Annotated in this window: 208 protein-coding genes, 1 tRNA gene and 2 pseudogenes (2 of these 211 only partly in view); 111 read left to right on the top strand and 100 right to left on the bottom strand. The window is 72.0% G+C overall.

Features of this window, described 5'->3' with window-relative positions:
- The 3 genes in view from FR742_RS26485 to FR742_RS26475 are tightly spaced (each overlapping or abutting the next) and all read left to right on the top strand, a layout consistent with a single transcriptional unit that may run on beyond the window.
- Positions 1-18: the end of a branched-chain amino acid ABC transporter permease gene (locus tag FR742_RS26485; protein WP_148033448.1), read on the top strand. Its footprint begins 852 nt before the window's first position; only the last 18 of its 870 coding nucleotides appear in the window; its start codon lies beyond the left edge, outside the window; the stop codon is at positions 16-18.
- Entirely contained in the window at positions 18-1,898 is a 1,881-nt protein-coding gene (locus FR742_RS26480; protein WP_148033447.1) for a branched-chain amino acid ABC transporter ATP-binding protein/permease, read from the top strand. Before FR742_RS26485 ends, FR742_RS26480 begins: the two co-directional genes overlap by 1 nt.
- Positions 1,895-2,629, top strand: a complete 735-nt coding sequence (locus FR742_RS26475) for an ABC transporter ATP-binding protein (RefSeq protein ID WP_222709062.1) — start codon at positions 1,895-1,897, stop codon at positions 2,627-2,629. Before FR742_RS26480 ends, FR742_RS26475 begins: the two co-directional genes overlap by 4 nt.
- 73 nt (positions 2,630-2,702) lie before the next feature.
- On the opposite strand, the gene FR742_RS26470 is transcribed toward FR742_RS26475, so the two are convergent.
- The 4 genes from FR742_RS26470 to FR742_RS26445 form a co-directional block, all read right to left on the bottom strand.
- Complete coding sequence (locus FR742_RS26470) at positions 2,703-3,437, bottom strand: hypothetical protein (protein ID WP_148033446.1); 735 nt, start codon at positions 3,435-3,437, stop codon at positions 2,703-2,705.
- Between the two features lie 91 nt (positions 3,438-3,528).
- Entirely contained in the window at positions 3,529-4,782 is a 1,254-nt protein-coding gene (locus FR742_RS44730; protein ID WP_187281311.1) for a DUF4437 domain-containing protein, read from the bottom strand.
- Positions 4,783-4,887: 105 nt separating this feature from the next.
- Positions 4,888-6,441, bottom strand: coding sequence for a class I adenylate-forming enzyme family protein (locus FR742_RS26450; protein ID WP_148033445.1), 1,554 nt, complete (start codon positions 6,439-6,441; stop codon positions 4,888-4,890).
- A 30-nt stretch (positions 6,442-6,471) separates the two neighbouring features.
- Positions 6,472-7,443: a hypothetical protein gene (locus tag FR742_RS26445; RefSeq protein ID WP_148033444.1), complete on the bottom strand. Its 972-nt coding sequence runs from the start codon at positions 7,441-7,443 to the stop codon at positions 6,472-6,474.
- A gap of 117 nt (positions 7,444-7,560) precedes the next feature.
- Here FR742_RS26445 and FR742_RS26440 point away from each other — a divergent pair, with 117 nt between their 5' ends.
- Complete coding sequence (locus FR742_RS26440) at positions 7,561-8,007, top strand: DUF3598 domain-containing protein (protein ID WP_148033443.1); 447 nt, start codon at positions 7,561-7,563, stop codon at positions 8,005-8,007.
- A gap of 19 nt (positions 8,008-8,026) precedes the next feature.
- Here FR742_RS26440 and FR742_RS26435 read toward each other — a convergent pair whose 3' ends face one another.
- From FR742_RS26435 to FR742_RS45995, 4 genes are all read right to left on the bottom strand, one after another.
- On the bottom strand, positions 8,027-8,476 hold the full coding sequence (locus FR742_RS26435) for a hypothetical protein (RefSeq protein ID WP_148033442.1): 450 nt from the start codon (positions 8,474-8,476) through the stop codon (positions 8,027-8,029).
- A gap of 355 nt (positions 8,477-8,831) precedes the next feature.
- Positions 8,832-9,473: an urease accessory protein UreD gene (locus tag FR742_RS46000; RefSeq protein WP_261808752.1), complete on the bottom strand. Its 642-nt coding sequence runs from the start codon at positions 9,471-9,473 to the stop codon at positions 8,832-8,834.
- Between the two features lie 373 nt (positions 9,474-9,846).
- Positions 9,847-10,509 carry an urease accessory protein UreG gene (gene ureG, locus FR742_RS26425; RefSeq protein WP_148033440.1) on the bottom strand — a complete coding sequence of 221 codons (663 nt, stop codon included), beginning with the start codon at positions 10,507-10,509 and terminating at the stop codon, positions 9,847-9,849.
- A 16-nt stretch (positions 10,510-10,525) separates the two neighbouring features.
- The gene (locus tag FR742_RS45995; protein WP_261808751.1) at positions 10,526-11,293 is read right to left on the bottom strand and encodes an urease accessory UreF family protein; all 768 of its coding nucleotides are present in this window, start codon (positions 11,291-11,293) and stop codon (positions 10,526-10,528) included.
- Positions 11,294-11,485: 192 nt separating this feature from the next.
- On the opposite strand from FR742_RS45995, the gene FR742_RS45990 reads away from it, so the two are divergent.
- Positions 11,486-11,776 (top strand): hypothetical protein, encoded by a 291-nt coding sequence (locus FR742_RS45990; protein WP_261808750.1) that lies wholly within the window; start codon positions 11,486-11,488, stop codon positions 11,774-11,776.
- On the opposite strand, the gene FR742_RS26415 is transcribed toward FR742_RS45990, so the two are convergent.
- The 3 genes from FR742_RS26415 to FR742_RS26405 are packed head-to-tail and all read right to left on the bottom strand — an operon-like array spanning position 11,761 to position 14,073.
- Positions 11,761-13,470, bottom strand: coding sequence for an urease subunit alpha (locus FR742_RS26415; RefSeq protein WP_148033438.1), 1,710 nt, complete (start codon positions 13,468-13,470; stop codon positions 11,761-11,763). The genes FR742_RS45990 and FR742_RS26415 overlap by 16 nt on opposite strands.
- The gene (locus FR742_RS26410; protein WP_148033437.1) at positions 13,463-13,774 is read right to left on the bottom strand and encodes an urease subunit beta; all 312 of its coding nucleotides are present in this window, start codon (positions 13,772-13,774) and stop codon (positions 13,463-13,465) included. Before FR742_RS26410 ends, FR742_RS26415 begins: the two co-directional genes overlap by 8 nt.
- Positions 13,771-14,073: an urease subunit gamma gene (locus FR742_RS26405; protein WP_148033436.1), complete on the bottom strand. Its 303-nt coding sequence runs from the start codon at positions 14,071-14,073 to the stop codon at positions 13,771-13,773. Before FR742_RS26405 ends, FR742_RS26410 begins: the two co-directional genes overlap by 4 nt.
- 341 nt (positions 14,074-14,414) lie before the next feature.
- Here FR742_RS26405 and FR742_RS46430 point away from each other — a divergent pair.
- The 6 genes and pseudogenes from FR742_RS46430 to urtE all read left to right on the top strand — a co-directional run.
- Positions 14,415-14,732: pseudogene (locus FR742_RS46430) on the top strand (transporter substrate-binding protein); the annotation flags it as partial.
- 100 nt (positions 14,733-14,832) lie between these two features.
- Positions 14,833-15,492: a transporter substrate-binding protein gene (locus tag FR742_RS46425; protein ID WP_315970649.1), complete on the top strand. Its 660-nt coding sequence runs from the start codon at positions 14,833-14,835 to the stop codon at positions 15,490-15,492.
- The gene (gene urtB / locus FR742_RS26395) at positions 15,492-16,340 is read left to right on the top strand and encodes an urea ABC transporter permease subunit UrtB (RefSeq protein WP_148033435.1); all 849 of its coding nucleotides are present in this window, start codon (positions 15,492-15,494) and stop codon (positions 16,338-16,340) included. The genes FR742_RS46425 and urtB overlap by 1 nt, the downstream gene beginning before the upstream one ends.
- Positions 16,337-17,356, top strand: coding sequence for an urea ABC transporter permease subunit UrtC (gene urtC / locus FR742_RS26390; protein WP_148033434.1), 1,020 nt, complete (start codon positions 16,337-16,339; stop codon positions 17,354-17,356). The genes urtB and urtC overlap by 4 nt, the downstream gene beginning before the upstream one ends.
- Complete coding sequence (gene urtD / locus FR742_RS26385) at positions 17,340-18,083, top strand: urea ABC transporter ATP-binding protein UrtD (RefSeq protein WP_148033433.1); 744 nt, start codon at positions 17,340-17,342, stop codon at positions 18,081-18,083. Before urtC ends, urtD begins: the two co-directional genes overlap by 17 nt.
- On the top strand, positions 18,067-18,756 hold the full coding sequence (gene urtE, locus FR742_RS26380) for an urea ABC transporter ATP-binding subunit UrtE (RefSeq protein WP_148033432.1): 690 nt from the start codon (positions 18,067-18,069) through the stop codon (positions 18,754-18,756). Before urtD ends, urtE begins: the two co-directional genes overlap by 17 nt.
- Before the next feature lie 3 nt (positions 18,757-18,759).
- On the opposite strand, the gene FR742_RS26375 is transcribed toward urtE, so the two are convergent.
- The 3 genes from FR742_RS26375 to FR742_RS26365 are packed head-to-tail and all read right to left on the bottom strand — an operon-like array spanning position 18,760 to position 20,767.
- Positions 18,760-19,476, bottom strand: a complete 717-nt coding sequence (locus FR742_RS26375) for a Mut7-C ubiquitin/RNAse domain-containing protein (protein WP_261808749.1) — start codon at positions 19,474-19,476, stop codon at positions 18,760-18,762.
- Between the two features lie 35 nt (positions 19,477-19,511).
- Positions 19,512-20,492, bottom strand: a complete 981-nt coding sequence (locus FR742_RS26370) for a GNAT family N-acetyltransferase (RefSeq protein WP_148033430.1) — start codon at positions 20,490-20,492, stop codon at positions 19,512-19,514.
- 29 nt (positions 20,493-20,521) lie between these two features.
- Positions 20,522-20,767 (bottom strand): DUF2630 family protein, encoded by a 246-nt coding sequence (locus tag FR742_RS26365; RefSeq protein WP_148033429.1) that lies wholly within the window; start codon positions 20,765-20,767, stop codon positions 20,522-20,524.
- A 37-nt stretch (positions 20,768-20,804) separates the two neighbouring features.
- Between FR742_RS26365 and ddaH (FR742_RS26360) the strand changes: the two genes are divergently transcribed.
- Complete coding sequence (gene ddaH, locus FR742_RS26360) at positions 20,805-21,563, top strand: dimethylargininase (RefSeq protein ID WP_148033428.1); 759 nt, start codon at positions 20,805-20,807, stop codon at positions 21,561-21,563.
- 164 nt (positions 21,564-21,727) lie between these two features.
- Entirely contained in the window at positions 21,728-23,434 is a 1,707-nt protein-coding gene (gene leuA, locus FR742_RS26355; protein ID WP_148033427.1) for a 2-isopropylmalate synthase, read from the top strand.
- Positions 23,435-23,556: 122 nt separating this feature from the next.
- Here leuA and FR742_RS26350 read toward each other — a convergent pair whose 3' ends face one another.
- The 5 genes from FR742_RS26350 to FR742_RS26330 form a co-directional block, all read right to left on the bottom strand.
- On the bottom strand, positions 23,557-24,150 hold the full coding sequence (locus FR742_RS26350; RefSeq protein ID WP_148033426.1) for a hypothetical protein: 594 nt from the start codon (positions 24,148-24,150) through the stop codon (positions 23,557-23,559).
- Positions 24,147-26,351: a hypothetical protein gene (locus FR742_RS26345; RefSeq protein WP_148033425.1), complete on the bottom strand. Its 2,205-nt coding sequence runs from the start codon at positions 26,349-26,351 to the stop codon at positions 24,147-24,149. Before FR742_RS26345 ends, FR742_RS26350 begins: the two co-directional genes overlap by 4 nt.
- Positions 26,348-26,590 carry a hypothetical protein gene (locus FR742_RS26340; protein ID WP_148033424.1) on the bottom strand — a complete coding sequence of 81 codons (243 nt, stop codon included), beginning with the start codon at positions 26,588-26,590 and terminating at the stop codon, positions 26,348-26,350. Before FR742_RS26340 ends, FR742_RS26345 begins: the two co-directional genes overlap by 4 nt.
- Positions 26,591-26,897: 307 nt before the next feature.
- Complete coding sequence (locus FR742_RS26335; protein ID WP_148033423.1) at positions 26,898-27,110, bottom strand: DUF397 domain-containing protein; 213 nt, start codon at positions 27,108-27,110, stop codon at positions 26,898-26,900.
- A complete protein-coding gene (locus FR742_RS26330) occupies positions 27,098-27,970 on the bottom strand; it encodes a helix-turn-helix transcriptional regulator (RefSeq protein ID WP_148033422.1) in 873 nt (290 codons plus the stop codon). The genes FR742_RS26335 and FR742_RS26330 overlap by 13 nt, the downstream gene beginning before the upstream one ends.
- 147 nt (positions 27,971-28,117) lie before the next feature.
- On the opposite strand from FR742_RS26330, the gene FR742_RS26325 reads away from it, so the two are divergent.
- The 5 genes from FR742_RS26325 (at position 28,118) to FR742_RS26305 (ending at position 33,892) form a co-directional block, all read left to right on the top strand.
- On the top strand, positions 28,118-28,525 hold the full coding sequence (locus FR742_RS26325; protein ID WP_187281310.1) for an ATP-binding protein: 408 nt from the start codon (positions 28,118-28,120) through the stop codon (positions 28,523-28,525).
- Complete coding sequence (locus FR742_RS26320) at positions 28,522-29,355, top strand: SDR family oxidoreductase (protein ID WP_148033420.1); 834 nt, start codon at positions 28,522-28,524, stop codon at positions 29,353-29,355. The genes FR742_RS26325 and FR742_RS26320 overlap by 4 nt, the downstream gene beginning before the upstream one ends.
- A 193-nt stretch (positions 29,356-29,548) precedes the next feature.
- Complete coding sequence (locus FR742_RS26315; RefSeq protein ID WP_148033419.1) at positions 29,549-30,928, top strand: MFS transporter; 1,380 nt, start codon at positions 29,549-29,551, stop codon at positions 30,926-30,928.
- Positions 30,925-33,291 (top strand): PEP/pyruvate-binding domain-containing protein, encoded by a 2,367-nt coding sequence (locus FR742_RS26310; RefSeq protein WP_148033418.1) that lies wholly within the window; start codon positions 30,925-30,927, stop codon positions 33,289-33,291. The genes FR742_RS26315 and FR742_RS26310 overlap by 4 nt, the downstream gene beginning before the upstream one ends.
- A 1-nt stretch (position 33,292) precedes the next feature.
- Positions 33,293-33,892, top strand: coding sequence for a TetR/AcrR family transcriptional regulator (locus FR742_RS26305; protein WP_222709061.1), 600 nt, complete (start codon positions 33,293-33,295; stop codon positions 33,890-33,892).
- Here FR742_RS26305 and FR742_RS26300 read toward each other — a convergent pair.
- Complete coding sequence (locus tag FR742_RS26300; RefSeq protein ID WP_222709060.1) at positions 33,889-34,341, bottom strand: MaoC family dehydratase; 453 nt, start codon at positions 34,339-34,341, stop codon at positions 33,889-33,891. The two genes, FR742_RS26305 and FR742_RS26300, sit on opposite strands and share 4 nt — an antisense overlap.
- Positions 34,342-34,498: 157 nt before the next feature.
- On the opposite strand from FR742_RS26300, the gene FR742_RS26295 reads away from it, so the two are divergent.
- Together FR742_RS26295 and FR742_RS26290 are read left to right on the top strand one after the other, a co-directional pair.
- A complete protein-coding gene (locus FR742_RS26295) occupies positions 34,499-35,551 on the top strand; it encodes an MBL fold metallo-hydrolase (RefSeq protein WP_148033417.1) in 1,053 nt (350 codons plus the stop codon).
- Entirely contained in the window at positions 35,548-36,000 is a 453-nt protein-coding gene (locus tag FR742_RS26290) for a MaoC/PaaZ C-terminal domain-containing protein (protein ID WP_187281309.1), read from the top strand. Before FR742_RS26295 ends, FR742_RS26290 begins: the two co-directional genes overlap by 4 nt.
- A 59-nt stretch (positions 36,001-36,059) precedes the next feature.
- Here FR742_RS26290 and FR742_RS26285 read toward each other — a convergent pair whose 3' ends face one another.
- The 5 genes from FR742_RS26285 to FR742_RS26265 all read right to left on the bottom strand — a co-directional run bounded on the left by FR742_RS26285 (position 36,060) and on the right by FR742_RS26265 (position 40,867).
- A complete protein-coding gene (locus FR742_RS26285) occupies positions 36,060-37,253 on the bottom strand; it encodes an acyl-CoA dehydrogenase family protein (protein WP_148033415.1) in 1,194 nt (397 codons plus the stop codon).
- 18 nt (positions 37,254-37,271) lie between these two features.
- A complete protein-coding gene (locus FR742_RS26280; RefSeq protein ID WP_148033414.1) occupies positions 37,272-38,834 on the bottom strand; it encodes an acyl-CoA carboxylase subunit beta in 1,563 nt (520 codons plus the stop codon).
- Positions 38,835-38,941: 107 nt separating this feature from the next.
- A complete protein-coding gene (locus tag FR742_RS26275; RefSeq protein WP_148033413.1) occupies positions 38,942-39,268 on the bottom strand; it encodes an EthD family reductase in 327 nt (108 codons plus the stop codon).
- Complete coding sequence (locus FR742_RS26270; RefSeq protein ID WP_148033412.1) at positions 39,265-39,876, bottom strand: TetR/AcrR family transcriptional regulator; 612 nt, start codon at positions 39,874-39,876, stop codon at positions 39,265-39,267. The genes FR742_RS26275 and FR742_RS26270 overlap by 4 nt, the downstream gene beginning before the upstream one ends.
- Before the next feature lie 79 nt (positions 39,877-39,955).
- Positions 39,956-40,867: an LLM class F420-dependent oxidoreductase gene (locus FR742_RS26265; protein WP_148033411.1), complete on the bottom strand. Its 912-nt coding sequence runs from the start codon at positions 40,865-40,867 to the stop codon at positions 39,956-39,958.
- 56 nt (positions 40,868-40,923) lie between these two features.
- Between FR742_RS26265 and FR742_RS26260 the strand changes: the two genes are divergently transcribed.
- Together FR742_RS26260 and FR742_RS26255 are read left to right on the top strand one after the other, a co-directional pair.
- A complete protein-coding gene (locus FR742_RS26260; protein ID WP_148033410.1) occupies positions 40,924-41,517 on the top strand; it encodes a biotin transporter BioY in 594 nt (197 codons plus the stop codon).
- Complete coding sequence (locus FR742_RS26255; protein WP_222709059.1) at positions 41,514-41,996, top strand: pyridoxamine 5'-phosphate oxidase family protein; 483 nt, start codon at positions 41,514-41,516, stop codon at positions 41,994-41,996. Before FR742_RS26260 ends, FR742_RS26255 begins: the two co-directional genes overlap by 4 nt.
- Positions 41,997-42,091: 95 nt before the next feature.
- Here the strand turns inward: FR742_RS26255 and FR742_RS26250 are convergent, their stop codons facing one another.
- On the bottom strand, positions 42,092-43,234 hold the full coding sequence (locus FR742_RS26250; protein WP_148033409.1) for a CaiB/BaiF CoA-transferase family protein: 1,143 nt from the start codon (positions 43,232-43,234) through the stop codon (positions 42,092-42,094).
- Positions 43,231-44,109, bottom strand: a complete 879-nt coding sequence (locus FR742_RS26245) for a CoA ester lyase (protein ID WP_148033408.1) — start codon at positions 44,107-44,109, stop codon at positions 43,231-43,233. The genes FR742_RS26250 and FR742_RS26245 overlap by 4 nt, the downstream gene beginning before the upstream one ends.
- A gap of 89 nt (positions 44,110-44,198) precedes the next feature.
- Here FR742_RS26245 and FR742_RS26240 point away from each other — a divergent pair, with 89 nt between their 5' ends.
- From FR742_RS26240 to FR742_RS26205, 8 genes are all read left to right on the top strand, one after another.
- Entirely contained in the window at positions 44,199-44,624 is a 426-nt protein-coding gene (locus tag FR742_RS26240; protein ID WP_222709058.1) for a cupin domain-containing protein, read from the top strand.
- Positions 44,621-46,396 carry an acetyl-CoA carboxylase biotin carboxylase subunit gene (locus FR742_RS26235; RefSeq protein WP_148033406.1) on the top strand — a complete coding sequence of 592 codons (1,776 nt, stop codon included), beginning with the start codon at positions 44,621-44,623 and terminating at the stop codon, positions 46,394-46,396. Before FR742_RS26240 ends, FR742_RS26235 begins: the two co-directional genes overlap by 4 nt.
- A 15-nt stretch (positions 46,397-46,411) precedes the next feature.
- Positions 46,412-47,932, top strand: a complete 1,521-nt coding sequence (locus FR742_RS26230) for a class I adenylate-forming enzyme family protein (RefSeq protein ID WP_148033405.1) — start codon at positions 46,412-46,414, stop codon at positions 47,930-47,932.
- Positions 47,932-48,744 (top strand): fumarylacetoacetate hydrolase family protein, encoded by an 813-nt coding sequence (locus tag FR742_RS26225; RefSeq protein ID WP_148033404.1) that lies wholly within the window; start codon positions 47,932-47,934, stop codon positions 48,742-48,744. Before FR742_RS26230 ends, FR742_RS26225 begins: the two co-directional genes overlap by 1 nt.
- A 143-nt stretch (positions 48,745-48,887) precedes the next feature.
- Complete coding sequence (locus tag FR742_RS26220) at positions 48,888-50,138, top strand: ABC transporter substrate-binding protein (RefSeq protein WP_187281308.1); 1,251 nt, start codon at positions 48,888-48,890, stop codon at positions 50,136-50,138.
- Between the two features lie 58 nt (positions 50,139-50,196).
- On the top strand, positions 50,197-51,072 hold the full coding sequence (locus FR742_RS26215) for a branched-chain amino acid ABC transporter permease (protein ID WP_148033402.1): 876 nt from the start codon (positions 50,197-50,199) through the stop codon (positions 51,070-51,072).
- Positions 51,073-51,091: 19 nt separating this feature from the next.
- Positions 51,092-52,942 (top strand): ABC transporter permease subunit, encoded by a 1,851-nt coding sequence (locus FR742_RS26210; protein ID WP_148033401.1) that lies wholly within the window; start codon positions 51,092-51,094, stop codon positions 52,940-52,942.
- A complete protein-coding gene (locus FR742_RS26205; RefSeq protein ID WP_148033400.1) occupies positions 52,929-53,657 on the top strand; it encodes an ABC transporter ATP-binding protein in 729 nt (242 codons plus the stop codon). Before FR742_RS26210 ends, FR742_RS26205 begins: the two co-directional genes overlap by 14 nt.
- On the opposite strand, the gene FR742_RS26200 is transcribed toward FR742_RS26205, so the two are convergent.
- The gene (locus tag FR742_RS26200; RefSeq protein WP_148033399.1) at positions 53,654-54,349 is read right to left on the bottom strand and encodes a TetR/AcrR family transcriptional regulator; all 696 of its coding nucleotides are present in this window, start codon (positions 54,347-54,349) and stop codon (positions 53,654-53,656) included. The two genes, FR742_RS26205 and FR742_RS26200, sit on opposite strands and share 4 nt — an antisense overlap.
- A gap of 115 nt (positions 54,350-54,464) precedes the next feature.
- Here FR742_RS26200 and FR742_RS26195 point away from each other — a divergent pair, with 115 nt between their 5' ends.
- From FR742_RS26195 to FR742_RS26185, 3 genes are read left to right on the top strand one after another with little or no spacing between them, the layout of a single operon-like run.
- Complete coding sequence (locus FR742_RS26195; protein ID WP_148033398.1) at positions 54,465-54,818, top strand: YrdB family protein; 354 nt, start codon at positions 54,465-54,467, stop codon at positions 54,816-54,818.
- Between the two features lie 2 nt (positions 54,819-54,820).
- Entirely contained in the window at positions 54,821-55,732 is a 912-nt protein-coding gene (locus FR742_RS26190) for an NAD-dependent epimerase/dehydratase family protein (RefSeq protein WP_148033397.1), read from the top strand.
- Entirely contained in the window at positions 55,729-56,622 is an 894-nt protein-coding gene (locus FR742_RS26185; protein ID WP_148033396.1) for a Gfo/Idh/MocA family protein, read from the top strand. Before FR742_RS26190 ends, FR742_RS26185 begins: the two co-directional genes overlap by 4 nt.
- Here FR742_RS26185 and FR742_RS26180 read toward each other — a convergent pair.
- Positions 56,603-57,424, bottom strand: a complete 822-nt coding sequence (locus FR742_RS26180) for a serine protease (protein ID WP_148033395.1) — start codon at positions 57,422-57,424, stop codon at positions 56,603-56,605. The two genes, FR742_RS26185 and FR742_RS26180, sit on opposite strands and share 20 nt — an antisense overlap.
- Before the next feature lie 138 nt (positions 57,425-57,562).
- Complete coding sequence (locus FR742_RS26175) at positions 57,563-58,819, bottom strand: Glu/Leu/Phe/Val dehydrogenase (RefSeq protein ID WP_315970631.1); 1,257 nt, start codon at positions 58,817-58,819, stop codon at positions 57,563-57,565.
- A gap of 236 nt (positions 58,820-59,055) precedes the next feature.
- On the opposite strand from FR742_RS26175, the gene FR742_RS26170 reads away from it, so the two are divergent.
- Entirely contained in the window at positions 59,056-60,612 is a 1,557-nt protein-coding gene (locus FR742_RS26170) for an alkaline phosphatase D family protein (protein ID WP_148033393.1), read from the top strand.
- Between the two features lie 42 nt (positions 60,613-60,654).
- Here FR742_RS26170 and rocD read toward each other — a convergent pair whose 3' ends face one another.
- The 3 genes from rocD to FR742_RS26155 all read right to left on the bottom strand — a co-directional run bounded on the left by rocD (position 60,655) and on the right by FR742_RS26155 (position 63,269).
- Positions 60,655-61,863, bottom strand: coding sequence for an ornithine--oxo-acid transaminase (gene rocD / locus FR742_RS26165; RefSeq protein WP_148033392.1), 1,209 nt, complete (start codon positions 61,861-61,863; stop codon positions 60,655-60,657).
- 1 nt (position 61,864) lies between these two features.
- Entirely contained in the window at positions 61,865-62,662 is a 798-nt protein-coding gene (gene ddaH, locus FR742_RS26160) for a dimethylargininase (RefSeq protein ID WP_148033391.1), read from the bottom strand.
- Between the two features lie 121 nt (positions 62,663-62,783).
- The gene (locus FR742_RS26155) at positions 62,784-63,269 is read right to left on the bottom strand and encodes an Lrp/AsnC family transcriptional regulator (RefSeq protein WP_148033390.1); all 486 of its coding nucleotides are present in this window, start codon (positions 63,267-63,269) and stop codon (positions 62,784-62,786) included.
- Positions 63,270-63,365: 96 nt separating this feature from the next.
- Here FR742_RS26155 and FR742_RS46420 point away from each other — a divergent pair, with 96 nt between their 5' ends.
- Positions 63,366-65,708 (top strand): GH1 family beta-glucosidase, encoded by a 2,343-nt coding sequence (locus FR742_RS46420; RefSeq protein ID WP_148033389.1) that lies wholly within the window; start codon positions 63,366-63,368, stop codon positions 65,706-65,708.
- Positions 65,709-65,791: 83 nt separating this feature from the next.
- Complete coding sequence (locus FR742_RS26145) at positions 65,792-66,970, top strand: hypothetical protein (RefSeq protein WP_148033388.1); 1,179 nt, start codon at positions 65,792-65,794, stop codon at positions 66,968-66,970.
- 5 nt (positions 66,971-66,975) lie between these two features.
- Here the strand turns inward: FR742_RS26145 and FR742_RS26140 are convergent, their stop codons facing one another.
- Positions 66,976-68,382 carry a glycoside hydrolase family 16 protein gene (locus tag FR742_RS26140; protein WP_148033387.1) on the bottom strand — a complete coding sequence of 469 codons (1,407 nt, stop codon included), beginning with the start codon at positions 68,380-68,382 and terminating at the stop codon, positions 66,976-66,978.
- Positions 68,383-68,528: 146 nt separating this feature from the next.
- Positions 68,529-69,248 (bottom strand): vWA domain-containing protein, encoded by a 720-nt coding sequence (locus FR742_RS26135; protein ID WP_148033386.1) that lies wholly within the window; start codon positions 69,246-69,248, stop codon positions 68,529-68,531.
- Positions 69,249-70,790: 1,542 nt separating this feature from the next.
- Between FR742_RS26135 and FR742_RS26130 the strand changes: the two genes are divergently transcribed.
- Complete coding sequence (locus FR742_RS26130; protein ID WP_148033385.1) at positions 70,791-70,994, top strand: hypothetical protein; 204 nt, start codon at positions 70,791-70,793, stop codon at positions 70,992-70,994.
- 718 nt (positions 70,995-71,712) lie between these two features.
- On the opposite strand, the gene FR742_RS26125 is transcribed toward FR742_RS26130, so the two are convergent.
- Positions 71,713-72,432, bottom strand: a complete 720-nt coding sequence (locus FR742_RS26125; RefSeq protein ID WP_148033384.1) for a DUF5941 domain-containing protein — start codon at positions 72,430-72,432, stop codon at positions 71,713-71,715.
- Positions 72,429-73,961, bottom strand: a complete 1,533-nt coding sequence (locus FR742_RS26120) for a CDP-alcohol phosphatidyltransferase family protein (protein ID WP_148033383.1) — start codon at positions 73,959-73,961, stop codon at positions 72,429-72,431. Before FR742_RS26120 ends, FR742_RS26125 begins: the two co-directional genes overlap by 4 nt.
- 147 nt (positions 73,962-74,108) lie before the next feature.
- Here FR742_RS26120 and recO point away from each other — a divergent pair, with 147 nt between their 5' ends.
- The 3 genes from recO to FR742_RS26105 are packed head-to-tail and all read left to right on the top strand — an operon-like array spanning position 74,109 to position 76,128.
- Positions 74,109-74,843 (top strand): DNA repair protein RecO, encoded by a 735-nt coding sequence (gene recO, locus FR742_RS26115; protein WP_148033382.1) that lies wholly within the window; start codon positions 74,109-74,111, stop codon positions 74,841-74,843.
- Positions 74,840-75,613: an isoprenyl transferase gene (locus FR742_RS26110; protein ID WP_148033381.1), complete on the top strand. Its 774-nt coding sequence runs from the start codon at positions 74,840-74,842 to the stop codon at positions 75,611-75,613. Before recO ends, FR742_RS26110 begins: the two co-directional genes overlap by 4 nt.
- A gap of 29 nt (positions 75,614-75,642) precedes the next feature.
- On the top strand, positions 75,643-76,128 hold the full coding sequence (locus FR742_RS26105; protein WP_148033380.1) for a potassium channel family protein: 486 nt from the start codon (positions 75,643-75,645) through the stop codon (positions 76,126-76,128).
- Here the strand turns inward: FR742_RS26105 and FR742_RS26100 are convergent.
- Complete coding sequence (locus FR742_RS26100) at positions 76,104-76,652, bottom strand: CGNR zinc finger domain-containing protein (protein WP_148033379.1); 549 nt, start codon at positions 76,650-76,652, stop codon at positions 76,104-76,106. The genes FR742_RS26105 and FR742_RS26100 overlap by 25 nt on opposite strands.
- Before the next feature lie 71 nt (positions 76,653-76,723).
- Between FR742_RS26100 and FR742_RS26095 the strand changes: the two genes are divergently transcribed.
- On the top strand, positions 76,724-77,641 hold the full coding sequence (locus FR742_RS26095; RefSeq protein WP_148033378.1) for a DMT family transporter: 918 nt from the start codon (positions 76,724-76,726) through the stop codon (positions 77,639-77,641).
- Here the strand turns inward: FR742_RS26095 and FR742_RS26090 are convergent.
- The 9 genes from FR742_RS26090 to FR742_RS26050 all read right to left on the bottom strand — a co-directional run bounded on the left by FR742_RS26090 (position 77,581) and on the right by FR742_RS26050 (position 87,165).
- The gene (locus FR742_RS26090) at positions 77,581-77,970 is read right to left on the bottom strand and encodes a Fur family transcriptional regulator (RefSeq protein ID WP_148033377.1); all 390 of its coding nucleotides are present in this window, start codon (positions 77,968-77,970) and stop codon (positions 77,581-77,583) included. The two genes, FR742_RS26095 and FR742_RS26090, sit on opposite strands and share 61 nt — an antisense overlap.
- Complete coding sequence (locus FR742_RS26085; protein ID WP_148033376.1) at positions 77,967-78,848, bottom strand: metal ABC transporter permease; 882 nt, start codon at positions 78,846-78,848, stop codon at positions 77,967-77,969. The genes FR742_RS26090 and FR742_RS26085 overlap by 4 nt, the downstream gene beginning before the upstream one ends.
- Positions 78,845-79,621, bottom strand: a complete 777-nt coding sequence (locus FR742_RS26080) for a metal ABC transporter ATP-binding protein (RefSeq protein WP_148033375.1) — start codon at positions 79,619-79,621, stop codon at positions 78,845-78,847. The genes FR742_RS26085 and FR742_RS26080 overlap by 4 nt, the downstream gene beginning before the upstream one ends.
- Positions 79,618-80,529, bottom strand: a complete 912-nt coding sequence (locus FR742_RS26075) for a metal ABC transporter substrate-binding protein (protein WP_261808748.1) — start codon at positions 80,527-80,529, stop codon at positions 79,618-79,620. The genes FR742_RS26080 and FR742_RS26075 overlap by 4 nt, the downstream gene beginning before the upstream one ends.
- Positions 80,530-80,650: 121 nt before the next feature.
- Positions 80,651-81,511: a formate dehydrogenase accessory sulfurtransferase FdhD gene (gene fdhD / locus FR742_RS26070; RefSeq protein ID WP_148033373.1), complete on the bottom strand. Its 861-nt coding sequence runs from the start codon at positions 81,509-81,511 to the stop codon at positions 80,651-80,653.
- Positions 81,504-82,343 carry a 2Fe-2S iron-sulfur cluster-binding protein gene (locus FR742_RS26065; RefSeq protein ID WP_261808883.1) on the bottom strand — a complete coding sequence of 280 codons (840 nt, stop codon included), beginning with the start codon at positions 82,341-82,343 and terminating at the stop codon, positions 81,504-81,506. Before FR742_RS26065 ends, fdhD begins: the two co-directional genes overlap by 8 nt.
- Positions 82,343-84,244, bottom strand: coding sequence for an NAD(P)H-dependent oxidoreductase subunit E (locus FR742_RS26060; protein ID WP_148033372.1), 1,902 nt, complete (start codon positions 84,242-84,244; stop codon positions 82,343-82,345). The genes FR742_RS26065 and FR742_RS26060 overlap by 1 nt, the downstream gene beginning before the upstream one ends.
- A gap of 3 nt (positions 84,245-84,247) precedes the next feature.
- A complete protein-coding gene (locus tag FR742_RS26055; protein ID WP_148033371.1) occupies positions 84,248-86,149 on the bottom strand; it encodes a molybdopterin oxidoreductase family protein in 1,902 nt (633 codons plus the stop codon).
- A 38-nt stretch (positions 86,150-86,187) separates the two neighbouring features.
- Positions 86,188-87,165: a 2-dehydropantoate 2-reductase gene (locus tag FR742_RS26050; protein WP_148033370.1), complete on the bottom strand. Its 978-nt coding sequence runs from the start codon at positions 87,163-87,165 to the stop codon at positions 86,188-86,190.
- 74 nt (positions 87,166-87,239) lie between these two features.
- On the opposite strand from FR742_RS26050, the gene FR742_RS45975 reads away from it, so the two are divergent.
- The 7 genes from FR742_RS45975 to FR742_RS26015 all read left to right on the top strand — a co-directional run bounded on the left by FR742_RS45975 (position 87,240) and on the right by FR742_RS26015 (position 96,872).
- Complete coding sequence (locus FR742_RS45975; RefSeq protein ID WP_261808747.1) at positions 87,240-88,703, top strand: molybdopterin molybdotransferase MoeA; 1,464 nt, start codon at positions 87,240-87,242, stop codon at positions 88,701-88,703.
- Positions 88,704-88,783: 80 nt separating this feature from the next.
- Positions 88,784-90,448 (top strand): thiamine pyrophosphate-binding protein, encoded by a 1,665-nt coding sequence (locus FR742_RS26040; protein ID WP_148033369.1) that lies wholly within the window; start codon positions 88,784-88,786, stop codon positions 90,446-90,448.
- Between the two features lie 12 nt (positions 90,449-90,460).
- A complete protein-coding gene (gene frc, locus FR742_RS26035) occupies positions 90,461-91,684 on the top strand; it encodes a formyl-CoA transferase (RefSeq protein WP_148033368.1) in 1,224 nt (407 codons plus the stop codon).
- Entirely contained in the window at positions 91,684-93,816 is a 2,133-nt protein-coding gene (locus FR742_RS26030) for an acetate--CoA ligase family protein (protein WP_148033367.1), read from the top strand. The genes frc and FR742_RS26030 overlap by 1 nt, the downstream gene beginning before the upstream one ends.
- Positions 93,817-93,973: 157 nt before the next feature.
- Complete coding sequence (locus FR742_RS26025) at positions 93,974-95,380, top strand: Nramp family divalent metal transporter (protein WP_148033366.1); 1,407 nt, start codon at positions 93,974-93,976, stop codon at positions 95,378-95,380.
- Positions 95,380-95,868, top strand: a complete 489-nt coding sequence (locus tag FR742_RS26020; RefSeq protein WP_148033365.1) for a hypothetical protein — start codon at positions 95,380-95,382, stop codon at positions 95,866-95,868. The genes FR742_RS26025 and FR742_RS26020 overlap by 1 nt, the downstream gene beginning before the upstream one ends.
- Positions 95,865-96,872, top strand: a complete 1,008-nt coding sequence (locus FR742_RS26015; protein WP_148033364.1) for a TerC family protein — start codon at positions 95,865-95,867, stop codon at positions 96,870-96,872. Before FR742_RS26020 ends, FR742_RS26015 begins: the two co-directional genes overlap by 4 nt.
- 49 nt (positions 96,873-96,921) lie before the next feature.
- Here the strand turns inward: FR742_RS26015 and FR742_RS44725 are convergent, their stop codons facing one another.
- The 3 genes from FR742_RS44725 to FR742_RS26005 form a co-directional block, all read right to left on the bottom strand.
- Positions 96,922-97,095 (bottom strand): hypothetical protein, encoded by a 174-nt coding sequence (locus tag FR742_RS44725; protein WP_187281307.1) that lies wholly within the window; start codon positions 97,093-97,095, stop codon positions 96,922-96,924.
- 138 nt (positions 97,096-97,233) lie between these two features.
- On the bottom strand, positions 97,234-97,977 hold the full coding sequence (locus FR742_RS26010; RefSeq protein WP_148033363.1) for a GntR family transcriptional regulator: 744 nt from the start codon (positions 97,975-97,977) through the stop codon (positions 97,234-97,236).
- Between the two features lie 160 nt (positions 97,978-98,137).
- Entirely contained in the window at positions 98,138-99,475 is a 1,338-nt protein-coding gene (locus FR742_RS26005) for an OFA family MFS transporter (RefSeq protein ID WP_148033362.1), read from the bottom strand.
- Positions 99,476-99,612: 137 nt separating this feature from the next.
- Here FR742_RS26005 and sucC point away from each other — a divergent pair, with 137 nt between their 5' ends.
- The 6 genes from sucC to FR742_RS25975 are packed head-to-tail and all read left to right on the top strand — an operon-like array spanning position 99,613 to position 106,513.
- A complete protein-coding gene (gene sucC, locus FR742_RS26000; RefSeq protein WP_148033361.1) occupies positions 99,613-100,743 on the top strand; it encodes an ADP-forming succinate--CoA ligase subunit beta in 1,131 nt (376 codons plus the stop codon).
- Positions 100,743-101,630 carry a succinate--CoA ligase subunit alpha gene (gene sucD, locus FR742_RS25995; RefSeq protein ID WP_148033360.1) on the top strand — a complete coding sequence of 296 codons (888 nt, stop codon included), beginning with the start codon at positions 100,743-100,745 and terminating at the stop codon, positions 101,628-101,630. Before sucC ends, sucD begins: the two co-directional genes overlap by 1 nt.
- Positions 101,627-102,391, top strand: coding sequence for a hydroxypyruvate isomerase family protein (locus FR742_RS25990; protein WP_148033359.1), 765 nt, complete (start codon positions 101,627-101,629; stop codon positions 102,389-102,391). The genes sucD and FR742_RS25990 overlap by 4 nt, the downstream gene beginning before the upstream one ends.
- Positions 102,388-103,248: a 2-hydroxy-3-oxopropionate reductase gene (locus FR742_RS25985; protein ID WP_148033358.1), complete on the top strand. Its 861-nt coding sequence runs from the start codon at positions 102,388-102,390 to the stop codon at positions 103,246-103,248. The genes FR742_RS25990 and FR742_RS25985 overlap by 4 nt, the downstream gene beginning before the upstream one ends.
- On the top strand, positions 103,245-104,969 hold the full coding sequence (gene gcl / locus FR742_RS25980; protein WP_148033357.1) for a glyoxylate carboligase: 1,725 nt from the start codon (positions 103,245-103,247) through the stop codon (positions 104,967-104,969). The genes FR742_RS25985 and gcl overlap by 4 nt, the downstream gene beginning before the upstream one ends.
- 11 nt (positions 104,970-104,980) lie before the next feature.
- A complete protein-coding gene (locus tag FR742_RS25975) occupies positions 104,981-106,513 on the top strand; it encodes an aldehyde dehydrogenase family protein (protein ID WP_148033356.1) in 1,533 nt (510 codons plus the stop codon).
- Here FR742_RS25975 and FR742_RS25970 read toward each other — a convergent pair.
- Positions 106,506-106,904: a DUF6703 family protein gene (locus FR742_RS25970; protein ID WP_261808746.1), complete on the bottom strand. Its 399-nt coding sequence runs from the start codon at positions 106,902-106,904 to the stop codon at positions 106,506-106,508. The genes FR742_RS25975 and FR742_RS25970 overlap by 8 nt on opposite strands.
- A gap of 63 nt (positions 106,905-106,967) precedes the next feature.
- Here FR742_RS25970 and FR742_RS25965 point away from each other — a divergent pair, with 63 nt between their 5' ends.
- The 10 genes and pseudogenes from FR742_RS25965 to ppdK all read left to right on the top strand — a co-directional run bounded on the left by FR742_RS25965 (position 106,968) and on the right by ppdK (position 117,851).
- Complete coding sequence (locus tag FR742_RS25965) at positions 106,968-107,255, top strand: antibiotic biosynthesis monooxygenase (protein WP_148033355.1); 288 nt, start codon at positions 106,968-106,970, stop codon at positions 107,253-107,255.
- Positions 107,256-107,352: 97 nt separating this feature from the next.
- Positions 107,353-108,738, top strand: coding sequence for a glycine--tRNA ligase (locus tag FR742_RS25960; RefSeq protein WP_187281306.1), 1,386 nt, complete (start codon positions 107,353-107,355; stop codon positions 108,736-108,738).
- A 168-nt stretch (positions 108,739-108,906) separates the two neighbouring features.
- Positions 108,907-109,050, top strand: a complete 144-nt coding sequence (locus tag FR742_RS44720) for a hypothetical protein (protein WP_187281305.1) — start codon at positions 108,907-108,909, stop codon at positions 109,048-109,050.
- Positions 109,047-110,027, top strand: coding sequence for a MoxR family ATPase (locus FR742_RS25955; RefSeq protein ID WP_148033354.1), 981 nt, complete (start codon positions 109,047-109,049; stop codon positions 110,025-110,027). The genes FR742_RS44720 and FR742_RS25955 overlap by 4 nt, the downstream gene beginning before the upstream one ends.
- Positions 110,024-110,917: pseudogene (locus FR742_RS25950) on the top strand (DUF58 domain-containing protein); the annotation flags it as partial. The gene FR742_RS25955 and the pseudogene FR742_RS25950, both read left to right, overlap by 4 nt.
- Before the next feature lie 263 nt (positions 110,918-111,180).
- Positions 111,181-112,122, top strand: a complete 942-nt coding sequence (locus FR742_RS25945) for a VWA domain-containing protein (protein ID WP_148033352.1) — start codon at positions 111,181-111,183, stop codon at positions 112,120-112,122.
- 104 nt (positions 112,123-112,226) lie between these two features.
- Positions 112,227-112,940 carry a S1C family serine protease gene (locus FR742_RS25940; protein ID WP_222709057.1) on the top strand — a complete coding sequence of 238 codons (714 nt, stop codon included), beginning with the start codon at positions 112,227-112,229 and terminating at the stop codon, positions 112,938-112,940.
- 10 nt (positions 112,941-112,950) lie between these two features.
- Complete coding sequence (locus FR742_RS25935) at positions 112,951-113,613, top strand: response regulator transcription factor (protein WP_148033350.1); 663 nt, start codon at positions 112,951-112,953, stop codon at positions 113,611-113,613.
- Positions 113,610-114,905: a cell wall metabolism sensor histidine kinase WalK gene (locus FR742_RS25930; protein ID WP_148033349.1), complete on the top strand. Its 1,296-nt coding sequence runs from the start codon at positions 113,610-113,612 to the stop codon at positions 114,903-114,905. The genes FR742_RS25935 and FR742_RS25930 overlap by 4 nt, the downstream gene beginning before the upstream one ends.
- A 312-nt stretch (positions 114,906-115,217) precedes the next feature.
- Positions 115,218-117,851 carry a pyruvate, phosphate dikinase gene (ppdK, locus tag FR742_RS25925; protein WP_148033348.1) on the top strand — a complete coding sequence of 878 codons (2,634 nt, stop codon included), beginning with the start codon at positions 115,218-115,220 and terminating at the stop codon, positions 117,849-117,851.
- A gap of 860 nt (positions 117,852-118,711) precedes the next feature.
- On the opposite strand, the gene FR742_RS25920 is transcribed toward ppdK, so the two are convergent.
- Positions 118,712-120,214: a M48 family metallopeptidase gene (locus FR742_RS25920; protein WP_148033347.1), complete on the bottom strand. Its 1,503-nt coding sequence runs from the start codon at positions 120,212-120,214 to the stop codon at positions 118,712-118,714.
- Positions 120,215-120,297: 83 nt separating this feature from the next.
- Here FR742_RS25920 and FR742_RS25915 point away from each other — a divergent pair, with 83 nt between their 5' ends.
- The gene (locus tag FR742_RS25915) at positions 120,298-121,518 is read left to right on the top strand and encodes a deoxyguanosinetriphosphate triphosphohydrolase (RefSeq protein ID WP_148033346.1); all 1,221 of its coding nucleotides are present in this window, start codon (positions 120,298-120,300) and stop codon (positions 121,516-121,518) included.
- A gap of 5 nt (positions 121,519-121,523) precedes the next feature.
- On the opposite strand, the gene FR742_RS25910 is transcribed toward FR742_RS25915, so the two are convergent.
- Positions 121,524-122,408, bottom strand: a complete 885-nt coding sequence (locus FR742_RS25910) for a M23 family metallopeptidase (protein WP_148033345.1) — start codon at positions 122,406-122,408, stop codon at positions 121,524-121,526.
- A gap of 457 nt (positions 122,409-122,865) precedes the next feature.
- On the opposite strand from FR742_RS25910, the gene dnaG reads away from it, so the two are divergent.
- The 3 genes from dnaG to rpoD all read left to right on the top strand — a co-directional run bounded on the left by dnaG (position 122,866) and on the right by rpoD (position 126,908).
- Positions 122,866-124,707, top strand: a complete 1,842-nt coding sequence (gene dnaG, locus FR742_RS25905; RefSeq protein WP_148033344.1) for a DNA primase — start codon at positions 122,866-122,868, stop codon at positions 124,705-124,707.
- Positions 124,708-124,769: 62 nt separating this feature from the next.
- Positions 124,770-125,513: a hypothetical protein gene (locus tag FR742_RS25900; protein ID WP_148033343.1), complete on the top strand. Its 744-nt coding sequence runs from the start codon at positions 124,770-124,772 to the stop codon at positions 125,511-125,513.
- A 291-nt stretch (positions 125,514-125,804) separates the two neighbouring features.
- Positions 125,805-126,908 carry an RNA polymerase sigma factor RpoD gene (gene rpoD / locus FR742_RS25895; protein ID WP_372452512.1) on the top strand — a complete coding sequence of 368 codons (1,104 nt, stop codon included), beginning with the start codon at positions 125,805-125,807 and terminating at the stop codon, positions 126,906-126,908.
- Between the two features lie 46 nt (positions 126,909-126,954).
- Here the strand turns inward: rpoD and FR742_RS25890 are convergent, their stop codons facing one another.
- Genes FR742_RS25890 through FR742_RS25860 form a run of 7 tightly spaced genes read right to left on the bottom strand, consistent with a single transcriptional unit; the run spans position 126,955 to position 135,587 of the window.
- Positions 126,955-127,761, bottom strand: a complete 807-nt coding sequence (locus FR742_RS25890) for a transporter substrate-binding domain-containing protein (RefSeq protein WP_148033342.1) — start codon at positions 127,759-127,761, stop codon at positions 126,955-126,957.
- Positions 127,758-129,146, bottom strand: coding sequence for a hypothetical protein (locus FR742_RS25885; RefSeq protein WP_148033341.1), 1,389 nt, complete (start codon positions 129,144-129,146; stop codon positions 127,758-127,760). The genes FR742_RS25890 and FR742_RS25885 overlap by 4 nt, the downstream gene beginning before the upstream one ends.
- Entirely contained in the window at positions 129,143-129,778 is a 636-nt protein-coding gene (locus FR742_RS25880) for an FHA domain-containing protein (RefSeq protein WP_148033340.1), read from the bottom strand. Before FR742_RS25880 ends, FR742_RS25885 begins: the two co-directional genes overlap by 4 nt.
- Positions 129,778-131,061, bottom strand: coding sequence for a VWA domain-containing protein (locus tag FR742_RS25875; RefSeq protein WP_148033339.1), 1,284 nt, complete (start codon positions 131,059-131,061; stop codon positions 129,778-129,780). The genes FR742_RS25880 and FR742_RS25875 overlap by 1 nt, the downstream gene beginning before the upstream one ends.
- On the bottom strand, positions 131,054-132,235 hold the full coding sequence (locus FR742_RS45970; protein ID WP_261808882.1) for a PP2C family serine/threonine-protein phosphatase: 1,182 nt from the start codon (positions 132,233-132,235) through the stop codon (positions 131,054-131,056). The genes FR742_RS25875 and FR742_RS45970 overlap by 8 nt, the downstream gene beginning before the upstream one ends.
- Entirely contained in the window at positions 132,235-134,421 is a 2,187-nt protein-coding gene (locus FR742_RS25865; RefSeq protein WP_148033337.1) for a serine/threonine-protein kinase, read from the bottom strand. Before FR742_RS25865 ends, FR742_RS45970 begins: the two co-directional genes overlap by 1 nt.
- Entirely contained in the window at positions 134,418-135,587 is a 1,170-nt protein-coding gene (locus tag FR742_RS25860) for a hypothetical protein (RefSeq protein ID WP_148033336.1), read from the bottom strand. Before FR742_RS25860 ends, FR742_RS25865 begins: the two co-directional genes overlap by 4 nt.
- Positions 135,588-135,700: 113 nt before the next feature.
- Here FR742_RS25860 and FR742_RS44710 point away from each other — a divergent pair, with 113 nt between their 5' ends.
- Genes FR742_RS44710 through FR742_RS25850 form a run of 3 tightly spaced genes read left to right on the top strand, consistent with a single transcriptional unit; the run spans position 135,701 to position 137,657 of the window.
- A complete protein-coding gene (locus tag FR742_RS44710) occupies positions 135,701-135,859 on the top strand; it encodes a hypothetical protein (RefSeq protein WP_187281303.1) in 159 nt (52 codons plus the stop codon).
- A gap of 32 nt (positions 135,860-135,891) precedes the next feature.
- Entirely contained in the window at positions 135,892-137,187 is a 1,296-nt protein-coding gene (locus FR742_RS25855) for an amylo-alpha-1,6-glucosidase (protein ID WP_148033335.1), read from the top strand.
- A complete protein-coding gene (locus FR742_RS25850) occupies positions 137,184-137,657 on the top strand; it encodes a hypothetical protein (protein ID WP_148033334.1) in 474 nt (157 codons plus the stop codon). The genes FR742_RS25855 and FR742_RS25850 overlap by 4 nt, the downstream gene beginning before the upstream one ends.
- Positions 137,658-137,680: 23 nt before the next feature.
- Here FR742_RS25850 and FR742_RS25845 read toward each other — a convergent pair whose 3' ends face one another.
- Positions 137,681-137,995 (bottom strand): YtxH domain-containing protein, encoded by a 315-nt coding sequence (locus tag FR742_RS25845; RefSeq protein WP_148033333.1) that lies wholly within the window; start codon positions 137,993-137,995, stop codon positions 137,681-137,683.
- 126 nt (positions 137,996-138,121) lie between these two features.
- Here FR742_RS25845 and FR742_RS25840 point away from each other — a divergent pair.
- Positions 138,122-138,193, top strand: a tRNA-Asn gene (locus FR742_RS25840).
- 147 nt (positions 138,194-138,340) lie between these two features.
- Here the strand turns inward: FR742_RS25840 and FR742_RS25835 are convergent.
- A complete protein-coding gene (locus FR742_RS25835; RefSeq protein WP_148033332.1) occupies positions 138,341-139,225 on the bottom strand; it encodes a right-handed parallel beta-helix repeat-containing protein in 885 nt (294 codons plus the stop codon).
- 357 nt (positions 139,226-139,582) lie between these two features.
- On the opposite strand from FR742_RS25835, the gene FR742_RS25830 reads away from it, so the two are divergent.
- Together FR742_RS25830 and FR742_RS25825 are read left to right on the top strand one after the other, a co-directional pair.
- Positions 139,583-140,716: a nitric oxide synthase oxygenase gene (locus tag FR742_RS25830; RefSeq protein WP_148033331.1), complete on the top strand. Its 1,134-nt coding sequence runs from the start codon at positions 139,583-139,585 to the stop codon at positions 140,714-140,716.
- A gap of 41 nt (positions 140,717-140,757) precedes the next feature.
- On the top strand, positions 140,758-141,531 hold the full coding sequence (locus FR742_RS25825; RefSeq protein WP_148033330.1) for an enoyl-CoA hydratase-related protein: 774 nt from the start codon (positions 140,758-140,760) through the stop codon (positions 141,529-141,531).
- A 28-nt stretch (positions 141,532-141,559) separates the two neighbouring features.
- Here the strand turns inward: FR742_RS25825 and galK are convergent, their stop codons facing one another.
- Entirely contained in the window at positions 141,560-142,675 is a 1,116-nt protein-coding gene (gene galK, locus FR742_RS25820) for a galactokinase (protein ID WP_148033329.1), read from the bottom strand.
- Positions 142,676-142,748: 73 nt separating this feature from the next.
- On the opposite strand from galK, the gene FR742_RS25815 reads away from it, so the two are divergent.
- Complete coding sequence (locus tag FR742_RS25815; RefSeq protein ID WP_222709056.1) at positions 142,749-143,585, top strand: 1-aminocyclopropane-1-carboxylate deaminase/D-cysteine desulfhydrase; 837 nt, start codon at positions 142,749-142,751, stop codon at positions 143,583-143,585.
- Here the strand turns inward: FR742_RS25815 and FR742_RS25810 are convergent.
- From FR742_RS25810 to FR742_RS25800, 3 genes are all read right to left on the bottom strand, one after another.
- Positions 143,519-144,190 carry a DUF6766 family protein gene (locus FR742_RS25810; protein ID WP_148033328.1) on the bottom strand — a complete coding sequence of 224 codons (672 nt, stop codon included), beginning with the start codon at positions 144,188-144,190 and terminating at the stop codon, positions 143,519-143,521. The two genes, FR742_RS25815 and FR742_RS25810, sit on opposite strands and share 67 nt — an antisense overlap.
- A gap of 79 nt (positions 144,191-144,269) precedes the next feature.
- A complete protein-coding gene (locus tag FR742_RS25805; RefSeq protein WP_148033327.1) occupies positions 144,270-144,647 on the bottom strand; it encodes a hypothetical protein in 378 nt (125 codons plus the stop codon).
- A 34-nt stretch (positions 144,648-144,681) separates the two neighbouring features.
- On the bottom strand, positions 144,682-145,230 hold the full coding sequence (locus FR742_RS25800; protein WP_148033326.1) for a hypothetical protein: 549 nt from the start codon (positions 145,228-145,230) through the stop codon (positions 144,682-144,684).
- Positions 145,231-145,338: 108 nt separating this feature from the next.
- On the opposite strand from FR742_RS25800, the gene FR742_RS25795 reads away from it, so the two are divergent.
- From FR742_RS25795 to FR742_RS25785, 3 genes are all read left to right on the top strand, one after another.
- On the top strand, positions 145,339-150,741 hold the full coding sequence (locus FR742_RS25795) for a tetratricopeptide repeat protein (RefSeq protein WP_148033325.1): 5,403 nt from the start codon (positions 145,339-145,341) through the stop codon (positions 150,739-150,741).
- 88 nt (positions 150,742-150,829) lie between these two features.
- Positions 150,830-151,558 carry a TetR/AcrR family transcriptional regulator gene (locus FR742_RS25790; RefSeq protein ID WP_148033324.1) on the top strand — a complete coding sequence of 243 codons (729 nt, stop codon included), beginning with the start codon at positions 150,830-150,832 and terminating at the stop codon, positions 151,556-151,558.
- A gap of 46 nt (positions 151,559-151,604) precedes the next feature.
- Positions 151,605-154,085: a PEP/pyruvate-binding domain-containing protein gene (locus FR742_RS25785; protein WP_148033323.1), complete on the top strand. Its 2,481-nt coding sequence runs from the start codon at positions 151,605-151,607 to the stop codon at positions 154,083-154,085.
- Between the two features lie 62 nt (positions 154,086-154,147).
- Here the strand turns inward: FR742_RS25785 and FR742_RS25780 are convergent, their stop codons facing one another.
- The 6 genes from FR742_RS25780 to FR742_RS25755 all read right to left on the bottom strand — a co-directional run bounded on the left by FR742_RS25780 (position 154,148) and on the right by FR742_RS25755 (position 160,257).
- A complete protein-coding gene (locus tag FR742_RS25780; RefSeq protein WP_148033322.1) occupies positions 154,148-155,560 on the bottom strand; it encodes a GH1 family beta-glucosidase in 1,413 nt (470 codons plus the stop codon).
- Positions 155,561-155,567: 7 nt separating this feature from the next.
- A complete protein-coding gene (locus FR742_RS25775; RefSeq protein ID WP_261808745.1) occupies positions 155,568-157,640 on the bottom strand; it encodes a beta-galactosidase in 2,073 nt (690 codons plus the stop codon).
- The gene (locus tag FR742_RS25770; RefSeq protein WP_148033321.1) at positions 157,580-158,299 is read right to left on the bottom strand and encodes a substrate-binding domain-containing protein; all 720 of its coding nucleotides are present in this window, start codon (positions 158,297-158,299) and stop codon (positions 157,580-157,582) included. The genes FR742_RS25775 and FR742_RS25770 overlap by 61 nt, the downstream gene beginning before the upstream one ends.
- A gap of 5 nt (positions 158,300-158,304) precedes the next feature.
- Complete coding sequence (locus FR742_RS25765; protein ID WP_148033320.1) at positions 158,305-158,529, bottom strand: LacI family DNA-binding transcriptional regulator; 225 nt, start codon at positions 158,527-158,529, stop codon at positions 158,305-158,307.
- Positions 158,530-158,614: 85 nt separating this feature from the next.
- Positions 158,615-159,262: a response regulator transcription factor gene (locus tag FR742_RS25760; RefSeq protein WP_246640777.1), complete on the bottom strand. Its 648-nt coding sequence runs from the start codon at positions 159,260-159,262 to the stop codon at positions 158,615-158,617.
- A gap of 5 nt (positions 159,263-159,267) precedes the next feature.
- The gene (locus FR742_RS25755) at positions 159,268-160,257 is read right to left on the bottom strand and encodes a histidine kinase (protein ID WP_148033318.1); all 990 of its coding nucleotides are present in this window, start codon (positions 160,255-160,257) and stop codon (positions 159,268-159,270) included.
- A gap of 224 nt (positions 160,258-160,481) precedes the next feature.
- On the opposite strand from FR742_RS25755, the gene FR742_RS25750 reads away from it, so the two are divergent.
- From FR742_RS25750 to FR742_RS25740, 3 genes are read left to right on the top strand one after another with little or no spacing between them, the layout of a single operon-like run.
- Entirely contained in the window at positions 160,482-161,768 is a 1,287-nt protein-coding gene (locus FR742_RS25750) for an SLC13 family permease (protein ID WP_148033317.1), read from the top strand.
- Between the two features lie 16 nt (positions 161,769-161,784).
- The gene (locus FR742_RS25745) at positions 161,785-163,434 is read left to right on the top strand and encodes a potassium/proton antiporter (protein WP_148033316.1); all 1,650 of its coding nucleotides are present in this window, start codon (positions 161,785-161,787) and stop codon (positions 163,432-163,434) included.
- Entirely contained in the window at positions 163,323-163,592 is a 270-nt protein-coding gene (locus FR742_RS25740) for a hypothetical protein (RefSeq protein ID WP_148033315.1), read from the top strand. The genes FR742_RS25745 and FR742_RS25740 overlap by 112 nt, the downstream gene beginning before the upstream one ends.
- 97 nt (positions 163,593-163,689) lie before the next feature.
- Here FR742_RS25740 and FR742_RS45965 read toward each other — a convergent pair whose 3' ends face one another.
- The gene (locus FR742_RS45965; RefSeq protein WP_148033314.1) at positions 163,690-165,954 is read right to left on the bottom strand and encodes a pectinesterase family protein; all 2,265 of its coding nucleotides are present in this window, start codon (positions 165,952-165,954) and stop codon (positions 163,690-163,692) included.
- A 158-nt stretch (positions 165,955-166,112) separates the two neighbouring features.
- The gene (locus tag FR742_RS25730) at positions 166,113-166,898 is read right to left on the bottom strand and encodes an IclR family transcriptional regulator (RefSeq protein WP_148033313.1); all 786 of its coding nucleotides are present in this window, start codon (positions 166,896-166,898) and stop codon (positions 166,113-166,115) included.
- A gap of 106 nt (positions 166,899-167,004) precedes the next feature.
- On the opposite strand from FR742_RS25730, the gene FR742_RS25725 reads away from it, so the two are divergent.
- The 10 genes from FR742_RS25725 (at position 167,005) to FR742_RS25680 (ending at position 176,679) form a co-directional block, all read left to right on the top strand.
- On the top strand, positions 167,005-167,658 hold the full coding sequence (locus FR742_RS25725; RefSeq protein ID WP_148033312.1) for an ABC transporter permease: 654 nt from the start codon (positions 167,005-167,007) through the stop codon (positions 167,656-167,658).
- Complete coding sequence (locus tag FR742_RS25720; protein WP_148033311.1) at positions 167,645-168,649, top strand: ABC transporter ATP-binding protein; 1,005 nt, start codon at positions 167,645-167,647, stop codon at positions 168,647-168,649. The genes FR742_RS25725 and FR742_RS25720 overlap by 14 nt, the downstream gene beginning before the upstream one ends.
- The gene (locus FR742_RS25715; RefSeq protein WP_222709055.1) at positions 168,639-169,406 is read left to right on the top strand and encodes an ABC transporter permease; all 768 of its coding nucleotides are present in this window, start codon (positions 168,639-168,641) and stop codon (positions 169,404-169,406) included. The genes FR742_RS25720 and FR742_RS25715 overlap by 11 nt, the downstream gene beginning before the upstream one ends.
- Positions 169,407-169,474: 68 nt before the next feature.
- The gene (locus FR742_RS25710) at positions 169,475-170,449 is read left to right on the top strand and encodes a glycine betaine ABC transporter substrate-binding protein (protein WP_148033310.1); all 975 of its coding nucleotides are present in this window, start codon (positions 169,475-169,477) and stop codon (positions 170,447-170,449) included.
- 235 nt (positions 170,450-170,684) lie between these two features.
- Positions 170,685-171,704, top strand: a complete 1,020-nt coding sequence (locus FR742_RS25705; protein WP_148033309.1) for a LacI family DNA-binding transcriptional regulator — start codon at positions 170,685-170,687, stop codon at positions 171,702-171,704.
- Between the two features lie 151 nt (positions 171,705-171,855).
- Positions 171,856-172,956 (top strand): Gfo/Idh/MocA family protein, encoded by a 1,101-nt coding sequence (locus FR742_RS25700; protein WP_148033308.1) that lies wholly within the window; start codon positions 171,856-171,858, stop codon positions 172,954-172,956.
- Entirely contained in the window at positions 172,953-173,939 is a 987-nt protein-coding gene (locus tag FR742_RS25695) for a PmoA family protein (RefSeq protein WP_148033307.1), read from the top strand. Before FR742_RS25700 ends, FR742_RS25695 begins: the two co-directional genes overlap by 4 nt.
- Positions 173,936-174,916, top strand: a complete 981-nt coding sequence (locus FR742_RS25690) for a cupin domain-containing protein (protein WP_148033306.1) — start codon at positions 173,936-173,938, stop codon at positions 174,914-174,916. Before FR742_RS25695 ends, FR742_RS25690 begins: the two co-directional genes overlap by 4 nt.
- The gene (locus FR742_RS25685; RefSeq protein WP_148034818.1) at positions 174,909-175,958 is read left to right on the top strand and encodes a LacI family DNA-binding transcriptional regulator; all 1,050 of its coding nucleotides are present in this window, start codon (positions 174,909-174,911) and stop codon (positions 175,956-175,958) included. Before FR742_RS25690 ends, FR742_RS25685 begins: the two co-directional genes overlap by 8 nt.
- Positions 175,959-176,019: 61 nt before the next feature.
- A complete protein-coding gene (locus FR742_RS25680) occupies positions 176,020-176,679 on the top strand; it encodes a nucleoside monophosphate kinase (protein WP_148033305.1) in 660 nt (219 codons plus the stop codon).
- Positions 176,680-176,693: 14 nt separating this feature from the next.
- Here FR742_RS25680 and FR742_RS25675 read toward each other — a convergent pair whose 3' ends face one another.
- From FR742_RS25675 to FR742_RS25645, 7 genes are all read right to left on the bottom strand, one after another.
- Positions 176,694-177,149, bottom strand: a complete 456-nt coding sequence (locus FR742_RS25675; protein WP_148033304.1) for a hypothetical protein — start codon at positions 177,147-177,149, stop codon at positions 176,694-176,696.
- Positions 177,150-177,165: 16 nt separating this feature from the next.
- Entirely contained in the window at positions 177,166-178,002 is an 837-nt protein-coding gene (locus tag FR742_RS25670) for a glycerophosphodiester phosphodiesterase family protein (RefSeq protein ID WP_148033303.1), read from the bottom strand.
- A 99-nt stretch (positions 178,003-178,101) separates the two neighbouring features.
- Positions 178,102-178,779, bottom strand: a complete 678-nt coding sequence (locus FR742_RS25665) for a ferredoxin-NADPH reductase (protein ID WP_148033302.1) — start codon at positions 178,777-178,779, stop codon at positions 178,102-178,104.
- A complete protein-coding gene (locus tag FR742_RS25660; RefSeq protein ID WP_148033301.1) occupies positions 178,776-179,666 on the bottom strand; it encodes a carbohydrate ABC transporter permease in 891 nt (296 codons plus the stop codon). The genes FR742_RS25665 and FR742_RS25660 overlap by 4 nt, the downstream gene beginning before the upstream one ends.
- The gene (locus FR742_RS25655) at positions 179,666-180,589 is read right to left on the bottom strand and encodes a carbohydrate ABC transporter permease (protein ID WP_148033300.1); all 924 of its coding nucleotides are present in this window, start codon (positions 180,587-180,589) and stop codon (positions 179,666-179,668) included. Before FR742_RS25655 ends, FR742_RS25660 begins: the two co-directional genes overlap by 1 nt.
- Before the next feature lie 91 nt (positions 180,590-180,680).
- Complete coding sequence (locus FR742_RS25650; RefSeq protein WP_187281302.1) at positions 180,681-181,985, bottom strand: sugar ABC transporter substrate-binding protein; 1,305 nt, start codon at positions 181,983-181,985, stop codon at positions 180,681-180,683.
- A 29-nt stretch (positions 181,986-182,014) separates the two neighbouring features.
- Positions 182,015-182,905 carry a hydroxyacid dehydrogenase gene (locus FR742_RS25645; RefSeq protein ID WP_246640779.1) on the bottom strand — a complete coding sequence of 297 codons (891 nt, stop codon included), beginning with the start codon at positions 182,903-182,905 and terminating at the stop codon, positions 182,015-182,017.
- 362 nt (positions 182,906-183,267) lie between these two features.
- On the opposite strand from FR742_RS25645, the gene FR742_RS25640 reads away from it, so the two are divergent.
- Positions 183,268-185,142: a DUF2264 domain-containing protein gene (locus FR742_RS25640; RefSeq protein ID WP_148033298.1), complete on the top strand. Its 1,875-nt coding sequence runs from the start codon at positions 183,268-183,270 to the stop codon at positions 185,140-185,142.
- An 11-nt stretch (positions 185,143-185,153) separates the two neighbouring features.
- Here FR742_RS25640 and FR742_RS25635 read toward each other — a convergent pair whose 3' ends face one another.
- Both FR742_RS25635 and FR742_RS25630 read right to left on the bottom strand, forming a co-directional pair.
- Complete coding sequence (locus FR742_RS25635) at positions 185,154-186,275, bottom strand: substrate-binding domain-containing protein (RefSeq protein WP_148033297.1); 1,122 nt, start codon at positions 186,273-186,275, stop codon at positions 185,154-185,156.
- Positions 186,272-188,185: a heparinase II/III family protein gene (locus FR742_RS25630; protein WP_148033296.1), complete on the bottom strand. Its 1,914-nt coding sequence runs from the start codon at positions 188,183-188,185 to the stop codon at positions 186,272-186,274. Before FR742_RS25630 ends, FR742_RS25635 begins: the two co-directional genes overlap by 4 nt.
- A gap of 108 nt (positions 188,186-188,293) precedes the next feature.
- Here FR742_RS25630 and FR742_RS25625 point away from each other — a divergent pair, with 108 nt between their 5' ends.
- Genes FR742_RS25625 through FR742_RS25610 form a run of 4 tightly spaced genes read left to right on the top strand, consistent with a single transcriptional unit; the run spans position 188,294 to position 191,922 of the window.
- Entirely contained in the window at positions 188,294-188,992 is a 699-nt protein-coding gene (locus FR742_RS25625; RefSeq protein ID WP_148033295.1) for a polysaccharide deacetylase family protein, read from the top strand.
- A 48-nt stretch (positions 188,993-189,040) separates the two neighbouring features.
- Positions 189,041-190,660: an ATP-dependent DNA helicase RecQ gene (locus FR742_RS25620; RefSeq protein ID WP_148033294.1), complete on the top strand. Its 1,620-nt coding sequence runs from the start codon at positions 189,041-189,043 to the stop codon at positions 190,658-190,660.
- A 34-nt stretch (positions 190,661-190,694) separates the two neighbouring features.
- Positions 190,695-191,543 carry an NAD-dependent protein deacetylase gene (locus tag FR742_RS25615; RefSeq protein ID WP_222709053.1) on the top strand — a complete coding sequence of 283 codons (849 nt, stop codon included), beginning with the start codon at positions 190,695-190,697 and terminating at the stop codon, positions 191,541-191,543.
- A gap of 4 nt (positions 191,544-191,547) precedes the next feature.
- Positions 191,548-191,922 (top strand): YchJ family protein, encoded by a 375-nt coding sequence (locus tag FR742_RS25610; protein WP_148033292.1) that lies wholly within the window; start codon positions 191,548-191,550, stop codon positions 191,920-191,922.
- On the opposite strand, the gene FR742_RS25605 is transcribed toward FR742_RS25610, so the two are convergent.
- From FR742_RS25605 to FR742_RS25585, 5 genes are read right to left on the bottom strand one after another with little or no spacing between them, the layout of a single operon-like run.
- Positions 191,919-192,941, bottom strand: coding sequence for a branched-chain amino acid ABC transporter permease (locus FR742_RS25605; RefSeq protein ID WP_261808744.1), 1,023 nt, complete (start codon positions 192,939-192,941; stop codon positions 191,919-191,921). The genes FR742_RS25610 and FR742_RS25605 overlap by 4 nt on opposite strands.
- Entirely contained in the window at positions 192,938-193,798 is an 861-nt protein-coding gene (locus FR742_RS25600) for a branched-chain amino acid ABC transporter permease (RefSeq protein WP_148033291.1), read from the bottom strand. Before FR742_RS25600 ends, FR742_RS25605 begins: the two co-directional genes overlap by 4 nt.
- Positions 193,795-194,478 (bottom strand): ABC transporter ATP-binding protein, encoded by a 684-nt coding sequence (locus tag FR742_RS25595; RefSeq protein WP_148033290.1) that lies wholly within the window; start codon positions 194,476-194,478, stop codon positions 193,795-193,797. Before FR742_RS25595 ends, FR742_RS25600 begins: the two co-directional genes overlap by 4 nt.
- Complete coding sequence (locus FR742_RS25590; RefSeq protein WP_148033289.1) at positions 194,475-195,230, bottom strand: ABC transporter ATP-binding protein; 756 nt, start codon at positions 195,228-195,230, stop codon at positions 194,475-194,477. Before FR742_RS25590 ends, FR742_RS25595 begins: the two co-directional genes overlap by 4 nt.
- Positions 195,231-195,233: 3 nt before the next feature.
- Entirely contained in the window at positions 195,234-196,430 is a 1,197-nt protein-coding gene (locus FR742_RS25585; protein ID WP_148033288.1) for an ABC transporter substrate-binding protein, read from the bottom strand.
- Positions 196,431-196,516: 86 nt separating this feature from the next.
- On the opposite strand from FR742_RS25585, the gene FR742_RS25580 reads away from it, so the two are divergent.
- From FR742_RS25580 to FR742_RS25570, 3 genes are read left to right on the top strand one after another with little or no spacing between them, the layout of a single operon-like run.
- The gene (locus FR742_RS25580) at positions 196,517-197,341 is read left to right on the top strand and encodes a PaaX family transcriptional regulator C-terminal domain-containing protein (RefSeq protein WP_261808743.1); all 825 of its coding nucleotides are present in this window, start codon (positions 196,517-196,519) and stop codon (positions 197,339-197,341) included.
- 50 nt (positions 197,342-197,391) lie between these two features.
- Positions 197,392-198,909 carry a long-chain fatty acid--CoA ligase gene (locus FR742_RS25575; protein WP_148033287.1) on the top strand — a complete coding sequence of 506 codons (1,518 nt, stop codon included), beginning with the start codon at positions 197,392-197,394 and terminating at the stop codon, positions 198,907-198,909.
- Between the two features lie 6 nt (positions 198,910-198,915).
- Positions 198,916-200,016, top strand: coding sequence for a 5-methyltetrahydropteroyltriglutamate--homocysteine S-methyltransferase (locus tag FR742_RS25570; RefSeq protein ID WP_148033286.1), 1,101 nt, complete (start codon positions 198,916-198,918; stop codon positions 200,014-200,016).
- 206 nt (positions 200,017-200,222) lie between these two features.
- Here FR742_RS25570 and FR742_RS25565 read toward each other — a convergent pair whose 3' ends face one another.
- From FR742_RS25565 to FR742_RS25550, 4 genes are all read right to left on the bottom strand, one after another.
- Positions 200,223-200,690 (bottom strand): hypothetical protein, encoded by a 468-nt coding sequence (locus FR742_RS25565; RefSeq protein ID WP_148033285.1) that lies wholly within the window; start codon positions 200,688-200,690, stop codon positions 200,223-200,225.
- A 144-nt stretch (positions 200,691-200,834) separates the two neighbouring features.
- Positions 200,835-201,899, bottom strand: a complete 1,065-nt coding sequence (locus FR742_RS25560; RefSeq protein ID WP_148033284.1) for a cellulose binding domain-containing protein — start codon at positions 201,897-201,899, stop codon at positions 200,835-200,837.
- A gap of 520 nt (positions 201,900-202,419) precedes the next feature.
- A complete protein-coding gene (locus tag FR742_RS25555) occupies positions 202,420-202,569 on the bottom strand; it encodes an acetamidase/formamidase family protein (protein ID WP_148033283.1) in 150 nt (49 codons plus the stop codon).
- A 12-nt stretch (positions 202,570-202,581) separates the two neighbouring features.
- A complete protein-coding gene (locus FR742_RS25550; RefSeq protein ID WP_148033282.1) occupies positions 202,582-205,842 on the bottom strand; it encodes a glucodextranase DOMON-like domain-containing protein in 3,261 nt (1,086 codons plus the stop codon).
- Positions 205,843-205,972: 130 nt separating this feature from the next.
- On the opposite strand from FR742_RS25550, the gene FR742_RS25545 reads away from it, so the two are divergent.
- From FR742_RS25545 to FR742_RS25525, 5 genes are all read left to right on the top strand, one after another.
- Positions 205,973-206,434 carry a TspO/MBR family protein gene (locus FR742_RS25545; protein WP_148033281.1) on the top strand — a complete coding sequence of 154 codons (462 nt, stop codon included), beginning with the start codon at positions 205,973-205,975 and terminating at the stop codon, positions 206,432-206,434.
- Positions 206,435-206,539: 105 nt separating this feature from the next.
- On the top strand, positions 206,540-207,325 hold the full coding sequence (locus FR742_RS25540) for a hypothetical protein (RefSeq protein ID WP_148033280.1): 786 nt from the start codon (positions 206,540-206,542) through the stop codon (positions 207,323-207,325).
- Between the two features lie 114 nt (positions 207,326-207,439).
- Positions 207,440-209,260 (top strand): serine/threonine-protein kinase, encoded by a 1,821-nt coding sequence (locus FR742_RS25535; protein WP_187281300.1) that lies wholly within the window; start codon positions 207,440-207,442, stop codon positions 209,258-209,260.
- Between the two features lie 39 nt (positions 209,261-209,299).
- Complete coding sequence (locus tag FR742_RS25530; protein ID WP_148033279.1) at positions 209,300-210,190, top strand: diacylglycerol kinase family protein; 891 nt, start codon at positions 209,300-209,302, stop codon at positions 210,188-210,190.
- A 68-nt stretch (positions 210,191-210,258) separates the two neighbouring features.
- Positions 210,259-211,452, top strand: a complete 1,194-nt coding sequence (locus FR742_RS25525) for a cytochrome P450 (RefSeq protein ID WP_261808742.1) — start codon at positions 210,259-210,261, stop codon at positions 211,450-211,452.
- 3 nt (positions 211,453-211,455) lie between these two features.
- Here the strand turns inward: FR742_RS25525 and FR742_RS25520 are convergent, their stop codons facing one another.
- A complete protein-coding gene (locus FR742_RS25520) occupies positions 211,456-213,696 on the bottom strand; it encodes an LLM class flavin-dependent oxidoreductase (protein WP_148033278.1) in 2,241 nt (746 codons plus the stop codon).
- A gap of 78 nt (positions 213,697-213,774) precedes the next feature.
- Between FR742_RS25520 and FR742_RS25515 the strand changes: the two genes are divergently transcribed.
- Positions 213,775-214,278: a MarR family winged helix-turn-helix transcriptional regulator gene (locus FR742_RS25515; protein WP_148033277.1), complete on the top strand. Its 504-nt coding sequence runs from the start codon at positions 213,775-213,777 to the stop codon at positions 214,276-214,278.
- Here the strand turns inward: FR742_RS25515 and FR742_RS25510 are convergent.
- Positions 214,267-216,372 carry a SpoIIE family protein phosphatase gene (locus FR742_RS25510; RefSeq protein ID WP_148033276.1) on the bottom strand — a complete coding sequence of 702 codons (2,106 nt, stop codon included), beginning with the start codon at positions 216,370-216,372 and terminating at the stop codon, positions 214,267-214,269. The genes FR742_RS25515 and FR742_RS25510 overlap by 12 nt on opposite strands.
- A 221-nt stretch (positions 216,373-216,593) precedes the next feature.
- On the opposite strand from FR742_RS25510, the gene FR742_RS25505 reads away from it, so the two are divergent.
- On the top strand, positions 216,594-217,697 hold the full coding sequence (locus FR742_RS25505; protein ID WP_261808741.1) for a PP2C family protein-serine/threonine phosphatase: 1,104 nt from the start codon (positions 216,594-216,596) through the stop codon (positions 217,695-217,697).
- Here the strand turns inward: FR742_RS25505 and FR742_RS25500 are convergent, their stop codons facing one another.
- Positions 217,698-218,033 (bottom strand): helix-turn-helix domain-containing protein, encoded by a 336-nt coding sequence (locus FR742_RS25500; protein WP_148033275.1) that lies wholly within the window; start codon positions 218,031-218,033, stop codon positions 217,698-217,700. It abuts the gene before it with no gap.
- A 152-nt stretch (positions 218,034-218,185) separates the two neighbouring features.
- Here FR742_RS25500 and FR742_RS25495 point away from each other — a divergent pair, with 152 nt between their 5' ends.
- Positions 218,186-218,530, top strand: a complete 345-nt coding sequence (locus FR742_RS25495; protein WP_187281299.1) for an STAS domain-containing protein — start codon at positions 218,186-218,188, stop codon at positions 218,528-218,530.
- A gap of 49 nt (positions 218,531-218,579) precedes the next feature.
- On the opposite strand, the gene FR742_RS25490 is transcribed toward FR742_RS25495, so the two are convergent.
- A complete protein-coding gene (locus tag FR742_RS25490; RefSeq protein ID WP_148033273.1) occupies positions 218,580-220,115 on the bottom strand; it encodes a M28 family metallopeptidase in 1,536 nt (511 codons plus the stop codon).
- Positions 220,116-220,278: 163 nt separating this feature from the next.
- Here FR742_RS25490 and FR742_RS25485 point away from each other — a divergent pair, with 163 nt between their 5' ends.
- Positions 220,279-220,743, top strand: coding sequence for a PPOX class F420-dependent oxidoreductase (locus tag FR742_RS25485; RefSeq protein ID WP_148033272.1), 465 nt, complete (start codon positions 220,279-220,281; stop codon positions 220,741-220,743).
- Between the two features lie 68 nt (positions 220,744-220,811).
- Positions 220,812-221,174 carry a cupin domain-containing protein gene (locus FR742_RS25480; protein WP_148033271.1) on the top strand — a complete coding sequence of 121 codons (363 nt, stop codon included), beginning with the start codon at positions 220,812-220,814 and terminating at the stop codon, positions 221,172-221,174.
- A gap of 79 nt (positions 221,175-221,253) precedes the next feature.
- Here the strand turns inward: FR742_RS25480 and rraA are convergent, their stop codons facing one another.
- Positions 221,254-221,727 (bottom strand): ribonuclease E activity regulator RraA, encoded by a 474-nt coding sequence (rraA, locus tag FR742_RS25475; protein WP_148033270.1) that lies wholly within the window; start codon positions 221,725-221,727, stop codon positions 221,254-221,256.
- A 61-nt stretch (positions 221,728-221,788) separates the two neighbouring features.
- Entirely contained in the window at positions 221,789-222,970 is a 1,182-nt protein-coding gene (locus tag FR742_RS25470; RefSeq protein ID WP_148033269.1) for a site-2 protease family protein, read from the bottom strand.
- Between the two features lie 117 nt (positions 222,971-223,087).
- On the opposite strand from FR742_RS25470, the gene FR742_RS25465 reads away from it, so the two are divergent.
- Positions 223,088-224,353: a cytochrome P450 gene (locus FR742_RS25465; protein WP_261808740.1), complete on the top strand. Its 1,266-nt coding sequence runs from the start codon at positions 223,088-223,090 to the stop codon at positions 224,351-224,353.
- Here FR742_RS25465 and FR742_RS25460 read toward each other — a convergent pair.
- A complete protein-coding gene (locus tag FR742_RS25460; protein ID WP_148033268.1) occupies positions 224,323-225,120 on the bottom strand; it encodes an exodeoxyribonuclease III in 798 nt (265 codons plus the stop codon). The two genes, FR742_RS25465 and FR742_RS25460, sit on opposite strands and share 31 nt — an antisense overlap.
- A gap of 37 nt (positions 225,121-225,157) precedes the next feature.
- Between FR742_RS25460 and FR742_RS25455 the strand changes: the two genes are divergently transcribed.
- Complete coding sequence (locus FR742_RS25455) at positions 225,158-225,985, top strand: AraC family transcriptional regulator (protein WP_261808739.1); 828 nt, start codon at positions 225,158-225,160, stop codon at positions 225,983-225,985.
- 112 nt (positions 225,986-226,097) lie between these two features.
- Here the strand turns inward: FR742_RS25455 and FR742_RS25450 are convergent, their stop codons facing one another.
- Positions 226,098-226,624, bottom strand: the 3' portion of a protein-coding gene (locus FR742_RS25450; RefSeq protein WP_148033267.1) for an NAD(P)-dependent oxidoreductase. The gene runs 364 nt beyond the window's last position; only the last 527 of its 891 coding nucleotides appear in the window; the start codon falls outside the window, past its right edge; the stop codon is at positions 226,098-226,100.

The raw sequence follows: 226,624 nt of genomic DNA, 5'->3' as shown, positions 1-226,624 counted from the left end.
CCCATGGAGGCGCACTGATGGCAACGGTGGAAACGACCCCCGCCCGCGCCGGCGGGCGCGGCGGCTCCTTCTTCGACTCCGCGGGCTACCACCGATGGCGCACCGTGGCCCTGGCCGGGCTGACGATCGTGGCGGTCGCCGTGCTGCTCGCCTGGCCGTACATCACCGACTACTACAGCTACAACGCCTCGTACTACAACGGGCTGGTCGCCTCGGCCGGCATCAGCGCGATCCTGACGATCTCCCTCAACCTGTGCATGGGGTACGGCGGCCTGCTGTCGATGCTCCACAGCGGCCTGCAACTGGCGGGCGGGTACGCCACCGGCTACATCGTGGTCAAGGCGAGCGGCTCGTGGCTGCTCGGCATCGTGGCCTCGACCGCCGTCGGCACCGTGATCGCCCTCATGGTGCTCGCGGTCAGCCTGCGGGCCACGTACCTGTACTTCGGCATGATCACCCTGGCCGCCAACCTCATCGTGGTCGAGGTCGGCCGCGAATGGGAGCCGGTCACCGGCGGCATCGTCGGCATCAGCGGCATCGCGCCCGCTGCCGGCGGCGAGATCATGCCCAAGGAGGTCTTCTACTACGTGGTGCTGGGCTTCCTCGTCCTGGCCTACATCGTGCAGCGCAACCTCGTGCGCAGCGGCGTCGGCCGCGCCTCGATGGCCGTGCGCGAGTCCTCCGACACCGCCTCCGCGATGGGCATCTCGCCGAACCGGGCCAAGCTCCTGCTGTTCGGCATCTGCGGCGGCATGGCGGGCCTGTCCGGAGCCCTGTACGCGCTGCAGCTCGGGTTCATCAACCCGGACGTCGGCCTGCTCGACAACGGCATCATCTTCTTCGTCGGCCTGTTCCTCGGCGGCAGCGCCACCCTGGCCGGGCCCATCATCGGCGTCGGGTTCATCGCCCTGATCGTCGAGCTGATCAAGGACCAGGCCCGCTACACCACGCTGGTCCTCGGCCTGCTGCTGCTGGCAGCCATGATGCTGATCCCCGGTGGGATCGTCGGCACCTGGAAGAACTCGCGCTTCGGCCGCGACCGGGTGAGCGAGGCCAGGGACGAGGAGCTGCCCGAACAGGTGCCCGACGTGGTGCCCGAGCTGCGCGACGCCCGGCCGGACGTGCCCGCGCTGGAGGGCGCCGGCATCGTCAAGCACTTCGGCGGCGTGCACGCGCTCGACGGCGTGGACGTGCGCATCATGCCCGGCACCGTGCACGGCATCATCGGGCCCAACGGGTCCGGCAAGTCCACGCTGGTGTCCTGCCTGACCCGCTATCACAAGATCGACGCCGGCGCCGTGAAGGTGTTCGGCGAGGAGGCCGCCGCGACCGCGCACGGCGTGGCGCGGGCCGGGATCACCCGGGTCTTCCAGGTCCCGCACCTGTTCGAGCGGGTCAGCGTGCTCGACAACGTGCTCACCGGCATGCGGACGCGCGAGTCCTACAGCTGGCTCGGCGCCGTGCTCCGCTCGCCGTCCTACCGCCGCCAGGACAAGGTGGAGCGGAAGGAGGCGCTGGAGCTGCTGGCCTTCGCCGGGCTCGCCTCCCGCGCCGACTGGCTCGCCTCGTCCCTTTCGCACGGCCAGAAGCGCCTGCTGGAGGTCGTCCGCGCGGTGGCCAGCCGGCCCAAGGTGCTCATCCTGGACGAGCCCGCCACCGGCCTGACCACCGGCGAGCTGGACGCCCTGGCCAGGCTCTGCCGGGCGCTGCGCGAGCGCGGGCTGGCCGTCGTGCTGATCGAGCACAACGTGGACTTCGTGATGAACCTCTGCGACGAGATCACCGTGCTGGAGAGCGGCAAGGTGATCGAGCAGGGCAACCCGGAACGGGTGCGCAACTCGGCGGCGGTCCTCGAGGCGTATCTCGGCCGCCCGGACCTCATGGGAGACGAGTCGTGAGCAGACTGCTGGAACTCTCGGGGCTGGGCGCCGCCTACGGTGGCGTGCGCGCCCTCGACGGGCTCGACCTGCACGTCGACGAGGGCGAGTTCGTCGTCCTGCTCGGCCCCAACGGGTCGGGCAAGACCACGACCATGAAGTGCGTCTCCGGGCTGCTCAAGCCCGTGGCGGGACGGATCAGGTTCGCCGGGAAGGACCTGGCCAAGGTGCCCGGCTGGAAGCGGCCCGCCCTCGGGCTCGGCCACGTGCCCGAGGGCCGGCAGATCTTCCCCGAGCACACCGTCATGGAGAACCTCACCCTGGGCGCCTTCCCGGTGCGGCGCAAGCGCGCCGAGACCGAGCGGCGGCGTGAGGAGATGCTGGAGCTGTTCCCGCGGCTGGCCGAGCGGAGCACCCAGCTCGCCGGCACGCTCTCGGGCGGCGAGGCGCAGATGCTCGCGGTCGCCCGCGCCCTGATGGGCGACCCCCGCCTGCTCATGCTGGACGAGCCGTCGCTGGGGCTGGCGCCGCTGAAGGTCATCGAGCTGTTCGGCTATCTCAAGCGGCTGCACGAGGAGCGCGGGCTCACCATCCTGCTCGTGGAGCAGCAGGCCAGCACCGCGCTGCGGCTCGCCGACCGCGGCTACGTGCTCGACCACGGGACGGTGGGGCTGGAGGGCACCGCGGCCGAGCTGCGCGACGACCCCCGCGTCCAGGCCGCCTACCTGGGACAGCTCCGAGAGTCCGCCTGACACACCCGACGACGAACGTCCGGCACGGGCCCGCGAGGCCCGTGCCGGACGTTTCGTTCTGTACGGGTCCCGGTCAGCCGAAGGCGGTGGTGCCGGGCTTGACGACGCCGAGGAAGGCCGCCAGGAGCACCAGGAACCAGATCGCGTACACGTACGGCAGGCACGTCTGCACGGACGTGCGGATCCTGGCTTCGACCTCCGGCGTGGAGCCCTCGGAGACCAGCTTGCCGAACGCCGGCCCGAACGGCTTCAGCCGCCAGCGGATCATCACGCCGGCGAGGATGCAGAGCCCGTAGGCGGCGAGCTTGGCGCCCAGCCACTTCGGGTTCGTCTGGACGCCGAACGGCTCCGGCACGACCATCATGTACGCGCCGATGCCGACCAGCACGACCACCAGGCCGTACCGGACGACCAGGTCGAGCCGCTGCACGATCCGGCCGAGCGCGGTGGCGCCCTTGGTGTAGTCGTAGACGACCAGCACCAGCCAGCACAGCGCGGCCACCCAGACGAGGGCGACGAACCACCAGGGGAAGTAGTCCTCGGCGAACGGCCCGAGCGCCATCAGCGTCACGCCGCTGGGCAGGAACAGCACCAGGCAGATGCGCGGCGCCATGTCGACCGCGTGCATGATCTTGGCGGCCACCGACCGGGCCGGGGTGGGCAGGTCGGACTTGAGGATGAAGCGGCTGGAGTAGAAGACGCCGATGTCGCTGCCCAGCCAGTACACGAACAGGACGATGTGCAGGAAGATCGCCAAACTGTAGGCGTTGAGCCCATGAACCGGTTCGATGGGCGCGGCGAGGATCATGAGTGAGTCTCCGTAGGAGTGCGTGTGGCCGGGCCCCTCGGGACCCGGCCACGGTGATTCAACACGGTGATTCATGAGGTGTCAGGCGTGACTACATGCCGTCGCCGTCCCAGCGGCCGCGCGAGCGGCTGCGCACGGGCAGGCTGGAGAGGATCGGCGCGGGGATGGGGTCGCCCTGCTTCCAGACGCGGCCCGCGCCCCAGTTGTGCGCGTGCTCGTCGGTGCGCTGGTCGGGGTGCTCCAGGTCGGCCGGGGCCGCACCCCAGTCGGCCTCCGGGACCCCGTGGTCGTGGTCGTGGTCGTGGTCGTGGCTGTGGTCGTGGTCGTGGTCATGGTCGTGGTCGCCGTGGCCGCCTTGCAGCCGGGCGGTGTCGAGGGCCTTGGCGATGGCGATCAGGCTGGCGTCGGTGCCGAGGCCGTGCTCCACGACGTCGCCCTCGTCGGCGCCCTGGCTGCGCGCGTACTCCAGCGACGCCCGCAGCATCTCCATGTCCTCGTCGCTGCGCCGGGACTCGCCGCCGAGCTCGTGGGAGGACTGCGACCAGCGCATGGCGCCGCCGCCGGGGCCGTAGTTGATGCCCTCGCCGCCCCAGCGCACCCACTCGTTCTGGGTGTACCAGTTGAACAGCTCGCCGTCGGAGCGCAGCAGCCAGGTCGCGCCGCCCTCCATCGAGGTGAAGTGGCCGTGCTTGACCCGGGCCGGGCGGAAGAAGTAGGTGCCGAGGTCCAGGGTGCCGAAGTTGTACTCCATGTGGCCCTGGGTGGTGTACGCCTCCTCGTAGCACGGGTGGTGGGCCAGGCGGTGGTCGGCCCAGCCCTCCTGGGCGTGCACCAGCCGGGTGTAGAAGCCGGTCACCGGGTCGACGTGCAGATACTTGATGAACAGGCCGGGCATCGGGCCGGGGTTCGGCACCGCGTCCCACTGCATGGCGTCGCTGTCGATGACGATGACGTCCTCGCGGGCGTCCGCCCAGCGCGGGGCGGCGAGCGAGTCGACCGCGTCGAAGCCGGCGTCGCCGTACTCGCGGTAGTGCAGGATGCGGGTGCCCTCGGCGAACGTGATCGCGTCGGCCGGCACGCCCTTCGGCGCGTACACGTATCCGCCCTTGCCGATCTGACGGCCGCCGTACGTCATCGAGCCTTCGAGCACGTAGTACTCGGTGTTGGCGTGGTGGATGCCCGGGCCGCGGCCCCAGTCGGTGTGGAAGTCGACCCGCAGCGACGAGGAGCCGTCCTCCTCGTCCACCGACAGGCGTCGCTCGCTGGCCCGCCCTTCCCCGCCGACCAGCTCGGCGCCGTGCCAGACGTAGTCATCTTCTTGGATCAGCTCGACATGCGGGCGCACTTGGTTGTCCTTCCACCGACCGTGAAGCCGATTGTTCCGGTATGCGAAACGTTGTTTCTTCAGTTGATTCGAGAGTAATTGTCTGATGTATTGCGGGTCAAGGGCCTAGGAGGGTCCCGCCTGCGCCTTCAGGTCCCGCTTGACGATCTTGCCGGCCGCGTTCCTGGGTAGCTCGGTGACGACCTGCCACCGCCTGGGGACCTTGTAGCCCGCCAGGCCCGTCCGGCAGTGCGCCTCCAGCTCGGGGAAGAGGCTCTCGGGCGCGGCCTCGACGCCGCGGCGCAGCACGACGTAGGCCATGACCTCCTCGCCCCACCGCTCGGATGGGGAACCGACGACCGCCGCCTCGGCGACCGCCCCGTGCGTGGCCAGCACGTCCTCGATCTCGCGCGGGTAGACGTTCAGGCCGCCGGAGATGATCATGTCTTTCTTGCGATCCACGACGTGCACGTAGCCCTCCTCGTCCCGGACGACGATGTCGCCGCAGGTCAGGAAGCCGTCCTCGGTCGTGCACGCGGCGGTGGCCGCCGGGTCGTCGTGGTAGCCGTTCATCAGGAAGGGGGAGCGGCTGAACAACTCGCCCGGCTCGCCGGGGCCGGCCGGCGCACCCGACGGGTCCACCACCCGCAGCTCCGTCATGTACCAGGCGTGGCCCACCGAGCCCGGCTTGCGGTGCTGGTCCACCGGGCGCAGGTTGGTCACGATGCCCGCCTCCGTGGACCCGTACAGCTCGTGCACGCCGCACGCGGGGAACGTCTCCATGACCCACTGCTTCAGCGTCCAGGGCAGCGCGGCGGCGTTGAAGTAGAGCGTGTCGAGGCTGCGCAGGTCGTGGCCCGCGAGCTTGCCCTCGTCCATCGTACGGAGCATCTGCGCGTGGGTCGGCACCAGGAACACCGACCGCGCCCGGTCCCGCTCCACCAGGTGCAGCAGCGCCTCCGGGTCCCATTTGCGGAGCATGGTGACGGTGCCGCCGGTGTAGACCGGCGCGTACCCGAAGGCGAACCCGGCCCCGTGGTACATCGGGGCCACCGCCACCGACACCCGGCCGGCGCCCAGCCCCCACTCCAGTGCCGAGCAGTAGAACGTGAGCGACCGGCTGCGATGACTGATCACCACGCCCTTGGGCCGGCCGGTCGTGCCGGAGGTGTAGGTGATGCAGAACGGGTCGAGCTCGTCCACCCGCACCCCGGGATCGGCCGCGCGGGCCGCGGCCAGTTCCTCCTCGTACGGCCGCCCGGCCTGTGCGCCGTCGATGGACAGCGCCGTCAGCCGCAGCTCCTCGATCGCGTCGCCCACCGTGGCGGCGCAGGCGTCGTCCAGGACGATCGCGCGGCTGCCCGAGTGCTCCAGGATGTAGCGGGCCTCGCCCGCCGTGAGCCTCGGGTTCAGCGGGACCATCACCAGGCCCGCCTTGGCGACGCCCGCGGCGATCTCGGGGTACTCCAGCCGGTTGCCGAGCAGCACCGCCACCCGGTCGCCGGTCGTCAGGCCCCGGGCCAGCAGCGCGCACGCCAGGCGGTTGGCGCGCTCGTCGAGCGCGGCGTAGGTGAGGGTGCGTTCCCCGTCGATCACCGCGGTCGCCGAGGGGGTGGCGCGGGCGAACTCGCGCACCCCGCCCGCGATCGACAGGGGGGCGCCTCCACGGAGGACGGGCATGGTCTCTTCCTTACGTCGGAGTGGGGACGGTCAGCCGCGTGGCTGCCAGAGGGTGACGGCGATGCCGTTCGGGGTGTCGGCGGCGGCCACCAGGGCGCGCCCGTGCAGCGGGTCGTCGGTCTCGGCGGGGGAGGCCGTCACCGTGCCGCCGGTCGCGCGGACGCTCTCCAGCGCGGCCTCCAGGTCCCGGGTCCGCACCGACCAGCCGCTGTGGCCCAGCGAGCGGGCCGGGCGCTGGGTGGCCCGCCGGTCCACGCGGTGCTCGGTGGCGGCGCTGGTGACCTCGATCCTGGCGGTCTTCTCCCCGGCCAGGAACGCCAGCCGCATCTCGGTGCCCGGCGGCAGGCCCGCCACCTCGTCGAAGCCGGGGGCGGAGAAGACCACGTCGTACCAGACGGCCATGCCCAGGCCGTCAGGGCCCCAGAACGCGACCTCGGAGTCGGGGTCGGGCACGTGGCAGACGACGGAGGTCAGCTCGGTGTAGGGGCGCGCGGGGTCGGCGGCCCACGCCTCGGTGCCGCGGACCGCGGCCGGCTGCACGAACACCACGACCGTGCCGTCCGGCGCCGGGCAGACGCCCTGCGTGACCTGCACCTCGCGGTCCCCGACGCTGACGCCGTACGTGGTCGGCGCGGTGGTCCAGGCGCGGCCGGAGGCGGCGAAGCCCGCGTGCGCGGCCTCGATGTCGCGGGCGTACATGTCGATGCCGACCAGGCCGACGTCGAGGTTGTGCGGCGGCTGTGCGGGGGCGAGCGGCTCCGGCACGCGCACCAGGTGGATCCGCCCGGTGCCGGCCCCGGCCGCGGCCAGCGCCATCACCTCGACGTCCGCGGGGCCCGACCCCCACAGCGGGCCGGCGACCGACCCGGGCACCACGCCCTCGCCGGCCACCTCGTAGCCCAGCACGTCGCGGAAGAGTTCGAGGTGCGGGCCGAAGTCGGTGACGCCGACGATCGCGGCGGTGATCCCCTCGACCAGTGGCTCTCGGTCGTTCTCGGTCACATGCCCTCCGGGGAGCGAGGCTGTTCCTGTTTGCGGAACAGTGTTCCATTTTGGCTAGTTGTCACGCTAAGCTCGCCGCCATCTACCTGTCAACCGCCGCTGTGACCAGGAGGAATCATGCGCGCAGGAGTCCCCGGAATGCCGATCATGGACAAGCACCTCGGAGAGTGGCGTGGGGAGTACATCCACGTCGACGCCGATGGCAAGATCGTCGACCGGCACGCCTCCCACCTGTACTGCAGGATCCCCGAGGACGGCTCGTTCAGCTTCATCCAGACCAACACCTACACCTGGGACGACGGCCGCCAGGAGGTGTTCGACTTCGGCGGGCGCGTGGAGAACGAGATCGCCTACTTCGACACCGAGCGGATCACCGGCGAGATGAGCCAGGTGGACGACCTGACGATCGTGCTGACGTGGTCGTACAAGGACGACCCCGGCAACTACCTGTACGAGCTCATCCAGCTGTCCCGCGACGGCAGGCACAAGTGCCGCACCTGGCACTGGATGGACGGCGACCGCCTCGTCAAGCGGACGATCATCTCCGAGACCAAGGTCGCCTGAACCGGCGTCACCCGCGGCTTCACACGCGGCGGACCAGCGTCAGGACGGCCAGCAGGACCACCGCGAACGCCGACGCCAGCGCCGCGTACCAGCCGTAGCGGATCACCGGCTCGACCGAGAGCAACTCGCCCACGTCGAGCGAGACCCGGTCGGCCGGACCGCGCGGGGAGGACACGAACATCACCAGCGCCAGCATCGCCAGCGCCCCCGGCACCGCCGCCACGGCCGCGAGCCTCGGCCGCGCCAGCATCCCGGTGATGCCGCAGCCGATCGCCGCCACCCCGGCGAGCAGGGCGTAGACGCCGAGCAGGTCGTCGATGCCGCGCGTGTCGCTGGTGATCGCGCCGCCGATGATGGCGCTGCTGGCCCGCACCCCCGACCACGGCAGCACCGCGCACAACGCCAGCACCGCCCCGGCCAGCGTGATCCCCGCCGCGTAGCCGCGGCTGCCCGCCCTGGCTTCGGCCACACGATCACGATAAGCCGCACCGGGCACCCGCACCATCCACCGCCACCCACTCGTCACCGTCAGGCACCATCCCGACCGCCCTCTTCCCGGCCTTCCCCGGAACATCTCCACAACCGGCCCTCGTGGGACGTCGCGGGCGGGTGCGCTCGTGGTCGGCTTTTGGGGGTCTCTACGGGTGGTCTCCGGCGGGTGCGCTCGCGGTTGCTCTTCTCTGCGGAGCATCGTGCCCGGGTGTCCTTGTGGCGGGCTTTCTTGGGGTGTGGCCTGTTTGTGAGGTCGCCGGGGTTGGGCGTCGTGGGCGGGTGTGTTCGTGGGTCCTCCCGGGGTGTCGTGTCCCTTGATGTTTCGTGGGTGTTCATCGTGGTCGGCCTTCCTCGGGGGCCTGATCCTGATGTGGGCCGTTGATCACGGTGGACTCGCCCCAGCGCAGCCTGGCACGCAGTTCGACCGCGTCGGCTGCCAGCGCGGAGACCAACGTGCCCGGCCCGGCCAGGGGCAGCACGGCGACGCCATCCGCCACCAGGGCCTCCGGCGGGGCGGCCGGGCCCGTGATGAGCGTCGTGCCCACGCAGGCGGCGCCGCCGAAGACGGCGGGGGAGGAGTCCAGCGCCTCCTCGCGCACGGTGAACTCCTGTCTCAGCAGCGGCCGGCCGCCGACCGTGGCGTCGAAGCGGGTATGGCAGCGTCCCGGCCGCTCCCCGTACCGCCCGAAGACGATCTCCTCCCGCCACAGCACCCGCGCCCTCGGCGCGAGCTTGAGCCGTACGGACATGCGATGAGAACACCCGGCGGCCAGCACGGTCGGCTCCGGCGTGAACCGGAGCGTCGCCCCCTCGCCCACCACGGCGGTGATCAGCATCGACGACTCGCCCCGCCCCGGCAGGACGAGCGTGCTCGCCACCGACCCCACCTCCAGCGTGGTACCCGCCGCGACGACCAGATCGAGCGCCAGGTCGTCACCCCCCAGAGGCCCGGCCGCCGTGGAGACCAGATGCACGGCAGCCTCCCCGGTCTGCCGCAACGTCAACGGAGGATCGGAACGCAACAACGAGATCACGGTCCCACCCCCCACCGTCCCGCCGCCCCAGCCATCGGACGATCCCGCAGCTCGGCCGTGGGACGAACCCACCACCGTCGGGGGGCGGTCGTGCGGTGTTCCGAACGCCGTCAGGCTGAATCGGTTGTGAGATGGGTTCGCTGTCGGGGTGGGTTGGTCGTGGGACGGTCTCGCCGCGGCCGAGCAGGTGGTTTGGTCAGGAGGTGGTTCCGCCGCCGAGCCGAAGGCTGGATCGTGGGATGGTTCCGGTGTGGCTCGGTGGGTGGACGGTCTTGCTGCCAGGGTCGTGGCGATGGCGGCTCTGGCGCGCATGTCAGGCGTACTCGTGGCGCCAGGACTTGACCTGGTCCGTCACCCAGGCGGCCACCTCGGCCACGGCGGGTTCCTGCCTGACCGAGGTGAACAGCACCGGCCTGCCGCCGCGCACCGCCGCCGCGTCCCGGTCCATGACGCCCAGGTCCGCGCCCACCATCGGGGCCAGGTCCGTCTTGTTGACCACCAGCAGGTCGGCTGCGGTGACGCCGGGACCGCCCTTGCGCGGCACCTTGTCCCCGCCGGACACGTCCAGGACGAAGATCTGCCGGTCGGCCAGCCCACGGCTGAACGTCGCCGTCAGGTTGTCACCGCCGCTCTCCACGATGACCAGGTCGAGCGGGCCGAAGCGGTGTTCGAGCGTCTCAACGGCGTCCAGGTTGGCGGCGATGTCGTCGCGGATGGCGGTGTGCGGGCAGCAGCCGGTCTCGACGGCGGCGATGCGCTCCTCGTCGAGCACGCCGGCCCTTCGCAGGAAGTCGGCGTCCTCCGTGGTGTAGATGTCGTTGGTCACCACGCCGAGCTGCAGTGACGGACCGAGGGCCCGGCACAGCGCGGCCACCAGAGCCGTCTTGCCGCTGCCGACGGGACCGCCGACCCCGAGCCGCAGCGCCCTGCCGTGGCCGTCGGGGGCGTGATGGTGGTCGTCGTGGTTGGCGCCCATGTCGCGGGGTTCCTCCTTATGAGACGAAAAGTCTGACCGTCGCGTGCGCGTGCCGCTCGGCCAGCAGGTCCAGTCCTGGCGCGGACGGCGCCCCCAGCGCCGCCCATCCGCCCTCCTCCGCCCCCGGATCAGCGGAGTATCCGGCCAGCCCGGAACATCCACAGCCTCCTCGCGCCGCACACCCATCCACCTCAGGGACCTCCACCCCATCCACCTCAGCCGCCCCGAACCCATCGGATTCGTAAAGCCCGGCCGTGGACGGCTGGAAAGTCCCGATCCCGCCCCGCTCGTGAAGCCCGGCCTCGGAAAGCTGGGTAGCCCCGATCCCGCGCGGTTCAGGAAGCCCGGCATCGGCCTGCTTGACAGCCTCCGCCGCGTCCGGTTCGTGACGAGCGGTCCCGTTCGGCTTGGGGAACTTGGTTCTGGCTGGTTCGGTGAGGGCGGTCAGGTCGGGTGTGAGGTCGGCGAGGATGCCGTGTACAGCAACCGGATCGAGGCCGAGCAGGCGCACCGCCGCCGTGGCCGGGCCGGTGATCGCGTGATAGGCAGCCGCCAGTGCGGCGTCCCCGGGTGTGGCTCCCGCCGCGTGCGCCGCCGCGCCGAGAGCGATCGGGTGGTGCGGGCTCGGGATCTCCTGGGCCAGCTCGTCGAGCACCGGTGACGGCCACAGTCGCCGCGCCACCCGCAGCAGCAGCCTCCCCTGCAACCGCGCGGCCTCCCGCTGCGCGGGCGACGCCGTCCGTGCATCGGCCTCGGCGTCCAGCAGCTCCCAGGAGAAGTGCACCCCACCGACCGGCGAAACCCCATCTCCCCGTACGGTGCCGCTCGCCGAGCAAGGGGATCCCCGCGACAGGCCCTTCCGTACGGTGCCGTTCCCCGAACAAGGGGAGCCGCCCGATGGGACTTCGCCCCGCACAGGGCTGGGGCCGCTGACCGTGGGGTGAGGGCTGGCCTCTCCGCGGACAAGGTCTCTCGGGTGCGAGGGGCATCCCGCAGGAGGGGATCCGTCCGGCGGGCGTGGGACGTCTGGGCGAAGTTCACCGCGTACGGGGGAGGCGGCGAAGGTGCAGGCGGCCGTGGCGAGGGTGGCGGCGAGGGCGCCGGCCGTGTGGAGGCGGCCCCGGAGGAACGACGACAGGGACGGGAGGTCGTGGACCAGCCCCAGGGCGACCGCCTGCTCGACCCCGCCGGAGTGGGCGTGGCCGCCGGCCGGGAGGCGGGAGTCGGTGAGGAGGAGGATCGCCGGGTGCATCAGAACAGGAAGTAGCGCTGGGCCAGCGGCAGGGCCGGGGCGGGAGCGGGCTCGACGGGTTCGCCGTCGATGCGTACCTCGAACGTGTCCGGCGCCACGTCGATGCGCGGCAGGGCGTCGTTGAGCGGCATCGCGTCCTTGCCGCGTCTGCGTACGTCAGCCACGGGGACGAGCCGGCGGCGCGTCGCGAGCCGGTCGGCGAGCCCGGTCTCCAGCGCGAGCGGAGCCACGAAGTGCAGCGACGTGGCGGCGGCCGTCACCGGGACGGCGCCGAACATGGGCCGTGGCAGCACCGGCTGCGGCGTCGGGATCGAGGCGTTCGCGTCGCCCATCTGGGCCCAGGCGACCACCCCGCCCTTGAGCACCAGCGTCGGCTTGACCGCGAAGAACGCCGGGTCCCACAGCACCAGGTCGGCCAGCTTGCCCGGCTCCACCGAGCCCAGCTCGGCGTCCAGCCCGTGCGCCACCGCCGGGCAGATCGTGTACTTGGCGACGTAACGGCGGGCCCGCAGGTTGTCGGCGGGGCCGTCGCCGAGCTTGCCCCGGCGGGCCTTCATCACGTGCGCCGTCTGCCAGGTGCGGATCACGGTCTCGCCGATGCGGCCCATGGCCTGCGAGTCGGAGCCGATGATGGAGATCGCGCCGAGGTCGTGCAGGATGTCCTCGGCCGCCATCGTGGTGGGCCTGATCCTCGACTCGGCGAACGCCAGGTCCTCCGGGATGGCCGGGTTGAGGTGGTGGCACACCATGAGCATGTCGAGGTGCTCGTCCAGGGTGTTGACGGTGTGCGGCCTGGTCGGGTTGGTCGACGACGGCAGCACGTTGCCGTGGGAGGCGACGCGGATGATGTCGGGCGCGTGCCCGCCGCCCGCGCCCTCGGTGTGGTAGGCGTGGATCGCCCGGCCGCCGATCGCCGCCAGCGTCGACTCGACGAAACCGGCCTCGTTCAGCGTGTCGGTGTGGATCGTCACCTGCACGCCCGTCGCGTCGGCCACGGTGAGGCACGCGTCGATGGCGGCGGGCGTGGTGCCCCAGTCCTCGTGCAGCTTGAAGCCGGACGCGCCCGCCTTGAGCTGCTCCAGCAGCCCTTCCGAGCTGACCGTGTTGCCCTTGCCGAGCAGCGCGAAGTTGAGCGGATAGGAGTCGAGCGACTCCAGCATCCGCTCCAGATACCAGGTCGGGGTGACGGTGGTGGCCTTGGTGCCCTCGACGGGGCCGGTGCCGCCGCCGATCACGGTGGTGACGCCCGAGCCGATGGCCTCGTCCAGGATCTGCGGGCAGATGAGGTGCACGTGGGAGTCGACCGCGCCCGCGGTGAGGATCTTGCCGTTGCCGGCCAGGATCTCGGTGGACGGGCCGATGACGATGTCGACGCCGTCCATGGTGTCGGGGTTGCCGGCCTTGCCGATGGCCGTGATGCGGCCGCCCACGATGCCCACGTCGGCCTTGACCACGCCCCAGTGGTCGAGGATCACCGCGCCGGTGATGACCAGGTCGGCGGCGCCCTCGGCGCGGGTGGCCCTGGACTGGCCCATCGATTCGCGGATGACCTTGCCGCCGCCGAACACGGCCTCGTCGCCCGCCCCCGCCGGGCCCATCGAGCGGTCCTCGGTCACCTCGATGAACAGGTCGGTGTCGGCCAGCCGCACGCGGTCGCCGGTGGTCGGGCCGTAGAGCGCGGCGTAGCGGGCGCGGGAGAGCTCAGCCATCGAGCGCCCCCGCCCGCTCGGGCCGCAGCCCCGGCACGATCCGGCGGCCGGCCAGCGGGACCAGCGTGACGTCGCGCGCCACGCCCGGCTCGAACCTGACCGCGGTGCCCGCGGGCACGTCCAGCCGCATCCCCCACGCGGCCTCCCGGTCGAAGTCCAGCCCCGGGTTCACGGCCGCGAAGTGGTAGTGGGAGCCGACCTGTACGGGCCGGTCCGCGGTGTTCACGACCCGCACCGTCACGCGCGCCCGGCCCGGGTTCAGCGGGATGGCGCCCTCGGGGTGCGCGTACTCGCCCGGGATCACGGGATCGGCCTGTGCACGGTGACGAGCTTGGTGCCGTCGGGGAAGGTGGCCTCGATCTGCACGCTGTCGAGCATCTCCGGTACGCCCTCCATGACCTCGTCCCGGCGCAGCACCGAGCGCCCCGACTCCATCAGCTCGGCCACCGTCCGGCCGTCCCTGGCCCCTTCCATCAGGAACGACGCGATGACCGCGGTGGCCTCCGGGTGGTTGAGCCGCAGGCCGCGAGCCTGGCGGTCACGCGCCACCCCGGCGGCGACGTGGATGAGCAGGCGTTCCTGCTCGTGTGGGGTTAGCCGCATGGCCCGGACCATAGGAACCGGCCGTTTCCCGGGTGTTGCCGGGGCATGTCGTACCGGTTTCCGTTGCCGAGCGGCCCAGATGACGAACACCCGCGTTCCGGTGAGGGCGTGGCAATCGGCAATTAACACGCGGGATCTATCCGTGACACGCGAGGGAGTCACCTTTCTTCCAATGGCAGGTCGGCAGGAAGGAACTGCTGGTGCGAACCCCCCGCGCCCTCGTCTCCGCGCTTCTCCTCACCACCCTCGCGGCCTGCGGGTCGCCGCCGTCCGGGTCCGGCTCCTCCGCCGACGCCCAGGACGAGATCAAGGTCGGCGTCCTCCACTCGCTCAGCGGCACCATGGCCATCAGCGAGGTCACCGTACGGGACGCCGAACTGCTCGCCATCGAGGAGATCAACCAGGCGGGCGGAGTCCTCGGCAAGAAGCTGGTCCCGGTCGTCGAGGACGGCGCGTCCGACTGGCCGACCTTCGCCGAGAAGGCGACCAAGCTGATCAGGCAGGACAAGGTGGCCACCGTGTTCGGCGGCTGGACGTCGGCCAGCCGCAAGGCCATGCTGCCGGTCTTCGAACGTTACAAGTCGCTGCTCTGGTATCCGGTGCAGTACGAAGGCCTGGAGAGCTCCCCGAACATCTTCTACACCGGCGCCACCACCAACCAGCAGATCATCCCCGGCCTCGACTACCTGAAGGAGCAGGGCAAGAAGAAGATCTTCCTTCGTCGGCAGCGACTACGTCTTCCCGCGCACCGCCAACAAGATCATCAAAGCGTACGCGGCCGCGAACGGGATGCAGGTGCTCGGCGAGGAGTACACCCCGCTGGGCCACACCGAGTACTCCACCCTCGTCAACAAGGTCGTCCAGGCCGGGCCGGACGCCGTCTTCAACACGCTCAACGGAGACTCCAACGTCGCCTTCTTCAAGCAGCTCAAGAGCGCCGGCGTGAGCGCCGAGGCGATGCCGGTGCTGTCGGTGAGCGTCGCCGAGGAGGAGGTCAAGGGCATCGGCGTGGACAACATCGCCGGCCACCCGGTCGCCTGGAACTACTACCAGACCACCGACACCCCGGCCAACCAGGCGTTCGTCAAGGCGTTCAAGGCCGCGTACGGCGAGGACAAGGTCACCAGCGACCCGATGCAGGCCGGCTACAACGCCGTCCACCTGTGGGCCGAGGCGGTCAAGAAGGCGGGCACGACCGAGGTCGAGGCCGTCAAGAAGGCGGCCGGCGGGATCGCCCTGGAACGCCCCGAGGGCCTGGTCACCATCGACGGCGAGAACCAGCACCTGTACAAGACCGCCCGCATCGGCGTCATCCGCCCCGACGGCCTGATCGAGCAGGTGTGGGACTCCGGCGAGCCGATCAAGCCCGACCCGTACCTCAAGGGGTACTCCTGGGCCGGCGGGCTGGCGGAGGAGTGATGACGGCCGTCGTCAACCAGCTCCCCATCGGGCTGTCCATCGCGGCCGTGCTGCTCCTGGTGGCGCTCGGGCTGACGGTCACGTTCGGCCAGATGGGCGTGATCAACATGGCGCACGGCGAGTTCATCATGGCGGGCGCGTACACCGCCTTCCTGCTCCAGGACCTGCTGCTCGCGCTGCCCGCGGCGTTCGTGGTCGCCGGGCTCATGGGCCTGGCGCTGGAGCGCGGCGCCATCCGCCACTTCTACGGCAGGCCGCTCGACACGCTGCTGCTCACCTGGGGCGTCAGCCTGGTGCTGCAACAGCTCGCCCGCGACCTGTTCGGCGCGCCGAACGTGCAGGTGCCCGCGCCGTCGTGGCTGTCCGGCGGCATCGGCATCCTCCCGTACAACCGCCTGTTCATCATGGCGCTCGCCGTCGCGGGCGTGGCCGGCATCTGGCTGTACCTCACCCGTACCAAACTGGGACGGCGCACGCAGGCGGTCGTGCAGAACCGGCGGCTGGCCGCCACCAGCGGCATCGACCCCGGCCGGGTGGACATGCTGACCTTCTTCATCGGCTCCGGGCTGGCCGGGCTGGCCGGGGTGGCGCTCACCCTCATCGGCCCCGTCGGGCCCGCGCTCGGCACCTACTACATCGTCGACGCCTTCCTGGTGGTGGTCGCGGGCGGGCTCGGGCAGCTGCGCGGGGCCGTGCTCGCCGCCGTCGGGCTGGGGCTGCTCAACTCGTACGCCGAGTTCTGGTCCGACGCGAGCCTGGCCAAGGTGCTCGTGTTCGCGGCCGTCATCGGCTTCCTGCAGGTGCGGCCGCAAGGGCTGGTCGCCCTGAGATCGAGGGCGCTGACATGATCAAGAGGAACCTGCCGTTCGCCGCCATCGCGGTGATCGCCCTGGTCGCCGCCCCGCTGCTGCTGGAGCCGTTCCGGCTGAGCCTGCTCGCCAAGTACCTCTGCTACGCGATCGTGGCGCTCGGCATCGGGCTGGCCTGGGGACAGGGCGGCATGCTCACCCTCGGCCAGGGCGTCTTCTTCGGCCTCGGCGGCTACTCGATGGCCATGTACCTCAAGCTCAGCGAGAGCGGCGGCGGCCTGCCCGACTTCATGGTGTGGAGCGGCGTGGAGGAACTGCCCGCGCTCTGGGCGCCGTTCGCCAATCCGGTGTTCGCGCTGACCATGGCGGTGGCCGGGCCGGTGCTGCTCGCGGTCGTGCTCGGCACGCTGGTCTTCAGGCAGCGGGTACGGGGCGCGTACTTCGCGATCCTCACCCAGGCGCTCGCCGCCGCCATGGTCATCCTGCTCGTCGGGCAGCAGGGGCTGACCGGCGGCACCAACGGCATGACGAACTTCTTCGAGCTGTTCGGCGCCGACCTGGCCGACGACTCCACCCAGCGGATGCTGTACCTGGTGGTCGCGGGCGTGCTCGGGGTGCTCTACCTGGCCACCCGGCAGCTCGTGAACAGCAGGTTCGGCAGGCTGCTGGTCGCCGTGCGCGACGGAGAGGACCGGGTGCGCTTCCTCGGGTACGACCCCGCCCTGGTCAAGACCGTCACCTTCGCCGTCTCCGCCGGGCTGGCCGGGCTCGCCGGAGCCCTGTTCGTCCCGGTCGTCGGCATCATCTCGCCCGCCCTGCTCGGCGTCGTCCCGTCCCTGGAGCTGGTCGTCGCGGTCGCCGTCGGCGGCCGGCAGGTCCTGGCCGGGGCGGTGCTCGGCGCGGTCGTCATGGGCTACGCCCAGACCACGTTCAGCGAGCAGTTCGCCAACGGCTGGCTCTACCTCCAGGGCGCGCTGTTCATCCTGGTCATGACGCTGGCGCCGAAGGGCATCGCCGGCATTCTGGGGAGGTTGCGCCGTGCTCGAACTGCGTGACGTGCGGGTGGTCTTCGACGGTTTCCACGCCCTCGACGGCGTGGACCTCACCGTGGCCGACGGCGAGCTGCGCTTCCTCATCGGCCCCAACGGCGCCGGCAAGACCACGCTCATCGACGTGATCACCGGCCTGACGAGGCCTGCCGCCGGGCGGGTCAGGTTCGGCGGGTACGACCTGGTCGGCCGGAAGGAGCACCAGATCGTCCGGCTCGGCGTCGGCCGCACCTTCCAGACCTCGGTCGTCTTCGAGGAGCTCACCGTCCTGGAGAACCTCGACCTGGCCGCCTGCTTCAGGAAACCGCTGTGGTCGCTGGCCGGGCGGCGGCGAGGCGTGTCGGACGCCGTCGCGGAGGCGCTGGCCAGGACCGGACTCGAACCGCTCGCCGGCCGTTCAGCCGGTGTTCTCTCCCACGGCCAGCGCCAGTGGCTGGAGATAGGCATGCTGCTGGCACAGCGGCCCCGCCTGCTCCTCCTGGACGAGCCCGTCGCCGGCATGTCCAAGGATGAACGGGACCGTACGGGGCAGTTGCTCACCGAGATCGCCGACGACCACACGGTGATCGTGGTGGAGCACGACATGGAGTTCCTGCGCCGGCACGCCTCGGCCGTGACGGTGCTGCACGAGGGCAGGGTGCTCGTCGAGGGGTCGGTGGAGCAGGTCAGCGCCGACCCGCGGGTGCAGGAGGTCTACCTGGGGAGGAGGCCCAGCGATGCTGTCGGCAAGTGAGCTCGAATCCGGCTACGGCAGGGCCCGGGTGCTGTTCGGCGTCTCGCTCGACGTCGGCCCCGGGCAGCTGGTCTGCGTCATGGGACGCAACGGCGTCGGCAAGACGACGCTGCTCAACACCATCATGGGCGTGCTGCCCGCGACGTCCGGCGCCGTCACCTTCGACGGCCGCGACGTCACCCGGCTGCCCACCCACGAGCGGGCCCGGCTCGGCATGGGGTACGTGCCGCAGGGCCACCAGTGCTTCCCCCAGCTGTCCGTGCTGGGCAACCTGCTGGTGACCATGGAGGCGGCCAGGACCGGCAAGGAGTCCGTCGACTCGGCGCTGGACCTCTTCCCCGGGCTCAAGCCGCTGCTCAAACGCCGGGCCGGGCACCTGTCCGGCGGCCAGCAGCAGCAGCTCGCCATCGCCCGCGTGCTCGTCACCCGGCCCCGGCTGCTCATCCTCGACGAGCCCACCGAGGGCATCCAGCCGTCGATCATCCTGGAGATCGAGGAGGCCGTCGAACGCCTGCACGCCTCCGGGCTCGCCGTGCTCCTCGTCGAGCAGTATCTCGACATAGCGGTCCGGCTGGCCGACCGGTTCGTCATCCTCGACGCCGGCCAGGTCGTGCGCACCGGCGACGCCGGGGACCTGCACGGCGAGGACGTCCACCGGCTCCTCGCGGTGTGACCGTCACCCCGCCGCCCACCGGCGGGCCGACTCGACGATCTCGTCCAGCCGCCCGCCGTGGGCGCCGTGCCAGTAGACCTGGCCGCACTCGCGGCACCGCCCGTACGCGTCGTAGGTGCGCTCCGTGCCCGCTTCCAGCAGCGGCGCCACCTCGCCCTTGGACACCGCCACCAGCTCACCGTTGCAGGCGGTGCACCGCGTCCACGGCCGCAGCGGCGGCGCGAACCGTTCCAGCAGGTCACGCAGCTGGTCGTCAGGACGGGACCCGCGCACGTACGCGCCCAGCCACAGCGCCCGGCGGCGCAGCAGCCCGCGGTCCTGGGTGAGCAGCACCCGCCGCTCCGCGTTCGCCTGCGCCACCAGGGACGGGTCGTCCATGTCGTTGTGGTAGGCGGTGTCGAGCCCGAGCAGCCGCAACCGCCTGGCCAGCGTCCCCAGGTGCACGTCCAGCAGGAACCGCTCCTCCGGCAGCGCCTGCGGCCGCGGCACGGCCGCGACCTCCAGCACGTCCCCCGGCTGCGGCACGTACGCCGGCGTCACCGCGCGCCCGCCGGCCGTCATCGGCCCCACCTCGGTCAGCGGGACGCCGGCGGACTCCACGTGGTGACCCAGCGTCGACGAGCCGTCGGTGACGATCGGCCGCTCCGGCTCCCGTCGGCTCGCGGGCAGGAACAGCAGCAGCTCCTGGGCGATGCGGAGAAGCGCCGTCCGTTCCGTCACATCACCCATTCTGCCGCTCCCGGGGACAGGCCCGGTCATAGCGGAAGCCGCCACTCGTACCACTCGTCGAGCACCTCGAAGCCCATGGCCTCGTTGATCGCCAGCATGTGCCGGTTCGTGGTGGCGTTCCAGGTGACGATCCGGTCGATCCGCGGCTCGCTCTCGCGCAGCCAGAACAGGTTGGACAGCTTGAGCAGCAGGCCGAGCCGGTGGCCGCGGTGCTCCTTGAGCACCGTCGTGTCGCCCTGGTGGCCCCAGCGGCTCGCGCGGCCGGCGTCCAGGTGAATGCGGGTGATCCCGGCGGGCGCGCCGTCGGAGGCGCGCCGGGCGAGCATGCTGTAACAGTCTTCGCCGTCCCGCCGCATCCGCTCCTCGGTGGCGCGTATCCGGTCGACCGGCAGCCGCTTGGGCTCCACGCCCGCGTCGCGCGGCGCGTCGTTCATGCCGTCGAGCACCGCCGCCAGCGCGGGCAGCAGGTCGTCGCCGGCCGGGCCCGTCCAGCGCTCCAGCAGGTAGCCGCCGGACTCGGGCATCATGCGGGCGAGCCCGTCCCAACCGGCCGCACCCAGGTCGAGCACGCTGCGTGCCTGCGTGACGGCCACCGAGCAGCCGCGGGCGGCGGCGAAGGCGGACCCCGGGCCGCCGACGAGCGTGGCGCCGCCGATCAGCAGATCGCGGCCGCCCGCCCGCGCCCGGCCGGCGGCGTGGCCCAGCAGCGCGGTGCCCAGCCCCCGGCGCTGCCGCTCGGGGTGGACCGCCAGCGTGAACAGGGTGGCGAGGTGGGTGTTGTCGTACCGGGGGAGGCCCAGCGCGTAGCCCGCGACGACCCGGCCGTCCTCGACCACGGCCCACGCCTCGGCCCGCGACCCCGGCGACCCCTCCAGCAGGTAAGCGCCGAACCGGGTCCGCGACCGCAGAGGCCCGGGAATCCCCGCCATGCTCGCCACGTACGTCTCGTAGAGCCCGGTGGCCCGGTCACCCGACTCGATCCGCTGGATCAGCACGGCACCAGACAAGCGCACCTCGTCCGCCCACGCGAACGGTTTTACTGACGGTAGTTCTCCACCTGGCTCGCCGGACGGCTCGACGCGCCGTCGGGGTCCTCGCCCGCGCCGCGCCGGGCGCGCCGCTGCCGCAGCAGGTCCCAGCACTGGTCGAGCGCCGCCTCCAGCTCGTTGACCCGGGCGTTCTCCTCGTCCGTGGCCAGCTCGCCCGCCATCAGCCTGGTGCGCAGGCCGTGCTCCTCGTCGACCAGCGCCTTGATCCGGCCTAGAATCTCGTCGTCCCCCATAGGGGGACTCTAACTCGTACGTGATAGAACACGCCCTATGGCTGGTCTCGCCCTGGTAAGGAAGCCCGGCCCCCGCATCGCCGAGGGCATCGTCACGAACATCCCGCGCGAGCCCGTCGACCGCGAACTCGCCGCCGAGCAGCACGCCGCCTACGTCGCCGCCCTCGCCGCCGCCGGCTGGCGCCCGGTGCACGCCCCGCCCGCCGACGACCTGCCCGACGCCCCGTTCGTGGAGGACGCGGTCGTGGTGTCCGGCCGGCTCGCCGTACTGACCAGGCCCGGCGCGCCGGAGCGGCGTCCCGAGGTGGACTCCGTCGAGCAGGCCGTACGGGGCCTCCGGCTGAACACGGTACGGATCACGCGGCCGGGCACGCTCGACGGCGGCGACGTCCTGCAGACCGGCGACACCGTGTACGTCGGCAGGTCGGCCCGCACCGACGACCACGGCATCGCCCAGCTCGCCGCGTTATTGCCGGAAAGGGAGGTGGTCCCGGTCGAGCTGTCCGGCGTGCTCCACCTCAAGTCCGCCGTCACCGCGCTGCCCGACGGCACCCTCATCGGCGACCCCGCGCACGCCCGCCTGCCCGGCCTGCTGGTGCCGCCGGAGGAGACGGGCGCGCACGTCGTGCCACTGGACGGGGACACGGTCCTGATGGCGGCCTCCGCGCCGCGCACCGCCGAACTGCTGGAGAAGCGCGGTCTCGCCGTGGTCGCGGTCGACATCTCGGAGTTCGAGAAACTGGAGGGCTGCGTCACCTGCCTGAGCGTGCTCGTCCCCGACGCTCTCAGCATGTGAGATCTTGACCGGTCCACGCCGAGACGTCTGGTAGCGTGATTCGCATGCTGCGCGGGCTGCTTCTTAGCTGCCGCGGCGAGGGCCTCTAAAGGCCGGCTCCCTCGCCGCGGAGCCAGTCATGCGCGTCGGCCGCTTTCATTCGACCGACACCCAGGAGCACTCCGATGACAGCTCAGCAGCCCAGCCGCATGCCGTTCCAGCGCTACCAACCCTTCGAGCCGATCCGGCTGACCGACCGCACCTGGCCCGACCAGGTCATCACCAAGGCCCCGCGCTGGTGCGCCGTCGACCTGCGTGACGGCAACCAGGCGCTGATCGACCCGATGGACTCCCACCGCAAGCTCCAGATGTTCGAGCTGCTGGTCCGGCTGGGCTACAAGGAGATCGAGGTCGGCTTCCCGGCCGCCTCCCAGACCGACTTCGACTTCGTACGGCAGATCATCGAAGAGGACCGGATCCCCGGCGACGTGGTGATCCAGGTGCTGACCCAGGCCAGGCCCGAGCTGATCGAGCGCACCTTCGAGTCGCTGCGGGGCGCCAAGCAGGCCATCGTCCACCTCTACAACTCCACCTCCACGCTGCAGCGGCGGGTGGTGTTCGGCATGGACAGGGAAGGCGTCACCGCCATCGCCGTCGAGGGCGCCAAGCTGGTCAGGAAGCTGGCCGAGGCGAGCGACGTCGACGTCTACTACCAGTACTCGCCGGAGTCGTTCACCGGCACCGAGCTGGAGTACGCCGTCGAGGTGTGCGACGCGGTCAACGAAGTGTGGCAGCCCACCCCCGACCGCAAGGTGATCATCAACCTGCCGGCGACGGTCGAGATGGCCGGCCCCAACGTGTACGCCGACCAGATCGAGTGGATGCACCGCAACCTGAAGCACCGCGACTCGATCATCCTGTCGCTCCACCCGCACAACGACCGCGGCAGCGCCGTGGCCGCCGCCGAGCTGGGCTACATGGCCGGCGCCGACCGCATCGAAGGCTGCCTGTTCGGCAACGGCGAGCGCACCGGCAACGTCTGCCTGGTCACGCTGGGCATGAACCTGTTCTCCCAGGGCGTCGACCCGGAGATCGACTTCAGCGACATCGACGAGATCCGCCGCGTCGTCGAATACTGCAACCAGCTGCCCGTCCACCCCCGCCACCCGTGGGGCGGCGAGCTGGTCTACACCGCCTTCTCCGGCTCCCACCAGGACGCCATCAAGAAGGGCTTCGAACACCTGGAGGCCGACGCCGAGGCCGCGGGCGTCCCCGTCGACTCCCACACCTGGGCCGTCCCCTACCTGCCCATCGACCCCAAGGACATCGGCCGCACCTACGAGGCCGTCATCCGGGTCAACAGCCAGTCGGGCAAGGGCGGCGTCGCCTACATCATGAAGGCCGACCACCAGCTCGACCTGCCGCGGCGGCTGCAGATCGAGTTCTCCAAGGTCGTGCAGGCCCGCACCGACGCCGAGGGCGGCGAGATCACCCCGGCTGACATGTTCGCCATCTTCCAGGACGAATACCTGCCGACGCCCGGCAACCGCTGGGGCCGGCTCGGCCTGATGGCCCATCGCCACGACTCGACCGTCGACGAGAAGGTCCGCCTCAACGCCGACGTCCGCGTCGACGGCGAGATCCGCGAGATCGAAGGCGTCGGCAACGGCCCCATCTCCGCCTTCATCGACGCCATCGGAGCCGCCGGCATCAAGGTACGCGTCCTGGACTACGTCGAGCACGCGCTGAGCGCCGGCACCGACGCCAAGGCGGCCTCCTACATGGAGTGCGAGGTCAACGGCGCGGTGCTGTGGGGGGTCGGCATCGACGCCAACACCACCACCGCCTCCCTCAAGGCCATCATCTCCGCGGTCAACCGCGCCTCCCGCTGACCGTTTTCCTGCACCGCCCTGCATGATCTGCGGGGTTCCGGTGCCCGGCATACCGCCCACAAGGCTCGATGCCTCTTTCTCGACCGCGCCTCTGCTGACCATGGGGGTGCGGTCGAGGTGTTTTATTTGGTGTTGAGTTCGCAGTTGTGTATTTCGGCGTAGCGGTTCTGGGCGATGCGCATCAGGTCGGTCAGGTCTTTCATGGCGTCTCGGCCTTTGGCGACTTGGGTCAGGTAGATGTCGATCATGCGTTCTTTGTCGCCGCAGGTGAATTTGGCGCATACCTGGTACGGCTGGTCGGCCAATATGCTATCCGTCAGATAGGCGACCATGCCATCGCCAAGATCGGCGGGAAGAGCAACTCCGCCGTGGCGTGTATACAAGTTGCGCTTGCCGTTGATTAGAAATTCCAAGTGCTCTAATGGCATCCCTGGCCCTTCCTGCCTCCACCACACTTCAAGGGGCGGTGTAGCTGTATCTGGGATCCGGCAGTCGCCATTTCTGTCAGTGCCCTTACTGGTATTGGTGAGGGGTGCGTTTATGCCGCTGATCAGGCGGAATGCTTGCTCGGGAATAAAACTACAAACGTATGGAGGTGTATCTATGGCCTGCCTCAGGTCTGGCGCCGGTGTGGCGACTATCAGCTTCTCCGGCGTACAGGAGGCGAGTACAGCAACTGCAGACAGGGCCACGATGAGCATGTGGAAACGGCTCATCTGCCACCTCCAGAGGAGGAACCACCGTCTAGGCCGAGGTAGTCGTGCACCTCGCTAGTCCGACGGAAAGTGCCGTTGAAAGTACCGAGAGTCTCGCTGCTTCCACCCGTTTTCCTCGCCCATTCGAGAAACAAGCTGTACTCCTGCCGGGTCATCTCATTGAAAGACTTGATCCTAGGAGGATTGCCGGTCACGAATGGTTCATGTTTCACTTCCATACCGTCAAGCATTCCTTTGTTTAGCATGGCCGTTCCAAACATTTGCTCTGCCAATCGCTCCACTCCAAGACGGTTGTCCGCCAATGTCCGATACGTCTCGTCGAGATCGTGGCGCAGTTCGGCCATTCGTTGGGCTACGTGTTGAGAGAGTTGGTCGTACGCGGCTCCGGCGAGCTTCTCGTAACCGTTGCCGGTCAGCTCACCGAACGCACCAGAAGCAAGGGTGCTCACTTGCTTGGCCCCGGGTATCGGTAGCAGACCGATAGCATCAGCCACCATCTGCTTCAGCGCCTCGTCCGCCTTCTTGTCGTCCAATCCTTGAGCGATCAGTACCTGGCGTCGGGTTTCCACGAGGTATTTGAAGGGAGTTGCCTCCTCTACGGCACGATCCAATAGATACTGTGCGGTGTCACCCTTGTCGATGCGTCCGTTCCCATTGAGGTCAAATCTCTCTACATCGGCTTTCGTAAAGCCGAATCGTTCAGCGTTGGAGGCATCGAGTCCGACAGGAGGAGCGCCTGCAAGCGCTGCTCGCATGTGCTCAGTCTGCGCCCGCACCAAGACTTCAAACCCTGGGTCGTTGGATGTAGCAAGCAGCAGGGCATATGCCATGTCTTGGGGAGCGACTTCGCCGAACGTTCCACGATTCAGGTAGAGCTTCGAGAGCTGGTCGATGTTGGCGGAGATGGCGCGAGCCAATGGGTAGCCCAGTGGTGCGTACCGGTCGAATGTCTCCCGGTCCTTGATCTTCAGTTTTTCGCCACCCTGCTTGAAGGCCCCGCGCACCTCGTTGGAAATGGTCTTCGTCATCTGCGCGGCCAGTTTTTGGGAGGTGGCGTCCTGCCCGGTCGTCGCTGTGATCAGCATGCCGTTGATCGGCTCGTAGTCGTCCAGGTACTGGGAAGCACCCCACCGGGTCGTAAGCAGATACTCCAGCACCGACTCCCCCCACCCCGGCGGAGTGTGATCCAGCAGAGCATGCGATGCCTCCCGGCTGGACTTCGCCGCATGGAACAGGCTCTCCACCATCGACGAGGGCTTCTCGGTGATCGGATCCTTCGCAGATACTCCCCACCTCAACAAAGCCCCGAGGCCGAGCGAGCCGGCGAGGTCGACGATGGGGACCTGCGCACCGCCGAACGCGCGACCCAGCGCATCCTTGCTCGCCGCCCATGCGTCCTCACGCTGCTCGCGCTCGTAGACGATCACATCCCGCCCGACAACCTCCATGAACTCCTTCGAATACGGCGGCTCCCCGTCGTGAGCACGCCAGATGAGCGCCAGAGCCTGGTAACCCAGGTACTTCCCGCCGTCCGCCCCGTGCTGGGCCCGCCCTTCCTTCACCAGGTCCGCCAGGAAGCCGTCACCCTGGTAGGAGGAGTTCTTCCGGTTGGTCCCCTTGGCCAGGATGGAGCTCAGCGTGCTGAGGACGTTCCGCCCTGAGGTGGAGAGCCGATTCTTGCGATCGGAGTCCCCGCGCGTCACGGCGTCGCGCAGCATCGTGGCGAGCGAGCCGGCCATTCGCGTCACACCCCGGGCGCCGATCGTGCCGAGGAACGCCTTCACGAACTCCGAATCCCCCGTACGTGACGCGTACTTCTCCAGGTCCGCCAGCGCCTTGTCGTCCCCGTCGGCCACCTTCGAAGCCGCCCGCCCGGCGAGCGTCCCGTCGAGCAGGGCCTTGGCGTCATCCAAACGGTCGGGCATCTCCACGAAGCTTCCGGCGGGAGTGCTCCTGCCCAGAGACACCCTCTGCCGGTGCAGCTCGTGGGCGAGGTTCTGCCGCCGTCGCAGGTCGTCGGCCTGCGTGGTGACCCGTCGGGCCAGCTCGCGCAGCCGCGCCGCCGGTGCGGTGTCGAGCCCGGCGCCCTGAAGCTCGCGGTGGAGCGCCTGCGCCAGGGCCTCCAGACGCCCGGCGGCCTCGGTGTGCTTGCCCGCCATCAGGTCGAACTCGGCCCGCTTGACCCCGCTGAACCCGCTCATGGCGTGACCGGGATCGAGGCCAGCTTCTGGTTGGCGCTGCGTACGGCCTGCGCGAGCATCGCCTGCAGTTCCCGCTGGTCGGCGCGCACCTGGGCGTCGAACCGGGTGCCCGCCGGCCCCACCCACGCGTCGCACTCCATCAGACGGCAGGAGTGGGTGAGGGCCCACCAGTGCTCGTCCGACAGTCGCTGGATCCGCTCCGCCGCGGCCCGCATCGCGTCGCGATCGAGGTCAGCCACGATGATCCCCCCCGTACGGCTCGCTCCACCAGAACCAGATCAGGAGGCGGCGTCCCCCATGTCGTTCAGACGGTAATCAACAACACATCAACAGAACAAGCGAAACCACGGTGAAAGTACGAGTGCGCGCGAGATCTGCCAGAAAATGTACGGTTTTGCCAGGTAAAGCGGTGGCTGCCGGGTCACGATGAAGAGACGTCGCGCAGCAAGAATCGACCGAGATCAACGCCTGAAAACAATGAAACCCTGGCCGTGATCGTTGAAAACAACTGAAAAGGCCAGGGTGATCAGGAAATCAGCATCGTGTCTAGTCGAACTCGCCACCCTTCACGCCACTGATGAATGCGGCCCACTCGCCGGAGGTGAAGATGAGGGCTGGTCCGGAGGGGTTCTTGCTGTCGCGGACGCCCCGGCGTCCGCCGGAGAGTTCGGCCACTTCGACGCAGTTGCCGCCGTCGGGCCCGGATCTTGTGGACTTACGCCACACGGCTGTGTCGAGTTCTCGCGTCAGCTCGTCCATCGCTGCAGCGTCTCCTTGATCAGCTCTAGGGATTCACGACGGGACAGTGCTTCAGAGCGAATCCCTTCATATCTGTATGTTAGGACGCTTACGTCCTCTGGTCGCTCTGTCACTCGGCTCATAACCCCAGCGGATTCGACGTATGCCGTGTCGAAGACGCCATGTGCCTGCGCGATGGCGAATCCTCCTGCGAGCCCGGTCGTGGAGTAGGCGTTGAGAGGAAGGACCTGAATCGTGGTCCGAGGGGTCCGGCCGGCTTCGAGGAGGCGAGTGAGCTGTGCTGACATGATGGCGGGGCTGCCGATCGGGCGATGCAGGACCGCCTCGTCGATCACGGCCCACAGCAACGGCGGCTTGGGGCGTCCGAGGATGGTCTGACGTTCCATGCGGGCGACCACCTGCTCCTGGACCTGCTCGGGTGTCACGCCGACATCGCCGCTCAGCACCGCCCTCGCGTAGTCCTCTGTCTGGAGCAGCCCAGGCACCACCAGCGGCTCCCACGTCCGGATGGCCTCCGCCGTCGCCTCCACATCCAGCCACGGCCGGAACCACGGCGGTGCCGCCGCGTGACTGACCATCGGCCAGAGGCGCATCAGTGCGCCCTCCGCCTCCAGCGCCTCGTCGCAGTGGCGGGCGAACTCCTCCGTCGGCGACCGCCTGGCCGTCTCGATCATGCTGATCGTCCCGACGGAGTAGGACACCGCCTTCGACAGCCGGATCTGCGACCAGCCACGGACCTTGCGGTGGCGCCGCAGCTCGAAACCGAAGAGCGCAGTCGGCGAATCGGCGGGGCACAGCTCGCTTTCCTTGGGCACCTGACCTCCCGGGGGGTTGCCGCCGCGTTTCAACAGCTCTTTCATTGAAACGGTTGATGGCGCATCGAAGTCAATTGACTACTGATCGTAGTCAGTATTTGGGATGGTCGGAAGGTCGATCAGGGCCGAGTTCTCCGAATGGGTGAGGGAATGAAAACAGCGGGGCCCAGAGTGGTCGGTTCGATTCGGTTGATGTGCCTTCGGGAGTCCGTCTCGTACGCCCGCGCGCACGTCCGCGACTGGCTAGGAGGTGATCATCCTGCCATCGACGATGTCGTGCTCGCGGTGTCCGAACTCGTGACGAACGCCCTGCGGCATTCGGACGCACGGCCGGGCGACTTCATCGGCCTCACCGTCACGGACGTAGGAGGGCTGGTCCGCGTGGAGGTGCGTGACCCCGGTACGGCGTTCTCCGGGCCGTACGTCCGCCAGGAGTCGGAGGCAGAGGACGGCCGAGGGTTGCTGATCATCCGCGAGATCTCCCAGGACTGGGGGATCGGTGAGCATGGACGCGGGCTGGGTCGTACGGTCTGGTGCCTCATCCCGGCAGACGCGGGCTCCCGGGTCCGGGGAGCGCGCCGTGACATCCTGACGGGATGAGGATCGCGGTGACCGGGGCGACCGGGCATATCGGTGGCGGGGTGGCGCGGCGGCTGGCCGGGGCCAGGTCGGAGCAGTTGCTGGTCGTACGGGACGCGAGCCGGGCGCCGAGGCTGCCCGGGGCGGAGGTCGCGGAGGCGGAGTTCGGGGACCGTGAGAAGGTGCGCAGGGCGCTGCAAGGCGTCGACGCCGTCCTGATGGTGTCGGCGTCGGAGTCCGCCGACCGGCTGGAGCGGCATTTCGCCTTCGTCGACGCCGCTGCCGAAGCGGGCGTCCGGCACCTCGTGTACACGTCGTTCGCCAACCCGGGACCGGACGCCGCCTTCACGCTGGCGCGCGACCACTGGGCCACCGAGGAGCGGATCCGCGCCTCGGGGATGGCGTTCACGTTCCTGCGCGACAACCTGTACGCGGACTTCCTGCCCGACATGGCCGGGGAGGACGGGGTGATCCGCGGCCCGGCGGGGGAGGGCCGGGTGGCGGCGGTGGCCAGGGACGACGTCGCCGACGTGGCGGCGGCCGTGCTGGGCGACCCGGCCGCGCATGAAGGAAGCACGTACGAGCTGACCGGGCCGGAGGCGCTCACGCTGGCCGAGGTGGCGAAGATCCTGACCGAGGCGACCGGGCGTGAAACCAGGTACCACGCCGAGACGGTCGAGGAGGCGTACGCGTCGCGCGCCTCGTACGGGGCACCCCGGTGGCAGGTGGACGCCTGGGTGTCCACGTACACCGCGATCGCCGCGGGGGAGTTGGAGCGGGTCACGGGGGATGTGGAGGAGCTCGCTGGACATCCGGCGACGAGCCTGGCGGAGCTCGTCCGCCGGGGTTGACCGCGCGATTGTCACCGGCCGACCGGAGCGGGTGACGGGACATCCGGCGACGGGGCTGGCGGAACTTCTCCGCCGGGGCTGGCCACCGCGATCGGCGACGGAAGCCGAGGCGGCCGAATAGTGAACGTTGCGTTTCTTAGCGATGACGCCTACCCTCCTTAGAGAACGACTCGTTCTCTAAGGAGGTGGCGGGATGGTCGTCGTCCTGACCGGGCTGATGCTCTGCATGCTGCTCGGCGCGCTCGATCAGACGATCATGACGCCCGCGCTGCCGTCCGTGGCCGGCGACCTCGGCGGGCTCGACCAGATGCCCGCCGTGATCACCGCCTACCTGGTGGCCGCGACCGTCGTGATGCCGGTGTACGGCAAGCTCGGCGACCGGTTCGGCCGCAAGCCGCTCATGCAGGTCGCCATCGTGATCTTCGTGGTGGGCGCGGTCCTGTGCGCCACGGCCGCGAGCATGCCGCAGTTCATCGCGTTCCGCGCGGTGCAGGGCGTCGGCGGTGGCGGGCTGATGATCGGCGCGCAGGCCGTCATCGGCGAGGTCGTCAGCCCGCGCGAGCGCGGCCGCTATCTCGGGCTGATCGGGGCCGCCTATGTGGTGGCCGCCGTCGGCGGGCCGCTGATCGGCGGGTTCCTCATCGACAGCGCCGGCTGGCGGTGGATCTTCGCCATCTACCCGCCGCTGGGGCTGCTCGCCTTCGTCGTGCTCACCGTCACGCTCAAGCTGCCCAGGCCGGAGTCGCGCGCGCCCGTCGACATCGCCGGAGCGGTCACGCTCGGCCTGGCCGTCGTCGGCGTGGTCATGCTCGGCCAGACGAGGAACGTGGCGTTCCTCGTCCTGGCCGCGCTCGCCGTGCCGGCCTGGCTGGTCACCGCACGCTACGCGACCGACCCGATCCTGCCGCTCCGGCTGTTCAGGGACCGGGCGTTCGCGGTCCCGGTGCTGATCAGCCTGCTCATCGGGTTCGCGCTCTTCGGCACCCTCACGTACATCCCCGCCTACCTGCAGATCGCCCACGGCGCCTCGGCGACCGGGGCAGGGCTGCTGGTCACCGCGCTCATGGCCGGTGTGCTGACCACCACCGTCGTCTCCGGCAGGCTCATCACCAGGACCGGCCGCTACAAGCGCTACCCCGTCGCGGGCACCGCGCTCGCCGCGGCCGGGCTGGCCGTGCTGCCGTTCGCCGCCGGCGACGCGGCCGCGCTGGCCGGCGTGCTGGCGCTGATCGGGCTCGGCGTCGGGCTCGTCATGCAGGTGATGGTGCTGGCCGCGCAGAACGCCGTCGCGTACGCCGATCTGGGCACGGCCACCTCGTCGGTGACGTTCCTGCGCCAGATCGGCGCCTCCGCCGGCGTCGCCCTGGTCGGCGCGCTCATCACCTGGCGCTTCGCCGGCGGTATGCCCGGCGCCGGCGCCCCCCTGGACACCGCCGCGCGCGCCGCCTTCGCCGAGGCCGTGCCGCCGGTGTTCGCGGCCATGTCGCCGCTGCTCGGCGTGGCCTTCCTGCTCGCGCTGGCGCTGCCCGCGCGACCTCTCCGCACCACCGCTCACGCACAGGAGACCTCATGACACTCGTCGCCCCCCTGAGCTCGTTCCGCCGCGGCGACCTCGCCCTCGCGGGCGGGAAGGGAGCCAACCTCGGGGAGCTGATCGCCGGCGGCTTCCCCGTCCCCGCCGGATTCGTGGTCACCACCGCCGCCTACGACCTGGTCGCCGCCGGTCACGCCACGCGCGCGTACTTCGAGAAGCTGGAGATCCCCGAGACCCTGCGCGGGGCGATCCTGACCGCGTACCGGGAGCTCGGCGGCGGGCCGGTGGCCGTGCGCTCCAGCGCCACCGCCGAGGACCTGCCGGGCGCCGCGTTCGCGGGGCAGCAGGACACCTACCTCAACGTCGTCGGCGAGGACGGGCTGATCGACGCGGTCCGGCGCTGCTGGGGCTCGCTCTGGTCCGAGCGCGCCGTCGCCTACCGCGACCGGCTCGGCCTCGACCACGCCGAGGTGCGCATCGCGGTCGTCGTGCAGCGCATGGTGGCGGCGGAGGCGGCGGGCGTGATGTTCACCGCCGACCCCGTCACCGGCGACCGCGGGCGGCTCGTCGTCGACGCCGGCACCGGGCTCGGCGAGGCGGTCGTGTCCGGCCTCGTCACCCCTGATCACTACGTGCTCACGCCGCGGGGCGAGATCGCCGAGTTCGCGCCCGGCCGCCGTGAGGTGGTCGTCCGCGCCCTTGCGGGCGGCGGCGTCAGCCACGAGACCGGCGACGGCGCGCCCGCCGAGCGGCTGCCCGGCGGCGTGCTGCGCGAGCTGGCCGGGCTCGGCACCGCGGTCGCCCGTCACTTCGGCCGCCCCCAGGACATCGAGTGGACGTACGCGGGCGGCGAGGTCAGCCTCGTGCAGGCCCGGCCGATGACCGCGCTGCCGCCGCCCCCGCTCGGCAAGCTCGGCCCGATCCGCCGCAAGCTCGGCACCGTCCTGATGGAGTACTTGCCGGTACGCCCCTATCCGATCGACATGTCCACCTGGGTGCCGTACGGGCCCGCCGGGCTCATGGCGCAGGTGACCCGCAACTTCGGCCTGCGGGGGGCGTTCGACCACTTCATCGAGGAGCAGGACGGCGTCGCCTACCGGCTGGTGCCGCCCCGCCCGCACCCCTCGCCCAAGCTGCTCGTCGCGCCGTTCCTGATCTTCGCCAAGGCCCGCCGGTACGATCCCGCCCGGTGGAGCGGCGACCCGCGCTTCCAGCGCTACCTCGACGACGTGCGCGAGCTGACGAAGCTCGACCTGGCCGCGCTGCCCTGGCCGGAGCTGGTCAGGACGCCGCGCAGGGTGCTGGCCGCCGTGCGGCCCGTGGCCGGCCTGCGCACGGACTACCTGCCGCGCAGCGGGCTGTCGCTGCTGCGGCTGCGCGCCGCGCTCAAGCTGCTCGGCCGTACGGACCTGTTCGGCGCGCTGATCGCCGGCGCCCGCACCCGCACCAGCGACGCCAACCGGGCCCTGGAGGAGCTCGCCGAGCAGGCCAGGAACACCGGCGCGCTCGCCCGGGACCCGATGCCCGAGGCTTTCCAGGCGGCGCTCCGGGAGTTCCTGGCCGAGTACGGCCACCGGGAAGGCGCCAGCCCGCTCCTGGTCACCCCGCCGACCTGGGCCGACGGACCCGAGACCGTGCTCGACCTGATCAGGGTGCTGGCGGCGGAGCCACCCCGGTCCGAGCCCGGCGACGACGCGATGGACCGGCTGCTCGCCCACCCGCGGCTGCGCGGCGCCCGCAAGCGGGACAAGATGGTCCGCAAGGTGCACGCCGCCCGCGCGGGGATCGCCTTCCGTGAGGACAGCCACTTCTCCTTCACGATGCCGCTGCCCGCGCTGCGCCGGTCCATCGTCGAGATCGGCCGCAGGCTGCGCGACGCGGGCGTGCTCGACGCTCCCGAGGACGTCTTCCACCTCAGGCTGGAGGAGCTGGAGGCGATCGAGGACGTGGCCGCTCTCGGCGGCGAGCAGGGCCGGCGGCTGCGCGCGAGCGCGACCGCCCGGGCCGCCCGGCGTGAGGAGCTCGCCGGCGTGCGGCTCATCGACCTCCGGGCCGTCTTCCCGGCCCGCGACGCCGGTGACGCGCTCGTGGCGGGCACCCCCGCGAGCGCGGGCACCGCCACCGGGCCGGTCAAGGTGGTCCGCGACCCGTCGGAGTTCGGCAGGCTCGAACCCGGTGACGTGCTGGTCTGCCCCTACACCAACCCGTCGTGGACGCCGCTGTTCCAGCGGGCCGCCGCGGTGGTCGTCGACACCGGAGGCATCACCTCCCACGCCGCGATCGTGGCCAGGGAGTACGGCATCCCCGCGGTCATGGGCACCGGCGAGGGCACCTCCCTGCTGGCCGACGGGCGGCAGGTCACGGTCGACGGCGGCTCCGGTGTGGTGGTGGAGGCTCGGTAACATGGCTGAGATGGTCACCGACCACCGCAAGCTGCCCCGGCGCCGGGGCGAGGAGCTCGCCGCCGCCATCTACCGGGCGACGCTCGACGAGCTGGCCGAGAGCGGCTACGCCAAGCTCACCATGGAACGCGTCGCCGAGCGGGCCAGGGCGAGCAAGGCCTCGCTCTACCGCCGCTGGCCCACCCGCGTCGCGCTGGTCATGGACTCGGTCTACCACTCGCTGCCGGCCCTGTCCGACGTCCCCGACACCGGCAGCCTGCGCGACGACCTGCTGACCGTGCTGCGCGGCACGGCCGACATCCTGTCCGGCCCGGCGGGCGAGGCGATGCGCGGGCTGCTCTCCGAGGCGCTGCGCGACGAGGCCAGCGCCCGCACCTTCAAGGAGAACTCGCAGGGCGCGGGCCGCAAGATGATGGCCGAGATCGCCCGCCGCGCCGTCGAGCGCGGCGAGATCTCCGGGGACGCGGTCACGCCGCTCCGCCTCGACACCGGCCAGGCCCTGCTCAGGCAGCACTTCCTCTTCCAGGGGCCGCCCATCCCCGACCGGCTCGTCGTCGACATCGTGGACGAGGTCCTGGTGCCGCTGCTGACCCGGAGCTAGGCGGCCGGCCGCCTGTGGAACAGGGCGCTGCGCACCACCCGGCTGACCAGCTCGTCGCGCTGGTTCAGGCCCCGGTGCTCCAGCTTGACGATGCCCTGCGTGGGGCGTGACTTCGACTCCCGGGCGTCCAGGATGGTCGACACCACGCGGATCGTGTCGCCGTGGAAGACCGGGGCCGGCATCTCGACCACCTCGTAGCCGAGGTTGGCCACCGTGGTGCCCAGCGAGATGTCGGTCACGCTGAGCCCGATGACCAGCGAGAGCGTGAACAGGCCGTTCACCACCCGGGTGCCGAACTCCGAGTCCTTGGCGAACTCCTCGTCCAGGTGCAGGGGCTGGGGGTTCATGGTCAGCGTGCTGAACAGGACATTGTCCGATTCGGTGACGGTTCTCCTGATCTGGTGCTCGATGACCAGTCCGGGGGTGAGTTCCTCGAACCACAGGCCCACTGCGGCCTCCTCTGCCTAGAACTACGAACGAACGATCGCTAGTATAGCGTCACGGTCAGTGTTCCCACGCGGAAGGGGCCGCTATCGTGATACGAACGATCGATTGTTCGGAGGTGTTGGCGCTGAAGCACGACTGCACGCCGGTGGGGCGGGTGCCATGAGACGCGCCGAGCGGGTCGACGACCCGGACCGCCACTCCTGGGAGGAGCCCGGCGTCTACCAGGTGGCGCCGGGCGTGCACCGGGTCCCGCTGCCGATCCCGGAGGACGGGCTGCGCGCGGTCAACGTGTACGTGCTCGAAGGCGACCACGGGCTGACCCTCGTCGACGCCGGCTGGGCCATGCCCGAGTCCCGGGCCGTGCTCGGCGCCGCGCTGGAGGCTCTCTCGTACGGCGTGGACGACGTGTCCGAGATCCTGGTGACGCACGTGCACGTCGACCACTACTCGCAGGGCGTGACCCTGCGCGGCGAGAGCGGCTGCGGGCTGCGCCTGGGCGAGCACGAGCGGCCCTCGCTGGAGGCGCTCGGTTCCGGCGACGAGATGGAGGGCGCCACGCAGCTCGCCCAGCTCCGCCGCCACGGCGGCGAGGAGGTCGTGAGCGCGCTGGACGCCATCGGCTACGGCACGGGCTCGGACCCGGCCAAGTGGGAGCCGCCGGACGAGTGGATCACCCACGGCCGCCTGTTCCAGGCCGGCCGCACCGGGCTGCGGGCGCTGCACACCCCGGGGCACACCCGCGGCCACGTCGTGTTCGACGACGCCGGGCACGGCATGCTGTTCACCGGCGACCACGTGCTGCCGCAGATCACCCCGTCGATCGGGTACGAGAGCAGGACGGGGGCGCTGCCGCTGCGTGACTTCATGGACTCGCTGGGGGCCGTGCTCGACCTGCCCGACCGGCTCATGCTCCCGGCGCACGGGCCGGTGCGCTCCAGCACCCACGCGCGGGCGACCGAGCTGCTGGCCCACCACGAGCAGCGCCTGGACGCCTGCGCGGCTCTGCTGGACGGGCGGCCGCGCACCGCGTACGAGGTCGCGGGCGGGCTGGGATGGACCAGGCGCGAGCGCCGGCTGCGCGACCTCGACCCGGTCAACCGGATGCTCGCGGTCTGCGAGACCGCGGCGCATCTCGACGTGCTCGCGGCCGACGGCCGCTGCGGGCGGACAGAACAGGGCGGCGTCGTCCGCTACCTACAGGAGGCATCATGAGCAGCGCGCTCACCGGATATCCCGAGGCCGGTCAGAAGATCAGCACCGCGGCGATCACCATCACCGAGTCGCACGTGGTCTCCTGGGCCTCGCTCACCGGCGACTGGCTGCCGATCCACACCGATCGGGAGTACGCCGCGCGCAGCCGGTTCGGCGAGCGGATCGCGCACGGGCCGCTCACGCTCGCCATGGCGCTCGGGCTGAGCACGCGGAGCCAGGTCATCGACGGCGATCGGACGACCGCCTGGCTCGGGCTGAACGACCTGCGCGCGCTCGCCCCGGTGCTGATCGGCGACACGATCAGGGCGGTGGTCGAGGTGACGGAGGCGCGTCCCGCCAAGCGCGAGGGACAGTTCGTGGTGACGCTCTCGTACCGCGTCGTCAACCAGCGCGAGGAGGACGTGATGACGTTCACCAGCATCCTGCTGATGTCCGCCGAGGCGCCGTGACCCGGCGCTGAGAACGCGTGCGGGCCGGTCCGAGGGGACCGGCCCGCACGCGTTCGCGGTCAGAACGAGCGGGGCAGCTCCAGCAGCCGTTCGCCCAGGTAGTTGCGGACCATGTCGTTGGCCAGCGGCGCGAACACCCACAGCCGCACGTCCCTGAACCAGCGCTGCATCGGGAACTCGCGGCTGAACCCGGCGCCGCCCAGGATCTCCATGCCGTCCTGGGTCACCTTGACCGCCGCCTCCGACGCGGCGATCTTGGCCATGGACGACAGCAGGTCGGCCCGCCCGCCTGCCGCCTCGACGGCCGCCGCGCGGGCCAGCAGCGAGCGCGCCGACTCGATGGCCAGCGCCCCGTCGACCAGCCGATGCTGCACGGCCTGGAAGGAGCCCAGGGTGGAGCCGAACGCGGCCCTGCCTCGCGCGTACTCGACGGCGGCGTCCAGCGCCCCGCTCGCCGCGCCGATCGCGCCCGCGGCGGCGTTGATGCGCTCGCGGTTCAGCGTCGCCACCACCTGGCGGAAGCCGGCGCCGACGGCCCCGACGACCGCGCTCTCGGGCACCGCCACGTCGTCGAAGAACACCTCGCAGGTGTCGAGCCCGTGCACGGCGACGGTGGGCAGCTCGCGGACCTGGAGGCCGGGGGAGCCCGCCGGGACCAGGAACATGGTCACGCCGTCGACGGACGAGCCCTCGGCCGGGGAGGTGCGGGCCAGCACGACGAGGGCGTCGGCGCCGAGGGCGCCGGAGATCCACGTCTTCTGGCCCGACAGCAGCCAGTGGTCGCCCTCGCGGCGGGCGGTGGTGCGCATGACGCGGGCGATGTCGGTGCCGCCCGCGGGCTCCGAGAGCGCGAAGGACACCTTGGCCGCCCCGGTGTGCAGCCGGTCCAGCCACTCCTCCCGCTGCTCGGGGGAGCCGTTGGTGCCGAGGATGTGCGTGATCATGTACTGCACGACCATGTGCACCGCCATGGAGGTGGGGCCCGCGGCCAGCTCCTCGATGACGGCGGTCTGGTCGCGGATGTCGCCGATCCCGCCGTGGTCGGGGTGCCCGCCGACCGCGTGCACGCCGAGCCGGCGCAGCGCCTCGTGCAGCTTGTCGTCGAACCGTTCCTGCTCGTCCAGGCGGAGCACCTCGGCGACCGGGCTGGTCGCGGCGATGAGCCTGCGCAGCTCGGCCCGCAGCTCGGCGCGCTCTGGGGTGTCGCTGATGGGGTCGGCCTGCCTGCCGGCGGCGTCGGTGAGAGGTCTCATGCGGTTGCTCCGGGTGGCTCAGACGGGGTAGACGCCGTTGCGGCGGGCGGGCGGCGTCTTGCGCTTGCGCCGGTAGACGTCGAACCGGTGGATCAGCTCGCGCCGCAGGTCCTCGTAGCTGACGACGGCCTCCACGGCGTTCTCGTTGGCGATCTGGAAGACGTCGATTTGCTCTTCGTACTCCGAGCGCAGCTCGGTGACGAGCTTCTGCCGCTCCTTCTCGTCCTCGATCGCCATCACCCGGTTGAAGTGGATGCCGGCGATCGCGGCCTCGGGTCCGAGCAGGGCGGGCTTGGCGGTGGGCAGCGCGAGCACCGCGTCGGGGTTCATCGGGCTGCCCGACATGCCCAGGTAGCCGCCTCCGTACGCCTTCCGCACGATGACCGCGACCCGCGGCACCCGGCTCTCGGCGACGGCGAACAGCATCTTCGCGCCGTGCCGGATGATGCCCTCCTTCTCGGCCACCGTGCCGAGCATGTATCCGGGTACGTCGATGAGGAAGAGCAGCGGCACGTTGTACGCGTTGCACATCCAGACGAACCGGGCCGCCTTGTCGGAGGAGTCGCTGAACAGCACGCCCGCCTTGACCGCCGACTGGTTGGCCACGATGCCGACGGGCGCCCCGTCCAGGCGGGCGAACCCGGTCACCAGCTCGGGCGCGAACAGCTCCTTGTGCTCGAAGAAGGAGTCGCAGTCGACGACGGCGTCGATCAGCTCGCGCACGTCGTACGGGACGGCCTGGTTCTCCGGGACGATGGAGCGCAGCGACTCGGTCGGCCGGGGCTCGCGGCCCGCGGCCCTGGGCGGCTCGGCCTCCCAGCTGGAGGGCAGGTAGGACAGGTAGAGGCGGATGGCCGCGATGGCCTCCTCCTCGGTCTCGGCGAGCAGGTCGCTCAGTCCGGAGACGCGGCTGTGCAGGTCGGCGCCGCCCATCTCCTCCAGGGTCACCGATTCGCCGGTGACCATCTCGGCGACGCGGGGCGAGCCGATGTAGGCGGTGGCGGTGCCGCGCACCATGATGATCACGTCGCACAGGGCGGGCACGTAGGCGGATCCCGCGGGGGAGGGGCCGAACAGCGCGCAGATCTGCGGCACCCGGCCGGAGATCTGCACCTGGTTGTAGAAGATGTTGCCCCAGGCGTGGCGGCCGGCGTAGCTCTCGAACTGCTCGTCGATGCGGGCTCCCGCCGCGTCGACGAGGTAGACCAGGGGCAGCCCGAGCTCGTCGGCCAGGAGCTGCATCCGGGTGATCTTCTCGAAGGTGCGCTTGCCCCAGGTGCCGGCCTTGACCGTGTAGTCGTTGGCGATGACGCACACCCGGCGGCCGTCGACGCTGCCGATGCAGGTCACCACGCCGTCGCCGGGCAGCCCGTCGGCGTGCCGGGCCAGCAGGCCGTCCTCGAAGTCCTCGATGTCGTCGAGGAGGAGCCGGAGCCGGTCGCGGACGAGCAGCTTGCCGGCGGCCTCGTGCTTGTGGCGGTTCTTCTCGCTGCCGCCGAGCCGGGCTGCCCGCAGGCGGGCCTGGAGCTCCTCGTGGATGTCCGCCTGCGGCGGGGGATCGAGGGGAACGGTGGAAGTCATAGGTGTTCGTCCCATCAGACACGATGCGGGCTGTGGCAGGTGCGGGAACCGAGTCCGCGCACGTCAGGAAGCTGCTCGACCCAGGATTACCTACGAACGATCGTTCGTCAAGCGGTCGGTGTCGGCGGGAGCAGCTCGGTCTCCGAGGCCAGGAACCATTCCAGCGCCTCGATGAAGTGCTCCTCGTGCGCGCGCAGCGGCCCGGCCTCCGGGCTGTCGAAGGCGGCCTTCACCGCGCGCACGTCGTCGAACCAGAGCTCGGCGGAGCCGTCCCAGGGCCACTGCTTGCGGTGCTCGACCGCCGGGTTCTGCCGGTAGCCGCGCAGGCCGGGCAGGGCCAGCACGAGCGCCGGATGCTCCTCCTGCCAGAAACGCAGGAACTCCTCCCGGCTCAGGCCGGGCTTGCGGCGGATGACGGCGACGACTTTGATCATTTCTTCCTCTCCAGCGCCGCGGTGGGCGCGTAGGCGGCCAGCAGCCCGCTGATGACCTCGTCCAGGGGCAGACGCCCGTTCTCGCGGTACCACGAGGCGACGTGCACGCAGATGGCGACCCCGGCGTAGGTGGCCATCTTGACGTCGGGAACCGAGACGGTGCCCCCGGCGGCGCACTCGCGCAGGATCGACTCCAGCAGGCGCTCGTAGCGGTCGCGCAGCTCGACCACCCTGGCCCGGTTGTCCTCCGACAGCGAGCGCAGCTCCGTGTTGCCGACCAGCGCCTCCAGGCGGTGCTCGGCATGGAACCTGATGCCCTCGCTCATGAAGGCCAGCAGCCGCTCCTCGGGGGTCGCGGCGGCCTCGACCCGGCGCTCGGTGATGCTGAGCAGCTGCTCCATGACCTCGGTCATGATGGTCGCGAGGAGCTGCTCCTTGCTCTTGATGTGGTTGTAGAGGCTGGCGACCTGGAGCCCCACCGCGTCGGCGAGCTGCCGCTGCGAGGTGGCCTCGAAGCCCTGCCGATGGAAGAGCTCCACGGCCGCGCTGCGGATGGCCACCGCGGTGGGGACGGTGCCGTCACGTGATCCTCGGGTGGTCTCGGCCATGGTTGTCGTTCCTCTCCCTCAGGGGCGGATGCCTGTCATCGATCATGTGGCCGACAAGGACCATACTGCGGCCGGTGGCCTAGAACGCATCGCTCAGCTCGCGCAGCCGGTGCAGGATCTCGTCGGACCGGCTCGCGGAGCGCCAGCCCAGGTCGAAGGTGAGACGGGTCGCGCCGGATTCGACGAGGTCGCGCAGATACTCCTCGAAGGCCGGGGTGAAGACGTCGCCGGCGCGGGCGGCGATCCGCAGCGTGATGTCGAGGCGGTGCGGATCCTTGCCCGCCCCGGCCGCCTCGGCGCGCAGGGTGGCGACCACCTCGCGCAGACGCTCCGGTTCCATCCGGCCGCCGGCGATCGTGCCGAACCAGCCGTCGCCGCGTGAGGCGGCCCGGCGCAGCGCGGCCGGCGACTCGCCGCCGATGAGGATCGGCACCCGCTCCTGGACGGGTGTCGGGTGGGTGCGCACGCCCGGCGGCACGGTGAACGGCCCGTACTCCCCGGGCGGGGGAGCGCCCGTCCACGTGGCGCGCATGAGGTCGATGGTCGCGTCCATCCGCTTGCCGCGGGCGGCGAACGGGACGCCGAGGGCGTCGAACTCCTCGGCCAGCCAGCCCGCCCCGGCGCCCAGGCTGACCCGGCCGCCGCTGAGCCGGTCGAGGGTGGCCAGCTGCTTGGCCAGCAGGATCGGATGGCGATGGGGGATCACCGCCACGGCCACGCCGAGCCTGGTCGTGGTCGTGGCCGCGGCGAGGAAGGAGAGCGCCACCACCCAGTCGTACCAGTCGGAGTCCGCCGGGAGGTAGAACTCGCCCGACTCGCTGAACGGGTAGCGCGAGCGCGGCTCCTCGATCAGGACGGTGTGGTCGCTGACCCACAGGCTCTCGAACCCCCGCCGGTCGACCAGGGCGGCCATGCCGCGCATGCCGAGGCCGTCGGTGTCGTGCTCGCCGGGCGGCAGGTGGATGCCGAAGCTGCAGGTGGTGCGGGTCACAGCGGGGTCCTCTCGGTCATCAGCTATACTAACGAACGATCGTTAGGAGTGTACACATGTCTTCAGTGCCCTTCGCCCTCCCACCTCGCCGGCTCGTGCTCGGCGACCTGGTGACGTCCTCCAGGACCGGGGCCGTCGTGCTGACCGTCTCCGGCGCCGCCCTCATCGGGCTGCTCGCCCAGGTGGCCGTGCCCCTGCCCGGCACGCCCGTCCCGCTGACCGGGCAGACGCTGGGCGTCCTGCTGGTGGCCGCCGCGCTCGGCCTGCGGCGCGGTGTCGCCGCGACCGCCCTGTACGGGGCCGCGGGGATCGCGGGCGTGCCCTGGTTCACCGGGGCCGCGTCCGGCTGGTCCGGCATGAGCTTCGGATACGTCCTCGGATTCGTGGTCGCGGCGGTGGTCGCCGGAGCGCTCGCCGAGCGCGGCTGGGACCGCGCGCCGGGCCGGGCCATGGCCGCGATGGCGCTGGCGAACGCCGTCATCCTCCTCTGCGGCAGTGCCTGGCTGGCCGCTCTGCTCCGCCTGGACCTCTGGCAGGCGATCCAGATGGGCGTGCTCCCCTTCCTGGCGGGCGACGCCGTCAAGATCGCCCTGGCGGCCGCGCTGCTCCCCGCGGCCTGGCGGCTGTCCGGATCGAGGGCCCGCCGGTGAGCGCGGCCTCCCAGCCGCGGGCCGCGCTCCGCCACGGCTCGCGGCTCGCCATGACGGCCGCGGAGATGGACGCCTTCCTCGCCGGCGAGCGGTTCTGCCGGGTGGCCACCGCCGGGCCTGACGGGGATCCGCACGTCAGTCCGCTCTGGTTCGCCTGGGACGGCGCGGCGCTCTGGCTGTGCTCGCTGGTGAGCAGCCGCCGGTTCGCCGACCTGACGGCGCGGCCCCGGGTGGCCGTCGTGGTGGACGCCGGGGACGCGTACGGAGAGCTGCGCGGGGTGGAGATCCGGGGGACCGCCCGCGTCGTGGGCCCGGCGCCGTGGGACGGCGTCGTGACGCCGGACCTGGCCGAGGCGGAACGGCTGTTCACGGAGAAGTACCCCGAGCAGCGGCACGTGCGCAGGAAGGGCCGTCACGCCTGGATACGCGTCGAGCCGGAGCACACGAGCACCTGGGACTTCCGCAAGAGCGCCCGCTAACGCGGCGCCCGGAGACAGCGGGGCCGGCGGCCACGAGCACGCCGGCCCCGAACCGGGCGTCCGTCGGTACGGTGGCGGCGTGGCCCGGGTTTCGGTCACCAGGACGCCGGGCGCACCGCGCCGCTCGTCAGCAGGCGGTCGATCTCCGCGGGGGAGAGGTCGTGCTCGGCGAGGAGGGCGCGTACGTCGGACCGCGCCGGTTCGGCGTGCGGGGCCGAGGTCGCCGGGGTGCCGCTGAAGCGTGGCGCCGGGGCGGCGTGGCCGCCCACGTAGGTGCCGCGCGCTGCCAGGTGCTCGTGGCGGGTGGCCTCCTGCGCGGACAGAACGGGTGTGACGCAGGCGTCGCGCCCGCCGAACACCGCTTCCCAGTGCGCCCGCGGATGCTCACCGAACGCCGCCGAGAGCGCCTCGGCGATGGCCGGCCAGCGGGATCGCTCCAGCCGGCCGTCCACCAGGTCGGCGCGCCCGGCCAGCCCGAGCCCGTCGAGCAGTTCCAGGTAGAACGGCTCCTCCAGCGCGCCCACCGCGACGTGCCCGCCGTCGGCGCACCGGTAGACCCGGTAGAAGGGCGCGCCCCCGTCGAGCAGGTTGGCGCCGCGCTCCCCGGTCCACCGCCCGGCGGCCGTGAGCCCGTACACGATGCTCATGAGCGCGGCCACGCCGTCGACGATCGCCGCGTCGACCACCTGGCCGCGCCCGGTGGCGCGGGCGGACAGCAGCGCCGAGGTGACGCCCAGCGCGAGATAGAGCGCGCCCCCCGCGTAGTCGCCGACGAGGTTGATCGGCGGCACCGGGGGCCCGCCGGCGGTGCCGATCCCGTGCAGCGCCCCGGTGAGCGCGATGTAGTTGATGTCGTGCCCGGCCGTCTGAGCCAGCGGCCCGTCCTGGCCCCAGCCGGTCATCCGTCCGTACACCAGCCGGGGGTTGACCGCGAGGCAGTCGGCGGGGCCGAGGCCGAGGCGTTCGAGCACACCGGGCCGGAAGCCTTCGAGGACCGCGTCGGCGCGGCCCGCCAGCCGCTTGGCCACGGCCACGCCGTCGGGCGACTTGAGGTCCACCGCGAGGAACCGCCGGCCCCTGTCGATCACCGGGTTGTGCGGGTTGGTGGGGGCGGCGGGGCCGGGGCGGCGCAGGGTGACGACCTCCGCGCCGAGGTCGGCCAGCGTCATCGCGCAGAAGGGCACCGGCCCCTGCCCGCCCAGCTCGACGACCCGCACGCCGTGCAGCGGGCCGCTCATGCGCCCGCGAGTTCCAGCAGCTCGCGGGCGGTCCGCACGTGGGCGATGTCGATGTGCTCGCCCTCGAAGTCGACCGCCGCGCGCCCGTCGGCCTCGGCCGCCTCGAAGGCGGCCACCATCCGGCGGTAGCGGTCCAGCTCCGCCTCGGTCGGCCCGTACGTGGCATTGATCGTCGCGACGTGCGACGGGTGCAGCAGCACCTGCCCGCGGAAGCCGAGCCGCCGGTTCTGCGCGGTGAACGTGGCGAGCCCGTCGAGGTCGTGCACGTCCTGCCAGATCCCGCAGATCGGGTGGGAGATGCCGGCGGCGCGGCAGGCCACCAGGGCGCGGCTGCGCAGGTACAGCGTCTCCAGGCCCTCCAGCGTCCACTCGAAGCCGATCTCCCGTGCGATGTCGGCGCCCTTGGCCGCGGCGACCAGCAGGGACGCGACGCGCGGAGTGGCCGCGGCCAGCTGCTCGCAGTTGCCCACGGACTGGGCGGTCTCCAGCGTGGGCACCAGCTCGACGGAGCCCGGCTCCAGCCCTCGCTCGGACTCGAAGTGGCCGACCAGCGCGTCGAAGCGGATCACGTCCTCGGCCGTGCGGATCATCGGCAGCAGCAGCGCGTCGACCCCGGCCCGCACCACGGCGGCCAGGTCCTTGCCCACGTGCGGCGTGCCGAGCCCGTTGGGGCGCACGACCACGCCCACCTCGGGGTGCTCGGCGCGCAGCCGGTCGACCGACTCCGCCACGGTCGCCCGGGCCTCGGCCTTGCTCTGCTCGGGGACGGCGTCCTCCAGGTCGAGGATGACCGCGTCGGCGCCGGCGCGGACCGCCTTGTCCGCCCAGTCGCCGCGATGGCCTGGCACGAACAGCAGGGACTTGTAGGGCTTCATCGCGGCTCCGTCCGGGGGCGTCTTGACATGGGAGTTCGCATGAGCCAAGAATACGAACGATCGCTCGTTTGTCAAAGGAGGACATGCCCGTGGATCGGCTTCGCTTCGATCTCAGCCCGACCCGCATCCTCGCCGCCGAGATCACCGCGGACACCGGCCAGAGCGCCGGCGCCATCCGGGTGGCGGGTGTCCACCGCGGGGTGGGGGCTTCGGCGATATGGCTGGGCAAGGTCAGCAACGAGCCCGCCTACCGGTCCGTGCCGCACCACCACGCCGAGGCCGAGACCGCGGGCTACGTGCTCAAGGGCAGGGCCCGGATCTACTTCGGCGAGGGGTACCGCGACTACTACGACCTGGAGGAAGGCGATTTCGTGCACGTGCCGCCGTGGATGCCGCACATCGAGTGCAACCGCAGCGCCGACGCCGAACTCGTCTGGATGACCGCACGCACTCCCGACAACCTCGTCGTCAACCTCGACGACGTCGACCTTCCCCCTTCGGAGTACACGACGTGAGTTCCCCCTCCCACTTCCGCAAGGTGCTCGTCGCCAACCGGGGTGAGATCGCCGTCCGGGTCGTCCGCGCCTGCCGCGACCTCGGCATCGCCTCGGTCGCGGTGCACTCGGACGCGGACGCGGGCGCGCTGCACGTCCGCCTCGCCGACGAGGCGTGCGCGCTGCCCGGCACCTCGCCGGCCGACACGTACCTGAACGTGGAAATGATCATGAAGGCGCTGGCCGAGAGCCAGGCGGACGCCGTGCACCCCGGCTACGGCTTCCTGTCGGAGAGCACGGCGCTCGCCGAGGCGGTCACCAGGGCCGGCAAGACGTTCATCGGCCCGCCCGCCGACGCCATCGCCGTCATGGGCAGCAAGGTCACGGCACGGCAGGCGGCCGAGCGGGCCGGGGTGCCGCTGGTGCCCGGCAGCGACGGCCCGGTCACCTCGGGAGCCGAGGTGCGGGCCTTCGGCGAGCGCCACGGCTACCCGATCACGGTCAAGGCCTCCTACGGCGGCGGCGGGCGCGGGATGCGCATCGTGCGCGACGGCGCGGAGGGGGACGACGCGGTCGCGGCGGCCCGGCGCGAGGCCCAGGCCTACTTCGGGCAGCCGGAGGTCTACCTGGAGCGGTACCTGGAGCGCCCCCGCCACGTCGAGGTGCAGATCGTCGCCGACACCCACGGCGCCGTGGTCTCCCTCGGCAACCGCGACTGCACCGTGCAGCGGCGGCACCAGAAGCTGATCGAGGAGGCGCCCTGCACGGTGATCTCCGACGGCACCCGGCAGGCGATGGACGAGGCCGCCGTGGCGCTGGCCGCGTCCGTCGGCTACGTGGGCGCGGGCACGGTCGAGTTCCTGGTCGAGGACGACGCGTTCTACTTCCTGGAGATGAACACCAGGCTCCAGGTGGAGCACCCGGTCACCGAGCTGGTCACCGGCGTCGACCTGGTCGCCGAGCAGCTGCGGGTGGCCGCCGGGCTGCCGCTTTCGGTCCGCCAGGAGGACGTGACCGTGCGCGGTCACGCGCTGGAGATGCGGATCAACGCCGAGGACCCGGCCGGCGGGCTGTTCCGGCCGACGCCCGGCACGCTCACCGAGGTGCGCCCGCCGCTCGGCTTCGGCGTCAGGTTCGACAGCGGGTACGAGGCCGGCGACACGGTCAGCGAGTACTACGACGGGCTGCTCGGCAAGCTGATCGTGCACGCGCAGGACAGGCCCGCCGCCATCGCCAGGGCACAGCGGGTGCTGGAGGAGCTGCGGGTTTCCGGCGTGGCCACGACCAAGCCCGCCCACCAGGCCGTCCTGCGGCACCCGGTGTTCACCGGGGACCGCCACCACACCACGTGGCTGGAGACCGACGCCGAGCTGAAGCCGGCCCTGGCCCCCGAGAGCTCGCCCGCCGAGGCCGCGCCGCGGCCGGCGGGGGACGACCGGTCCGTCGTCGTGGTCGCCGGGCGCGAGTACTGGGTCCCCTACGTCGCCGAGCAGGCGTCGGCGGCCGCCGCCCCGCCGCAGGCCGCGCCCCCGCCGTCCGGGTCGGGTCCGCGCCGCGCCGCCGGGATGTCGGGCTCCTCGGACGGTGTCGTCCGCGCTCCCATGCAGGGCACGATCGCCGCGGTGTCGGCCCAGGTCGGCTCGGAGGTGGCCGCGGAGGACGTGGTATGTGTCCTGGAAGCTATGAAGATGGAGAACCCGGTCACCGCGGGCAAGGCGGGCCGGGTCACCGAGGTCCGCGTGACGGTGGGAGCCGGCGTCTCGCCCGGCGACACGCTCGTGGTCATCGAGTGATCGAGAGGCAGGAACATGCGCACTACCGCTGATTTTCTCCGGCTGAACCGGCGCCGCTACCCCGAGCGCACGGCCGTGGTGGACGAGAACTCGCGGGTCACCTACGCCGAGCTGGCCGACCGGGCCTACGCGGTCGCGGCCGGACTGCGCGCCGACGGTGTCCGGCGCGGCGACACCGTGGGCATCCTGGCGGGCAACTCCATCTTCGTCGTCGAGGCGTACCTGGGCGTGCTGTGCGCCGGGGCGGTGCCGGTCATGTACAACTGGCGCTGGGCCACTCCTGAGCTGGTGTTCGGGCTGAACGACTCCCGGGCCGAGGTGGTCCTGGTCGACCAGGAGTGGGTCGCCTCGGTGAAGGCGGCGCAGGAGACCGGCGAGCCTCGTCACCTGCGCCGCGTGGTGGTGGAGGGCCCCGACTACGAGGCCTACCTGGGTGAGCCGGTCGAACCCGAGCTGACCGGCGACATGGACGCCACCAACGTCATCATGTTCACCGGCGGCACCACCGGCTTCCCCAAGGGCGTCGTGCTGTCCGAGCGCAGCGCCGTCGGCAACGGGCTGAACGAGATCATCGACACCGACATGGAGCACTCGGACGTCACGCTCCTCATCGCGCCGATGTTCCACGCCGCGTCGCTGCTGTGCTGGTTCGTGCCGCACCTGATGCTGGGCGCCACGTCGGTGCTGATGCGCCGTTTCGACGAGCGCCAGGTGGGCGAGGTGGTGCAGCGCGAGGGCGTGACCAACGGCTTCCTGGTGCCCAACATGGTGCGCAGGCTGCTCGCCGCGGGCGTCTTCACCGACTACGACTGGTCCGGCTACCGGCGCATGTACGTGGGCGGCGCGATCTTCAAGATGCCCGACAAGACAGCCGTCCGCGACGCGCTGCCGCACGTGCGCGTCTACTACCAGTACGGCCTGACCGAGGGCGGGCCGATCGTCACCCGGCTGCGCCCGGAGGACATGTTCAGGGAGGACGTCGACGGCTCGATCGGCCGCGAGTTCCTGCTCACCGAGGTGCGCCTGCGTGCCCTGGACAGTGACGACGAGGTGCCGCCGGGGACCGTCGGCGAGATCACCGTGCGCGCCCCCAACATCATGGACGGCTACTTCGGCAGGCCCGCGGAGACCGCGCAGGTGCTCAACGCGGAAGGCTGGCTGCGCACCGGGGACCTGGCCTCGCAGGACGAGAACGGCTACTTCTACTACCACGACCGCGCCAAGGACATGATCAAGACCGGTGGCGAGAACGTCTACTCGGCCGAGGTCGAGCGGGTGCTCTACACGCATCCGGGGATCAGCGAGGCGGCCGTCATCGGCCTGCCGAGCACGGAGTGGGACGAAGAGGTGTGCGCCGTGGTGGCGCTCAAGGAGGGCGCCGAGCTGGGCGCCGACGAGCTGAGGGACTACTGCCGAGCGCGCCTGGCGGGCTACAAGATCCCGAAGCGGATCGCCTTCGTGCCGGCGCGTGACATGCCGGTCAACGACAGCGGCAAGATCATGAAGACCCGGTTGCGGTCGATGGAGCTGTTCTGATGCGCTGGGCCACGCTGCGCACGCCTGACGGCACCCGCGCGGCCCGCCGCGAGGGTGCCGTGTACGTCCTGCTGGACGCGCCGGACGTGGGGGCGCTGCTGCGCCGCCCCGATCCAGCGCGCGCGGCCGAGGTGGGCCAGGTGCCCGTGGGCGAGGCGGACTGGGCGCCGCTGGTGACAAGCCCGGCCAGAGTCGTCTGCGTGGGGCTGAACTACCGCTCGCACATCGAGGAGATGGGCCGCGAGGCGCCCGAGCACCCCACGCTGTTCACCAAGTTCGCCAGCACCCTCACCGGCGCCCGCGACGACCTCGCCATCCCTTCCGACAGCGACCAGGTCGACTGGGAGGCGGAACTGGCGGTCGTGGTCGGCCGCCCGCTGCGGCGGGCCGATCCGGGCGAGGCGCTGGCGGCGATCGCCGGCTACACCGTCGCCAACGACGTCTCGATGCGCGACTGGCAGTGGCGGACCAGCCAGTGGCTGCCGGGCAAGGCGTTCGACGCCAGCACGCCGCTGGGGCCCGAGCTGGTGACGCCGGACGAGGTGGACCACGCCCGCGACCTGGAGGTCACGTGCGAGGTCGACGGCGTGGTCCGCCAGCGCGGCCGCACCTCCGACCTGGTCTTCGACGCGGCGGCCGCACTGGCCTACGTCAGCCGGTTCACCGCCTGGGAGCCCGGTGACGTCCTGCTCACCGGCACGCCGGGCGGGGTGGGGGCGGCGTCGGGGCTGCGGCTGGTGCCGGGGTCGGTACTCACCACGCGGGTCGACGGGCTCGGGACCTGCGTGAACCGGTGCGTCGCGGACTCCTGACCGGCCGGCAGGTCTCCCGCCGGTAACGATTCCGGCCCAGCGAAAAAGGGCCTTTAAGCAATCAGAAATCACATGGTACGTTGAGCGAACGGTCGTTCGTTCGTGTAGAGCGCCTCTGGCGACCGCCCGGAAGGGAGAATCTGGTGAAGTTCGATTCAGCGTCTGAGGGCCGGCCGCGCCCCCGGCGGTGGCGGCTGGCCGCCGCCGCCCTGGTGCCGCTGCTCCTCGCCGCCTGCGGCGGCAATGGACAGTCCTCGGGCGACGCCGCGTCCGAGCCCTACCATCTGGGCGTGCTGGTCGACCTGACCGGCTCGTACGCGGCGCTGGGCGAGGCCGAGAAGACGGCGACCGAGGCCTTCGCCAAGAAGGTGAACGCCGAGGGCGGCATCAACGGCCGCCAGCTCAAGCTGACCGTGGTCGACGGCCGCAGCAGCGAGTCCGACGCCGTGAGCGGTGTGCGCAAGCTGCACAGCGAGGGCGCGCTGGCCGTCATCGGGCCCAGCGGCACCAGCGCGAGCATCGCGATCAAGCCGATCACCGCCAGCCTCAAGATCCCGGCGATCGGCATGGCCTCCGGCACGGCGATCGTCGAGCCGATCGAGGAGGCGAAGTGGATGTTCAAGAACTTCCCGGACATCACCCGCTCCACCAGGGCCATGCTGTCGTTCGCCAAGGGCCTCGGCGCGAAGTCCGTCTCCGTGCTGGCGCCGAACAACGCCTACGGGCAGCAGCAGTCCAAGGCCGTGCCGGAGCTGGCCAAGGAGTACGGGCTGACCGTCGCGGGCAGCGAGCTGCACGACCCTGACGCCACCGACTTCGTCCCCCAGCTCACCAGGCTGAAGGGCGCGGCACCCGACAGCGTCATCGTCTACGGCGTCGTCCCCGGCAGCGCGGTCATCGGGCAGAACGCCAAGCAGATCGGCTTCGACGCCGAGTTCATCTACGAGCCGGGCTCCGCCTCGCCGGACTTCATCAAGGTCGGCCAGGACGCCGTCGAAGGCCGCTACGTGGTGGGGACCAAGGCGCTGGTGGCCGACAGCATCGCCGAGGACGACCCGCAGTACCAGGCGGTCAAGGACTTCGTCGCGGCGTACGGGGCCGAGCCGACCCAGTTCGCGGGCAACGGCTGGGACGCGATCACGATGTTCACCGAGGCCATCAAGAAGGCGGATCCGGACCTGTCGGACCTCGACGCGGCCCGCACGGCCATCCGCGACGCGCTGGAGAACCAGCTCGGCGGCACCGCGGCCGTGAACGGGATCTACCGCTACTCACCGACCGACCACTCCGGCCTCGGAAGCGAGGGGCTGGCACTGCTGCAGGTCAAGGACGGCGCCTTCCGCTACGCGGGAGGCCTGACCGAGACCGGCGAGGTCGTCCTCGACCAGGAATGACAAACCCGGGCGGCCGGTCCCCCCTCCCGGCCGCCCGCCTCCGCTCAGAGGCAGGAACATGAACTCGCAGGACCTCCTCCAGGTGATATTCACCGGGGTCACCAACGGGTCGATCTACGGCGCGATCGGGATCGGTTTCGTGGTGATCCACCGGATCACCGGCGTGATCAACTTCGCCATGGGCGACCTGGCCCTGGTCGGCGCCTTCGCCGCCGTGGTGCTGGCCAAGCTCGTGCCGCTGTGGCTGGCCGTCCCCCTCGGCATCCTCGTCGCGGCGGCGGCGTCGATGGTCGTCTACACGCTGGCGGTCCGGCCGCTGCGCAAGAAGGCGCTCCTCGTCCAGGTCATCGCGACCCTCGGGGTGGCGATCGGGGTGCGTTCCCTGCTGCAGATCATCTTCGGCAGCGGCGCGTACCAGCTGGCGCCCTTCACCGCGGGGCCGGCGATCAACGTCGGCGGCGCCACCATCGCCCGCCAGGCCCTGTGGGTCGTGGCGCTGACCGTGGTGATCGTCATCCTGCTGACGGTGTTCTTCGAGAAGAGCATGCTCGGCCGGGCGGTGACCGCCTGCGCCGTCAACCCGTTCGCCGCGGGCGTGGTCGGCATCAACGTCGCCCTGATGGCCGCGCTGTCGTTCGGTCTCGCCGGCGCGGCCGCGGGCACCGTGGCGATCGCGCAGACGCCGCTGTCGGTCATCACCGTGCTCGGCGGGCTCGCGCTCAGTCTCAAGGGTTTCGTGGCGGCGATCCTCGGCGGCCTGGACCGCATCGGGCTGACCGTCGTCGGCGGGGTCATCCTCGGGCTGATCGAGGCCGCGACGACCATCTTCGCCGGGTCGCTCTACACCACGCTCGCGGGCCTGACCCTGCTCCTCGCCCTGCTGATCTTCCGGCCGGCGGGACTGACCCGGCTCCGGGTGTCGACGCGGGTCTAGCGATGACAAGGAATCTGCCGTGAACTCACTCCGTAAGCACCGCACGGCCATGGGCGTGGCCGCCGCGATCCTCGTCATCGCGCTGGGCCCCCTGGCCGTCGACGACACCTACACCCAGGGCCTGATCGTCAACTTCGGCATCGACGCCGTGCTCGCGCTCGGCCTGGTGCTCCTGGTCGGATACGCCGGGCAGTTCTCCCTGGCCCAGGCCGCCTTCGCCGCGATCGGCGCGTACGGCTCGGCCATCGGCACCGTGCGGCTCGGCTGGCCGCCGCTGGTGTCCATGGTGGTGGCGGCGGCGGTGGCCGCCCTGCTCGTGTACGCCATCGGCCGGCCGATCCTGCGGCTGCGCGGGCACTTCCTGGCGATGGCCACCCTCGCCCTCGGCGAGATTCTCTACCTGTTGCTCACCAACTCCGAGGAGCTCGGCGGCTCGTCGGGCTTCGGCGGCATCCCGCCGTTCTCGGTGTTCGGGCTCTCCTTCGACGACCAGCGTGCGCAGGTCTACCTGGTGCTGGTCGTGCTGGCGCTGGGGCTCTGGTTCGCGGTGCGGATGAAGTCCAGCCGCGAGGGCCGCGCCCTGCGGGCGCTGCGCATCAACGAGACCGTCGCCTCCGCCCACGGCGTCGACGCCGCCCGCGCCAAGACCAAGGCGTTCGTGCTGAGCGCCGTCTTCGGCAGCGTCGCGGGCAGCCTGTACGCGCACACCATGATGTACGTCAACCCGGCGCCGTTCGGCGTCATGCACTCCGTCGAGATCCTGGTCGTGGCGGTCATCGGCGGCGTGCTGTCGCCGTGGGGACCGCTCGTGGGCGCGGCGGTGCTGACGCTGATCCGCGAGGCCAGCACCAGCGTCATCCCGGGGGTGCTCGGCGAGGGCGCGGTGGGCGCGGGCGAGGAGTTCACCGTCGGCCTGCTGCTCGTCCTGGTGCTCGTGCTCATGCCGGAAGGCGTCGTGGGCGCAATCGGCCGCCTGCGCGCCAGGCTCCTGCCGGCCAGGTCCGTCGCCGACCCGGCCCCGGCCCAGCCCTCGGCCCCGGTCACCGCCCCGTCGCCCGCTCGGAGTCCCGGACGGGTCCGCCTTCAGGTGTCCGGCCTGACCAAGCGGTTCGGCGGCGTCGTCGCCGTCGGCGACGTGGACCTGGTGCTGCACGACTCGGAGATCCTGGGCGTCATCGGCCCGAACGGCGCCGGCAAGAGCACGCTGATCAACCTCCTGTCGGGCGTGCTCACCCCCACCGAGGGGCGCATCGAGTTCGACGGCGAGGACGTCACCCGGGCGCCCGCCCACAAGGTGGCCGCCAAGGGACTGGCCCGCACCTTCCAGACGCCTGTGGTGTTCGGCGGCATGAGCGTGCTGGAGACCGTCCTGGTCGGCACCTACACCGTCGGCCGCGCGGGGATCGCCCGCTCGGTGATCCCCACCCCCGGCGTGCTGCGTGAGGAACGGCAACTGCGCGAGGCGGCCGAGGCGGCGCTGGCCCGCTGCGGGCTGGCGCACCTGGCCGACGTGGAGGCCGACCAGCTCTCGCTCGGCCACCAGAAGGTGCTGGAGATCGCCCGCGGCCTGGCGGGCCGGCCGGCTGTGCTGCTGCTCGACGAGCCGGCGGCCGGGCTCAACCGCGCCGAGAAGCAGCGGATGGCCGCCCTGCTCAGGGAACTGCGCGCGGAAGGCATCGCGCTGCTGCTGGTCGAGCACGACATGGAGATGGTGATGGAGCTGGTCGACCGGGTGCACGTCCTGGAGTTCGGCAAGACGCTGCGGGTCGGCACGCCGGACGAGGTCCGCTCCGACCCCGAGGTGATCCGCGCCTACCTGGGCGTCGACGAGGACGAGGACGAGGAAGGAGCCATCCGTGTCGATCATTGAGGTGAGCGGGCTCCGCTTCTCTTACGGGCCGGTCGAGGTGCTTCACGGCATCGACCTGCGGGTGGACGAGGGCGAGATCGTCGCGGTCATCGGCCCGAACGGCGCGGGCAAGACCACGCTGCTCAACGTGCTGGGCGGGGCGCACCGCTCCAGGTCCGGCACCATCGCGCTCCGCGGCGAGGACGTCACCCGCGCCTCCCAGGACTCGCTCGTGCGGCGAGGGCTCTCGCTCGTCCCCGAGGGACGGCAGATGTTCTCCAGCATGACGGTCGACGACAACCTGCTGCTCGGCACGTACGCGCGGCGCCGGGAGGTCGACGCCGACGGCCTGCGGGAGATGGTGTTCGAGCTGTTCCCCCGGCTCAGGGAGCGGCGCGACCAGCTCGCCGGCACGCTGTCCGGCGGCGAGCAGCAGATGGTGGCCATCGGGCGGGCGCTGATGTCGGACCCGTCGATCCTGCTGCTGGACGAGCCGAGCCTCGGCCTGGCGCCGCAGTTCGTCAGCCTGATCATGCGCACGATCCGGCGGCTGCGCGACAACGGCCGCACGGTGGTGCTCGTCGAGCAGAACGCCAAGGCCGCGCTCCGGCTCGCCGACCGGGCGTACCTGCTGGAGCTGGGCACCGTGCACGTGACGGGCCCGGCCCGCGAGCTGGCCCAGGACCCGCGGGTGGTCGCCGCCTACCTGGGCGGCGGTGACAACGCCGTCGCCTAGCGCAGGCCCATGAGGGCGGCCAGGGTGCGCATCGAGTGGTCGAAGGCCGTGTGCCTTTCCTCGATGGCGTTGTTCAGCTGGCCGAACAGCTCGAAGCTGATCCACCCGTACAGGGCGGTCCAGGACGTGAGCGCGCGGAACATCAGCTCGTCCGGGACGCCCGCCATGATCGTGCGCAGGTTGTCCGCGTCCGCCCTGAGCGCGTCGGGGGGGAGCGGCCGCAGCGGGGGCGGGTCGACGGCGTCCGCCTCGTGCGCCTCGCGCAGGGTCGCGCCGAGCACGGTCACGTCGCGCAGCCGGGCCGGGACCGTGTCCTGCGGAGCCTGGTAGCCGGGCACGGGTGAGCCGTAGAGCAGCGCGTACTCGTGCGGGTGCGCCAGCGCCCAGTCGCGCAGGCCGTGGCAGGCGGCGAGCCAGCGGCCGAGGTAGTCGTCGCGCGGGCAGGCGGCGTCGGCCCGCTCCACGGCCTCGCCGAGCGCGTTGTAGCCCTCGATGATCAGCGTGGTGAGCAGGTCGTCGCGGCTCGGGAAGTAGCGGTAGATCGCCGAGGACACCATGCCCATCTCGCGGGCGACCGCGCGCAGCGACAGCCCGCCCGCGCCCTCGGTGGCCAGTTGGCGGCGGGCGATGTCGGTGATCTCCCTGGTGAGCTCGGCTCTGACCCGCTCTCGCGCGGTACGGCTCGCTGTCATGCCCAGCACGTTACCAGAGCGCACGCCGGAAACGAGAGCACTGCTCTTGACGATGGCCGCTCTCTTGAGAGAGCATTGCTCTCGTAAGGGAACGGCAGTCACTCAGGAGGTCGTCGTGCTCCCCATCGCCAAGGGCGCCAACCTGGCGCTGATGTTCTTCCTGGAGCTCGGGGTGCTCGTCTCCGCCGGCTACTGGGGGTTCACGCTGAGCCAGCACTGGGGCGTGAAGCTCCTCGCCGGGCTCGGCGCGCCCGCGCTGTTCGTCGCCGCCTGGGCCCTGTTCGGGGCGGGAGGCGGCGCCAACGCCGTCATCCCGCTCACCGGCCTGGCGCGCGCCGCGCTGGAGATCCTCTGGTTCGGCGGCGGCGCGCTGGCGCTCTACGCGGCCGGCGCCGCCGTTCCCGCCGGGGCGCTCGCCGCCCTCTTCGTCGTCAACGCGGTCCTCCGCATCGTCTGGAAGCAGGTCTGATCATGGGCAAGCACGTCGTCGTGGGTTCCGGCCAGGTCGGTGCGCATCTGGCACGCGAGCTCCTGGACCGGGGTCACGAGGTCACCGTGGTGACCCGGTCGGGAAGCGGTCCCGAAGGAGCCGTCAAGGTGGCGGCCGACGTCGCCGACCGGCGCCGCCTCATCGAGATCACGAAGGGCGCGGACGTCCTCTACAACTGCGTCAACCCGCGCTACCACCGCTGGCTCACCGACTGGCCGCCGATGGCCGCGTCGTTCCTGGCCGCGGCCGAGGCCAGCGGCGCGGTGCTGACGATCCTCGGCAACCTCTACCCGTACGGCCCGGTCACCGGCCCCATGACCGAGGACCTGCCGCTCGCCTCCGCCAACCCCAAGTTCCGGGTACGGGCCCGCATGTGGGAGGACGCGCTGGCCGCGCACCGGGCCGGCCGGATCCGGGTGACCGAGGTGCGCGGCTCCGACTACTTCGGCCCCGGCGCCACCGACCAGTCCTACCTGGGCACCCGGTTCCTGCCCGCGCTCAAGGCAGGCAGGACCGTCCAGGTGGTCTGGCCCCTCGACGTCCCGCACAGCTGGACGTACCTGCCCGACGTGGCCAGGGCGCTGATCGTCGCCGGGGGCGACGAGCGGGCGTGGGGGCGGCCCTGGCACGTGCCGACGGCGGAGCCGATGACGTTCCGCCAGGTGGGGGAGGAGATGGCCCGGCTGCTCGGCCGGCCCGCGCCGAGGATGGTCCAGCTCCCGTGGCCGCTGGTGCGGGCGGCCGGGCTCTTCCAGCCCATGATCGGCGAGCTGCGGCACGTCCGCTACCAGTTCGTCGCGCCGTACGTGCTCGACTCGTCCGCCTTCCAGCGGACCTTCGGGGTCGCTCCGACCCCCGTCGGCGAGGCGTTCAAGGCTACGCTCGACGCGTGAAGACCGCCCTGATCGGCCTCGGCGACATCGCGGAGAAGGCCTACCTGCCGGTGCTGGCCGCCCATCCCGGGCTCGACCTCCACCTGTGCACCCGTGACCGGGCCAGGCTGCGCCGCCTCGGCGACGCCTACCGGGTCGACCGGCGGTTCACCACGGTGGACGAGGTGGTCGAGGCCGGGGTGGACGTGGCGTTCGTGCACGCCGCCACCCCCGCCCACCCGGAGATCGTGGAGACGCTGCTGTCCGCGGGGGTGCACGTGTACGTGGACAAGCCGCTGGCCGACAACCTGGGCGACTGTGAGCGGCTGGCCGCGCTGGCCAGGGCCGGGGGCAGGTCCCTGATGGTGGGCTTCAACCGCCGGCACGCGCCGGGCTACGCCGCCCTGGCGGAGCTGCCCCGGCACCTGGTGCTGATGGAGAAGAACCGGGAACGCCTGCCGGGCGCCCCGCGCCAGGTGGTCTTCGACGACTTCATCCACGTCGCCGACACGCTCAGGTTCCTGGCGCCGGGCGAGGTCACCGGCACCCGCTTCCGCACCCGGGTGAACGGCGACGGGCTGCTGGAGCACGTCGTGCTGGAGCTGTCCGGCGACGGCTTCACCGCCATCGGGGTGATGAACCGGGTGAGCGGGGCCTCCGAGGAGAGCTGCGAGGTGATGGGCGACGGCGTCAAACGCCGCGTGGTCAACCTCGGCGACGTGGTCGACTACGCCGGCGGCGAGACGCTGCGGCGGCGGCCCGACTGGGTGCCGGTCGCCCGCCAGCGCGGCATCGAGGCGATCTGCGCGGAGTTCCTGGCCGCCGTCGGCGCGGGCCGCCTGGTCACCGCCGACGACGCCCTGGTCACCCACGCGCTCTGCGAGGAGATCGTCACTTCGATCGGAGCATGATCCGGTCGGCCTGCTCGTACATCCGGGTGAACGTCCTGCTGCCGAGCCGGCTGAGCACGGTGAAGCCCTTGTCGTCGCGGAGCGGGCTGGAGGAGGAGACGACGCCGGCCACCCCTCCCTCGTACAACGCGGGGCCGCCGCTGCCGCCGGCCGCCGCGTGGCAGTTGCGGGTGACCAGCACGCCCGGCCCGCGTTCCTTGCCCTCCACCGCGTCGCCGACGCAGCGGTACATGCGGTTGCCCGGATACTGCTTGCCCGCCGGGTAGCCGAGCAGCTCCAGCCCGCGCAGCGGGGTGCCCCTGCGGGTCGGCAGCGGGCGCAGCCCCCGCCCGGTCAGGTCCTCCAGCCGGCCGCGCGGCTTGGCCGACACCCCGGCCAGGCCGACGTCGTACGGCAGCAGGTCGGGCCCGAAACCCCGGCCGCGCCAGCGGGAGGGCACCCACGTGCGCTCCACCGGCCACACGCCCTCGACCGGCCGGCCCTGGTCGTAGCCGGGCAGGAACGCGAGCTGCTCCAGCATCCGGCCGTGGTTACGCAGGCAGTGCGCCGCCGTCAGCACCAGGCTCCGGCTGCGGGAGCGCACCACGGTGCCGCCGCACGTGATGTGGCGGCCCGTCTCCCGGTCGCGGCCGACCAGGACGCCGGTCAGCCGCCGCGTGCCCGTATAGGGCCGCGGCACGGGGGCGTAACCCAGCCGGTCGCCTTGGGGCGTGAGCACCTCCCGCGCCGGGATGTTACGCCGCGGGACCTCGGCGACGCCGGAGGGATCGAGCAGGGCCAGACAGAGCACCAACCTCAACACCCACCTACTTCTAGCAGGAAACGATCAGCGCCCTGACCAGCGACATCAAGGTTTACCCAACCTGGGTACTTCTCACCCCCGCGGGGGTACGGCCTGCCCGTGGACCCGGCCAGGGCAGGCCTGCCCGGCGTACCGGCTCTACGGGTAGAGGCCGCGCATGCGGTGGGCCTCGGCGACCCGGCCGACGCCGATGACGTGCGCCGCCTCGCGGAGGGTGAGGTCGCGTTCGGCGGCCACCGACTTGACCTCGCCGTACGCGCTCTCCATCATGTCGCGGAGCTTGCGCTCGATCTGGCTCTCGCTCCAGGAGCAGGCCTGGATGTTCTGCACCCACTCCAGGTACGACACGATCACGCCGCCCGCGTTGGCCAGGATGTCAGGCACGATCGTGGTGCCGTTGGCGGCCAGGACGCGGTCGGCCTCCGGCGTGGTGGGCCCGTTGGCGCCCTCCACGATCAGGCGGGCGCGTATCCGGGGCGCGTTCGCCTCGGTGATGGCGCCCTCCAGCGCGGCCGGGACCAGCACGTCCACGTCCAGCTCCAGCAGCTCGTCCAGGCCGAGCGCGTCGGCGTCGCGATAGCCGCGCACCTGCCCGGACTCGGCGACCCAGGCCCGCAGCCCGGCGACGTCGAGGCCGTCGGGCGCGTACACCGCCCCGGTCACGTCGGAGACCGCGACGACCTTGCAGCCCGCGTCGGCGAGGTACTGGGCGGCTCCCGCGCCCACCTTGCCGAAGCCCTGCACCGCCACCGTCACGCCCTCGGGCGAGCGGCCGAGCGCGGACAGGGCGGCGATCTGCACGCCGCGCGAGGTGGCGCCGGCCCGGCCCAGCGAGCCGCCGAGCGGCATCGGCTTGCCGGTGACGACGCCGGGCACCGCGTAGCCGGCGTTGACGCTGTAGGTGTCCATGATCCAGGCCATGGTCTGCTCGTCGGTGCCGACGTCAGGGGCCGGGATGTCCTTGTCCGGGCCGATCAGCGGCAGGATCTCGTTGACGTAGCGGCGGGTGAGCCGCTCCAGCTCGCGGGTGGTGTATCCGGCGGGGTCGACGGCCACGCCGCCCTTGGCGCCGCCGTACGGGATGCCGACCAGCGCGCACTTCCACGTCATCCACATGGCGAGCGCGGTGACCTCGTGGATGTCGGTGGCCGGATGGAAGCGGATGCCGCCCTTGGCGGGGCCGCGCGAGACGTTGTGCTGGACCCGGAAGCCCTGGACGACGTCCATGCTGCCGTCTTCGCGCCGGACCGGCACCGCGACGGTCAGCGACCGGCGGGGCGTGGCGAGCATCGCGCGGAGCCCGTCGTCGAGCCCCAGCCGCTCGGCTGCGCTGCCGAGTTGGAAGTGAGCGGATTCGAGGGCCTCCTGGCCCGCGCTGATCTGTGCCGGCGTCATTGACGGCACCATGACACTCATGGAAGAGCTTCCTCCTGTTATGTACGCCCGTTACCGGGTAAGGCGCCGTTGCCTATAACCCATTTGGGCGTTCTTGTACGGATCATCCTAGAGCGGGGGGAATATGTAATGTGTGATCTCCTTGCGATCCAAGCCGCTGATCCAGATGCTTGGAAGGTGCCACTCTGGCAGGCTTGTGGCCCGGAGTGCGCCGAACTGTCGAAGTGGAGGGTGTGATGCCCGAACTGGTGGTCGGGCCGATGCTGCGGTACGTCGATTCTGCCAGCGCTTCGATTTTCGTGGAGACCGACGAGCCGTGCACGGTCCACATCGAGGCCGCAGGCGGCTCGTACGAGTCGGAAACCTTCACCGTCCACGACCATCACTACGCGATCGTCGACATAACGGAGCTTTCCCAGAATGTCGGCTCCTATGCCGTCACTCTCGACGGTGAGCGGGTGTGGCCGCTGGAAGGCCGTCCGCCCAGCCGGATCCGGCTCATCCCGCCCGACGGGCCCGCGCGGCTGATGTTCGGCTCCTGCCGCACGACCGCGCCGCACGACACGGCGCACCTCCTCACCCACGGGTACGACGTGCTGCGGTCCTACGGCTGCCATCTGGCCGAGGCCGGTGACGAGGAGTGGCCCGACCTGCTTTTGCTCCTGGGCGACCAGGTCTACGCCGACAACCCGTCGCCGGAGATGCTCGACTACATCCACGCGCGCCGCGACACCGAGCCGAAGAACGAGATCGCCGACTTCGAGGAGTACGCGGAGCTCTACCGCAGGGCGTGGACCGACCCGGACATCCGGTGGCTGCTGTCGACCGTGCCCAGCGCGATGATCTTCGACGACCACGACCTGCGCGACGACTGGAACACCTCGAAGACCTGGCGCGAGCAGATGGCCGAGACCGGCTGGTGGAGCCGACGGGTGGTCGCCGGGCTCGGCGCCTACTGGGTCTACCAGCACCTCGGCAACCTGTCCCCGCAGGAGCGGGCCGCCGACCCGCTGCTGCGCAAGCTGCTCGACGGCGGCGGCGACGGGGCGGCCGAGCTGGACGCGTTCGCCTCGCAGGCCGACGCCGAGCCGAGCAGCAACCGGTGGAGCTACTCCCGCGACCTCGGCCACGCCCGGCTCATCATGATCGACACCAGATGCGCCAGGCAGCTCACCCCGGGCGACCGCCGCATGCTCGACCCGAGCGAGTGGGCCTGGCTGGAGGAGGAGCTCGCCAAGCCCGCCGAGCGGCTGATCATCGGCTCGTCCATCCCGTTCCTGCTCCCCGAGGGCGTGCACGGGGTGCAGAACTGGAACGAAGCCCTCTGCGACGGCGCCTGGGGCCGGCCGGTGGCGCGCGTGTCCGAGTCCTTCCGCCAGGCCGTCGACCTCGAACACTGGGCGGCCTTCCGGCGCTCGTTCGAGGACCTGTCGAAGCTGCTGGCCGCGCTGGGCAAGCCGGTGCTCATCCTCTCCGGCGACGTGCACTACTCCTACGTCGCCAAGGCCCGCACCGGCCCGATCTACCAGATCGTCTGCTCGCCCATCCGCAACCCGCTCAGCCGCCTGCTGCGCTGGGCCAACGTGCTGACCCAGTTCGGCGTCGCCACGCTGATCGGCGGCCTGCTGGCCCGCTCGGCCCGGCTGCCGCGGCCGCCCTTCCGGTGGCGGATCGTCAAGGGGCCGTGGTTCCAGAACGCGGTCGCCACGCTCACCTTCCCGGGCTCCGAGGCCACCTGGTACGAATCCACGGGCGACGACGTACGGAAGATCGCCACGTTACGGCTGGAGTGAGCCGCCGAGTCCGCGCGCCCGCGGGCGCGCGGACTCGGCGGGTCAGCGCAGGGAGTCGACCGTCTCGGCGAGCCGGTCGAGCGCCCAGAGGAGGTCCTCCTCCGAGATGACGATCGGCGGCGCGAGCCGGATCGTCGACCCGTGCGTGTCCTTGGCCAGCACGCCGCGCGCCATCAGCGCCTCCGACACCTGGCGGCCGGTGGCGAGCGACGGGTCGATGTCGACGCCCGCCCACAGGCCGCGCCCGCGCACCGTCACCACGCCGTGGCCGACCAGCTCGCGCAGCCGCGCGTGCATGATCCCGCCCAGCTCGGCCGCCCTGGCCTGGAACTCGCCGGTGCGGAGGATCTCCACGACCGCGCTGCCGACCGCGCAGGCGAGCGGGTTGCCGCCGAACGTGGACCCGTGCTGACCCGGCTTGATCACGCCGAGCACGTCCTCGTCCGCGGCGATCGCCGACACCGGCACCACGCCGCCGCCGAGCGCCTTGCCCAGGACGTAGATGTCGGGCACGACGCCCTCGTGGTCGCAGGCGAAGGTCCTGCCGGTGCGGCCCAGGCCCGACTGGATCTCGTCGGCGATCATCAGCACGTTCTGCTCGGTGCAGATCTCCCGCACCTGGGTGAGGTAGCCGTCCGGCGGCACCAGCACCCCGGCCTCGCCCTGGATCGGCTCGACGAGCACCGCGACCGTGTCGTCGTCGATGGCCGAGCGGATCGCGTCGGCGGACCCGTACTTCACGATCGTGAAGCCCGGGGTGTAGGGGCCGAAGTCGTCGCGGGCGTCCGGGTCGGTGGAGAAGCTGACGATCGTGGTGGTGCGGCCGTGGAAGTTGTCCTCCATCACCACGATGTTGGCCTTGTCGCGCTCGACGCCCTTGACCAGGTAGCCCCACTTGCGGGCGACCTTGATCGCGGTCTCCACGGCCTCGGCGCCGGTGTTCATCGGCAGGATCATGTCCTTGCCGGTGAGGTCGGCCAGCCCGGCGCAGAACCGGGCGAACTGGTCGTGGTAGAAGGCCCGGCTGGTCAGGGTCAGGTTCCTCAGCTGCTCCTGGGCCGCCGCGAGGATCTTCTCGTTGCCGTGGCCGAAGTTGAGCGAGGAGTAGCCGGACAGGAAGTCGAGATAGCGCCTGCCCTCGACGTCGGTCACCCAGGCGCCGTGCGCCTCGTGGAGGACCACGGGCAGCGGATGGTAGTTGTGCGCGCTGCGGCGCTCGCTTACTTCGATCAGCTCCGCGCTGGTGGTCATGTCAGTTCTCCCCCCTGATCTCGAGTGTGCAGCACTTGGGGCCGCCACCCGCCTTGCGCAACTCCGACAGATCGACCGGAACCACCTCGTACCCACGTCGCTTCAGCTCTAGCTGGAGATCGCCCGCCTCGGCGTTGATCACCACGTTGACGCCGTCGCTGACCGCGTTGAGCCCGAGCACGGCGGCGTCGTCGGCGGTGGCGAGCACCGCGTCGGGGAACAGCCTGCGCAGCACCTCCCGGCTGCCTTCGGAGAACGCGCCGGGGTAGTAGGCGACGTTGCGGCCGTCGAGCGGGAACAGCGCCGTGTCGAGGTGGTAGAAACGCGGGTCCACCAGCCGCAACGAGATCACCGGACGGCCCAGGAACTCCTGGGCCTCGTGGTGCGCGGCGACCCGGGTGCGGAAGCCGGTGCCGGCCAGGACGATCTCGTCCATGGTGAGGAAGTCGCCCTCGCCCTCGTTCACGTGCTCCGGCTCCAGCGTCGGGTAGCCGCGCTCGGCGAACCAGCGCAGGTAGGCCGGTCCCTCGGCGGCCCGCTGCGGGAACGCGAACCGGGCGCCGTACACGCGGCCGCCGACCACCAGCGCGCCGTTGGCCGCGAACACCATGTCGGGCAGGCCCTCGATCGGCTCGATCAGGCTCACCTCGTGCCCGAGGCTCTCGTACGCGGCTTTGAGGCCCTCCCACTGCCGGATCGCCACGGCGCGGTCGGCGCCCGCCGCGGGATCCATCCACGGATTGATCGCGTACTCGACCGCGAAGTGCTCCGGCGGGCACATGAGAAAGCGTCTGGGCATGCAGACTCCGTCGTCTTCGTCAGAGTGTTTCCCCATGTCAGGGGTCGAGCACAGCCTAAGAACGCCCCTCACGCGGCGGAAGAGGGCGGGATTGCGCGCGTGTGAAGTTCTGTTGCGAGTATCAGCCGGGGACGTGTGATCCGTTGCGCGCGTCCGGCAACGTGGTGCCGGGAGGGCTGTCGACCAGCCTCGACAGCACGATCGCGCTCTTCGTCCGCACCACGAACGGCTCCGCGGCGATGCGCTCGATCACCCGCTCCACGTGGCGCACGTCCGTCGCCCTGATGTGCAGCAGCGCGTCGGCCTCGCCGGTGATCGTGGCCGCGCCCACCACCTCCGGATAGCGGGCCACGGCCAGCGCGATGTCGGACGGTTTGGTCTTGCCCTGGCAGAACAGCTCGACGTACGCCTCGGTGGTCCAGCCCAGCGCGGCCGGCGCGACCATGGCGCTGAAGCCGGTGATCGCGCCGCTCTCGCGCAGCCGGTCGACCCGCCGCTTGACCGCCGACGCGCTCAGGCCGACTTCCTGCCCGATCTCGGCGTAGGTCTGCCGGGCGTCCTCGACGAGCGCGGCGATGATGTCACGGTCCAGCCGATCCAGTTCCACGGGCTCTGTATATCGCCAACGTCGTGTGGCGCGCGACGATCGAACCGGGGCAAACTGGCCCCTTCGATGAGGCATGGCACGGGGAGTGGGCAAGTGATGAGCAGAGGGACGTTCCCTGATCGTTTCGTGTGGGGCGTGTCGACCTCCGCGTACCAGATCGAGGGCGCGAACGCGGAAGACGGCCGGGGGCCCTCCATCTGGGACGCGTTCTCCGACTCGCAGGCCGCCTGCGACCACTACCACCGCTACCCCGACGACGTGCGGCTGATGAAGGATCTGGGCGTGGCCGCCTACCGGTTCTCGGTGAGCTGGCCGCGGGTCCTGCCCGAGGGCTCGGGCCGGGTGAACACGGCCGGGCTCGACTTCTACGAGCGGCTGGTCGACGAGCTCCTCTCGGCCGGCGTCACCCCGTACGCGACCCTCTACCACTGGGACCTGCCGCAGGCGCTGGAGGACCGGGGCGGCTGGCCGGAGCGCGACACCGCGCTCCACTTCGCCGACTACGCCCGGGTCGTGCACGAGCGGCTGGGCGACCGGGTGCACACCTGGTTCACGCTGAACGAGCCGTGGGTGGCCGCCTTCCTCGGCTACGGCGCCGGGGTGCACGCGCCCGGCCGGAAGTCGGCCGCCGACGCCTTCCGCGCCGCCCACCACATGCTGCTCGGGCACGGGCTGGCCGCCTCGGCGCTGCGCTCGGCCGGCGCGGCCAGGGTCGGCGCGGTGCTCAACTTCGCGCCCGTGATGACCCCCGGCCAGGTCACCGACCCGGCCAGGGAGCTGTCGGAGGAGGACGCCGACGCGGTCGCCAGGATCGACGAGCTGGTGCACGGGCAGTTCCTGGAGCCGATGCTGCGCGGACGCTACCCCGAGCGGCTGCTGAACGTCGTGGAGTCCGCCGCCGGGCTCGGTCACGTCCGCGACGGCGACCTGGCCGTCATCGCCCAGCCGCTCGACATGCTCGGCGTCAACTACTACGCGCCCAGCGTGGTGCGCGCCCAGCCGGGCGAGCCCGCCGACCCCGTCTACCCGGGCAGCGACGGCGTCCTGTTCTGCACCGTGCCGACCGCGGTGACCGCGATGGGCTGGCCGATCGTGCCCGGCGCGCTGACGGTGCTGCTGCGCCGGCTGTCCCGGGAGTACCCCGACCAGGAGCTGATGATCACCGAGAACGGGGCCGACTTCGTCGACACCGTGACCGCCGACGGCATCCACGACGTCGACCGCGTCAGCTTCGTCGAAGAGCACCTGCGGGCCCTGCTCGCCGCCCTCGACGAGGGCGCCAAGGTCCGCGGCTACCTGCTGTGGTCGCTGCTCGACTGTCTCGAATGGGCCGACGGCTACCAGCGCAAGTTCGGCATCGTGCACGTCGACTTCGCCACCCAGCGGCGCCGCCTGAAGGACAGCGCCCTGTGGTACCGCGACGTGGTGCGCCGCAACGGGCTCGGCGACGGCCGGCCCAAGCGGCCCACCCTGGAGACCGTCGCCGCCCGGGCCAAGGTCTCCAGGGCCACCGTGTCCCGCGTCGTCAACGGCGACGCCGCGGTCAGCCCCGAGGTCCGCGAGAACGTCCTGCGGGCCGTCAAGGAACTGGGCTACGTGCCCAACGCCGCCGCCCGCAGCCTCGCCACCCGCCGCACCGACACGGTCGCGCTCGTCCTGTCCATCCCGCGCCCCGACGACGCGCTCACCGCCGCCGTCGTCCAGTACGTGACCAGCGTCCTGGAAGGTGCGGGCAAGCAGATCACGCTCATGCTCGCCGACACCTCCGAGAGCCACCGGCGCATCGTCCGGCACGTCGAGGCCGGGCTGTCCGACGGGGTGGTGCTGCTCCCGACGGACGGGGCCGACCCGCTCGCCGAGCGGCTCGCCCGCACCGACGTGCCGCTCGTCCTGCTCGGCCGGCCGGCGATCAGCTCGCTCGTGCCGTACGTGGACGCCGACAACACGGGGGGCGCCGCCGCGGCCACCGAGCACCTGCTGCGGCAGGGGCGCAGGCACATCGGCCTCGTCTGCGGCCCCACCCACCTGGTCGCCGTCCAGGACCGCATGGCCGGGCACCGCGACACGCTCCAGCGGGCCGGACGGCTGCCGCACGTCGCGCTGGCCGGCGACACGGCCGAGTCCGGCGCGGCGGCCCTCACCCGGCTGCTGTCCGACGAGCGCCGCCTGGACGCCGTCCTCGCGACCTCCGACCACCTGGCGATCGGCGTGCTCCGGGCTGCTGCCGAGGCCGGGCGGCGGGTGCCGGACGACCTGGCGGTGGTGGGCTTCGGCGACATCGAGGCGGCCGCGTACACCACCCCCGCGCTGACCACCGTACGGGCGCCCGCCTCCGACCAGGCCATGGCCCTGGCCCGGCTGATGCTCTCCCGCCTGGAAGGCCGCCACGCCACCCCGGTGGTGCTCCCCGCCAGGCTGGTGACACGCTCCAGCGGCTGACCGGCACGGAGGGACGGTCCGGGAGGGCGTGGGGCGGTTAGCATCGAGGGACAGTGTCGTCCGGAGGGTCGTCTGGAGGCCCGATGCGCCTGTCACGCCGCCGTCCCACGCAGCCCGACGAGCCCGCGCAGGTCATCCGCGTGGCGCCCGCGGTCGCGTACGACGGAGACCTCTACCACCTGCCCGACTGGACGACGCGCCGCGACGCCGAGCGCGAGCTGGGGCGGCGGCACGCCGCCGACGGCCAGATCGACACGCTCACCCTGCAGACCGGCAGCGTGCCCCGCTTCCACGAGCTGGAGGACGAGCGGCTCGGCGAGCTGGCCCGCATCGAGGACCTCACCGAGCGGGAGCTGCGGCAGGCGCGCGCCGCGCTCGAAGGGCAGAAGATCAGGCTCGCCGAGTCGCAGCGCGCCTTCGCCGCCGCCCGCGCGGCGCTCGACGACACCCGGCCGCGGGTCGCCGAGCTGGAACAGCCCAGCCGCCGCCCCGGCGATGGCCGCCCCAGCTCGATCGCGATCTCCGGCAGCCGGTGGCCCGTCGTGCGCCGCTGGCTGCCCGCCGCGCTGCTGCTGCTCCTGCTGGTGATCGTCGAGGTGCCGATCCTCTACCAGGTGATCCTCGACTGGGGCGACAGCGTCGCGATGACCGCGCTGCTCGCCGCGGGCGCCGCTCTCATCATGCTGGTCGCGCCGCACATGTACGGGCGCGCGTTCCGGTCCTGGCAGGAGCACGGCGGCTCGGCCAAGGGGCGCTGGCTGCTGATCGGCGTGGCGCTGGTGTGGCTGGGCTTCATCGTGGCGGTGGCCGTGCTCCGGCGCGACGCGCTGGTCCGGCCGCTGGTCGTGGACGGGGAGGAGATCGGGCCCACCGCCGAGGGGGCCGGCACGCTGCCCACCATGGTGCTGCTGCTGGCCCTGCTGATCGCCACCGCCCTCATCGCCGCCGACCTGGGCCGGCGCATGCACAACCCGAACGACCGGACGCTGCGGGAGCTGCGCGCCAAACTGGACGCCGAGTCCAGGGCGTTCGCGACCGCGCAGGGCGTCTACCAGCAGGACGCCGGATACGCCGAGAGCATCGCCCAGTACGTGGAGTCGGTCGACCGGCGGCTGGCCGGCCGGACCCGGCAGCTCGACCGCGGCTTCGACAGCCTGGCCACCGCCTACCTGGGCGGGGTGGTGGAAGGGTTACGGGACCCGGAGGCGGCGAGCTGGGCCGAACGGATCGTGGCCAGGCGCCGTGCGGCGCCCGGCCGGTGATCCCCTTAGGTGGTGGAGAAGGTGAACCAGTTGACGTTCACGAAGTCGGCGGGCTGGCCGCTGCTGAACGTCAGGTAGACGGTGTGCGTCCCGGTCGTCGGCGTGATGTTGGCCGGGACCGTGCGCCAGCTCTGCCAGCCGCCGGTGTTCCCGATCGCGAAGTCGCCGATCGGCGGCGCCGTCGGGCTGCCCAGCCTGACCTGGACGAGCCCGCTCACACCGGCGCCCGCCCCGGAGGCCACCCTGGCCTTGAACTGCTGGGCCGCCGTCGAGCCGAACCGGACGTTGTCGAAGCGGAGCCAGTCGCCGTTGCGGATGGCGCCGACGTTCTGCCCGCCGCCGGAGTCCGTGGTGGTCTCCGTGATGGTGCCCGACTGGGCGCTGTAGCCCTCGGCCTGGATGGTGGAGCGCGCGTCGAACCCGTCACCCGGGGGGTCGGTCGGCGGGTCCGTCGGCTGGGTGCCGGTGCCGCTCTGCCACACGGCCACGTAGTCGACCAGCATCGGCCGGCCGGACACGGTCGCGGCGGTCGGCGTGCCGAAGCCCGCCACGCCGTTCGGGAAGGCGCCGCCCATGGCCACGTTCAGCAGCAGGAAGTAGCCGGCGTGACCGGTCATGTTGTTCCACGTGGTGGCGTCGAGCTGCGACTGGCTCACACTGAAGAACTGCTGGCCGTCCACGTACCAGCGCAGCTGGTTGGGGCTGACGCTGCGGTCCCACTCGAAGCGGTAGGTGTGGAAGGACGACTGGCAGGTCGAGCCGGGGCAGGCGCGGCTGCCGCCGATGCCCTGGGTCTCGTTGCACGGGCCGCCGGGGTTGACGCCGCAGTGGAGCACGGCCCAGACGGTGTTGAGGCCGTTGACGTTCTCCATGATGTCGAACTCGCCGATGGCCGGCCAGTTCCAGTAGTTGCCCCGGTAGGGGGAGCCGAGCGCCCAGAACGCGGGCCAGTAGCCGAGCGCGGCGTCCCCGGTGACGTTCGGCATCTGGATGCGGCCCTCGATGCGCAGGATGCGCCCGTCGGCGGGCTTGAAGTCGGAGCGCCGGGTCTCGATGCGGCCGGAGGTCCACTCGCCGTTCGAGCCGCGCAGCGGTGTGATGCGCAGGTTGCCGGAGCCGTCGAGGCTCAGGTTGGCGGGGTTGGACGTGTAGTTCTGGATCTCTCCGGTGCCCCAGTTGCCGGGGCCGCCGGGGTAGCCGTGGCCGGTGTCGATGATCCAGTTGCTGGACGAGGGCAGCGAGCCCGACGAGCCGTTGAAGTCGTCGGCCCAGACCAGCGACCAGCCGGACGGGGTGGCCGGGACGGAGGCGGCGGCGCTCGTGGCCACCTGGACGAGCAGGCCGCCGACGGCGGCCAGCGCCACGGCGGCGGCCGCTATGCGGCGGCGCACCCTGGACGGTGGTGATGTCATCACTGCTCCTGGGGGGAAGGGAGGCGGAGTGAAGAGAGCGCTCTCACGCCGAACGAAAACACAGTTCCTTACCTGTTGTCAACAATCGTCACCGCAGGCGTTGCAGGAAGGTGAACAGTCCGGCATGCTGTGAGAGAGCGCTCTCCCTACAGGAGGTCGGCGGCCGTCGTGCCGGCCGCCTTGAACGCCTCTGCCCAGAACGCCTCCAGCAGCGGGAACCGGTCCGGGTTCGCCGTCCGCTCCCGCAGGAACCCGTGCACCGTCACCGCGTACCCGCCCAAGGCGGGCAGCAGGCCGGCCCGCCGCAGCTCCTCGACCTTCCGCTTCCGCGCCGCTTCGCCCAGATCCAGGCGGTTGATGTTCAGTTCGCCGCGGTTGTTGCTCAGATCGCTGAACACGATGAGCCGGTGCTCCTTGTCCGGCTGCCGCCGCGCGGTCATCTGCTTCACCATGTACCGCAGCGCGCCCAGCACGTCCGAGCCCTCGCCCTCCGCGGGGCAGTCGAACAGCCGCACCGCCCGGGGCACCACCTCTTTGATCCGGTGCGTCCTCACCCGGTCCTCGACGACCGGGTTGTCGTTCGGGTTCTCGGCGCGGGTGGCGGCCACGGTGACCGGGTCCTCCCGGCACGAACTGCTCTCCGACGCGCCGGTGACGGCGGCGAACCCCACCCAGTCGCACCCCTGGGCGAACTCGGGCAGCTTCGAGGTCACGTCCTCACGGGACGTGGCGGGCTCCGCGTAGCTCGTGGAGTCCACCACCACCCCGCACACCGCCCCCGCGTCCGTCCCGCACCCCGCCACACCACCGGCCACCAGCGCCGCGACGCCGAGCACGGCCACCCCTCTGCTCCCTAACCCGGCCAACGCCGCTCCTCTCCGTCGCCGTCACGTGGTGTGCTGGGCGATGCGGCGCTCGGGTCGCCGAACGCCTCCCGCCATGGATAGGTCCGCCGCTGCCCTCTGGCACGGTCCTGTCCGGTTGGGGTGCTTGTTGCAGTGGTGTCTTGTGTGGGTGGGGTGTGTGGTTCGGCGGCGCGGTCGTGTGCCGGTGGGGTGCGGTTGGTGTGGTCCTGCTTGGGCGATGTGCGTGTCTCGGTGGCGCGGCCCGGTCCGGGATGGACGTCGGTTTCGGCGTCCTGGTGTGGTTCCTGCGGGCCGTCGTCGGCTGGCTCGCCGACGTCGCTGTCCGTACGAGGGGAGCCGGGCCCGGTGCTGACCGGCCTGTCGGCGGAAGCCTCGGAGTCGTCCTCGTCATGCCCCGGATGCTCATCGTCCGCTGGCGAAGGCGTGAGGGCGTCGGTCTCGCGGGTCTCCACCGCCTCACCTGGTACGTAAGCGGTCTCGTGCAGGGGATCCGGGGAGGGGCGGGCGGCTTGCGGCGGTGACGGAGCCATGCCGGAGGTACCTGCCGGGGGATACGTGACCTCTGCAGGGGCCGTTGCCGTACGTAAGGAAGAGACGGCTTCTGGAAGAGACGTGGGGGATCGGTCCATCGTGGGCCGGGCGGCTGGCGGCGGGGATGTGGTGGCGGTTGGATCCAGCGCGGGGTGGGTGCTCTCCGGCGGGGAGACGGTGGAGGCCGTTTCGGGTCGGGCGGCTGGCGGCGGGGATGGGGTGGCAGTGGGGTCCACCGCGGGATGAGTCTCCGGCGAGGAGACAGTGGCGGCCGTCTCGGGTCGGGCGGCTCGCGGCGGAGATGGGGTGGCGGTGGGATCCAGTGCGGGGTGGGTGGTCTCCAGCGGGGAGACGGCGAGGGCCGTTTCGGGTCGGGTGGCTTGGGATGTGGTCGCGGTGGGATCCGCCGGGAGATGAGTGGTCTCCGGAGGGGAGACGGTAGGGGGCGTTTCCGGTCGGGTGGTTTGGGACGGGGATGTGGTGGGGGTCGGGTCCGCCGGGGGTTGGGTGGTCTCCTCCGGAGATGTGGTGGGGGTGGGGGTCGGGTCCGCCAGGGCTTGGGTGGTCTCCGGTGGGGATGCGGTTGGGGTGGGGTCCGCTGGGGGTTGGGTGGTCTCCCCCGGGGATGCGGTGGGGGTGGGGGCCTTGGTGGGTTCGGTGGCCTGCGGCTGAGATGTGGGGGCGGTGGAGTCCGTCAGGGAGTGGGGGGTTTTCGGTGGAGATGGGGTGGTGGGGGAGTGGTCTGCTGGAGGTTGGGGGGACTGTGTGCGGCGGGGTGGTTCGAGCGGGAGGAGGCGGAGGGCTGGGGGCAGTCCGTGGGGGAGGACCTTGGTGTGCCAGTCCGCTACCCGGGCTTCCACCTCGTGGAGGATCCGGCCTAGCTCGTCGCGTCCCGAGATGTCGAGCCGGGTCTCGCCGGTGGGTTCCATGGCGATGACCTCGCCCTGCCAGAGCGGCGGGATCTCCTCCCGGCGCGGGTGGGTCTCCATGACGCCGCTCCGGTAGGCGGCGATGATCTGCTCGGCCCGCGCGTGCACGGCCTCCACCTCGTGGTCGTGCTCGACCAGGGCGTTCTCCCACTCCTGCGCGTACTGGCCGATGCGGGCGCCGGCGCGCTGCACGCTCTCCTGGCTCTCCCGCACCGCCTCCCGCCGCCGCGCCTCACCCCGCCTCCATCGGGCCTCGGCGATGGAGATGAACGCGTCCTCCTCGTAGGGAGCCGCCGGGTGCCCGCCGCGATCACCGTACGATCCCGCCGCACGTGCCCCTGAGCCACCGTACGGTCCTGCTGCGCGTGCCCCTGAGTCACCGTACGGTCCCACGGAATCGGGGTCTGGCGGATCGCCGTACGATCCCGGCGGGTCAGGTGAAGACCCAGGCTCTGGCGGATCGCCGTACCGTCCCGCCGGTTCAGGTGAAGGCCTGGAATCTGGCGGATTGCCGTACGGTCCTGCGGAATCGGGTGAAGGCCTAGAACCTGGCGGATATGGATCAGCGGGTGGGCCGGGGTGGCCGTTGGGTGGGGGCTGGGGGAGGAGGTCGGTGCGGCTGAGTTCCAGGAGGATCGCTTCCCGGGCGGCCAGGGACTGGTCCAGTAACTCGCCGCGCCGGGCGGCCAGCCGGCGGCCGGCGTCGGCGATCTGCTCGCGGGCGCGGGCCCGTACCTCGGCGACGAACGGGGGCCGGCTCTCGGGGTCGGTGAAGGTCGTCAGCGGGTGTCGCCGGGCGTCGCGCATGCCCTGCCGGCGCGCCTCCGCACGCTCGGCCAGCGGGTCGCCCCGCTTGAACAGCCGCGACAAGAACGCCATCCGGCTCCTCCGGCTCAGAGTCCCTGAGTCCCCAGCCTAAACGCTCCCCTCGCGGAAGCCGGGGTGCCGGAGGAAACGCGAAAGGCGGGGCCGTGAGGGCGGCCCCGCCTTTCGCGTAGGGGAGATCAGGCTTTCTCGGCCTCGCCGGCGGCCTGCTCCAGCGCGTCCTCGGGGGACTGCTCCAGGTCCTGCTCGGCGTCGGCGGCCGCCTGGGCCGACGCCTTGTCCAGGCGGACCCAGCTCGTCACGCTCTCGACGGCGAACAGCACGAACAGGTAGGCCGTCAGCACCGCCAGCACCGGCGTGACCAGGCCGAACGCCGCGCCCGCGCCGATGATGAGCAGCCGCAGCTCCCAGCCGAGTCCGGCGTAAAACACCCAGGCCGGCGGCCAGATGCTCTGCCGGGTCCGGTAGACGGTGTCGTAGGTGTGGTAGCCGACCACGTACACCAGCACGAACAGCAGCCACTTCGGCGCCCCCGCCGCGAGGCCGACCACGATCATGGCGAGGAACTCGGCGGCGCGCAGCAGCGGCGGCGTGAGCCAGTCGAAGCGGCCCAGGTGGTCGCGCGGCGCGGTCGGCAGCACCAGCAGCAGCACGATCAGCGACGGCAGCAGCATCGTGAAGCCCGGCTGGACCAGGCCGGTCACCGTGACGGCGATGACGGCCAGCAGCGCGGCCAGCGTGGCGGGGACCGGCGGCAGGCCCTTGCCGAGCCTGCCCGACAGCACGTGGACGAGGGGACCGTCGTCGCGGTAGGCGAGCAGGCGGGCGGTCTGGATGCGCCGGCGCTCCTCGTCGGGGTCCGGCGTGGGGGTTGCGGCGGCCTGCGGCTGGGTGATCATGCGAGCGACCTCATGAGGCGTCCGGTGAGAGTGTAAACGGCGGCGACGGAGCCCCAGATCACCAGCGTGAGGAAGGTAATGCGGGCGTCGAAGAGCGCAGCGGTGATCGCGATGGCCGCGAACCGCTCGCCGATGGGGAACACGATCATTTTACGCGCCCAGTGGACCGCGCGGTACTTGCCGGCCTTGGACCACATCTTGAGCATGCGCTTGACGCCACTGCTCTGCTCGACCTTGCGGCGCTCCAGGGCCTGGCGCAGGTCACGGTCGTCGCGGGCGTCGAGCGCCAGCGTGGGCAGCTTGGCCGGGGGCTTGCGGCGGTTGGAGATGCCGAAGGAGAAGTCGAGCAGGTGGCGCACGGACTGCAGGCCGATGGCGGCCAGCGCGAAGATCCAGATGTCGTCGCCGCCGTTGCCCGCCACGACCCAGCCCACGGCCAGTCCGGCGAAGACGACGTACTCCTTGAACCGGTCGAACGTGGCGTCGAGCCAGGCCCCCAGCACCCCGAACTTGCGGGCGTAGCGGGCGACCTGGCCGTCGACGCAGTCGAACACGAAGGCGAAGTAGATCAGAAGCCCGCCGGCGATCATCCACGGCCGCTGGCCGGTGGCGAAGCAGGCGGCGGCGGCCACGCCGAGGGCGATCGAGATGAGCGTGACCTGGTTGGGCGTCAGCCCCCGCCGGGCCGCCCAGCGGGCGATGAACCGGGAGTAGGTCGAGACGAAGTAGGTGGTGAAGAAGCCGTCGGCGCCCTTGACCGCGTTGTTGAGCCTGGCGCGGTCCTCGTCGAAGCCGGACATCTCGACGGCGGCCTCGTTGGCCTGCTCCTGGGAAGTGACGCGGCGGTAGAACAGGTCGCGGCGGCCCCGGATGCCGACCGACACGCCCTTGCGCACCAGACCGAAGGCGATGATCTGGACCAGGTCGTCGTCGTCGCCGAAGGCGGACGCCATCGCGGCCAGCTCGCGGCAGGTCTCGGCGAGCATCGGCGCGTTGCGCGCGCTGATGTACATCGGGCCGAGCAGCACGGCGTTGGGCCTGGTCACCAGGTGGGTGGCGGTGCCGACCGAGATGACCCTGGTCTTGCCGATGCGGGAGCGGACCGGCAGGCCCTCCACCTCGTTCATGCCGATCTCGGGCTCGGCCTCCGCTATCGGGACGTTACCGTTGAGCTGGTCGTCCTCTGTCTCCTCGCCCTCCTCTTCCGCCACCGGGCGCGGCTCCTTGGCGACGAGGACCAGCGCGCCGCGCTTGGTCTTGTTGATCTGGTAGATCAGCTCGTCGTGGATGACCGAGTTCTCCGGGATGATGAACAGGGGCTCGGTCGCGGACTCCGCGACCTCCGCCAGTGCGCGCAGGGCGGCGGCCACGTCGCCGGAGCCGATCGTGGCGGGCGTCGGGTCCATGGTGAGGACCTGGTTGCGCAGTCGCTCCGCGACGGTGGGATTGCCGGGAAGTGCGGCGAGCCTCAAGCCGGTCGGAGCGGTGTCGGGGCCGGGTGAAGAGCCCAGCAGGACCACGCGGGTCATGACTACCTTTCGGCGGTAACGGAGGGGTGAACAGTGGGCAATGCGGAACAGGCGTCAAAGTCTAGTGACGGTTGCGGAAAGGCGTGTCACACCGCCATGGGAGTAGCACGAAGTGTCGTCACTTTGATACGACCGTAGGATGGCCGGGTGAGTCTCTATCGTGACGAGGGCGTGGTCCTGCGCACGCAGAAGCTCGGCGAGGCCGATCGCATCGTCACGGTTCTGGCCAAGCGCACCGGCAAGATCCGGGCCGTCGCCAAGGGGGTGCGCCGCACCACCTCGCGCTTCGGGGCGAGGCTGGAGCCGTTCACCCACGTCGACCTCCAGCTCCACACCGGCCGCACGCTCGACGTCGTCACCCAGGCGGAGACGATCAGGCCGTACGGCGAGGCGCTGGCGAGCGACTACCCGCGCTACACCGCCGGCACCGCGATGCTGGAGACCGCCGACCGGCTGACCCACGGCGAGAAGGAGCCGGCCCTGCGGCAGTTCCTGCTGCTGGTGGGCGGGCTGCGCACGCTCGGCGAGGGCGATCACGAACCCCGGCTGGTGCTCGACGCCTATTTCCTGCGCTCGCTGGCCGTCGCCGGATACGCGCCCGCGCTGGAGGCGTGCGCCAAGTGCCGGGCGCCCGCGATCAGGGCGTTCGCCATCGTGGCGGGCGGCGTGGTGTGCGGGGCGTGCCGGCCCGCCGGCGCGGCGGTGCCCGCCGGTGAGACGATCGGCCTGATGACGGCGCTGCTGCGCGGCGACTGGGCGACGGCCGACGCGTCCGAGCAGCGACACCGCAGCGAGTGCAGCGGCCTGGTCGCCGCCTATCTGCAATGGCACCTCGAACACGGGATACGCTCGCTCCGCCACGTAGAAAGGGAGCCCGTTTGAACGTCCGCCCGCCGACACCCCATCCGTCCGGCGCGACCCCGCCGCCGATCCCGCGTGAGCTGGTGCCCCGCCACGTGGCCATCGTCATGGACGGCAACGGCCGGTGGGCCAAGGCCCGCGGGCTGCCCCGCACCGAGGGGCACAAAGCGGGGGAGTCGTCGCTGTTCGACGTCATCGAGGGCGCTCTGGAGCTGGGCATCCCCTACCTGAGCGCCTACGCGTTCTCGACGGAGAACTGGAAGCGCTCGCCCGACGAGGTGCGCTTCCTCATGGGCTTCAACCGCGACGTGATCCGCCGCCGCCGCGACGAGCTGCACGCGATGGGCGTGCGGGTGCGCTGGGCGGGCAGGCCGGGCCGGCTGTGGAAGAGCGTGATCTCCGAGCTGCAGTCCGCCGAGGAGATGACCCGGGCCAACCGCAAGCTGACGCTGCAGTTCTGCGTCAACTACGGCGGCCAGGCCGAGATCGTCGACGCGGCACTCAGGCTGGCCGACGACCTCCAGGCGGGCCGGGTCAAGCGGTCCAAGGTCGACGAGAAGGTCTTCGCCCGCTATCTCGACGAGCCCGAGATCCCGGCCGTCGACCTGTTCGTGCGCTCGTCGGGCGAGCAGCGCTTCTCCAACTTCCTGCTGTGGCAGTCGGCCTACGCGGAGATGGTCTTCCTCGACCGGCTCTGGCCCGACTTCGACCGCAGGGATCTGTGGGAGGCGTGCGAGATCTACGCCAAGCGCGACCGGCGTTACGGCGGAGCTCTGCCCAACCCGGTCTAACCGGTCCCCGAGCGGGGAACTTTTCCCGCATGCGGCGACTCGCCTGGCAAACCGCGCTGATCATCGCGGCCTACTACGTGGTGCCCCTGCAGGAGGACCAGCCCGGCTGGGTGCAGGCCCTGCGGGTGGGCTGCGTGCTCGCCGGTCTCGCGCTGGTGGGCTGGAGCGTCGCCAGGGAGGTCGCGAAGCAGGCGGCCGGCGACGAGGGCGGACTGACCCCGGCCGGGCTGGCTCTGATCACCGTGGCGGGCGTGGTGCTGTTCGCGCTCGCCGACTACAACGTGGCCTACTGGCGACAGGGCGAGTTCGTGGGCCTGGAGACCAGGACCGACGCGCTCTACTTCGCGGTCTCCACGCTGACCACCGTCGGGTTCGGCGACGTGCACGCGCAGGGTCAGGTGGCCAGGGGGCTGGTGCTGGTGCAGATGGCGTTCAACATCATCGTGCTGGCCACCGCCGCGACCCTGGTGGCCGGCAAGATCAAGGCGGGTCAGGCGCGGCGGCGGGCGCGGTAGGCGGCGACGTGCATGCGGTTGCCGCAGGTGCGGCTGTCACAGTAGACGCGGCTGCGGTTGCGCGACTCGTCGACGAAGACGTGCTCGCAGTCGGGCGCCGCGCAGGTGCGGAGCCGCTCCCACTCGTCCTCCACCAGCAGGTGGGCCAGGGCGACGCCGCAGTCGGCGGCCAGGTGCTCGGCCAGCGTGGCGTCCGGGGCGAAGTAGTGGACGTGCAGCGGATGGCCGTCGTGCTCGGTCAGGCGCGGCGTTATGCGCGTCTCGGAGAGCAGCCCGTTGAGCAGGCGCACCGCCGTCGGCTGGTCGGCCGCGGTGAAGACGCGGTAGAACGCCTCCCGTATCATCCGGACCTGGCCCAGATCACGCGCGGTGAGCCCGCCCAGACCGCTGACCTGCCGCCCCTCGACGAAGGACTGCAGCTCGGTCAGAGTGGCGAGCCGGTCTTCGCCGCCCGTCGACGGGGAGGTGTTGACGAGCTCGACGACGGTGCCCAGGGAATGCTGCATGTCATGGCCAAAGGGCATGTTGACTCCTGTCGGGGCCGGTTCTAGCGTGGTCGCAGCGTATCTCTCCCACGGGGGGCCTGGGATTTCCGATGAGTTCACACCGCCGTATCGTGCTGATCGCGATCGCAGGCGCTCTGATCATTTCCACCTCCGGGCCGCTCGTCCGGCTCGCCGACGTGGCGCCGGCGACCTCGGCGATCTTCCGGTGCGCGTACGCGATCCCGCCTCTGATCGTGCTCGCCACGCTGGAACGGCGCCGGCGCGGGCCGTTCAGGGGCAGGCCCCGCCTGCTGGCCTGGGTCGCGGGCCTGATGTTCGCGCTCGACCTGTTGTTCTGGCACCACTCGATCGCGTACGTGGGCGCCGGGCTGGCCACCGTGCTGGGCAACCTCCAGGTGTTCATCGTGGCGTTCGCCGCCTGGGCGATCTTCCGTGAGCGGCCGTCGCGCGCCCTGATGGCGGCCACCCCGGTGGTGTTCGGCGGCGTCGTGCTGATCTCCGGCGTGTTCGACCGGGCCGCGTACGGCGTCGACCCGGTGCTCGGGGTGGTCACCGGCGTCGCCACGTCGCTCTCGTACGCGGCCTTCCTGCTGCTCATGAAGAGCGCGTCCGACCGCTCGGCGGCGCCGCTCGCGCACGCCACCGTCGTGGCCACGCTCGCCATGACGGCGCTCAGCCCGGTCTTCGGCGGCGCCGACCTCACCGTCAGCTGGCCCGAGCACGGCTGGCTGCTGGTGCTCGCGCTCGGGCCGCAGGTGCTCGGCTGGTCGCTCATCACGTACTCGCTGCCCCGCCAGCCCGCCGCGCTGACCGCGCTGCTGCTGCTCGTCCAGCCGATGACGACGGTCGGCCTGTCGGCGGCCGTGCTCGGCGAGCGTCCGTCGGCGCTGCAGCTCGCGGGCTGCGCGGTGGTCGTGCTGGGCGTGCTGTGGGGGTCACGTCGCGATCAGCCCGCCTCCGGCGGCTTGGAGCAGGACGAGCAGGTGCCGAAGACCTCGACGGTGTGAGTGATCTCGGTGAAGCCGTGCTCGGCGCCGATGGTCTCGGCCCAGCGCTCCACGGCGGGGCCCGCCACCTCGACGGTGTGGCCGCAGCGGCGGCAGACCAGATGGTGGTGGTGCTCGCCGGTGGCGCACGCGCGGTAGACCGACTCGCCTTCGTCGTTGCGCAGCACGTCGACCTTGCCGTGGTCGGCCAGCGTCTGCAGCGCGCGGTAGACCGTGGTCAGCCCGATCTTCGCGCCGTGCTGGCGCATCTCCGTATAGACGTCCTGGGCGCTGCGGAACCCCTCGCTCTGACGCAGGGTTTCGTGGACGGCCTGCCGCCTGGAGGTCATCTGACCTCCTTGACGCGGACGCTGCCTGCCTGCTGGCTCACGTTCGACTCCTGGGATCGGCCTTGACGTACGAATCTACCGACACCGAGGGCCAGGACGAAGCCGGCCAGGGCGAGAAGGACGATGGCCGCCCCCGGCGGCACCCGCGTGGAGGCGGTCGAGGCGAGGAGCCCGCCCACCGACGCCACCACGCCGAACACCATGGCCAGCAGCATCGTCGTGCGGAATCCTCTGGTGAGCTGCTGGCTGGTCGCCACCGGGATCACCATGAGCGCGCTGACCAGCAGCAGGCCGACCACCCGCATGGCGATGACCACGGTCAGCGCGGCCGTGACCGCGACCAGCACGCTGAGGAAGCGCACCGGCAGCCCGCTGGCCCTGGCCATCTCCTCGTCCTGGCAGAGCACGAACAGCTCCCTGCCGAAGACCGTGACCACCCCGAGCACCAGCACGGCCAGGCCGCCGATGACCCAGATGTCCTCGGTCGTGACGCTGGCGATGGCGCCGAACAGGTAGGAGTTGAGCTTGGCGTTGCTGCCGCCGGGCGCGATGCCCATGAGCATGACGCCGCCCGCGATGCCGCCGTAGAACAGCAGCGCCAGCGCCACGTCGCCGCTCGTGCGGCCGCGCGCCCTGACCAGCTCGATGGCGAGGGCCCCCGCGATCGCCACCACGACGGCCGTCAGCACCGGGGCGGTGCCGGTCAGGAAGCCGAGCGCGACGCCGGTCAGCGCCACGTGGCCGATGCCGTCGCCGAGCAGGGCCAGCCTGCGCTGCACGATGAACGTGCCCACGGCGGGCGCGCAGAGCCCCACCAGCAGGGCGGCGATCAGCGCGAGCTGGAAGAACTGCTTGTCGAGCAGGCTCAGGTCGATCATGGTTCTCCCTGCCAGCCGCGGAGCGGGCCCGCGGCGGCTTCGGCGGCGTGCGGGTGCACGTGCTCGTGACCCGGTCTGGCGCAGTCGCCCTCCGGCTCGGGGGGCGGCCCGTCATGGGCGATGCGGCCCTCCCGGACCACCACGCCGCGCGTGATGAGCGGCTCCAGCGGGCCCAGCTCGTGCGCGACCAGGACGATGGTCTTCCCGGCGGACACCAGGCGGGCGAGCGTGTCGGCGAGCAGCCGCTGGGTCCCGGCGTCGACGCCGGCGGTCGGCTCGTCCATCACGTAGGTGTCGGGCTCCCCGGCCAGCGCGCGGGCGATGAGCACCCGCTGCTGCTGACCTCCGGACAGGGCCTGCGCCGAGTCGCCGGCCCGGTCGGCCAGCCCCACCGCATCCAGGGCGCGGGCCACGGCCTCCCGGTCCTCCTGACGGTAGGGGCTCAGCCTGCGCCGCCGGGCGACCCGGCCGGAGGTGACGACCTCCCGTACGGTGGCGGGCACGCCGCCGCCGATCGCCAGGCGCTGCGGCACGTAGCCGATGCGCCACCAGTGGCGGAAACGCGCGGGCGGTGAGCCGTAGAGCAGGGTCGTGCCGCCGGACAGCGGCGTGAGCCCGAGCAGCGCGCGCACGAGCGTCGACTTGCCCGAGCCGTTGGCGCCCATGATGGCCACGACCTCGCCCTCGCGGACGGTCAGGTCGACGCCTGCCAGCACAGGCCGGCCGTCGAGCGCGACCCGCCCGCCGGTCATCGCGAACGCGGTCTCGCTCATGTGGTGCACCCCAGGGCCGTCTGCAATGTCCTCAGATTGTCGCGCATCGCGGACGCGTAATCGCCGGAAGGCGCGCTCTCCAGCGGGTCGAGCACCGCGGTCTTCGCGCCGACCTCGCCGGCCAGCACCTCGGCCACCTTGGGGCTGACCAGCGCCTCGGTGAAGATCGTGGTCACCTTCTCGCGCTTGGCCAGCTCGGCCACCTCGGCCAGCCGGGCGGGCGAGGGCTCGGACTCGGGGTCGAGCGTGATGCCCACCTGCTCCAGCTTGTAGCGGTCGGCCAGATAGCCGAACGCCTCGTGCGCGGTGACCATCGTGCGCGTCGAGCAGGTGGCCAGGCCCTGGCTGAACTCCTCGTCCAGCGCGGTGAGCGAGGCGGCGGTCTTGGCGGCGCGGTCCTTGAACGCCTGCGCGTGCGCGGGGTCGGCGGCGGCCAGCCGCTCGCCCAGCTCCGTGGCGACGGCGGCGAACCTGGACGGGTCGAGCCACAGGTGCGGATCGTAGGAGACCTCGTGGTCGTGGGCCTCCTCGCCTTCCTCGTGCTCGTGCTCGTCGTGCCCGCCCGCCGGGATCGTCCGGACGGCGGTGGCGGCGTCGAACGCCGTGTCGGGCGTGACGGCCTCGTCCACGGCGGGCTGGACGCCCTTGATGTAGACGGTGAGCGCCGCGTCCTCCAGCTGGGCCATCTGGTGGGCGCCCAGCTCCATGTCGTGCGGCTCGACACCGGGAGTGGTCAGGCTCGACACCTGGACGTCGGAGCCGCCGACCTGCTCGGTGATCCACTGCAGCGGATAGAAGGCGGCGACCACCTGCGGAGTGTCTCCGGTGGCCGCGCCGGTCCCGGCGTCGGCGCCGCACGCGGTCGTGGCCAGCAACGTCGCGCCCGCGAGCGCCCCAGCGACCCGCATACGGGAATGTCCTGACATCATGTGAGTCAGTATGCCGGGAAATGAAAATGGTTGTCAAAATCGATGGCTTGGGATGCCGGACGGCGGCTGGGGGCCAGGCCTTCCGCACGGCATCCCGCCATCACCTCGGGGGAGGTACGCCGGCTGAGCCGTAGCCGGCACCCGAGGTGAGGTCCAGCCGCTGTTCGCCCGCGTAGACGTTCATCGAGTCCCCGCGCAGGAACCCGATGAGCGTCAGGCCCTCCTCGGCGGCCAGCTCGACCGCGAGGGAGGACGGGGCGGAGACCGCGGCGAGCACCGGGACGCCCCCCATCACCGCCTTCTGCACCAGCTCGAAGGAGGCCCGGCCGGACACCATCAGGACGGTGCCGCGCAACGGCAGCCGCCCGTTCCTGAGCGCCCAGCCCAGGAGCTTGTCCACCGCGTTGTGCCGGCCCACGTCCTCGCGGACGCAGAGCGGCTCCCCCTCGGCGGTGAACAGACCGGCGGCGTGCAGCCCGCCGGTCCGGTCGAAGACCCGCTGGGCCGCGCGCAGCCTGCCGGGCAGGGCCGCCACGGTCGCCCGGCCGAGTTCGACGGGGTCGTCGTGCGCGGCCCAGCGGGCGACGGTGCGCACCGCCTCCAGCGAGGCCTTGCCGCAGACCCCGCAGGAGGAGGTGGTGTAGAAGTTGCGCGGGGCCGGGGCCTGGACGCCTGGCGCGAGCCGCACGTCCAGGACGTTGTAGGTGTTCTGCCCGTCTGCGGTGGCGCCCGCGCAGTAGCGGATCGTGGCGATGTCGTCCGCCGAGCCGACGGCCCCCTCGCTGACGAGGAAACCGGCGGCCAGGTCGAAGTCGTCGCCCGGGGTCCGCATGGTGACGGTCAGCGGGGTGCCGTCGAGCCGGATCTCCAGCGGCTCCTCCGCGGCGAGCGAGTCGATCCTGCGCGTCGGGGCGGCGTCCCTGATGCGCAGGATGCGGCGCTTGACGGAGACCCTAGACATAGCCGAACCCGAACCGTCCCTTGACGCAGAGATTGCCATGGGTGACCGGGTTGTCGTGCGGCGACGTCACCTTCACGATCTTGTTGTCCTGCACGTGCAGGGTCAGGTTGCAGCCGACCCCGCAGTAGCTGCAGATCGTCGTGGTCTCGGTCTGCCGCGACTCGTCCCAGGTGCCCTCGGCCCGCATGTCGAACTCGGTCTTGAACGACAGCGCCCCGGTGGGGCACACCTCCACGCAGTTGCCGCAGTAGACGCAGGCCGAGTCGGTGAGCGGCGCGTCGAACTCGGTGGAGATCGTCGCGTCGAAGCCCCGGCCGGCCACGCCGATGGCGAACGAGTTCTGCCACTGCTCGCCGCACGCGTCGACGCACTTGTAGCAGAGGATGCATTTGCCGTAGTCGCGCACGTACAGCTCGTTGTCGACCTTGGCGGGCTGCTCGACGGTGGCGGCGTCGTCGCCGAACCGGCCGGGTTCGGCGCCGTACTCCTCGATCCACTCGGCCGCCCGCGGCGTCGTGGACAGGTCGACCGACGAGCCGAGCAGTTCCAGCACGACCTTTCGGCTGTGGCGGGTGCGCTCGGTGTCGGTGCCGACCGTCATGCCCGGCTCCACCTTCCTGGAGCAGGCGGGGGCGAGCGTCCGCGACCCCTCCACCTCGACGACGCACACCCGGCAGGCGTTCTTCGGGGTGAGCGTGTCGCCGTAGCAGAGGGTCGGGACGTCCTTGCCCGCCGCCGCGCAGGCGTCCAGGATCGTCGAGCCTTCAGGCACGCGGACGTTCTCGCCGTCGATCTCGACGTCGACGAGCCGCCGAGGCGGCTGCAGCGGGATCACCGGTACACCCCCAAGCGGTCGATGGCTGATTCCACGGCGTTCCAGGCGGTCTGGCCGAGCCCGCAGATCGAGGCGTCCCGCATGGTCTGCCCGACCTCGCGCAGCAGCAGCAGGTCCCGCTCGTCCACCCGCTCCGACAGGCGGTGCAGCGCCTCCTCCTGTCGTACGGTGCCGACCCGGCAGGGCACGCACTGCCCGCACGACTCGTCACGGAAGAACTCGGCGATGCGCAGCAGGATCGCCTTGAGGTCCACGCTGTCGTCCAGCACGAGCACCACGCCGGAGCCCAGCGTGGCGCCCGCCTGCCTGGTGCCCTCGAAGGTCAGCGGGATGTCGGGATCGGTCACGAACGCCCCGGCCGCGCCGCCGAGGAGCACCGCCCGCGGCTCGCCCACCGGGCCCGCCAGGTCCATCAGCTCGCGGAGCGTCGCCCCGAACGGCAGCTCGTAGATGCCGGGCCGGGCGACGCCGCCGGACACGCAGAACAGCTTCGTGCCGGTCGAGGACCCGGTGCCGGTCGCGGCGTACGCCTGGGCGCCGTGCTCCAGGATCGGCAGCACGTTGACCAGCGTCTCCACGTTGTTGACCACCGTGGGCTTGCCGAACAGGCCCTTCTCCACCGGGAACGGCGGCTTGCTGCGCGGCTCGCCGCGGAAGCCCTCGATGGAGTTGAAGATCGCGGTCTCCTCGCCGCAGATGTACGCGCCCGCGCCCCTTCTCAGCTCGATGTCGAAGTCGAAGTCGTGGCCGAGGATGCCGGCGCCGAGCAGGCCCCTGGCGCGGGCGGTGGCGATCGCGTGCTCCAGCCTCCTGACGGCCCTCGGGTACTCGCCCCTGATATAGAGGTAGCCCTTGGTGCAGCCGGTGGCGTAGGCGGCGATCGTCATGGCCTCGACGAGCGCGTACGGGTCGCCCTCCATGATCACGCGATCCTTGAAGGTGCCCGGCTCGCTCTCGTCGGCGTTGCACACCAGGTAGTGCGGGTGGTCGGGCTGGCGTGCGGCGGCGTCCCACTTGCGGCCCGTCGGGAAGGCCGCGCCGCCCCGGCCGACCAGCCCCGACTCCAGCACCTCGCGGATCACCCCGGCGGGGCCGAGCCGGAAGGCCCGGCGCAGCGCGGCGTACCCGCCGTTGGCCCGGTAGTCGTCCAGGCTCGCCGGGTCCGCCACGCCGATGCGGCGCAGCAGGACGAGCCCGTCCTGCCCGGCCTGGGGCACGGCGGCCTCGGCGGGAGGCTCCCCGGCGTCCCCCGTCTGCCTGGCGCGCGGCCCGTCGGAGGCGGCCGTGCCGTTCGCGGCCGCGCCGTTGGAGGTCGTGCTGGGGGAGCCGTTGAGCGGGACGCCGTCCGGGCCGGGCAAGCCCGTCCAGATTCCGTCCCCGATCGTCTCCGGGAGGATCGGCCCGTACACGTCGGCCGTGGGCGGGTCGCCCGCCTCCAGGGCGAGGGCCGCCGGGGCGCGCTCGCACAGGCCGAGGCACGGGCTCGGCTGCCAGGACTCGCCGGGCGGGCCGAGCCGCTCCTCGACGCGCCGCCGTACCGCGTCCGCGCCCTTGGCGTGGCAGGCGAGGTCGGTGCAGACGTGCAGCACCCGGGGCGGGCGCGGTTTCACGGAGAGCAGCGAGTAGAAGGTCGCCACCCCGTACGCCTCGGCGGGCGGCACGGTGAGGCGGCGGCAGATGTAGTCGAGCGCGCCCTCGCTGATCCACCCCACCCGGTCGTTGACCGCGTGCAGGGCCGGCAGCAGCAGGTCGCGGGAGCTCTCGGCGCGGGCCGCGACCCGCAGGTCGGTCGCGGTCCGCTCGCCGCCGTCCCAGGCGGAGGCGGGCGGCCCGAGCAGCGCGTCGACCGCCTCGCGCTCCTCGGCCGTCGGCTCCGCGTCACGGAATCGCAGATCCATCGCTCACCCGACCTTGACGAGCTTCTCGACGCGTACGGCGGCCGCCTTGAACTCGGCGGTGCCCGCGATGGGACAGGTGGCCTCGATGGTCAGCGAGTTGACGTCGACCTCGTCCGGGAAGTGGAACGTCATGAACACCAGCCCCGGCCGCAGGGCGGGGTCGATGTACACGGGCGCGACCACCGAGGCCCGGCGCGAGGTGATGCGCACCTCCTCGCCGGCCACGAGGCCGAGCCGCTCGGCGTCCTCCGGGCACATGTCGATCGTCTCCCCGCGCCGCAGCGGCGAGGCGAACCCCGAGGACTGCACGCCCGTGTTGTACGAGTCGAGCCTGCGCCCGGTGGTGAGGCGGAGCGGGTACTCCTCGTCCAGCAGGTCGACCGGCGGCGAGTGGCGCAGCACCGCGAACGCGGCGGGCATGCCGCGCTTGACCGGGTCGGTCTCCCACAGCCGCGCGTGCAGGTACGGCGGCTCCAGCGTGTCCTCGGAGAAGCACGGCCACTGGATGCCCTGGTGCTCGTCCAGCCGCCGGTAGGTCATGCCGTGGTGCACGGGGGAGACCGAGCGCAGCTCGTCCCAGACCTGCTCGGCGCCGTCGTAACTCCAGTCGTGGCCCAGCCTGCGGGCCAGCTGGCAGAGGATCTCGATGTCGTCGCGGGCCTCGCCCGGTGGATCGAGCGCCTTGCGCACCCGTTGCACCCGCCGCTCGCTGTTGGTGAACGTGCCGTCGGCCTCGCACCACGCGGCGCTGGCGGGCAGCACCACGTGGGCCATCTGGGCGGTCTTGGTGAGGAAGATGTCCTGCACGACGAGGTGGTCGAGCATGGACAGGCGCTTGATGCAGGCCAGCGAGTCGGCCTCGGACTGCACCGGATTCTCACCGATGAGATAGCAGGTGGTGACGTGGCCCTCGGCCATCGCCTCCAGCATCTCGGTGAGGTTGTGGCCGTACTTCGGCTGGATCGGCGCCCCCCACGCCCGCTCGAAGGTGGCCCGGATCTCCGGGTCCAGGATGTCCTGGAAGCCCGGCAGCCGGTTGGGGATGGCGCCCATGTCGCCGCCGCCCTGCACGTTGTTCTGGCCGCGCAGCGGCGACAGGCCGGAGCCGTAGCGGCCGACGTGGCCGGTCAGCAGGCTGAGGTTGATCAGCGCGCGGACGTTGTCGGTGGCGTTGTGGTGCTCGGTGATGCCGAGCGTCCAGCAGAGCTGGGCGCGGTCGGCGCGGGCGTAGGCGTGTGCCAGCTCCCTGATCGCGTCCGCGGGCACGCCGGTGACCTGCTCGGCCACGCCGAGCGTCCACGGCTCGACCGACGCGCGGAACTCCTCGAAGCCGGTCGTGGCGCGCTCGATGAACGCCTCGTTGTGCAGCCCGGCGTGGATGATCTCGCGGGCTATGGCGTGGGCGAGCGGGATGTCGGTGCCCACGTTCAGGCCCAGCCACAGGTCCGCCCACTGCGCGGTGCCGGTGCGCCGTGGATCCACGGCGAACATCCGGGCGCCGTTGTGTATGCCCTTCAAGACGTGCTGGAAGAAGATCGGATGCGCGTTCCGGGCCGCCGAGCCCCACATCACGATCACGTCGGTGTCCTCGACCTCCTGGTATGAGGAGGTGCCGCCGCCACTGCCGAACACCGCGGAGAGCCCCGCCACGCTGGGCGCGTGACAGGTGCGGTTGCAGGAGTCCACGTTGTTGGTGCCGATGACCACGCGGGTGAACTTCTGCCCCACGTAGTTCATCTCGTTCGTCGAACGGGCGCACGACAGCATGGCGAAGCTGTCGGGGCCGTGCTCGGCGACGTTGCGGCGGAAACCCTCGGCGGCGCGGTCGAGCGCCTCTTCCCAGGTCGCCCTGCGCAGCACGCCGTCCTCACGCACCAGTGGATGGGTCAGGCGGTCATGGCTCATGATTTCTCCATTCTGTATACAGACTACGGTATGTGTCCTCAGACCGCACGGACAAGGTTCTCGTTGAGCAGGTCGCTCACCGCGTGGATGGCGCGCAGCGTGGGCACGTCGGCCCCGGTGAGATCGGCCAGCTCGACCACCGCCGCGAGCAGCACGTCGAGCTCCAGCGGTTTGCCCTTCTCCAGGTCCTGGAGGGTGGAGGTCTTGTGCTCGCCGGCCTTCTCCGCTCCGCGCAGGCGGCGCTCGATCGAGATCCCGGGATCGCAGCCGACCCGCCTGGCCACGTCCACCGTCTCGGTCATCATCGATCTGACCAGCTCCCGCGCGCCGTCGTGGCGGCAGATCCCGGCCATCGTGGCCCGGGCCAGCGCGCTGATCGGGTTGAAGGCGATGTTGCCCATGAGCTTGATCCACACGTCCCGGCGCAGATCCGTCTCCACCGGGCACTTCAGCCCGCCCGCGACCATGGCCTCGCTGAACTCCGCGCAGCGCGCGGTCGGCTCGCCGCTCGGTTCCCCGATGGAGAAGCGGGTGCCCTCGTAGTGACGGATGACTCCGGGCCGCTCGATCTCGGTGGCCGCGTAGACGACACATCCGACAGCCCTGTGCAGGGGGAGCGCGGCGGTGACCGTGCCCCCCGGGTCGACGCTCTCGATGCGGTAGCCCTCGTAGGGGCCCTTGAGCCCGTGGAAGTACCACCACGGGATGCCGTTCTGCGCGGCGATGACGCTCGTGGCCTCGTGCAGCAGCGGCTTGATCATGGGGCCCGAGGCGGCGTAGTGGTTCGCCTTGAGGCCCAGGAAGACGTGGTCCACCGGGCCGACCTCGGACGGGTCGTCGGTGGCATGGGGGTGGGCGACGAAGTCGCCCCGGGGGCTGAGCACCATCACACCGGACTTGCGTATGGCCTCGAGATGCGGCCCTCTCGCGATGAGGTGGACCTCGACTCCCGCCCTGTGGAGGGCGGCCCCCACATACGCGCCGATGGCGCCGGCGCCAAGAACAGCGACCTTCATGCTCTCGCTCCGTTCTCGCGTCGGATTTGCATTCGGTATACAGTATGGAAAAATTCGGGTCAAGGAGCACGTCGATGACCGTTGTTCGACATGAGGCCGCCGTGCGCGCGCTCTCGTGGCCGGCCGCCCGCGACCTCGCGGCCCGCTCCGCCCGTCCGCTGCCCCCGGCTGACCTGCCACTCTCCCGGGCGCTCGGCTGCCGCCTCGCTGGGCCGCTGCGTGCCCTGGTGGCGGTGCCCGGCTCGGACGTGTCGGCGATGGACGGGTACGCGGTGGCGGGGGCGCCGCCCTGGCGCGTGGTGGGCCGGGTCCTCGCGGGAGGTCTCCCGTACGGGGACGCGCTGCGGCCTGGTGAGGCGGTGGAGATCGCCACGGGCGCCCCGGTCCCGCCGGGGTCCGAGTCGGTCCTCCCGTACGAGCGGGCGTCGGGCGGCTCGTGGGTGGACGGGCGGATCGAGGCCGGGCGGCACATCCGGCGGCGGGGCGAGGACATCGCCGAGGGCGCCGTCGTGCTCGGGGCCGGGGCCGTCGTGACGCCTGTCGTCGCCGGGCTCGCCGCCGCGCTGGGTCACGACATCCTCACCGTACGGCCAGTGCCGTCCGTCGCGGTGCTGGTGACCGGTGACGAGGTGGTCGACCACGGCCTCCCAGGACCGGGCCGGGTCCGCGACGCCATCGGCCCGTTCCTCCCGGGACTGATCGACTGGGCCGGAGGACGCCTCATCTCCCACACCCGCCTCCCCGACGGCGCCGCCCCCCTCCACGCAGCCCTGTCAGCCTTTGCTTCGCCACCCCACCCCAGACAGAACCCCCAAGAACACCTCAGCTCCAGCCCCGGCGAGAACCCCCCACCCCGAGAAGGTTCTTCTCCCGAACCCCGAGGCGAGGAGCCTTCGCGAGAGGGGTTCTCTCCCGGAAAGACCCCCCAGCTCCGAGAAGACCTCCGGGTCCGTTCCGGTGAGGAGTCCCCGCCGCGGGAGGGACTTCCGTCCTGCGAAGACCTGCGGGTTCTTGCTGATGAGGGTCGTGAACCCAGAGAGGACCTCCGGGTCCGTTCCGGGGAGAGAGGTGGGGTGGAGGTGGTGGTGGTTTGTGGGGCGTCGTCGCGGGGGCCGGCTGATCATTTGCGGGGGGTGCTGGGGGAGTTGGGGGCGGAGGTGCTCGTGGACGGGGTGGCGGTGCGGCCGGGGCATCCGCAGCTGCTCGCCCGCCTGCCCGGGGGGACGCTCGTGGTGGGCCTGCCGGGGAACCCGTTCGCGGCGCTGGCCGCCGCCATGACGCTGCTCGTTCCCGTACTGCGGGGGATGCGAGGGGCAGGGGTGCGGCGGGAGAGCAGCGCGCTGGCGGGGCCGGTGCGGGCGCACGAGCGGGACACCCGGCTGGTCCCGGTGCTCAGGTCGGGCCGGGGCGCGATTCCCGTGGGGCACGACAGGCCGGGGTCGTTGTGGGGAGCGGCGCTGGCCGAGGCCCTGGCGGTGGTGCCGCCGGGGTGGTCGGGGGAGCAGGTCGAGCTGATCGAGTTGCCCACTGGGGGCTAGACAGCTCGGTGAGGAGAGGGTAACCATTGCCTTCATACGGTATGCAGTATGCGATAGACAGTCGCCGGAAAGGGTGCACGATGTCGGAAACGATCTCTGGCGGTCATCTGGTAGCCAAAGCGCTCAAGGCCGAGGGCGTGGAAGTGATCTACACGCTCTGCGGCGGCCACATCATCGACATCTACGACGGTTGTGTCGATGAGGGCATCGAGGTCATCGACGTACGACACGAGCAGGTGGCCGCGCACGCCGCCGACGGCTACGCCCGCATCACCGGCAAGCCCGGTTGCGCGGTCGTCACCGCGGGGCCGGGCACGACCGACGCGGTGACCGGCGTGGCCAACGCCTTCAGGGCCGAGAGCCCGATGCTGCTGATCGGCGGCCAGGGCGCGCTGAGCCAGCACAAGATGGGCTCGCTGCAGGACCTGCCCCACGTCGACATGATGGCCCCGATCACCAAGTTCGCGGCCACGGTGCCGACCACGGAACGGGTGGCCGACCTGGTGTCGATGGCCTTCCGCGAGTGCTATCACGGCGCGCCGGGGCCGTCGTTCCTGGAGATCCCGCGTGACGTGCTGGACGCCAAGGTGCCGCTCGACAAGGCCAGGATCCCGAAGAACTACCGGGCCTCCACCCGCCAGGCCGGCGACCCGGAGTCGATCGAGCGCCTGGCCGACATGCTGGCGCACGCGGAGAAGCCGGCGATCCTGCTCGGCAGCCAGGTGCAGACCTGCCGGGCCACCGACGCGGCCATCGACTTCGTGCGCGGCCTCAACGTCCCGGCCTACATGAACGGCTCGGCGCGCGGCACGTTGCCGCCGGGCGACCCGATGCACTTCCAGCTCAGCCGCCGCTACGCCTTCACCGAGGCCGACCTGATCATCATCGTCGGCACCCCGTTCGACTTCCGCATGGGCTACGGCAAGCGCTTGTCGCCCACCGCCAAGGTCGTCCAGATCGACCTCGACTACCGCACCGTCGGCAAGAACCGCGACATCGACCTCGGCATCGTCGGCGACCCCGGCCTCATCCTGTCGGCCGCGGCGCAGGCGGCCAGCGGGCGGGTGGAGAACGGCGCCGCCCGCCGCAAGGAGTGGATCGAGGAGCTGCGCGCGGTCGAGACGCAGGCGTACGAGAAGCGGCTGCCCCGCCAGCTCTCCGACGCCCAGCCCATCGACCCGTACCGGCTGGTCCACGAGATCAACGAGTTCCTCACCGAGGACACCATCTACATCGGCGACGGCGGCGACATCGTCACCTTCTCCGGCCAGGTCGTGCAGCCCAAGTCGCCCGGCCACTGGATGGACCCGGGCCCGCTCGGCACGCTCGGCGTCGGCATGGCGTTCGCGATGGCCGCCAAGAAGGCCCGCCCGGACAAGGAGGTGCTCTGCCTCTTCGGCGACGGCGCCTTCAGCCTCACCGGCTGGGACTTCGAGACCATGGTCCGCTTCGACCTGCCGTTCATCGGCGTGATCGGCAACAACTCGTCCATGAACCAGATCAGGTACGGCCAGGCCGCCAAGTACGGCGAGGACCGCGCCCGCGTCGGCAACACGCTGGGCGACGTCCGCTACGGCGAGTTCGCCAAGCTGCTCGGCGGCCACGGCGAGGAGGTCCGCGACCCGGCCGACATCCGCCCCGCGCTGGAGCGGGCCCGGGAGTCCGGCAAGCCGTCGCTCATCAACGTCTGGGTCGATCCCGACGTGTACGCCCCGGGAACCATGAACCAGACCATGTACAAGTAGGCAGGTCCGAACATGAAGGCACTCGAAGGTGTCCGCGTCCTCGACATGACCCATGTCCAGTCGGGCCCGTCCGCCACCCAGCTGCTCGCCTGGCTGGGCGCCGACGTGGTCAAGCTGGAGTCCATCACCGGCGACATCACCCGGCAGCAGCTGCGTGACCTGCCCGGCGTCGACAGCCTCTACTTCACGATGCTGAACTGCAACAAGCGCAGCATCACGCTCAACATGAAGTCCGAGCGCGGCAAGGAGATCTTCACCGAGCTGGTGAAGCAGTCCGACGTCCTGGTGGAGAACTTCGGCCCCGGCGCCGTCGACCGCATGGGCTTCACCTGGGAGCGGCTCCAGGAGCTCAACCCGCGCCTGATCTACGCCTCCATCAAGGGCTTCGGCCCCGGCCGCTACCGCGCGTTCAAGGCGTACGAGGTGATCGCCCAGGCGATGGGCGGCTCGATGACCACCACCGGCTTCGAGGACGGCCCGCCGCTGGCCACCGGCGCGCAGATCGGCGACTCCGGCACCGGCATCCACGCCGTCGCCGGCATCCTGGCCGCGCTCTACCAGCGCCAGACCACGGACCGGGGCCAGCGGGTGCAGGTGGCCATGCAGCACGCGGTGCTGAACCTCGCCCGGGTCAAGCTCCGCGACCAGCAGCGGCTGGCGCACGGCCCGCTGCGCGAGTACCCGAACAAGACCTTCGGCGACGAGGTGCCCCGCTCCGGCAACGCCAGCGGCGGCGGCCAGCCCGGCTGGGCGGTGCGCTGCGCGCCCGGCGGGCCGAACGACTACATCTACGTGATCGTCCAGCCGGTCGGCTGGAAGCCCATCTCCGAGATCATCGGCCGCGCCGAGCTGGCCGACGACCCCGAGTGGGCCACTCCCGAGGCGCGGCTGCCCAAGCTGGACAAGATGTTCCAGCTCATCGAGGAGTGGACGATCAGGCACGACAAGTGGACGGTCCTCGACAAGCTGAACGCGGCCAACGTGCCGTGCGGGCCGATCCTGTCCACCAAGGAGCTGATCGAGGACGAGTCGCTGCGCGAGGAGGGCATGGTCGTCGCGGTCGACCACCCGGAGCGGGGCGAGTTCCTCACCGTCGGCAGCCCGCTGCAGCTGTCCGACTCCCCGGTGGAGGTCAGGACGTCGCCCCTGCTCGGCGAGCACAACCAGGAGATCTACGGCGAGCTGGGCGTGAGCGCCGACGAGCTGGCCGAGCTCAAGACGAACGGAGTCATCTAGTGGAGCAAGGGGCGCGCGGCGCGGTCAGGGACGTGCTGGACAAGGCGCTGGCCGAGGGCCGCACGGCACTGACCGCCCCCGAGGGGCGCGGCATCTGCCAGGCGTACGGGATCGCCACCCCCGGGGAGGGCCTGGCCACCTCGGCGGGGCAGGCCGCCGAGCTGGCGGCCGAGATCGGCTTCCCGGTCGTCCTGAAGATCGTCTCACCGGACATCCTGCACAAGACCGACGCCGGCGGCGTGCTGGTCGGGGTGAAGACGGCCGAGGAGGTACGGGAGGGCTTCGACAAGATCCTGGCCAACGCGCGGGCGTACGACCCCGACGCCCGCATCGACGGCGTCCAGGTGCAGCAGCTCGTCGGCGGCGGCCACGAGGTCATCGTGGGCGCGGTCACCGACCCCACCTTCGGCAAGGTCGTCGCGTTCGGCCTCGGCGGTGTCCTGGTCGAGGTGCTCAAGGACGTCACCTTCCGGCTTGCCCCGGTTTCGGGTGGTGAGGCGCTGGGGATGCTGGACGACATCAAAGCGGCTGAGGTGCTGCGTGGGGCACGCGGCGCGGAGCCGGCCGACCGCAAGGCGCTGGCGGAACTGATCGAACGCGTGAGCAGGCTCGTCACGGACTTCCCCGAGATCGCCGAGGTGGACCTCAACCCGGTCTTCGCCGACGCGCGCGGGGCGGTCGCCGCGGACGTGCGCATCATCATCGGCGAGCCGGCCAGGGAGCCCGACCGGCTGCCGAGGGAGGAGATCCTGCGGCAGATGACGCGGATCTTCAAGCCGCGCTCGGTGGCCGTGATCGGCGCCTCCGCCGAGGACGGCAAGATCGGCAACTCGGTCATGCGCAACCTCATCAACGGCGGCTACCAGGGCAGGATCTTCCCGATCAACCCCAAGGCCCCCGAGATCATGGGGCTGCCCGCGTACCAGAGCATCTCCGACGTGCCGCACGACGTGGACGTGGCCGTGTTCGCCATCCCCGCCAAGTTCGTCCCGGCCGCGCTGGAGGACGCCGGGCGCAAGGGAGTGGCCGGCGCGATCATGATCCCGTCGGGGTTCGCCGAGACCGGCAACGTCGAGGGCCAGCAGGAGATCGTGGAGATCGCCAGGCGGCACGGCGTGCGGATGCTCGGCCCCAACATCTACGGCTACTACTACACGCCGGAGAACCTCTGCGCGACGTTCTGCACCCCGTACGACGTCAAGGGCAGCGTGGCGCTGACCTCGCAGAGCGGCGGCATCGGCATGGCCATCCTGGGCTTCAGCCGGACCACCAAGATGGGCGTGTCGGCGATCGTCGGCGTCGGCAACAAGGCCGACGTGGACGAGGACGACCTGCTGACGTTCTTCGAGCAGGACGACAACACCAAGGCCGTCGCCATGCACCTGGAGGACCTCAAGGACGGCCGCGGCTTCGTCGACGCGGCCCGCCGGGTCGTCAAGGAGAAGCCGGTCATCGTGCTCAAGGCGGGGCGCACCGCCATGGGCGCGCGGGCCGCCGGCTCCCACACGGGGGCGCTGGCGGGCGACGACAAGGTGTACGACGACATCCTGCGGCAGGCCGGAGTGGTGCGCGCGCCCGGGCTCAACGACATGCTCGAGTACGCGCGGGCGCTGCCGATCCTGCCCGCGCCCAAGGGCGAGAACGTCGTCATCATCACCGGGGCGGGCGGTTCCGGGGTCCTCCTCTCGGACGCCTGCGTGGACGCCGGGCTGACGCTGATGGACATCCCGCCGGACCTGGACGAGGCGTTCCGCGCCTTCATCCCGCCGTTCGGCGCGGCCGGCAACCCGGTCGACATCACCGGCGGCGAGCCGCCGTCGACCTACCAGAACACGGTCCGGCTCGGCCTGGCCGACGACCGGATCCACGCGCTCGTGCTGGGTTACTGGCACACCATCGTGACCCCGCCGATGGTCTTCGCGGAGCTGATCGCCCGCGTGGTGGCGGAGGAGCGGGAGAAGGGCAACGTCAAGCCCGTCGTGGCTTCGCTTGCCGGAGACACCGAGGTCGAGGAGGCGTCGGAGTACCTGTTCGAGCACGGCGTGGTCGCGTACCCCTACACGACCGAGAAGCCGGTGGCGGTGCTGGGCGCCAAGTACCGCTGGGCAAGAGCGGCCGGGCTGCTGAGCTAAGAGCCGAGCTCATCACCTGGCGAGGGGGCGATCGGGGCAGCGCAGGAGAACAACCAACCCCCCAGGAGGTCCGTAGGTGGACACATCCAACACCCCGGCGACGTCTGCGCCGCCGGATGAGGACAAACGAGTATGGAAAGCGGGCCGGCTTGAGCCGATGCCCATCAGGAAACTCCCCGATGCGCCTCCCTCGGTGCACATCCTGGGGCCCACCGTCTTCCTCGTCGCCCTGGGCGTGGGGATGGGCGAGTCCTACATGTGGCCCAGGCTCGTGCTGCTGTTCGGGCCGGAGATCAGGTGGCTGTTCCTGATCGGCGTCACCCTGCAGGCCGTGGTGATGCTGGAGATGGCGCGGTACGCCATGGCCACGGGGGAGAGCATCTTCTCCGGCGCGGCCCGGGTGTTCAAGCCCATCATGTGGTTCTTCTTCATCGTCGCCGTCCTCGTCTACATCTGGCCGGGCCACCTGTCGGCCGGCGCGGCGGCGTTCGAGCAGATAACCGGGATCCCGTGGATGGTCACGGCCATAGCCGGGCTCATCCTCGTCGGGGTGATCTTCAGCCTGGCCAAGGTGATCTACAACGTCCTGGAGAACGTGCTGTCCTTGCTCATCGGCACGCTCGTGATCGGCACCTCCGTGGTCGCCGCGATGGTGGGCTCGTGGAACGACGTGGTCACCACCATCACCGGCATGTTCGCCTTCGGCTATCTTCCGGAGGAGGCCATGACAGCGGCGTGGTTCCCGGTCATCGTGGGCGCCTGCGCCTTCGCCGGACCGTCGGGCATGCAGCAGATGTGGTACACGCTGCACCTGCGCGACTCCGGCGCCGGCATGGGCGCGCACATCCCGAAGGTCCGCGGGCTGCGGCACGCGGGCGAGGAAGAGGCCATGCCCTCGCGGGGCTTCATGTTCGACACCGAGGACCCCGCGGAGATGGCCAAGTGGAAGGGCTGGCGGCGCTGGGTCACGTTCGACGCGCTGGCGCTCTTCTGGGGCATCACCATGCTGGTCACGATCTCCTTCACGGTGATCGCCCAGTCGGCGGCGCGGCTGAACCCCGAGGTGCAGACCGCGCTGCGGGGCGACGACCGGGACGTGGCGCTGAGCGCCATGTCCGAGGCCGTCTCCTCGGCGGGCAGCTCGGTGCTCGGCGGCGTCTTCCTCGGGTTCATCGCGCTGATCGGGCTCAACGCCACGCTGGGGCTCTTCGACTCGTTCTCGCGCGGCCAGGCCGACATGACCTACAACTTCGTGCCCGGCGCGAAGAAGCTGCGCATGTCGCACCTGTACGCGGGCTTCCTGTGGGGCGTGATCATCTTCGGCATCCTGATCCTGCTCTTCGGCCCGGCCGACGGGCCTGAGGGGATCCTGGACACGCTGGCGTTCCTGTCGACGTTCGCGATGGGCGCGTACTGCGTGACGCTGCTGCTGGTCAACAACCGCATGCTGCCCAAACCGATCAGGCCGAAGTGGTGGACCAACGTGATCATCGGCCTCGGCGCGGTGTTCTATCTGGGCATGCTGTTCTACAGCCTGTTCGCCTTCGGGGTGGTCGTGGGTTGATGATCGATCGGGACGACCTCGAACTCGCCCTGCCCGGGGCGACGATCGGAGCCGTCGCCGGCGCGCTGGCCGGCGGGCTGACCCTCCTCGCGGAGGTCCCCGCCGGCCTGGCCGCCCAGTCCGCGCTCGCACTGTCCGCGCCGCTCGCCTTCTTCGGCGGGCTGTACGGGGTGCTGCTCGGACGCGGCGTGTTCCGGCCCGGCACGTTCGGCCCCACCGGGCTCTACTGGATGGCCGCTTTCCCGCTGTCCCGGCTGCTCCAGGAGAGCGTCGCCGGGGCCGGGGCGAACGACGGCGTGCTCACCTTCCTGCTGTTCCAGGCGATGGTGAGTCTCGGCTTCGCGATCGGCTTCGTCTTCCTGCACGAACGGGTCATGCCGCCCTGGCTGATGCGCCGTCGCGCGGGCAACCCCCGCGCCGAGGCGCTGTTCGGCCTGTACGTCCGCCATGCCCAGGTCATGCAGACCAGGAAGGGAGCTCGTCGATGAACCTGCCCGCCTGGGTCTGGCTCGCCACGATCGGCGGTTTCGCGATCGTGCTCGCGCTGGACTTCTACCTCGTCGCCCGCAACCCCCGCGAGCCCTCCTTCCGGGAGTGCGTGGCCTGGGTGTCGTTCTACGTCGCCCTGGCCATCGCCTTCGGATGCGGGCTGCTCTTCGTCTCGGGGGCGCAGCACGGCGGCGAGTTCTTCGCGGGATGGATCACCGAATACTCGCTCAGCGTCGACAACCTGTTCGTCTTCATTCTGATCATGAGCAGGTTCAGGGTGCCCCGGCAGTACCGGCAGAAGGTGCTGCTCATCGGGATCGTCCTGGCCCTGTTGATGCGCGGCGCCTTCATCGCCGCCGGCGCCGAGGCCGTGGCCAGGTTCGACTGGCTGTTCTACGTCTTCGGCGCCTTCCTGGTCTACACCGCCTGGAAACTGATCGGGCACGAGGAGGACGAGGCCGAGTTCAGCGAGAACGCCGCCCTGCGCGCGGTGCGCCGGGTGCTCCCGACCACGGACACCTACTACGGCGCCCGGCTCACCGTGCACCTGGGCCGCAGGATGGTGACGCCGATGCTGATCGTCATGGTCGCCATCGGCACCACCGACCTGCTGTTCGCGCTCGACTCGATCCCGGCCATCTTCGGGCTCACCAAGGAGCCCTACCTCGTGTTCACCGCCAACGCCTTCGCCCTCATGGGGCTGCGGCAGCTGTTCTTCCTGATCGGCGGCCTGCTCGACCGGCTGGTCTACCTGAGCAAGGGACTGTCGGTGGTGCTGGCCTTCATCGGAGTCAAACTCATCTTGGAGGCGATGCACCACGACGGCGTGTCGTGGGCGCCGGAGATCCCGATCCTGGTCTCTCTGGGCGTCATCCTCGGGACTCTCGCCGTGACCACGGTGCTGAGCCTGATGAAGTCGGCCCGCGACGCGAAGGCGGCAGGGGAGCCGCTGGAAGAGGACTCGGCGTCGTCCGATCCGGTGCGTTCGGACTCGGAGCGCTGAGGCGCGCCGCGCGCGGGGGGCGCCACCCCTGTGCGCGGCACCTCAGCCGTCAGCGCGCGCTCTTGTGCACGTGGCGCTGCTCGGCCCACCGGGTCAGGAACCGCTCCGCGTCGTCGGCGGAGCGCTGCTTCCTGAGCGCGGTGGCCAGGCCGATCCCGATCGGCCGGCCGTCGGCGGGCTGACCGAGGGGATCTCCAAGGAGGAAGCGGGCAAGCTTCTTCATCTCTGTTCACCTCCTTTCGTCGCCTGGTTTCAGACAAAAATCGTCCCAAACCTCTGCTCGAAGTGCCGGGGGCGACTTCCGCGTCCCCATCCTCTGCCCGAGGTGTTACGGGATAGGCGTCCGGGTGTGAACGCCGGGTCAACCGGTGGCCGGCGTCCGCGGGCGGCGGCGCCGGACCGGCTTGGGTGCGGGCTCCACCGGCTCGCTCTCGCGCTGCTCCATGTAGGAGGCGCGGGTGTGCTCGGTGTGCTCGCGCATGATGTGGGCGGCCCTCTCCTGGTCGCCGCGCTCGATGGCGTCGATCAGGGCGGTGTGCTCCTCCCAGGAGGCCATGCCGCGCTGCCGGGCCACGGGGGTGTGGTACCACCGCACGCGGCGGGCGACCTGGCTGGCCAGCTCGGACAGCACCTTGTTGCCGGACAGCTCGGTGACCAGGGCGTGCAGCTCGGAGTTGGTGGCCACCGCGCCGTCCACGTCGTCGGACTGGACGGCCTCGATGCCGCGCAGGCACAGGGCGCGCAGCCGGGCCACCCCGTCCTCGCCGGCGTGCCGCGCGGCGAGCCTGGCGGACTCGGTCTCCAGCAGCGCGCGGACCGCGAGCAGCTGGTCGGCCTCCTCCATCGTGGGGATGTGGACGAACGCGCCCTGACCGGGGTGCAGGTCGACCCAGCCCTCGCCGCTGAGCTGCTGCAGCGCCTCGCGGACGGGCTGCCGCGACACGCCGAGCAGCTCGGCCAGCTCGCTCTCGACCAGGTGCTGGCCGGGCTTGAGCTGGCCGGAGACGATGAGCTCCTGGATGGCCTCGATCACGCTCTCCCGGAGCGTGGCGGGGCGGGGGATCTTGGGGGCCGCCGCCCGACCGGCCTGATCCGACAGCAACATGATTCTGACTCCAGGGGCTGACGAAATGGTTTTGGTCGACTGCCTACAGCATACCGCCCCATACCTTCGGCTGATCGTGAGTCTCATCACAGAGACCGAGGTCACAGGGGCATCATGACGGGGCAGTCCGTCATAGGGGGGATCGTGACGGGCCGGCCCGTCACAAAGGGATCGTGGCGGGCAGGCCGGGGGTGCGCAGCCGCGTCGACGCCAGCGCGGGCAGCGCGGCGAGCCCCGCGGCGAGCAGGAGCACCGTCGCGGGCGCGGTGAGCGCGTACGCGGCCATGGCCACACCGAGCACTCCTGCCACGGCCTTGGCGCTGTAAACGACCGCGTGGATCTCGCAGGTCTGCCGTTCGCCGAAGAACTCCCTGACCAGGCTCGCGACCAGCGGGTAGAACGCCCCGCCGCCCAGCCCGGCGGCGATCGCGCCGAGCCAGAGCAGCGGACTCCCGGCCGCGACCCCCAGCACGGCCCCGGCGTCCAGCGCGGCCCCGGTCCCTGGCGCGGTCCCCGCATTCAGCGCGGCCGCGTTCGCGGCTTCCGGGGGCAGGCCCGTCACGCCGCCGGCCGGCCTGGCGGTGGGGTTCATGGCGCCTGCCAGGAGGACCTGGCCCACCGCGAGGAGTCCGAGCACCGAGGCCAGCACCAGGCGGCGGCCGAGGAACTCCGACAGCCGCATCGCGACCGCCCGCCCGCCGCCGTTGAGCGCCACCATGAGGGCCAGCGCCCCCCACACTCCGGTGCTCGCCACGACCACCACGTCGAACACCGACACCGCGCCCGCGCAGGCCAGGATCACCGCCAGGGCCGGCAGCGCCCGCGTCCGCAGCGCCTGGGAAAGCCCGAACTGCCGCACCGCGCCGGGCGTCCTGCGCAGCCGCGCCGCCTCCAGCGCGTGCGCGCGCGGCTCCACCGTCTCCGGCCACCAGCCCTCGGGGGCCAGCCGGAGCGACCTGGCCGCCGTCCCGATCGCCGCCGCGGCCAGCAGCGCCGCCACCGCGAACACGGCCGGTGTCATGGCGGGCGCGAGCCCGGCCCACACCAGGAGCGGCGCGGACCCGTACCCGAAGGCGCCCGTCACCATGCTCACCCGGGCGGCGGGACGGTCGGGATACCAGGAGGAGACCACCTCGCCGCAGACCCCGTACACGGCTCCGGCGCCGAGCCCGCCGAGCACGGCGTACCCGAGCAGGGCGAGGGGGAACGCCGCCGTTCCGGTTCCGGCGCCCACGACGGCGGCCGTCAGTAAGCCGAGCGTCGTGAGGGCGGCGCCGGCGGCCAGCGCGGCGCGGACCGGCAGGCGGCCGCGGCGGACCAGCCGCAGGGCGGGCAGCGCGCCCACGGCCTGGAAGACGATGCAGGCGGCCAGCAGGATCAGCCCGTTCGCGTCCGTGGCCAGCAGGGCCGCGAAGCCGTACTGCAGGGGGCCGATCGCGGCCATGGCCGCCAGCGCGAGACGGAACATCCGGGTGCGGTCGGCGGGGACCGGTCCCACGAGGTAGGAGCGCCCGCGCCAGTCTCTGACAATTGTTGCATTCTCCATACCGTATGGAATATCCGGTACACCGAGCCCTGTCGAGGGTCTGGACGGGGGATATTCCATACGGTATACCGTCTACAAAGGAGGCTCGAATGGACCTGTACGAGTATCAGGCGAAGGAGCTCTTCGGGCGCCACGGGATACCGATCCCCGCGGGCAGGGTCGCGGCCACCCCCCAGGAGGCCCGCGCGATCGCCGCCGAGCTGGGCGCGCCCGTCGTCATCAAGGCCCAGGTGAAGACCGGCGGACGCGGCAAGGCGGGCGGCATCAGGACCGCCCCGGGCCCGGCCGCCGCCGAGGACGAGGCCGGCCACGTGATCGGCATGGACATCAAGGGGCACACCGCGCACCGCGTGCTCGTCGAGACCGCCACCGTGCCCTTCGAGGAGTACTACGCGGCCTTCCTCGTGGACCGGGCCGAGGGCGGGTTCCTCGCCATGGTGTCCGCCCAGGGCGGCATGGAGATCGAGGAGCTGGCGGCCACCGACCCCGACGCCATCGTGCGCGTCCAGATCGACCCTGAGACCGGTGTGGACGCGGAGACGGCCCGGCAGCTCGCGGCCAAGGCGGGGCTGCCGGAGGCCGCCGCGCAGGTGCTGGAGCGGCTGTGGCGGGTGATGGTGGCCGAGGACGCCGTCCTGGTCGAGGTGAACCCGCTGATCTGCACCACCGACCAGCGGATCGTGGCCCTCGACGGCAAGGTGACGCTCGACGGCAACGCCGCCTACCGCCACTCCTGGGAGTACGCGGAGCCCGCGGACAGCCTGGAGGACAGGGCCAGGGCCAAGGGGCTCAACTACGTCAAGCTCGACGGGCGGGTCGGCGTCATCGGCAACGGCGCCGGCCTGGTGATGAGCACGCTGGACGTGGTGGCGGGCGCGGGCGCGGCCCCGGCCAACTTCCTCGACATCGGCGGCGGCGCCTCGGCCCAGGTGATGGCCGACGGCCTGGAGATCATCCTGGCCGACCCGGACGTGCGCTCGGTGCTGGTGAACGTCTTCGGCGGCATCACCGCCTGCGACGCGGTGGCCAACGGCATCGTGACGGCTCTGGAACTGCTCGGCGAGCGCGGCCTCGGCCGGCCGATCGTCGTACGGCTGGACGGCAACAACGCGGAGGCCGGGCGGCGCATCCTGAGCGAGGCCAGGCACCCGGCGGTCCGGCAGGTCCCCACCATGGACGGCGCCGCCGAGACGGCGGCCAGACTCGCGGCAGGTGCGTGATGGCGATCTTCCTCACCAAGGACAGCCGGGTCCTCGTGCAGGGCATGACCGGCGCGGAGGGCACCCGGCACACGGCCCGCATGCTGGCCGCCGGCACCGACGTGGTGGCCGGGGTGACGCCCGGCAAGGGCGGCCGCACGGTCGACTTCGGCGAGCGCACGGTGCCGGTGTTCGGCTCGGTGGCCGAGGCCGCGGCGGAGACCGGCGCGGAGGTGTCGGTGGTGTTCGTGCCGCCGCGCTTCACCTTCGGCGCCGTCGAGGAGGCCGTCGCCGCGCGGGTGCCGCTCTGCGTGGTCATCACCGAGGGCGTGCCGGTGCACGACTCGGTACGGTTCCGCGCCCTGGCGGCCCGCGCCGGCACCCGGATCATCGGCCCGAACTGCCCTGGCCTGATCAGCCCCGGCCAGTCGTCGGCCGGGATCATCCCCGCCGACATCACCTCCGCCGGGCGGATCGGCCTGGTCTCCAAGTCCGGCACGCTCACGTACCAGCTCATGTACGAGCTGCGCGACCTCGGCTTCTCCACCGCGGTCGGGATCGGCGGCGACCCGGTGGTGGGCACCACGCACATCGACTGCCTGGCGGCCTTCCAGGAGGATCCCGGCACCGACGCGATCGTGATGATCGGCGAGATCGGCGGCGACGCCGAGGAGCGGGCCGCCGCCTACATCGCCGGGCACGTCACCAAGCCGGTCGTGGCCTACGTCGCCGGGTTCACCGCGCCGGAAGGCAAGACCATGGGGCACGCGGGCGCGATCGTGTCCGGCTCGTCCGGCACCGCCCAGGCCAAGAAGGAGGCCCTTGAGGCGGTCGGCGTCCGGGTCGGCCGCACCCCGTCCGAGACGGCGCGGCTGCTGCGCTCGGCGCTCGGGAGGCTCTCGCCATGAGGTTCGACGTCAACCTGTCCATCCTGTTCACCGACCTGCCGCTGCTGGAGCGGCCCGCCGCCGCGGCCAAGGCCGGGTTCGACGCGGTGGAGCTGTGGTGGCCGTTCGGCACGGCCGAGCCGTCCCGCGCCGAGCTGGACGCGCTCCGCGCGGCCATCGAGGACGCCGGCGTGCGCCTGGTGGGGCTCAACTTCGACGCCGGGGACATGGCGGCGGGCGAGCGCGGCCTGCTCGCCCGGCCGGACGACTCCGCGCGGTTCCTGGCCAACGTCGGCGTCGCCGCCGGCTTCGCCGCCGAGCTGGGCTGCGGCACGCTCAACGCGCTGTACGGCAACGACCCGGGCACCGACCGGGCGCTGGCCCTGACGAACCTGCGGGCGGCGGCCGACGCGGCGGCGGACGCCGGCGCCACCGTGGTCGTCGAGGCGCTCAACTCCCGGGAGAACCCGCACTACCCGATCACCTCGTCGGCCGCCGCCTTCGACCTGATCGACGAGGTGGGCCGGGACAACGTGGCCTTCCTGGCCGACCTGTACCACCTGCACGTGATGGGGGAGGACGTGCTCGCGCTCATCGACGCGCACGCCGCCAGATTCGGTCACGTGCAGATCGCCGACGACCCCGGCCGCGGGCAACCGGGCAGCGGGCGCATGCCGTACCCGGAGATCTTCGCCCGGCTGGCGGCGGCGGGCTACCGGGGGCACGTCGGGCTGGAGTACCGGCACGAGGGGCCGGGCGCGTTCGCTTGGAGGCGGCAGTGACCATAGCTTTCATCGGCCTCGGGATCATGGGCAGCCCGATGGCCGCCAACCTCGTCAAGGCCGGGTACGACGTCGTCGGCTACGACGTCAGCGCCGAACGGGTCGCCGAGCTGGAGGCCCGCGGCGGCAAGGGCGCGGCCGGGGTCGCCGAGGCGGTCGCCGACGCGGACGTGGTGATCACCATGCTGCCCGACTCGCCGCAGGTCGAGGAGGTCGCGCCGGTCGTCGTCGCGCACGGCGCGTCCGGCCTGATCTACCTGGACATGAGCACGATCAGGCCGGACACCTCCCGGTGGGTCGCCCGCGAGGCCGCCGCCAAGGGCGTCCGCGCCCTGGACGCGCCGGTGAGCGGCGGCGAGCGCGGCGCCGTCGACGGCACCCTGTCGATCATGGTGGGCGGTGACCCCGAGGACTTCGCGGCGGCCCGGCCGGTGCTCGGCGCGCTCGGCACCACGATCGTGCACGTCGGCCCGCCCGGCGCGGGCCAGACGGTCAAGGCCGCCAACCAGCTCGTGGTGGGCGGCATCTACGGCCTGGTGGCGGAGGCCATCGTGCTCCTGGAGGCGTCGGGGGTGGACCCGGTGGCCGGTCTGGACGTGCTCGCGGGCGGTCTGGCCGGCTCCCGGATCCTCGACATCAAGCGGCACACCATGATCAGACGGGAGTTCGCCCCCGGCTTCCGCATCGACCTGCACCACAAGGACATGGGCATCGCCGTGGCCGCCGCCCGCCAGGCCGGCGTCGCGCTGCCGCTCACCGCGCAGGTGGCCCAGCTCGTCGCGGCCGCCCGCGCCCAGGGCCACGGCTCGCTCGACCACTCCGCCCTGCTCAAGGTCGTCGAAAGGTTCAACGGATGAACGCCGTCCCGTGCATGGAGGCCGTGGTCAAGGTGCTGGAGTCGGAGGGCGTGGACACCGTCTTCGGCATCCCGGGCGCCGCCATCCTGCCGCTGTACGCGGCGCTCCAGCACAGCTCGATCCGGCACATCACGGTCCGCCACGAGGAGGGCGGCACGCACGCCGCCGACGGCTGGGCCCGCGTGACCGGGAACGTCGGCGTGTGCATCGGCACCTCCGGCCCCGCCGGCACCAACATGATCACCGGGCTCTACACGGCGATGGCCGACTCGATCCCGATGATCTGCGTCACCGGTCAGGCGGTCAGCTCGAAGCTGCACCAGGAGGCGTTCCAGGCGGTCGACATCGTGGAGATCGCCAAACCGGTCACCAAGTGGGCGGTGCAGCTCAAGGAGCCCGCGCAGGCGCCGTGGCTGTTCCGCGAGGCGTTCCGGATCGCCCGCTCGGGGCGGCCGGGGCCGGTGCTCGTCGACCTGCCGCTGGACGTGCAGCGCGGGACCTGCCGGTACGATCCCGCGGTCGACGCGCCGCTGCCCGTCGAGGAGCCCAGGCCGCTGCCCCAGGCGGTGCGCAGGGCGGTGGACCTGCTGGCCGCCGCCAAGCGGCCGCTGATCCTGGCCGGCGGCGGCGTGATCATCGCCGACGCGCACGAGGAGCTGCGCCGCCTGGCCGAGCACCTTCAGGTGCCGGTGCAGGTGACGCTCATGGGCAAGGGCGCCTTCCCGGAGGACCACCCGCTGTTCGCCGGGATGGCCGGCATCCAGACCCAGACCCGGTGGGGCAACGCCGCCTTCCTCGACAGCGACCTCGTGCTGGCCGTGGGCGCCAGGTTCGGCGACCGGCACACCGGCGACCTCGACGTCTACCGGGGGAACCGGCGGTTCATCCACGTCGACATCGAGCCCATGCAGCTCGGCCGGGTCTTCGAGCCCGACCTCGGGATCGTCGGGCACGCCCGGCCGGTGCTGGCCGGGCTGCTGGACGAGGCGCGCTCCCGGCACCCCGCCCCGCGCCGGCCGGGCAAGTGGGTGCGCCGGGTCGGCGAGCTGCGCGCCACCCTGGTCCGCAGGGACGACTTCGAGGACGTGCCGATCAAGCCGCCGAGGGTGTTCCGCGAGATCAACGAGCACTTCGGCAGGGACACCACGTTCGTCACCGCCATTGGGCTCTACCAGATCTGGTCCGGCCAGTTCCAGACGACCTACCTGCCGCGCCGCTACCTCGTGTGCGGGCAGGCCGGGCCGCTCGGGTGGGAGGTGCCGGCCGCGATCGGGGTGAAGACCGCGCACCCGGAGCGCGACGTCGTGGTGGTCGTCGGCGACTACTCCTTCCAGTTCCTCATGGAGGAGGTCGCGGTCGCCGCCCAGTACAACATCCCGTTCGTGATCGTCATGATCAACAACGAGTATCTGGGTCTCATCAGGCAGGCCGAGATCCCGTACGGCATGAACTTCGCGGTGGACCTGCACTACGGAGAGGGCGGCATCGACCATGTCAAGGCCATGGAGTCCTTCGGCTGCCCGGCGCGCCGGGTGGAACTGCCCGGCGACATCCGCGACGCGCTGGCATGGGCGTCCGGCGAGGCGGCCCGCCGGCGGCTTCCGGTGCTGGTGGAGGTGATGGTGGAGCGCGAGGCCAACGCCGCCATGGGTCCCTCGCTGGACGCCGTCAAGGAGTTCGAGCCGCTGCCCGAGCTCGTCGCCGTCGACTGGTCAGACTGAGAGGAAGGCTCATGCAGGTCAAACCGGGCACGTCCTGGCAGGACGCGTACGACAGGTGCTGCGAGACGGCGCCGGAGGCGTTCCACCACGACAGGGTGCTCAACCACTGGGGCGGGTTCTGGCAGCGGGACGGGCGGCCCGCGCCGGTGTTCTCGCCGGTGGACGGCACCGCCATCGCCGGGCCGCCCCGGCTGGACCGGGCCGGCGCCGCGCGCGCCGTGGCGGGCGCGGTGGAGGAGCACCGGCGGTGGCGGCACGTGCCGCTGGAGGAGCGCAAGGCGCGGGTGTCGGCGGCCGTGGAGTCCATGGCCGCGCACCGCGACCTGCTCGCGCTGCTGCTGGTGTGGGAGATCGGCAAGCCGTGGAAGACGGCCCGCGCCGACGTCGACCGCTGCCTCGACGGGGTGCGCTGGTACGTGGAGGAGATCGACCGGATGGCGGCGGGGCGCGCCCCGCTGCCCGGCCCCGTCAGCAACATCGCGAGCTGGAACTACCCGATGAGCGTGCTCATGCACGCCATGCTCGTGCAGGCGCTGGCCGGCAACGCGGTCATCGCCAAGACGCCGACCGACGGCGGGCTGTGCTGCCTCACCCTGGCGTGCGCGCTCGCGGTCCGGGAAGGGCTGCCGTTCACGCTGGTCAGCGGGAGCGGGGCGGAGTTGTCACCGGTGCTGGTGGCGGGCAGGTCGCTGGGCTGCGTGTCGTTCGTGGGCGGCAGGGACGCCGGCGGGAACGTCGCGGGCTCGCTGTCCGACCTGGACCGGCGGCACGTGCTGGAGCAGGAGGGGCTCAACTGCTGGGGCGTGTGGGAGTACTCCGGCTGGGAGCTGCTCGGCCGGCAGATCCGGGCCTCCTTCGACTACGGGAAGCAGCGGTGCACCGCCTACCCGCGGTTCGTGGTGCAGCGATCGCTGTTCCACGAGTTCCTCGGGGCCTACCTGGAGGCGGTGGGGTCGCTGCGGTTCGGGCATCCGCTCGCCGTCGCCCATCCCGGCGATCCGCTGCCGGAGCTGGACTTCGGGCCGTTGATCAACGCCTCGAAGGCCAAGGAGCTGGCCGACCAGGTGGACGAGGCGGTGGCGCGGGGGGCGGTGCCGCTGCACCGGGCGTCCGTGGAGTCCGGAAATTTCCTGCCCGGTCAGGATATTTCGGCTTATTTTGCGCCGGTGGCCCTGCTCGACCCGCCCCGCTCGTCCCCGCTCCACCACGCCGAACCGTTCGGCCCCGTCGACAGCTTCGTGCTCGTCGACACCGAGGCGGAGCTGCTGGCCGCGATGAACGCCAGCAACGGCGCGCTGGTCGCCACGCTCTCCTGCGACGAGGAGGACACGTACCGCAGGCTCGCCCCGGACGTGCGGGCGTTCAAGGTCGGCCACAACCGGCCACGCTCGCGGGGCGACCGCGAGGAGCTGTTCGGCGGGCTCGGCGCCTCCTGGCGCGGCGCGTTCGTCGGCGGCGAGTTGCTCGTCAGGGCCGCCACCCAGGGCCCCGACGGCGAGCGCCTGCCCGGCAACTTCCCCGGCTACACCCTCATCCCTACTTGAACCCGAACCGGGTCAAGACCACCAGCACCAGGAACGTCAGCATCGCCACCCGCAACAGCTTGCCGCCCGCCCCGAGCGACGGCCACGACAGATAGGCCAGCCAGCCGACGAACACCACGACCGGCAGCACGGCCAGCCCGCCCAGCCAGTTCTGCACCGCGATCCCGGCCAGCAGCAGCACCACCATCACGGCGGGCGTCACCCAGCGCGGCACCTGTGTGTACAGGAACGCCATCGGCGCCGCGCTGCGCCGCTCCACGGCCTTGCGCATCCCCGTCGCCCCGGGCGTGAAGAACTGCTCGCCCGGCGGCAGCGGTCGCTTGGGCTTGCCCTGGTGATCCTCGCGGGGCTGCGCCATCGGATGTCTGAGGCGGTCGTCGTCAGTGGCCACGGCCCGAGCCTAGCGCCGCCCGAATCGCCCCGGCATCCATGGATCGTCTGACATGCTGGGGGCGTGCTCGCCGTGATCCGTTACACCGTTCCAGAGGCCCAGTCGCAAGGCTTCGCCAAGCAGGCCGAGGTCATCCTCGACACGCTCGCCGCCCAGCCCGGCTACCTGCGCGGCAGGCTCGCCAGATCGGTCGACGAGCCCAACCTGTGGGCCCTGGTCACCGAGTGGGAGGGCGCCGGGTTCTACCGCCGGGCGCTGTCCACCGCCCGGATGGAGATGTACCCGCTCATGATCCTCATGGTGAACGAACCGTCCGCCTTCGAGGACGTTCTCGTCCAAGACGGGGCGTAGCGATAGTCGGGCGCGGAGCCGCTCGCCCTTCCCCTAAGCTGGGATCTCACACATTCATTTCCTCGCCGACCTCCAGCCGGAAAGAGATCCGATCAACATGGCACGACGCACCGACGTCATGGACACCATCGTCAGCCTCGCCAAGCGCCGCGGGCTCGTATACCCGTCGAGCGAGATCTACGGCGGACTGCGCGCGTCCTGGGACTACGGCCCGCTGGGCGTCGAGCTGAAGAACAACGTCAAACGGCAGTGGTGGCTGTCGACGGTCCAGTCGCGCGACGACGTGGTGGGCCTCGACTCCAGCGTCGTCCTGGCCCGCGAGGTCTGGCAGGCCAGCGGCCACGTCGAGACCTTCACCGACCCGCTCACCGAGTGCCAGTCCTGCCACAAGCGCTACCGCGCCGACCACCTGCTCGAGGCGTACGAAGAGAAGAACGGCAAGGCCCCCGAGCGCGGCCTGGCCGACGTCACCTGCCCCAACTGCGGCAACAAGGGCGCCTTCACCGAGCCGCGCCAGTTCAGCGGCCTGCTCAAGACCTACCTCGGCCCGGTCGAGGACGAGTCCGGCCTGGCCTACCTCCGGCCGGAGACCGCGCAGGGCATCTTCATCAACTACCTCAACGTGCAGCAGTCGGCGCGCAAGAAGATCCCGTTCGGCATCGGCCAGATCGGCAAGTCGTTCCGCAACGAGATCACGCCCGGCAACTTCATCTTCCGCACCCGCGAGTTCGAGCAGATGGAGCTGGAGTTCTTCGTCAAGCCCGGTTCTGACGAGGAGTGGCACCAATACTGGATCGACGAGCGCTTCCGGTGGTACTCCGACCTCGGCATCGCCAAGGACAACCTGCGCCTCTACGAGCACCCGCAGGAGAAGCTCTCCCACTACGCCAAGCGCACCGTCGACATCGAGTACCGCTTCAACTTCGCCGGCGGCGAGTGGGGTGAGCTGGAGGGCATCGCCAACCGCACCGACTTCGACCTGACCGCCCACTCCAAGGCGTCCGGCACCGACCTGAGCTTCTTCGAGCAGGAGACCGGCGAGCGCTACGTGCCCTACGTGATCGAGCCGTCGGCCGGCGTCGACCGGGCCACGCTCACCTTCCTCATCGACGCCTACACCGAGGACGAGGCGCCCAACGCCAAGGGCGTCATGGAGAAGCGCACGGTCATGCGGCTCGACCACCGGCTCGCCCCGGTCAAGGCCGCGGTGCTGCCGCTGTCGCGCAACGCCGACCTGTCGCCCAAGGCCCGCGACCTGGCCGCGGCGCTGCGCAGGCGGTGGAACGTCGAGTTCGACGACGCGGGCGCGATCGGCCGCCGCTACCGCCGCCAGGACGAGATCGGCACTCCGTTCTGCATCACGGTCGACTTCGACACGCTCGAGGACAACGCCGTGACCATCCGCGAGCGCGACTCCATGGGCCAGGAGCGCATCTCCATCGACCAGGTGGAGAGCTACCTGCGCCAGCACCTCAACGACTGACGCGCGCCGCGTCGCGGGGGCCTCTCTACGGAGGGGCCCCCTTCTGTTGTGTGCCGCGCCGCTCACTCCAGACCCCGTGCACCGAAAAATCATGTAAAAGCCAGTGTTACGCCCCTTTTCGCGTGCCCTTGATGGAGTGGCCCCCATAGCTGAAAGACAGGGGGATCCATGGCACGCACAACACTTCTCGCGCTCGGCCTGGCCGCCGCCGGTGCGCTCCTCGCGACCGGCGGCGCCGCCATGGCCGAGCCGGAGCCCTCGGCGCTGGAACTGCGGGTCGTCGTCGACGACTGCCCCGAGGCCAGGCCATGACCGAAGCCGCGCTGCTCGAACGGGCGCTGTTCGAGGTCAAGAGGGTGATCGTGGGGCAGGACCACATGGTGGAGCGGCTGCTCGTCGCGGTCCTGGCCCGCGGGCACTGCCTGCTCGAAGGGGTGCCCGGCATCGCCAAGACGCTGGCCGCCGAGACCACCGCCACGGTCGTCGGCGGCACGTTCTCGCGCATCCAGTTCACGCCCGACCTGGTGCCGTCCGACATCGTCGGCACCCGGATCTACCGGCCGTCGACCGAGACCTTCGACATCGAGCTCGGCCCGGTCATGGTCAACCTGCTGCTCGCCGACGAGATCAACCGGGCGCCCGCCAAGGTGCAGTCGGCGCTGCTGGAGATCATGGCTGAGCGTCAGGTCAGCATCGGCGGGCGCACCTACGAGGTGCCCAGGCCGTTCCTGGTGCTGGCCACCCAGAACCCCATCGAGTCGGAAGGCGTCTACCACCTGCCGGAGGCGCAGCGCGATCGGTTCCTGCTCAAGGTCGACGTCGGCTATCCCAGTGAGTCGGAGGAGCTGGCGATCGCCTACCGGATGAGCGTGGACCCGCCGCGACCGCAGCCGGTCTTCACCCCCGACCAGGTGGTGGCGCTGCAACGGCGCGCCGACGAGGTGTTCGTGCACCACGCCGTCGCCGAGTACGCCGTCCGCCTCGTCCACGCCACCCGCGAGCCCGAGCGTTACGGGCTGACCGACCTGCGCGGGCTGCTCGCCTTCGGCGCCGGCCCGCGCGCCACCCTCGGCCTGCTCGCCTCCGGCCGGGCGCTGGCGCTCATGCGGGGGCGCGAGTACGTGCTGCCGGAGGACGTGCGAGACCTGGCGCACGACGTGATGGCGCACCGGCTGGTGCTGTCGTTCGACGCGCTGGCCGACGACGTCCCGCCGCGGGCCGTCGTGGACCGGGTGCTCGCGGCGGTGCCGCTGCCGGTCGTCGCCCCGCAGCAGGAGTCAGCGGCATGAGCTCCTACCTGACGGCCGAGCCCGCGCTGCGCAGGCTGGAGCTGACCATCACCAGGCGGCTGGACGGGCTGCTGCAGGGCGAGCATCTCGGACTGTTCCCCGGGCCGGGCAGCGAACCCGCGGAGGCTCGCCCGTACCAGGCCGGAGACGACGTGCGGCGGATGGACTGGAACGTCACCGCGCGCACGAACGAACCCCATGTGCGCGAGCTCGTCGCCGACCGCGAGCTGGAGATCTGGGCGCTGCTCGACGCCAGCGCCAGCATGGACTTCGGCACGGCGTCGATGGAGAAGCGGGAGCTGGCGCTGGCCGCCCTCGCCGCGGTCGGCTTCCTCACCCAGCGCACCGGCAACCGCATGGGCGCGCACCTGCTGCACGGAGACGGCGTCCGGGTGCTGCCGGCCAGGACCGGGCGGCCGCACCTGATGGCGCTGCTCCGAGCCGTGTTCTCGCTGCCGCGCACCCCGCCCGGCACCCCCGGGTCGCTCCTGGGCGCCGCCGCCGATCAGCTCTGCCGGACTGTCAGGCGGCGCGGCCTCGTGGTCGTGGTGTCGGACTTCCTGGACGCGCCGCGGACGTGGGAGGGGCCGCTGCGACGGCTCACCGCCCGGCACCAGGTGCTGGCGGTCGAGGTCCTGGACCCGCGGGAGCTGTCGCTCCCCGACGTGGGCGTCCTGACGCTCGTCGACCCGGAGACGGGGCGGCGGCGCGAGGTCTCCACGGCCGGCGCCCGCCTCCGCCTGCGCTACGCCGAAGCGGCCGCCGGCCAGCGGGCCGCCATCGAAGCCGGCCTGCGCCGCGCGGGGGTCGCCCACCTGCGCCTGCGCACGGACGGCGACTGGGTACGCGACCTGGTGCGCCACGTCCTGAAGCACCGTCGCCTCGCCCACCGCTCCGCCGCCGCGGGGCCTTCCCCCGCACCCCTTTCAACCACCACGACGGCAGGCCGTCCTTCCGGAAACGGCCCCTCACCCGAGCCCGCTGGATCCGGAGAGGGCCGGAGACGGGGGCTTGCCCGGCTCGCCGCCTTCCGCCGGGCCCTCGCCCGCTCCGACGCCCCGTCTGAGGAAGACCGTCCGCTCGGTCAGGGGCGGCCGGCCGGGAGGGGGCAGGTCGTCGGTGAGGGGCCTCCGCCGGGAGGGGGTGAGGTCGCATGACGCTGCTCTCGCCGATGTGGCTGCTGTTGCTGGTGCCCGTCGCGTTGCTCGCGACAGGGTACGTGGTCGCGCAGAGGCGGCGCACCGAGTACGCGGTGCGGTTCACGAATCTCGATCTGCTGGACAAGGTCGCCCCGCGCGGGCCGGGGTGGCGCAAACACGTGCCGGCGGCGTTGTCACTCGCCATGTTCGTGCTGCTGGTGGCCGGGTTCGCCAGGCCGACGGCCGAGGTGACGGTGCCGAGGGAACGGGCCACGATCATGGTGGCGTTCGACGTGTCCGCCTCGATGGCGGCCACCGACGTCAGCCCCGACCGGTTCAGCGCGGCCAGGCAGGCGGCCACCCAGTTCGTGGAGCACCTGCCGCCCCGGTTCAACCTGGGCCTGGTGGCGTTCTCCGAGAACGCTTCGGTCGTCGTGCCGCCGACCACCGACCGCCCGGCCGTGCTCGGCGCGCTCGACCGGCTGACCACCACCGCGGGCACCGCCATCGGCGAGGCCGTCTACTCCTCGCTGGACGCCATCGAGGCGCTCGACACCGAGGAGCAGGCCCCGCCCGCGCACATCGTGCTGCTCTCCGACGGCGAGAACACGACCGGCCGGACCGTCGAGGAGTCGGCGCGCGAGGCGGCGGCCCGAGGCGTGCCCGTCACCACGATCGCCTACGGCACGCAGGAGGGCGTCATCGAACTCCAGGGAAGACAGTTGCCCGTGCCGGTGGACGGCCCCGCGCTGCAACGGCTCGCGGAGACGGCCGGTGGCGGCTTCTACGAGGCGGCCAGCGGCGATGAGCTCCAGGCCGTGTACGAGGACATCGGCACCTCGGTCGGCTATCGGACCGAACGGCAGGAGATCTGGCAGTGGTTCGTCGCGGCAGGGCTGATCGCGGCGCTGCTGGCGGCGGCCACCTCGATGCTCTGGTTCGCGAGGCTGCCGTGAACGGGCTCGGCAGGCCCAGCGGCCCCGCCTTCACGCAGGTGCCCCTTGCCGTCCCGCCGCCCTCACGCCCCGTGGAACCCGCGCGCCGGGGCGGTCGTCTCCTGGTGACCGCCGTGCTCGTCGCGGCGGTCACCGGTGCCGCGGCCGGACTGGCGGGGGCGGCCGCCTTCCGATACGGGGAACCCGCCACCGCACTGCCCCGGGCGGCGCCGGCCGCCTCGGGCGGCGCGACCGGGCTGAGCGCGACGGCCGCGATGGTCCTGCCGAGCGTGGTGTCCGTCGAGGCGGGCCGGGCAGGCGGGTCCGGCTTCGTGGTGGACGGGAGCGGCCATGTCCTCACCAACGCGCACGTGGTGCGGGGCGCGTCCGACGTGACGGTGGTGCTCAGCGACGGCCGCAGGCTGGGCGCGCGGGTGCTCGGCTCCGACGACGACGAGGACCTGGCCGTGCTGGAGGTGGTGGGCGCGGGCTCCGCCCGCCTGCCGCCGGCCACGCTGGGCCGGTCGGCGGACCTGTCGGTGGGGGAGCAGGTGCTCGCCATCGGCTCGCCGCTCGGCCTGTCGGGGACGGTCACCGCCGGCATCGTCAGCGCCACCGATCGGGAGGTGCGGCTGGGCGGCGCGTCCCGTACCGCGGTGCAGACCGACGCCTCCATCAACCCGGGCAACTCCGGCGGCCCGCTGGTCAACGCCCGCGGCCAGGTCGTGGGGGTGAACACCGCGATCGCGGCCGGGCGGGGCGGCGGCAACATCGGCATCGGGTTCGCCATCCCCATCGACCGGGCCGCGCCCATCGCGGACCGCCTCATCCGAAACTAGGGTCCGAAGTATGCGATTGCTGGTCGTCGAGGACGAGGAAGACCTGGTGGAGGCGTTACGCGTGGGCCTGGTCCGGGCCGGATACGCGGTCGACGTGGCCGCCGACGCCCTCACCGCGCACGAGAAGCTCCAGGTCAACTCCTACGACCTGGTGCTGCTCGATCTCAACCTGCCCGGCGGCGACGGTTTCCAGCTGTGCCGGGCGGTCAGGGCGACGGGCGACGGCGTGCGCATCATCATGGTCACCGCGCGGGACCGGCTGGACGACCGCGTGCGCGGACTCGACGAGGGCGCCGACGACTACCTGGTCAAGCCGTTCGCCTTTCCCGAACTGCTGGCGAGGGTCAGAGCCCTGCTGCGCAGGGACACCGGCGGCACCTCCGTCCTCGAGGTGGGAACGCTGCGGATCGATACCGCGAGGATGGAGGTGTCGCTGGACGGGCGGGCGCTGGCGCTCACCCCCAAGGAGTACGGCGTCCTGCACTACCTGATGACCAGACCGGGCTACGTGGTCTCCAGCGAGGAACTGCTGGAGCACGTCTGGGACGAGCACGCCGACCCGTTCACCAACACCGTCCGGGTGACCGTCGGCAACCTGCGCCGCAAGCTCCAGGCCGACGGCCTGATCGAGACCGTCATCAGCCGGGGGTACCGGCTCAGGGAGCCCGCATGATCCACACCATCCGGTTCCGGCTCACCGTGCTCTACTCGGGGCTGCTCTTCCTGCTCGCGGCGCTGGTGCTGGGCGGCATCTACTACGCGGTCTCCCGTACGACCGAGCAGCGCTCGTACGCGACCGAGATCGCGAAGACGTACCGGGACGGCGAGTACGTCGGCAAGCAGGAAGTGGTGTTCATCGAAGAGGTGGAGAACGCGATCAACGTCGGGACGCTCGCCACCCTGCGCGACTACTCGCTGTACACGCTGGGCGGGCTGTTCGCGGCGAGCCTGGGCATCGGCTGGCTGCTGTCGGGCCGGGTGCTGCGGCCGGTCCGGTCGATCACCCGTACCACCGAGGAGATCCAGGCGACGGACCTGTCACGGCGGATCACCCTGCGCGGCCCGAGCGACGAGTTGAAGGACCTGGCCGACACCATCGACACCATGCTCGACAGGCTGGAGGAGGCGTTCCGGGCGCAACGGCAGCTCATCGACGACGCCTCCCACGAGCTGCGCAGCCCGCTGACGATCATCAGGGCGAACGTGGACGCGGTGCTGCTGTCGCCGGAGGCGAGCGAGGAGGAGCGCGGCCGGGCCGTCGCCGTCGTGGACCGGGCCACCACCCGGATGACCCGCCTGGTGGAGGACCTGCTGGCCAGCGCCCGCAGGCAGGGCACCGCGTTCGCCGACACCGACCTGGACCTGTCACGGGTGGCCGTCGAGGCCTGCGAGGAGTACGCGGCGCTGGCCACCGCGCGCGGCCTCACCATCACCAGGCGGCTGACGCCCGGCCTGGAGACGACCGGCGACCAGGACGCGCTCCGGCGGGCGGTGGCCAACCTGCTGTCCAACGCGGTGCGGTTGTCCCCGCCGGGCGGGCGGGTGCGGGTGGCCGCCGGCCGGTGGGGCGCGACGGACATGATCTCCGGCGGAGCGTCCCGCCTGCGGCCGCTGCACCGCGCGGCGGGCTGGGCGGCCGCGAAGGCCGGCCAGCAGAAGGCCGGTCACCGGGAGACCGCCGTGGACGAAGCCGGCGGCTGGCTGTGGGTGGCCGTGCGCGACGACGGGCCGGGGCTGGCGGCGGAGGACCAGGCGCGGGTGTTCGACCGGTTCTGGCGCGGAGAGGCCAGCCGCCGCGACCGGCACACCGGGCTGGGGCTGGCGATCGTCAGGCAGATCGTGGAGTCGCACGGCGGCAGGGTGGCGGTGCACTCGCGGATCGGGGAAGGGGCCACGTTCGTGCTGTGGCTACCGGCCCGCGGCGGCGCCCCCGGCCCGGCGCCCGACCACAACCCTTTCCCCTGACGGTCCGGCCTGCTGCCATCGTCGCGCCTGCGGCATCCGCGGGCCGCCGCGCGGGTGCCGGCTGATCTCCATGACCGACCCGTACGCCAGCCCTTCCGACGGCTTGTATAGCAGTGATCCGATTCTGCGCCCGATGCTCAAGAATTGGTTTGAACCATTGGTATAAACCACTTCCCGAAGTGGTCGGAATAATCAATGGATTAGACCTCTGAAGGGCGTCTGAGCTGGGGAAACGTTGACTTAACCGAAGAGTGCAGTTTCATCATCAATTCCGCCGGTAGAGTCCGAGTAGAAGCGTTGATTGGAGCTGTGGTGGCCAAGTACGTTTACGACTTCACCGAGGGCAACAGGAATCTCAAAGATCTCCTGGGCGGAAAGGGCGCCAACCTCGCCGAGATGACCAATCTCGGGCTGCCCGTTCCTCCGGGGTTCACGATCACTACTGAGGCGTGCCGCCACTACCTGGCAGAGGGCGCCCTGCCCGAAGGGCTCGACCGGGAGGTCGAGGAGCACCTGCGGGCGCTCGAGGAGAGGATGGGCAAGCGGCTCGGCCAGGCCGACGACCCGTTGCTCGTCAGCGTGCGCTCGGGTGCCAAGTTCTCGATGCCGGGCATGATGGAGACGGTGCTCAACATCGGGCTCAACGACGAGTCCGTGCACGGCCTGGCGAAGCAGGCGGGCGGCAACGACCGCTTCGCCTGGGACTCCTACCGCAGGCTCATCCAGATGTTCGGCAAGACCGTGCTCGGCATCGACGGCGACCTGTTCGAGGACGCCCTCGACGCTCTGAAGGACGGCCGCCAGGACACCGACCTCGACGCCGGTGAGCTCCAGCGCCTGGTCGAGTCGTACAAGGGCATCGTCCGCGACCAGACCGGCGACGACTTCCCCGCCGACGCGCGCGAGCAGATGCGGATGGCCGTCATGGCCGTCTTCGACTCCTGGAACGCGCCGCGCGCGATCCTCTACCGCCGCCAGGAGCGCATCCCCGCCGACCTCGGCACCGCCGTCAACATCTGCTCCATGGTCTTCGGCAACTGCGGCGGCGACTCCGGCACCGGCGTCGCCTTCACCCGCGACCCCGGCAGCGGCCGCCAGGGCATCTACGGCGACTACCTGCAGAACGCGCAGGGCGAGGACGTCGTCGCCGGCATCCGCAACACGATCCCGCTGCAGGAGCTGGAGCGGCTCGACAAGCGCTCCTACGACGAACTGCTGTCGATCATGGAGACGCTGGAGAACCACTACCGCGACCTGTGCGACATCGAGTTCACCATCGAGCGCGGCAAGCTCTGGATGCTGCAGACCCGCGTCGGCAAGCGCACCGCCGGCGCCGCCTTCCGCATCGCCACCCAGCTCGTCGACCAGGGCCTCATCACCATGGACGAGGCCGTCACCCGGGTCACCGGCGACCAGCTCGCCCGCCTCATGTTCCCCCGCTTCGACGCCGGCGCGGACAAGCGGCGCATCGCCAAGGGCATGAACGCCTCGCCGGGCGCGGCCGTCGGCAAGGCCGTCTTCTCCTCCGAGCGGGCCGCCGAGCTGGCCGCCCAGGGCGAGGACGTCATCCTGGTGCGCCGCGAGACCAACCCTGACGACCTGTCCGGCATGATCGCCGCCCGCGGCATCCTCACCAGCCGCGGCGGCAAGACCTCGCACGCCGCCGTGGTCGCCCGCGGCATGGGCAAGACCTGCGTGTGCGGCGCCGAGGAGCTGGACGTCGACACGGCCGGCCGCACGTTCTCCGCCCCCGGCGGCGTGGTCGTCAACGAGGGCGACGTGATCTCCATCGACGGCACCAGCGGCGAGATCTTCCTCGGCGAGGTGCCGGTCGTCGCCTCCGCCGTGGTCGAGTACTTCGAAGGCGCCGAGCCCGAGGACGACCTGGTCAAGGCCGTCGACCGCATCATGCGGCACGCCGACGGGGCGCGCCGCCTGGGCGTGCGGGCCAACGCCGACAATCCCGAGGACGCCGCCAGGGCGGTCCGCTTCGGCGCCGAGGGCATCGGGCTGTGCCGCACCGAGCACATGTTCCTCGGCGACCGCCGCCAGCTCGTCGAGGACCTGGTGCTCGCCGCCGGAGCCGAGGACCGGCAGGTCGCGCTGGACGCGCTCGAACCTCTCCAGAAGTCCGACTTCGTGGGGATCTTCCAGGCGATGGGTGACCGGCCGGTGACCATCCGGCTCATCGACCCGCCGCTGCACGAGTTCCTGCCCGACATCGTCGGGTTGTCCGTCAAGGTCGCCACCGGCGAGGCCACGGACAAGGACCGCGCCCTGCTGGCCGCCGTCAAGAGACTGCACGAGCAGAACCCGATGCTCGGCCTGCGCGGCGTACGGCTCGGCCTGGTCATCCCCGGCCTGTTCGCCATGCAGGTACGCGCCATCGCCCAGGCCGCCAAGGAGGTCCCCGGCGCCCGGCCGGAGATCATGATCCCGCTCATCGCCGCCGTCCAGGAACTGGAGTGCGTCCGCGAGGAGGCCGCCGCCATCCTCGCGGAGGCGGGTGTCGACGCGCTGATCGGCACCATGGTCGAGACGCCGCGGGCCGCACTGACCGCCGGGCAGGTCGCCGAGGCCGCCGAGTTCTTCTCGTTCGGCACCAACGACCTCACCCAGATGGCGTGGGGCTTCTCCCGCGACGACGTCGAGGCCTCGTTCTTCTCCCGCTACCTGGAGCTGGGCATCTTCGGCGTCTCCCCGTTCGAGACCCTCGACCGCGAGGGTGTCGGCCGGCTGGTCGCGATCGCCACCGAGGAAGGCCGGGCCACCAGGCCCGACCTCAAGATCGGCATCTGCGGCGAGCACGGCGGAGACCCGGACTCCGTCCACTTCTGCCACGACACCGGGCTCGACTACGTCTCCTGCTCACCCTTCCGCATCCCGGTCGCCCGCCTCGAAGCCGGCCGCGCCGCCCTCAGCGACACCGACTCCGACACCCGCTGACCAACCTCCCCCGGAACTCCACCCACCGGAAAGACCCCGTCCGAGAAAGACCTCGTACGGGGAGTTCCCGGGCCGGGTCCCGTCCGGGGAGGTCTCGTACGAGGAGAGGCCCCCGTACGGGGAGTTTCCGGCGGACGATGGTCCCCTACGGAGAGTTTCGGGGACGCGCTCTATCTGGGGGGAGATCCCGTACGAGGAGAGGTCTCGTACGGGAAGTTCCGAGACGGGTCCCGTCCGGGGGGATAGTCCCGTACGGGGATAGTCCCGTGCGGAGGTTTAGGGGACGCATCCTGTCCGGGGGAGGTCTCGTAGGAGGAGAGGTCTCGTACGGGAGTTTTGTGGCGGGGGGATGGTCCCGTGCGTGGAGTTTCGGGAACGGTCCCGTCCGAGGGACGGTCCCGTACGGAGGGTCTCGGGGACGCGTCCTACCTCGGGGAATGTCTCGTACGGGGAAGGTCCCGTACGGAGACTTCCCGGGATGGTCTCGTGCGGAGATGGTCCCGCGCGGAGAGTTTCGGGAACGGGTCCTGCCTGGGGAGGGTCTCGCATGGGGGTTCGGGGACGGTCTCGTCCGGGGGATGGTCCCGTATGGAAGATTTCGGGGACGCGTCCTACCCGGGGAGGGTCTCGTACGAGGAGAGGTCTCGTACGGGGAGTTTCGGGCTCGGGCCCTGTCTGGAGGTCCGACCGAGGAAGGCCCCCTCCGAGGAAGGTCTCGTACGGGCGAACGTTCGTCCGAGGAAGGTCCCGTACGGGGAGGTTCGGGGACGCGTCCTGTCGGGGGGTCTCGTACGGGCGAGGGTTCGTACGAGGGAAGGTCCCGTACGGAGAGTCTTGAGGATGGGGGTCGTACGGGGAGGTCAGGGGGACGGGATGGGGGTTGGTTCGGCGTTGGCTGGGATGTAGTCGTGGCGTACGCCGAGGTCGCCGAGCCAGGTCCGGAGGCCGCCGATGGCCGCGGGGTCGGCGGACACCTGGGTCGCGTAGCCGGAGAGGGCCACCTCCTCGCCGTCGTCGTACAGCAGCCGCGCCGGCCCCGACCAGGACAGCGCCCAGCGGGCCTGGCCGTGCTGGATCAGCAGCCCCTCCAGGGCGGCGCCCAGCACGCGCGCGAGCAGTCCCTCCTCGGCGGCCCACCCCAGCTCGCGCAGAGCCGCCTCCAGCTCCGCCTGACGCCCTCTGGCGATGGCCTCGAAGGCCGCGTCCAGGTACGGCCTGGACGCCCCGACCACCCGGGCGCCCGCCACCGCGAGGTCGCGCAGCGCCTCGGCGTTGCGACCCTCGTACATGCCCTGTGAGACCAGCTCGTCCCAGGACACCGGACGCAGGGCGGCCGCCGCCTGCGGCGTCCACAGGGACCCCTCCACGGCGTTGGCGGCCACGTCGGCGTCGTGCAGCAGCATCAGCGCCGAGCGCGGGTCGGGCACGTGCTCGGGCTCCGGCAGCCGCTCCACCGCCGCCAGCCGCTCGGCCAGGCTCGGATGCGAGTCGTACGGGGACGTCTCCTCGGGCCGCGCGGCCAGCTCGGTCAGCTGGGCCCGCCGGGACTCGTCGTTCAGCATGGACTGGAAGCCGCCGAACACGGCCGCGGGCCGGCAGCCGCCCGCCCCCGCCATCGACAGGTACGTGGCCGTGTAGAGCTCCCAGGCCGCCGCCGTGTAGTGGATCTTGCGCAGCGCGTCGGCCATCGCCTGCCGCCCGCCGATCGCCACCGCGAGCTCGTCGGCCTCCAGCTCCTGCCTGCGCGACACGGCCTGCGACACCCGCATGTAGAGCTTGGCGTACCAGGTGAACAGCCGCTGCACGAACGGGTGGCGGTCCAGGCCCCGCACGGTCGCGATGAGCGAGACCCGCCCGCGGTAGACGGGCGCGCCGAGCCGGGTGTGCGCGCCGCTGTAGTGGCCCAGCTCGTGCCCGAGCACCGCCCGCATCTCGTCGACCGTGAGCGTCTGCAGCAGCGGCAGCCCGATGTACATGCGCCGCCTGGTGGCCTTCAACCCGAGGAACCGGGTGTCTTCCGCGACCGCCGCGTTGACGTCCGGCAGCAGCCGGATCTCGTCCGGCGGCGCGGTGCGGACCCGGCGGGCCAGGTCCTCGACGGTCTGCCACAGCACCGGCTCGTGCTCCCTGGTGACCGCCACGCCCGGCTGCTCGCCGCTTTGCCGGCGGCTCACCATGATCAGCGTCCGGACGAGCGCGGCGGCGGCCAGCGTCAGCACCACGGCGAACTTGATCAAGTTGGCGTGGAAGTCGATGATCAGCAGCACGTCGAGCGCGACCGCCGCCAGCACGATCACGCCGACGAGCACGTAGAAGCCGGCGAGCAGGCAGAAGGCGAGGACGGCCCGGAACGCGGTCGTCATGGGTGAGGGCTCCCGGGGACGGGGGGACTCTGGCGTGGCTTCGACCCTAGCGAAAACCGGAAACCGGATAAAATCGCTCCCTTATGGCCGGCTACGACGAACACGACACCGCACGCTGGGTGCCCGAACCACCCGGCAACCCCGAGCGCAGCGCGTTCGAACGAGACCGCGCACGGGTGCTCCACAGCGCCGCGCTGCGCAGGCTCGCCGCCAAGACGCAGGTGGTCGGCCCGGCCGAGGCGCTCGGCGCCGGCCAGCACATCCCGCGCACCCGGCTCACCCACTCGCTGGAGTGCGCCCAGGTCGGCCGCGAGATGGGCGCCACCCTCGGCGTCGACCCCGACCTGGTGGAGACCGCCTGCCTCGCCCACGACCTGGGCCACCCGCCGTTCGGCCACAACGGGGAGACGGCGCTCGCCGAGCTGGCCGAGCCCTGCGGCGGCTTCGAGGGCAACGCGCAGAGCCTGCGGCTGCTCACCCGGCTGGAGGCCAAGGTCATCGCCGACGACGGCACCAGCGCCGGGCTCAACCTCACCAGGGCCGCGCTGGACGCCTCCACCAAGTACCCGTGGACCCGCGGCGAGTCGCCCAAGTTCGGCGTCTACGACGACGACCTGCCGGTCTTCCGGTGGATCAGGGACGGCGCGCCCGACGGCCGGGTCAGCTTCGAGGCGCAGATCATGGACTGGGCCGACGACGTCGCCTACTCGGTGCACGACCTGGAAGACGCCCTGCACTCCGGCCACGTCGTCCCCGAGGCGCTGCGCTCGCCCGCCGAGCGCGCGGCCGTCTGCGTGACGACCCGCACCTGGTACGCGCCCGGCGCCGACCTCGCCGAGCTGGAGGAGCTCTTCGCGGAGCTGGTCGCCGCCCCGCCGTGGCCCCGCCGCTTCACGGCCACCCTCTCCGACCTGGCCGGGCTCAAGGCGCTCACCAGCGGGCTCATCGGCCGCTTCTGCCGCGCCGCCCAGACGGCCACCAGGGAGTCGTACGGCCTGCGCCACCGGACCAGCCTCGTCGTGCCGGAGTCGACCCGCCTGGAGTGCGCGCTGCTCAAGGGCATCACCGCCCACTACGTGATGGCCACCGAGGACCACCACGCCAACCAGGCCAGGCAGCGTGAGCTGATCATGGAGCTGGCCTCGCTCATCACCCTCGGCGCGCCCGGCACGCTGGAGCCCGCCTTCAGGCCCGCCTTCGACGAGGCGGCCGGCGACGCGGACCGCGTGCGGGTGGTCATCGACCAGATCGCCTCGCTGACCGACACCTCCGCCGTCGCCTGGCACCGGCGGCTGTCACGCTGAGCGCGTCACCGCACGGTGCCGACCGACGCCGTCGGCGCGAGCGTGATCGCGAGCTCCGGCGTGGGAGTGGCGCGCTTCTTCTTCCGCGTCGGAGTCGGGGTCGGCTCGGCCGACGCGGGCTCGGCCCGCTTCCCGCCGCACAGCAGCCTGCACGACGGCGTCTCGCCGAGCTTGCGGCGCAGCGCCAGCGTCTCCTGGCGGGGCGAGAACGTGCGGTTGCCGGACCGCCACGCGTCGAGATAGTCCCACGGCTCGACCATGCCCCTGCGCACCCACCAGAACGCCGGGCCGGTCTTCCAGGAGATCGCGAAGTAGAGGTTGGGGCCGGTGTCGCGGGCGTTGCCCGACGTGCCGACCCGGCCCAGCGTCTGGCCGCCCTTCACCTTCACACCCGGCCGGATGCCCTCGGCCACGCTGTCGAGGTGGGCGCCCAGGTAGCGCACCCCGTCGTCGCCGATGACCGTGACGAACCTGCCCTCGCGGTGGGCGCCCTCGTCGGTGGACGGCAGCCACCGGTTGGCGGTGTTGACCTCGTCGACCACGCCGTCGACCGGCGCCACGAACGCGCATCCCCGCGGCGCCCAGATCGTCGTCTTCGGCAGCACCAGCAGCTTGCTCTGGTAGGTCACCTCGCAGCCCTTGACGGGGAAGGTGTAGGTGTACTTGGAGAGCTTCGGCGGCGGCACCCGCACCGGGTCGTCGCCCGCGGGCGGCTCGACGGGGCCCTGCGGGGCCGGGGTCGGGGCCGGCGAGGTCACCGCCGCGGAGCCCGCGCCGGACGTGGTGGCGGCCGACCGCACGCCCGCGATCCCGGCCGGCTGGCTGCAGCCGCTCACCAGCAGCGCGGCGCCGGCCGACGCCGCCAACAGGCCGATCCGCCCCGCTCGCATGGCTTCCACTTTATCCGAGAGGACAACCTTTACCTTTTTGACGCGCTTCCCGGCATGAATGCCGGGATTCAGCCCGTGCCGCACGGTCATGCGGCACCTCTGCGGCTTCCTGCTTCGTCGGCCCGCGCCATCGGTGAGGATGGTCTTACCGGGCCTCCACCAGAACGAACACGAGGATCGTCCCGCCCGCGGGAGCGGAAGGCGTTTTTCGTCTCCGCCCGTCCGGCGGCGACAGTCACGCTGTGTCATCGTGACGATTCGGAGCTTCCGGAGTATTCCTTCGCCCCGCACGTCGAACACAATACCGAGCTCCGGCCGAACCGGGCAGTGGAATCCTGATGTTCGCGGCGCATTGTCTAACTTGGATGCCACCGGTTCCGCCCCACGGATCTTCCGGCCCGCCGGTCACATGGCTCTCATGGGGGAAGTGTCAGGGGAGACGCATAGACTCACCGGCGTGGCTGGCCGGATCCGTGACGTCGACATCGCGCTCGTACGCGAGCGTTCCCCCATCGCCGACGTGATCGGCGAGCACATCCAGTTGCGCAACGCCGGAGGCGGCAACCTCAAGGGGTTGTGCCCGTTCCACGATGAGAAGTCGCCTTCCTTCAACGTCACCCCCGAGCGGGGGATGTACTACTGTTTCGGCTGCTCCGAAGGCGGTGATGTGATCACCTTCGTGGAGAAGGTCGAGCATCTGACCTTCGGCGAGGCGGTCGAGCGGCTGGCGCAGCGGGCCGGCATCCAGTTGCAGTACGAGCAGGGCGGCTACGTGCCGCGGCGCGACCACGGGGAGCGGGCGCGGCTGATCGAGGCGCACCGGCTGGCCGCGGAGTTCTACGCCGCCAAGCTGTTCGCGCCCGACGCCGGCGCCGGGCGGCGGTTCCTGTCGGAGCGGGGGTTCGAGCGGGCCGACGCCGAGCTGTTCCAGGTCGGTTACGCCCCGGCCGAGTGGGAGGCGCTGACCCGCCACCTGCTGGCGCGCGGGTTCAGCGCCGAGGAGCTGGTCAAGGGCGGGCTGGCCAAGCAGGGGCGGCGCGGGCCGATCGACCGGTTCCGCGGGCGGCTGATCTGGCCGATCAAGGACTCGACCGGCGACGTGATCGGGTTCGGCGCGCGCAAACTGCTCGACTCCGACGACGGCCCCAAATACCTCAACACCCCCGACTCCCCGCTCTACAAGAAGAGCCAGGTGCTCTACGGCATCGACCTGGCCAAGCGCGAGATCTCCAAACGGGCCCAGGCGGTGATCGTCGAGGGCTACACCGACGTGATGGCCTGCCACCTGGCGGGCGTGCCGACGGCGGTGGCGACCTGTGGCACCTCGTTCGGCGAGGAGCACATCAAGATCCTGCGCCGGTTCCTGCTCGACCAGGCCGAGTTCCGGGGTGAGGTGATCTTCACCTTCGACGGCGACGCGGCCGGCCAGAAGGCGGCGCTGCGGGCCTTCGCCGACGAGCAGAAGTTCGTCACGCAGACCTACGTCGCCATCCAGGCCGACGGGCTCGACCCGTGCGACCTGCGGGTCAAGCAGGGCGACGCGGCGGTGCGCGACCTGGTCGCGAGCCGCGAGCCGCTGTTCCAGTTCGCCATCCGCAGCACCATCGACCGCTACGACCTGCGCAGCAACGAAGGCAAGATCGCGGCGCTCGACGCGGCGGCGCCGATCGTGGCCGGCATCAAGGACGCGGGGCTGCGCAAGCGCTACGCCATCGACCTCGACCGGTGGCTCGGGTTCATGGACGAGCGGTTCGTCATGCAGCGCATCGCCGAGGTGGGGCGGGCGCAGACGGGCCGCCCGCAGCAGGCCCCACGGCCCGCTCCGGTCGATCCGCACGTACGGGTGGAGGCCGAGCTGCTCAAGCTGGCCGTGCAGCGGCCGGCGCTGCTCGGGCCGCGCTTCGACGCGCTCGACCCGCAGGCGTTCACCGCGCCCGACCACGTGACGCTGCAGCGGCTGATCGCGGCGGCGGGCGGGCTGGCGGCGGCGGGCCACGGCGGCCGCCCGTGGGTCGACCGGCTGCTCGAACACGCCCACGAGGAGGGCGCGGCGGCGCTGGTGACCCGGTTCGCGGTGGAGACCATCCAGGCCGACTCCCACGCCGAGGAGCGCTACGCGGGCGCGATGCTCGCGGCCATCGAGGCCGTCGCCGTCGACCGGGCCATCGCCCAGGTGAAGTCCCGCATCCAGCGGCTCAACCCGGTCGACGAGCAGCAGGAATACAACAAGCTCTTCGGCGAGCTGGTGGCCCTGGAGCAGCAGCGCCGGGTCCTGCGCGACCGGGCGGCCGGAAGCTAGCCCGCCGGAGGCCGGCGAACTTTCGCCGGGCGGCCTCTGTCCAACACCCCGTGAAGATCCGAATGGTGACCGTTCTGGTGGCGGGATCCGCCGTCCTGGCGGGCGGTGGCGGCGTCGCCGTCGCGGACGTCCCGGTGCGGACGGGATGGCTGCCCAACTGCGGCGGCACGGTCAAGCAGCCCGCGAACGAGGTCGGCGTGGACGAGACCCGCCTGCTGCTGTCGCCGGACGGGTCGCGGCCGGCGTACCTGCCCGACGACGCGGGCAGGCGGATCCGGGTGTACGACGTGCGCTCGGGCCGGGCCGTCGGCACGCTCCCGGCCGAGGACGGCTTCTCCTGCACGGCCGGGTTCAGCGGCGACGGAGGGGAGCTGCTGCGGGTGGAGGAGAGCATGCGGGTCACCGATCCGCGCGGGCGCACCCTGCGCAGGGACGTGCCGCCGCAGGTGGTCGCCCACAACCTGCCCCGCCGGCCCTCGTCCGTGGCCGACGGCGGGGGCGACGACCGGCCCAGGGTGGCGGCGGCCGCCGCCGACGGACGGCGGCTGGCCGTGTACGTCCCGGGGGAGCGGCCGTCGGTGATCGTCTACGACCTCGGGTCGCGGAAGGTGACCGCGAGGGTCCCGCTTCCGACTGGGGTCCGCCCGGCCGCGGCGACATGGACCGGAACGGCGGAGGTGACCGTACGCGGCGACGGCGGGGGAATGGGCCGGCGGGTGCGCGTGGATCTCGATGAGAAGCGGGCCGAGATCGTCGAAACGTACGACAGGCCCGCCGGCGGGACCGTCTACCACGCGGGCGGCTGATCGGCGCATAGCCGAGTGGAAGACCCGGTAATGCCGCACAAAGCGGCATCCGGGCAGCAAGACCCATGTGTCCGGCGCTTCACCGAGCCGGACACACCAATCCAGACCGCGTAATTGACTTTACTTTCCTGATCAAACTCCGGCTAAACCTTAAAGGGATCTCAATTCGGTAAGGGTGATGGCCTTACCTTCGGTGACAAAAATGGGTCTGCCATTTTATGGAACCAATACTGCAGACTGTCTCCCGTGGGTGCATCGGTGCTGCCAAGTGGACCGCCATCCGTAGATCAGGTGGCGGACCTCGTCGCTAAGGGAAGGGAGCGCGGGAGCGTAACCGTCGATGACGTCGCAGCCGCGCTTGACCGATCCGAGCTTCCCTCAGACGCGCTGGAGCGCGTCGTGCGGATGCTCGCCGAGAACGGTGTGGAGGTCCTCGAGCCCCAGGGCGACGAGGAGACCACCCGCGCCGATGAGGAAGACGTAGGCAAGCGGGCGCCGACCAGTGATCTGGTCCGTATCTACCTGCGGGAGATCGGCCGGGTGCCGCTGCTGACGGCGGAAGAGGAGGTGGAGCTCGCCAAGTCGATCGAAGCCGGCCTGTTCGCGGAGGACAAGCTCGGCAACGGGGTCTCGCGTCTGGCCTTCCCTGAGTTCAGGGAGCTCGTCTGGCAGGGCACCCGGGCCAAGCAGCGCCTCATCGAGGCCAACCTGCGGCTCGTGGTGTCGATCGCGAAGCGGTACGTCGGCCGCGGCATGCTGTTCCTGGACCTGATCCAGGAGGGCAACCTCGGCCTGATCCGGGCCGTGGAGAAGTTCGACTACACCAAGGGCTACAAGTTCTCCACCTACGCCACCTGGTGGATCCGTCAGGCCATCACGCGGGCGATCGCCGACCAGGCGCGGACCATCCGCATCCCCGTGCACATGGTGGAGACGATCAACAAGCTCGTCAGGGTGCAGCGGCAGCTCCACCAGGACCTCGGCCGCGAGCCGATCCCGGAGGAGATCGCCAAGGAGATGGACCTCCCCGTCGACCGGGTCGTGGAGATCCAGCGCATCGCGCAGGAGCCGGTGTCGCTGCAGTCTCCGATCGGCGAGGAGGACTCCGACCTCGGTGACTTCATCGAGGACGCCGACGCGGTCGTGCCCATGGAGGCGGCGGCGTTCATCATGCTGCAGGACCAGCTCGACGACATCCTGGCGACCTTGTCCGACCGCGAGCAACGCATCATCCAGCTCCGCTTCGGCCTGGCCGACGGCCATCCGCGCACGCTGGAGGAGGTGGGCAGGGAGTTCGGCGTCACCCGGGAGCGCATCCGGCAGATCGAGTCGAAGACCCTGGCCAAGCTCCGCCACCCGACGAGGGCGCAGATGCTGCGCGACTATCTGGACTGAGTGGTCACGACGGCGGGCCGGGGAGCCTCCCCGGCCCGCCGTCGTGTCACGAGCAGCCCTCGAACTGCGGCACCGCGACCGTGCCGAAGTCCAGGCCGGTGCCGCCGAACCACTCGCGCAGCAGCTTGGCGGCGGTCCCGTCCTGGTACATGTCGGTGATCGCCCGGTTGACCTCCTCGCATCCGGCCACGTCTCCCCGGCGCATGCCGATGCCGGTCCGCTGCTCGTTGAACTGGGCGTTGGCCAGGCGCAGCCCGCCGCCGTCCTGCTTGGCCAGCCCGGCCAGGATGACGTCGTTGGTGGTGATGGCGTCGACCTGGTTCTGCTTCAGCGCCACCATGCACGCCTGGTAGTCGGGGAACGGCTTGACCTCCGCCGCCACCCCGCGCTCCTCGACCACCCGCTGGGCCGCGTTCGCGCCCTCCACCTCGCAGATGCGCCGGCCCCGCAGGTCGCGCACGTCCTTGATCCGGCTCTCGTCGGGCCGGATCAGGATGTCCTGGTAGGAGATGTGGTACGGGCCCGCGAACAGCACCTTCTGCTTGCGGTCCTCACTGATCGTGTACGTGGCCACGACCAGGTCGGCCTCGCCGGAGAGCACCGCGTCCTCGCGCTCGGCGGCCAGCACCGGGACCAGCCGGTAGTCCTTGCCGAGCCGCTCGGCGACGTAGGCGGCCACGTCGACGTCGAAGCCCTCGAACCCGCTGCCCTTCTGGAACCCCACCGACGGCAGGTCGGGCCGGACGCCGATGACGATCTCGTCCTTGTCGAGCAGGGACCCGGGGGCGCCGGCGCCGCATCCGGCGGCCACCAGCGCGACCGCCGCGAGCATCACGATCATCAGCCGCTTCAACGGTACTCCCTCAGTCGTGGCCACACGCCCAGGGCCAGCAGCACGCCGATGCCGCCCATGGCGAACGGCAGCACGGTCCACAGCTCGTCCAGCGCCCGCTCGCCGCGGTCGACGGCGGAGGTGAAGACGCTCTGCTTGCGGTCGGCCACCTTCACGAGCTCCTCGTCGTACTTCGCGAACGCCTGCCGCACCTCGCCGAGCCTGATCGCGACCGCCTCACCGGTGCGGCCCGTGGCCGCCCGCGCGCGCATCAGGCTGTCGGCCTCCTGGTAGCGGAGGTAGGCGTCGAGCACGGGTTTGGCGGTCGCGCCGGCGAGCTCGGGGCCCAGCATGCCCCGGAAGTCCTCGGCCCCCCGCACCGCGGTCTGGTACTTCGCCAGGCTCCCCGCCTCGACGTACATCAGCCGCTGCGACTTGTCCAGGAACCGGTGCTCGTAGGTGTCGGCCCGCTCCTTGTCCAGCAGGAAGCGGCTCTGGTCGCCCTGCATGCTGTTGCCGATGGCGCGGGCCCTGGCCAGCGTCACCACCGAGTCGAAGCCTTCGAACTTGGCCGTCCGCAGGAAGTCGATGTCCCGCTGGATCACGCTCAGCCCGGCCGCCATCGCGCCCGCGGTCGCCAGGGTGGCGCCGACGAGCGCGAGCCCGAGCACCCTGCGGAACCGCCGGGCCAGGTACACCTGCAGGTACAGCAGGCACCCGAGCGCGAGCAGCCCGGCCACGATCACCGCGGCCCGCACCAGCGGCAGCATCCCGGCCGTGTCGTCGTAGGTGCGGCGCACGATGGTGCCGCTCTCCAGCGTCAGGTTGTAGGCCTGCGGCAGCAGCACCTGGCGCATCAGGTCGGTGGCGTCCCGGTAGACCCCGAGGACCGAGGCGGGCGGGTCCCCGGCGGCGTGACTGGACTGGCTGTCGAGCAGCAGCGCCCGCGCGACCAGCTGCTCGTAGCGGCCCAGCCCGTCCAGCACGGACTGGATGGTACGGCGCTCCGCCTGGTCGTCGCCGGCCAGCTGGAACGCCTCCAGCAGCGCCAGGTTGGCGGCCGAGCGCTGCTGCTCGTACCGCGCGAGGGCCTTGGCCCTGAGTCCTCCGTCCTCGGGGCCCATCACCAGCACGTCGGCGATCAGCGCGTCCATGTCGCTCAGCCCGAAGTACAGGCCGGAGGTGGCGACCACCTGGGGGCCGGCGTCGCGGCCGATGACGCGCAGGCCGTCGCCCGCGGTGGTGCCGCCGGCGGCGACGGCGGCGAACAGCAGCGCGAGCGCCGCGGCCGCCACCCCGGTGAGCACCCGGACCCTGCCGGGCACGCTGCGCGCGGCCCGCCGCCTGACCGGAGGCGCGGCCTGGTGCGGTGCGGGCGGCGCGGGTGAGATCGGCGTCACCGTCAAGGCGTGCCCTCCCTGATCGTGATCACGGTCCACGCGCCGAGGTGGATGCGGTCGCCCGGCCCCACCGGGACCGGCACGTTCACCGTGACGGGCTTGCCGTTGACCTGGGTGCCGTTCGCCGAGCCCGGGTCGACCAGCATCCAGGTCCCGCCGGGCGTGGCCAGCAGCACCGCGTGCAGGCCCGACACGCCCGGATCGGTCGGCGGCCCGGCCAGATCGATCTCGGGCGTCAGGTCACGGCCCCTGCGGCTGCGCCCGATGCGCACCTGCTCGCCGATGAGCGGGAACGAGCGTTCCGGGCAGTACGGGGGGAAGGCCATGGCCGCGGCGTCCGGGCCGTTCTGGGCGATGACCTGGTCGTAGTAGGCGCGGTCGGCGGCGGTCACCGCCTCCCAGCGGGCCCCGGCCACCGGAGCCCGCGCGGGCAGCGCGCCGCCGTCGAAGGAGTGGCCGCACACCTCGCAGAACTGGCCGACGCGCGGGGTGGCGCAGATCGGGCAGCTCTCCGCCGGCCGCGACCCCTGCGGCTGGGACGGCCCCGGCTGCCGCGGGGCGGGCGCGGACATCTGCGTCCCGCACACGTCGCAGTAGTCGTCGGTGCTCGACGCGTGCCCCTGCGGGCAGGTCGCCATCAGCCGCCCTCCGTCCTGCGGAGCCTGCTCGTGCGTACGGAGCCGGTGTCCAGCTCCAGTTCGTCGGCCTTGTCGACGTTCCTGACCAGCCGGGCGGTGCCCTGGACGGGATCGACCTCGACCACCTTGTCCAGCAGCCGCGCGGTGTCCTCGCGGCCCGAGTCGGCGGCGATCTTCCTGGCCCTGGCCAGGCGGGCGGTGGCGGCCTCCACGTTGCCGGCCGCGCGGTCGCTCAGGCCGTCCTGGATCAGCTGGTGCAGCTCGGCCTGGCCGGTGTAGTGGATGACCTTGGGGTTGATGCGGGTGGACTGGGCCAGGTCGTCGGTCCACTGGGCGAGCACGTTGCCCGAGGCCAGCACCTCGTCCGTGTCGGGCCGCACCAGCTTCACCCACCCGGCCCTGATCTCCTGGCCGATCTGGCCGGGGGCGACCTCCACGCACAGGTGGTACTCGCGCTCCTCCTGACCCCACGAGCCGGTCGGGTAGTCGCCGGTCATCGGGTTGACGTCGGCGCGCTTGCCGGTCAGGTCGAGCAGCGTGGGCGAGACCTGCTTGACGAACTTGAGCGTGGCGGTCTGCGGCACCCACACGCGCAGCGACAGGTCGGGCACGGTCTTGGCCATCGCCGTCTGGGTGATCCGGCGGAAGAACTCGGCCAGCTCGTGCTGGTTCCTGACGAACTCGAAGCTGCCGAGCAGTGCCTCCGACACCATGCGGAGCTGGGCGGGCACCCAGTCCGCGCCGACGCCGAGGCTGTCGCAGACGAACTTGCCGCTCCAGGCGCGCAGCACGTGCTGGAACGTCTCCTCGCGCTCGTTGTTCTGGCCGTCGGTCATGAGGATGGCGTGCCGGACCGCGTTCGGGTGCGCCGACAGCAGGTGGCCGGCCAGGTTGAGCCACTCGCCCATCGCGGTGCCGCCGCGGGCCGTCAGCCTGGAGATGGCCTGCTGCGCCTCGGCCCGGGTCGCCGGGGTGGCCCGGACCAGGCCGTGGCCGTGCGGGTAGATCACCTTGGCCGTCGAGGTGCCGGAGACCACCGCGAAGTACGCGCCGTCGCGCAGTGTTTCCACGGCCGTGGCGGCGGCCGTCCGGGCGTCACGGATCTTGCTGCCGCTCATCGAACCCGACGTGTCCACGATGATCACTTCGGCGGCCTCGGTGGCGGTCTCCGCCACGGCCGCGCCGGTGGAGCCGATCGTGAGGATGGCGTGCACCTCCCGGCCGTCCACCGGGAGGAATTTGTTCTGGTCGATCTGCAAGGTGAAAGAGGACTGGTCACCCATGCGTGCCTCCTAGAGGGATCAAGGCGATGGTCACGTTGTCGTGGCCGCCGGAGTCGAGCGCGTGGCGCAGCATCTGGCGGGCCTGGTCGAGCGGGGTTCCCTCGGTGGGGAAGCGGTAGCCGGCGAGGTAGCGCCACAGCCCGTCGCTGCACACCAGCAGCAGGCCGGGTCCCGGCGGCGTGAAGACGCGCGTACGGGGGCGCACGTCGGGGTAGTCGGCCCCGAGCCAGGCGGTGATCTCCCCGGTGGGCGCGACGTCGTCCTCGGTGAGCAGCGTCCCCTCCCGCCGCACGCCCCCGGCGGCGGGGACGTCGGCGAGCCAGTACGCGCGGGTGTCGCCCGCCCAGCAGAGCGTGATCTCGCCGGGGCGCGCCACCGCGGCCACGTACGTACAGGCCGGGGCATGGTCCGGGGAGCTGGCGAGCTTGCCCACCGCCAGGCCGGCCAGCGCGAACGCCTCCTCATGCGGCCGCCCCTCCGCCAGCGCCGCCGCTGCCGCCGCCACAGCCGCTGCCGCCGCCTCATCAGCCCGCGGCGAACTCCCCACCCCATCACAAACCACCGCGATCGTCCCCGAACCGACCGCACCCAACGGGACCGCCCCACCTGCTGGAGTCACGCTGGGAGGAAACGTCCCTGACGGGACTGTCCCCGCCGCGCCGGAAGTGGCCGTGCCCGACGGGACCGGCCTGCCTGCTGAGGTCGCGCCGGGAGGAGGGAAAGTCTCCGCCGGGTCTGCCGGAGTCGCGCCGGGAGGCGTCCCTAGCGGGACAGCCCCCGCCGCGCGGGGCGGGAGCGTCTCTGGCGGGATTGTCCCGCCTGTTCGGGGCGGGCCGGGTGGGGGTGTTCTTGGGGCTGATGTGGTTACCGGGATGGTGGTCGCTTCTGGTGGGATCGGGTTCGGCGGGGGTGCGGTGAGCGTTAGCAGGGTTACCGCGTCCTCGTTGCGGGCGCGGCGCAGGCCGCGGTCCGTGACGGCGGCGGCGCCGTGGGGGAGGACGGACTCGGCATGGTCCCTGGCCGTGGGCTGGCGCACGCCGCAGCGTTCGCAGTAGCCCTCCGCGTCCACGGCGGCGGCGCCGCAGGACACGCAGGAGGGGGAGGCGAGCGGGTGGCCGCAGGCTTCGCAGAAGGAGTCGCCCCGGGCCACGGGCGCCTCGCACAGCGGGCACATCACAGCCACGTCCGGGGCCGGACAGTGTTGGCCAGGTCGACCAGCGCGTACCGTTCCTGCCGCGAGGACGCCGCGCCGGCGAGCTCGCGGTAGATCGACTCCAGCCGCCCCCGCACGCCCCGCTCCGTGAAGGGGGTGTCCGCCACCCACGCGCCGGGCGCCGGCTGGTTGCCGTCGAGCCAGGTGAGCGCGGCACGCAGGATCTCGGCCGTCAGCCGCTTGCGGCGGCGCGGGTCGAGGTCGGCCAGCTTGCCCAGGCGGTCGGCGGCGGCGGTCAGCTCGCCCGGGTGCAGCGCCCGCGGGTCCCGGCGGGCGGCGGCGGCCACCAGCGCGAGCTGCGCGGCCACCCGGTGACTGGAGGACGCCGGCACCTCGTCGAGCACCGCCGTCCGGCCCGTCCTGGCCAGCCCGAAGGCGGCGCTGACGTAGGCGTGGTCGGTCCGCCACACGCTCTCGTACCAGGGGACCGGATCGCGACCGGCGAGCTCCAGCGCGAAGCCGAGCGCGAGCTTGGGCGCCCGCTCTCCCGGCATCATCGACACGCACCGATCGAACGACCTCACCGCGAGATCGGGGTCGCGGACGGCGAGCCCGGCCACGCCGCGGTACCAGGTGACGCGCCAGTCGCCGGGCAGGGCCCGGTCGAGGTCGTCCAGCATGTCCCGCACTCCCGCGAAGCCGTCCTCGGCCGCCAGCCTGGCCAGGGTCAGCCGGGTCTCCGGCGTCTCCGGCATGGCCCCCACCTGGGCGGCCAGCTCGTGCGGGTGGCTGCCGGCCAGCCCGGCCAGCGCCCCGGCCGCGGGGTCGGCGGGGTCGGCCAGCGGCACGGGCAGCGACGTCACCGCCGCCATCGGGTCCAGCGCGTCGAACACCCGCTGCGGGTCGTCGGACAGCGCCCTGCCCACCGCGTCCCGCTCGGGCCCGAACAGCGCGGACGGCGCCGGGTACGGCACGCCGTCCTCCAGCGCGGAGATCTCGCGCAGCACGCCGACGAGCTGCTCCTCCATCTCCTGCGCGCTGTGGAACCTGGCGGCCGGGTCCGGGTCGGTGGCGCGGCGCAGCAGCCGGGCGAACGACTCGTGGCCGCAGTCGTCCGGCAGCGGCGCGGCCACCCCGCCCCTGGTGGGGCTGAACCCGGGGACGGCGAGTGCCGCCAAGGTCCTGGCCACCGTGTAGAGGTCGGAGGCGACGGACGACGGCTGGGTGTCCAGCTCGGGCGCGTGGTAACCGGTCGTCACCCAGGAGGACCCGGGCGGCGAGCCGACGCGCTGCACCGCGCCCAGGTCGATGAGCTTGAGCCGCCTGCCGACCCGGATCACGTTGGCCGGCTTGAGATCGCAGTAGACCAGGTCGTGCTCGTGCAGGTAGGCGAACGCGCGCAGGATCTCACGCCCGTACATGAGCGTCTCCCGCAGCGGCAGCGGACCCTGGCCGCGCAGCTCGTGCAGCGACTGGCCGCCGACGTACTCCATGACGATGTAGCCGAGGCCGCCGGAGCGCTGGAAGTTGAAGATCTTGACGATGTTCGGGTGGTCGACCATCGTCAGGAAGCGCCGCTCGGCCTCCGCCGCCGCGAGCGCCTCGGCGTCGGCGGTGTTGAGCAGGCCCTTCAGGACCATCCAGCGGCCGTCCAGGTTCTCGTCGGAGGCCAGGTAGATCCAGCCGAGGCCGCCGTGGGCCAGGCAGCCGAGCACCCGGTACTGGCCGCCCACCAGGTCGCCCTTGGCCAGCTTGGGGGAGAAGGAGTACGGCGTCCGGCAGTGCGGGCAGAACCCGTCGGTGCGGCCTGGCCGCCCGTCCACCGACCGGCCGACCGGCTTGCCGCAGTCGAGCTTGGCGCAGAACCGCTTGTTCTCCGGCACCTGAGGGTCGGACTGCACCGCGGTCGCGGGGTCGCGGTACGGCACGGACGGCAGATCGGCGATCTCCGCGAGCACACCGGCGCGCGACCGGCCGCTGCTCATCGGCCCCGACACGCCCCTGCTGGAGGGCCCCGTCCCGCGTACGGGCCGGGTGACGCCGGCGGGCTGCGACACGGCCGGGTGCCCGGTCCACACCCCGACCGAGCCCTCCGCCGGGCCGCTCGCCCGCGCGGCCACCGGGGGTGAGACGGCGGCGTGACCGCACAGGTCGCAGTAACCCTCGTCGATCGTGCCCGTGCAGCCAGGCTGCGCGCACGACGTCATCGCCCACCTCCGTTGATGGCCCGCTTGTACTCGTCGACGGCCGCGGCCGCCCTCGTCAGGTCGCACGGCGAGCTCCACAGCAGCAGCCGCGCCCGCTCGTAGAGCCGCATCGCGGCCGGATCCTCGACCATGCCGGTGCGCGCGGCCTTGGCCTGGCAGGCGCCGAGCAGGCCGCGCAGCTCGTCGCGCCTGTTCAGCAGCCCGCGCAGCGCCCGCGCCGCCGCCCCCGCCTTCGCCTCGGCCTCCACGGCCTGTCGCTCCAGCACCGTGAGCCGTCTGGCCCGCTCCAGCCACGAGTCGGCCGAGGCGTCCAACGCCGCCAGCGCGGCCTCCAGCTCAGGCACGCCGCTCCTGGGCTGCGCCTGCGGCGGCAGCGCTATCTTGACGACGACGGCGCCGTGCGCCAGCCGCGCCTCGCTCTCGGCCGCCCGTACGAGGTCGAGCGCCGCCTTCAGGTTCTCCCTGCGCGCGCCGTACTCGTCCTTGACCGTCAGCGCCTGCTCCAGGTCGGCGCGCACGTTCTCCAGATGGCGGACCAGCGTGTCGAGCTCCTGCTTGACGTGCCCGGCCCCGAGCGGGTCCGCCAGCACGGCGGCGCGCAGGCGGGTCAGGTCGGCGTCCTGGCGGGTCAGGTCGACCGGCTCGCCCAGCCGGCTGCCCAGCTCGCGCGCCCCGGCGAGCGCGGCGGCGGCCGAGTCGACCCGGGGGAGCAGCGCCGACCAGACGGAGTCGATCTCGGTGAGCGCGTCGGTGGCGAGCTGGAAGGCCGCGTCCATCCGCAGGACGGTCTCGTCCAGGGTCAGCCGCTCCTCCACCGGGGGAAGCAGGGAGCGCTGCTCGACGGGCTTGGCCGGCGCCTTCAGCAGCACCGACCGGCCCGACAGCAACGCGGTCAGCGCCTCCAGTTGCTCGCCGCCGAGCCGGGACCGCTCGGCCCTGACCTGCTCCGCGTCGCGCAGCACCCCCCGGTACGCGTCGTACAGGGACCAGAGCCTGGCCAGCGCGGCCTGCGCCTCCTCCCAGCGGAGCCGGGTCGCGTCGCGTAAGGAGGCGCCCTTGAGTAACTGGTAGGTCGTGTGCGACTCCAGATCGAGCAGGTCGCCCGAGATGCGGTCACGCTCGGCCGCCCTCGCGCGCAGCGCGTGCTCGGCGCCTTCTCTGCTCATGGGTGGGCCCTGGCTCATCACGCTCCCGATGCCATAGGGGGGACCCTGACTTGTCCCTGATTGAACCCTGTCTTACCTGCAATCCGCTTAAAGGATCTCGTACCGTTCAAGTCATGGGACGAATACTTCTGGTCATCGCAGCCATCATCGCGGCATTTATCCTGCTCGGGCCACTTGTCGGATTCATCTTCGACCTGCTCAAGTGGGCGCTCATCATCGGCGCCGTCGCGGCCGGCGTCATGCTGCTGACGAAGCGGAGCAGCGGGACGTAGCGTCCTCGGGCTTACCGGCGCATAGTGGGTGGATGGAAGCGCGGCCGGCGGTCGACGACGCCGCGCTCGGGCGCGAAGCACTGTCCGTGCTCGAGGCGAACTGGACGGGAAGCGCCACCGTGCCCGCGCCCGGCCTCTACCCGCACCAATGGAGCTGGGACTCGGCGTTCGTCGCGATCGGCCTGGCCAGGCACCGCCCCGACCGGGCCCGCGCCGAGCTGCTCGGCCTGCTGGACGGGCAGTGGGCGACCGGGATGATCCCGCACATCGTCTTCCACACGCCCGAGGCGTACTTCCCCGGCCCGGCCGTATGGCGCTCCGAGGACCACCCGGCGGCGCCCCGGGTGCTCACCTCGGGGCTGACCGCGCCGCCGCTGCACGGGCTGGCGCTGTGGTGGCTCTACCGGCACACCGGCGACGACGCCTTCGTCAGGCGGGCCTTCCCGGCCCTGGCCGCGCAGCACGCCTACCTCGCCGGCGCCCGCGACCTCGGGGGCGCGGGGCTGGCCGCGATCGTGCACCCCTGGGAATCGGGCATGGACGACAGCCCGGCGTGGGACGGCGCGCTCGCCGCGCTCCCCGAGATCCGCTACGGCTACCGCAACGTCGACCTGGACGAGCGGCACCCCGACAGCGACCACGACCGGTACGTGTGGCTGGCGCTGCGCTACCGCAACGCCGGCTACCAGGCCGGATACCTGCGCGACGAGCACCCGTTCGCGATCGAGGACCCGCTGTTCAACGGCATCTGGCTCGCCTCGTGCCAGGCCCTGGCCGAGCTGGCCCCGATCGCGGGCGCCGACCCCGTGCCGCACGTCGAGCAGGCCGAGCGCATCAGGAGCGCCCTGCTCGACCGGCTGTGGGACGGCTGCTTCTACGCCCGCGACCTGCGCGACGAGCGTCTCGTCCGCATCTGCACCGTTGGCGGGTTCGGACCGCTGCTCGACCCCGGGCTGCCCGCCCTGCAGGTGAACACGGCCGTCGAGGTGCTGGAGTCGGCCCGGTTCATGGGCGCCACCGGCTACCCGGTGCCCAGCTGCGAGATCCGCGCCGTCCAGTTCGACCGCACCCGCTACTGGCGCGGCCCGTCCTGGGTGAACACCAACTGGCTGCTGCGCCGCGCCGCCGCCGTGCACGGCCTGGAGTCGCTCGGTCAGCAGCTCACCAACGGCACGCTGCGCCTGGTCAGGCAGGCAGGGTTCCGCGAGTGCTTCGACCCGTTCGACGGCAGCGGTCGCGGCTGCCGGGACTTCTCCTGGAGCGCGGCGCTCACCCTGGACCTGCTCGCCGACACGACCGATGACACGGTGGATACGGTGGAGAGGTGAAAGTCTTCCGTCGCCTGCCCGCCGGCATCCGCGAGTCCCTGACCACCGAGCCGGGGGAGCGCGTGCTCGCCTTCACCCCGTCAGACGACGCTCACCTCGTGGCGACCACACTGGCGCTGTTCCTGCCCGACGGCACGAGAGTGCCGTACGAGACCATCGACAAGGCCTCGTGGGACGAGGACGGCCTGCGGCTGGTCACCGGCGACGGCACGATCCACGCCGTGCGGGTGGCAGAGCCGCGGCTGCTGCCCGAGACCCTGCGCGAGCGCGTCAACGCCACCATCGTGGTCAACAAGCACGTGGAGCTGCCCGGCCGCGGCGGGGTGCGCCTGGTGGCCAGGCGCAGACCCGGCGGCGAGGTCGTCGGCTGGAAGCTCGTGTTCGACGAGGGCCTCGACCCCGACGACCCGGGCCTTCGGGCCCAGGCCGAGCAGGCGCTCGAAGGGATGCGACGCAGCATGGGCGTGTGACGAGTCACACGCCCATGCTCCCGTCAGTAGGGAATCCCCGTCCGGTCGGCCGTGGCCGGCTCGGTGACCTTCTCGTCCGGCCACCCGGTGCCCTGGTCGGCCTTGTGCTTCTTGCCGAACGGCATCTTGTCCTGCATGGACCCGCTCATCTTCGACCGGGCCATCTCGCCTATCTTGGACGCCTTCGCGCCCATCACCCCCGCGGCCTCCTGGACCCGGGGGTCGTCGGCGACACGCTGGGCCGTTCTCTTGATCTGTTCGTACCGTTCACGTCCGGCCCGGCTGCCGAGCACGTACCCGACGGCCAGTCCCATAACGAATGGCATTCGATACCGCATATTGCACCTCCGCTCTCACGGCACTACCCGGATCACGATGCGACACGCACTCCAGGAGTGCGCTAATCTATTCCTGCGCACGACGGGCGGCCCGACAGGCCCTCCGATCAGCGCGGATCCGATCGATCCCGCGTAGCTCAACGGCAGAGCAGCCGGCTGTTAACCGGCAGGTTAGAGGTTCGAGTCCTCTCGCGGGAGCTTCGCCAAGACGCAGATCAGGCCCCTCTCCTGGATCAAGGGAGAGGGGCCTGAGTCGTTCCCGGAGCCGGTCAGGGATCACCGGCCCGAGGAGATCGGTGATGGATCCGGGTGTTGGATCCGTGCCGGTATGTCATTTTCCTCGGCTCAGGGCCTGCACCTGATGTTGAGGCACTGGGCCGGGTTGCCGTTGCCGCTGGCCCGGTTGCCGCGACCGTCGGTGACCCCTAGTTCGGCTCGAATACCGAACTCGTCGTTGTTGCGTGCGCGGTTGTCCCTGATCACGGTGGCCGCATCGGTCGCGGTGACGTTGATGCCGCTTCCCCCGTCGTTGCCCTGGCCATTGCCGTTGGCGTCGTTGTCGTCGATGAGGGTGGAGGTCGAACTGGCCGTGACGAAGATGCCCGTGCCCCTGTTGTTCACCACGCTGTTGCGGTGGAGCACGGTCCTTCTGCTCGCCGTGACGACGATTCCTTCATCGCTGTTGTTGAGGGCGGCGTTGCGCTCGACGCGTGCGTTGGTGACGGACTCGATAAAAATCCCAAAACGGGCGCTGTCGGTGGCGCTGTCGCTGATATGCGGGCGATCCACGTCCCGGGCGACGATCCCGGCGCCGCCGTTGTCGGTGGCGAGAATGTTCCGGACGTGGTTGCGGTCGGCCCCATCCCCGAGACTGACCCCGGCCCCGAATTCGGTGACGGTGCCGTTCTTGATGGTCACTCCGGAGTGACCAGTGCGGGACGATCCCTCCGGGGTGTTGTCGATCCCGTTGAAGGGCAGGGCGCCCCCGCTGCCGTCGATGGTGTGGCCGTTGAGGTCGATGGTGATGTTGCGCGCGCCGACTTCCAGCCCTATGCCGCGGCAGTTGTGCAGGTCGTTGGCGAGCTTGATGGATCTGGTGATGATTTGTCCGCAGGTCACGGTGGTCTCGCCTCTGTGGTGGCCGTCCTGCGCCGCCCAAGCGGCCATCGGCAGGGCGCAGGCGAGCAGAATGCCCCCCAGGCCGCCGACGAGCAGAGTTTTTGCATACATGAGATTCCCCCATAAGGACACAGATTAGTTCTGTGGCACAAATATCCTCCCACTCGGGCGAAGGGCTCAAACTCTGGGTGAATTGCACAGAATTCCAAGCCAGGGGAACGTAACGGCTTTAATTATTACAATAGAGATAATGTACGCTATATCGCTTCTAACAGAACAAATGGGGCATATGCGCCTCACGCCGCCCACTTTCCTGTTTTGCCGGACAGAACCGGTACCGACGGGTCAGGATGAAAGCTGCCGCGGACAAGCCGTCACGGCGGTGCGGAGAGGGCGCCGCCACCAGGACGTACTGCCGGCCCGGAACCGGCGGGGCGATCCGTGACCGGAAAAGTGCTGGTTACTGCGTTGCCTACCTGGATCAGAACGCTGCGACCCTTCGACGCCCTGCCCGTACCGACCCTCATCGAGCGCACCACCGACCATCGCGAGGCCGAGCGCTTCGTCAGGCTCTTCCACGAGGAGCACCCGGAAGCCGGCGACCCGGCCGCGCGGCTGCGGGACGTGGCCAGGGAGATCGCCCGGCGCGGCTCGTACACGCACACCTCCGAGGAGCTGGAGTTCGGCGCCCGGGTGGCCTGGCGCAACAGCAACCGCTGCATCGGCCGGCTGTACTGGAAGTCGCTGAAGGTGCGTGACCGCCGCCGGACCACCAGCGCCGAAGGGGTGGCCCTGGAGTGCGTGGAGCACCTGCGGGAGGCCACCAACGGCGGCAAGATCAGGCCGGTCATCACCGTGTTCCCGCCGGACCTGCCCGCCCGCCGGGCGCCCCGGGTGCTGAACGACCAGCTGATCCGCTACGCCGGATACCGCGAACCCGGCGGGTCCGTCGTCGGCGATCCCCGCCACGTCGGCCTCACCGAGCTGGCGACCTCGCTGGGCTGGCGGGGCGGGGGAGGCCGGTTCGACGTGCTGCCGCTGGTGATCCAGCCGGGGATGGGCGAGCCCCTGCTGTGCAACGTGCCGGGCGACGTGGTGCTGGAGGTGCCGATCGAGCATCCGGAGTTCCCCTGGTTCGCCGAGCTGGGGCTGCGCTGGCACGCCGTGCCGGCGATCTCCGGCATGTGCCTGGAGATCGGCGGCGTGTGCTACCCGTGCGCGCCGTTCAACGGCTGGTACATGGGGGCGGAGATCGGCGCCCGCAACCTGGCCGACGCCGACCGCTACGACCAGCTGCCCGTGGTGGCCGCGCGGCTCGGGCTGGACGTCTCGTCCGAGCGGTCGCTCTGGCGCGACCACGCGCTGGTGGAGCTGAACGTGGCGGTGCTGCACTCGTTCGAGAAGGCCGGGGTGACGATGACCGACCACCACACCGAGTCCCGCCGGTTCCTCACCCATCTGGCCAGGGAGGAGAAGGCGGGGCGGGTCTGCCCGGCCGACTGGTCCTGGATCGTGCCGCCCATCTCGGGCGGCGTCACCCCCGTCTTCCACCGCTACTACGACAACCCCCTGCTCTCGCCGAACTTCGCGGCTCGTCACTGATGGGCGTTGCACCCCGCTCTAGAACATGTTTCTGTTGGCCCATGGCAGAACTCGTACTCTCCTCGCTCGACCGAGGCGTGCTCACGCTCACCTTCAACCGTCCGGACCGGCTCAACGCCTGGACCGACGCCCTCGGCCGCCGCTACTTCGACCTGCTGGCGGAGGCGGAGAAGGATCCGCGGGTGCGCGCCGTCGTCGTCACGGGAGCCGGCCGGGGCTTCTGCGCGGGGGCCGACTTCGAGGCACTGGCCTCGATCCAGCAGGGCACCTACGAAGGGGAGCCGGACCCGCGGCCCAACACCTTCCCCGTCACGATCGCCAAGCCGGTGATCGCGGCGGTCAACGGCGCCTGCGCCGGGCTCGGGCTGGTCCACGCGCTCATGTGCGACCTGGTGTTCACCGCCGAGGACGCCAAGTGGACCACCGCCTTCGCGCGCCGCGGCCTGGTCGCCGAGTACGGGCTGGGATGGGTGCTGCCGCGCATCATGGGGCAGCAGCGGGCCATGGACGTGCTGCTGTCGGGCCGGACGTTCACCGGGCGCGAGGCGTGCGAGATGGGCCTGGCCCTGCGGGCGGTGCCCGGGGACCGGCTGCTGGAGGAGGCGCGGGCTTACGCGGGGGAGCTGGCCGCCCTCAGCTCCCCGGCCTCGATGGCGGTGATCAAACGGCAGGTGTGGGGCGACTGGGTGACGACGCTGGACGAGTCGTACCAGCGGGCGACGGAGGAGATGCTGGCGTCGTTCGGCCGTCCGGACTTCGCCGAGGGCGTCGCCAGCTTCGTGGAGCGCCGCGACCCCGACTTCCCGTCCCTCTGACCCGGCGCCCCCCGGGGGGCTCGCGGCGTCAGGTGAGGGGGTGGGCGCCGGGGGCCGGGGTGGCGGGCAGGAAGCGCGGCGGCTGCCAGGAACGCTCCTCGTAGGCCGAGGACACCGCCTGCCGGACCGTGTCCAGCCGGTCCTCGGTCACCAGGGCGATGGCCGAGCCGCCGAAGCCGCCGCCCGTCATGCGGGCGCCCCGCGCCCCGCCGCGCACGGCCGCCTCCACCGCGACGTCCAGCTCGGGCGACGACACCTCGTACTTGTCGCGCAGCGACAGGTGGGAGGCGTTGAGCAGGGCGCCGATCTCCGCGGGCCGGCCGGCGCGCAGCAGGCCCACGACCGCCTCCACCCGGTGGCTCTCGGTCACCACGTGCTCGACCCGCTTGCGCTCCTCGCCCCGCAGCCGGGCCAGCGCCGCGCCCAGGTCGGTCACGTCCCGCAGCGCGTCGACGCCGAGCGTGCGGGCGGCGGACTCGCACTCGGCCCGCCGCTTGGCGTACTCCCCACCCGCGTGCTCGTGGTGCACCCGGGTGTCGATGATCAGGATGCGCAGCCCGTGGGCGGCCAGGTCGAGCGGGACGTTGCGGGAGCCGAGGGTGCGGCAGTCGAGGAACAGCGCGTGGCCCTCCCGGCACAGCGCCGAGGCGGCCTGGTCCATGATGCCGCACGGCATGCCGACGAAGTCGTTCTCGGCCCGCTGGCCGAGCAGCGCCACCTCCATCGGAGTCATGCCGAGGCCGTGCAGCTCGTTGAGCGCGGAGGCCACCGACACCTCCAGCGCGGCGCTGGAGCTGAGCCCGGCGCCCTGGGGGACGTCCCCGTCGACGGCGATGTCGGCGCCGCGCACCCGGTCGCCCAGCATGGCGAGGACGCCGACCACGTAGCGGGTCCAGCCCCGGGCGTCGTCGCGGGCCGCGAGGACCACGGGCTCGGGCGAGGACGCCTGCAGCGACAGCAGGCGGATCGTCTGGTCGTCACGCGGGCTGACCGCCGCGGTGACGCCCCACGGGACCGCGAACGGCAGCACGAAGCCGTCGTTGTAGTCGGTGTGCTCGCCGATCAGGTTGACCCGGCCGGGCGCGCGCCAGACGGTCGCCGGCTCGGCGCCGAAAGCGGCACGGAAAGCTTCAACAACCCGCATATTCCAACACCCTTCAACAAGGACCCGACCGTAGACTAGCGGCACGAGCGGTACGAGCGGCACCAGGAGGAGCGTGGAGGAGCTGCTGGATCCCGCGCTCGGTTCGGTGCGGGTCTTTCTCATGCACGACGACAACAAGGCGCGCAAGCTCCGCCACAACCTGGGCCATCCGCGCGTGCTCACCTTCGGCGGCGCCTACTCCAACCACATCAGGGCGGTGGCGGCCGCGGGGCGCCGCCACGGGTTCGAGACCGTCGGCGTGATCCGCGGCGAGGAGCGCCTCCCGCTGAACCCGTCACTGGCCTACGCCGTCGCCTGCGGGATGCGGCTCGACTACCTCGACCGCGACTCGTACCGGCGCAAGGACACCCCCGAGGTGGTGGCGCGGCTGCGCGAGCGCTGGGGCGACGTGGCGATCCTGCCCGAGGGCGGCAGCAACGCCGCCGCCGTCCGCGGCTGCGCCGAGCTGCCCGCAGACATCCCGGTCCCGTACGACGTGGTCTGCTGCCCGGTCGGGACCGGGGGCACGCTCGCCGGCATCGCGGCCGGGCTGCCCGAGGGCAAGCGGGCCCTCGGGTTCGCCGTGCTCAAGGGGGCCGCGTTCCTCGCCGGCGAGGTGGCGAGGCTGCAGCGCGAGGCGTACGGGCGAGTATGGGACAACTGGGCGATCGACCTCGGCCACCACTTCGGCGGCTACGCCCGCACCACGCCGGAGCTCACCGCGTTCGCCGCCGAGCACCGGGTGGAGCGGGTCTACGTCGCCAAGATGCTGCTCGGCATCGTGGGCCTGGCCCGCCGCGGCGTCTTCCCCGCCGGCGCCCGCGTCGTCGCCGTGGTCACCGGTCAGCCCTCGACCCCGGTGGCGGCGTGGGGCGCGCCGACCGGCTTCGACTCGGGCGAGCCGCGCTGACGCAGGTAGATCGAGAGCACCACCATCGACAGCACGGCGAGCAGCTCCGACTGCCAGTTCTGCAGGCTGCGGTTCCAGAAGTCGGGCGAGGTCACGTACGAGCCCCAGCCGACCGGGTCGCGCAGGTCGGTCAGCCGCTCGGCGTTGTACGACGCCAGTCCCGCCACCGACTGCGCCCCCCACGACAGCAGGAAGATCGAGCCCATCACCAGGCCCAGCGAGTTGCTGTAGAGCCACAGGCGCGCCCCCTTCGCCCTGGCCCAGGCGGGCGAGCCGGGACCGGCGTATCGGCCGATCAGCTGCTGCTCGTCGGACTCGGCGCCCGCCTGGCCGGGCTCCTTCGACTCAGGCGAGCCCCGCTGGACCAGCCAGACGGTGAGCATGATGAACATGAAGAACTGCAGGTACTCCGACTGCCAGTTCTCCGCGACGTCCACCGCGTAGTCGGAGGAGAACACGTACCGCAGGAAGGAGACCGGCTCGCCGCCGTCGACGAGCTGCCGCTCGTTGTAGTCCAGCATCCCGGCCAGGGCCTGTCCGGCCAGGCAGACGAGGAACAGGACGAGGAAGGCCGCGGACAGCGCGTTGTCCTTGAACCGCCTCAAAGGTGGGACCATCCGATCGCGTAGAAGAAGGCCAGCCCGGACGCGATGACGAGCAGGGTGAGCGTGAACATCACCTTCATCAGTTCTCCACCTCGCACTCGTACGGGAGGTCGCGGACCGGCGCGCAGCCCGCGGCGACGACCCGCCAGCCGTCGGCGAAGTGGTGCAGGAACAGGGTGTCGCCCTCCAGGCGCACCTGCGCCTCGTCACCCCAGACGCTGACCTCGGTGACCCCGCCGCCCGGCCCGAGCGCCAGCTCGCGTAGCGCGTCGGCGCACGTCTGACCGGGATCGGGCAGCTTGTCGGCCGTCTTGGGGGCGAGCATGCCGCAGGCCGCCTCCAGTTGGCGGTCGGCGAGTGCGGCGTGGAAGCGCTCCGCGGCCCTGGAGGGCCCGGCGGTGTCGGCGACACAGCCGGTGGCGAGCACCGCGAGCATCACACTCACGACGAGTCTCATGACCGTGCGCTACCCGGAAGACCATCCGGCATGCTCAGGGGCCGAGCTGCTCCAGGATCGGCGCGACCAGCGCGTTCAGCTCGCGGGCGAGCACCGTCACGGCCCGCCGGGCGCTCTGCTCCACCTCGTCGTGCGGGCCCTCGGGCTCCGGCGGCAGGTCGTCGAGCGGCACCGGCGCCTCGACGAGCAGGCTCGCCCGCAGGAACGGGTGGCGGGCCAGGTCGGACTGCGAGGGCTCGACGTACTGGCCGAACGTCTCCTGCCAGCCGAGCCAGCCGCGGTCGCGCCACCAGGCGCGCGAGCGGGTCAGCTCCGCGGGCGGCGGCGAGACGAGCCTGATGCGCGCGTTGAGCGTGCCGTCCCAGGTGTTGCGGACGCAGGCCGCCTCCAGCACCCGCCGGTCCCAGCGCACGTAGCCGGGCGACAGCGACGGGGGCGTGGCAAGCTCCCAGGCCGCGCACGCGAAGCGCACCGGCGCGATGTCGCCCCACTCGAACGCGTCGAGGTTCTTGCGCACGTGCACGGCGTAGCGCCCGTCACGGTCCCTGTCGAACTCCTGGTCGATCCAGAACGCCTTGCCCATGAGCTCTACCGTACGGCGCGGGCCGGGCGCCGAGTATCACCGAATGGCCTGTGACGCAGGTGACAGATGTGTAGTTTTTTCACTTCAGTGGTTAAACAGGGAGCGTAAATGACGTCAGAACAGCTCGGGCCGGCCATGGACCGCTGGGAAGCGGGAGATCTCGAAGGGGCCGCCGCGCTGTTCAGGGAGGTGGCCGCGACCGGGGATGCCCAGGCGTCGCACCTGCTGGCGTGCCTGCTGGAGGAGCAGGGCGACCTGGACGGCGCGGAGGCCGCGCACCGCGCGGTGATCCAGTCGGGCGACCCGGTGTACGGGCAGCGCTCGGCGATGGCCATGGGCATGATGCTGATCAACGCCAGGGAGTGGCCCGCGGCGCACCGGGTGCTGTCCATCGCGGCCGACGGGGCCGACTTCGAGGTGGCCGCGCTCGCCGAGACGGCGATGGTGCTGGTCTGCACCGAGCTGGGCGACGAGGCGGGCGCCGGCCAGGCGCTGGACCGGGCGCGCCGCTCCGGCAGCCCCGCGGTGGCCGAGCTCGCGGCCCGGCTGCGGCTGCCGGACTTCCCGCCGGCCGGCTCCGCCAGGGAGCTGTACGAGCAGGCGCGGGACGAGGACGACTACCGGGAGCTGCTCACCGGCGGCGACCCCGAGGTGGTGTCGCTGTCGGCGTTCCGGCTCTACCGGCAGTACGCGGACGAGGAGCGGTTCGAGGAGGCCAGGGCCGTCTGCGAGCACGCCGTCGCCGCCGGTCACCCCGACCACCTGTCCATGGCGTACAAGCTGCTCGGCGCGGTCCTGGTGGACCTGGGCGAGTACGCCGAGTCGGTGGCCGCCTACGCCCGCGCCGCCGAGGACCCGCGGCCGGAGATGCGGCTGCCCGCGCTGCTGGAGCAGGCCAAGGTCATCGGCCATCTCGGCGACGAGGACCGGACCAAGGCGATCTTCCGCCGGGTGATCGCCAGCGGGCAGCGCGAGTACGCGCTGGAGGCGCAGGCCTGCCTGGCCCAGCTGCACACCGAGGCCGGCGAGGTGGCCGAGGCGCTGGACGCGCTGCGGGTCGTGCTCACGGCGGGGGAGAGCGAGTGGGCCTCGGTGTCGGTGACGCTCCTGGCCATGCTGCTCGAACGGCATCCGGAGGCGTACGAGGAGATCATGGAGCTGGTGTGCGCGGCCTCCCGGCACCCCGACCCCGACGCCGCCTTCAAGGCGGCGCTGCTGCTCGACCACGACGCGCGGCGCGAGCCGCTGTCGGACCCCGTCGAGGAGCAGGCGCTGCAGGACGCCGACGAGGGGCTGGCCCAGCTGCGCGCCGGAGACCTGGCGGAGGCCAGGCGGCTGCTGCGGCGGGCCGCCGACTCCGGCGCGGGCGCCCAGGCGGTGCGGGCCATGATGGCGCTCGCCGAGCTGGAGCTGGGCGAGGGCGACCGGGAGCAGGCGGACGAGCTGCTCACCTACGTCGCCGAGGGTGAGGACGTGCCGCAGGGCTTCACCGCGGCGTTCCTGCTGTGCCTGCTGGAGCGCTCCGGCGACGAGCCGCACCCGGTGCTGCGGGCGGTCGTCGCCCATCAGCGGCTGGGGCGGGAGGAAGGGCTGGCCCGCTACCGGGAGGCCATGGACGCCGCCGACCCTGGCGTGGCGGCCGTCGGGACAGCCGTGTTCGCGCAGGTGGCGGGCTCGCTCGGGCTCGACCTGTCGGAGGCGGCCGGGCTGCTGCGGCGGGCCGCCGGCTCCGGCGACCCGCTGGCGCTGTCGTACGCGGCGGTGATCGGCAGGGACGTGCTGCGGGAGCGGGACGAGGCCGCGGACCTGCTGCGCCGCGCCCGCCTGGGCGGGCATCCCGCGCTGGCGCCGTGGGTCGCGCACGCGCTCGCGGGCATGACCGACGAGCTTGCCCTGGCCCGTGAGGCGTACACCGAGGCCCTGTCGTCCGCGCACGAAGGGCTGCGGCGGGAGGCGGCGGCGGGGCTGGCACAGGTGTACGAGGAGCAGGGCGACCTGCTCGCGGCCTGCCGCCTGCACGAGCGGGTCATCGCGCACGGCGGCCGGGACGCCGTCCGCGCCGCCTGGCTCCTGGGCCTCACCCGGGTGCGGCTGGACGACCTGGAGGGTGCACGGGCCGCCTTTGAACTGGTGCCGGACGGGGCGGGTGACCGCGCGTCCGGGGGTCGGGTCGCGTCCGAGGGCCAGACTGCGTCCGAGATTCAGATTCCGTCCGAGAGTCGCTCCGCGTCCGGGGTTCAGGCGGCGTCCGAGAGTCGGTCCGCGTCCGACGTTCCGTCCGTGTCCGAGAGTCGGGTCGCGTCCGGGATGGTTTCGGAGGGGCGGGCGTCGTACGGGGAACTGGGGTCGGACGCGGCTGGAGATCGGGCCGTCGGGTTCGAGGGTGCTGCTGCGTCTGGGGTGGTTTTGGACGGGCGGGACTCGTACGGGGAGTTCGGGCGGTACGGGAGGGCGCTGCTCGATCGGGAGTTCTCGGCGGCGGGGCGGGCGCTTGGCGGGATCGGCGGGGAGGTGCGGTGGCTCGCGGCGATGCTGGCGATGCAGAGCGCGCATGCTTGGCAGCGGCGTGGTGACCGTGAGGCGGCCGACAGTGCGCTGACCCTGGCGCTGGACTCCGGGCACGCCGGGGTCGTCCAGGAGGCGGCCTGCTATCTGGGGGCGCTCCGCCAGGAGTCCGGCGACCTGGCGGGGGCCGCCTCGGCATGGGAACTTGCCGCCGAAGGTGACGACGACAGGCTGGCCGCGATGGCGCTGCGCCACCTGGGCGCCGTGCGGCAGTCCGCCGGTCGCCACGACGACGCCGCCTCGGCGTACCGGCGAGCACTCGACCTCGACCCCGCCGACGTCCGTGCGGTCACCCACCTCGCGGACGCCCTGGTAGCCGCGGGCCGCCTGCCCGAGGCCCGCGCCCTCCTGTCGGCGCACTCCCCGCACGACGCCGCCCTCCACCTCGCGCGCTCCCTCCGCACCCACGGCCACCTCACCGAAGCCATCACCACCCTCCAAGCAGCCCGAGCCCGAGGCGCCCAGCCGGACACCCCACTGGGTGCAGCGTCCGGGGAGGTGGGTTCGCCCCTGGACGCACCGTCCCTGGAGGTGCGCACTGCTGTCGGCGGTGAGTACCCCACCCCCGGCGAGCGGGAGGCGGGCTCATATCTAGGTGCGGCGGATGCAGCGTCCCGGGAGGTGAGCACTGCTCTCGGGGGTGAGAATCTCACCCCCGGCGAGCGCCCCGCCATCGTCGGTGAGGGGCGCACCGTTCTCGGGGGTGAGGACCACGCCTTCGGTGAGCGCGCTGCCGTCGTTGGGGTGCTCGGGGGTGAGGGGGAGTTGTTGCTGGGGGAGTTGCTGGCTCAGGGTGGGGACTCTCGGGGGGCGTGGGAGGCGTTCGAGCGGGCTGCCGGGGGTGCGGACGAGAGGGCGGCGGCGGTGGCCAGGGCTCGGCTGGGGAGGGCGAGTGCGGAGGAGTTGCCGTGGGCGCTGGCCGCGCTGGGGGAGCGGGAGGCGGCGTTGACGGCGCTGGCCGGGGTCGCCGGGTCGGCGGAGATGGCGGAGCTGCTGCTGGCGCTGCATGAGGACGACGTCGCCGAGGTGCGGCACCTGCTGGTGGAGCGGCCGGCCGCGGAGTCGTACGACGAGGTGCTGGCGGCGGCGCGGGGGCTGGACGGTGAGGAGCCCGCGGAGGAGCTGTACCGGATGCTGGTGGAGCTCGGCGAGCCGAGGGTGTCCGCGCAGGCGAGGCTGGGGCTGGGCGGGGTGCTGGCCGAGCGGGGCGAGCACTGCCGCGCCGAGCTGTGCCTGTTGCCCGCCACAGGGGACGAGGACGCCGCCGCCCACGCCTGGGAGGGCATCGGCCGGGCCAGGCGCGCCAGAGGAGACCTGGACGGCGCCGCCGAGGCGCTGCACGCCGCCATGCCGGGCTCCGCCGTACAGCTCGCCGAGCTGCGGCGGGAACGCGGCGACGGGGAGGGGGCGCGTGCGGCGCTCGCCGCCGGGGTCGCGGCCGGTGACCTGGAGAGCCTGCGCCACCTGCTCGTGGTGCTGCTGGAGCAGCAAGCGTACGAGGAAGTCAAGGAGCAGGCGGAGCGCGCGGCCGGCACCGGCGACCAGGAGACCGTCACGATGGGCTACTGGGCGTGGGGCGAGGCCTGCCGGAGCGGCGGCGACCTGGCGGGCGCGGTGCTGATGCTGCGCAAGGCCGTCGAGGCCGGATACCGGCGCGCCGTGCCCGCCGTCCGCGGCGACCTGGCCAGGGCGCTGCGCGCGCTCGGCGACGCGGCGGGCGCCGCCGAGGAGGCCCGGCTGGCGATCGAGTCCGAGGACGCGGACGCGGCCGCGCAGGCGGCGCTCGACCTGGGCTGCTGGCTGCACGAGGACGGCGACCCGCTGGGCGCCGCCGACGTGTTCGCCGTCGCCGTGGACGCGGGCGGCGAGTCCGAGGCCGCCCGGCTGGCCGTCGGCAACCTGACCGTGCTGGCGCGGCAGGCGTGCGGGCGCGGCGAGCACCGGCTCGCCCTCCAGGTGCTGTCGCGGATGGGGGAGCACGCCGCCGCGGCCGGCCGGGAGATCGGCGAGGAGTGTGAGGACCCGGAGGCCGTGCGCGCCTACTACGCGCTGGCGGGCGACCCGTTCGCCGAGCTGGAGGCGGCCGCGCGGCTGGCCGCGCTGGGCGAGACCGGGCAGGCCAGGAAGGTCTACGAGCGGCTGAACGAGGACGACGACCCCGAGGTGCGGTTCGTGGCCGGGAGTAGGCTGCTGGAGTTGCTCGACGCCCAGGGCGACGCCGACGCGTTCTACAGGCTGGCCGAACGGCGGGCGGGCGACGCGGACAGCCCGGCGCGGCCGGTGTTCGGCAGCCTGCTCGGCATGCTGCAGGAGCGGCAGGGCGACACCGAGACGTCGCTGCGCACGCTGCGGGAGGCGGCGGAGAGCGGCGAGCCGACGGCGCTGACCGTGTACGCGCAGGCCCTGGTCGCCGCAGGCAAGGAGGCCGAAGGGCGGGCGGCCTACCGGCGGGTGCTGGAGGCCGGCGACCCCGAGGCGGCGGCGCGGGCGATGGTGGCGCTCGGCAACACCTACCACGACGAGGACGAGGCGGCCGCCCGTGCCTGGTACGTGCAGGCGGTGCACGCCACCGAGGGGCACGTGAGCGCGCTCGGCGCGATGTACCTGGGCGCGCTGGCCAAGCGGCGGCGCGACTTCCCCGAGGCGCTCGGCTGGTACCAGCGGGTCATCGACGCCGGCGACCCCGAGGCGGGGATGGCCGCGGCGCATCTGGGCGAGCTGGCGTACTGGCTGGGCGACCGTGACGGGACCGTGCGGTACTACGAGCTGACCCTGACGCTGACGGACCGGCCGGAGCTGGTGGCCGAGGCCGCCTGCCGGCTCGGCGAGGTCCGCATGGCCGACGGCGACCCGGACGCCGCCCGCCGCCTGCTGGAGCGGGCCGTGGCGAGCGGCGACGAGACGTTCACGCTGGAGGCCAAGACCTTGCTCGCCAAACTCCCCTAAAAACCGACATTTCGCCGTACGAGAGGAAACTTGTGGTGAATAAAATGACCGGATAAGCTCATCTGGTCAAACATTTGGGGGGGAACGGATGGCCAGACCAGGACGGCCGCCGCAGGACCCGGCCCGCCAGCTGGAGCGGGCGCACCGGATCCTTGACGCCGCCGCCGAGTTGATCCTGCGCTGGGGGTACGACAAGACGACCATCGAGGACGTGGCCCGCGCGGCGGGTGTCGCCAAGGGCACGATCTACCTGCACTGGAAGACCCGCGACGCGCTCTTCGTCGCGCTGCTCCGCCGTGACCGGGTGCTCATGGTGCGGCAGGTGCGCGCGGCGGCGCCCGGCACCCTGCCCGAACTGATCGGCGCGCTGACCACGGCGCTGCTGCGCAGGCCGTTGACGCGGGCGGCCGTGGTCGGCGATTCCCAGATGCTCGGCAAGCTGACCCGGCAGAAGCTGGAGAGCGGCGGCGCCACCGAGGGCGCCGCCGCCTTCGACCGTTACCTGGACGAGCTGGCCGCGCTCGGCGCCGTCCGCTCCGACCTCGGCGCCGACGAAGGGCTCGCCCTGGTCACGGCGCTGCTGTACGGGTTCCTGGTCCCGCAGGGGATGCGGCCTGAGGAGTGGCGGCTGCCGGACGAGCGCGTCGCCGAGCTGGTCGCCGACGCCGTCGGCCGGACGCTCGGCACCGGCGCGCCTCCGGATCCGGGCGTCGCCCGCGCCACCCGCGCCTGCCTCGACGCCATCGAGGAGATCGCCTGCCGCAAGCTCGCCGGGTCCCTCGGCGTCGCGGCACTTCCCGAGCCAAAGGAGAAGTGATGAAGAAGACCGCCCGGCGCGGGCTTCCTGAACCCAAGGAGGCGTGATGAAGGCTGTTATCCCGCTCGACGCCGCGGGTGATCTCGCCACGGCCGGGGGCAAGGGCGCCTCGCTGGCGCGGCTGGCCGGGGCGGGGCTGCCGGTGCCCGGCGGGTTCGTCGTCACCACAGAGGCCTACCGCGCGTTCACCGCCGGCTTCCGGGACGAGATCCTCGAAGCGGCCGAGGCCGGCGACGCCGAGCGCATCGCCGGACTGTTCGCCGCCCGGGACGTGCCGGGCGACCTGGCCGCCGAGATCCTGGCCGCCTACGAGGCTGTCGGGGCTCCGGTGGCGGTGCGCTCGTCGGCCACCGCCGAGGACCTGCCGGACATGTCGTTCGCCGGCCAGCAGGACACCTACCTGAACGTCCGGGCCGACACGCTCCTCGACGCGGTCAGGCGCTGCTGGGCCTCGCTCTGGAACGCCCGCGCCATCGCCTACCGCGATCACAACAGGGTCCCGCACGCCGAGGTGGCGCTCGCCGTGGTGGTGCAGGAGCTGGTGGACGCCGACGCGGCCGGCGTGATGTTCACCGCCGACCCCGTCACCGGGGCCCGGGACGAGACCGTGATCGACGCCGCCTGGGGCCTCGGTGAGGCGGTCGTCGGCGGCCAGGTCACCCCCGACACGGTGGTGGTCTCGCAGGGGCGGGTCACGCGCTCCCGTACCGGTGACAAGGCCGTCATGACCGTGCGCACCGAGGACGGCACCCGCGAGCGGCCCGTCCCCGAGGAACTGCGCCGCGCGCCCGTGCTGGACGAGCGGCAGGCGGTCGAGCTCGCCGCGCTCGGCGCGCGCGTCGAGGAGTTGTACGGGACGCCGATGGACGTGGAGTGGGCCAGGCGCGACGGCGCGTTCGCCATCCTCCAGGCGCGCCCGATCACCGCGCTCGGGCAGCGCCACGAGGAGTGGAACGACGCGGCCGAGGGCGGCCACTTGTGGAGCGGGGGCAACCTGGGGGAGGCCATCCCCGACGTGATGACACCCGCCACCTGGTCGTTCGTGCGGCTCTTCATCCGCGAGGCCATGTACGCGTCCACGCTGCCCGGGTTCCGCCTGGTGGGCAACATCGGCGGCCGGTTCTACATGAACCTGAGCATCGCCTACTCCGTGGCCCACGCCTTCGGGCTCCAGTCCCGGCTCAGCGCGCTGGAGGAGGTGTTCGGCAAGGTCCCGGCCGGGCTGGACGTGCCGTTGCTGGACGTGTCCCGCTGGGAGCTGTTCAGGCGGGTCCTGCCGGTGGCCGTCGAGGTGCGCAGGCGGGTGCGCCGCAACCTCAAGGGCATGCGGGCGTTCCTGGCCGAGGCGCCGGAACGCGCCGGCGAGCTGCGCTCCCGGATCGCCGCCGTCGATTCCGGGCCCGAGCTGGCGGAGCTGGGGGAGCGCGAGATCCTGCCGTACCTCGTCACCGCCTGCCGGATGCTGGAGGCCGCCGGGCGGCAGGGCGGCGCGGCGCTGGTGCTCACCCGCGTGCGGCTGCGCAAGCTGGCGGGCGAGGTGGACGCCGAGGCCATGCTCACCGGCGTGAACGCCGACGGCGAGCTGGCCAGCCTCGGCCTGCTCACCGGGCTCGGCAAGGTCGCCAGAGGCGAGATCACCCGCGAGGAGTTCGCCCGCCGCCACGGGCATCGGGGCCCGCACGAGTTCGAGATCTCGATGCCGCGGCCGGGCGAGGACCCGGCCTGGCTCGACGCCCAGCTCGCCGGGCTGCGCGACCTGCCCGAGGACACCGGGACGCTGCTGGAGCGCCAGCGCGAGGCGGCCGGCGCGGCGTGGGCCAGGTTCGCCCGGAGTCACCCGCGCAAGGTCGCCGGGATGCGGGAGAAGGTGCGGCGCTGGAACGCGGTGGTGCGCGACCGGGAGGCCGCCCGCTCGGAGGTCGTCCGAGCGTTCTGGGTGGTGCGCGCGTACGTGCTGCGCGCCGGGGAGCTGACCGGGCGCGGCGACGAGCTGTTCTTCCTGGACCGGGAGGAGATCGCCGCGGTGCTGCGCGGCGACACCGGCCCGCCGGCCGAGGTGCCCGTGCGGCGCGCCACCTACGAGCGCTACGCCGCGCTGCCCGCCTACCCGGCGCTGATCGTCGGCCCGTTCGACCCGGTGCGCTGGGCAGCCGACCCCGACCGGCGCGCCGACCTGTTCGACGCGCGCGGCGGCGTCCCGCCCCAGGACACGGTCACCGGCTTCCCCGGCGCCCCCGGAGTGGTCGAGGGCGTGGCCCGGCTGATCGGCGGGCCGGAGGACGGCGACCGGCTCAGGCCGGGCGAGATCCTGGTGACGACGCTGACCAACGTGGGCTGGACGCCGCTGTTCCCGAGGGCGGCGGCGGTGGTGACGGACATGGGGGCGCCGCTGTCGCACGCCTCGATCGTGGCCAGGGAGCTGGGCATCCCCGCCGTGGTGGGCACGGGCAACGCCACGATGCGGCTGCGCGACGGCGACCGCGTCCGCGTGGACGGCGAGCGCGGCACCGTCGAGGTCCTGACCTGACGGGCCGCCGCTTCGCGGGAGCGCTCCCGCGAAGCGGCGGCCGATGCCCTTGCTGATAGTGCCTACGACGCCGGGGAGGCCGCCTCGGCGGGGAGCGCGTTGGCCGCCACCACGTCGTGGTACCAGCGGGCGCTGTCCTTCCAGGTGCGCTCCATGGTGTCGCGGTCCACGCGGACGATGCCGAAGCGCTTGCCGTACCCGTGGGCCCACTCGAAGTTGTCCATCAGCGACCACAGGAAGTAGCCGCGCACGTCCGCCCCGCCCTCGATCGCCTCGGCCACCGCCGTCAGGTGGCGGCGCAGGTAGTCGATCCGGTCGTCGTCGTGCACGCGGCCGTCGGCGGAGACCTCGTCGGGGAAGGCCGCGCCGTTCTCGGTGATCATGACGGGCAGCGACGGGTAGTCGCGGCGCAGCCGCAGCAGCAGCTCCGTCAGGCCGGTCTCGTCGATGTTCCAGCCCATCTCGGTGTACGGTCCGGGCTGCTGGACGAACTCGACGTCGGCGCAGTTGATCCACGGTGAGGCCGCGCCGTCCGCGTGCCCGTCGGCCGTGTCGCGGGCGCTGGTCCCGTCCCACTGCCGCACCAGGATCGGGTTGTAGTAGTTGACGCCCAGCACCTCGATCGGCGCGGCGGCGGTCGCCTCGTCGCCGTCCTTGACGAACGACCAGTCGGTGACCGAGGCGGTGTCGTCGATGAGGTCGCGCGGGTAGGCGCCGTCCAGCATCGGGCCGAGGAAGGCCCGGTTGGCCAGCGCGTCCACCCGGCGCACCGCCTCCGCGTCCTGCTCGGAGACGCCGCGCGCGTGGTGCAGGTTGAGCGTGACCGACACCTGGGCGGCCGGGTCGACCACCTCGCGCAGCGCGCGGGCGGCCAGCCCGTGGCCCAGGTTCAGGTGGTGCACGGCGGCCAGCGCCGCGGCCGGATCGGTGCGGCCGGGGGCGTGCACGCCGGAGCCGTAGCCGAGGTAGGCCGAGCACCACGGCTCGTTGAGCGTGATCCAGGTGCGCACGCCGTCGCCGAGCGCCTCGCCCGTCTGCCGGGCGTACTCGGCGAACCGGTACGCGGTGTCGCGGTTCGGCCAGCCGCCCGCGTCCTCCAGCTCCTGCGGCAGGTCCCAGTGGTACAGGGTGGCCACCGGGGCGATGTTCCTGGTCAGCAGTCCGTCGACCAGCCGCCGGTAGAAGTCCAGCCCGGCCTGGTTGACCCGGTCGCCGCCGCCGGGCAGCACGCGCGGCCAGGAGATGGAGAAGCGGTAGGCGCCGACGCCCAGCGCCGCGAGGAGGTCCAGGTCCTCCTCCAGCCGGTGGTAGTGGTCGCACGCCAGGTCACCGGTGTCGCCGCCGGTCACCAGGCCGGGCGTGTGGGAAAAGGTGTCCCAGATCGACGGCCCGCGGCCGTCCTCGTTCCAGGCGCCCTCGACCTGGTAGGCGGCCGTGGCCGTGCCCCACAGGAAGTCGTCGGGGAAGGTTGTCATCGGGGAGTCACTCCTCAGTGTTCGATGCTTCGTGCTCCGGGCTCTGCAGGGCGACGGCCTCCCGGGGGGCCAGGGTGACCGCGCCGTCCACGACGGCTCCGGTCAGCAGGTCCCGCGCGGGGCCGGGGATCGGCACGCGGGCGGTTCCGTCGCCGTGGTTGAGGAGGAAGAGCGCGGGGCCGCGCCGGACCGCCTCGACGCCGGGCGGCGGCGGGCCGGGCAGCGCGCCGGTGACGCCCGCGTCGGCGAGCAGGCGCCCGGCCAGCGTGGCGAGCGCGTCGTGCTCGGGCCGCGTGGCCACGTACCACGCGGTGCCCGCGCCGCAGGGGTGCCGCAGCACCGCCGGATCCCCGCTCCCGGCGAAGACGGCGACCGCTTCGGCGCCTTCGGCCCGTACCAGCTCGGTCCAGAGGCGGGCGGTGAACGCGCCGCCGTCCGTCCACGCGCAGGGCACCGCCCGGTCCTCCGGCACTGGCAGCCACTCCTCGCCGGACAGGCCCAGCACCTCACGCAGCGGCGCGGGGAACCGTCCCCGGTGGACGCGCGCGTCCCGGTCGGCGATCCCGGAGAAGGGGCCGACCGCGAGCGTGCCGCCGCCGCGCACGTACGAAGTCAGCGACGCCGCGTCGTCCTCGCCGAGCAGGAACAGGCTGGGGGCCACCACCAGCGCGTAGCCGGACAGGTCGGCCGAGGGCGGTGCGAGGTCCACGCTCACCCCGCGCTCCCAGAACGGCCGGTAGTAGCGGAACAGCTCCTCCACCGGGTCGAGCCGGTCGCTGGGCAGGCCGCGCTCGGTCGCCGCCCACCAGCTCGGCCAGTCGAACACCAGCGCCACCCGCGCGGGCACCCGCGTGCCCGCCACCCCGGCGAGCGCGCGCAGCTCCGCGCCGTGCGCGCGCACCTCGCGATGCAGCCGCGTGTCCGGCCCGGCGTGCGGGACCATCGCCGAATGGAAGCGCTCGGAGCCGGAGCGGGAGGCCCGCCACTGGAAGTAGCAGAGCCCGTCCGCGCCCCGCGCCACGGCCTGGAAGGACTCCAGCCGCAGCTGCCCGGGTGGTTTGGGCAGGTTGTGCGGCCGCCAGTTCACGGCGGAGACCGCCTGCTCCATGAGCATCCACGGCCCGCCGGCGAGCGAGCGCATCAGGTCGTGCGTGAGCGCGGCCCGCACGTGGGACAGCGGGTCGGCCGGGTCCGGGTACCAGTCGTCGGAGACGACGTCCTCCTCGGGCGCCCACGACCAGTAGTCGACGAGGTTGAAGAACCCCATGAAGTTCGTGGTGACCGGGATGTCCGGGGTGTGGGCGCGCAGCACGTCGCGCTCGGCCCTGAAATGCGCGAGCAGCGCGTCGGAGCAGAACCGCCGGAAGTCGAGCCGCTGCGCCGGGTTGACCAGGTAAGGAGCGCGCCGGGGCGGCAGCACCTCCTCCCAGGCGCTGTAACGCTGGCTCCAGAAGGCCGTGCCCCACGCGTCGTTGAGCGCGCCGAGGTCGCCGTGCCGCTCCCGTAACCAGGTACGGAACGCCTCGGCGGTGGTGTCGCAGTGGCACACCTGCCCGTACTCGTTGCCCACGTGCCACAGGGCCAGCGCCGGATGCCCGGCGTAGCGGCCGGCCAGGTCCTCCACCAGGGCCAGCGCCCGTTCCCGGTAGACCGGCGAGGACGGGCAGAACTGGTTGCGCGAGCCGTACCAGAGCCGGTGCCCCGACTCGTCCACCGGCAGCGTCTCCGGCCACCGGTGCCCCAGCCAGGGCGGCGGCGAGGCGGTGGGCGTGGCCAGGTCCACCGCGACGCCCGCGCCGGCGAGCAGGTCGAGCACCCGGTCCAGCCAGCCGAAGTCCCTGACGCCCGGCTCCGGCTCGATCCGCGCCCAGCTGAACACGCCGACCGTGACCAGGTTGACCCCGGCCTCCCGCATCAGCCGGACGTCCTCGGCCCAGACCTCCTCCGGCCACTGCTCGGGGTTGTAGTCGCCGCCGAACAGCAGCCCGTGCCGCCGGGTCAGGTCGCGCAGGCCGGGACTCACCGCGCGGCCCCGCTCCCGCGCGGCGGCGCCGAGCTGTCGCCGATCACCAGCCGGCACGGCACCAGGCGCTGCGCCGGCGGCGAGCCGGGGGACTCCAGCCGGTCGATGAGCATGCGGGCGCCCAGCCTGCCCAGCTCGGCCCCGGGCGGCTCCAGCGTGGTCAGCCGGGGCCGGAACATCTCCGCCACCCGGGCCGAGGCGCTGGCCAGCAGGAGCGACAGGTCACCGGGGACGCGCCAGCCGCGCTCCTCGACCGCCTGGAGCACGCCGACCGCCGCCTGGTCGCTCATCGCCGCCACCGCCGTCACCTCGGGGTGCTCGGCCATCAGCCGCTCGAAGGCGAGCCGGCCCTCGCCGGCCGTGTCGGCGCGCACGTCGCCCGCGTACCACAGGCCGGCCTCGCGCGTGCCCGACTCCAGCAGGAAGTCCGTCCGCTCGTCGGCCAGCCGGACCTCCATCAGATCTAGCGAGGGGACTGCCGGGTTCACCCGGCAGGGGAATCGCTTCCCTGTTATGGTTTCTTTGTTCGAAACGGGCAGGGCTTGTCCGTCGCCTACCTCAGCAGGGGAAAGCGAGAAGCCGCTTCCTTCAGGAAGTGGAGGAGTCACCCCGGTCAGGTAACGCAGCTCCTCGACCGAATCGGCGCTCTCGGGCGACAGCAGCAGGTGGTAGCCCAGCTCGGCGGCGGCCTCGGCGGCTCCGGTCGCGAACCGCATCTCGGTCAGCCCGAACCCGCTGCCGGGCGGGGGAGCAGCAGCGCCAGGATGCGGGTCCGCTTGGACACCAGGCCGCGGGCCAGCAGGTTGGGCCGGTAGCCCAGCTCGGCCGCGGCCCGCTCGATGCGGCGCTTGGTCTCCGCCTTCACCGGACGGGTCCCGTTGAGTGCGGCGGAGACCGTGCTGACGGCCACCTGGGCGCGCTCGGCCACGTCGCGCAACGAGGTCATGCCCCTCCGGTTCCTGCCAGGACGCGGATCGAAACGTTTCGCAAAACGTATGGGGCGGTTTGTCGGGATGTCAACGGGCGGGAGCTCAGGGCTCTATGAGACCCGCTCTTATCGCGTACCGGGTCAGCTCCAGCCGGTCGCGCATGCCCAGTTTGGCCAGCACGTTGGCGCGGTGCCGGTCGACCGTCTTGATGCTGATCACCAGCATGTCCGCTATCGCTTTGGACGAGTGGCCCTCGGCTATGAGCTTGACGATCTCCTCCTCGCGCGGCGTGAGCAGGCTCCCCGGCAGCTCCTCGCCCCGGGTATCGCGCTGCAGGAAGTCGCGGATGAGCGCGGTCACCGCGCCCGGGTAGAGAAAGGGCTCGCCGCGCATCGCCGCGCGGCACGCCTCCAACAGGTCGCGGTCGGCCACCGACTTGAGCACGTAGCCGGACGCCCCGGCCTTCAGCGACTCGAACAGGTACTGCTCGTTGTCGTACATGGACAGCATCAGCAGGCGCACCTCGGGGGCGCGCCGGGAGATCTCGCGCGCCGCCTGGATGCCGGTCATGCGCGGCATGGCGATGTCGAGGATGGCCAGGTCGACTCCCTCGCCGGCCAGCTCGACGGCCTCCGCGCCGTTGCCGGCCTCGGCGACCACGACGAGGTCGGGCTCGGCGTCCAGGATCATCCGCAGCCCACGCCGCACGAGGGCGTGGTCGTCGGCGAGCAGGATGCGGGTCCGTTCCAACCTGATCAGTTCCTTTCCGGCCGGACCGGTATGGCCAGCCGCACGGTGGTTCCGCCCCCCGGTGGGCTGGTGATGGTCAAGCGGGCGCCGATCAGCAGCGCGCGCTCACGCATGCCGCGTACGCCCGTGCCCTCGGTCATCGGGCCGCCCCGGCCGTTGTCGGCGATCTTCAGCACCACGCCGTCGGGCCGGCGGCAGAGCGAGAGCTCGACCTTGGTCGCCCTGGCGTGCCTGGCCACGTTGGTCAGCCCCTCCTGCGCGATGCGGTAGACCACCAGCTCGGCCTCCTCGCCCAGCTCCGGCAGGTGCGACTCCAGGCGGCGGGTGACGTGGGCGTCGGACATCTCGCCGAAGTCGGCGGCCAGCGCGTTCAGCGAGGCGATCAGCCCCAGGTCCTCCAGCATCCCCGGGCGCAGCCGCCTGGCGACCTGGCGCACCTCGTCCAGGCTGCCCCGTACCGTCTCCTGGATGTTGTGCAGCTCCTCGCGCAGCTCCTCCGGCGCGAGGTCGACGGCGCGCTTGAGGCCGAGCAGCACCACCGTCAGGCTCTGGCCGATCTCGTCGTGCAGCTCGCGGGCGATGCGCTGCCGCTCGCCCTCCTGGGCGGCCAGCGCGTGCGCGGCGGCGGTGCTGCGCTCGGCCTCCAGCCGGTCCAGCATCGCGTTGAAGGTCGCCACCACGTCGGTCAGGTCGCCGTTGCCGCTCTCGGCGAGTCGGTCGCGGGAGCGCAGCAGGTCGACCCGCTGCATGAGCGCGGTGAGCGCCACCAGTGGAGCCAGGCTGCGGTGCAGCAGCACCGCGTTGGCGCCCAGCATCAGCGCCAGGCCGATCGTCAGCACCGGGATCTCGGTGAGCAGCACGGGCGCGGACACCGTGGCGGGTGACACCGCCAGGACCAGCGTGCCGACCGTGAACACCAGGCCGTTGATCACGATGAGCCGCCGGAACAGCGCCTGCGCAGGTGAGCGGGCGGATGCCGGACGTCGCTCTTTCATATCATCAGAGTCGCCGCCGGACGGCGTGCGTGTCCATCCGTAGCAGCACCCATCTCCTTGTGCGTACCTACATGGTTTCCCCCACCGGAGATGGGTGTCAGACCCGATGGCGTGGTTACCGGTCCGTTACCGAAACTGGAAACCATGAGACAACCCGCCATATCTGCACCGTATCTGTTGCCCGTTTGCCGTCCGGCTCGCACCGGCCCGCCGGGGCACGCCCGATGAGCGGTGTCATCGCCCTGACCGTCTTCGTGGTGGCGTACTACTTCATCGCCACCGAGAAGGTGAACAAGGTCAAGGTGGTGCTCGTGGCCGCCGGCGTCATGGCGGTGCTCGGGCTGATCCCCGGCGCGGAAGTCTTCTACTCCGAGCATGAGGGCATCGACTGGAACGTCATCTTCCTGCTGCTCGGCATGATGATCATCGTGGGGATCATCAAACAGACGGGACTTTTCGACTTTCTGGCCATCTGGGCCGCGAAGAAGTCGCAGGGGAAGCCCTACCGGCTGATGGTGATGCTCATGGCCATCACCGCGATCGCCTCCCCCTTCCTTGACAACGTCACCACGATCATGCTGGTCGTGCCGGTGACGTTGATGGTGTGTGAACGTCTTGACATCCCAGCCCAGCCCTACATCATCGCCGAGGTGCTCGCCTCCAACATCGGCGGCGCGGCCACCCTCATCGGCGACCCGCCGAACATCATCATCGGCAGCCGCGCGGGCCTGACCTTCAACGACTTCCTCGTGCACATGTCGCCCATCGTCGTGGTGGTCTTCGTGGCCTTCCTGCTGCTGACGCGGGTGATGTTCAGGAAGTCGTTCCAGTACAACCCCGACCGGGTCGCCGAAGTGATGAAGCTGCAGGAGAAGCGGGCCATCACGGACCCGAAGCTCCTGGTCCGGTGCATGATCGTACTCGCCCTGGTGATCGTCGGTTTCGGGCTGCACGCCATCGTGCACGTCGAGCCGTCCATCGTGGCGCTGGTCGGCGCGGGCGTGATGATGCTGGTGGCGCGGGCCGAGACGTCCGAGGTCATGGCCGAGGTCGAGTGGCCGACGCTGGTCTTCTTCATCGGACTGTTCGTCATGGTCGCCGGGCTCGTGCACACCGGGGTCATCGAGACCATCGGCGTCTGGGCGGTCGAGGCCGTCGGCGACAACTTCTTCGGCGCGGCGACCGCGCTGGTCTGGGGTTCGGCGATCCTCGGCGCGTTCTTCGACAACATCCCCTATGTGGCCACCATGGCACCTATCGTGGAAGGGCTGGTCGCGCAGGCTCCCGATCCTGACACCGGGCAGGCGTTGTGGTGGGCGTTCGCGCTGGGCGCGGACTTCGGCGGCAACGGCACCGCGGTGGCGGCCAGCGCGAACGTGGTCGCCATCGGCCTGGCTGCCCGCTCCGGCCACAAGATCACGTTCTGGCAGTTCACCAAGTACGGCATCCTCGTCACGGCGATCAGCACAGCAATGGCCTGGCTCTACGTCTGGCTGCGCTATTTCGTCTGAGTGAGGAGGGGCGACGATGACGTTGCCGCAGCTGTACGTGGTGTTGCTGGTGGGCGGCCTGGTGCTGCTCGCCAGCATCGCCGCGGCGCGCACCGCAGCCCGCCTCGGCCTGCCCAGCCTCCTGCTGTTCCTCGGGCTGGGCGTCCTGGTCGGGGAGGACGTGCTGGGCATCCCCTTCGACGACGCCCAGCTCGCCCAGACCCTGGGAACGACGGCGCTGGCCGTCATCCTGGTCGAGGGCGGGCTGAGCACCCGGTGGGCCGACGTCCGCCGGCTGCTCGCCCCCTCGGCCCTGCTGGCCACCGCCGGCGTGGTCATCAGCGTGCTCGTGACCGCCACGGGCGCGCACTACCTGCTGGGCATGGACTGGCAGCTCGCGCTGCTGCTCGGCGCCATCGTGTCGTCCACCGACGCGGCGGCGGTCTTCGCCGTGCTGCGGTCGCTGCCGCTGCCGCGCAAGCTGGCCAGCATGGTCGAGGCCGAGTCCGGCTTCAACGACGCGCCCACCGTGATCCTGGTGCTGGTCTTCAGCGCCTCCGGTGGCCTGCCCGGCCCGTTCGCCATCGGCGGGCAGATGGTCTACCAGATCGCCACGGGCGCGCTCATCGGTCTGGGCGTGGCCCTGGTCGGCGTGGTGACGCTGCGCTACGTGGCGCTGCCCGCCACCGGGCTGTACCCGCTGGCATCCTTCGGTTTCGGCATCTGCGCCTTCGCCGCGGCGGGCGCGGCCAACGCCTCCGGCATCATCGCCGCCTACCTGTCGGGGATCGTGCTCGGCAACGCCGTGCTGCCGCACCGGGCCGCCACCCGGTCCTTCGCCGAGGGCGCGGGCTGGCTCGCGCAGATCGGGCTGTTCGTCATGCTCGGCCTGCTGGTCGATCCGAGCGAGCTGCTCGACGCGCTGCTGCCGGCGCTCGTCATCGGCGCCTTCCTGCTGCTGGTGGCCCGGCCGGTCTCGGTGCTCCTGTGCCTGGTGCCGTTCCGGGTGCCCTGGCGTGAGCAGGCGTTCATCTCCTGGGCGGGGCTGCGCGGGGCGGTGCCGATCGTGCTGACGACGTTCCCGATCGTGGCCCAGGTGCCCGGCGCGCTCGACCTGCTGCACATCGTCTTCGTGCTGGTCGTGGTGTTCACCCTGATCCAGGGGCCCGGCCTGCTCGGGATCACCCGCCTGCTCGGCCTGGTCAGGCCCGAGGAGGCCCGGGAGGTGGACATCGAGTCGGCGCCGCTCGACGTGCTCGACGCCGAGCTGCTCACGGTCTCCGTCCCCGAAGGATCGATGCTGCACGGGGTGGAGGTGTCGGAGCTGCGTCTGCCCCGTCCGGCGGTCATCAGCCTGGTCATCCGCGGCAGCTCCGCGCTCGTGCCCCTTCCAGAGTCCCGGCTGTACGAGGGCGACCAGCTGCTGATCGTCGCCACCTCCCGCACCCGCGACGAGGTCGAGCGGCGCCTGCGAGCCGTCGGCCGCCGCGGCCGGCTGGCCCGCTGGCACGGCGAGAGCGGCGATCCGGACCCCAGACCCGACCGACCCCACAAGAACAACGGAGGCAGAGGGAGATGGAGATCACACCGGCGACGGTCCCCGGAACCGGCCACATTTACCAGATCAGAACCAGAAGAGGTGACCGGCTCGCCTTCATCGATTACCACGACGGCCGACGCGCGCTGACCTTCTACGGCGAGGACGACTCCGACGACGTCGGCCGCACGGCCGAGCTGGAGCCCGACGAAGCCGACCGGCTCGCCGAGCTGCTGCACAGCCGGTCGCTCGACGACCGGCTGGCCGCGATCGAGCGCCGCCTGGCGGAGCTGACCGCCGGCCGCTGACGGCGGCCGGTCCGGCCGGGAGGGCCCGGGTCAGGCGGGCCCTCCCGGCCGCGCATCCGCTGCGCGGCCGGTCACGCAGACCGGCGCGTGGCAGGTTTCAGCGGACGCGTCCCGCGCCCGCACCGGCGGGAACCAGGGCGCGCAGCGCCCGCGGCGGGTGGACGCGGGTGTACAGGGCCGGCGTCCAGCCGGCGTCACCGCCGAGGCTCGCGCCGGCGGCGGCGTTGTGGGCGGCGACCAGATCGACCGGCCGGCCGTCGACCAGGTTGTCCTTCGCGGTGATCGCGGTGCCCTTGAACACGGTCAGCACCTTCTCGGCGGCGATGCCGTCGAACGCGTTGGCGTTCGCGTACACCTGCGACTGGAAGCCGACCCCGATGCTGTACACGTACGGGCCGCCACCCGTGAAGTAGTTGTTGTAGACGTGCACCTGGCCGAAGCGCACCCGCGGGGTCCGCTGGCCGAGCCCCTCGAAGTAGTTGTGGTGCACGGTCACCTTCAGCTTGTCCGCCTCCTGGTAGGAAGCGGGGTTGTCGGTGTTGCCGATCAGCGTCACCTTGTCGTGGTCGCTCAGGTGGTTCCACGACAGGGTCACGTAGTTCGAGCCGCGCACCACGTCGAGCAGCCCGTCGTGCACCTGGTACGGCCGGCCGAAGTACAGCGGCTGGTTCGCGTCCGGGTTGTCGCCGTCGTTCAGCGTGTTGTGGTCCAGCCACACGTGGGTCGAGCCGGAGATCTCGACGTTGTCGAAGGAGGCGTTCCAGTTGCCCTCCTCGCCGTCCGTCGGGTCCCACTGCGGGAAGCAGTCGGCCGTGTCGCTGATCGTGAGGTTGCGCACGATCACGTTGTCGGCGTTCCTGATCCGCAGGCCGAAGCTCTTCAGCGCGGCGTCGCGCCCCAGCCCGACCAGGGTGACGTTGGAGCCGACCGCGATGCTCACGTGCTCGCTCATGGCGTTGTACGAGGCGCGGCGCGCGTCCTCCAGCGGCCCTGACGGCGGGCTGGAGCGGCCCCACACGGCCGGGTCGTAGGCGGCCAGGTACGCCTCCAGGCTGTAGCCGCCGACGGCGTAGTCCGCGCAGGTCAGCGGGTTGCCCGCGGCGTCGGTGTCGGCGTCTATCGCGCCCTTCACGTACACGATCCGCGGCCGGTTGTCGGCCGGCCCGCCGAGCGCGGCGATCAGATCGGCCCTGGTGGAGACGACATGCACGTCCTCCGGGCGGGCGGCGGAACCGCCCGTGGTGCCGGTGCCGGCCGCCGCCCAGCCGTCCTTCTCGCCGAGAGTCTCGCGGCCCAGCCGGTACGGGTCGGGCCGGTCGTGGTGGTGGCGGACGGGGTTCCAGCCGTCGCGGCCCTTCAGGTAGTGGTGAGGGGTGAGGCGGGCGGCGTCCCGGGCGGAGAGCTGCGGCCTGTCCTCCCCGGCGGTGGCGCCGGGGCCGTGGTTGCGGTACTCGGACAGGCGCGCGTCCCGCCAGCTCAGGCCCGACATGTCGGTCCACGGGGCGTCCTTGAACTGCTGGCCCAGCCACGACTCGCGGACCAGCACCTGCCCGCGCGCCGTCGGCGACCCGCCCGCCGGCCACGGCCGGCCCAGGTGGTACGTCCCGGCGGGGGCGTCGCTGACCAGGTGGCTGCGGTGGATCAGGAACCCGTACGGGTTGGCCACCTCGGTGCTCGCGGCGGTGACGTAGCCGTTGTTGGCGGCGTCGCCCCGGTCCAGGGCCTTGATGACGCACCGGTCGAAGACGGCGGTGGCCCGGCCGAAGATGAAGTCCACGTCGCCTTCCACGTAGCAGTCGTGGAAGTACTGCCGGGCGGTCGCGCCCGCGCTCTCGGTGTTGGCGTAGAGCGTGTCCTGGTTGCCGATGAACCGGACGTTGTCGTACACCTGCCGGTCGCCGGTGGTGCGGACGGCGACGGCCTGGCTGGGGCCGTGCGCGGCCTCGTCGTAGGAGTTCTCGAACGTGAGGTCGCGCGCGGTGAAGTCGGGCGCGCTGATCACGTACGAGGCGCTGCCCGAGGTGCCGTACGGCCCGGAGCCGTCGGGCCGCTGGATCGTGGCGGCGGCGTCGAAGGTCAGCACCACCTTGGCGGGGTCGTCGGTGTCTCCTGCGAGGGTGATGTGCGGCTTGTCGGCGGGGATGACGACCTGCTGCTTGTAGGTGCCCTCGCGGACGAGGACGGTCACCGGCCTGGCGTTGCCGGAGGGCACGGCGTCCACGGCGTCCTGCACGGTGGTGTGGTCGCCGGAGCCGTCGGCGGCGACCACGATGACGCTCCTGGGCGGGGGAGCGGCGGCGGCGGGGGCGGCCGCCGCGATGATCATGACGGCGATCACCGGGGGGAGTGACAGAAGTCGCATGCGCAACCTCTCGTGAGGGTGGCAATCGGTTGCACGAAACGTTGACGTAGCTCTTCTGAAACGTCAATGGTTCCTAGTAAAACTGCACTGTTGCTGCGGCAAACGGTTGCAGCCCTGGCAGAACAAAAGCCCCCGCGCGGACGCGGGGGCCGGTGACGCTAGGGCTGCGGGTAACCGAGGGCGGCGGACAGCTCCTGGGCCGACTCCGCCACCACCTTGCCCATCTCCTCCAGGCGCGACTCCGGGGGCACGCGGGTCAGCGACATGCTGATGGCCGCGACGATGAGGCGGCGGTGGTCGCGCACCGGGGCCGTGATGCCCCCGGGGAGGTCGTCCAGCTCGACCGCGCTCACCACGTACCCGAACTCCCGGACGTGCGCCAGGTCGGCGAGCCACTGCTCCTCGTCGGCGATCGCCGAGTCCAGGCCGCCCGGCAGGGAGGCGTGCAGCAGCTCGCGCACGTGGTCCTGATGCCAGTCGGCGAGCAGCGCCCGCCCCGCGCCCGCCATGAGAACCGGCACCGCGACGCCTTCCCAGACCCGGTGGTACGCCCGTGACGAGGGGGCCGACAGCAGGGTGAGCACCTGCTCGCCGCGGAGCACGCACAGGTGGGTGTCCTCGTCGAAGGCGGACGCCAGCCTCCGCAGGCACGGCGCGGCCACCTGCGCCAGCCGGGCCTGCTGGGTGCGGGCCGCGAGCGCGAACAGCCGCCAGCCGAGCCGGTAGCGCCGGGTCAGCGGGTCGCGTTCGACCATGCCCTCGGCCTCCAGCGCGCGCAGCGCCCGTGACACCTGGCTCTTCTCCCGCCCCAGGCGTTGCGCGATCCAGCTCACGCCGAAGCCCTCGGCGTCACGTTCAGCGCCGTGACCAGCGAGAACGTCAAGGATCTCCAGGTCTCGGCGGAGACCCGCCGACGACACTGCCGGCCTCTCGGTCATGCTCATCCGTTCATAACAATGGTGTTGCGCTAGGTGCAACTAATTTTGCAATCACCGCAACACGGTCATACGTTTACATGCCAGTGCAAGAGTAAGCGAAGGCGGTTCTTTCATGACTTTCGGCGAGTACGTGGTCTCTCGATGGGGGACTCTCTCGCTGGCCGCTGCCGAACACGCCCTGGTCGTCGCCATCGCGATCGGCATCGCGACCGTGGTGGGGGTCGGCATCGGACTCCTCGGTTTCCAGGCCCCCAAGGTGCGCGGCGCCTCGCTGGCGCTGTCCGCGGGCATCCTCACCATCCCCTCGCTGGCACTGCTCACCCTGCTCATCCCGATCACCGGACTCGGCTGGGGGCCCACGCTCGTCGCGCTCACCGGGTACGCCTTTCTGCCGATCATCAGGAACACGGTGACCGGGCTGAACGGCGTCGACGCCGCCACCGTCGAGGCAGGCCGCGGGATGGGCCTGAGCGCCGCGAGGGTGCTGGTGAAGGTGCGGCTCCCGCTGGCCTGGCCGCTGATCCTGACCGGCGTCCGGGTCTCGGCCCAGATGCTCATCGGCATCGCGGCCATCGCCGCCTACGTCGACGGCCCCGGCCTCGGCACCCAGATCTTCGAAGGACTGGCCAGGCTCGGCTCGGTGAACTCGCTGAACGCGACGCTCGCCGGAACGCTCGGCATCGTGGTCATCGCGGTGCTCTTCGACGCGTTCTTCTTCGCCGTCCGCCAGCTGACCACCCCTAGGGGGCTTCGTGTTCGACCGTGATTCCGCAGGCGTCCGCATCGAGTTGCGGGGGCTGACCAAGCACTACCCGGGGCAGCCGGCTCCAGCGGTCGACAACGTCAACCTCGACATCCCGGCCGGTGAGCTGGTCGTCTTCGTCGGGCCGTCCGGCTGCGGCAAGACCACCACGATGAAGATGATCAACCGGCTGGTGGAGCCCACCGCCGGGGAGATCCGCATCGGCGGCGAGGACGTGCTCAACCTGCACCCCGACGAGCTGCGCCGGCACATCGGGTACGCCATCCAGCAGGTGGGGCTGTTCCCCCACCTGACCGTGGGCGAGAACGTGGCCCTGGTGCCCAAGCTGCTCGGCTGGCCCGCGGCCAAGGTCGCGGACCGGGTCGAGGAGCTGCTGTCGCTGGTCAACCTGGAGCCCGGCGCGTACCACGACCGCTACCCGCGCCAGCTGTCCGGAGGGCAGCAGCAGCGGGTCGGCGTGGCCCGCGCGCTGGCCGCCGACCCGCCGGTGATGCTGATGGACGAGCCCTTCGGCGCCACCGACCCGATCACCCGCGAGCACCTGCAGAGCGAGTTCGCCAAGCTGCAGAAGAAGCTGCGCAAGACGATCATCTTCGTCACGCACGACTTCGAGGAGGCGATCACGCTCGGCGACCGCATCGCGGTGCTGCGCGAGCGCTCGCACATCGCCCAGTACGACACGCCCGCCAACATCCTGGCCGCGCCCGCCGACGACTACGTGGCCGGCTTCATCGGCCAGGACGCCACGCTGAAGCGGCTGGCGCTGCTGACGGTGGACGACGTGCCGGCCGTCGGGCCCGTACCGTCGAGCAACGGGCTGCCGCGGGTGGACGCGGGCACCAGCCTGCGCGAGGCGCTGGACACCATGGTCGCCCACGGCAGCGACAGGTGCGCCACCCCGTCCGGGGTGCTCACCTACACCGCGCTGTGCGAGGCCGTGGGCACGGACGGCGCGAAGACCGGCCGCGAGGAGGTGGCGGCCGGTGACCGCTGACACGATCGCCATCGGCCGGGCCGGCGCGCCCGTCCGCGCTTCCGGACTGCGCCACGTGCTCACCCCGGCCGCGATCGCCGTCGTCCTGGTCGCCCTCTACGCCTGGGTGAGCACGCTGGAGCTCGACTCCATCGAGCGCCGCAGCCTCAACCGCGAGGTGATCGTCGCCAAGGTGATCGAGCACCTGCAGATGACCGTGGCGGCCACCGCCCTCGTGGTGATCATCGCGGTCCCGCTGGGCATCGTCGCCTCGCGCTCCAGGAACCGGTTCATCACCCCGGTCATCCTCACCGCGGGCAACCTCGGGCAGGCCGTGCCGTGCATCGGGCTGCTCGTGCTGGCCACGTTCGTGCTGGGCGTGGGCTTCCAGACGGCGCTGGTCGGCCTGGTCATCTACGCCGTGCTGCCGGTGCTGCGCAACACCATGGTCGGTCTGCAGCAGATCGACCCCGCGCTCGTCGAGTCCGCCCGCGGCATGGGCATGACCAAGGGCCAGGTGCTGCGCCGGGTCGAGCTCAAGCTCGCCGTGCCCGCCATCCTCGCCGGTCTGCGCACCGCCCTGGTGCTGACCGTCGGCGTCGCCACGCTCGGCGCCTTCGTGGCCGCGGGCGGGCTGGGCGAACTGATCATCAACGGGCTCAAGCTCAACCGGATGCCCGTCACCATCGTCGGCGGCGTGCTGACCGCGTGCATCGCCTTCTTCATCGACTGGCTGGGCAGCCTCGCCGAGAAGCTGCTCAAGCCCCGGGGCATGTGATCCCGCCGACTTCCCATCCCTCGAATCCCGATTTTTCGTAAGACCCCCACCGCGAGAGGTGTTTTCACGTGTTTTCCCGCCCCGTCCGCCGCAAGTTCGCCGTGCTCGCAGCAGCGGCCCTGACCCTGACAGCGGCCGCCGGGTGCGGTGGCGGCGGAAGCGCCGTCGAGGCGTCCAGCGCAGGCACCGAGCTGGAGGGCGCCTCGTTCGTCGTCGGCTCCAAGGACTTCACCGAGAACATCGTGCTCGGCAAGATCGCCGTGCAGCTGCTCAAGGCGCACGGCGCCGAGGTCGAGGACAAGACCAACCTGGGCGGTACGGTCACCAACCGCAAGGCGCTGCAGGCCGGTGAGATCGACCTGTACTGGGAGTACTCCGGCACCGGCTGGATCGAGCACCTGAAGAAGACCGAGCCGATCCAGGACTCCGCCGAGCAGTTCAAGGCCACCGCGGAGGCCGACCTGGAGCAGAACCAGATCCGCTGGATCGGCCCGACGCCGCTCAACAACACCTACGCCCTGGCCATCCGCTCGGAGAAGGCGCAGGAACTGGGCGTCAAGACGGTCTCCGACGTGGCCGAGCTGGCGAAGACCAAGCCGGAGGAGGTCACGATGTGCATCGAGACCGAGTTCTCCACCCGCGACGACGGCCTGCCCGGCCTGACCAAGAAGTACGGCTTCGAGATGCCCAAGGACCGGATCGCGCTGCTGGACACCGGCGTCGTCTACACCGAGACGGACAAGGGCGAGACCTGCAACTTCGGCGAGGTGTTCACCACCGACGGCCGCATCGCCGCGCTCGACCTGACCGTGCTGGAGGACGACAAGAACTTCTTCCCGATCTACAACGCCGCGGTCACCGTCAAGGACGACCTGTACAAGAAGCACCCGGCCCTGGAGCAGGTGCTGAACCCGGTCATCGCCAAGCTGGACGACGCCACCATGCAGGCGCTCAACGCCCAGGTCGACGTGGACGGCAAGGAGCCCGGCACGGTCACCGCCGAATGGCTGGAGCAGAACGGCTTCCTCGGCAGCAGCAGCTGACCGGCCGACCGCAGCGGACGTGAGCCGGGGCGCTCGTACGGATGATCGTCTCACCGTGAAGGGCCCGGGCGCGCGCGTCCGGGCCTTCGGCGTTCCCTCCCGGCTCCGAAAGTTTCAGAGCCGCGGCGCATCCCTTACCCTCGTGAGTCGGCGTCGCGGAAGAGCCGGCCCGCATGGGCGTCGGCTCCGGCCGCGCCGCCGTGAGTCGGCGTCGCGGAAGAAGGGAGCCGGCCGGATGCCTCACGCGGCGAGACGTACGGTCACGCTGCGCGACGTGGCGGCGGCCGCCGGGGTCTCGGTGGCGACCGCGTCACGGGTGCTGGGCGGCAGCTCGCGCGCCGTCGCCCCCGAGTACGAGCGGCGCGTCCTGGCCGCGGCGGAGGCCCTGCGCTACACCGCGGACGCGGCGGCGCGCGCCATGCGGCGGGGGAGCGAGGCGATCACGCTCGTCACCGACGACCTGACCACCCCTGCCATGGGCGTCGTCGTGTCCGCGATGGAGCGCCAGGCCAGGATGACCGGCGTGTTCGTGACCGTCTCCGCCACCCACGGCGCCCTGGAGCGGCAGCTCGAAACGGTGCGCCTGCTGCGCGCGCTGCGGCCGCGCGCGCTCGTGCTGACCTCCTCCCGGTTCCGCGCGAACGCGCTCGACGACCGCCTGACGGACGAGTTGCGCGCGTACGAGCGAGCGGGCGGGCGGGTGGTGATCGTCGGCGTGACGGACCGGGCGTTCGACTCGATCGCCTTCGACGACCACGGCGCGGGCCGGGTGATGGGGACCCATCTGGCCATGACCGGCCACCGGCGGGTGGCGATCCTGGCCGGCCCCGAGGACCGGGCGAACTTCGCCGCCAGGGTCGCGGGCTGCGCCGAGGGCCTGCGCCGGGGCGGGGTGCCCGCCCGCCAGGTGCGCGTCGTGCCCTGCGAGGCCGGCAGGGACGGCGGGTACGCGGCGGTCCGGCGGCTGATCAGGAGCGGGCCGCCGGATGCGGTCGCGGCGGTCAGCGACGTCCTCGCGATCGGCGCCCTGGCGGCCCTCCGCGAGGCCGGGGTGCCCGTCCCCGCCGAGGTGTCGGTGGCGGGCATCGACGACATCCAGCTCGCGGAGGACGTGACGCCGAGGCTGACGACGGTCGCGCTCCCGCTGGCCCACGTCGGCGCCGAAGCCATCCGCCTGGCGCTCAGGGAGACCCCCGAACCCGAACACCTGACGGTCCAGGGCACCCTCGTCATCCGCGGAACCACCCGCCCCTGACCCGCGGGAACCGTTCCCCGCCGAGGCTTCCGCCCGCCCCGAGGCGGGCGTCGCGGTCCGGCTGAATGCCCCTTGACGGTGAAGTCCGGGAAAAGGCAGACTGCGGAATGCGTTTTCCCGGCGCGCGCCCCCCACGCCCCCGAAGGGTCACATGTCTCAACGCAGCTACCGGTCCGCGATCGTCGGCACCGGCGGGATCGCCACCGCCCACGCACAGGCCGTCGCCGGGTCCGGCGGGCGGGCGCGCCTCGTCGCGGCCGTCGACGTCGACCTCGGCAGGGCCGAGACCTTCGCCGCCACCTGGCAGGTTCCCCGCACCTTCACGACTCTGACCGAGCTGCTCCGCGAGGAGCCGGTCGACCTGGTCCACCTCTGCACCCCGCCCCTCCTGCACGCCCCGCTCGCGCTCGAATGCCTCGAAGCGGGCGTCACGGTGCTCGTCGAGAAGCCGCCCACCCTCTCCCTGGCCGAGCTCGACACGCTCGCCGAGGCCGAGAGCCGCTCGACGGCCCACATGGCGACCGTCTTCCAGCACCGCTTCGGCCCCGGCGCGGCCCGGCTGCGCCGCATGCTGGACGGCGGCGAACTGGGCCGCCCGCTGGTCGCCACCTGCCTGACCCAGTGGTACCGCGGCGACGCCTACTTCGAGGTCCCCTGGCGCGGCACCTGGGCCTCGGAAGGCGGCGGCCCCACCATGGGCCACGGCATCCACCAGTTCGACCTGCTGTTCTCCGTGCTCGGCCCATGGCGCGAGGTCAGCGGCCTGGCCGTCCGCCAGGCGCGCGACACCGAGACCGAGGACGTGTCGATGGCCATGGTCACGTTCGAGAGCGGCGCGGTCGCCTCGGTGGTCAACTCGGTGCTGTCGCCGCGCGAGACGTCCGTGCTCCGCTTCGACTTCGAGCGCGCCACCGTCGAGCTGGAGCACCTGTACGGCTACACCGACGCCGACTGGAGCGTCACCCCCGCCCCCGGCTGCGAGGACGTGGCCAAGCGCTGGTCGGCCGAGGGCCGCAGCGCCGATTCCAGCGGCCACCACGGCCAGCTCGCGGCGGTGCTCGACGCGCTCGACCGGGACGAGGCGCCGCCGGTCACGCTGGCGGACGCCCGCGTGACGATGGAGTTCGTGGCCGCCCTGTACGCCTCCGCCTTCACCGGCGAGCGGATCACGCGCGGGCAGGTCGGCCCCGGCAGCCCGTTCGCCCGGCGCATGGACGGCACCGGCGCCCCCTGGGAAGGAACGGACAGGTGACCACCCTCCAGGCCGTCCACACGCTGGGCCGGTCCGTCGCCGTCACAGCCGGGGACGTCGAGCTGTTCGCCTACGTCTACCGTCCCGACACGCCCGTCCTGGAGTCGCCCAAGCCCTACCTGCACCCGGTGCGCACCCTGGGCGGCGACGTGGTGTCGCTCTACCGGCCGCACGACCACGTCTGGCACAAGGGCATCGCCTGGTCGCTGCCGCACGTGGGCGAGCACAACTTCTGGGGCGGGCCCACGTACGAACGCGGGCGCGGCTACGTACAGCTCGACAACAACGGCAGCGCCGTGCACCGCGAGATGACCGCGCTCGGCGCGGACGGCGGGCGCGCCGGTCTGGCGCACCGGCTCGACTGGATCTCCCAGGCGGGGCGGCCGGTGATCGAGGAGCGGCGCTCGCTCACGGCCACCGTGCTGGACGAGACGACCTGGGCGCTGGTCTTCGGCACGGCCATGACGAACGTGTCAGGCGGGCCGCTCGACTTCGGCTCCCCGACCACCAAGGGACGCGAGAACGCCGGTTACGGCGGGCTGTTCTGGCGCGGCCCGCGCTCGTTCACCGGGGGGATCATCCAGTCGCCGTCCGGGGCGGGCGGTGACGAGCTGCGGGGGACGCGGGCCGAGTGGTTCGGCTTCCGCGGGCGTCACGACGAGACCGGCGGCTGGTCCACGATCGTCATGGTGGACGACGCGGCCAACCCTCAGCACCCGCCGCGGTGGTTCGCCCGCAGCGAGATGTTCGCCTGCCTGTGCCCGGCGCCGTTCTTCGGCGAGGAGCTGCGGGTCGAGCACGGCCGCACGCTCGCCTTCCGGTACGCGGTCGTGATCGCCGACGGAGACCGGGGCGACGAGGGCAGCGCGCTGCTGGCCGAGCGGGGCCGCGCGGTGCTGGCCGACGTGCCGGCCGACGTGTGGGCCGACGTGCCGGCCGACGTGTCCGCCGCCTTGGCGCCGCCGGGTGGGGCCGTCGCATGACGGCGTTTCCCGGCGGCACCTCCGTCTCCCGGCTGTCGGTCTACACCGGCGCGTGCGCCGACGGGCTCGAAGGCGGCACCCCGCACCTGCACACCGCCTCCACCGAGGCCTACGTCGTCACCGGCGGGCGCGGCGCGCTGCAGACGCTCGACATGAACGGCCTGCGCGAAACGGAGCTGACCGCGGGGACGACCGTGTGGTTCACGCCGGGCACCATCCACCGGGCCGTCAACCGGGGCGGCCTGGAGGTGGTCGTCGTCATGCAGAACGCCGGGCTGCCCGAGGCGGGCGACGCCGTCATGACGTTCCCGCCGGAGGTGGTGTCCGACCGGGACGCCTACCAGGAGGCGGCCGGGCTGCCCGCCGGCGGGGAGGAAGCGGCCGTGGCGCGGCGGCGTGACCTCGCCGTCGAGGGGTTCCTCCGGCTGGCCGAGAGCGCCCGCGCCGGCGACTACGGGCCGCTGCTGCGCTTCTACGACAGCGCCGTCGCCCTGGTCCGGCCCAAGGTCGCGGGGTGGCGGCGCATCTGGGAGACCACGGTCGCCGCGGGGACCCGCGACACCGCCGAGGTGCTCGACGCCCTAGGCCGCGGCGACGGCATCCACCTGCGGCACGCCATGCTCCTGGAGGCGCCGCCGCAGGAGCGCTGGGGCATGTGCGGCCACCTGCGCGCCCACGACGTCACCCGCCCCATCGTCCACGCCCCCGTCCATCCCTCCACGCACCCACCCGTCAAGCCCTCCGCGCACTCACCCGTCCCTCAACCCACGCACCCACCCGCTCACGCGCCCGTCTCTGAACCCGCGCATCCACCCGTCTCTGAACCTGCGCACCCACCCGTCAAGCCCTCCGCGCACTCACCCGTCTCTCAACCCGCGCACTCACCCATCGATCCACCCACGCACTCACCCGCCGATCCACCCGCGCACGCGCCCGTCCATCCGCCCGTGCGCCCGGCGTCCGGCCGTGATGCCTGACGGGGCCGAGGGGCCGGGCGCGGTGACCCTGCATGACGTGGCGCGGGAGGCGGGGGTCTCCGTCGCCACCGCGTCCCGCGCGCTCAACGGCAGCGCGCGCAACGTCCGCACCGAGAACGCCTCCCGGGTCCGGGCCGCCGCGGCCAAGCTCAACTACCGGCCGCACCTGTCGGCGCAGGCCATCGCCAGGGGCCAGACCAGGACCGCGGCCCTGGTCGTGGGCGACGTGGCCGACCCGTACTTCTCCGCCATCGCCGCCGGCGTCACCGAGGCCGCGGAGGCGGCCGGGCTGATCGTCACCATGGCGGTGGCCGGCCGTTCACCCGAACGCGAGCTGGAGATCATCCGCACGCTGCGCGGCCAGCGACCCCGCCTGATCGCCGTCGCGGGCAGCCGCATCGACGGCGCCGCGACCAGGGCCGCGCTCTCCGGCGAGCTGGAGGCGTACCGGTCCGCCGGTGGCCGGGTCGTCATGATCAGCCAGCGCGACCTGCCGTTCGACACGGTGACCATCGACAACGCGGGCGGCGCGTACCAGCTCGCCCGCGCGCTGGCGGCGGCCGGTTACCGGCGGTTCGCGCTGTTCCGCGCGCCCGCCACCGTGCGCACCTCGCGTGACCGGTGCGCCGGCTTCCTGGCGGGACTGCGCGAGCTGGGCCTGGCCGTCGAGGACCGGTTCGTGGTCGAGACCGAGTTCACCCGCGCCGGCGGCTACGAGGCCGCGCGCCGTCTCGCCGAGCGCGGCCTGGACGGGGTGGAGGTGGTCTTCGCCGTCACCGACGTGATGGCGATCGGCGCCATGTCCGCCTTCCGCGACGCCGGCCTCGTCCCCGGCAGGGACATCGGCGTCGCGGGTTTCGACGACATCGACTCCGCCGTGGACGTGACCCCCGCGCTCACCACCGTGGCCGTGCCGCTGCGCGAGGTGGGGCTCACCGCGATGCGGGTCGCCCTGTCGGACGACCCGGGGCCGGTGAGCGTGCAGACCTCGACGACGGTGCTGCTCCGCGAGAGCACCCCGGTACGCTCCCGGACCCGCTGATGTCTCCGGCCGTGCTGCAAGAAAAGGGGTACGGTGCCCTGACGGTGGCAGAAAGGCAGACATGCGGAAATTTGTGATCATGGGGGTGCAGGGGAGCGGCAAGGGGACGCAGGCGGCGATGCTCTGCGACGATCTCGACCTCGTGCACATCAACGTGGGCAACATCTTCCGCTGGCACGTCAAGAACCACACCAAGATCGGCGCCCAGGTCCGCCGCCTCGTCGCGGCCGGTGAGCTGGTCGGCGACGACCTGGTGGAGGACGTCGTGCGCGAGCGGCTCCAGCAGCACGACTGGAACTTCGGCTTCGTCGTCGACGGCTTCCCGCGCAACCGGCGGCAGACCGAGTTCTTCCTGGAGAGCTACGACATCGACGGCGTCATCCTGCTCGACCTGCCGGACGACGAGGTGCGCCGCCGGGTGCTGGCCCGCCGCCTGTGCTCGCGCTGCGGCATGGACTACAACCTCATCGCGCACCGCCCCGAGACCGAGGGCCGGTGCGACGTGTGCGGCGGCGAGCTGGTCACCCGAGCCGACGACACGCCGGAGGCCCTGGCCCGGCGGCTGCGCGACTACCACGGCAAGACCGACCCGGTGATCGACCTGTTCCGCCGCAAGGAGTACGTGGTGGTGGTCGACGCGCGTGACGACCAGGCGACGGTCCAGCAGACGATCAGGGACCGCCTCGGGCTGCCCGCCTACCGCGCCGGTTCGAGGACCTGAGCCGGGAACGGTCATCAGGTGGCCGCGCCGGGCGCGCTCTCGTGCCCCGGGAGGCCGCGGGTGCGGCGGCGGGCCTTCATCTCTGCCTCGTAGACGTGCGTGCGCCCGCCCACCAGCCGGTCGCGGGCCTCCGCCTCCAGCCGCTGGAACGTCGCGTAGTAGCCGGCGTCGTACTCCTCGACGACCTGGAACGTCCACCGGCCTTCCAGCACGTTCAGCCCGATCAGCTCCCGTTCGATGCGCCCGGCCAGCTCGCCGTGCCCGGCGCCGCGCAGCAGCTCGGCCACCTCGTCGAGGGCGTTGTCGGCGCCGCCGGTGAGCTGGTGGAAGGCGTAGAGGTGGCCACGCGCCCGGTGGATCTTCTCCAGGGCCTCGCTGAACAGGCCGAGCGCCTCGACGACCTCGTCGGTCACGCCCGGCGGCCGCCGGTGCGCGGGGTCGGGGTCTCCGCTGACGTGCTGATCTGCCATGTCCTGGCGCTACCCGCTAGAGGCCCGCCAGCACGTCCGGCCGGTTGGTGATGATGCCGTCCACCCGGTACGAGACGAGCCGCCGCATGATCTCCGGATCGTCCACCGTCCAGGTGAAGACCTGCATGCCGAGCTCCTGGACCGCCTCCACGTAGCCGGGGGTGAGGTCCCGGTACGGCGGGTTGACCTGGCCGGCGAACTCGGCGAGCCCCGCCAGCTCGTCTGCCGTGGGCGTGCCGAGCAGGCCGACCGGCACGTCCGGCATCAGCCGGTGGAAGGTCCGCATCGAGTCCCAGTCGAACGACTCCACCACCACCGGGCCCGGCCACGAGCGGCGCAGCTCCAGCACCGTGCGGCGTTCGATGCCGGGATAGAGCTCCGGGGCCTTGATCTCCAGCAGCAGGCCGAGGCCGGTGCGGTTCATCGCCTTCAGCGCCTGCCGGAGGGTCGGCACCCGCGTGCCCGCGAACGAGGGGCCGAACCACGAGCCGGCGTCCAGCCGGCGGATCTCGGCCAGGGTGAAGTCGCCCACCTGCCACGGCGACCGGTCGGGGAACACGGACTCCACGTCGGTGGTGCGGGTGAGCGTGGTGTCGTGCATGAGGATCAGCGCGCGGTCCTTGGTCTCCTGGACGTCGAGCTCGAACATGTCGGCGCCCTGCCGGGCGGCCAGCTTGAGAGCGCCGATCGTGTTCTCGGGAGCGTAGGCGGAGGCCCCGCGGTGGGCGACGTTGGAGACCCCGGCGGGCGGCGCGGCCCCGGCCGGGACGGTGAACGGGCTGGTGACCAGGCTGGTGACCATGGCCAGGGCCACCAGGACGGTCATGAGGACGGTGCGTGTGCTTCGGGACATGGGTCTCCTCGATAGCGGGGAGTCGCCTACGCACCGAACATGACGTGCCGTCATGACGAAGTGTTGACGCGGAAGTGGACGTCCGATGGACCTTGCGGATCAGCTCTCCGTCAAGAGCGACCGCACCACGTACCTCATCGTGGCCCAGACCACGTACAGCAGCGGCGCGAGCGCCAGCAGCAGGCCGAGCACCGGCTTGAGCAGCACCACCGCGACCGCGAGCGCGAGCACCGCGAGCGTCGGCGCCGTCAGGTACCAGCGGCGCGCCACCAGGTACAGGCACGGCCGGACCAGCTCGCGCACCCGGCGCGGCGACTCCGCCACCACCACCAGCACCGCCACCGTCACGGCCACGACCAGCGCGGCCCCGGTGGCGAAGAACGGCACCAGGGCCGCACCCCACGAGGTGCCGGCGACCACCACCGCGTCGAGCGCGAGCACGCTCACCGCTACCGTGCCCGCCAGCCACGCGGCCAGCGCGCGCGTCGCGGCCCGCCGATAGCCGGACCAGAAGGCGCGCAGCACCGCCGTCGAGCCGTCGTCCAGCAGGGCGAAGCACCGGAACGCGCCCGCCAGCGCCGGCGCGCACACCGCCGACAGCACCGCGAAGAACGGCCACGACAGCAGCGGGTCGCGCACCAGCGCCAGCGCGGCCAGCAGCGGCGCGCACGACAGCGCCAGCAGCACGTTCGTCATCAGCCCGACGTAGACGGTGCCGAAGACCTTTTCGTACGTCTCCTGCCGAGCCGGACGCAGCAGGCCGCGGACCGCGCTCATCCCTTCAGCCCGCTCGTCGCGATGCCCTGGATGAAGTAGCGCTGCCCGAACAGGAAGATGACCATGACCGGCAGCACCGACAGCACCGCGCCCGTCATGATCATGGCGTAGTCGGCCTGGTACTGCCCGACGAAGGAGCGCAGGCCGAGCTGCACGGTCCACAGCTCGTTGCTCGTCAGGTAGATGAACGGCCCCATGTAGTCGTTCCAGGTGCTGACGAACGTGAGCAGGGCCAGGCTCGCCAGCGCCGGCTTGGAGAGCGGCAGGATGATCCGCCGGTAGATGCCGTACTCGCTGAGCCCGTCGATCCGCGCGGCCTGACACAGCTCGTCCGGGATCGACATGTAGTACTGCCGCATCAGGAAGACGCCGAACGCGCCGAACGCCTGCAGCAGGATGATCGACAGGTGCGTGTTGATCAGGTCGGCCCGCTGCATCATGATGTACTGCGGCACCATGTAGGCCTGCCACGGCACCGCGATCGTGGCGATGTAGGCCAGGAAGAGCCCGTCCCGGCCGGGGAAGCTCACCTTGGAGAAGCCGTAGGCGGCGAAGCTGCCGGTCAGCACCTGCAGAAACGTGATGACGACCGACAGGTAGAGCGAGTTGCCCAGGTAGGTCGCCATCGGGATCTGCTCCCAGATCTCCACGTAGTTCGACCAGCGGAACTCCCGCGGGATCCACTCGATGGGGATCGTGAAGACCTCGTTGTTCCGCTTCAGCGACGAGGTGACCATCCACCCGAGCGGCAGCAGCACCAGCAGCGTCACCGCGACGAGCGACACGTACGCCAGCGTCCTGCGGAAGATCCTGGGCCCGCGCGGCGGCGGGCCGGCCTGGCTCGCGCCGGGGCCGGCGGCCGGGGGAGCCTCGCGCAGCGTGGTCATCAGGAGCTCCTCCGTTCGTTGATGCGGAACTGGACGACGGTCACGGTGAACACCAGGAGGAACAGCACCAGCGCGATCGCCGACGAGTAGCCGAACTCGCCCTCCCTGATGCCCTCACGGAAGATGAGCTGGGCCAGCACCAGCGTGCTGCGGCCCGGCCCGCCGTCGGTCATGACCACGATCAGGTCGAGCACCTTGAAACTCTGGATGGTCAGCATGACCAGCACGAAGAACGTGGTCGGCCGCAGCGACGGGAGCGTGATGCGCCAGAACCGCTGCCAGGCGTTGGCCCCGTCGACCATGGCGGCCTCGTAGTACTCCTTGGGGATCGTCTGCAGACCGGCCAGATAGAGCACCATGTAGTAGCCCATGTCACGCCACACGCTGGTGGCGATGACCGCGGGCATCGCCCAGTCGGTGCTCGCGACCCAGCGCGGCGGGTCCTGGACGCCGATCGCCTCCAGGAACAGGTTGACCGGCCCCGCCGTGGGGTTGAACAGCATGTTCCAGACCACGGCCACCGCGACCAGCGAGGTGACGTACGGGAAGAACGCCGCGGTGCGGAAGAACTCGACGCCGCGCAGCCTGCGGTTCAGCGCCATGGCCAGCCCGAGGGCGGCGGCGAGGGTCAGCGGGATGTGGCCGGCCGAGTAGTAGATGGTGTTGCGGAGCGCCACGTGGAAGTTCTCGTCGTTCCACAGCCGCGCGAAGTTCTCCAGCCCCACCCATTCGGGGTCGTTGGCGGAGTCCCATTCCATGAACGCCAGCGCGAACGCGGCGAGCACCGGGACGAGCGTGAACAGGGCGAAACCCAGGAAGTTCGGCAGGATGAAGCTCCACCCGATCAGGGTGTCGCGCCAGGCCCGCCGGCGGCGGGGCGTCTGCGATCCGCCCGGCGCCGGGTGCGTCATTACGTGCGCCATGGTGTCCCTCTGTGAATCCTTTCGCGAAAGACTCCTTCGCGAACCTGATGCGGGAGCGGCGGGCGCCCCCCTGCGCCCGCCACGGCGTCCCTTAGTTGAGGACTTCGCTCTTGACGCGGTCGCTCATCGACTTGATCCCCTCGGCCACCGACTTGTCGCCGACCATGATCAGCTGGTGCTCCTCGTTGAGGATGGTGTCGACGTCGGAGGTCTTGTCGCTCACCGGCATCTCCAGCACGACCTTGTCCGGCTCGAACGCCTTCTTCGACAGGTCGTCGGCCGGCATGCCCTTGAGGCCGAAGTACGCCTCGGTGATCGCCGGGTCCTGCAGCGCGGGCACCACGCCCACCTTGGTGATCGCCTCCGCGCCGGCCTTGCTCGCGGCGAACTGGACGAACTTCCTGGCCAGGTCGGCGTTCTCGCTCCGCTTGTTCACCGCGAACGCCGTCGGCGAGCCGAACGTGGTGACGTCGGTGGCGCCCGGCCGCTGCGGCATCGGGGCCAGCGCCCAGTCGACCTGGCTCTCGCCCTTCTCCTTGGCCTCGAGGATGCCGGAGATGTACCAGGTGCCCATGGGCATCATGGCCGTCGCGGCGGTCTCGAACATGGTCCGGTAGTCGGCCTGCTGGGCCGTGGCGGTGCCGAAGTCCAGCGCGTTGCCGCCCTTCTGCAGCGACAGCGCCATGTTGTACTGGTCGGCGAAGAAGTTGTAGTCGCCGCTGAGCTGGTCGCCGCCGGTCTGGGCCGCCGAGATCGCCTGGATCACCGACCGCCAGGTGTGGTGGTAGGTGCCGTAGACCTTCTGGTTGCCGTCGCCCTGGCTGAGCTGCTGGGCGTACTTGGCGTAGTCGTCCCAGGTGATGGGGCCGTCGAGCTTGATGTTCGCCTTGTCGAACATGGCCTTGTTGTAGTAGAGCAGCCAGAAGTCCTGGCGGTACGGCAGCGCGAAGTAGCTGTCGTTGACGTTGAAGGCGTCCAGGCCGGCGAGCTTGGAGGTGTCGGTCGACTTGACCATGTCCGTGATGTCGAGGAGCTGCCCGCGGGCGGAGTAGCGCGAGTAGTCCGTCACGTTCTTCATGGTGATCACATCGGTCTTGTCGCCACCGGCCAGCATCGTGGTGACCTTCTCGGGATAGTCGTCCGCGAGAATGTCGGCCGGCTTCACCGTGACCCCGGGGTTCGCCTTCTCGAAGGCGTCGAACAGGGCGGTGAACTCCGGCGTCTTGGCGAGGTTCCACACGGTGATCGTGAGGGTGGTGCTCCCGCCGCCTTCGGCGGTCTCACCGGAGCCGCCGCCACCGCACGCGGCGACCGCGAGGGCGAGCGCGGCGGCCACTCCCGCGGTCTTCACAAGATGGCGGCGCACTCTGGCCTTGGGGGGGTTCGAAGGGATCATTGATCCGGTCTCCTTCCATGAAGCCGGGCTCAGGCGCTCACGCTGATCTCGTCGGCTGTGACCGGCGCCCGTGGCGGCAGGCCGGACAGGTAGCGTTCGAGCTCGTCGAGGGCGCTCTCACTCATCCGCCGGGTCTCTGATCCCAGAGATCCGGCGACGTGGGGGGTGATCATGACGTTGTGCAGGTCGTACAACGGCGAGTCGGCAGGCAGCGGCTCCGGGTCGGTGACGTCGAGGATCGCGTCGAGCCGCCCCGTCACGCACTCGCTCTCCAGAGCGGCGGTGTCGAGCACGGACCCACGCGCCGTGTTGATGACGGTCGCGCCGTCCCTCAGCAGGGCGAGCTCCGCCGCCCCGATCAGGTGACGCGTTTCGGGCAGCGCGGGCACGTGCAGGGTGAGCACGTCGCAGCGCCGCAGCAGGTCGGGCAGCTCGACCAGCCTGCCGCCGGCCGCGCGAACCTCGGCCGGGTCGGCGTACGGGTCGGCCACCAGGATGTCGACCTCCAGGCCGCGCAGCCTTTCGGTGACCCTGCGGCCCACCCGCGAGAAGCCGACGACACCGATCGTGCGCCCGCGGTTGGACAGCTCGCCGCGCCCGGCCGCGTAGGACCAGTCGTCGCGATGTTTGCGCGCGTCGTGGGCCAGGAACGGGGCCTTCTTGCCCGCGAAGATGATCGCGGCGAGGGTGAACTCGGCGACCGGTATCGCGTTCTCGTCGGCGGCGTTGGTCACGAGTATCCCGCGCCGCCATACCTCGTCGGTGACGAAGGAGCGTACCGTGCCCGCGCAATGGAAGATCGCCCGGAGCTCCGGCGCACCGGCCAGCAGCTCCTTCGTCAGCGGCGGGCAGCCCCACGAGGTGACGAGCACCTCGACCTCGCGCAGCCTGCGCCGTACGAGCGGGTCGTCGAAGTTCATGGTCGAGATAGGATCGGTGAGTTCGACGAGTTCGTGCAACCGTCGTAACTGCGGTTCCTGAAACTGCACCCCGAAGTGCGCAGGATCCATGACCAGCAGGGCCTGTGGTCGACGACGGTCTCTCACCCGGGTCCTTTCGGCAGCAAGCGCTTACCAGTGTCGCTGATCATGTCCGATCATTTCAATCACGTCAAGATCTCTTCAGGGCGCTATGCGATCGTTATCGATCGTCAAGGTCAGGCTTGGCGGCGCATTTCGGCGTGAAGGCTGATCGAAGTGAGCGCTTTTGATCAGTGTTTGCTTGACGTGTTCGCTCGGTGATGCCAGCATCGCCTGAACTCATCGCTGACTGGGGAGGCCCGATGCGCTGGCTGCGGGAGCTGGACGACCGGAAACTCTCGCCCCACACCGGCTGGACCCGCGACCACTGGGCGGCGCTGGCCGACCACCTCCTGCTGTCGGCGCGGCGCCACGCGTCCCCCTCGCACGCGCGGATCTCCTTCCCCGGCGAGCCGGGCGGCTACGGCCCCGACGTGGACGGGCTGGAAGGGTTCGCGCGCACGTTCCTGGCCGCCGGGTTCCGGGTGGCCGGCGAGGGCGGCCGCGACCCGCACGGCCACCTGGAGTGGTACGCGCGCGGCCTGGCCGCCGGCACCGACCCGGGCTCCCCCGAGCGCTGGGTGCGGCTGGACGAGCACGACCAGGCCAAGGTCGAGGCCGCCTCCATCGCGCTGGTGCTCCACCTGACCAGGCCGTGGCTGTGGGACCGGCTCGACGAGGGCGTCCGGGAGCGGGTGGTCGCCTATCTGGCCCCGGCGATCGGGTCCTGGTATCCGCCGATCAACTGGGTGTGGTTCCAGATCGTGGTCGAGCAGTTCCTCGCCTCGGTCGGCGGGCCGTGCTCTCCCGCCGACATCGAGGCCGGGCTCGCGCTCACCGACGGGTTCGCCCGCGAGCAGGGCTGGTACGCCGACGGCGACAAACGCGCCTACGACCACTACGTCGGCTGGGCGCTGCACTTCTACCCGCTGCTGTGGACCGAGATGGCCGCTGGCGACCCGGCCGCCGACACCCGCCGCCCCGCCTACCTGTCCAGGCTGGAGCGCTTCCTGCGCGACGCCGTCCACCTCGTCGGCGCCGACGGGTCGCCGCTCATCCAGGGCCGCAGCCTCACCTACCGGTTCGCCGCCGCCGCCCCGTTCTGGGCGGGCGCCAGGGCCGGGGTCGGGTCGCCCGGCCTGCTGCGCCGCGCCGCCTCCGGCATCGTCCGCCACTTCGCCGAGCGCGGCGCCCCCGATGACGACGGCCTGCTGACGCTCGGCTGGCACGGCCCGTGGCGGCCGATCGCCCAGTCCTACTCCGGCACCGGCTCGCCCTACTGGGCCGCCAAGGGCCTGTACGGCCTGGCGCTGCCCGCCGACCACCCCGTGTGGACCGCCGTCGAGGAGCCACTGCCGGTGGAGGAGGGCGACTTCCAGCTCGCGATCCGGTCACCCGGCTGGCTGGTCTCCGGCACCCGCGCCGACGGCGTCGTCCGCGTCGTCAACCACGGCACCGACCACGCGCTGCCCGGCGACCAGCTGTCCGACTCCCCGCTCTACGCCCGCCTGGGTTACTCCACCGCCACCTCGCCCGTCCTGGCCGGCCCGCACGCCGCCGACCCGCTCGACCAGTCGGTCACCCTCCTCGACCCGTCGGGCCGGCCCAGCCACCGCACCGGCTTCGACGCCCTCCTCGCCGACCGCCTCCCCACCGGCACCGCGCTCGGCGCCTCCCGCTGGCGGGCCCACTGGGTCGAGCCCGGCCTGGACGCCCCGGACCACGGCTCGGGCCGCGCCGGCGCCGTCACCCCCGGCCCGACGCTCACGGTCGTGTCCGCGCTGCGCGGCCCCTGGGAGGTCCGGCTCGTCCAGGTGGCCGCCCCATGCACGTCTCCTTTGCGGATCGGCGGCTGGCCGGTCTCGTCGGCCTCCGACTCCCTGATCGTCCCCGGCCCCGGCCTCGACCTGGCGGACGTCACCCGCGCCGACGACGCCACCCCGCTGTCCCCGGAGACCTTCATCCCCTGGTGCGGCACCACCACCGCCGCCGAGCCCGGCCGCTGGTACGTCGCCGGCGTCCACCTCGGCACGGCCGCCTCCCCGGCCCCCGAGATCGCCTGGACCGCCACCACCGGCCGCATCACCTGGCCGGACGGCGTCACCGACACCCTCGACCTTCCCGCCCTCCTCCGCTGACGGGACGGCGGTCAGGCGGAGGAGGAGCGCACGATCAGCCGGGGCTCGACGACCACGCGGTGGGCCGGGCGGTGCGGGTCCCGGTCGGCCAGGCGGGCCGCCAGCAGCGCGAACGCCGCGCGCCCGATGGCCGCCTTCGGCGGACGCACCGCCGACAGCGGCGGGTCGCACAGCTCGGCCACCTCGTCGTCGTACGTGACCACCCCCAGGTCTCCTGGCACCCGCAGGCCGCGTTCCTGGCAGCGCTCGACCAGGCCGATCGCCTCCGGATCCGGATGGACGAGCAGCGCCGTGGTGCCCGTGGCGAGGCAGGCGTCGAGGATCTGGTCCAGGGCCGCCGTCCAGCCGGGATCACGCCGGTCGACCACGGTCAGGTCGGGGGCGCCCTCCAGGCCGAGCTCCTCGCTCGCCTGCCGCCACCCGCGCCGCACGTGCGGCGCCGTCGGGCTCTGCTCGGTGGTGATGACCCCGATCCGGCGGTGCCCGAGCGCGGCCAGGTGGCGCACGGCCATCGCGGCCCCGAGCGCGTGGTCGCTGACGACGGACTCCATGGCCTCCTGGTAGGGACCGATGGTGGCGGCGCGTTCGACGAGCACGACCGGGACGGGCGCCTGGCGCAGCCACCGCACCAGCTCCTCGCCGTCGTCGCCGGTGGTCGTGGGCGCGACGAGCAGCCCGTCCACGCCCACGAACTCCACCAGCCACGACAGCTGCCGCCGCTCGTCGGCCGCCTGGTAGGAGGCGCCGCGCAGGACGATCCTGGCCCCGGCCGCCGCTGCGGCCTGCCGGACGCCGCGGATCACGTCGGGCCAGTAGTAGTCGAGCGACGGCACGACCATCCCGATCGTGAGCCGCCGCGCCTCGCCGCCGTTCTCCTCGGGGACGGGCTGCGGCGGCGCGGCCCCTTCCGGCTCGCCGACGAGCGCGCCGCCGTGCAGCACGGCCCCGCCGCGCACCCGCCGGATCACCCCCTGGGAGGCGAGCAACGCGATGTCGCGGCGGATGGTGATGGCGGAGACGTCCAGCTCCTCGGCCAGGTCGGTGACGCGCACCACGCCGCGCTGCCGCAGCAGCTCGACCACCTGGGCGCGGCGCTCGTCCGGCAGCGGCGCCGGCGAACCGGTCCCGGTCATCCCCGCACCCCCACCCGCACCAGGACCGACCCTTCGGCGGTGCCGGGCAGGGCCAGCTCCAGCCGGGTCAGCCGGTCGCCCCACACGGCGGTGAGCATCGGGTCGTCCAGCTCGCGGACGGTCAGCGAACCGGCCGCCCGCTCCGGGTCCCACGTGAGGACCGCGGCCCGCCCGCCGCCGGGCGGCCGCACCTCCACCTCCCCGGGCCCGTCCTGCCGGACCTCGCCGGCCAGGAGGAACCGCAGCGCGCTCGGCTCCCCGTCGCCGGTGAAGCGCCAGGCGTCCTCGATCGTCACCTCGCCGGACGACCGGTCGAGCAGCGCCGTCCGCCACCACCGCTCCAGCCCGCCGACCGGGTAGGCGGCCGCGAGGTCCAGCCGTACCCGGAAGAGGCCGGGCTCGTCGGCCACCTCGACGTCCCTGGCCCGGTAGGACGCGCCCGCCCGCTGCGGCGTGCCGCGGACCTCGGGCACGTTGTGCCAGTCACCGCGCATCGTCCAGATCGCGTAGCGGTCGGGCCCGAACGTCCGCGCCGTGTACGTGGGCCGCCCCGCGTCGACCACGGCCGGCACCCCGTCGACGGCCACGATCACGGAACCGACGTCGTTGTGGTTGTGGTTCTCCGCGTTGTGCCCGCCCTTGACCACGAGCGCGAGCCCCCGGTCGGTGCCGCCGGCCGCGCGCGCGACGCCCATCTGGGTGCCCGGCAGCCACGCGGAGGCGACCAGCGGCGGCCCGGCGGCCTCGGCCTCCAGCCACGCCGGGTCGCCCAGCGCGGTCATGACCCGCCCCAGCTCGGCGGCGGGGGAGACGGCGGTGGCGCGCTGGGCGGCCGCGTGACGGACCCCGTCGGGATCGCCGACCCGCTGCGCCCACCGGTGGAGCACGTCCCAGGGCTGGCCGGCGGGCGGCCGCGCGCGGGCGTCGGCGACGTTCACGTACCACCCGCCGCCCAGATGCATCAGGTACGGGAAGCGCACGGTCGCGCGGACCACCGGCGCCCCGGCCGCGTCCAGCACCCCGGAGGTGGCGTGCGCCAGCACGTCGAGCGCCTCCAGCGCGCGGCAGGCGCCGTTCCACCAGTATTCGTAGCCCTCGTCCACCGACCCGTCGGGAGGCAGCGCCGCCAGATAGCGGTCGACGCCCTCGACGGCCAACGTGACCTGCAGCGCCCGCTCCTCACCCGGCTCGGCCAGGCGCAGCGCGGCGACCAGCACGTTGCCGCAGATCCACGGGCACCAGTTGTGGACCTGACCGTCGAGTCCGAGCCAGTGCCAGTCGCGCCGCCGGGTGAACGGCTCCAGCACCCGCGCCCGCACCTCGGCGCGCACCCGCTCGCGCACGCCGGGGAAGCGCTCGTCCAGCCGCTCGCCGATCGCCTGGTCGGCCCAGGCGAGCTGGGCGGCCACGTCGCCGGCGCCGAGGTCGAGGCAGGGGGCGGCCGGGTCCGGCAGCACGGCGCCGCGCGGCCGGCAGGACTCCTCGTGCGCCGGCCAGCACCACGAGCTCTGCTCGCACAGCAGCACGATCCCGTCGGCGGCCTCGGCCAGCCACCCGTCGTCGCCGGTGGCCGCCGCCATGAGCACGGCCCGGGTCAGCCGGTCCTGGCGGTCGAACACGTTGCGCTCGTAGACCGTGCGGTCGCCGTCCTGGAAGTAGCGCGCGTACTGCGAGGCGAGCGGTTGCGGCCACGGAGAGCCGCGCTCGGCCTCCGCCCGTTCGCGCACCGGCTCCAGCGCCCGCCGCGCCGGCTCGCCCGCCAGGTCGGGGGCGGGCAGCGCGCGGCCGGGATCCAGCAGGACGCGGGCCAGCGCGCCCGGAGAGGCGGCCGCTCCCCAGAGGCTGAGCAGTGGGCCGGGACGGGCGGTCTCCGCGGCCCGGAGGGGCGGGCCGGTCGCCGTGTTCGTCATAGTCCCTCCTCGGGAGCCACCTCATAGTACCGATCGAACCTGATCGAAGATGATTCACCCGCGAACCTCCATGGAGCAAGTGATCGAACCCTTACACTCCTCTGGATCATGAAAAGAAAACTGTGGGCCGCCGTGGCGGCGCTCGTCCTCGTAGCCGCGTGGGGCTGCTACGAGCTGGTCAACGCACGCACGTTCCAGCTCGCGGGGAAGCTGGTCGACCGGGTGGAGACGGCGGAGAAGGTCGTCGCGCTCACCTTCGACGACGGTCCCGACGAGCACACGCGGGAGATCATCGACGTGCTCGCGAAGGAGCGGGTGCGTGCCACGTTCTTCGTCGTCGGGTCGGAGGTGCGCGCGCGCCCCGAGCACGCGGCCGCGCTGGTGCGGGCCGGCCACCAGCTCGGCAACCACACGTTCACGCACCGCAGGATGGTGTTCGTGTCCGGCTCGACCGTGGCCGAAGAGGTGGAGCCGACCGACGCGCTCATCCGCGCCGCCGGGCAGCGCGGCGACATCCCGTTCCGGCCGCCCACCGGCAAGAAGCTGCTCGCGCTCCCTCTCTACCTGGCCGAACGGGAGCGGGTCACGGTGATGTGGGACGTCGAGCCCGACTCGGGCCGCACCCCCGCCGCGGAGCGGATCGTGGCCGAGGTCCGCGAGCAGGTGCGGCCGGGCTCGATCGTGCTGCTCCATCCCTGGTACGAGAGCGGCGCCCGGACTCGCGAGGCCATCGGCGGCGTCGTCTCCGGGCTGCGGGCCGACGGGTACCGGTTCGTGACCGTGGCCGAACTGCTCGGCCAGGAGTGAAAACCGGGACCGAGGGGCAGAGGAGAGCCTTCGCGGACGGGAGGCCGGATGGGGACGAGCGCCGAGCGGCGGGTGGAACAGGTGGCCAGGGAGGCTCTCGGGCTGGACGAGCTGCGGCCCGGCCAGCCCGAGGCGATGGCGGCGCTGGCGGAGGGCCGCGACACGCTCGTGGTCATGCCGACGGGAGGCGGCAAGTCGGCCGTCTACCAGGTCCCCGCGCTGCTGCTGGACGGGCCGACGCTGGTGGTGTCGCCGCTGATCGCGCTCCAGCGCGACCAGGTGGAGGCGCTGCGCGAGCGTGACGAGCAGGCGGTCAGGCTGGACGCCGGCACCTCGAAGGGCGAGCGGGAGTCGTCGTTCGAGTCGCTGCGCGCGGGCGAGACCGAGTTCCTGTTCTGTGCGCCCGAGCAGCTCGCCAGGCCCGACGTGGTGCGCGAGCTGGCCGCGGCGAAGCCGTCCCTGCTGGTGGTGGACGAGGCCCACTGCGTCTCGGCCTGGGGCCACGACTTCCGGCCCGACTACCTGCGGCTGGGCGCCGTCGCCGACGCTCTCGGCCGGCCGGTCGTGGCCGCGCTGACCGCGACGGCCGCGCCCCCGGTGCGGGCCGAGATCGTCGAACGGCTCCGCATGCGCGACCCGCTGGAGGTGGTGTGCGGCTTCGACCGCCCCAACATCAGCCTGGAGGTACGGGGGACCACCGGCGATGGCGAGGACGTGGCCGAGGCCGTCGAGGCGCTGGCCAAGCCCGGACTCGTCTACACCGCCACCCGCAAGCGGGCCGCCGAGCTGGCCGGACGGCTGGGCGAGCGGGGCGTGCGGGCGGCCGCCTACCACGCCGGGATGCGGCGGGCCGACCGCGACGCCGTCCAGGAGACGTTCATGGCCGGGGAGCTCGACGTGGTGGTGGCCACCAACGCGTTCGGCATGGGCATCGACAAGCCGGACGTCCGGTTCGTGGTGCACGCCCAGGTGCCCGGCTCGCTCGACTCGTACTACCAGGAGATCGGCAGGGCGGGCCGGGACGGCGAGCCCGCCGCGGCGGTGCTCTTCTACCGGGCGGAGGACCTGGGGATGCAGCGGTTCTTCACCGGCGGGCTGCCGGACGAGGACGCGCTGGCCGCGGTCGCCCGCGCCATCGGCGAGGAGGGCGGGCGGACCGACCGCAAGCATCTGCGCGAACGGCTCGGCATCACCGCCCGCCGCGTCACGTCGCTGCTGAACCTGCTGGAAAAGGCGGGCGCGGTCCGGCTCGGCACCCGCTCCGTCGCCGCCGCCGAGGACGCGCCCGCCCCGGAGGAGGCGGCACGGGCCGCCCGCGAGGTCGCCGAGCGGCACCGGGAGGTGGAGCGCACCCGGCTGGAGATGATGCGCCGCTACGCCGAGACCCGCGACTGCCGCCGCGGCTTCCTGCTCGGCTACTTCGGCGAGCGGCTGCCCGGCCCGTGCGGCGCCTGCGACACCTGCCTGGCCGGCACCGCGTCCCACCCGGAGCCGGCCGGCGACGTCCGGTTCCCGATGCACGCCCGCGTCGAGCACGTCGAGTGGGGGCCGGGCGAGGTCATCCGCCGTGAGGAGGACCGGCTGACCGTGCTGTTCCACGAGGGCGGCTACCGCGAGCTGCTGCTGTCGGCCGTCACAGAGGAGGGCCTGCTGCGCGAGGCCGGGTGACCGGGCATCCCGCCCGGTCGTGCACCATGGAGACGTGACCGTAGCAGAAGGCACCGCGCTCGGCCGGCTGGCCGGGCTGGTGGAGTGCGGCGGGGTGGTGGTGCTCAGCGGGGCGGGCCTGTCCACCGAGTCGGGCATCCCCGACTACCGCGGCCCGACCGGCCGGTCCCGCAACGCCCAGCCGATGACCTACCAGCGCTTCGTCGGCAGCGAGCAGGCGCGCCGCCGCTACTGGGCGCGCAGCCACGTCGGCTGGCGGCAGATCGGCGCCGCTCTCCCCAACGCCGGGCACCGGGCGGTCGCCGCGCTGGAGCGGCGCGGCCTCCTGTCAGGCATCGTCACCCAGAACGTCGACGGGCTCCACCAGGCGGCCGGGGCGCGGCAGGTGATCGAGCTGCACGGCGGCCTGGACCGGGTGGTCTGCCTGTCCTGCCGCGAGCGCACCCCTCGGGCGGAGCTCGACCTGCGGCTGCGCGCCGCCAACCCCGGCTGGGCGGCCGACGCGGGGCAGATCAACCCCGACGGCGACGCGGTGCTCACCGACGAACAGGTCGAGGGCTTCCGGCTGGTCGGCTGCCGCTCGTGCGACGGCGTGCTCAAGCCCGACGTGGTGTTCTTCGGCGAGAACGTCCCGCGCCCGCGCGTCGAGCGGTGCTTCGAGCTCGTCGGGTCGGCGCGGGCGCTCCTCGTGCTCGGCTCGTCGCTGGCCATCCGCTCCGGCCTGCGCTTCGTGGACCGGGCCGCCGCGCTCGGCCTGCCCATCGCGATCGTCAACCAGGGGGCCACGGGCGGCGACCACCACGCCACCCTCACCGTCGACGCCCCGCTCGGCGTCACCCTCACCGCTCTCACCGCGACCACGTCGCCGCTGCGGGCACAATAGGGTCATGCCCGCCACCTGCCACTGCGGCCTGCCCGCCGCCTACGCCGACTGCTGCGGCCGGTTCCACCGCGGCGAGGCCGCCGCCGCGACGGCCGAGCAGCTGATGCGCTCGCGGTTCGCCGCGTTCAGCGTCCGCGACTCCGCCTACCTGATGCGCACCTGGCACCCGGCGAGCCGCCCGCCCGGCATCGACCTGGAGCGGAAGACGCGCTGGGTGCGGCTGGAGATCCTGGAGACGACCGGCGGCAGCGTCGTCCACACCGAGGGCACGGTCCGCTTCCGCGCCCACTACGTCCACCGCGGCAAGCCGGGCGAGATGGAGGAGCACAGCCGGTTCGTCCGCCACGAAGGCCGCTGGGTCTACTCCGGCGCTCTCTAGGAGGCCTGCCCGCGCCGCCCCGGCCGGTCCCGCCGGGTGAGCGCCGGCACCAGCCCTTGCGGCAGGAACAGCACAACCCCGATCAGCACCAGCGCGTACACCGCGTACGACAGCACGCTCGGCGCGTAGGTCGGCATCCCCGGCAGCGCGGCCAGCCGGTCGAGCCCCTGCACGAGCAGGGTGATCGCGCTCGCCCCCGCCAGCGCGCCCCACACCGTGCCCAGCCCGCCCACGACCGCCATGACGATGTACTGGATCGAGATCAGCACCGGGAACGACCCCGGCGCCACGTATCCGGTGTAGAAGCAGTAGATGCCGCCTGCCAGCCCCGCGAACGCGGCCGACAGTGCGAACACGACCAGCTTGTAACGGCCCACCGGGATGCCGGAGGAGGCGGCGGCCGTCTCGCTGGTGGCCAGCGCGCGCAGCGCCCGTCCGGGCCGCGAGGCGATGACGTGGTGCGTGACCAGCATGACCAGCCCCAGCGCCGCCCACGTCAGCCAGGCGTACGCGGCCGCGCTGTCCATCTCCCACGACCCGATGCCGAACTGCGGGATGCCCTGCAGCCCGATGTCGCCTCCGGTGAACTCCAGCTGCCCCGCCAGCGACAGCAGGATGAGCTGCACCGCCAGCGTCGCGAACGCCAGATGGTGGCCGCGCAGCCGCAGCAGCGGCATCCCGATCAGCACCGCGAAGACGGCCGCCATCAGCGGCGCGGCCACCAGCCCCAGCAGCGGCGGGAACCCGCTCAGCGCCAGCAGCGCCGCCGTGTACGCGCCGACGCCGTAGAACGCGCCCTGCCCGAGCGAGACCTGCCCGGCGAACCCCATCAGCAGCGACACCCCGACGGTCACGATGGCCGCCAGCCCGAGCAGCACGTAGACGGCCAGCGCGCTGTCGTCGAGCACCAGCGGCAACCCCAGCGCGACGGCCACAGCAGCGGCCCCGGCGGCAGTTCGTACAGCCGCGGCCCCGGCGGCAGTTCGTACAGCCGCGGCCCCGGCGGCGATCTTCCTCACACCGCCTCCTCATGGATGGCCGACCGGCGGCTCGCCTGCACGATCATGACCACGAGCATGAGCCCGAGCGCCACCTCAAGCTGGTGGGAGCCGTACCCGTACCCGGCGGCCATCGTCTCGGCCACCCCCAGCAGCAGCGCCCCGCCGAGCGCCACGACCGGGCGGGTGAGCGCGCCGAACACGGCCGCGGCGAACGCGTTCACGATCAGCGTCACGTCCGTGTCGAACGAGATCGGCCGCAGCGGCGTGATCAGCACCCCGGCGAGCCCGCCGAGCAGCCCGCCGAGGGCGAACGCCAGCAGCCCCATCCGCCGGGTGTCGATGCCGACCACGCGGGCCGCGTACGGGTTGGAGGCGCACGCGGTCAGCGCCTTGCCCAGGTAGGTGCGCCCGAAGAAGAGCGCGAGCAGCACGAACGTGGCGGCGGTGACGGCGATGACGAGCAGGTGCTGCGTCTGGATCCGGGCCCCGGCGATCGTCACCGACCCGGCGAGCCCCGGCGCCGAGCGCGGCTGGTCGCCCCAGAGCACGATCTCGACCGCGTACGCGAGCACCCCGACCCCGAGGGTGATGATCAGCGACGACAGCGGCGTGGTGCCCGGCCGGCCGATCGCGGCCAGCCCGGTCAGCAGCCCGGCCACGCCGGCCAGCAGGACCGCCGCCGCCTCGCTCACCCCGTGCGGCACCCCGAGCCCGAGCAGCGAGGACGTGCACAGCCCCGCGACCACGGCGAACGTGCCCTGCGCGAAGTTGACCACCCCGGTCACCCGGTGGATGGCGACCAGCCCGCTGGCGATGAGCGCGATCGCGCACCCCACGGCCAGCCCGTTCAGCAGGTACGTCAGGAACGCGCTCATGTGATCGCCCCGCCCAGGTAGGCGCTGGCCACCCGCGGGTCGTCCGCCAGCTCCGCGCACGCCCCCTCCGCACGCACCTGCCCCGATTCGAGCACGTACGCGCGCGAGCACAGCTCGAACGCCAGCCGCGCGTTCTGCTCGATGAGCAGCACCGCCAGCCCCTGCTCCCGGTTGAGCGTGGCCAGGTGGGCGGCCAGGTCGGCGGTGATGTTCGGGGCCAGGCCGAGCGACAGCTCGTCCACCACGAGCACCTGCGGCCGGGACATCAGCGCCCGCCCGACGGCCACCATCTGCTGCTCGCCGCCGGACAGCACGCCCGCCCGCCGCCCGGCCAGCTCGGCCAGGCGCGGCAGCAGCTCGTAGACCGGGGCCGGGTCGCGCTGCCCGGAACGCCAGCCGCCGAGCGCCAGGTTGTCAGCGACCGACATATCCGGAAAAAGCTGGCGGCCCTCCGGCACCAGCGCCAGCCTGCCCTCCACCCGCACCGTGCCAGAAACCGTGCCAGAAACCGTGCCCGACGCCGGAGTGAGCAGCCCGGCCAGCGTGTTGGCCAGCGTCGACTTGCCCGCCCCGTTCGGGCCGAGCAGCGCCACCATCTCGCCCTTGCCCACCGCGAGCGTGACATGGTCGAGCGCGATGGCCGTGCCGTACGAGACCACCAGGTCGGTGACGTCGATCATGAGGCCTGTCCGAGGTAGGCGGCGAGCACGAGCGGGTCCTCGCGGATCTCGGCCGGCGGCCCGTCGGCGATGACCCGCCCCAGGTCGAGCACCACGACGCGGTCGGCCAGCCGGGTCACGAACCCCACGTCGTGCTCGATGAGCAGGATCGTCAGCCCGTCCGCGCGCAGTTCCTCCACCAGCGCGGCCAGCCGCTCCCGCTCGTGCCCGCGCAGCCCGGAGGCGGGCTCGTCGAGCAGCAGCAGCCGGGGCCGCGCGCACAGCGCGCGGGCCAGCTGCAGCGCCCGCTGCTGGCCGATCGGCAGCCGGTCGGCCGGCCGTCCCGCCCACTCGGCCAGCCCCACCCGCGCCAGCGCCGCGTCCGCCTCACGGCCGATCTCCCGCTCGTCGCGCCGGTGGCGGGGCAGCCGCAGCGCCGCCGACACGAACCCCGACCGGGTACGGCCGTGCATGCCGACCATGACGTTCTCCCGGACCGTCATGCCGCGGAACACCCGCGCGCCCTGGAAGACGATCGACATGCCGAGCCGGGCCCGCCGGTGCGGCGCCAGCCGGTCCACCCGGTGCCCGAGGAAGGCGATCTCCCCGTGGTCGGCCGCCAGGTGGCCGGTGACGAGGTTGAACAGCGTCGACTTGCCCGCCCCGTTCGGCCCGATGATGGCGCACAGCTCGCCCTCGGCCACGGCGAGCGAGACGTCCCGCACGGCGTAGACGCCGCCGAAGGAGCGCGACACCCCGGTGACCGCCAGCACCCGCTACCCCAGCCCGGCGACAGTCTTGGTCAGCTGCTCCCGCGCCCACTCGGTCGGCACGAACGCGCCGTCCCGCACCGTGTTGACCGAGATGTACTCGGGCGTCAGGCCGGAGTGGTCGGTGGGGGAGTAGCGGAAGCGGCCGTTCGGGGTGATCAGGTCCATCGTCTCCAGCGCCTGCTGGACCTTCTCCTTGTCGGTGCCGCCCGCCTTCCTGATCGCCTCGAACAGCAGCAGGCTCGCGCTGTAGCCGTCCTGCGCGAACTGCGGCGGCGGGTAGCCGTGCTTCTCCTGGTAGGGCTTCGCCATCTGCTCGATGACCTGCTTCTGCTTGCCGTCCGGCAGGTGCTCGCCCACCACGCCGATCGCGCTCTGCACCGTCATGCCCTCGGCGGCCTCGCCCATCGGCTCCAGCCACAGCTTGCTGGCCTGCGACGCGGTCAGGAACAGCGGCGTCTTCAGCCCGGACGCCGCGTACTGCTTGGCCGCGGTCACGCCCGGCGCGCCCGAGCCCCAGAACACCAGAGCCTCCGCCTCCGAGTCGCGCACGTGCTGGAACACCGGGCTGAAGTCGGCGGTGGTGGTCTCGTACGGCTCGTCCACCGCGATCGTGACCCCGTACTTCGGCGCGAGCGCGACCATGGACTCGTGCCCGGAGACCGAGTAGGCGCTCTTGGAGTCCCAGGCCACCGCGATCGTCTTGATGCCCTCGGCCTGGATGTACTGCAGGTAGCGCTCGGCGTACATGCTCGACAGCGCGGGCGTGACGAAGATGTACGACTTGATCGGCTCGACCTGCTCGACGGCCGGGGCCAGTGACAGGTAGGGCATCTTCTCGCGCTGCGCGAGCGGCTCGATGGCCAGCGCCGAGTTGGAGAACACCGGGCCGATGAGCGCGTCGATCTCGCCCTTGATCTGGTTGTAGGCCACGATGCCCTGGTCCGGCGCGGTCTTGTCGTCCCGCACGACCAGCTCGACCTGCCGCCCGAGCAGCCCGCCCTGCGCGTTGACCTGCTCGACGGCCAGCTCGACCGCCTTCTTGTCCTCGCTGCCGAGCGGGGTGTAGTTGCCGGTGAGCGAGACGATGAGGCCGACCCGGATCGGGTCCTGGGCGCCGGAGCCGCCGCCACCGCCGCCGTTGCCGCCGCACGCGGCGAGCGCCACGGCGAGACTTGCCAGGAACGGTAGAAGCTTGCGCATCAGGACCTCCTGGTGGGAGTGGCCCGAATGTAGGCAGGTACATTACGGCTGTCAAGACAATGCCTAACATTGCGGCGGAGCGGGCTGTGGTGGAACGGGACGGCGGCGTGCGGCCGCAATCGGTGATCCTGACCTTTCTCGGCGATCACGTGTACGGCCGACGCTCCTGCGTGTTCTCCGGCAGCTTCATCGAGGCGTTCGGCCGGGTCGGCATCTCCGAGGAGGCCACCCGGTCCACCCTCACCCGGATGGTCCGGCGCGGCCTGCTGCGCCGCCAGCGCGCGGGGCGGCGCATGTACTTCGGGCTCACCCCGACCAGCGCCGAGGTGCTCAAGGACGGCGAGCGGCGGATCTGGCACACCGGCGTGGTCAACGACGCCGCAGGCGACCGGTGGACCCTGGTCGGCTTCTCGCTGCCGGAGTCGTGGCAGCGGCAGCGGCACGAACTGCGCTCGCGGCTGATCTGGGCCGGGTTCGGCCCGCTGCAGAACGGGCTGTGGATCGCTCCAGGCGAGGTCGACGCCTCCGGCCTGATCGACGACCTGGGCGGCGTGAAGGTGTTCTCCGCCGAGCCCCGGCATCCCACCGACATGCAGGCGCTGGTGGCCGACGCCTACGACCTGGCGGGGCTGGGCCGGCGCTACGAGGGGTTCCTGCGCCGGTGGGACCGGCCCGACCCGGTGCCGGCCGCGCCCGACGACCTGGCCCGCTCGCTGCTGCTGCTCACCGAGTGGCTGCAGATCATCAGGACTGATCCCCGGCTGCCGCTGCGCCACCTGCCGCCCGACTGGCCCGCCGAGAAGGCCCAGCGGCTCTGTCACGCGCTGCACCGGCGGTTCAAGCCGGAGGCGACGGCGATCGCCGACGAGCTCCTCGACACCGTTCCCGATCTATGTTGGGCAGAACCGTGACAGCCGTTGCATAGTGGCCTAACTTGATGGCGAGAACGTCGAGGAGCGCGATGCGGAATCAGGGGCTGGGCTCGTGGCCGGCACGCAGGACCCGGATGACGCCCGACGGGGTGGCTCTCACGTACCGGGATGACCGGCGCACCTACCGCGAGCTGGCCACGCGGGTGGACCGGCTCGCGTCGGCGCTGCGCGCACTCGGCGCGCGGCGCGGCGACCGGATCGCCTACCTGGGCGCCAACCACCCGGCGCTGGTCGAGACGTTCTTCGCGGCCGGGGCGCTGGGCGCGGTCTTCGTGCCGCTCAACACCCGCCTGGCCGCGCCCGAGCTGGACTACGTCCTGCGCGACGCGGGCGCGGAGATCCTGCTGCTCGGGGAGGGCCACGACGGCGCCGGGCTGCCCGGACGGCACATCGGGGCGGGGGAGTACGAGGACCTGGTGGCCTCGGGCGACCCCGCGCCGCTCGACGAGCCCGTGGCCCAGGACGACATGTGCCTGATCATGTACACCTCGGGCACCACCGGGCGGCCCAAGGGCGCCGTGCTCACCCACGCCAACCTCATCTGGAACACCTTCAACCTGCTCGTGGACGTGCCCTTCCGGCACGACGAGGTGACGCTGATCAGCGCCCCGATGTTCCACATCGCCGCGCTCGCCCAGACACTCGTCCCCACCGTGCTCAAGGGCGGCCGGGTCGTCCTGGAGCCGTCCTTCGACGTCGGCCGCACCTTCGACCTCGTCGAGGCCGAACGCGTCACGGTCATGTTCGGCGTGCCCGCCATGTTCACCTTCCTCGCCCAGTCGGACCGCTGGCCGCACGCCGACCTGACGAGCCTGCGCCACCTGTTGTGCGGCGGGGCCCCGGTGCCCGAGCCGCTCATCCGCCTCTACCAGGACCGCGGGCTCACGTTCCTCCAGGGCTACGGCATGACCGAGACCGCGCCCGGCGCGCTGTTCCTGGCCGCCGAGCAGTCGATCGCCAAGGCGGGCACGGCCGGCGTCCCGTGCTTCTTCTCCGACGTCAAGCTGGTCGCCCCCGACGGCTCTCCCGCCGCGCCCGGCAGCCCGGGCGAGGTGTACGTGCAGGGCCCGAACGTCACGCCCGGCTACTGGAAGCGGCCCGAGGAGACCGCCGAGGTGCTGTCGGACGACGGCTGGTTCCGCTCCGGCGACATCGGGGTGGCCGACGAGGACGGGTACGTGCGCATCTCCGACCGGATCGGCGACATGTTCATCTCCGGCGGCGAGAACGTCTACCCGGCCGAGGTGGAGAGCGCCCTTTACAGCCATCCCGCGGTCGCCGAGGTCGCCGTCATCGGCGTCCCCGACGACAAGTGGGGCGAGGTCGGCAAGGCCCTCGTCGTGCTCCGCGCCGGCACGGGCGCGCGGGCCGACGAGCTGATCGCCCACCTGTACGGGCGGCTGGCCCGCTACAAGATCCCGAAACACGTGGAGTTCGTGCCCGAGCTGCCCAGGAACGCGGCCGGCAAGCTGCTCAAGACCCGGATCAGAGCCCTTTACGGCGAGGCCGGCTCCGGCCCGCCCGATCCCCGTGACACGAGGAGATGACCCCGCATGCGCACCTCACCGCCGTTCCGCGCGGACCACGTCGGCAGCCTGCTGCGACCCCAGCGGCTGCTCCAAGCCAGGGAGACCCTGTCCGGGGAGGCGCTGCGCGAGATCGAGGACGAGGCGATCCGCGAGGTCGTGCGCAGGCAGGAGGAGATCGGCCTGCAGTCGGCCACCGACGGCGAGTTCCGGCGCGCCTCCTGGCACATGGACTTCATCTACCGGCTCGGCGGCATCGGCCAGGCCTCGGACGAGCACATCACGGTCCGCTTCCACAACGAGCGGGGCGACATCGAGTTCACCCCCGCCGCCCTGCGCGTGCACGACAGGATCCGGCTGGAGGAGCCGATCTTCGCCGGAGACTTCGCGTTCCTGCGCGACACCGTCACCACCGCGGTGCCCAAGCTGACCATCCCGTCGCCCAGCATGGTCCACTACCGCGGCGGCCCCGCCGCCATCGACCCGGACGTCTACCCGGACGTGGAGGAGTTCTGGGCCGACCTCAGCGCCGCCTACGCCGAGCAGGTGCGCCGCATCGGCGAGCTGGGCTGCACCTACCTGCAGTTCGACGACACCAGCCTGGCCTACCTGAACGACCCCGCCCAGCGCGCCGAACTGGCCGGACGCGGGGACGACGCCGATCACATGCACCTGCGCTACATCAAGCAGATCAACGCCGCGCTCGCCGCCAAGCCCGAGGGCATGACCATCACCACCCACATGTGCCGCGGCAACTTCCGCTCCTCGTGGGCCGCCGCCGGGGGCTACGACTTCGTGGCCGAGGCGCTCTTCTCCGAGCTGGCCGTCGACGGGTTCTTCCTGGAGTTCGACGACGAGCGCTCGGGCGGCTTCGAGCCGCTGCGGTTCGTGCCGCCGGGCAAGATGGTGGTCCTCGGGCTCGTCACCACCAAGCGTGGCGAGCTGGAGTCGAAGGACACCCTCAAGCGCCGCATCGACGAGGCCGCCAAGTTCGTCGACCTCGACCAGATCTGCCTCTCGCCGCAGTGCGGCTTCTCCTCGACGGTGGAGGGCAACGTGCTCACCTCCGACCAGCAGTTCGCCAAACTGGCGCTGATCGCGGAGACCGCCCGGGAGGTGTGGGGCTGACGGCCCGTCCGGACGGCCCCGTCAGCCCTTTTTCCGATGAGGGTACGGCTGGACGCCGTTATCTTCTCTGTGAACGAGAGGGTGTTCATTTATCCGTTTTTATTGTGATTAATTCTTGAGGTACTCCGCCGCCGGGCAATGGGCCGATCTGACCCGCACCCTCCCTGACCGGGCCCCGCCACCGGGGCCCGGTCTTCCCGCGTCCGTCAGAGGCGGGGCTCCGCGCGGTTGAGCACGACCACCACCACGGGGCGCCCGGCCTTCCCTGCGCAGGGGCCGGCGGCGTGTTCGGCGGGCGCGGCGAAAGGGCGGGCGTTGACGAGGCGCCCGCACTCGGGACCGCCGGACTGCCGGTCGCACGAGGGGCGGGCCGGGAGGCCGAGCGCGGTCATCAGCGCGTGGGCGCCGGTGTTGGTGAGGCTGACCGGAGGTCCTGCCACGGCCTCCGGGCGCGCACCGCGGGCGGCCTTGCCGCGCCGGGGCGGTGGCTCGCCCCTGGCCCTGAGCAGGCCGAGCATGGTGAGGAGCACGACGAAGCCGCCGATGACGCCGGCGACCTCGTCGGCCGCGTCCGTGCCGCGCACGAGGACGGTGACGCCCAGATACACCAGCCCGACCGAGGCCAGGAGGGCGGTGAAGACCTTTATCGCTCGATTTTTACAGTTTTTCGGCATCGGAATCGTGTCTCGGCTTTCCCTTTAAGCGGTCGTTTCACCGTGATCTGACGAGGGTCAGCCGAGTTTCGCCGAAGTGTGGTCGTCACGATTCCGCAACGTTGAAAGTTGTACGAGAAATGCTGGGCGACATTTCGAGAAATGTCAGGTTGTCGAGCATGAAAGGGTGGGCGCGGCATTCGTGCCGTTCCATGACGCCAGGAAACCGAAACTCGTCGACCCGCCGGGGGAGAGGAGGGCGTTCCAGCCGACGTGCGTCACGGTCACGTTCGCGCCGGAGGCCGCCAGGGTGCCGTTCCAGATCTGGGTGACGCGCTGCCCGTCGGCGAACGTCCACGACACCCGCCACCCGCTCGTCGCGGCGGCGCCCGTGTTGGTGACCGTCACCTCGCCCTGGAACCCGCCCTGCCACTGGTTCGTGTTCCGGTACACGGCGGTGCAGCCGCCCGGCGGCGTGACGGTGGGGGTGACCGTGGGGGTGACGGTGGGCGTGACCGTCGGCTGCGGGCCGGACAGGACGTCCACCAGCGCCGGGTACCACCGGTCGGCGATCTTGCGGTCGCCCGCCGCGTTCGGGTGCACCCCGTCGTAGGTGTCGGCGCTCGTGCTGAACCCCGTCCACTGGTCGACCACCACCACCGGAGACTGCGCGGTGGAGATGCCCGCGGCCCAGGCCGGGATGGCGTTGTTGAAGGCCACGACCCGCTGCGCGCACTCGCCGCAGGTGCTCGGGTTCATCGGGATGATCTGCGCGACCAGGATCCTCATCGCCGGGTTGCTCGCCCGCATCTGACCCACCAGCGTGGTGAACGCGCCGAGGATGGTGGCGGGCGCGACGTTGCTCCACACGTCGTTCGTGCCGAAGTGCATCAGCACGACGTCCGGCCTGGTGGCCGCCAGCCAGCCCGGCAGCTGGTTCTGGCGGGCCACGTTGGTGACGAGCGCGCCGCCGTGCCCCTCGTTGTCGCCGTCGTACGCGACCGAGCAGCCCTGCGGGGGGAGGGTGCCGACGAAGTCGACGTCCTGGTAACCGGTGTCCTGCAGCCGGTTCCACAGCAGCGCACGCCAGCAGCCGGGGGAGCCGGTGATCGAGTCGCCGAGAGGCATGATCCGGGTCGCGGCCGCGCCCGCCGCGGTCCCGTTCGCGGCCACGAGCATCGCCGCCACCAACGCCAGCACCGCCACCAGGATGACCCGCGCCCTCGCCATCGCCCGCTCCCGTCGTCGCCTCCGCAGATCGTAAGAAGCCCGACCCGACCCGGAAAGGCGGCCGGCCCGCCGGTGGGCGGTGACCTGCGCGGACGGACGAGGCAGCCCTGTAACTTTCAGAACGCCAGGCCGCGAACGGACGCTGATACGAACCACCCCAGTCACCGGCACCTGCACCTCAACGGCATGGTCCTCACCTTCAGGCGCTCCGCGCCGACCCGATTCGGGCCGCGCTCCCCAGGGGCTCCGCCCCTTCGACCCCGCAAGGGCGCGGTCCTCGCCTCGGAAGGCGCTTCGCGCCTGACAACTCGGGTTGTACTCCTGGGGGCTCCGCCCCGGGCGAGGGGCTCCCGCCCCTCGCGCTCCCCGGACGTGGGCCGGTGGCGACTCAGCAGAGAGTCACCGGGCTCGTCGGGCGAAAGGCGCCCCCGGAGCAGAAGCCGTCGGCGGAAGCCCGACAGGAGCGACAGAGAGGCGGACAACCGTCCGCGCCCGGCGCGGCCACCGCGTGCGAAAACCGCTAACTCGCGAAGATGTCCTCCGGCAGCAGTGCCGACACCAGGAAGCCGGGCACGTCCACGAGCCGGCTGATCCGCAGGTTCACTACCACGCTGCAGATCGCGTAGGACGGTGGCTGGCTCGGGTCGATGCGGATCTCGTGGACGGCCATGTCAGGACCCCCTCAGGGTACGGGGACGGCGGGGATGGTCACCGGGCCGGGCAGCGGGTTCAGCACGTCGGCCTGGGAGACGCCCGCCGGCAGGACGACGTCGAGCGCCTTCGGCACCGCGCCAGGGGCGGACGAGCAGATGGGCTCGGCGCCGCCCGGCGCGCACACGCCGAACTGGAACGGCTGCGGCGTGGGGGCGAAGCCCCTGGCCTGGTCGGCGCTGAAGCCGTCCTGGCCGGTGAGCACGACGGCGAAGCGCCAGCCGGGGCCCGGTGTGCCGAACGACGCCCGGGGCAGCGCGACGGTGATCGTCCTGGTGGCGCCCGAGGCGCGCACCGCGGCGCCCGGCAGCGCGGTCCCGCCGGCCGTCACCCACACGGGCGCGGCGAACCCCTGCGCCTCCACCCGCTGCGTCCACGGGTCGGCGAGGCGGTGGTTGCGCTGCGGGAACGCGGCCTCGGCCGACCGCTCGGCCACCTGCGGGTCCTGGGCGTAGACGTCGAGCAGCTGGGCGCCCATCTGGTTGCCGAAGGTCGGGGTGAGGTCGCGTACCTCGGCCCGGAGGTAGACGGTGGTCTCGTCGGTGATCACCTGGAAGCGGCGCAGGTCGAACGCGCCGTCGTGGAAGTCGGGCGAGGTCGGGTAGGCGTACGTGCCGGGCCCGTGGTCGTCGCCGTCCGGGTCGGTCACGTCGAGCACGGTCGTGGCCCCGGTGATGTCGCCGACGACCGAGCGGCGGGCGTAGGCGGTGCGGTCGTCCGCGGTCGCCGTGACGACCAGCGCGACCTCGCCGAACGAGACCGGCGCCGCGGCGGTGAACGAGCCGTCGGTACGGGCCCGTACCGACACCAGCCGGGCGGGGGCGCCCGTGTCGACCGGGGTGGCGGCGACGTCGACCCGCGCTCCCGGCGCGGTGGTGCCGGTGACGGTGACGGAGGTGCCGGAGGGGGTCGCGCCGTCCTCGGGGGCGGTGACCGTGAGCGGGACGGTTCCCGGCATGCCGCGGTCGGCGTAGCGGCGGCGGACCACCTCGGGCTGCTCCAGCGGGCGGCCCTCGGCCAGCGACAGGATCAGCCGCAGCTCCTGGGCCTGCGCCCAGGTCAGCGGCGAGGCCGAACCCGCGGGCCCGCCGGCTGTGAAGCCGATGGAGGCGGTCGCCGGGTCGGACCCGTACGGGGAGGCGGGCAGCGCGGGGTTCTCCCACGTCTGCTCGGGGACGAGGCCGGTGCCGGACGACATGGCGTGCATGGCGTCCAGCAGCGATCCGGCGGCGGCCCGGTCGCCGGTCTGCAGCGCGTGCTCGGCGCGCTCGCCGGACAGGACGGGCCACAGGTGGCCGGAGCCGGTGTTCGTGGTGGGCCACGGGCTGCCGGTGGGCGCGCAGGCGGTCGGGTCGGGTTCGTAGCAGTCGCCGTAGCCGTCCTCGGTGCCCTCCGTGCCGGAGCCGTACCGGTACCAGCCGGGGCCGTTCGGCGTGGTCCGCCGGATGACCCGGTCCACCACCTGGAGACTGGCCAGCACGTCCGGGTCGCCGGGCGGCAGGACGCCGAGCCTGGTCAGCTCCAGGAAGCCCGCGTCGACGACCCGCCGCTGGTCCTCGGTCGGCGCGCCGTTGCCCAGGTTGTAGGAGTCGGCGGCGTCCGGGTCGCCGTGGCGCGACAGCCGCAGGAAGTAGCGGTCCGCGTACGGGCCCGTCGTGGTCACGGTCCAGCCCTTGACCGAGCGGGCGAAGTGGTCGGCGGTCGCCCGGTAGAGCCTGGCCCTGGCCGGGTCGTCCTGCCGGGAGGCGATCTCCCCGGCGGCGACCAGCCCGGCGATCTGGGAGGCGATCGTGGACGGGGAGTGGCCCGACTGCTCCTCCCACCGCTCCACGCCGAACGCCGGCCCGTGCGCGACCACGAAGTCGGCCGCCGCCCGCACCCGGGGCCACAGCTTCCGGTCGCCGGAGAGCCCCGCCTGGTAGGCCATGAGGATCGGGAACGCCGTCTCGTCGAGCTGGTCGCCGCCCGAGTCGGGGGCGAGCCTCCCGTTGATCAGCGAGTTGCGCGGCATCCGGCCGTCGGGCAGCTGCTGGCGCTCGAACAGGAAGCGGGTCACGGCCCGCGCCGTGGCCAGGTCCCCGGCGGTGAGGAACCCGGTGAACGTCTCGTACGCGTCGCGGGCGAACACCTGGCGGTACGAGCCGAAGTAGACGGCCCGGCCGCCCACCTCGGCGCCCGCGTCGACGGCCTGCCCCCACGGGCTGCCCAGCGAGGCGACGACCGCGCCCGGGAACGTCTTGTCCTCGCTGGCCTTGAGCACGTTCGCCGACAGCCGGTAGCGGTCGGCCAGCGGTCCCGGCGGGCGCCGCAGCCCGGCGTCGTAGACCGTCCAGCCCGCCTCGTACCGGGCCAGCGTCGCCGCGAAGGGACGCCCGGCCGCGTCGCCCGCGGTGCGCAGCGCGGCGGCCTTGGTGCGGCCGAAGCCGAGCGCGAACGTCACCTCGCCCGACCGGTCGAGCGGCAGCCGGGCCGCGGCCACCACGTTGCCGTCCGGGGCGGCGGTGTACGGGGTGAGCGAGCGTGCGCCGTCGAGCTGCACGGCGCCGTCGCTCCCGGTGCCCGCGTAGCCGACGCTCGCCTCCGGCAGCCGCCGCTCGGCGCGCAGGGCCAGGTGGGTGGGCACGGCGTAGTCGCGGCCGGGCGCGGACGTCACCGTGTTCACGTCGGAGACCACCGGCGCGCCGGTGGCGGCGTCGACCGTGCCGCTGTCGGCGCCGCCGTTCGCGGTCCCGCCGCCGCCGTTGCCGTTCACGCTCGCGTCCAGCAGCGCGTACAGCCGCAGGTTCGCGGGCCGCAGCCGGGCGCTGACCACGACGGCGTCCCGGTCCGGGTCGGTGACGTACGTGGTGGTCAGCCGGTAGCGGCCGGCCCTGCTCGTGGCGGTGACGGTGCAGGCCATGCCGGAACGGCTGGTGGTCACCTCATAAGTCGTGTCGCGGGACTGCAGCTCGGTGAACGTGCGGCCGTCGGTGACCGCGAACCGCATGGTCTCCACGTTCGTGTTGTCGATGGTGGGCTCGTACACGTCGGACAGCACGCCGCCCGCCACCGTGAACCAGACCTTGGACTCGCGGCCCGCGGACGTGCCGACGCAGTCCTTGCGCGCGAGCCCGAAGTGGGACGCCGAGCCGGGCCCGCCGGGCGCGGGGGCGGCGTGCGCGGGCAGCGGCGGCGCCCCGGCCAGCGAGGCGGCGGCGACCAGGGCGAGCGCGAACCGGCGGACAGCAGCCATGCGAAGCTCCCTCTGGAACCGCACGCGCCCCGCCCCGTGCCTGGTAATCCCCTTTGCAGACAAGACCGTCACCGCCCGCGTGTCAACCCCGCGGGTGAGCCGCCACGCTGACGGGGCAGGGGCGACCGTCATGAAGAAGACACTGCTGGCCACGGCGCTCGGCACCGCCGCCGCGGCCGCCCTGGGCGGGATCGCCACCAGATCGGGGCGGCCCTGGTTCCAGAAGCTCGACAAGCCCTCCTGGCAGCCGCCACCGGCCGTCTTCCCGCTGGTGTGGAACCCGCTGTACGCGCTCATCGCCTACGGCGGCGCCCGCGCCCTGGACCGGGCGGGCGACGAGCGCGCCGCCCTCGGCCGCACGCTGGCCGCCAACCTGGCGCTGAACGCCGCCTGGCCGGCGCTGTTCTTCGGCGTCCGCTCGCCGCGCCTGGCGCTGGCGGAGATCGTCGCGCTCAACACCGCCAACGTGCTGCTCGTGCGCAAGGCCATGCGCGCCGACCGCACCGCGGGGCTGCTCCTGGTCCCGTACGCGACGTGGACGGCGTTCGCCACCGCCCTGAACGCGGAGATCGTCCGGAAGAGCCCCGAGTAAAGATCAGTAGATTCAAACATTAAGTAGCCAATCCCTCACTATGGGTACTGATCACTTCGGATGATCACATCACCGCCCGCAGGGGGATGCATGTACAAGTACGCCATGACCGCACTAGCCACCGCCGCCACCAGCGTGCTGCTGGTCGCGGGTCCCGCGGCAGCCGAGGACGCCGGCCAGTGCGCGCCGGCCGCGGCCGGCTCCGTCCCGAAATCCGGCTCCGTGGGCGGCGTGACCGCTCCGGCCCACACCGCGGAGACCCAGCGGTTCGTCGAGAAGCTGGTCCAGGTGGTCCAGCCGGGCCCGGCGGCACCAGTGCTGGACGAGTCGGGCGCCAAGGCGCTGCTCGGTCAGCTCGCCTGCCAGTCGGGCGCCGACGGCCACGTCGCGCGGACGGCCGACAACGAGGAGGAGAACTGCATCAGGTACCGGGTGGGCCCCGGCTGGTCGCCGAACTGGCCGATGCTCGACGCCCTCGGCGTCAGGGAGCTCATCGAGCGGTCGTCGGGCACCGCCTCGGTCTGCGTCGGCGACCCGTCGATGCTGCCCGGCACCACGGCCGTCCAGCCGCAGCCCGGCCCGCAGGCCGGGTCCGCTTCGCAGGCCCTGTCCGACGACCCGACCCCGGCCCCGGCCGCGCCGGGCGCCGACGCCCAGCCGCAGCCCGAGCCCCAGGCCCAGCCGCGGCCCGAGGCGCAGAACCAGCCTGAGGTTCAGCAGCAGGTCCAGATCCAGCCGCAGGTCCAGTGGCAGGGCCGGGGGCAGCAGCGGGCCCAGGCTCAGGTGCAGCCGTACCAGTACTCGCAGGTCTACGTGCAGCCGAACGGGCAGTCGCTGATGGAGAGCCTCGGCATCGGCCTGCTGCTGCGCGGCATGGTCGACGACGACTGACGGCCGCGGCCGGGCGCCGGGTTCGGCGCACCCGGCGCCTGACACCGTACGGGTGACAAGGTCAGGCGACAGGTGAAGAGAACCGGCGCCCGCTGAGGCCGTACGCTGCTGCGCATGGTGAATCGGGTGATCGACGGCCGATTCGAGCTCGTGGAGCGGCTCGGCGGCGGGGGCATGGGGCTGGTGTGGCGGGCCTGGGACCAGGCGCTGCACCGGGAGGTCGCGCTCAAGGAAGTGCGGCCGCCCGACCCCGCCCTGGGCGACCCCGACCCCGCCCGGGACCGCGAGCTGCGCGCCAGGGTGCTGCGCGAGGCCCGCGCCCTGGCCCGGCTCAACCACCCGCACGTCGTCACCATCCACCACATCGTCGACACCGGCGAAGACGGCTTCCCCTGGCTGGTCATGGAGCTGGTGACCGGCGGCTCGCTGCAGGACCGGCTGTCCGACGGGCCGATGGGCCCGGCGGAGACGGCCCGGCTGGGGCGTGAGGTGCTGTCCGCGTTACGGGCCGCGCACGCCGTCGGCATCCTGCACCGTGACGTCAAGCCGGGAAACGTCCTGCTCCGCCCCGACGGGGGCTCGGTCCTCACCGACTTCGGCATCGCCGCCGTGCGGGAGTCGCCCGGGCTGACCGCGACCGGCTCGTTCATCGGCTCGCCCGAGTACATGGCGCCCGAGCGCATCAACGGCCACGAGGGCGACCCCGCCTCCGACCTGTGGTCGCTCGGCATGCTCCTGTACGTGGCCGTCGAGGGTCGCCACCCCCTGCGGCGCGCCACTCCGCTGGCCACCCTGGCGGCGGTGCTCAACCAGGACGTGCCGGCGCCGGAGCGGGCGGGCGGTCTGACCCCGGTGCTGTTCGCCCTGCTCAACCGCGACCCCGCCGCCAGGCCCGACCCCGACGCCCTGGACCGCATGCTCGCCGCCCACGACGCCCCGCCCCAGAACTTCTCCCCCCACCCCGGCCCGCCCTTGGCCCACCCACCCCACCGCCTACCCCCGACCGGCCCACCGTCCGGCTTACCGTCCGGCCCGCCGTCAGGCGTATCGTCCGGCCCGTTCTCAGGTCCCCCGTCCGGCCCGCACCGGCCCGCCGGTCCCGCGTACCCCGGCTCGCACGGCGCCCCCGGTTATCCGGGCGCGCCAGGGCATCCCGGCGCGCCCGGGTATCACGGCGCGCCCGGTGGGCCCGCGTATCCCGGCTCGGCCAGGCCGTCCGGCCCGCAGTGGAACACCGAGCCGCCCTCGGTGACCGCGCCCACCAGGGCGTCCCGGCGCAGGAGTCAGGTGACGACGTCGATCGTCGCCGGGGTGGCGGCGGTGTCGGTGGCGGCGGTCGTGGTGTGGGTGTTGCCGCCCGGCCATCGCGGCGGCGCCTCCGAGAGCCCCGCCGCCGACAGACGGACGAGCGCCGCCGAAGAGACCCCGGCCACGGAACGGACCTCAGCGGAGACCGGCACGGAACCGGCCCCGGCGGAGACCGAGGAGCGCGAGCCCGTCAACCTGCTCACCCCCGCAGGGATGCGCCGCCTCGTCGCCGACCTGAAGCCGGTCATGGGCGGCACCCAGGTGGTCGACCTGACCGTCTACCCCACGTACGCGATCGCCGGCGCCCCGGTCAAGGGCCGCAAGACGGTCTACGACCGGTACACCTACCGCGACGGCGTGGCCACCAAGGACGGCCCCGGCTCCACGGTCAGCAAACCCATCGTGGACCTGCGGAAGTACAACTGGGACGCGCTGCCCGCCCTGATCCGCAGGGCGAACAGGGAGCTCGGGGTCAAGAAGCCCACCACCCGCTACATCATCGTCGACGCCGCCTTCCACGAGACGGGCGCGATCCGGGTCTACGTCTCCGACGAGTACCACGCCAGCGGCTACCTGGCCGCCGACCCGACGGGCAAGGTGATCGCGAAGTACCCCGCCGGCGGATGAAGCGGTTAGTTCCCGGCGAACACGGGCACCTCATCGGCCATGGCGGAGCACGGGTTCGTGGTGATCGGCAACGCGGCGGCCGGCGGCGTCGACGGGACGGCGCGCGAGGAGGTGCTGGACGCCCTGTCGGGTGACGTGGTGGTGTGCGACGTCGAGCGGCCGGGCGACATCGAGCGCGCGCTGGCGGAGCATCCCGGCAGGGTCCCGGTGGTGCTGGGCGGCGACGGGACCGTGCACGCCGTCGTGGCGGCGCTGCTGGCCAGGGGAGAGCTGGCCACCCGCCCGATCGGGCTGGTGCCGCTGGGCACCGGCAACGACCTGGCCCGCGCGCTGGGCATCCCGCTCGACGCGCGCGAGGCGGCCCGCGTCCTTTCAGACGGCCGGGAGCGGACGCTGGACCTGCTGGTCGACGACGAGGGCGGCATCGTGGTGAACGCCGTGCACGTCGGCGTCGGCGCGCACGCCTCCGAGCACGCGGCCGCGCTCAAGCCCTTGCTGCGCAGGGCCGCGTACGCGGTGGGCGCGCTGGTCGCCGGGGCGCGCAGCAAGGGGTGGCGGCTGCGGGTGAAGGTGGACGGCGAGCCGGTCACCGACGGGCGGCGGCGGGTGCTCATGGTGGGGATCGGCAACGGAGTCTCAATCGGCGGCGGCACCCCGCTCGCCCCGCACGCCCGCCCCGACGACGGCCTGGCCGACGTGGTGATCTCGTACGCGGTCTCGCCGCTGGCCAGGCTGGCCTTCGGCGTCCTGCTGCGCCGGGGCAGGCATCCGGAACGCGCCGACGTGATCACCGTCAGGGGCAGGGGCATCACCGTCGAGGGCGAGCCGGTCGCGGCCAACGCCGACGGCGAGCTCCTCCCGCCGGCCCCGCACCGCGCCTGGACGCTCCGCCCCGCGGCCTGGAGCGTGATCGTCCCCAAGGAGGGCTGAACCCTGGCGAGGCGGCGCGGGATCGATCACAGTGGAGGCATCCGGATACTCACCTCCAGGGGGATCGCGTGAGCGAGCCGACGCAGCCGCCGATGTACATGCGCAGGGACGGCTTCGGCCCCGCGCCCGAGCTGTCCGCCCTGCGCGCGGAGGGCGTCAGCCGGATCGGCACCCCGTTCGGGGTCGACGCCTGGATGGTCACCCGCCACGCCGACATCCGCGAGGTGCTGGGCGACGCCGAGCGCTTCCCGATCGCCTTCTTCGGCCTGCCGCAGCTGCCCGGCGCGCCGGAGCTGTCGGAGGAGCAGCTCGCCACCCTGCGCGCCGGCAACCTGCTGCAGCTGAACCCGCCCGACCACACCCGGATACGCCGGATGCTGGCGCCCGAGTTCACCATCCGCCGGATGCGCCGCCTGGAGCCGCGCATCGCCGGCATCGTCGCCGAGCACCTGGACGCGATGGAGGCGGCCGGCCCGCCCGCCGACCTGGTCCGGTCGTTCGCGCTGCCGATCCCGTCGCTGGTCATCTGCGAGCTGCTCGGCGTCCCGTACGAGGATCGGGAGGGTTTCCAGCGGCGCACCAGCCGCATGCTCGACATGTCGACCCCGCCGGAGGAGGCGCTGGCAGTCCGGCTGGAGTCGCGCGCGTACATGGCCGGGCTGGTCGCCCGCGAGCGGGCCGAGCCGGGCGACGACCTGATCGGCACGCTGGTGCGGGAGCACGGCGACGACCTCAGCGACGACGAGCTGATCGGCATCGGCGGGCTGCTGCTGCTCGCCGGGCACGAGACCACCTCCAACATGCTCGCGCTGGGCACGCTCGCCCTGCTGCGCCACCCCGGCCAGCTCGACCTGCTGCGCAAGGAGCCCGCCAGGATCGACGCCGCCGTCGAGGAGCTGCTGCGCTGGCTGAGCATCGTGCACTCCGGCACGCTCAAGCTGACCGCCACGGAGGTCGAGATCGCCGGGCGGCGGATCGGCCCCGGCGAGCTGGTGGTGTGCGCGCTCCCGGCCGGCAACCGCGACCCCGGCCTGGCCGCCGACCCGGACACGCTGGACCTGTCGCGCGGCGAGCCCGGCCACCTGGCCTTCGGTCACGGCGTCCACCACTGCCTGGGCGCCCCGCTGGCCCGGATGGAGATGCGCCTCGCCTTCCCGGCCCTGCTGGAGCGCTTCCCCACGCTCAGGGAGGCGGAGCCGGCCCCGGTCTTCCGCACCATGCACATCGTCCACGGCCTGACGTCCCTGCACGTCGCCTGGTAGCGGTCAGGCGGGCGTGATCGGGAAGTTGTGGCGGAACACGTTGCCCGGGTCGTACGCGGCCTTCACCTGCCGCAGCCTGGCCAGGGTCGCCGGCGGGAACGCCCTGGTCAGCAGCTTGTCCTCGAAGCGCGGCTCGAAGCTGAGGTAGGCGGCCGTCACGCCCAGCCCGTCCCACGCCCGCTCGGCCCGCGCCGCCCGCGCCGCGGAGATCACGCCGTTGACGGAGAAGTTCTGGGTGCGGTGGGCGTACGCGGTGGCGCCGGGGGCGACGTCGTTGACGGCGCCGCCGACCGAGCGCACCTGGACCATGGTGAGCAGCCGCTGCTCGAACATCTCCGCCAGCCGCCCCGAGGTGTCCGCGTCGAGGTGGTCCACCAGGGCGGAGTGGCCGCGCAGTCCGCCCTGCTGCCCGGTGTGCCGGTTGCGGTGCGGCGCGACGACAGCCGCGTACGGGGCGAGCTGCGCCTGCTGCTGGAGCACCGGCGCCACCTCCAGGAACGGCTCCAGCGCCGCCACGGCCGCGTCGGTGTCGTCGCCGGCCCACACGGCGAACGTCTGGGCCAGCGCCGAGTAGCCCTGCTGTCCCGGGAACACGGTGGTGAACGGGGTCAGCTTCCGCGGGCTCGCCTCCACGGCCCGCCCCCAGCGCTCCAGGAACGCGGCCGTGTCGGAGGCGTCGTGCACGAAGACCGCGAACACCACGTCGGACAGCTCGGTCGCCTCGATGTCGAACGAGGTGACGACGCCCAGGTTGCCGCCCGCGCCGCGCAGCGCCCAGAACAGGTCAGGATGGTGCTCCGGGTCCGCCCGGACGGTCCGGCCGTCGGCCAGCGCCACCTCGGCGCCCACCACGTGGTCGATCGTCAGCCCGTAGGAGCGGGCCAGGAAGCCCTGCCCGCCGGCCGTGGCCAGCCCGCCCACGCCGACGTCGCCGTAGTCGCCCGAGCTGATCGCCAGCCCGTGCGGGCTCAGCGCGCTCGCCACGTCGCCCCAGCGGGCGCCGGCGCCGACGCGCACCAGCCTCCGCCCGCGGTCGAGGACCTCGACCGCGTCCAGCGCGCCGACGTCGACGACGATCCCGCCGTCGTTGGTGGACCGCCCGCTGATCCCGTGCCCGCCGCTGCGCACGGCCAGCGGCACGTCCTGGCTCCGCGCGTACGTGAGAGCCTCGGCCACCTGCCCGGCCGTGGCGGGGCGGAGCACCAGCCCGGGGGAGCCGGTCCAGATGTAGGAGGAGCGGACGCGCTCGTAGTCGCGGTCGCCGGGCTCCACCGCGGTGCCCGCCAGCGAGGCGGGCACCGCGTCGTAGTCGATGCCGGGACGGCGCAGCGCGAGCGCCCGGGGAGGCCGCGCGGGGCCGGTCGTGACGCCGCGGGCGGCGCGTTCGGCGGCGACGGCCTCGCGCAGCGCGGGCGCCACCTCCCGGCCGAAGCGCTCGATGGCGGCCGGGTCGTCGCCGGGCAGGATGAACGTGCTGATCCCGTCCTCGACGGCCAGCGGCAGCAGCCGCTCCACCCACTCCTCGGCGGAATCGCCGGCGAACTCGCTCATGAGGTTGAGCAGGCGGCGGATCTCGCGCGGGTCGCGGCCCGCCCCGTCCGCCGCCTCGTCGATGATCTTGTTGCCGGCGGTGAGGTCCTCCGGCGTGGCGTAGCCGAGGCTGGGCAGCCACCCGTCCGCCTTCGCGCCGACCAGCCGCAGCATCCTCGGCTTGTACGCGCCCAGCCAGATCGGCACGTCGTGGGCCGGCGCCGGGCCCCGCTTGGCGCCCTTGACCGTGTAGTGGGCGCCGTCGACCCGCAGCGGGCGCCGCTCGTCGGCGTCCCACACGCCGCGGATCACGTCGATGGCCTCGCTGAGCGCGTCCACCGCCTGGCCGGGGCTCAGCCGCCGGCCGCCCATGGCCTCGATCGCGTCCCAGAACCCGCCCGCGCCCAGGCCGAGCTCGACCCGCCCGCCTGACAGCAGGTCCAGGCTCGCCACGGACCTGGCCAGCACCGCCGGCGGGCGCAGCGGCAGGTTGAGCACGTTGCCGGACAGGTGGACGCGCTCGGTGCGCGCCGCCACCCAGCTCATCAGCGTCCAGGTGTCCAGGAAGGTCGCCTGGTACGGGTGGTCCTGGAACGTCACCAGGTCCAGGCCCGCCTCCTCGCTCAGCCGCGCCAGCTCGACGGCCAGCTCGGGCCGGCCGTTCTGCGGGGTGATGAACGACCCGAAGCGTAGGTCGTGGCCGTAGTCGGGCATCCCGTCCTCCATATGGTAGATGTGTCAACCTTATTCGGGATGGATGACATGTCAACCTTTGTGACGTAGGCTGGTGGCATGACAGCCGACCTGGCCGCGTGGCGTGCTTACAGCACCGTGCACACCCAGCTCGCGGCTCACCTCTCCCGCGAGCTGACCCGGGCCACCGGGCTGTCCGAAGCCGACTACCAGGTCCTCGACGCGCTGCTCGACGCCCCCGGCGGCCGGATGCGCGCGCTGGAGCTGCGCTGGGTGCTGCAGTGGGAGAAGAGCCGGCTGTCCCACCAGGTCGGCCGGATGGCCAAGCGCGGCCTCCTGGGGCGCGAGTCGTGCGCCGAGGACGCGCGCGGCTGGGACATCGCGCTCACCCCCGAGGGGCGCGAGGCGGCCGTCCGCGCCCGGCAGGTGCGCGACGACTCCGTCCGCCGCCTCGTCCTCGACGCCCTCGGCCCCGACCGGCTCGCCGGGCTGGAGGAGACGGCCGCTCTCCTGTCGGCCCGCCTGGAGAGGGCAGCGGAGGAGGACCCGTCCTGCCGCGCCGCCCGCGCCGAGGTCTTCCCCGGCGCCCCGTCAGTCGACTGAGCGCAGCAGGAGCAGCGCGATGTCGTCGAGGCGCTGGTCGACGTTGGACGAGGGGGCGATGAGGGCGTCCGCGAGCTCCTGCAGCGGCCGCCGGGCGAGCCTGCCGAGGTGCAGGGAGAGTTCGGCGATGGCGTCGTCCAGCAGCACGCCGGGCGCTTCGACCAGCCCGTCGGTGTAGAGGGCGAGCGTGCCGCCGGGCGGCAGCGCGACCTGCGAGGCCTCGTACTCGGCGTGCGGGTCGATGCCGAGCAGGAGCCCGGGGGCCGGCTCGATCAGCTGGGTCGCCCCGCCGTGGTGGTGCAGCAGCGCCGGCAGGTGGCCGGCGCTGGCCACGTCCAGCACCCTGTTGTGCAGGTCGAGGTTGATGTAGAGGCAGCTGGTGAACCGGTTCGGCGTCAGGTCGATGACCAGCCGGTTGGTGTGCGCGAGAATCTCGCCGGGATCGGCTCCCGAGGCCGCGTAGGCGTGGATCGCCGTGCGCACCTGCCCCATCAGCGCCGCCGCCGTCGGGTCGTGGCCCTGCACGTCGCCGATGACCGCCGCCGCGCACTCGTCACCCAGGCTGATCAGGTCGTAGAAGTCGCCGCCGATGTCCATGCCGCGGGTGGCGGGCAGGTAGCGGGCGGCCACGTCCAGCCCGTCGATGTGCGGCAGGCGGCGCGGGAGCAGGCTTTCCTGAAGGCTCTGCGCGAGCCGGTGCTTGGCGTCGTACAGCTTGGCCCGGTCGAGCGCCTGGGCGACCAGCCCGGCGAGCGAGGTGAGGGTGGCGCGCTCGTCCTCGGTGAAGTGGTGCGGGCGTTCGTAGCCGATCACCAGCGTGCCGAACGACCGTCCCTGCGTGGTCAGCGGCAGCACCGCGCAGGCCGCGATGGGGTCGTCGACCGCCGGAGGGTAGACCTCACGCAGTTCCCGCCGGGAGGCGAAGAACCCCGGCTCGACGGCGTCGGCCGGGGAGCCTGCCGGGCTCGACCTGGTCGTCGACCACTCGTTGAACGTGTCGATGGTCTTCCGGCTCGTGCCACGGCTGCCGAGCAGGATCATCCGGCCGCTCTCGGCGGTCAGGATGGACAGGGACTGCGCGTTGAAGACCGGCAGCAGGTGGTCGCCCACCAGGTCGACGATCTCCTGCACGGTGGCCGCCTGGCTGAGCATGGCGGTCAGCTGCAGCATGCTGTGCAGCGTGGAACTGGCCGTCCTCCTGCTCCCGGCCAGCATCTGGTCCGGCATGAGATGCCCGGGGTCACGCGCCATGGTGCTGGGCGTGACGCGGACGCTGATGCCCATCGGCGCGGGATAGAGCTGGAAGGCCAGCCACTGCCCGCTGGGCCGCCGGGCGGTGAAGGAGGTGGCCTCCTGGCTGATCACCGCCGCCCGGTAGCGGTCCTCGTACTCGGGGGTGTTCAGCCACGGCAGCGCCTCCCAGGCGCGCCGGCCGAGCAGCTGGGAAGGCGAGTCGCCGAGCAGTTCGGCGGCCGACGGGGTGAGGAACGTGATCCGGCCTTCCAGGTTCAGCGCCAGGTAGCCTTCGGGCAGGCCGCTGAGGCAGTCCAGGGCGGCCATGCCGGCGTCGGGATCGAGCCGCCGCCCCCGCCGGGGCGAGATCACGCGCGGCCGGACGCGGGGCGTCACCGGCTGCCCGCGCCGCGCGGCGTCGCTCAGCACCGTGCCCATCCGGTGGCACGTCCGCTCGATCAGCTGCCGCCGTTCCTCGGTGAGCTCGGTCTGGCCCGGCGGCCAGGCCAGCAGCAGCGCCCCCCAGGCGGTGTCGCCGGCGCAGATGGGAGCGGCGGCCATCGAGAAGTCGTACGGCAGGGACAGCGCCGCACCGGGGTAGTCGCGGGCCAGCTCCTCCTGGTCGGCCAGCCAGACCAGCCGCCGCTCGCGCAGGGCCACCGCCGACGGCACGGGCCCGTTGACGCGCACTCTCGACCAGGCCCTGGCGATCGTGATGGGGAAGCCCTGCTCGGCGTCCATGAGCAGCAACTCCTGGTCCTCGTCGAGGAGGTAGAGCGCGCCGAGGTGGGCCCCGGTGGCGTCGATGACCGCCACGAGCAGGTCATGCAGCTGCCGCGCCTCCGGACCGGGAGCCGCCATGGGCTCGAACTCCTGTCGCACGCCGCTAGCCCGTCCGGCCCCCTGCGTGCGGAGCCCGTGGAAACGGTCCTCCGAAATCCCTCATACAGGCAGGATGCATCCATAAAGCATCAGCCAAACCTAAAATCTCGGGCGCCGTCATCCGGTTTCGCGGCCTTGAGGTCGGCTTTTCCGCAGGTCGATGGGTATGGGGCAGGTGGAGCTAGGGCATCGGGGGAGGCGTGAGGGGTTCGAGGCGGGTGCGGCGCGGGCGGGCCGTTCTGTCAGAGTGGACGTTCGCCGCCATGCTGCTCGTCGTCACCGTGGCCGTGCTCGGACTCGGCCTGCTGGTCGGGGCCGTCGACCGGCTGGTGCCGCTGCTCATCTTCCTGCCCGCGGTCATCTCCGGCGTGGGCAGTGTGGCGCAGACGACCACGGCGTCCGTGTGGGTGGTCGTGGTGATCGGCTTCGTCGTGGCGTCCGAGGGCGAGGGCATCGGCATGGACCTGGGCGCGATGACGTTCACGGCCCTGTTCGGCGTGTGGAGCGTGCTCAGCTGCCGCTACCGGATCGCGCGCGAGGAGGAGATCCACCGGCTGCGCTCGGCCGGCGCGGCGCTGCAGAGCCAGATCGTCCGCCCGCTGCCGGTGCGCACTGCCGACGTGGTCGTGGACGGGGTCTACGAGCCCGTGGAGGAGGACGCCACGGTCGGCGGCGACATGTACGAGGTCGTCGACACCGATCACGGCACCCGGGTGATGATCGCTGACGTGCAGGGCAAGGGGCTGCACGCGATCGGGGCGGCCATCGCGCTGCTGGGCGCGTTCCGGGAGGCGGCCCACCGGGAGCGGAGTCTGGCCGGGGTGGTGGAGGCGCTGGAGACCGCGGTGGTCAGGCACAACGAGGGCGCCCGGCGCACCGGCGAGCACGAGCGGTTCGTCACCGCCCTCGTGCTGCACATCGACGCCCGTGTGGAGGTGGAGGCGGTCAACTGCGGCCACATCGCCCCCTACCTGGTCGCCCACTCCCACGCCTGGCAGGCCGACCTGGGCGAGCCGGAGCTCCCTCTCGGCCTGGGCCGGCTGGCGGACAAGCGCCGCGAGGCGGTGCGTTTCGCCTTCCCGCTGGACGCGACGATGCTGCTGTGCACCGACGGGGTCACCGAGGCGCGCGACCCCCGCGGCGCCTTCTACCCGCTGGAGCCCCGGCTGCGGGCCTGGGCCAGGCGTTCTTCGTCGGCCCTCGCCGAGGCCCTGCTGGCCGACCTGCACGCGTTCACCGCCGCCGACTTCGGTGACGACCTGGTCATCCTCACGTTGCGCAGGAGCGGCTCGGCGCGGCACTGATCAGGCGGGGTCGCTCTCCTCCGCGCCGGCGGGCCCGAGGTCGCGGTGGCGGAACATGTCGATCAGCGCCTGGACCGGGATGCCGGCTTCGGTGTGGTGGCGCAGCTCGGCGCTCGGGTTGATCTCGTAGCGGTTGCGGCGGCCCATCCGCTCGCGCATGAGGTATCCGGCATCCTCCAGATCGGAGACGATGCCCTGGGCGGCGCGTTCGGTGATGCCGATCTTCGCGGCCATGTCGCGGAGCCGCACCTGGGGATCGGCGGACACGGCTATGAGCACCCGGGCGTGGTTGGTCAGGAACGTCCAACCTGATCGCCGGTCGACGACGCCGTTCATCGACTTGCCGCCCTCCTTGGGGCTCGATTTCCGTACCGGAACATTTTATACAGAAAACTTCTTCCTGTATTGTGTTGGCAGGAGGTTGGCCGGATCGTGGCGAGGCCTAGGGACGAGGGGTCGGGGCGATGCGTGCGCTGGCGGGAGATGCGATGGTGATGAGTGGTGCCGGGCACGCCTACGTGCCGGCGGCTGAGCATCTGCTGTATATCGACAGCCTGCTCCGCGTCACCTGCACGGTGATGCCGGGTCCCTCGCTGGTGCGGCTGGAGGGCGACATCGACGTCACCAACCGCGCGGAGGCGGTGTCCGCGCTGCAGCGCGCCCGGCGCATCGACGCCGACCTGATCGTGGACGTCGGCCGCGTCGGCTTCATCGACCTGGCGGGGCTGCGCTCGCTGCTCGGCCTCGCCGCGTGCGACGGCGTCGTCGTCCGCAACACCCCGCGGCAGATGCGCCGCCTGATCGACGTGCTCGGACTGCCCCCACTCGACTGACACCCGGCGACGCCCGCCCCGTGGGGGAGCGGGCGCCGGGGGAGAGTGTCTACTTCAGCGCCTCCGCCGGTCCGTGGCGGTGCTCGGCCTGGGCGGCGCGAGCCTGGGTCGGCGCGGCGGCGCCGATCGTGCCGGTGTCGAAGGCGTAGGTGGCCGCCAGGGTGGCGATCGCGTCGGAGTTCACGTCCAGCGCCTTGTCGCTGATGTTCTTGATCGTGTCGCAGGCCTGGTGGTAGCACGGGTCGAGCGGGATGCCCGCCGTGCCGCCGAAGATCGCGGCCTCCTCCGCCGTCTTGAGCACCTCGGCGCCGGTGAACAGGCCGCCGGCCGGGATGCCGACCGCGATGAACGGCCCGTAGTCCGAGCGGCCGGTGAACGCGGTCGCCTTGAACGGCTCGCCGCGATCGGCGAAGAACTTCTCGAAGTCCGCCTCGATCTGGTCGGACCCGGGAGGCCCGGCGGTGCCGAAGGCGTCGCCGTCACCGTCGTAGATGCCGAAGGTGTAGTTCGGCGAGGCGATCATGTCGAAGTTGAGGTACAGAGCGATCTTGGCCCGCTCCGCCTCCGTGAGGTTGGCCACGTAGTGCTCGGAGCCGAGCAGGCCGAACTCCTCGGCGCCCCAGAACGCGAAGCGCATCTTGTTCTTCGGCTTGAGCTTGGCCATCTGCAGCGCCACTTCGAGGGTCCCGGCGCTGCCCGAGCCGTTGTCGTTGATGCCGGGGCCCTCCTGCACGCTGTCGAGGTGCGCGCCGAGCATGACCACGTTGTCCGGGTCGCCCTTCCGGCTCTCCGCGATCACGTTGTACGTGGTCCGCGTCTCGGAGATCGGGTCCCAGTTCATCGTGACGGACGTGCCCTCGGCGGCGAGCTCCTGGCCGACGGCGAAGCTGGTGAAGAACGACGGGATCGTGATGCCGGGGCCGCCGAGCACCGGGTTCAGGTCGATCTCGGTGCGGCCTTCCTGGCCCTCGTTGAAGATGATGGCGCCGGTCGCGCCCGCGGCGATCGCGTTCTCCACCTTGACCCGGAAGTTGCAGGTGCCGCGCTGCATGAGCGCGATGCCGCCCGCGGTGAAGCCCTCGAAGTCGCTCGCCTCGCAGCCGGAGCTGGAGCTGTTGGGCTCGCCCGGCGGCAGGACCACGTCCACCGGCTGGACCTGGCCGCTCACCGAACCGGCGGGGGAGTCGCCCATGGCGATGTAGTCGCTGAAGAACCCGTAGGTGTAGGTCTCCTGCTCCGGCGCGGTCCGCTTGAGCACCGGCGGCGTCCGGTAACCCTCGAAGAGGAACTCGAACGGCTGGACCGTCACCTTGTAGCCGGCCAGGCGCAGCCGCAGGGCGACGTAGTCGCGGGAGGCGTCGTAGCCCCTGGTGCCCGACACGCGGGTGCCGTCGAACCTGTCGGCGATCGCCTGGAACACCTTGAGGTGCTTCTTGACGTTCTTGCCCGAGACAGCCTTGACGATCTTGCTTACGTTGTCGTGGGGTTTGGGGTGGGCTTGAGCCGGTCCGGCGGCGGCGACCGTGGAGAGCGCCACTGCGGCGGCGACCGCGCCGACCACGCATTTACGCAGGCGGGAACGCATGATTGCTCCTCAGAACCATGGGAGGTGACCCCGGGGTCAAAAAGCGCGCGTTCCCCGAACTTATTGATAAATCCGGCTATCGGGGAAGATGTGGCAATGCATCTGTTGCATCACGGAGTCAGAACGGGTCAGGAGGATTACCCGTCACCGTAGGGTGGGCGGCATGTCTCCGAGGATCGCCACCGCCCAGCGCGTGGAACTGCCCGAACTGCTCGACTTCCTCCGCCCCCGGCATCACGGCCTGCTCTCCACCGCACGGGCGGACGGGCGGCCCCAGCTGTCGCCCGTCGCCTGCGGCGTCGACGGCGACGGAAGGATCGTGATCTCCACGTACCCCGACCGGGCCAAGACGCGCAACGCCCGCCGTGACGACCGGGTGTCCATCTGCGTGCTGTCCGACGACTGGGACGGCCCGTACGTGCAGGTAGACGGGCGCGCGGAGGTGCTCGACATGCCCGAGGCGCTCGACGGCCTGGTCGAGTACTTCCGGTGCATCTCCGGCGAGCACCCCGACTGGGACGAGTACCGCGAGGCCATGCGCCGCCAGGACAAGTCGCTCATCCGCCTCCACATCGAGCGCTGGGGGCCGATCGCCACCGGCGGCTTCCCCGCGCGGCTGGCCGGGTGACCTGGGCGTCCACCCTTGTGGTGACCCCGCGCCGAGGCGGAGACTGAGAATGACGGAGGGGGGACGTCATGATCGAAGTCAAGAGTCTCGACAAGCCGGATGAGCGCCGCGACTTCCCGCAGGGTCATATGGAAGTGCTGGAGCTGAGCGGGCTCAGCTTCGGCGTGGCCACCTTCGAGCCCGGATGGCGCTGGTCGGAGTCGGTCAAGCAGATCGCCGGAACGAAGTCCTGCCAGATCCACCACAACGGGCTCGTGGTCCGCGGCCGCCTGTTGATCAGGATGGACGACGGCACCGAGACGGAGGTCGGGCCCGGAGAGCTCTTCGTCTGCCCGCCGGGACACGACGCGTGGGTGCTGGGTGACGAGCAGGTGATCGTCTACGACTTCGCGGGTGGTGCCGCTGAGTACGCCAAGGCAAAGGAGTCCTGAAAAATCTGGACACGTGGGGCCCTCTGGGGCTCCCGTGTTCTCCTACGCGGAGCGGCACGAGACCCCCGGCGGTCCTCCGTCACGGCAGACGGGTCACCAGGATCCCGTCGTCGTCGCTCCACAGCTCCGCGCCCGGACGGAAGGTGACGCCGCCGAACGTCACCGGCACGTCACGCTCACCCGCGCCGTCCTTGGCGCTCTTGCGCGGGTTGCTGCCCAGCGCCTTGACGCCCAGGTCGAGTTCGCGCAGCGCGACGACGTCGCGCACCGCGCCGTTGATCACCACGCCCGCCCAGCCGTTGGCCACCGCGGACCCCGCGATCACGTCCCCCATCAGCGCCGTGCTCACCGAGCCGCCGCCGTCGACCACCAGCACCCGCCCCTCACCGGGCTCCGCCAGGGCCGTCTTGACCAGGGCGTTGTCCTGGTGGCAGCGCACGGTCGCGATCCGGCCGCGGAACGCGCGACGTCCCCCGTACTGACGCAGTTGCAGGTCGCAGGAGTCGAGCTCGTCGCCGCGCTCGTCGTACAGGTCGGCGGTGATGACGGTCATGGGGGCTCCTTCGACGGTCCGGTACGGCGACACAAGCTACAGCCCAGCGGGCGGCGTCCCGCTACCGGTGGTGGCGCCACGGCATGGCCAGGTCGGCGCCGCGCGGCGCGTGGACGCCGGTGTGCAGGCCGGAGGTCTGGATGGCGCGGCTGATGTCGGTCGGCGTGAGCAGGCCGACCAGGTGGCCGCCGGGATCGAGCACCACCGCCCGGCCGTCGGCGCAGCCCGTCATCCGAGGCAGCAGGTCCATCAGCGGCTCCTCCGGCGTGGACCTGGGCACCTCGCCGGGCGGGCAGGCGATGTCCGCCAGCCGGGTGGTGGCCCGCTCCTCGGGCGGCAACTGCCGGATGCGGTTCAGCGTGACCAGCCCCGCGAAGCCGCCGCGCTCGTCCACCAGCGGATAGGTCGACAGGCGGCGGCTGAGCACCACCTCCTCGATCAGGTCCGCCACGGTCTCGTCGGGACGCGACACCACCGGGTCGCGGGACATCACCTCGCCCACCCGTACCCCGCGCAGCGCCACGCCGAGCTGCGCCTGCTGCTCCTCGGCGCTCGCGGCGTTGACCAGGAACAGGCCGATCAGCGCCAGCCAGATCCCGCCGAAGCCGGCCCCGACCGCCACCTGGAGGAAGCCGAGCGCGATCAGCACGTACCCGAACGTCCGCCCGGCCCGGGCGGCCGCGACGGCGGCCCTGCCGCGGTCGCCCCACCGCCACCACAGCGCGGCGCGCAGCACCCGGCCGCCGTCCAGCGGCGCGGCCGGGACCAGGTTGAAGACGGCCAGCAGCACGTTCACCGCCGCCAGATAGACGAACACGTCCCCGGCGAGCGACGGCCCGGCGGCGGCCCGGACCAGCACCGCCACCACACCGAACAGCAGGCCCGCCACCAGGCTCGTCAGCGGCCCCACCACCGCGATCTGCAGGTCGGCGCGGGGCGTCTTGGGCTCGCCGCGCAGCTCCGCCACCCCGCCGAGCAGCCACAGCGTGATCCGCGACACCCCGATGCCGTGACGCCCCGCCATCAGCGCGTGCGCCACCTCGTGCGCCAGCAGCGAGGCCATGAACAGCAGGGCGGCCACCACCCCGGCGGCCAGGTAGGCGGCCGTGGACAGGCCGGGGAAGGTCAGCGGGAACCGGCCGAAGGCCAGCCCGAACACCAGGATCGCGACGATGAGCAGCACGCTGAGGTTCATCCCGACCGGGACACCGCCGATCCGGCCGAGTGGGATCGTTGAGCGCATCTTCCCTCCAACGGAGCCGACGTCCGCCATGCGCCTACCCACGCCACGTCCGAGGTCACCGGCTCCGACCTGCTCCGATCCGGTTTCGGGACGGGAGCGCCGGGCAGGTCGCACCGGGTGACGAGACGACGTTTCACCCCGCTCGACAACACGTTGGTCCTGCTCACCCGCGGTTACGCCTGGCTGCCCGACCTGCTCCGGCGGACCCGCGGCGACGTGATGACCCGGGTCATGGGCAACCGGGCCACCGCCCTGCGCGGGCCGGAGGCGGTGCGGTTCCTGTACGACGAGCGCCACGTGCTCCGGCACGGCGCACTCCCCGAGCCGATCCAGGCCACCCTGCTCGGCAAGGGCGGGGTGCACTCACTCGACGGCGCCGCGCACCGGGCGCGCAAGGCGCTCTTCATGTCCGTGCTGGCCGACCCCGAGTCGGTCGCCCGCCTGGTCCGCCACGTCGGCGACGCGTGGGACGAGACCGTCGCGACCTGGCCGGGACGCTCGCCCGTGGTGCTCTTCGACGAGGCCGCGGAGATCATCGCCAGGGGAGCCTGCCGCTGGGCGGGCGTGCCCGTGGCCGAGGCCGGCGTCAAGGCGGTCGCGGAGGACATGGTGGCCATGGTCGACGGGTTCGCCACGCCGGGACCGCGCCACTGGCGGGCCAGGCGTGCCAGGAAACGCAGGGAGCGCTGGCTCACCCGGCTGTTCGACGACGCCCGCGCCGGCAAGGTCACCCTGCCCGCCGGCTCGCCCGCCGACCTCGTCGAACGCCACCACGACAACGAGGGGCAGCCGCTGCCGTCGCACGTCGCCGCGGTCGAGCTGATCAACCTCATCAGGCCGACCGTCGCCGTCGCCTGGTTCGTCGCCTTCGCCGGGCACGCGCTGCACCGCCGGCCGCACCTCAGGCAAGCGCTCGCCGATCCCGCGTACGCCGAGGCGTTCGCCCAGGAGGTCAGGCGCTTCTACCCGTTCGCCCCGTTCATCGGCGGCCGGGCGGCCGGCGACCTGACCTGGCGCGACCTCCGCATCCCCGAGGGCACGCTCGTCCTGCTCGACCTGTACGGGCAGAACCACGACGCGGGACTGTGGGAGGACCCGTACACCTTCGACCCCGGCCGGTTCGTCGAGTCGCCCCCGGGCCGCGACGACCTGGTGCCGCAGGGCGGCGGCGACCCGCACACCGGCCACCGGTGCCCCGGCGAGGCTGTCACCGTCGAACTGCTGAAGAGCCTCTCCGCGCGGCTGGCCGGCCTGGAGTACACCCTGCCGCCGCAGGACCTGACGATCCCGCTGCGGCGGATCCCCACCCGGCCGCGCAGCGGCGTCGTCATCGACGCCGTGCGGGTGCCGGCTCAGTCGAGGTCGACCACGACGGGCGCGTGATCGGACGGCCCCTTCCCCTTGCGGGCCTCGCGGTCCACGTACGCCGACCGCACCCGATCGGCGACGCCCGCGGCCGCGTACACCAGGTCGATGCGCATCCCCATGTCCTTGTGGAACATCCCCGCCCGGTAGTCCCAGTACGTGAACGGGTGCGGCCCCTTCATCGGCGTCGGCACCACGTCCCTGAGCCCGAGCGCGCGCAGCTCGGCCAGCGCCTGCCGCTCGGCGGGGGTGACATGGGTGGACCCGGCGAACACGGCCGGGTCCCACACATCCGCGTCCGTCGGCGCCACGTTGAAGTCGCCGCACGCCACCACCGCGCGCCCGGCCCGCAGCTCCGCCCGCACCGCCTCGCCGAAGGCGGCGAACCAGGCCAGCTTGTACGTGTAGTGCGGCGAGTCGAGCGTGCGCCCGTTCGGCGCGTAGATCGACCAGACCCGCAGCCCTCCGCAGGTCGCGCCCACGGCCCGTGGTTCGGGCGTGACCGTGACGGTGCCCTTCGCCGAGTCGAAGCCCGGTTCGCCGGGGAAGCCGGGTGACATGTCCTCCAGCCCGATCCTGGAGAGCACCGCCACCCCGTTCCACCGGCCGTCGCCGTGAGCGGCCGTCGCGTACCCGAGCGCGGCCACCTCCCGCGCCGGGAAGCCGTCCGCCGGGCACTTCGTCTCCTGGAGGCAGACGATGTCGGGCTCCTTGTCGGTCAGCCAGTCGAGGAGGCGCGGCAGCCGGGCCTTGACCGAGTTCACGTTCCACGTCGCCAGGCGCATGGTGCCAGCTTGTCAGAGGCGAGGTAGCGTCGCGGGCGTGCGGCTGGAAGGAATGCCGGCGGGTCACCGGCTGCGTTACGGGCCCGCGGCCGAGGGCATCGAGCGGCTGGAGGCGTCGCTGGTGGGCGTGGCGTTCTCGCCGCACCGCCACGACACGTACGCGATCGGCGTGACGCTCGCCGGCGTGCAGACGTTCCGCTACCGGGGCGAGTCGCGTCACTGCCTGCCGGGGGAGTGGCACGTGCTCCATCCGGACGAGGTGCACGACGGGGCGGCGGGGACCGGCGGCGGGTTCGGCTACCGGATCTTCTACATCGACCCGGCGCTGGTGCAGGAGGCGCTGGGCGGGGCGCCGCTGCCGTTCGTGGCCGACCCGGTCATCCGGGGGCGCGGCGTGCCCGCGCCGCTCGCGGCCTGCCTGGCCGGGCTCGACGAGCCGCTCGACGGCTTCGCGCGGGTGGAGGTCGGCGTGCTGGTCGCCGGGATGCTGGCCCGGTACGGGGCGGGACGGTACGGGTCGGCGCGGTACGGGCGCCGGGGGCCGCTCCCGATGGCGGCGCTGGGCCGGGTGCGTGAGCTGATCGCGAGCGACCCGGTGGTGCGGCGGCCGGTCGAGGAGTTCGAGCGGGTGGCAGGGCTGGACCGGTGGACGATCGCGCGCCAGTTCAGGGCCGCCTACGGCACCAGCCCGACGCGCTTCCGCACCATGCGGCAGCTCGACCTGGTGCGGCGGCTGCTCCTGGCGGGCACGCCGGCGCGCGAGGCGGCGGTGGCTGCGGGCTTCGCCGACCAGGCCCACATGACCCGCATGTTCAAACGCGCCTACGGCCGCACCCCGGCCGCCTGGCGAGCCGCCCTCCCCTGACCTCCCGCAGATCCTCCGCACAGGCGGTCGCCCGATCGGGCGGGACCCGTCCGGTACGGGCGATCGCCCGAGCGGGTCAGGTCGGGTCCGGGTGGAGGGGGCGGTCGTCCGGTCAGGTCGGGTCCGGGTGGCGGGTCGCGGTCCGGTTTTCGAGGGCGTGGATGACGGCGGCCATGTCCTGGGCGCCGTGGCCGAGTGCGAGCGTCTCGCCGAAGAGCGCGTGGCAGACGTCCAGCAGGGGCGAGGCCAGTCCCCGTTCCCTGGCCGCCTCGGCGATCAGCCGGTTGTTCTTGAGCACGTCCGCGATCGCCGCCTGGGCGGTGAAGTCCTCCCGCACCAGCTTGGCCGCCTTGGTCCTGGACACGTCGCTGGCCATCGGCCCCGAGTCGAGCACCTCGCGCAGCCGGTGCACGTCCAGCCCGTGCCCGCGGGCGAAGTGCACCGCCTCCGCCAGCCCGGTGACCGTCGTGATCAGGAACACGTTGACGGCCAGCTTCATCAGCAGCGCCCCCGGCACCGGCCCGCAGTCGAAGGCCTCGGCGCACATCGGGCGCAGCAGCGGCCGTACCTCCTCGACCGTCCCGGCGCGCCCGGCGAGCATCGCCACCAGCCGCCCCTCCTCGGCGGGCCGGCGTGACC

Origin of the sequence: Nonomuraea sp. C10 (assembly GCF_008017515.1) — a bacterium.
Classification (GTDB): Bacteria; Actinomycetota; Actinomycetes; order Streptosporangiales; family Streptosporangiaceae; genus Nonomuraea; species Nonomuraea ferruginea.
This window is presented reverse-complemented; position numbering and strand designations above follow the sequence as displayed.

Excerpts from the sequence above, each read along its gene's own strand:
- FR742_RS26480 (WP_148033447.1), top strand. The coding sequence starts at position 18 with ATGGCAACGGTGGAAACGACCCCCGCCCGCGCCGGCGGGCGCGGCGGC.
- FR742_RS26470 (WP_148033446.1), bottom strand. The coding sequence starts at position 3,437 with ATGATCCTCGCCGCGCCCATCGAACCGGTTCATGGGCTCAACGCCTAC.
- FR742_RS26450 (WP_148033445.1), bottom strand. The coding sequence starts at position 6,441 with ATGCCCGTCCTCCGTGGAGGCGCCCCCCTGTCGATCGCGGGCGGGGTG.
- FR742_RS26440 (WP_148033443.1), top strand. The coding sequence starts at position 7,561 with ATGCGCGCAGGAGTCCCCGGAATGCCGATCATGGACAAGCACCTCGGA.
- ureG (WP_148033440.1), bottom strand. The coding sequence starts at position 10,509 with ATGGGCGCCAACCACGACGACCACCATCACGCCCCCGACGGCCACGGC.
- FR742_RS26415 (WP_148033438.1), bottom strand. The coding sequence starts at position 13,470 with ATGGCTGAGCTCTCCCGCGCCCGCTACGCCGCGCTCTACGGCCCGACC.
- FR742_RS26405 (WP_148033436.1), bottom strand. The coding sequence starts at position 14,073 with ATGCGGCTAACCCCACACGAGCAGGAACGCCTGCTCATCCACGTCGCC.
- urtB (WP_148033435.1), top strand. The coding sequence starts at position 15,492 with ATGACGGCCGTCGTCAACCAGCTCCCCATCGGGCTGTCCATCGCGGCC.
- urtC (WP_148033434.1), top strand. The coding sequence starts at position 16,337 with ATGATCAAGAGGAACCTGCCGTTCGCCGCCATCGCGGTGATCGCCCTG.
- urtE (WP_148033432.1), top strand. The coding sequence starts at position 18,067 with ATGCTGTCGGCAAGTGAGCTCGAATCCGGCTACGGCAGGGCCCGGGTG.
- FR742_RS26365 (WP_148033429.1), bottom strand. The coding sequence starts at position 20,767 with ATGGGGGACGACGAGATTCTAGGCCGGATCAAGGCGCTGGTCGACGAG.
- ddaH (WP_148033428.1), top strand. The coding sequence starts at position 20,805 with ATGGCTGGTCTCGCCCTGGTAAGGAAGCCCGGCCCCCGCATCGCCGAG.
- leuA (WP_148033427.1), top strand. The coding sequence starts at position 21,728 with ATGACAGCTCAGCAGCCCAGCCGCATGCCGTTCCAGCGCTACCAACCC.
- FR742_RS26350 (WP_148033426.1), bottom strand. The coding sequence starts at position 24,150 with ATGAGCCGTTTCCACATGCTCATCGTGGCCCTGTCTGCAGTTGCTGTA.
- FR742_RS26345 (WP_148033425.1), bottom strand. The coding sequence starts at position 26,351 with ATGAGCGGGTTCAGCGGGGTCAAGCGGGCCGAGTTCGACCTGATGGCG.
- FR742_RS26335 (WP_148033423.1), bottom strand. The coding sequence starts at position 27,110 with ATGGACGAGCTGACGCGAGAACTCGACACAGCCGTGTGGCGTAAGTCC.
- FR742_RS26330 (WP_148033422.1), bottom strand. The coding sequence starts at position 27,970 with ATGAAAGAGCTGTTGAAACGCGGCGGCAACCCCCCGGGAGGTCAGGTG.
- FR742_RS26325 (WP_187281310.1), top strand. The coding sequence starts at position 28,118 with ATGTGCCTTCGGGAGTCCGTCTCGTACGCCCGCGCGCACGTCCGCGAC.
- FR742_RS26320 (WP_148033420.1), top strand. The coding sequence starts at position 28,522 with ATGAGGATCGCGGTGACCGGGGCGACCGGGCATATCGGTGGCGGGGTG.
- FR742_RS26315 (WP_148033419.1), top strand. The coding sequence starts at position 29,549 with ATGGTCGTCGTCCTGACCGGGCTGATGCTCTGCATGCTGCTCGGCGCG.
- FR742_RS26310 (WP_148033418.1), top strand. The coding sequence starts at position 30,925 with ATGACACTCGTCGCCCCCCTGAGCTCGTTCCGCCGCGGCGACCTCGCC.
- FR742_RS26305 (WP_222709061.1), top strand. The coding sequence starts at position 33,293 with ATGGCTGAGATGGTCACCGACCACCGCAAGCTGCCCCGGCGCCGGGGC.
- FR742_RS26295 (WP_148033417.1), top strand. The coding sequence starts at position 34,499 with ATGAGACGCGCCGAGCGGGTCGACGACCCGGACCGCCACTCCTGGGAG.
- FR742_RS26290 (WP_187281309.1), top strand. The coding sequence starts at position 35,548 with ATGAGCAGCGCGCTCACCGGATATCCCGAGGCCGGTCAGAAGATCAGC.
- FR742_RS26285 (WP_148033415.1), bottom strand. The coding sequence starts at position 37,253 with ATGAGACCTCTCACCGACGCCGCCGGCAGGCAGGCCGACCCCATCAGC.
- FR742_RS26280 (WP_148033414.1), bottom strand. The coding sequence starts at position 38,834 with ATGACTTCCACCGTTCCCCTCGATCCCCCGCCGCAGGCGGACATCCAC.
- FR742_RS26275 (WP_148033413.1), bottom strand. The coding sequence starts at position 39,268 with ATGATCAAAGTCGTCGCCGTCATCCGCCGCAAGCCCGGCCTGAGCCGG.
- FR742_RS26270 (WP_148033412.1), bottom strand. The coding sequence starts at position 39,876 with ATGGCCGAGACCACCCGAGGATCACGTGACGGCACCGTCCCCACCGCG.
- FR742_RS26260 (WP_148033410.1), top strand. The coding sequence starts at position 40,924 with ATGTCTTCAGTGCCCTTCGCCCTCCCACCTCGCCGGCTCGTGCTCGGC.
- FR742_RS26250 (WP_148033409.1), bottom strand. The coding sequence starts at position 43,234 with ATGAGCGGCCCGCTGCACGGCGTGCGGGTCGTCGAGCTGGGCGGGCAG.
- FR742_RS26245 (WP_148033408.1), bottom strand. The coding sequence starts at position 44,109 with ATGAAGCCCTACAAGTCCCTGCTGTTCGTGCCAGGCCATCGCGGCGAC.
- FR742_RS26230 (WP_148033405.1), top strand. The coding sequence starts at position 46,412 with ATGCGCACTACCGCTGATTTTCTCCGGCTGAACCGGCGCCGCTACCCC.
- FR742_RS26225 (WP_148033404.1), top strand. The coding sequence starts at position 47,932 with ATGCGCTGGGCCACGCTGCGCACGCCTGACGGCACCCGCGCGGCCCGC.
- FR742_RS26215 (WP_148033402.1), top strand. The coding sequence starts at position 50,197 with ATGAACTCGCAGGACCTCCTCCAGGTGATATTCACCGGGGTCACCAAC.
- FR742_RS26200 (WP_148033399.1), bottom strand. The coding sequence starts at position 54,349 with ATGACAGCGAGCCGTACCGCGCGAGAGCGGGTCAGAGCCGAGCTCACC.
- FR742_RS26190 (WP_148033397.1), top strand. The coding sequence starts at position 54,821 with ATGGGCAAGCACGTCGTCGTGGGTTCCGGCCAGGTCGGTGCGCATCTG.
- FR742_RS26175 (WP_315970631.1), bottom strand. The coding sequence starts at position 58,819 with ATGACGCCGGCACAGATCAGCGCGGGCCAGGAGGCCCTCGAATCCGCT.
- FR742_RS26170 (WP_148033393.1), top strand. The coding sequence starts at position 59,056 with ATGCCCGAACTGGTGGTCGGGCCGATGCTGCGGTACGTCGATTCTGCC.
- rocD (WP_148033392.1), bottom strand. The coding sequence starts at position 61,863 with ATGACCACCAGCGCGGAGCTGATCGAAGTAAGCGAGCGCCGCAGCGCG.
- ddaH (WP_148033391.1), bottom strand. The coding sequence starts at position 62,662 with ATGCCCAGACGCTTTCTCATGTGCCCGCCGGAGCACTTCGCGGTCGAG.
- FR742_RS46420 (WP_148033389.1), top strand. The coding sequence starts at position 63,366 with ATGAGCAGAGGGACGTTCCCTGATCGTTTCGTGTGGGGCGTGTCGACC.
- FR742_RS26145 (WP_148033388.1), top strand. The coding sequence starts at position 65,792 with ATGCGCCTGTCACGCCGCCGTCCCACGCAGCCCGACGAGCCCGCGCAG.
- FR742_RS26140 (WP_148033387.1), bottom strand. The coding sequence starts at position 68,382 with ATGACATCACCACCGTCCAGGGTGCGCCGCCGCATAGCGGCCGCCGCC.
- FR742_RS26130 (WP_148033385.1), top strand. The coding sequence starts at position 70,791 with ATGATCTGCTCGGCCCGCGCGTGCACGGCCTCCACCTCGTGGTCGTGC.
- FR742_RS26125 (WP_148033384.1), bottom strand. The coding sequence starts at position 72,432 with ATGATCACCCAGCCGCAGGCCGCCGCAACCCCCACGCCGGACCCCGAC.
- FR742_RS26120 (WP_148033383.1), bottom strand. The coding sequence starts at position 73,961 with ATGACCCGCGTGGTCCTGCTGGGCTCTTCACCCGGCCCCGACACCGCT.
- FR742_RS26105 (WP_148033380.1), top strand. The coding sequence starts at position 75,643 with ATGCGGCGACTCGCCTGGCAAACCGCGCTGATCATCGCGGCCTACTAC.
- FR742_RS26100 (WP_148033379.1), bottom strand. The coding sequence starts at position 76,652 with ATGCCCTTTGGCCATGACATGCAGCATTCCCTGGGCACCGTCGTCGAG.
- FR742_RS26095 (WP_148033378.1), top strand. The coding sequence starts at position 76,724 with ATGAGTTCACACCGCCGTATCGTGCTGATCGCGATCGCAGGCGCTCTG.
- FR742_RS26090 (WP_148033377.1), bottom strand. The coding sequence starts at position 77,970 with ATGACCTCCAGGCGGCAGGCCGTCCACGAAACCCTGCGTCAGAGCGAG.
- FR742_RS26085 (WP_148033376.1), bottom strand. The coding sequence starts at position 78,848 with ATGATCGACCTGAGCCTGCTCGACAAGCAGTTCTTCCAGCTCGCGCTG.
- FR742_RS26080 (WP_148033375.1), bottom strand. The coding sequence starts at position 79,621 with ATGAGCGAGACCGCGTTCGCGATGACCGGCGGGCGGGTCGCGCTCGAC.
- FR742_RS26075 (WP_261808748.1), bottom strand. The coding sequence starts at position 80,529 with ATGCGGGTCGCTGGGGCGCTCGCGGGCGCGACGTTGCTGGCCACGACC.
- fdhD (WP_148033373.1), bottom strand. The coding sequence starts at position 81,511 with ATGTCTAGGGTCTCCGTCAAGCGCCGCATCCTGCGCATCAGGGACGCC.
- FR742_RS26060 (WP_148033372.1), bottom strand. The coding sequence starts at position 84,244 with ATGGATCTGCGATTCCGTGACGCGGAGCCGACGGCCGAGGAGCGCGAG.
- FR742_RS26055 (WP_148033371.1), bottom strand. The coding sequence starts at position 86,149 with ATGAGCCATGACCGCCTGACCCATCCACTGGTGCGTGAGGACGGCGTG.
- FR742_RS26050 (WP_148033370.1), bottom strand. The coding sequence starts at position 87,165 with ATGAAGGTCGCTGTTCTTGGCGCCGGCGCCATCGGCGCGTATGTGGGG.
- FR742_RS45975 (WP_261808747.1), top strand. The coding sequence starts at position 87,240 with ATGACCGTTGTTCGACATGAGGCCGCCGTGCGCGCGCTCTCGTGGCCG.
- FR742_RS26040 (WP_148033369.1), top strand. The coding sequence starts at position 88,784 with ATGTCGGAAACGATCTCTGGCGGTCATCTGGTAGCCAAAGCGCTCAAG.
- frc (WP_148033368.1), top strand. The coding sequence starts at position 90,461 with ATGAAGGCACTCGAAGGTGTCCGCGTCCTCGACATGACCCATGTCCAG.
- FR742_RS26025 (WP_148033366.1), top strand. The coding sequence starts at position 93,974 with ATGCCCATCAGGAAACTCCCCGATGCGCCTCCCTCGGTGCACATCCTG.
- FR742_RS26020 (WP_148033365.1), top strand. The coding sequence starts at position 95,380 with ATGATCGATCGGGACGACCTCGAACTCGCCCTGCCCGGGGCGACGATC.
- FR742_RS26015 (WP_148033364.1), top strand. The coding sequence starts at position 95,865 with ATGAACCTGCCCGCCTGGGTCTGGCTCGCCACGATCGGCGGTTTCGCG.
- FR742_RS44725 (WP_187281307.1), bottom strand. The coding sequence starts at position 97,095 with ATGAAGAAGCTTGCCCGCTTCCTCCTTGGAGATCCCCTCGGTCAGCCC.
- FR742_RS26010 (WP_148033363.1), bottom strand. The coding sequence starts at position 97,977 with ATGTTGCTGTCGGATCAGGCCGGTCGGGCGGCGGCCCCCAAGATCCCC.
- sucC (WP_148033361.1), top strand. The coding sequence starts at position 99,613 with ATGGACCTGTACGAGTATCAGGCGAAGGAGCTCTTCGGGCGCCACGGG.
- sucD (WP_148033360.1), top strand. The coding sequence starts at position 100,743 with ATGGCGATCTTCCTCACCAAGGACAGCCGGGTCCTCGTGCAGGGCATG.
- FR742_RS25990 (WP_148033359.1), top strand. The coding sequence starts at position 101,627 with ATGAGGTTCGACGTCAACCTGTCCATCCTGTTCACCGACCTGCCGCTG.
- gcl (WP_148033357.1), top strand. The coding sequence starts at position 103,245 with ATGAACGCCGTCCCGTGCATGGAGGCCGTGGTCAAGGTGCTGGAGTCG.
- FR742_RS25975 (WP_148033356.1), top strand. The coding sequence starts at position 104,981 with ATGCAGGTCAAACCGGGCACGTCCTGGCAGGACGCGTACGACAGGTGC.
- FR742_RS25960 (WP_187281306.1), top strand. The coding sequence starts at position 107,353 with ATGGCACGACGCACCGACGTCATGGACACCATCGTCAGCCTCGCCAAG.
- FR742_RS44720 (WP_187281305.1), top strand. The coding sequence starts at position 108,907 with ATGGCACGCACAACACTTCTCGCGCTCGGCCTGGCCGCCGCCGGTGCG.
- FR742_RS25955 (WP_148033354.1), top strand. The coding sequence starts at position 109,047 with ATGACCGAAGCCGCGCTGCTCGAACGGGCGCTGTTCGAGGTCAAGAGG.
- FR742_RS25945 (WP_148033352.1), top strand. The coding sequence starts at position 111,181 with ATGACGCTGCTCTCGCCGATGTGGCTGCTGTTGCTGGTGCCCGTCGCG.
- FR742_RS25935 (WP_148033350.1), top strand. The coding sequence starts at position 112,951 with ATGCGATTGCTGGTCGTCGAGGACGAGGAAGACCTGGTGGAGGCGTTA.
- FR742_RS25930 (WP_148033349.1), top strand. The coding sequence starts at position 113,610 with ATGATCCACACCATCCGGTTCCGGCTCACCGTGCTCTACTCGGGGCTG.
- FR742_RS25920 (WP_148033347.1), bottom strand. The coding sequence starts at position 120,214 with ATGACGACCGCGTTCCGGGCCGTCCTCGCCTTCTGCCTGCTCGCCGGC.
- FR742_RS25915 (WP_148033346.1), top strand. The coding sequence starts at position 120,298 with ATGGCCGGCTACGACGAACACGACACCGCACGCTGGGTGCCCGAACCA.
- FR742_RS25910 (WP_148033345.1), bottom strand. The coding sequence starts at position 122,408 with ATGCGAGCGGGGCGGATCGGCCTGTTGGCGGCGTCGGCCGGCGCCGCG.
- FR742_RS25900 (WP_148033343.1), top strand. The coding sequence starts at position 124,770 with ATGGTGACCGTTCTGGTGGCGGGATCCGCCGTCCTGGCGGGCGGTGGC.
- FR742_RS25880 (WP_148033340.1), bottom strand. The coding sequence starts at position 129,778 with ATGGCGACCTGCCCGCAGGGGCACGCGTCGAGCACCGACGACTACTGC.
- FR742_RS25875 (WP_148033339.1), bottom strand. The coding sequence starts at position 131,061 with ATGGGTGACCAGTCCTCTTTCACCTTGCAGATCGACCAGAACAAATTC.
- FR742_RS45970 (WP_261808882.1), bottom strand. The coding sequence starts at position 132,235 with ATGTGCCCGCTGTGCGAGGCGCCCGTGGCCCGGGGCGACTCCTTCTGC.
- FR742_RS25865 (WP_148033337.1), bottom strand. The coding sequence starts at position 134,421 with ATGACGTCGTGCGCGCAGCCTGGCTGCACGGGCACGATCGACGAGGGT.
- FR742_RS25860 (WP_148033336.1), bottom strand. The coding sequence starts at position 135,587 with ATGAGCAGAGAAGGCGCCGAGCACGCGCTGCGCGCGAGGGCGGCCGAG.
- FR742_RS44710 (WP_187281303.1), top strand. The coding sequence starts at position 135,701 with ATGGGACGAATACTTCTGGTCATCGCAGCCATCATCGCGGCATTTATC.
- FR742_RS25855 (WP_148033335.1), top strand. The coding sequence starts at position 135,892 with ATGGAAGCGCGGCCGGCGGTCGACGACGCCGCGCTCGGGCGCGAAGCA.
- FR742_RS25845 (WP_148033333.1), bottom strand. The coding sequence starts at position 137,995 with ATGCGGTATCGAATGCCATTCGTTATGGGACTGGCCGTCGGGTACGTG.
- FR742_RS25835 (WP_148033332.1), bottom strand. The coding sequence starts at position 139,225 with ATGTATGCAAAAACTCTGCTCGTCGGCGGCCTGGGGGGCATTCTGCTC.
- FR742_RS25825 (WP_148033330.1), top strand. The coding sequence starts at position 140,758 with ATGGCAGAACTCGTACTCTCCTCGCTCGACCGAGGCGTGCTCACGCTC.
- galK (WP_148033329.1), bottom strand. The coding sequence starts at position 142,675 with ATGCGGGTTGTTGAAGCTTTCCGTGCCGCTTTCGGCGCCGAGCCGGCG.
- FR742_RS25805 (WP_148033327.1), bottom strand. The coding sequence starts at position 144,647 with ATGAGACTCGTCGTGAGTGTGATGCTCGCGGTGCTCGCCACCGGCTGT.
- FR742_RS25800 (WP_148033326.1), bottom strand. The coding sequence starts at position 145,230 with ATGGGCAAGGCGTTCTGGATCGACCAGGAGTTCGACAGGGACCGTGAC.
- FR742_RS25795 (WP_148033325.1), top strand. The coding sequence starts at position 145,339 with ATGACGTCAGAACAGCTCGGGCCGGCCATGGACCGCTGGGAAGCGGGA.
- FR742_RS25790 (WP_148033324.1), top strand. The coding sequence starts at position 150,830 with ATGGCCAGACCAGGACGGCCGCCGCAGGACCCGGCCCGCCAGCTGGAG.
- FR742_RS25785 (WP_148033323.1), top strand. The coding sequence starts at position 151,605 with ATGAAGGCTGTTATCCCGCTCGACGCCGCGGGTGATCTCGCCACGGCC.
- FR742_RS25780 (WP_148033322.1), bottom strand. The coding sequence starts at position 155,560 with ATGACAACCTTCCCCGACGACTTCCTGTGGGGCACGGCCACGGCCGCC.
- FR742_RS25770 (WP_148033321.1), bottom strand. The coding sequence starts at position 158,299 with ATGCGGTTCGCGACCGGAGCCGCCGAGGCCGCCGCCGAGCTGGGCTAC.
- FR742_RS25765 (WP_148033320.1), bottom strand. The coding sequence starts at position 158,529 with ATGACCTCGTTGCGCGACGTGGCCGAGCGCGCCCAGGTGGCCGTCAGC.
- FR742_RS25755 (WP_148033318.1), bottom strand. The coding sequence starts at position 160,257 with ATGAAAGAGCGACGTCCGGCATCCGCCCGCTCACCTGCGCAGGCGCTG.
- FR742_RS25750 (WP_148033317.1), top strand. The coding sequence starts at position 160,482 with ATGAGCGGTGTCATCGCCCTGACCGTCTTCGTGGTGGCGTACTACTTC.
- FR742_RS25745 (WP_148033316.1), top strand. The coding sequence starts at position 161,785 with ATGACGTTGCCGCAGCTGTACGTGGTGTTGCTGGTGGGCGGCCTGGTG.
- FR742_RS25740 (WP_148033315.1), top strand. The coding sequence starts at position 163,323 with ATGGAGATCACACCGGCGACGGTCCCCGGAACCGGCCACATTTACCAG.
- FR742_RS45965 (WP_148033314.1), bottom strand. The coding sequence starts at position 165,954 with ATGCGACTTCTGTCACTCCCCCCGGTGATCGCCGTCATGATCATCGCG.
- FR742_RS25730 (WP_148033313.1), bottom strand. The coding sequence starts at position 166,898 with ATGAGCATGACCGAGAGGCCGGCAGTGTCGTCGGCGGGTCTCCGCCGA.
- FR742_RS25725 (WP_148033312.1), top strand. The coding sequence starts at position 167,005 with ATGACTTTCGGCGAGTACGTGGTCTCTCGATGGGGGACTCTCTCGCTG.
- FR742_RS25705 (WP_148033309.1), top strand. The coding sequence starts at position 170,685 with ATGCCTCACGCGGCGAGACGTACGGTCACGCTGCGCGACGTGGCGGCG.
- FR742_RS25700 (WP_148033308.1), top strand. The coding sequence starts at position 171,856 with ATGTCTCAACGCAGCTACCGGTCCGCGATCGTCGGCACCGGCGGGATC.
- FR742_RS25690 (WP_148033306.1), top strand. The coding sequence starts at position 173,936 with ATGACGGCGTTTCCCGGCGGCACCTCCGTCTCCCGGCTGTCGGTCTAC.
- FR742_RS25685 (WP_148034818.1), top strand. The coding sequence starts at position 174,909 with ATGCCTGACGGGGCCGAGGGGCCGGGCGCGGTGACCCTGCATGACGTG.
- FR742_RS25680 (WP_148033305.1), top strand. The coding sequence starts at position 176,020 with ATGCGGAAATTTGTGATCATGGGGGTGCAGGGGAGCGGCAAGGGGACG.
- FR742_RS25675 (WP_148033304.1), bottom strand. The coding sequence starts at position 177,149 with ATGGCAGATCAGCACGTCAGCGGAGACCCCGACCCCGCGCACCGGCGG.
- FR742_RS25670 (WP_148033303.1), bottom strand. The coding sequence starts at position 178,002 with ATGTCCCGAAGCACACGCACCGTCCTCATGACCGTCCTGGTGGCCCTG.
- FR742_RS25665 (WP_148033302.1), bottom strand. The coding sequence starts at position 178,779 with ATGAGCGCGGTCCGCGGCCTGCTGCGTCCGGCTCGGCAGGAGACGTAC.
- FR742_RS25660 (WP_148033301.1), bottom strand. The coding sequence starts at position 179,666 with ATGACCACGCTGCGCGAGGCTCCCCCGGCCGCCGGCCCCGGCGCGAGC.
- FR742_RS25655 (WP_148033300.1), bottom strand. The coding sequence starts at position 180,589 with ATGGCGCACGTAATGACGCACCCGGCGCCGGGCGGATCGCAGACGCCC.
- FR742_RS25650 (WP_187281302.1), bottom strand. The coding sequence starts at position 181,985 with ATGATCCCTTCGAACCCCCCCAAGGCCAGAGTGCGCCGCCATCTTGTG.
- FR742_RS25645 (WP_246640779.1), bottom strand. The coding sequence starts at position 182,905 with ATGAACTTCGACGACCCGCTCGTACGGCGCAGGCTGCGCGAGGTCGAG.
- FR742_RS25640 (WP_148033298.1), top strand. The coding sequence starts at position 183,268 with ATGCGCTGGCTGCGGGAGCTGGACGACCGGAAACTCTCGCCCCACACC.
- FR742_RS25635 (WP_148033297.1), bottom strand. The coding sequence starts at position 186,275 with ATGACCGGGACCGGTTCGCCGGCGCCGCTGCCGGACGAGCGCCGCGCC.
- FR742_RS25630 (WP_148033296.1), bottom strand. The coding sequence starts at position 188,185 with ATGACGAACACGGCGACCGGCCCGCCCCTCCGGGCCGCGGAGACCGCC.
- FR742_RS25625 (WP_148033295.1), top strand. The coding sequence starts at position 188,294 with ATGAAAAGAAAACTGTGGGCCGCCGTGGCGGCGCTCGTCCTCGTAGCC.
- FR742_RS25620 (WP_148033294.1), top strand. The coding sequence starts at position 189,041 with ATGGGGACGAGCGCCGAGCGGCGGGTGGAACAGGTGGCCAGGGAGGCT.
- FR742_RS25610 (WP_148033292.1), top strand. The coding sequence starts at position 191,548 with ATGCCCGCCACCTGCCACTGCGGCCTGCCCGCCGCCTACGCCGACTGC.
- FR742_RS25600 (WP_148033291.1), bottom strand. The coding sequence starts at position 193,798 with ATGAGCGCGTTCCTGACGTACCTGCTGAACGGGCTGGCCGTGGGGTGC.
- FR742_RS25595 (WP_148033290.1), bottom strand. The coding sequence starts at position 194,478 with ATGATCGACGTCACCGACCTGGTGGTCTCGTACGGCACGGCCATCGCG.
- FR742_RS25585 (WP_148033288.1), bottom strand. The coding sequence starts at position 196,430 with ATGCGCAAGCTTCTACCGTTCCTGGCAAGTCTCGCCGTGGCGCTCGCC.
- FR742_RS25575 (WP_148033287.1), top strand. The coding sequence starts at position 197,392 with ATGCGGAATCAGGGGCTGGGCTCGTGGCCGGCACGCAGGACCCGGATG.
- FR742_RS25570 (WP_148033286.1), top strand. The coding sequence starts at position 198,916 with ATGCGCACCTCACCGCCGTTCCGCGCGGACCACGTCGGCAGCCTGCTG.
- FR742_RS25565 (WP_148033285.1), bottom strand. The coding sequence starts at position 200,690 with ATGCCGAAAAACTGTAAAAATCGAGCGATAAAGGTCTTCACCGCCCTC.
- FR742_RS25560 (WP_148033284.1), bottom strand. The coding sequence starts at position 201,899 with ATGGCGAGGGCGCGGGTCATCCTGGTGGCGGTGCTGGCGTTGGTGGCG.
- FR742_RS25555 (WP_148033283.1), bottom strand. The coding sequence starts at position 202,569 with ATGGCCGTCCACGAGATCCGCATCGACCCGAGCCAGCCACCGTCCTAC.
- FR742_RS25550 (WP_148033282.1), bottom strand. The coding sequence starts at position 205,842 with ATGGCTGCTGTCCGCCGGTTCGCGCTCGCCCTGGTCGCCGCCGCCTCG.
- FR742_RS25545 (WP_148033281.1), top strand. The coding sequence starts at position 205,973 with ATGAAGAAGACACTGCTGGCCACGGCGCTCGGCACCGCCGCCGCGGCC.
- FR742_RS25540 (WP_148033280.1), top strand. The coding sequence starts at position 206,540 with ATGACCGCACTAGCCACCGCCGCCACCAGCGTGCTGCTGGTCGCGGGT.
- FR742_RS25535 (WP_187281300.1), top strand. The coding sequence starts at position 207,440 with ATGGTGAATCGGGTGATCGACGGCCGATTCGAGCTCGTGGAGCGGCTC.
- FR742_RS25530 (WP_148033279.1), top strand. The coding sequence starts at position 209,300 with ATGGCGGAGCACGGGTTCGTGGTGATCGGCAACGCGGCGGCCGGCGGC.
- FR742_RS25520 (WP_148033278.1), bottom strand. The coding sequence starts at position 213,696 with ATGCCCGACTACGGCCACGACCTACGCTTCGGGTCGTTCATCACCCCG.
- FR742_RS25515 (WP_148033277.1), top strand. The coding sequence starts at position 213,775 with ATGACAGCCGACCTGGCCGCGTGGCGTGCTTACAGCACCGTGCACACC.
- FR742_RS25510 (WP_148033276.1), bottom strand. The coding sequence starts at position 216,372 with ATGGCGGCTCCCGGTCCGGAGGCGCGGCAGCTGCATGACCTGCTCGTG.
- FR742_RS25500 (WP_148033275.1), bottom strand. The coding sequence starts at position 218,033 with ATGAACGGCGTCGTCGACCGGCGATCAGGTTGGACGTTCCTGACCAAC.
- FR742_RS25495 (WP_187281299.1), top strand. The coding sequence starts at position 218,186 with ATGGTGATGAGTGGTGCCGGGCACGCCTACGTGCCGGCGGCTGAGCAT.
- FR742_RS25490 (WP_148033273.1), bottom strand. The coding sequence starts at position 220,115 with ATGCGTTCCCGCCTGCGTAAATGCGTGGTCGGCGCGGTCGCCGCCGCA.
- FR742_RS25485 (WP_148033272.1), top strand. The coding sequence starts at position 220,279 with ATGTCTCCGAGGATCGCCACCGCCCAGCGCGTGGAACTGCCCGAACTG.
- FR742_RS25480 (WP_148033271.1), top strand. The coding sequence starts at position 220,812 with ATGATCGAAGTCAAGAGTCTCGACAAGCCGGATGAGCGCCGCGACTTC.
- rraA (WP_148033270.1), bottom strand. The coding sequence starts at position 221,727 with ATGACCGTCATCACCGCCGACCTGTACGACGAGCGCGGCGACGAGCTC.
- FR742_RS25470 (WP_148033269.1), bottom strand. The coding sequence starts at position 222,970 with ATGCGCTCAACGATCCCACTCGGCCGGATCGGCGGTGTCCCGGTCGGG.
- FR742_RS25460 (WP_148033268.1), bottom strand. The coding sequence starts at position 225,120 with ATGCGCCTGGCGACGTGGAACGTGAACTCGGTCAAGGCCCGGCTGCCG.